This is a genomic window from Mesorhizobium sp. RCAM 05099 (assembly GCF_059683685.1).
Genome location: NZ_CM185035.1, coordinates 5,815,547 through 6,031,936 on the forward strand (window position 1 = coordinate 5,815,547; position 216,390 = coordinate 6,031,936).

254 protein-coding genes, 3 tRNA genes and 9 pseudogenes (2 of these 266 only partly in view) are annotated in these 216,390 nt (G+C 61.4%); 125 read left to right on the forward strand and 141 right to left on the reverse strand.

Translation table 11 applies throughout. The annotated features are described in order from the left end of the window. From AC56QQ_RS28600 to AC56QQ_RS28670, 15 genes are all read right to left on the reverse strand, one after another. Positions 1 to 94 carry the 5' end (the start) of a trypsin-like serine peptidase gene (locus tag AC56QQ_RS28600; protein WP_497100568.1) on the reverse strand. 719 nt of this gene lie to the left of the window's left edge, so only the first 94 of its 813 coding nucleotides appear in the window; the start codon lies at positions 92 to 94; the stop codon falls past the left edge of the window. Then, positions 91 to 447 (reverse strand): hypothetical protein, encoded by a 357-nt coding sequence (locus tag AC56QQ_RS28605; RefSeq protein WP_497124201.1) that lies wholly within the window; start codon positions 445 to 447, stop codon positions 91 to 93. Before AC56QQ_RS28605 ends, AC56QQ_RS28600 begins: the two co-directional genes overlap by 4 nt. Before the next feature lie 16 nt (positions 448 to 463). Then, a complete protein-coding gene (locus AC56QQ_RS28610) occupies positions 464 to 1,150 on the reverse strand; it encodes a hypothetical protein (protein WP_497124202.1) in 687 nt (228 codons plus the stop codon). A 39-nt stretch (positions 1,151 to 1,189) separates the two neighbouring features. After that, positions 1,190 to 2,224: a DUF4438 domain-containing protein gene (locus tag AC56QQ_RS28615; RefSeq protein WP_497124203.1), complete on the reverse strand. Its 1,035-nt coding sequence runs from the start codon at positions 2,222 to 2,224 to the stop codon at positions 1,190 to 1,192. Continuing rightward, complete coding sequence (locus AC56QQ_RS28620; protein WP_497124204.1) at positions 2,221 to 3,057, reverse strand: hypothetical protein; 837 nt, start codon at positions 3,055 to 3,057, stop codon at positions 2,221 to 2,223. The genes AC56QQ_RS28615 and AC56QQ_RS28620 overlap by 4 nt, the downstream gene beginning before the upstream one ends. A gap of 30 nt (positions 3,058 to 3,087) precedes the next feature. Continuing rightward, entirely contained in the window at positions 3,088 to 4,191 is a 1,104-nt protein-coding gene (locus AC56QQ_RS28625) for a hypothetical protein (protein ID WP_489859754.1), read from the reverse strand. A gap of 39 nt (positions 4,192 to 4,230) precedes the next feature. Next, complete coding sequence (locus AC56QQ_RS28630) at positions 4,231 to 4,737, reverse strand: hypothetical protein (protein WP_497124205.1); 507 nt, start codon at positions 4,735 to 4,737, stop codon at positions 4,231 to 4,233. Between the two features lie 13 nt (positions 4,738 to 4,750). Further along, positions 4,751 to 6,523, reverse strand: coding sequence for a hypothetical protein (locus AC56QQ_RS28635; protein ID WP_497124206.1), 1,773 nt, complete (start codon positions 6,521 to 6,523; stop codon positions 4,751 to 4,753). An 11-nt stretch (positions 6,524 to 6,534) separates the two neighbouring features. Beyond that, a complete protein-coding gene (locus tag AC56QQ_RS28640) occupies positions 6,535 to 7,827 on the reverse strand; it encodes a hypothetical protein (RefSeq protein ID WP_489859751.1) in 1,293 nt (430 codons plus the stop codon). Positions 7,828 to 7,870: 43 nt separating this feature from the next. Next, a complete protein-coding gene (locus AC56QQ_RS28645; protein WP_497124207.1) occupies positions 7,871 to 8,926 on the reverse strand; it encodes a hypothetical protein in 1,056 nt (351 codons plus the stop codon). A 192-nt stretch (positions 8,927 to 9,118) separates the two neighbouring features. After that, entirely contained in the window at positions 9,119 to 9,397 is a 279-nt protein-coding gene (locus AC56QQ_RS28650) for a hypothetical protein (protein WP_497124208.1), read from the reverse strand. Positions 9,398 to 10,036: 639 nt separating this feature from the next. Continuing rightward, positions 10,037 to 10,804, reverse strand: coding sequence for an outer membrane protein (locus AC56QQ_RS28655; RefSeq protein WP_489859749.1), 768 nt, complete (start codon positions 10,802 to 10,804; stop codon positions 10,037 to 10,039). 423 nt (positions 10,805 to 11,227) lie between these two features. Then, the gene (locus AC56QQ_RS28660; protein WP_497129155.1) at positions 11,228 to 12,571 is read right to left on the reverse strand and encodes a chloride channel protein; all 1,344 of its coding nucleotides are present in this window, start codon (positions 12,569 to 12,571) and stop codon (positions 11,228 to 11,230) included. 133 nt (positions 12,572 to 12,704) lie between these two features. Continuing rightward, on the reverse strand, positions 12,705 to 12,953 hold the full coding sequence (locus tag AC56QQ_RS28665) for a LysR family transcriptional regulator substrate-binding protein (RefSeq protein WP_497124209.1): 249 nt from the start codon (positions 12,951 to 12,953) through the stop codon (positions 12,705 to 12,707). Next, positions 12,953 to 13,591, reverse strand: coding sequence for a LysR family transcriptional regulator (locus tag AC56QQ_RS28670; protein WP_497124210.1), 639 nt, complete (start codon positions 13,589 to 13,591; stop codon positions 12,953 to 12,955). Before AC56QQ_RS28670 ends, AC56QQ_RS28665 begins: the two co-directional genes overlap by 1 nt. A gap of 177 nt (positions 13,592 to 13,768) precedes the next feature. Between AC56QQ_RS28670 and AC56QQ_RS28675 the strand changes: the two genes are divergently transcribed. From AC56QQ_RS28675 to AC56QQ_RS28705, 7 genes are all read left to right on the forward strand, one after another. Further along, entirely contained in the window at positions 13,769 to 14,839 is a 1,071-nt protein-coding gene (locus AC56QQ_RS28675; RefSeq protein ID WP_497124211.1) for a class I SAM-dependent methyltransferase, read from the forward strand. A 21-nt stretch (positions 14,840 to 14,860) separates the two neighbouring features. Then, a complete protein-coding gene (locus AC56QQ_RS28680) occupies positions 14,861 to 15,157 on the forward strand; it encodes a putative quinol monooxygenase (protein ID WP_489859746.1) in 297 nt (98 codons plus the stop codon). A 283-nt stretch (positions 15,158 to 15,440) separates the two neighbouring features. Next, positions 15,441 to 16,265 (forward strand): RNA polymerase sigma factor, encoded by an 825-nt coding sequence (locus tag AC56QQ_RS28685; protein ID WP_497129157.1) that lies wholly within the window; start codon positions 15,441 to 15,443, stop codon positions 16,263 to 16,265. Positions 16,266 to 16,352: 87 nt separating this feature from the next. Further along, complete coding sequence (locus AC56QQ_RS28690; protein WP_497124212.1) at positions 16,353 to 16,889, forward strand: carboxymuconolactone decarboxylase family protein; 537 nt, start codon at positions 16,353 to 16,355, stop codon at positions 16,887 to 16,889. A 110-nt stretch (positions 16,890 to 16,999) separates the two neighbouring features. After that, positions 17,000 to 17,524 carry an OsmC family protein gene (locus AC56QQ_RS28695; RefSeq protein WP_497124213.1) on the forward strand — a complete coding sequence of 175 codons (525 nt, stop codon included), beginning with the start codon at positions 17,000 to 17,002 and terminating at the stop codon, positions 17,522 to 17,524. A 137-nt stretch (positions 17,525 to 17,661) separates the two neighbouring features. Continuing rightward, on the forward strand, positions 17,662 to 17,961 hold the full coding sequence (locus AC56QQ_RS28700) for a hypothetical protein (protein WP_489859743.1): 300 nt from the start codon (positions 17,662 to 17,664) through the stop codon (positions 17,959 to 17,961). 175 nt (positions 17,962 to 18,136) lie between these two features. Beyond that, positions 18,137 to 19,042 carry a LysR family transcriptional regulator gene (locus tag AC56QQ_RS28705; RefSeq protein ID WP_489859742.1) on the forward strand — a complete coding sequence of 302 codons (906 nt, stop codon included), beginning with the start codon at positions 18,137 to 18,139 and terminating at the stop codon, positions 19,040 to 19,042. Here the strand turns inward: AC56QQ_RS28705 and AC56QQ_RS28710 are convergent. The 5 genes from AC56QQ_RS28710 to AC56QQ_RS28730 all read right to left on the reverse strand — a co-directional run bounded on the left by AC56QQ_RS28710 (position 19,026) and on the right by AC56QQ_RS28730 (position 24,638). Then, entirely contained in the window at positions 19,026 to 19,730 is a 705-nt protein-coding gene (locus AC56QQ_RS28710; protein ID WP_497124214.1) for a peroxiredoxin-like family protein, read from the reverse strand. The two genes, AC56QQ_RS28705 and AC56QQ_RS28710, sit on opposite strands and share 17 nt — an antisense overlap. 140 nt (positions 19,731 to 19,870) lie before the next feature. Continuing rightward, positions 19,871 to 21,217, reverse strand: coding sequence for a dihydrolipoyl dehydrogenase family protein (locus AC56QQ_RS28715; protein WP_497124215.1), 1,347 nt, complete (start codon positions 21,215 to 21,217; stop codon positions 19,871 to 19,873). 17 nt (positions 21,218 to 21,234) lie between these two features. After that, a complete protein-coding gene (locus tag AC56QQ_RS28720; RefSeq protein ID WP_497124216.1) occupies positions 21,235 to 22,629 on the reverse strand; it encodes an NAD(P)/FAD-dependent oxidoreductase in 1,395 nt (464 codons plus the stop codon). A 45-nt stretch (positions 22,630 to 22,674) separates the two neighbouring features. Then, complete coding sequence (locus tag AC56QQ_RS28725; RefSeq protein ID WP_497124217.1) at positions 22,675 to 23,832, reverse strand: patatin-like phospholipase family protein; 1,158 nt, start codon at positions 23,830 to 23,832, stop codon at positions 22,675 to 22,677. Between the two features lie 23 nt (positions 23,833 to 23,855). Then, entirely contained in the window at positions 23,856 to 24,638 is a 783-nt protein-coding gene (locus tag AC56QQ_RS28730; protein WP_489859737.1) for a 3-hydroxybutyrate dehydrogenase, read from the reverse strand. A 285-nt stretch (positions 24,639 to 24,923) separates the two neighbouring features. Here AC56QQ_RS28730 and AC56QQ_RS28735 point away from each other — a divergent pair, with 285 nt between their 5' ends. Then, positions 24,924 to 25,835 (forward strand): LysR family transcriptional regulator, encoded by a 912-nt coding sequence (locus tag AC56QQ_RS28735; protein ID WP_497100563.1) that lies wholly within the window; start codon positions 24,924 to 24,926, stop codon positions 25,833 to 25,835. Positions 25,836 to 25,900: 65 nt separating this feature from the next. Here AC56QQ_RS28735 and AC56QQ_RS28740 read toward each other — a convergent pair whose 3' ends face one another. The 6 genes from AC56QQ_RS28740 to AC56QQ_RS28765 all read right to left on the reverse strand — a co-directional run bounded on the left by AC56QQ_RS28740 (position 25,901) and on the right by AC56QQ_RS28765 (position 30,270). After that, the gene (locus tag AC56QQ_RS28740; RefSeq protein ID WP_497124218.1) at positions 25,901 to 26,365 is read right to left on the reverse strand and encodes a DUF302 domain-containing protein; all 465 of its coding nucleotides are present in this window, start codon (positions 26,363 to 26,365) and stop codon (positions 25,901 to 25,903) included. 44 nt (positions 26,366 to 26,409) lie between these two features. After that, positions 26,410 to 27,612, reverse strand: a complete 1,203-nt coding sequence (locus AC56QQ_RS28745) for an MFS transporter (RefSeq protein WP_497124219.1) — start codon at positions 27,610 to 27,612, stop codon at positions 26,410 to 26,412. Between the two features lie 89 nt (positions 27,613 to 27,701). Then, complete coding sequence (locus AC56QQ_RS28750) at positions 27,702 to 28,184, reverse strand: cupin domain-containing protein (RefSeq protein ID WP_497124220.1); 483 nt, start codon at positions 28,182 to 28,184, stop codon at positions 27,702 to 27,704. Between the two features lie 193 nt (positions 28,185 to 28,377). Then, positions 28,378 to 29,292, reverse strand: a complete 915-nt coding sequence (locus AC56QQ_RS28755) for a LysR family transcriptional regulator (RefSeq protein ID WP_256754528.1) — start codon at positions 29,290 to 29,292, stop codon at positions 28,378 to 28,380. A gap of 233 nt (positions 29,293 to 29,525) precedes the next feature. Beyond that, positions 29,526 to 29,801, reverse strand: coding sequence for a hypothetical protein (locus tag AC56QQ_RS28760; RefSeq protein WP_091579974.1), 276 nt, complete (start codon positions 29,799 to 29,801; stop codon positions 29,526 to 29,528). Between the two features lie 193 nt (positions 29,802 to 29,994). After that, positions 29,995 to 30,270, reverse strand: coding sequence for a hypothetical protein (locus AC56QQ_RS28765; protein WP_497124221.1), 276 nt, complete (start codon positions 30,268 to 30,270; stop codon positions 29,995 to 29,997). 121 nt (positions 30,271 to 30,391) lie between these two features. Here AC56QQ_RS28765 and AC56QQ_RS28770 point away from each other — a divergent pair, with 121 nt between their 5' ends. The 6 genes from AC56QQ_RS28770 to AC56QQ_RS28795 all read left to right on the forward strand — a co-directional run bounded on the left by AC56QQ_RS28770 (position 30,392) and on the right by AC56QQ_RS28795 (position 34,930). Next, positions 30,392 to 31,363: a patatin-like phospholipase family protein gene (locus tag AC56QQ_RS28770; protein ID WP_497124222.1), complete on the forward strand. Its 972-nt coding sequence runs from the start codon at positions 30,392 to 30,394 to the stop codon at positions 31,361 to 31,363. 231 nt (positions 31,364 to 31,594) lie between these two features. Continuing rightward, positions 31,595 to 31,864 (forward strand): BufA1 family periplasmic bufferin-type metallophore, encoded by a 270-nt coding sequence (locus AC56QQ_RS28775; protein ID WP_091579966.1) that lies wholly within the window; start codon positions 31,595 to 31,597, stop codon positions 31,862 to 31,864. Between the two features lie 41 nt (positions 31,865 to 31,905). Continuing rightward, positions 31,906 to 32,937, forward strand: coding sequence for an MNIO family bufferin maturase (gene bufB, locus AC56QQ_RS28780; RefSeq protein WP_497129159.1), 1,032 nt, complete (start codon positions 31,906 to 31,908; stop codon positions 32,935 to 32,937). Further along, on the forward strand, positions 32,924 to 33,709 hold the full coding sequence (locus tag AC56QQ_RS28785) for an HvfC/BufC family peptide modification chaperone (protein WP_497124223.1): 786 nt from the start codon (positions 32,924 to 32,926) through the stop codon (positions 33,707 to 33,709). Before bufB ends, AC56QQ_RS28785 begins: the two co-directional genes overlap by 14 nt. Before the next feature lie 11 nt (positions 33,710 to 33,720). Beyond that, positions 33,721 to 34,197, forward strand: a complete 477-nt coding sequence (locus tag AC56QQ_RS28790) for a DoxX family protein (RefSeq protein ID WP_497124224.1) — start codon at positions 33,721 to 33,723, stop codon at positions 34,195 to 34,197. A gap of 25 nt (positions 34,198 to 34,222) precedes the next feature. Beyond that, positions 34,223 to 34,930 carry an NAD(P)H-dependent oxidoreductase gene (locus tag AC56QQ_RS28795; protein WP_497124225.1) on the forward strand — a complete coding sequence of 236 codons (708 nt, stop codon included), beginning with the start codon at positions 34,223 to 34,225 and terminating at the stop codon, positions 34,928 to 34,930. Positions 34,931 to 35,097: 167 nt separating this feature from the next. Here AC56QQ_RS28795 and AC56QQ_RS28800 read toward each other — a convergent pair whose 3' ends face one another. The 3 genes from AC56QQ_RS28800 to AC56QQ_RS28810 all read right to left on the reverse strand — a co-directional run bounded on the left by AC56QQ_RS28800 (position 35,098) and on the right by AC56QQ_RS28810 (position 37,947). Next, a complete protein-coding gene (locus AC56QQ_RS28800) occupies positions 35,098 to 36,093 on the reverse strand; it encodes an alpha/beta fold hydrolase (RefSeq protein ID WP_497124226.1) in 996 nt (331 codons plus the stop codon). A 199-nt stretch (positions 36,094 to 36,292) separates the two neighbouring features. Next, positions 36,293 to 36,868, reverse strand: coding sequence for a CGNR zinc finger domain-containing protein (locus AC56QQ_RS28805; RefSeq protein WP_497124227.1), 576 nt, complete (start codon positions 36,866 to 36,868; stop codon positions 36,293 to 36,295). A gap of 89 nt (positions 36,869 to 36,957) precedes the next feature. Further along, entirely contained in the window at positions 36,958 to 37,947 is a 990-nt protein-coding gene (locus AC56QQ_RS28810) for a LysR family transcriptional regulator (protein WP_497124228.1), read from the reverse strand. Between the two features lie 118 nt (positions 37,948 to 38,065). Between AC56QQ_RS28810 and AC56QQ_RS28815 the strand changes: the two genes are divergently transcribed. From AC56QQ_RS28815 to AC56QQ_RS28830, 4 genes are all read left to right on the forward strand, one after another. Next, positions 38,066 to 38,611, forward strand: coding sequence for a carboxymuconolactone decarboxylase family protein (locus AC56QQ_RS28815; protein ID WP_489859724.1), 546 nt, complete (start codon positions 38,066 to 38,068; stop codon positions 38,609 to 38,611). A 226-nt stretch (positions 38,612 to 38,837) separates the two neighbouring features. Continuing rightward, positions 38,838 to 39,332, forward strand: a complete 495-nt coding sequence (locus AC56QQ_RS28820; protein ID WP_497124229.1) for a DoxX family protein — start codon at positions 38,838 to 38,840, stop codon at positions 39,330 to 39,332. Positions 39,333 to 39,334: 2 nt separating this feature from the next. Beyond that, positions 39,335 to 39,775, forward strand: coding sequence for a GNAT family N-acetyltransferase (locus AC56QQ_RS28825; protein WP_497124230.1), 441 nt, complete (start codon positions 39,335 to 39,337; stop codon positions 39,773 to 39,775). Then, entirely contained in the window at positions 39,772 to 40,299 is a 528-nt protein-coding gene (locus AC56QQ_RS28830; protein WP_497124231.1) for a GNAT family N-acetyltransferase, read from the forward strand. The genes AC56QQ_RS28825 and AC56QQ_RS28830 overlap by 4 nt, the downstream gene beginning before the upstream one ends. A gap of 182 nt (positions 40,300 to 40,481) precedes the next feature. Here AC56QQ_RS28830 and AC56QQ_RS28835 read toward each other — a convergent pair. Together AC56QQ_RS28835 and AC56QQ_RS28840 are read right to left on the reverse strand one after the other, a co-directional pair. After that, a tRNA-Thr gene (locus AC56QQ_RS28835) sits at positions 40,482 to 40,556 on the reverse strand. Positions 40,557 to 40,968: 412 nt separating this feature from the next. Further along, entirely contained in the window at positions 40,969 to 42,192 is a 1,224-nt protein-coding gene (locus AC56QQ_RS28840) for a hypothetical protein (protein ID WP_497124232.1), read from the reverse strand. A 604-nt stretch (positions 42,193 to 42,796) separates the two neighbouring features. Here AC56QQ_RS28840 and AC56QQ_RS28845 point away from each other — a divergent pair. Beyond that, positions 42,797 to 44,503, forward strand: a complete 1,707-nt coding sequence (locus AC56QQ_RS28845; protein WP_497124233.1) for a hypothetical protein — start codon at positions 42,797 to 42,799, stop codon at positions 44,501 to 44,503. A 225-nt stretch (positions 44,504 to 44,728) separates the two neighbouring features. Here AC56QQ_RS28845 and AC56QQ_RS28850 read toward each other — a convergent pair whose 3' ends face one another. The 11 genes from AC56QQ_RS28850 to AC56QQ_RS28900 all read right to left on the reverse strand — a co-directional run bounded on the left by AC56QQ_RS28850 (position 44,729) and on the right by AC56QQ_RS28900 (position 52,538). Continuing rightward, the gene (locus tag AC56QQ_RS28850) at positions 44,729 to 45,220 is read right to left on the reverse strand and encodes a DUF4145 domain-containing protein (protein WP_497124234.1); all 492 of its coding nucleotides are present in this window, start codon (positions 45,218 to 45,220) and stop codon (positions 44,729 to 44,731) included. Positions 45,221 to 45,572: 352 nt separating this feature from the next. After that, on the reverse strand, positions 45,573 to 46,130 hold the full coding sequence (locus AC56QQ_RS28855) for a hypothetical protein (protein WP_497124235.1): 558 nt from the start codon (positions 46,128 to 46,130) through the stop codon (positions 45,573 to 45,575). A gap of 20 nt (positions 46,131 to 46,150) precedes the next feature. Beyond that, the gene (locus tag AC56QQ_RS28860) at positions 46,151 to 46,885 is read right to left on the reverse strand and encodes a cytochrome c biogenesis CcdA family protein (protein ID WP_497124236.1); all 735 of its coding nucleotides are present in this window, start codon (positions 46,883 to 46,885) and stop codon (positions 46,151 to 46,153) included. Positions 46,886 to 46,911: 26 nt separating this feature from the next. Further along, positions 46,912 to 47,709, reverse strand: coding sequence for a DsbA family protein (locus AC56QQ_RS28865; protein ID WP_497124237.1), 798 nt, complete (start codon positions 47,707 to 47,709; stop codon positions 46,912 to 46,914). 62 nt (positions 47,710 to 47,771) lie between these two features. Further along, positions 47,772 to 48,506: an SCO family protein gene (locus tag AC56QQ_RS28870; RefSeq protein ID WP_497124238.1), complete on the reverse strand. Its 735-nt coding sequence runs from the start codon at positions 48,504 to 48,506 to the stop codon at positions 47,772 to 47,774. Then, entirely contained in the window at positions 48,506 to 48,832 is a 327-nt protein-coding gene (locus tag AC56QQ_RS28875; protein WP_497124239.1) for a hypothetical protein, read from the reverse strand. Before AC56QQ_RS28875 ends, AC56QQ_RS28870 begins: the two co-directional genes overlap by 1 nt. Positions 48,833 to 48,846: 14 nt before the next feature. After that, positions 48,847 to 49,368 carry a TlpA family protein disulfide reductase gene (locus tag AC56QQ_RS28880; RefSeq protein WP_497124240.1) on the reverse strand — a complete coding sequence of 174 codons (522 nt, stop codon included), beginning with the start codon at positions 49,366 to 49,368 and terminating at the stop codon, positions 48,847 to 48,849. Further along, positions 49,365 to 49,967 carry a DsbE family thiol:disulfide interchange protein gene (locus AC56QQ_RS28885; RefSeq protein ID WP_497124241.1) on the reverse strand — a complete coding sequence of 201 codons (603 nt, stop codon included), beginning with the start codon at positions 49,965 to 49,967 and terminating at the stop codon, positions 49,365 to 49,367. Before AC56QQ_RS28885 ends, AC56QQ_RS28880 begins: the two co-directional genes overlap by 4 nt. Before the next feature lie 170 nt (positions 49,968 to 50,137). Beyond that, positions 50,138 to 50,578, reverse strand: coding sequence for a DUF411 domain-containing protein (locus AC56QQ_RS28890; protein WP_497124242.1), 441 nt, complete (start codon positions 50,576 to 50,578; stop codon positions 50,138 to 50,140). Between the two features lie 29 nt (positions 50,579 to 50,607). Then, positions 50,608 to 52,026, reverse strand: coding sequence for a multicopper oxidase family protein (locus AC56QQ_RS28895; RefSeq protein ID WP_497129161.1), 1,419 nt, complete (start codon positions 52,024 to 52,026; stop codon positions 50,608 to 50,610). A gap of 149 nt (positions 52,027 to 52,175) precedes the next feature. Continuing rightward, positions 52,176 to 52,538, reverse strand: a complete 363-nt coding sequence (locus tag AC56QQ_RS28900; protein ID WP_497124243.1) for a hypothetical protein — start codon at positions 52,536 to 52,538, stop codon at positions 52,176 to 52,178. Positions 52,539 to 52,888: 350 nt separating this feature from the next. Here AC56QQ_RS28900 and mepK point away from each other — a divergent pair, with 350 nt between their 5' ends. Together mepK and AC56QQ_RS28910 are read left to right on the forward strand one after the other, a co-directional pair. Beyond that, the gene (mepK, locus tag AC56QQ_RS28905; protein WP_497124244.1) at positions 52,889 to 54,592 is read left to right on the forward strand and encodes a peptidoglycan L,D-endopeptidase MepK; all 1,704 of its coding nucleotides are present in this window, start codon (positions 52,889 to 52,891) and stop codon (positions 54,590 to 54,592) included. Between the two features lie 157 nt (positions 54,593 to 54,749). Beyond that, positions 54,750 to 55,757 carry a L,D-transpeptidase family protein gene (locus tag AC56QQ_RS28910; protein ID WP_497124245.1) on the forward strand — a complete coding sequence of 336 codons (1,008 nt, stop codon included), beginning with the start codon at positions 54,750 to 54,752 and terminating at the stop codon, positions 55,755 to 55,757. Positions 55,758 to 55,850: 93 nt separating this feature from the next. Here AC56QQ_RS28910 and AC56QQ_RS28915 read toward each other — a convergent pair whose 3' ends face one another. Further along, a complete protein-coding gene (locus tag AC56QQ_RS28915) occupies positions 55,851 to 56,471 on the reverse strand; it encodes a transglutaminase-like cysteine peptidase (protein WP_497124246.1) in 621 nt (206 codons plus the stop codon). Positions 56,472 to 57,055: 584 nt separating this feature from the next. Between AC56QQ_RS28915 and AC56QQ_RS28920 the strand changes: the two genes are divergently transcribed. Both AC56QQ_RS28920 and AC56QQ_RS28925 read left to right on the forward strand, forming a co-directional pair. Beyond that, a complete protein-coding gene (locus tag AC56QQ_RS28920; protein ID WP_497124247.1) occupies positions 57,056 to 59,029 on the forward strand; it encodes a M23 family metallopeptidase in 1,974 nt (657 codons plus the stop codon). Between the two features lie 126 nt (positions 59,030 to 59,155). Continuing rightward, the gene (locus AC56QQ_RS28925; protein ID WP_497124248.1) at positions 59,156 to 59,824 is read left to right on the forward strand and encodes a DUF1007 family protein; all 669 of its coding nucleotides are present in this window, start codon (positions 59,156 to 59,158) and stop codon (positions 59,822 to 59,824) included. Positions 59,825 to 59,874: 50 nt separating this feature from the next. On the opposite strand, the gene AC56QQ_RS28930 is transcribed toward AC56QQ_RS28925, so the two are convergent. Further along, positions 59,875 to 60,615: a pyridoxine 5'-phosphate synthase gene (locus AC56QQ_RS28930; protein WP_497124249.1), complete on the reverse strand. Its 741-nt coding sequence runs from the start codon at positions 60,613 to 60,615 to the stop codon at positions 59,875 to 59,877. Between the two features lie 764 nt (positions 60,616 to 61,379). Between AC56QQ_RS28930 and copM the strand changes: the two genes are divergently transcribed. Next, positions 61,380 to 61,811: a CopM family metallochaperone gene (copM, locus tag AC56QQ_RS28935; protein ID WP_497124250.1), complete on the forward strand. Its 432-nt coding sequence runs from the start codon at positions 61,380 to 61,382 to the stop codon at positions 61,809 to 61,811. A 45-nt stretch (positions 61,812 to 61,856) separates the two neighbouring features. Beyond that, positions 61,857 to 62,189 carry a four-helix bundle copper-binding protein gene (locus AC56QQ_RS28940; RefSeq protein ID WP_497124251.1) on the forward strand — a complete coding sequence of 111 codons (333 nt, stop codon included), beginning with the start codon at positions 61,857 to 61,859 and terminating at the stop codon, positions 62,187 to 62,189. Positions 62,190 to 62,620: 431 nt separating this feature from the next. Here the strand turns inward: AC56QQ_RS28940 and AC56QQ_RS28945 are convergent. Then, positions 62,621 to 62,777: pseudogene (locus AC56QQ_RS28945) on the reverse strand (YkvA family protein); the annotation flags it as partial. A 223-nt stretch (positions 62,778 to 63,000) separates the two neighbouring features. Here AC56QQ_RS28945 and AC56QQ_RS28950 point away from each other — a divergent pair. Next, the gene (locus AC56QQ_RS28950) at positions 63,001 to 63,336 is read left to right on the forward strand and encodes a hypothetical protein (protein WP_497124252.1); all 336 of its coding nucleotides are present in this window, start codon (positions 63,001 to 63,003) and stop codon (positions 63,334 to 63,336) included. A gap of 184 nt (positions 63,337 to 63,520) precedes the next feature. Next, positions 63,521 to 63,709, forward strand: coding sequence for a DUF1059 domain-containing protein (locus tag AC56QQ_RS28955; protein WP_497124253.1), 189 nt, complete (start codon positions 63,521 to 63,523; stop codon positions 63,707 to 63,709). A gap of 73 nt (positions 63,710 to 63,782) precedes the next feature. On the opposite strand, the gene AC56QQ_RS28960 is transcribed toward AC56QQ_RS28955, so the two are convergent. Then, the gene (locus tag AC56QQ_RS28960; protein WP_497124254.1) at positions 63,783 to 65,039 is read right to left on the reverse strand and encodes an MFS transporter; all 1,257 of its coding nucleotides are present in this window, start codon (positions 65,037 to 65,039) and stop codon (positions 63,783 to 63,785) included. Positions 65,040 to 65,042: 3 nt separating this feature from the next. After that, positions 65,043 to 65,783: an MBL fold metallo-hydrolase gene (locus AC56QQ_RS28965; RefSeq protein WP_497124255.1), complete on the reverse strand. Its 741-nt coding sequence runs from the start codon at positions 65,781 to 65,783 to the stop codon at positions 65,043 to 65,045. A 70-nt stretch (positions 65,784 to 65,853) separates the two neighbouring features. On the opposite strand from AC56QQ_RS28965, the gene AC56QQ_RS28970 reads away from it, so the two are divergent. The 3 genes from AC56QQ_RS28970 to AC56QQ_RS28980 all read left to right on the forward strand — a co-directional run bounded on the left by AC56QQ_RS28970 (position 65,854) and on the right by AC56QQ_RS28980 (position 67,400). After that, on the forward strand, positions 65,854 to 66,522 hold the full coding sequence (locus AC56QQ_RS28970) for an ArsR/SmtB family transcription factor (protein ID WP_497124256.1): 669 nt from the start codon (positions 65,854 to 65,856) through the stop codon (positions 66,520 to 66,522). Between the two features lie 252 nt (positions 66,523 to 66,774). Next, complete coding sequence (locus AC56QQ_RS28975) at positions 66,775 to 67,008, forward strand: GDCCVxC domain-containing (seleno)protein (protein WP_497124257.1); 234 nt, start codon at positions 66,775 to 66,777, stop codon at positions 67,006 to 67,008. A 104-nt stretch (positions 67,009 to 67,112) separates the two neighbouring features. Continuing rightward, positions 67,113 to 67,400, forward strand: coding sequence for a hypothetical protein (locus AC56QQ_RS28980; RefSeq protein ID WP_497124258.1), 288 nt, complete (start codon positions 67,113 to 67,115; stop codon positions 67,398 to 67,400). 590 nt (positions 67,401 to 67,990) lie between these two features. Here the strand turns inward: AC56QQ_RS28980 and AC56QQ_RS28985 are convergent. The 4 genes and pseudogenes from AC56QQ_RS28985 to AC56QQ_RS29000 all read right to left on the reverse strand — a co-directional run bounded on the left by AC56QQ_RS28985 (position 67,991) and on the right by AC56QQ_RS29000 (position 70,720). Next, the gene (locus AC56QQ_RS28985) at positions 67,991 to 68,704 is read right to left on the reverse strand and encodes a HoxN/HupN/NixA family nickel/cobalt transporter (protein WP_497124259.1); all 714 of its coding nucleotides are present in this window, start codon (positions 68,702 to 68,704) and stop codon (positions 67,991 to 67,993) included. A 78-nt stretch (positions 68,705 to 68,782) separates the two neighbouring features. Continuing rightward, positions 68,783 to 69,787, reverse strand: a pseudogene (locus AC56QQ_RS28990) (cation diffusion facilitator family transporter); the annotation flags it as partial. Further along, complete coding sequence (locus tag AC56QQ_RS28995; RefSeq protein WP_497124260.1) at positions 69,784 to 70,047, reverse strand: metal-sensing transcriptional repressor; 264 nt, start codon at positions 70,045 to 70,047, stop codon at positions 69,784 to 69,786. The gene AC56QQ_RS28995 and the pseudogene AC56QQ_RS28990, both read right to left, overlap by 4 nt. 85 nt (positions 70,048 to 70,132) lie before the next feature. After that, the gene (locus AC56QQ_RS29000) at positions 70,133 to 70,720 is read right to left on the reverse strand and encodes a periplasmic heavy metal sensor (protein ID WP_497124261.1); all 588 of its coding nucleotides are present in this window, start codon (positions 70,718 to 70,720) and stop codon (positions 70,133 to 70,135) included. A 57-nt stretch (positions 70,721 to 70,777) separates the two neighbouring features. On the opposite strand from AC56QQ_RS29000, the gene AC56QQ_RS29005 reads away from it, so the two are divergent. Next, positions 70,778 to 71,344, forward strand: coding sequence for a Crp/Fnr family transcriptional regulator (locus AC56QQ_RS29005; protein ID WP_497124262.1), 567 nt, complete (start codon positions 70,778 to 70,780; stop codon positions 71,342 to 71,344). 70 nt (positions 71,345 to 71,414) lie between these two features. Here AC56QQ_RS29005 and AC56QQ_RS29010 read toward each other — a convergent pair whose 3' ends face one another. Further along, positions 71,415 to 72,026, reverse strand: coding sequence for a YdcF family protein (locus AC56QQ_RS29010; protein WP_497124263.1), 612 nt, complete (start codon positions 72,024 to 72,026; stop codon positions 71,415 to 71,417). Between AC56QQ_RS29010 and AC56QQ_RS29015 the strand changes: the two genes are divergently transcribed. Then, the gene (locus AC56QQ_RS29015) at positions 72,000 to 72,869 is read left to right on the forward strand and encodes a cytochrome b (RefSeq protein WP_497124264.1); all 870 of its coding nucleotides are present in this window, start codon (positions 72,000 to 72,002) and stop codon (positions 72,867 to 72,869) included. The two genes, AC56QQ_RS29010 and AC56QQ_RS29015, sit on opposite strands and share 27 nt — an antisense overlap. Here the strand turns inward: AC56QQ_RS29015 and AC56QQ_RS29020 are convergent. From AC56QQ_RS29020 to AC56QQ_RS29035, 4 genes are all read right to left on the reverse strand, one after another. Beyond that, positions 72,852 to 73,286, reverse strand: a complete 435-nt coding sequence (locus AC56QQ_RS29020; protein WP_497124265.1) for a YqaA family protein — start codon at positions 73,284 to 73,286, stop codon at positions 72,852 to 72,854. The two genes, AC56QQ_RS29015 and AC56QQ_RS29020, sit on opposite strands and share 18 nt — an antisense overlap. Positions 73,287 to 73,291: 5 nt before the next feature. Beyond that, positions 73,292 to 74,797 (reverse strand): multicopper oxidase family protein, encoded by a 1,506-nt coding sequence (locus AC56QQ_RS29025; RefSeq protein ID WP_497124266.1) that lies wholly within the window; start codon positions 74,795 to 74,797, stop codon positions 73,292 to 73,294. Between the two features lie 49 nt (positions 74,798 to 74,846). Beyond that, positions 74,847 to 75,311, reverse strand: coding sequence for a Cu(I)-responsive transcriptional regulator (gene cueR / locus AC56QQ_RS29030; RefSeq protein WP_497124267.1), 465 nt, complete (start codon positions 75,309 to 75,311; stop codon positions 74,847 to 74,849). Positions 75,312 to 75,390: 79 nt separating this feature from the next. Continuing rightward, entirely contained in the window at positions 75,391 to 77,847 is a 2,457-nt protein-coding gene (locus AC56QQ_RS29035) for a heavy metal translocating P-type ATPase (protein WP_497129163.1), read from the reverse strand. 268 nt (positions 77,848 to 78,115) lie between these two features. Here AC56QQ_RS29035 and AC56QQ_RS29040 point away from each other — a divergent pair, with 268 nt between their 5' ends. The 3 genes from AC56QQ_RS29040 (at position 78,116) to AC56QQ_RS29050 (ending at position 81,987) form a co-directional block, all read left to right on the forward strand. Further along, entirely contained in the window at positions 78,116 to 78,319 is a 204-nt protein-coding gene (locus AC56QQ_RS29040; protein WP_497124268.1) for a heavy-metal-associated domain-containing protein, read from the forward strand. A gap of 115 nt (positions 78,320 to 78,434) precedes the next feature. Beyond that, the gene (locus tag AC56QQ_RS29045) at positions 78,435 to 81,020 is read left to right on the forward strand and encodes a multicopper oxidase domain-containing protein (protein ID WP_497124269.1); all 2,586 of its coding nucleotides are present in this window, start codon (positions 78,435 to 78,437) and stop codon (positions 81,018 to 81,020) included. A gap of 100 nt (positions 81,021 to 81,120) precedes the next feature. Then, positions 81,121 to 81,987: an NAD(P)/FAD-dependent oxidoreductase gene (locus AC56QQ_RS29050; RefSeq protein ID WP_497124270.1), complete on the forward strand. Its 867-nt coding sequence runs from the start codon at positions 81,121 to 81,123 to the stop codon at positions 81,985 to 81,987. A gap of 57 nt (positions 81,988 to 82,044) precedes the next feature. Here AC56QQ_RS29050 and AC56QQ_RS29055 read toward each other — a convergent pair whose 3' ends face one another. Then, positions 82,045 to 83,118 carry an FAD-dependent oxidoreductase gene (locus AC56QQ_RS29055; RefSeq protein ID WP_497124271.1) on the reverse strand — a complete coding sequence of 358 codons (1,074 nt, stop codon included), beginning with the start codon at positions 83,116 to 83,118 and terminating at the stop codon, positions 82,045 to 82,047. A gap of 266 nt (positions 83,119 to 83,384) precedes the next feature. Between AC56QQ_RS29055 and AC56QQ_RS29060 the strand changes: the two genes are divergently transcribed. Further along, the gene (locus AC56QQ_RS29060) at positions 83,385 to 83,993 is read left to right on the forward strand and encodes a TetR/AcrR family transcriptional regulator (RefSeq protein WP_497124272.1); all 609 of its coding nucleotides are present in this window, start codon (positions 83,385 to 83,387) and stop codon (positions 83,991 to 83,993) included. 116 nt (positions 83,994 to 84,109) lie between these two features. Here the strand turns inward: AC56QQ_RS29060 and AC56QQ_RS29065 are convergent, their stop codons facing one another. The 5 genes from AC56QQ_RS29065 to AC56QQ_RS29085 all read right to left on the reverse strand — a co-directional run bounded on the left by AC56QQ_RS29065 (position 84,110) and on the right by AC56QQ_RS29085 (position 90,059). Further along, positions 84,110 to 84,349, reverse strand: a complete 240-nt coding sequence (locus AC56QQ_RS29065) for a PA2433 domain-containing protein (protein WP_497124273.1) — start codon at positions 84,347 to 84,349, stop codon at positions 84,110 to 84,112. A 173-nt stretch (positions 84,350 to 84,522) separates the two neighbouring features. Continuing rightward, a complete protein-coding gene (locus AC56QQ_RS29070; RefSeq protein WP_497124274.1) occupies positions 84,523 to 84,792 on the reverse strand; it encodes a hypothetical protein in 270 nt (89 codons plus the stop codon). A 238-nt stretch (positions 84,793 to 85,030) separates the two neighbouring features. Continuing rightward, positions 85,031 to 88,213, reverse strand: a complete 3,183-nt coding sequence (locus AC56QQ_RS29075) for an efflux RND transporter permease subunit (protein WP_497124275.1) — start codon at positions 88,211 to 88,213, stop codon at positions 85,031 to 85,033. Further along, a complete protein-coding gene (locus AC56QQ_RS29080) occupies positions 88,210 to 89,655 on the reverse strand; it encodes an efflux RND transporter periplasmic adaptor subunit (RefSeq protein WP_497124276.1) in 1,446 nt (481 codons plus the stop codon). The genes AC56QQ_RS29075 and AC56QQ_RS29080 overlap by 4 nt, the downstream gene beginning before the upstream one ends. Continuing rightward, positions 89,652 to 90,059: a FixH family protein gene (locus tag AC56QQ_RS29085; protein WP_497124277.1), complete on the reverse strand. Its 408-nt coding sequence runs from the start codon at positions 90,057 to 90,059 to the stop codon at positions 89,652 to 89,654. The genes AC56QQ_RS29080 and AC56QQ_RS29085 overlap by 4 nt, the downstream gene beginning before the upstream one ends. Positions 90,060 to 90,744: 685 nt before the next feature. On the opposite strand from AC56QQ_RS29085, the gene AC56QQ_RS29090 reads away from it, so the two are divergent. Next, entirely contained in the window at positions 90,745 to 91,116 is a 372-nt protein-coding gene (locus tag AC56QQ_RS29090; RefSeq protein WP_497124278.1) for a hypothetical protein, read from the forward strand. Between the two features lie 69 nt (positions 91,117 to 91,185). Here the strand turns inward: AC56QQ_RS29090 and AC56QQ_RS29095 are convergent, their stop codons facing one another. From AC56QQ_RS29095 to AC56QQ_RS29120, 6 genes are all read right to left on the reverse strand, one after another. Then, complete coding sequence (locus AC56QQ_RS29095) at positions 91,186 to 91,470, reverse strand: copper-binding protein (RefSeq protein ID WP_497124279.1); 285 nt, start codon at positions 91,468 to 91,470, stop codon at positions 91,186 to 91,188. A gap of 26 nt (positions 91,471 to 91,496) precedes the next feature. Beyond that, positions 91,497 to 91,985 carry a cupredoxin domain-containing protein gene (locus AC56QQ_RS29100; RefSeq protein ID WP_497124280.1) on the reverse strand — a complete coding sequence of 163 codons (489 nt, stop codon included), beginning with the start codon at positions 91,983 to 91,985 and terminating at the stop codon, positions 91,497 to 91,499. A gap of 43 nt (positions 91,986 to 92,028) precedes the next feature. Then, positions 92,029 to 93,387, reverse strand: coding sequence for a multicopper oxidase family protein (locus tag AC56QQ_RS29105; protein ID WP_497129165.1), 1,359 nt, complete (start codon positions 93,385 to 93,387; stop codon positions 92,029 to 92,031). A 16-nt stretch (positions 93,388 to 93,403) separates the two neighbouring features. Continuing rightward, positions 93,404 to 94,858, reverse strand: a complete 1,455-nt coding sequence (locus tag AC56QQ_RS29110) for a TolC family protein (RefSeq protein ID WP_497124281.1) — start codon at positions 94,856 to 94,858, stop codon at positions 93,404 to 93,406. A gap of 314 nt (positions 94,859 to 95,172) precedes the next feature. Then, positions 95,173 to 95,598 carry a hypothetical protein gene (locus AC56QQ_RS29115; RefSeq protein WP_497124282.1) on the reverse strand — a complete coding sequence of 142 codons (426 nt, stop codon included), beginning with the start codon at positions 95,596 to 95,598 and terminating at the stop codon, positions 95,173 to 95,175. Positions 95,599 to 95,932: 334 nt separating this feature from the next. Further along, the gene (locus AC56QQ_RS29120; RefSeq protein WP_497124283.1) at positions 95,933 to 96,490 is read right to left on the reverse strand and encodes a DUF922 domain-containing protein; all 558 of its coding nucleotides are present in this window, start codon (positions 96,488 to 96,490) and stop codon (positions 95,933 to 95,935) included. 431 nt (positions 96,491 to 96,921) lie between these two features. On the opposite strand from AC56QQ_RS29120, the gene AC56QQ_RS29125 reads away from it, so the two are divergent. The 5 genes and pseudogenes from AC56QQ_RS29125 to AC56QQ_RS29145 form a co-directional block, all read left to right on the forward strand. Continuing rightward, on the forward strand, positions 96,922 to 97,359 hold the full coding sequence (locus tag AC56QQ_RS29125) for a curlin (protein WP_497124284.1): 438 nt from the start codon (positions 96,922 to 96,924) through the stop codon (positions 97,357 to 97,359). Positions 97,360 to 97,429: 70 nt separating this feature from the next. Then, positions 97,430 to 97,828, forward strand: coding sequence for a curli-like amyloid fiber formation chaperone CsgH (gene csgH / locus AC56QQ_RS29130; RefSeq protein WP_497124285.1), 399 nt, complete (start codon positions 97,430 to 97,432; stop codon positions 97,826 to 97,828). A gap of 174 nt (positions 97,829 to 98,002) precedes the next feature. After that, positions 98,003 to 98,407, forward strand: coding sequence for a curlin (locus AC56QQ_RS29135; protein ID WP_497129167.1), 405 nt, complete (start codon positions 98,003 to 98,005; stop codon positions 98,405 to 98,407). A gap of 573 nt (positions 98,408 to 98,980) precedes the next feature. Further along, a complete protein-coding gene (locus tag AC56QQ_RS29140; protein ID WP_497124286.1) occupies positions 98,981 to 99,277 on the forward strand; it encodes a hypothetical protein in 297 nt (98 codons plus the stop codon). Between the two features lie 57 nt (positions 99,278 to 99,334). Beyond that, positions 99,335 to 99,427 (forward strand): annotated as a pseudogene (locus tag AC56QQ_RS29145) (DNA-binding response regulator); the annotation flags it as partial. Between the two features lie 396 nt (positions 99,428 to 99,823). Here the strand turns inward: AC56QQ_RS29145 and AC56QQ_RS29150 are convergent. Further along, positions 99,824 to 101,173, reverse strand: a complete 1,350-nt coding sequence (locus tag AC56QQ_RS29150) for an OmpA family protein (RefSeq protein WP_497124287.1) — start codon at positions 101,171 to 101,173, stop codon at positions 99,824 to 99,826. A gap of 797 nt (positions 101,174 to 101,970) precedes the next feature. Between AC56QQ_RS29150 and AC56QQ_RS29155 the strand changes: the two genes are divergently transcribed. Next, positions 101,971 to 102,960, forward strand: coding sequence for a methyltransferase (locus AC56QQ_RS29155; protein WP_497124288.1), 990 nt, complete (start codon positions 101,971 to 101,973; stop codon positions 102,958 to 102,960). A gap of 280 nt (positions 102,961 to 103,240) precedes the next feature. On the opposite strand, the gene AC56QQ_RS29160 is transcribed toward AC56QQ_RS29155, so the two are convergent. Together AC56QQ_RS29160 and AC56QQ_RS29165 are read right to left on the reverse strand one after the other, a co-directional pair. Beyond that, positions 103,241 to 103,390, reverse strand: a complete 150-nt coding sequence (locus tag AC56QQ_RS29160) for a hypothetical protein (RefSeq protein ID WP_497124289.1) — start codon at positions 103,388 to 103,390, stop codon at positions 103,241 to 103,243. After that, complete coding sequence (locus AC56QQ_RS29165) at positions 103,383 to 104,465, reverse strand: type III polyketide synthase (protein WP_497124290.1); 1,083 nt, start codon at positions 104,463 to 104,465, stop codon at positions 103,383 to 103,385. Before AC56QQ_RS29165 ends, AC56QQ_RS29160 begins: the two co-directional genes overlap by 8 nt. Before the next feature lie 66 nt (positions 104,466 to 104,531). Here AC56QQ_RS29165 and AC56QQ_RS29170 point away from each other — a divergent pair, with 66 nt between their 5' ends. From AC56QQ_RS29170 to AC56QQ_RS29205, 8 genes are all read left to right on the forward strand, one after another. After that, positions 104,532 to 104,744 carry a hypothetical protein gene (locus tag AC56QQ_RS29170; protein WP_497124291.1) on the forward strand — a complete coding sequence of 71 codons (213 nt, stop codon included), beginning with the start codon at positions 104,532 to 104,534 and terminating at the stop codon, positions 104,742 to 104,744. Between the two features lie 31 nt (positions 104,745 to 104,775). After that, a complete protein-coding gene (locus AC56QQ_RS29175; RefSeq protein WP_497124292.1) occupies positions 104,776 to 105,318 on the forward strand; it encodes a Chromate resistance protein ChrB in 543 nt (180 codons plus the stop codon). Positions 105,319 to 105,428: 110 nt separating this feature from the next. Continuing rightward, positions 105,429 to 106,562: an MFS transporter gene (locus tag AC56QQ_RS29180; protein ID WP_497129169.1), complete on the forward strand. Its 1,134-nt coding sequence runs from the start codon at positions 105,429 to 105,431 to the stop codon at positions 106,560 to 106,562. A 133-nt stretch (positions 106,563 to 106,695) separates the two neighbouring features. Further along, positions 106,696 to 107,247: a phosphatase PAP2 family protein gene (locus tag AC56QQ_RS29185; protein ID WP_497124293.1), complete on the forward strand. Its 552-nt coding sequence runs from the start codon at positions 106,696 to 106,698 to the stop codon at positions 107,245 to 107,247. A 66-nt stretch (positions 107,248 to 107,313) separates the two neighbouring features. Further along, positions 107,314 to 108,054: a hypothetical protein gene (locus AC56QQ_RS29190; protein WP_497124294.1), complete on the forward strand. Its 741-nt coding sequence runs from the start codon at positions 107,314 to 107,316 to the stop codon at positions 108,052 to 108,054. Positions 108,055 to 108,101: 47 nt separating this feature from the next. Next, the gene (locus AC56QQ_RS29195) at positions 108,102 to 110,177 is read left to right on the forward strand and encodes a bifunctional DedA family/phosphatase PAP2 family protein (RefSeq protein WP_497124295.1); all 2,076 of its coding nucleotides are present in this window, start codon (positions 108,102 to 108,104) and stop codon (positions 110,175 to 110,177) included. A gap of 319 nt (positions 110,178 to 110,496) precedes the next feature. Continuing rightward, positions 110,497 to 111,192 carry a diacylglycerol/lipid kinase family protein gene (locus AC56QQ_RS29200; RefSeq protein WP_497124296.1) on the forward strand — a complete coding sequence of 232 codons (696 nt, stop codon included), beginning with the start codon at positions 110,497 to 110,499 and terminating at the stop codon, positions 111,190 to 111,192. A gap of 21 nt (positions 111,193 to 111,213) precedes the next feature. After that, positions 111,214 to 112,098: a metallophosphoesterase family protein gene (locus tag AC56QQ_RS29205; RefSeq protein ID WP_497124297.1), complete on the forward strand. Its 885-nt coding sequence runs from the start codon at positions 111,214 to 111,216 to the stop codon at positions 112,096 to 112,098. 452 nt (positions 112,099 to 112,550) lie between these two features. Here the strand turns inward: AC56QQ_RS29205 and AC56QQ_RS29210 are convergent, their stop codons facing one another. Then, positions 112,551 to 113,456, reverse strand: a complete 906-nt coding sequence (locus AC56QQ_RS29210) for a transcriptional regulator GcvA (protein ID WP_497124298.1) — start codon at positions 113,454 to 113,456, stop codon at positions 112,551 to 112,553. 206 nt (positions 113,457 to 113,662) lie between these two features. Between AC56QQ_RS29210 and AC56QQ_RS29215 the strand changes: the two genes are divergently transcribed. Continuing rightward, positions 113,663 to 113,803 carry a DUF1127 domain-containing protein gene (locus AC56QQ_RS29215; protein WP_497129171.1) on the forward strand — a complete coding sequence of 47 codons (141 nt, stop codon included), beginning with the start codon at positions 113,663 to 113,665 and terminating at the stop codon, positions 113,801 to 113,803. Between the two features lie 45 nt (positions 113,804 to 113,848). Here the strand turns inward: AC56QQ_RS29215 and AC56QQ_RS29220 are convergent. From AC56QQ_RS29220 to AC56QQ_RS29230, 3 genes and pseudogenes are all read right to left on the reverse strand, one after another. Then, positions 113,849 to 114,310 (reverse strand): annotated as a pseudogene (locus AC56QQ_RS29220) (urease accessory protein UreH domain-containing protein); the annotation flags it as partial. 1 nt (position 114,311) lies between these two features. After that, a pseudogene (locus AC56QQ_RS29225) lies at positions 114,312 to 114,589 on the reverse strand (MFS transporter); the annotation flags it as partial. Positions 114,590 to 114,768: 179 nt separating this feature from the next. Then, positions 114,769 to 115,008 (reverse strand): hypothetical protein, encoded by a 240-nt coding sequence (locus tag AC56QQ_RS29230; RefSeq protein ID WP_497124299.1) that lies wholly within the window; start codon positions 115,006 to 115,008, stop codon positions 114,769 to 114,771. Between the two features lie 162 nt (positions 115,009 to 115,170). On the opposite strand from AC56QQ_RS29230, the gene AC56QQ_RS29235 reads away from it, so the two are divergent. Continuing rightward, a complete protein-coding gene (locus tag AC56QQ_RS29235; protein ID WP_497124300.1) occupies positions 115,171 to 115,371 on the forward strand; it encodes a hypothetical protein in 201 nt (66 codons plus the stop codon). Further along, a complete protein-coding gene (locus tag AC56QQ_RS29240; RefSeq protein WP_497124301.1) occupies positions 115,368 to 115,577 on the forward strand; it encodes a hypothetical protein in 210 nt (69 codons plus the stop codon). The genes AC56QQ_RS29235 and AC56QQ_RS29240 overlap by 4 nt, the downstream gene beginning before the upstream one ends. 49 nt (positions 115,578 to 115,626) lie before the next feature. Here AC56QQ_RS29240 and AC56QQ_RS29245 read toward each other — a convergent pair whose 3' ends face one another. Continuing rightward, on the reverse strand, positions 115,627 to 116,244 hold the full coding sequence (locus tag AC56QQ_RS29245) for a methyltransferase family protein (protein WP_497124302.1): 618 nt from the start codon (positions 116,242 to 116,244) through the stop codon (positions 115,627 to 115,629). Between the two features lie 247 nt (positions 116,245 to 116,491). Here AC56QQ_RS29245 and AC56QQ_RS29250 point away from each other — a divergent pair, with 247 nt between their 5' ends. The 11 genes from AC56QQ_RS29250 (at position 116,492) to AC56QQ_RS29300 (ending at position 126,419) form a co-directional block, all read left to right on the forward strand. Next, a complete protein-coding gene (locus tag AC56QQ_RS29250) occupies positions 116,492 to 116,749 on the forward strand; it encodes a hypothetical protein (protein ID WP_497124303.1) in 258 nt (85 codons plus the stop codon). 37 nt (positions 116,750 to 116,786) lie between these two features. Beyond that, complete coding sequence (locus tag AC56QQ_RS29255) at positions 116,787 to 117,587, forward strand: COG4705 family protein (protein WP_497124304.1); 801 nt, start codon at positions 116,787 to 116,789, stop codon at positions 117,585 to 117,587. A gap of 127 nt (positions 117,588 to 117,714) precedes the next feature. Further along, complete coding sequence (locus AC56QQ_RS29260) at positions 117,715 to 118,224, forward strand: cytochrome b (RefSeq protein WP_497124305.1); 510 nt, start codon at positions 117,715 to 117,717, stop codon at positions 118,222 to 118,224. Between the two features lie 116 nt (positions 118,225 to 118,340). After that, positions 118,341 to 119,018, forward strand: coding sequence for a winged helix-turn-helix domain-containing protein (locus tag AC56QQ_RS29265; protein ID WP_497124306.1), 678 nt, complete (start codon positions 118,341 to 118,343; stop codon positions 119,016 to 119,018). Next, positions 119,005 to 120,390 (forward strand): sensor histidine kinase, encoded by a 1,386-nt coding sequence (locus tag AC56QQ_RS29270; protein WP_497124307.1) that lies wholly within the window; start codon positions 119,005 to 119,007, stop codon positions 120,388 to 120,390. The genes AC56QQ_RS29265 and AC56QQ_RS29270 overlap by 14 nt, the downstream gene beginning before the upstream one ends. A 109-nt stretch (positions 120,391 to 120,499) precedes the next feature. Then, a complete protein-coding gene (locus AC56QQ_RS29275; protein ID WP_497124308.1) occupies positions 120,500 to 121,102 on the forward strand; it encodes a hypothetical protein in 603 nt (200 codons plus the stop codon). A gap of 1 nt (position 121,103) precedes the next feature. Beyond that, complete coding sequence (locus tag AC56QQ_RS29280) at positions 121,104 to 121,766, forward strand: ABC transporter ATP-binding protein (RefSeq protein WP_497124309.1); 663 nt, start codon at positions 121,104 to 121,106, stop codon at positions 121,764 to 121,766. Next, positions 121,759 to 122,439 carry an ABC transporter ATP-binding protein gene (locus AC56QQ_RS29285; protein ID WP_497124310.1) on the forward strand — a complete coding sequence of 227 codons (681 nt, stop codon included), beginning with the start codon at positions 121,759 to 121,761 and terminating at the stop codon, positions 122,437 to 122,439. Before AC56QQ_RS29280 ends, AC56QQ_RS29285 begins: the two co-directional genes overlap by 8 nt. Beyond that, a complete protein-coding gene (locus tag AC56QQ_RS29290) occupies positions 122,436 to 125,090 on the forward strand; it encodes an ABC transporter permease (protein WP_497124311.1) in 2,655 nt (884 codons plus the stop codon). The genes AC56QQ_RS29285 and AC56QQ_RS29290 overlap by 4 nt, the downstream gene beginning before the upstream one ends. A gap of 253 nt (positions 125,091 to 125,343) precedes the next feature. Further along, positions 125,344 to 125,598 (forward strand): DUF1344 domain-containing protein, encoded by a 255-nt coding sequence (locus AC56QQ_RS29295; protein ID WP_497124312.1) that lies wholly within the window; start codon positions 125,344 to 125,346, stop codon positions 125,596 to 125,598. A 575-nt stretch (positions 125,599 to 126,173) separates the two neighbouring features. Beyond that, positions 126,174 to 126,419, forward strand: a complete 246-nt coding sequence (locus AC56QQ_RS29300; RefSeq protein WP_497129277.1) for a hypothetical protein — start codon at positions 126,174 to 126,176, stop codon at positions 126,417 to 126,419. Here AC56QQ_RS29300 and AC56QQ_RS29305 read toward each other — a convergent pair. From AC56QQ_RS29305 to AC56QQ_RS29375, 15 genes and pseudogenes are all read right to left on the reverse strand, one after another. Then, positions 126,385 to 126,712 (reverse strand): annotated as a pseudogene (locus AC56QQ_RS29305) (DUF5131 family protein); the annotation flags it as partial. The gene AC56QQ_RS29300 and the pseudogene AC56QQ_RS29305 sit on opposite strands and share 35 nt — an antisense overlap. Before the next feature lie 155 nt (positions 126,713 to 126,867). Beyond that, positions 126,868 to 127,119, reverse strand: coding sequence for a hypothetical protein (locus tag AC56QQ_RS29310; RefSeq protein WP_497124313.1), 252 nt, complete (start codon positions 127,117 to 127,119; stop codon positions 126,868 to 126,870). Positions 127,120 to 127,271: 152 nt separating this feature from the next. Continuing rightward, entirely contained in the window at positions 127,272 to 127,628 is a 357-nt protein-coding gene (locus AC56QQ_RS29315) for a DUF1515 family protein (RefSeq protein WP_497124314.1), read from the reverse strand. Further along, a complete protein-coding gene (locus AC56QQ_RS29320) occupies positions 127,625 to 127,834 on the reverse strand; it encodes a hypothetical protein (RefSeq protein WP_497124315.1) in 210 nt (69 codons plus the stop codon). The genes AC56QQ_RS29315 and AC56QQ_RS29320 overlap by 4 nt, the downstream gene beginning before the upstream one ends. Beyond that, on the reverse strand, positions 127,818 to 128,294 hold the full coding sequence (locus AC56QQ_RS29325) for a hypothetical protein (protein WP_497124316.1): 477 nt from the start codon (positions 128,292 to 128,294) through the stop codon (positions 127,818 to 127,820). The genes AC56QQ_RS29320 and AC56QQ_RS29325 overlap by 17 nt, the downstream gene beginning before the upstream one ends. Continuing rightward, entirely contained in the window at positions 128,291 to 128,635 is a 345-nt protein-coding gene (locus AC56QQ_RS29330; protein ID WP_497124317.1) for a hypothetical protein, read from the reverse strand. The genes AC56QQ_RS29325 and AC56QQ_RS29330 overlap by 4 nt, the downstream gene beginning before the upstream one ends. Continuing rightward, entirely contained in the window at positions 128,635 to 129,402 is a 768-nt protein-coding gene (locus AC56QQ_RS29335; RefSeq protein ID WP_497124318.1) for a lysozyme, read from the reverse strand. The genes AC56QQ_RS29330 and AC56QQ_RS29335 overlap by 1 nt, the downstream gene beginning before the upstream one ends. Positions 129,403 to 129,460: 58 nt before the next feature. Beyond that, a complete protein-coding gene (locus AC56QQ_RS29340; RefSeq protein ID WP_497124319.1) occupies positions 129,461 to 129,856 on the reverse strand; it encodes a hypothetical protein in 396 nt (131 codons plus the stop codon). A gap of 12 nt (positions 129,857 to 129,868) precedes the next feature. Continuing rightward, positions 129,869 to 132,031 (reverse strand): hypothetical protein, encoded by a 2,163-nt coding sequence (locus tag AC56QQ_RS29345; protein ID WP_497124320.1) that lies wholly within the window; start codon positions 132,029 to 132,031, stop codon positions 129,869 to 129,871. Positions 132,032 to 132,100: 69 nt separating this feature from the next. Beyond that, a complete protein-coding gene (locus AC56QQ_RS29350) occupies positions 132,101 to 133,561 on the reverse strand; it encodes a hypothetical protein (RefSeq protein ID WP_497124321.1) in 1,461 nt (486 codons plus the stop codon). 25 nt (positions 133,562 to 133,586) lie between these two features. Further along, entirely contained in the window at positions 133,587 to 134,336 is a 750-nt protein-coding gene (locus AC56QQ_RS29355; RefSeq protein ID WP_497124322.1) for a DUF2612 domain-containing protein, read from the reverse strand. Positions 134,337 to 134,338: 2 nt separating this feature from the next. Next, a complete protein-coding gene (locus AC56QQ_RS29360) occupies positions 134,339 to 135,766 on the reverse strand; it encodes a baseplate J/gp47 family protein (RefSeq protein ID WP_497124323.1) in 1,428 nt (475 codons plus the stop codon). A gap of 4 nt (positions 135,767 to 135,770) precedes the next feature. Then, entirely contained in the window at positions 135,771 to 136,121 is a 351-nt protein-coding gene (locus tag AC56QQ_RS29365; RefSeq protein WP_497124324.1) for a contractile injection system sheath initiator, read from the reverse strand. Further along, positions 136,121 to 136,384: a hypothetical protein gene (locus AC56QQ_RS29370; protein WP_497124325.1), complete on the reverse strand. Its 264-nt coding sequence runs from the start codon at positions 136,382 to 136,384 to the stop codon at positions 136,121 to 136,123. The genes AC56QQ_RS29365 and AC56QQ_RS29370 overlap by 1 nt, the downstream gene beginning before the upstream one ends. Beyond that, positions 136,381 to 136,950 (reverse strand): hypothetical protein, encoded by a 570-nt coding sequence (locus tag AC56QQ_RS29375; RefSeq protein WP_497124326.1) that lies wholly within the window; start codon positions 136,948 to 136,950, stop codon positions 136,381 to 136,383. Before AC56QQ_RS29375 ends, AC56QQ_RS29370 begins: the two co-directional genes overlap by 4 nt. A 36-nt stretch (positions 136,951 to 136,986) precedes the next feature. Here AC56QQ_RS29375 and AC56QQ_RS29380 point away from each other — a divergent pair, with 36 nt between their 5' ends. Further along, entirely contained in the window at positions 136,987 to 137,229 is a 243-nt protein-coding gene (locus AC56QQ_RS29380; RefSeq protein ID WP_497124327.1) for a hypothetical protein, read from the forward strand. Here the strand turns inward: AC56QQ_RS29380 and AC56QQ_RS29385 are convergent, their stop codons facing one another. The 17 genes from AC56QQ_RS29385 to AC56QQ_RS29465 all read right to left on the reverse strand — a co-directional run bounded on the left by AC56QQ_RS29385 (position 137,230) and on the right by AC56QQ_RS29465 (position 151,414). Then, positions 137,230 to 137,544, reverse strand: coding sequence for a phage baseplate plug family protein (locus tag AC56QQ_RS29385; protein WP_497124328.1), 315 nt, complete (start codon positions 137,542 to 137,544; stop codon positions 137,230 to 137,232). Then, a complete protein-coding gene (locus AC56QQ_RS29390; protein ID WP_497124329.1) occupies positions 137,544 to 138,119 on the reverse strand; it encodes a hypothetical protein in 576 nt (191 codons plus the stop codon). The genes AC56QQ_RS29385 and AC56QQ_RS29390 overlap by 1 nt, the downstream gene beginning before the upstream one ends. After that, positions 138,119 to 140,245, reverse strand: coding sequence for a phage tail tip lysozyme (locus AC56QQ_RS29395; RefSeq protein WP_497124330.1), 2,127 nt, complete (start codon positions 140,243 to 140,245; stop codon positions 138,119 to 138,121). Before AC56QQ_RS29395 ends, AC56QQ_RS29390 begins: the two co-directional genes overlap by 1 nt. Before the next feature lie 93 nt (positions 140,246 to 140,338). Beyond that, positions 140,339 to 140,851 (reverse strand): hypothetical protein, encoded by a 513-nt coding sequence (locus AC56QQ_RS29400; protein WP_497124331.1) that lies wholly within the window; start codon positions 140,849 to 140,851, stop codon positions 140,339 to 140,341. A 9-nt stretch (positions 140,852 to 140,860) separates the two neighbouring features. Further along, complete coding sequence (locus AC56QQ_RS29405; RefSeq protein WP_497124332.1) at positions 140,861 to 141,292, reverse strand: phage tail fiber protein; 432 nt, start codon at positions 141,290 to 141,292, stop codon at positions 140,861 to 140,863. A 32-nt stretch (positions 141,293 to 141,324) separates the two neighbouring features. Next, complete coding sequence (locus AC56QQ_RS29410; protein ID WP_497124333.1) at positions 141,325 to 143,283, reverse strand: DUF3383 family protein; 1,959 nt, start codon at positions 143,281 to 143,283, stop codon at positions 141,325 to 141,327. 31 nt (positions 143,284 to 143,314) lie between these two features. Beyond that, on the reverse strand, positions 143,315 to 144,049 hold the full coding sequence (locus AC56QQ_RS29415; protein ID WP_497124334.1) for a phage neck terminator protein: 735 nt from the start codon (positions 144,047 to 144,049) through the stop codon (positions 143,315 to 143,317). A gap of 6 nt (positions 144,050 to 144,055) precedes the next feature. Next, positions 144,056 to 144,448: a hypothetical protein gene (locus AC56QQ_RS29420; RefSeq protein ID WP_497124335.1), complete on the reverse strand. Its 393-nt coding sequence runs from the start codon at positions 144,446 to 144,448 to the stop codon at positions 144,056 to 144,058. A gap of 5 nt (positions 144,449 to 144,453) precedes the next feature. After that, a complete protein-coding gene (locus tag AC56QQ_RS29425) occupies positions 144,454 to 145,035 on the reverse strand; it encodes a hypothetical protein (protein WP_497124336.1) in 582 nt (193 codons plus the stop codon). 16 nt (positions 145,036 to 145,051) lie between these two features. Beyond that, complete coding sequence (locus AC56QQ_RS29430; RefSeq protein ID WP_497124337.1) at positions 145,052 to 145,492, reverse strand: hypothetical protein; 441 nt, start codon at positions 145,490 to 145,492, stop codon at positions 145,052 to 145,054. A 2-nt stretch (positions 145,493 to 145,494) separates the two neighbouring features. Beyond that, entirely contained in the window at positions 145,495 to 145,809 is a 315-nt protein-coding gene (locus tag AC56QQ_RS29435) for a hypothetical protein (RefSeq protein WP_497124338.1), read from the reverse strand. 15 nt (positions 145,810 to 145,824) lie between these two features. After that, entirely contained in the window at positions 145,825 to 146,250 is a 426-nt protein-coding gene (locus AC56QQ_RS29440) for a DUF4054 domain-containing protein (protein ID WP_497124339.1), read from the reverse strand. Between the two features lie 33 nt (positions 146,251 to 146,283). Then, positions 146,284 to 146,715 (reverse strand): hypothetical protein, encoded by a 432-nt coding sequence (locus AC56QQ_RS29445; protein WP_497124340.1) that lies wholly within the window; start codon positions 146,713 to 146,715, stop codon positions 146,284 to 146,286. 747 nt (positions 146,716 to 147,462) lie between these two features. Continuing rightward, entirely contained in the window at positions 147,463 to 147,711 is a 249-nt protein-coding gene (locus AC56QQ_RS29450) for a DUF982 domain-containing protein (protein WP_497124341.1), read from the reverse strand. Between the two features lie 143 nt (positions 147,712 to 147,854). Continuing rightward, complete coding sequence (locus AC56QQ_RS29455; RefSeq protein ID WP_497124342.1) at positions 147,855 to 148,949, reverse strand: major capsid family protein; 1,095 nt, start codon at positions 148,947 to 148,949, stop codon at positions 147,855 to 147,857. Positions 148,950 to 149,013: 64 nt separating this feature from the next. Then, positions 149,014 to 149,979, reverse strand: coding sequence for a structural cement protein Gp24 (locus AC56QQ_RS29460; RefSeq protein WP_497124343.1), 966 nt, complete (start codon positions 149,977 to 149,979; stop codon positions 149,014 to 149,016). Between the two features lie 73 nt (positions 149,980 to 150,052). Next, positions 150,053 to 151,414 carry a DUF2213 domain-containing protein gene (locus tag AC56QQ_RS29465; protein ID WP_497124344.1) on the reverse strand — a complete coding sequence of 454 codons (1,362 nt, stop codon included), beginning with the start codon at positions 151,412 to 151,414 and terminating at the stop codon, positions 150,053 to 150,055. An 817-nt stretch (positions 151,415 to 152,231) separates the two neighbouring features. Here AC56QQ_RS29465 and AC56QQ_RS29470 point away from each other — a divergent pair. From AC56QQ_RS29470 to AC56QQ_RS29480, 3 genes are read left to right on the forward strand one after another with little or no spacing between them, the layout of a single operon-like run. Continuing rightward, positions 152,232 to 152,633, forward strand: a complete 402-nt coding sequence (locus AC56QQ_RS29470; protein WP_497124345.1) for a hypothetical protein — start codon at positions 152,232 to 152,234, stop codon at positions 152,631 to 152,633. Positions 152,634 to 152,688: 55 nt separating this feature from the next. Further along, positions 152,689 to 152,967, forward strand: a complete 279-nt coding sequence (locus tag AC56QQ_RS29475) for a type II toxin-antitoxin system RelE/ParE family toxin (protein ID WP_497124346.1) — start codon at positions 152,689 to 152,691, stop codon at positions 152,965 to 152,967. Further along, the gene (locus AC56QQ_RS29480) at positions 152,967 to 153,278 is read left to right on the forward strand and encodes a HigA family addiction module antitoxin (RefSeq protein ID WP_497124347.1); all 312 of its coding nucleotides are present in this window, start codon (positions 152,967 to 152,969) and stop codon (positions 153,276 to 153,278) included. Before AC56QQ_RS29475 ends, AC56QQ_RS29480 begins: the two co-directional genes overlap by 1 nt. Here AC56QQ_RS29480 and AC56QQ_RS29485 read toward each other — a convergent pair whose 3' ends face one another. From AC56QQ_RS29485 to AC56QQ_RS29535, 11 genes and pseudogenes are all read right to left on the reverse strand, one after another. After that, positions 153,279 to 153,980, reverse strand: coding sequence for a putative phage head morphogenesis protein (locus tag AC56QQ_RS29485; RefSeq protein WP_497124348.1), 702 nt, complete (start codon positions 153,978 to 153,980; stop codon positions 153,279 to 153,281). A 40-nt stretch (positions 153,981 to 154,020) separates the two neighbouring features. Continuing rightward, entirely contained in the window at positions 154,021 to 154,182 is a 162-nt protein-coding gene (locus AC56QQ_RS29490) for a hypothetical protein (RefSeq protein ID WP_497124349.1), read from the reverse strand. A 91-nt stretch (positions 154,183 to 154,273) separates the two neighbouring features. Next, the gene (locus AC56QQ_RS29495; RefSeq protein ID WP_497124350.1) at positions 154,274 to 155,044 is read right to left on the reverse strand and encodes a sulfite exporter TauE/SafE family protein; all 771 of its coding nucleotides are present in this window, start codon (positions 155,042 to 155,044) and stop codon (positions 154,274 to 154,276) included. Positions 155,045 to 155,094: 50 nt separating this feature from the next. Then, positions 155,095 to 155,283: a hypothetical protein gene (locus AC56QQ_RS29500; RefSeq protein WP_497124351.1), complete on the reverse strand. Its 189-nt coding sequence runs from the start codon at positions 155,281 to 155,283 to the stop codon at positions 155,095 to 155,097. Positions 155,284 to 155,371: 88 nt separating this feature from the next. Continuing rightward, positions 155,372 to 155,725: pseudogene (locus tag AC56QQ_RS29505) on the reverse strand (YkvA family protein); the annotation flags it as partial. Between the two features lie 228 nt (positions 155,726 to 155,953). Then, positions 155,954 to 157,516 (reverse strand): DUF1073 domain-containing protein, encoded by a 1,563-nt coding sequence (locus AC56QQ_RS29510; RefSeq protein ID WP_497124352.1) that lies wholly within the window; start codon positions 157,514 to 157,516, stop codon positions 155,954 to 155,956. Continuing rightward, positions 157,513 to 159,144, reverse strand: a complete 1,632-nt coding sequence (gene terL, locus AC56QQ_RS29515) for a phage terminase large subunit (RefSeq protein ID WP_497124353.1) — start codon at positions 159,142 to 159,144, stop codon at positions 157,513 to 157,515. The genes AC56QQ_RS29510 and terL overlap by 4 nt, the downstream gene beginning before the upstream one ends. A gap of 4 nt (positions 159,145 to 159,148) precedes the next feature. Then, a complete protein-coding gene (locus AC56QQ_RS29520) occupies positions 159,149 to 159,778 on the reverse strand; it encodes a helix-turn-helix domain-containing protein (protein ID WP_497124354.1) in 630 nt (209 codons plus the stop codon). 238 nt (positions 159,779 to 160,016) lie between these two features. Next, positions 160,017 to 160,166, reverse strand: a complete 150-nt coding sequence (locus AC56QQ_RS29525) for a hypothetical protein (RefSeq protein WP_497124355.1) — start codon at positions 160,164 to 160,166, stop codon at positions 160,017 to 160,019. Continuing rightward, positions 160,156 to 160,896, reverse strand: coding sequence for a ParB/RepB/Spo0J family partition protein (locus AC56QQ_RS29530; RefSeq protein ID WP_497124356.1), 741 nt, complete (start codon positions 160,894 to 160,896; stop codon positions 160,156 to 160,158). Before AC56QQ_RS29530 ends, AC56QQ_RS29525 begins: the two co-directional genes overlap by 11 nt. After that, a complete protein-coding gene (locus AC56QQ_RS29535; protein ID WP_497124357.1) occupies positions 160,874 to 162,187 on the reverse strand; it encodes a putative antirestriction adenine methyltransferase in 1,314 nt (437 codons plus the stop codon). The genes AC56QQ_RS29530 and AC56QQ_RS29535 overlap by 23 nt, the downstream gene beginning before the upstream one ends. A gap of 100 nt (positions 162,188 to 162,287) precedes the next feature. Between AC56QQ_RS29535 and AC56QQ_RS29540 the strand changes: the two genes are divergently transcribed. The 19 genes from AC56QQ_RS29540 (at position 162,288) to AC56QQ_RS29630 (ending at position 175,466) form a co-directional block, all read left to right on the forward strand. Further along, positions 162,288 to 163,010, forward strand: coding sequence for a DUF2786 domain-containing protein (locus AC56QQ_RS29540; RefSeq protein ID WP_497124358.1), 723 nt, complete (start codon positions 162,288 to 162,290; stop codon positions 163,008 to 163,010). Positions 163,011 to 163,137: 127 nt separating this feature from the next. Next, the gene (locus AC56QQ_RS29545; protein WP_497124359.1) at positions 163,138 to 163,485 is read left to right on the forward strand and encodes a hypothetical protein; all 348 of its coding nucleotides are present in this window, start codon (positions 163,138 to 163,140) and stop codon (positions 163,483 to 163,485) included. Continuing rightward, positions 163,485 to 163,703 (forward strand): hypothetical protein, encoded by a 219-nt coding sequence (locus tag AC56QQ_RS29550; protein WP_497124360.1) that lies wholly within the window; start codon positions 163,485 to 163,487, stop codon positions 163,701 to 163,703. Before AC56QQ_RS29545 ends, AC56QQ_RS29550 begins: the two co-directional genes overlap by 1 nt. Next, positions 163,703 to 163,957 (forward strand): hypothetical protein, encoded by a 255-nt coding sequence (locus tag AC56QQ_RS29555; RefSeq protein WP_497124361.1) that lies wholly within the window; start codon positions 163,703 to 163,705, stop codon positions 163,955 to 163,957. The genes AC56QQ_RS29550 and AC56QQ_RS29555 overlap by 1 nt, the downstream gene beginning before the upstream one ends. Beyond that, complete coding sequence (locus AC56QQ_RS29560) at positions 163,944 to 164,678, forward strand: DNA N-6-adenine-methyltransferase (protein ID WP_497124362.1); 735 nt, start codon at positions 163,944 to 163,946, stop codon at positions 164,676 to 164,678. The genes AC56QQ_RS29555 and AC56QQ_RS29560 overlap by 14 nt, the downstream gene beginning before the upstream one ends. Then, positions 164,678 to 165,532 carry a hypothetical protein gene (locus AC56QQ_RS29565; RefSeq protein ID WP_497124363.1) on the forward strand — a complete coding sequence of 285 codons (855 nt, stop codon included), beginning with the start codon at positions 164,678 to 164,680 and terminating at the stop codon, positions 165,530 to 165,532. The genes AC56QQ_RS29560 and AC56QQ_RS29565 overlap by 1 nt, the downstream gene beginning before the upstream one ends. 9 nt (positions 165,533 to 165,541) lie before the next feature. After that, on the forward strand, positions 165,542 to 166,234 hold the full coding sequence (locus AC56QQ_RS29570; protein ID WP_497124364.1) for a hypothetical protein: 693 nt from the start codon (positions 165,542 to 165,544) through the stop codon (positions 166,232 to 166,234). A 74-nt stretch (positions 166,235 to 166,308) separates the two neighbouring features. Further along, positions 166,309 to 166,827 carry a hypothetical protein gene (locus AC56QQ_RS29575; protein WP_497124365.1) on the forward strand — a complete coding sequence of 173 codons (519 nt, stop codon included), beginning with the start codon at positions 166,309 to 166,311 and terminating at the stop codon, positions 166,825 to 166,827. 250 nt (positions 166,828 to 167,077) lie between these two features. Beyond that, positions 167,078 to 167,218, forward strand: coding sequence for a hypothetical protein (locus AC56QQ_RS29580; protein ID WP_497124366.1), 141 nt, complete (start codon positions 167,078 to 167,080; stop codon positions 167,216 to 167,218). Next, positions 167,215 to 168,786, forward strand: a complete 1,572-nt coding sequence (locus AC56QQ_RS29585; protein WP_497124367.1) for a DUF4942 domain-containing protein — start codon at positions 167,215 to 167,217, stop codon at positions 168,784 to 168,786. The genes AC56QQ_RS29580 and AC56QQ_RS29585 overlap by 4 nt, the downstream gene beginning before the upstream one ends. Positions 168,787 to 168,851: 65 nt before the next feature. Then, positions 168,852 to 169,214: a hypothetical protein gene (locus AC56QQ_RS29590; RefSeq protein ID WP_497124368.1), complete on the forward strand. Its 363-nt coding sequence runs from the start codon at positions 168,852 to 168,854 to the stop codon at positions 169,212 to 169,214. Further along, positions 169,199 to 169,645, forward strand: a complete 447-nt coding sequence (locus AC56QQ_RS29595) for a hypothetical protein (RefSeq protein WP_497124369.1) — start codon at positions 169,199 to 169,201, stop codon at positions 169,643 to 169,645. The genes AC56QQ_RS29590 and AC56QQ_RS29595 overlap by 16 nt, the downstream gene beginning before the upstream one ends. A 105-nt stretch (positions 169,646 to 169,750) precedes the next feature. Continuing rightward, positions 169,751 to 170,350 carry a DUF488 family protein, N3 subclade gene (locus AC56QQ_RS29600; protein ID WP_497124370.1) on the forward strand — a complete coding sequence of 200 codons (600 nt, stop codon included), beginning with the start codon at positions 169,751 to 169,753 and terminating at the stop codon, positions 170,348 to 170,350. A gap of 287 nt (positions 170,351 to 170,637) precedes the next feature. Continuing rightward, entirely contained in the window at positions 170,638 to 170,850 is a 213-nt protein-coding gene (locus AC56QQ_RS29605; protein WP_497124371.1) for a hypothetical protein, read from the forward strand. A gap of 24 nt (positions 170,851 to 170,874) precedes the next feature. Beyond that, on the forward strand, positions 170,875 to 171,063 hold the full coding sequence (locus AC56QQ_RS29610) for a hypothetical protein (RefSeq protein WP_497124372.1): 189 nt from the start codon (positions 170,875 to 170,877) through the stop codon (positions 171,061 to 171,063). After that, positions 171,060 to 171,383 (forward strand): hypothetical protein, encoded by a 324-nt coding sequence (locus AC56QQ_RS29615; protein ID WP_497124373.1) that lies wholly within the window; start codon positions 171,060 to 171,062, stop codon positions 171,381 to 171,383. Before AC56QQ_RS29610 ends, AC56QQ_RS29615 begins: the two co-directional genes overlap by 4 nt. Before the next feature lie 10 nt (positions 171,384 to 171,393). Next, positions 171,394 to 172,248 carry a ParB/RepB/Spo0J family partition protein gene (locus AC56QQ_RS29620; RefSeq protein ID WP_497124374.1) on the forward strand — a complete coding sequence of 285 codons (855 nt, stop codon included), beginning with the start codon at positions 171,394 to 171,396 and terminating at the stop codon, positions 172,246 to 172,248. A 485-nt stretch (positions 172,249 to 172,733) separates the two neighbouring features. After that, positions 172,734 to 173,795, forward strand: a complete 1,062-nt coding sequence (locus AC56QQ_RS29625; RefSeq protein ID WP_497124375.1) for a type I restriction endonuclease subunit R — start codon at positions 172,734 to 172,736, stop codon at positions 173,793 to 173,795. 126 nt (positions 173,796 to 173,921) lie between these two features. Beyond that, entirely contained in the window at positions 173,922 to 175,466 is a 1,545-nt protein-coding gene (locus AC56QQ_RS29630) for a P-loop ATPase, Sll1717 family (RefSeq protein WP_497124376.1), read from the forward strand. A 563-nt stretch (positions 175,467 to 176,029) separates the two neighbouring features. Here AC56QQ_RS29630 and AC56QQ_RS29635 read toward each other — a convergent pair. From AC56QQ_RS29635 to AC56QQ_RS29680, 10 genes are all read right to left on the reverse strand, one after another. After that, positions 176,030 to 176,305 carry a hypothetical protein gene (locus AC56QQ_RS29635; RefSeq protein ID WP_497124377.1) on the reverse strand — a complete coding sequence of 92 codons (276 nt, stop codon included), beginning with the start codon at positions 176,303 to 176,305 and terminating at the stop codon, positions 176,030 to 176,032. 420 nt (positions 176,306 to 176,725) lie between these two features. Beyond that, positions 176,726 to 177,010, reverse strand: a complete 285-nt coding sequence (locus AC56QQ_RS29640) for a hypothetical protein (RefSeq protein ID WP_497124378.1) — start codon at positions 177,008 to 177,010, stop codon at positions 176,726 to 176,728. Next, positions 177,007 to 178,101: a TRM11 family methyltransferase gene (locus AC56QQ_RS29645; RefSeq protein ID WP_497124379.1), complete on the reverse strand. Its 1,095-nt coding sequence runs from the start codon at positions 178,099 to 178,101 to the stop codon at positions 177,007 to 177,009. Before AC56QQ_RS29645 ends, AC56QQ_RS29640 begins: the two co-directional genes overlap by 4 nt. 4 nt (positions 178,102 to 178,105) lie before the next feature. Further along, positions 178,106 to 178,465 (reverse strand): hypothetical protein, encoded by a 360-nt coding sequence (locus AC56QQ_RS29650; RefSeq protein WP_497124380.1) that lies wholly within the window; start codon positions 178,463 to 178,465, stop codon positions 178,106 to 178,108. Positions 178,466 to 178,555: 90 nt separating this feature from the next. Then, entirely contained in the window at positions 178,556 to 178,876 is a 321-nt protein-coding gene (locus tag AC56QQ_RS29655) for a hypothetical protein (protein WP_497124381.1), read from the reverse strand. Further along, on the reverse strand, positions 178,876 to 179,301 hold the full coding sequence (locus tag AC56QQ_RS29660) for a hypothetical protein (protein WP_497124382.1): 426 nt from the start codon (positions 179,299 to 179,301) through the stop codon (positions 178,876 to 178,878). The genes AC56QQ_RS29655 and AC56QQ_RS29660 overlap by 1 nt, the downstream gene beginning before the upstream one ends. Then, positions 179,291 to 179,983 carry a hypothetical protein gene (locus tag AC56QQ_RS29665; RefSeq protein ID WP_497124383.1) on the reverse strand — a complete coding sequence of 231 codons (693 nt, stop codon included), beginning with the start codon at positions 179,981 to 179,983 and terminating at the stop codon, positions 179,291 to 179,293. The genes AC56QQ_RS29660 and AC56QQ_RS29665 overlap by 11 nt, the downstream gene beginning before the upstream one ends. A gap of 4 nt (positions 179,984 to 179,987) precedes the next feature. Then, entirely contained in the window at positions 179,988 to 180,890 is a 903-nt protein-coding gene (locus AC56QQ_RS29670) for a helix-turn-helix domain-containing protein (protein ID WP_497124384.1), read from the reverse strand. A gap of 483 nt (positions 180,891 to 181,373) precedes the next feature. Further along, entirely contained in the window at positions 181,374 to 181,925 is a 552-nt protein-coding gene (locus AC56QQ_RS29675) for a hypothetical protein (RefSeq protein ID WP_497124385.1), read from the reverse strand. After that, positions 181,894 to 182,133 carry a helix-turn-helix domain-containing protein gene (locus AC56QQ_RS29680; RefSeq protein ID WP_497124386.1) on the reverse strand — a complete coding sequence of 80 codons (240 nt, stop codon included), beginning with the start codon at positions 182,131 to 182,133 and terminating at the stop codon, positions 181,894 to 181,896. The genes AC56QQ_RS29675 and AC56QQ_RS29680 overlap by 32 nt, the downstream gene beginning before the upstream one ends. A 93-nt stretch (positions 182,134 to 182,226) precedes the next feature. Between AC56QQ_RS29680 and AC56QQ_RS29685 the strand changes: the two genes are divergently transcribed. The 30 genes from AC56QQ_RS29685 to yacG all read left to right on the forward strand — a co-directional run bounded on the left by AC56QQ_RS29685 (position 182,227) and on the right by yacG (position 200,275). After that, positions 182,227 to 182,823 (forward strand): helix-turn-helix domain-containing protein, encoded by a 597-nt coding sequence (locus AC56QQ_RS29685; RefSeq protein ID WP_497124387.1) that lies wholly within the window; start codon positions 182,227 to 182,229, stop codon positions 182,821 to 182,823. A 609-nt stretch (positions 182,824 to 183,432) separates the two neighbouring features. Continuing rightward, on the forward strand, positions 183,433 to 184,263 hold the full coding sequence (locus tag AC56QQ_RS29690; protein ID WP_497124388.1) for a hypothetical protein: 831 nt from the start codon (positions 183,433 to 183,435) through the stop codon (positions 184,261 to 184,263). Further along, complete coding sequence (locus tag AC56QQ_RS29695; protein ID WP_497124389.1) at positions 184,253 to 184,567, forward strand: primosomal protein N' family DNA-binding protein; 315 nt, start codon at positions 184,253 to 184,255, stop codon at positions 184,565 to 184,567. The genes AC56QQ_RS29690 and AC56QQ_RS29695 overlap by 11 nt, the downstream gene beginning before the upstream one ends. A 2-nt stretch (positions 184,568 to 184,569) precedes the next feature. Continuing rightward, complete coding sequence (locus AC56QQ_RS29700) at positions 184,570 to 184,755, forward strand: hypothetical protein (RefSeq protein ID WP_497124390.1); 186 nt, start codon at positions 184,570 to 184,572, stop codon at positions 184,753 to 184,755. Beyond that, positions 184,752 to 185,801, forward strand: a complete 1,050-nt coding sequence (locus AC56QQ_RS29705; protein ID WP_497124391.1) for a hypothetical protein — start codon at positions 184,752 to 184,754, stop codon at positions 185,799 to 185,801. Before AC56QQ_RS29700 ends, AC56QQ_RS29705 begins: the two co-directional genes overlap by 4 nt. Before the next feature lies 1 nt (position 185,802). Next, positions 185,803 to 186,231, forward strand: coding sequence for a hypothetical protein (locus AC56QQ_RS29710; protein ID WP_497124392.1), 429 nt, complete (start codon positions 185,803 to 185,805; stop codon positions 186,229 to 186,231). A 239-nt stretch (positions 186,232 to 186,470) separates the two neighbouring features. Continuing rightward, positions 186,471 to 187,799: a tetratricopeptide repeat protein gene (locus AC56QQ_RS29715; protein WP_497124394.1), complete on the forward strand. Its 1,329-nt coding sequence runs from the start codon at positions 186,471 to 186,473 to the stop codon at positions 187,797 to 187,799. A 101-nt stretch (positions 187,800 to 187,900) separates the two neighbouring features. Then, entirely contained in the window at positions 187,901 to 188,107 is a 207-nt protein-coding gene (locus AC56QQ_RS29720; RefSeq protein WP_497124395.1) for a hypothetical protein, read from the forward strand. After that, positions 188,104 to 188,352, forward strand: coding sequence for a helix-turn-helix domain-containing protein (locus tag AC56QQ_RS29725; protein WP_497124396.1), 249 nt, complete (start codon positions 188,104 to 188,106; stop codon positions 188,350 to 188,352). The genes AC56QQ_RS29720 and AC56QQ_RS29725 overlap by 4 nt, the downstream gene beginning before the upstream one ends. A 58-nt stretch (positions 188,353 to 188,410) precedes the next feature. After that, on the forward strand, positions 188,411 to 188,575 hold the full coding sequence (locus AC56QQ_RS29730) for a hypothetical protein (protein WP_497124397.1): 165 nt from the start codon (positions 188,411 to 188,413) through the stop codon (positions 188,573 to 188,575). Positions 188,576 to 188,695: 120 nt separating this feature from the next. Further along, a complete protein-coding gene (locus tag AC56QQ_RS29735; protein ID WP_497124399.1) occupies positions 188,696 to 188,914 on the forward strand; it encodes a hypothetical protein in 219 nt (72 codons plus the stop codon). Next, a complete protein-coding gene (locus AC56QQ_RS29740) occupies positions 188,911 to 189,282 on the forward strand; it encodes a hypothetical protein (RefSeq protein WP_497124400.1) in 372 nt (123 codons plus the stop codon). The genes AC56QQ_RS29735 and AC56QQ_RS29740 overlap by 4 nt, the downstream gene beginning before the upstream one ends. Next, positions 189,279 to 190,097 (forward strand): glycosyltransferase family 25 protein, encoded by an 819-nt coding sequence (locus tag AC56QQ_RS29745; protein WP_497124401.1) that lies wholly within the window; start codon positions 189,279 to 189,281, stop codon positions 190,095 to 190,097. Before AC56QQ_RS29740 ends, AC56QQ_RS29745 begins: the two co-directional genes overlap by 4 nt. Positions 190,098 to 190,192: 95 nt before the next feature. Further along, positions 190,193 to 190,831: a sulfotransferase family protein gene (locus AC56QQ_RS29750; protein ID WP_497124402.1), complete on the forward strand. Its 639-nt coding sequence runs from the start codon at positions 190,193 to 190,195 to the stop codon at positions 190,829 to 190,831. Between the two features lie 36 nt (positions 190,832 to 190,867). After that, positions 190,868 to 191,311 carry a Ros/MucR family transcriptional regulator gene (locus AC56QQ_RS29755; protein WP_497124404.1) on the forward strand — a complete coding sequence of 148 codons (444 nt, stop codon included), beginning with the start codon at positions 190,868 to 190,870 and terminating at the stop codon, positions 191,309 to 191,311. Between the two features lie 8 nt (positions 191,312 to 191,319). Then, a complete protein-coding gene (locus AC56QQ_RS29760) occupies positions 191,320 to 191,556 on the forward strand; it encodes a hypothetical protein (protein WP_497124406.1) in 237 nt (78 codons plus the stop codon). Then, a complete protein-coding gene (locus AC56QQ_RS29765; protein WP_497124407.1) occupies positions 191,546 to 191,797 on the forward strand; it encodes a hypothetical protein in 252 nt (83 codons plus the stop codon). The genes AC56QQ_RS29760 and AC56QQ_RS29765 overlap by 11 nt, the downstream gene beginning before the upstream one ends. Before the next feature lie 346 nt (positions 191,798 to 192,143). Further along, a complete protein-coding gene (locus tag AC56QQ_RS29770; protein WP_497124408.1) occupies positions 192,144 to 192,479 on the forward strand; it encodes a hypothetical protein in 336 nt (111 codons plus the stop codon). After that, positions 192,476 to 192,661 carry a hypothetical protein gene (locus AC56QQ_RS29775; protein ID WP_497124409.1) on the forward strand — a complete coding sequence of 62 codons (186 nt, stop codon included), beginning with the start codon at positions 192,476 to 192,478 and terminating at the stop codon, positions 192,659 to 192,661. The genes AC56QQ_RS29770 and AC56QQ_RS29775 overlap by 4 nt, the downstream gene beginning before the upstream one ends. A 13-nt stretch (positions 192,662 to 192,674) precedes the next feature. After that, positions 192,675 to 192,926, forward strand: coding sequence for a hypothetical protein (locus AC56QQ_RS29780; protein ID WP_497124411.1), 252 nt, complete (start codon positions 192,675 to 192,677; stop codon positions 192,924 to 192,926). Positions 192,927 to 193,132: 206 nt separating this feature from the next. Continuing rightward, entirely contained in the window at positions 193,133 to 194,233 is a 1,101-nt protein-coding gene (locus AC56QQ_RS29785) for a tyrosine-type recombinase/integrase (RefSeq protein ID WP_497124413.1), read from the forward strand. 184 nt (positions 194,234 to 194,417) lie between these two features. Continuing rightward, positions 194,418 to 194,654 (forward strand): hypothetical protein, encoded by a 237-nt coding sequence (locus AC56QQ_RS29790; protein WP_489859720.1) that lies wholly within the window; start codon positions 194,418 to 194,420, stop codon positions 194,652 to 194,654. A 129-nt stretch (positions 194,655 to 194,783) separates the two neighbouring features. Further along, positions 194,784 to 196,076, forward strand: a complete 1,293-nt coding sequence (gene murA / locus AC56QQ_RS29795; RefSeq protein WP_497124414.1) for a UDP-N-acetylglucosamine 1-carboxyvinyltransferase — start codon at positions 194,784 to 194,786, stop codon at positions 196,074 to 196,076. 363 nt (positions 196,077 to 196,439) lie between these two features. Then, positions 196,440 to 196,874, forward strand: a complete 435-nt coding sequence (locus AC56QQ_RS29800; RefSeq protein WP_497124415.1) for a DUF2948 family protein — start codon at positions 196,440 to 196,442, stop codon at positions 196,872 to 196,874. A gap of 7 nt (positions 196,875 to 196,881) precedes the next feature. After that, positions 196,882 to 198,174, forward strand: coding sequence for a histidinol dehydrogenase (hisD, locus tag AC56QQ_RS29805; protein WP_497124416.1), 1,293 nt, complete (start codon positions 196,882 to 196,884; stop codon positions 198,172 to 198,174). A 6-nt stretch (positions 198,175 to 198,180) separates the two neighbouring features. Next, on the forward strand, positions 198,181 to 198,666 hold the full coding sequence (locus tag AC56QQ_RS29810; RefSeq protein ID WP_091579908.1) for a UPF0262 family protein: 486 nt from the start codon (positions 198,181 to 198,183) through the stop codon (positions 198,664 to 198,666). Positions 198,667 to 198,713: 47 nt separating this feature from the next. Beyond that, positions 198,714 to 199,124: an arsenate-mycothiol transferase ArsC gene (locus AC56QQ_RS29815; protein WP_497124417.1), complete on the forward strand. Its 411-nt coding sequence runs from the start codon at positions 198,714 to 198,716 to the stop codon at positions 199,122 to 199,124. A gap of 87 nt (positions 199,125 to 199,211) precedes the next feature. Further along, positions 199,212 to 199,430 carry a translation initiation factor IF-1 gene (gene infA, locus AC56QQ_RS29820; RefSeq protein WP_006200926.1) on the forward strand — a complete coding sequence of 73 codons (219 nt, stop codon included), beginning with the start codon at positions 199,212 to 199,214 and terminating at the stop codon, positions 199,428 to 199,430. A gap of 21 nt (positions 199,431 to 199,451) precedes the next feature. Next, positions 199,452 to 200,081 carry a Maf-like protein gene (locus AC56QQ_RS29825; protein ID WP_489859717.1) on the forward strand — a complete coding sequence of 210 codons (630 nt, stop codon included), beginning with the start codon at positions 199,452 to 199,454 and terminating at the stop codon, positions 200,079 to 200,081. Continuing rightward, on the forward strand, positions 200,078 to 200,275 hold the full coding sequence (gene yacG, locus AC56QQ_RS29830) for a DNA gyrase inhibitor YacG (RefSeq protein ID WP_091579900.1): 198 nt from the start codon (positions 200,078 to 200,080) through the stop codon (positions 200,273 to 200,275). The genes AC56QQ_RS29825 and yacG overlap by 4 nt, the downstream gene beginning before the upstream one ends. Positions 200,276 to 200,282: 7 nt before the next feature. Here yacG and AC56QQ_RS29835 read toward each other — a convergent pair whose 3' ends face one another. The 6 genes and pseudogenes from AC56QQ_RS29835 to AC56QQ_RS29860 form a co-directional block, all read right to left on the reverse strand. Continuing rightward, complete coding sequence (locus AC56QQ_RS29835) at positions 200,283 to 201,653, reverse strand: alpha-glucosidase/alpha-galactosidase (RefSeq protein WP_497124418.1); 1,371 nt, start codon at positions 201,651 to 201,653, stop codon at positions 200,283 to 200,285. 55 nt (positions 201,654 to 201,708) lie between these two features. Further along, positions 201,709 to 203,739: an aldo/keto reductase gene (locus tag AC56QQ_RS29840; RefSeq protein ID WP_489859715.1), complete on the reverse strand. Its 2,031-nt coding sequence runs from the start codon at positions 203,737 to 203,739 to the stop codon at positions 201,709 to 201,711. 164 nt (positions 203,740 to 203,903) lie between these two features. Then, on the reverse strand, positions 203,904 to 204,989 hold the full coding sequence (locus AC56QQ_RS29845; protein WP_497124419.1) for an ABC transporter ATP-binding protein: 1,086 nt from the start codon (positions 204,987 to 204,989) through the stop codon (positions 203,904 to 203,906). A gap of 11 nt (positions 204,990 to 205,000) precedes the next feature. Then, positions 205,001 to 205,837, reverse strand: a complete 837-nt coding sequence (locus AC56QQ_RS29850; protein ID WP_489859713.1) for a carbohydrate ABC transporter permease — start codon at positions 205,835 to 205,837, stop codon at positions 205,001 to 205,003. Beyond that, on the reverse strand, positions 205,834 to 206,694 hold the full coding sequence (locus tag AC56QQ_RS29855; protein WP_489859712.1) for a carbohydrate ABC transporter permease: 861 nt from the start codon (positions 206,692 to 206,694) through the stop codon (positions 205,834 to 205,836). Before AC56QQ_RS29855 ends, AC56QQ_RS29850 begins: the two co-directional genes overlap by 4 nt. Positions 206,695 to 206,957: 263 nt before the next feature. Beyond that, positions 206,958 to 208,228: pseudogene (locus tag AC56QQ_RS29860) on the reverse strand (extracellular solute-binding protein). Positions 208,229 to 208,313: 85 nt separating this feature from the next. On the opposite strand from AC56QQ_RS29860, the gene AC56QQ_RS29865 reads away from it, so the two are divergent. The 6 genes from AC56QQ_RS29865 (at position 208,314) to AC56QQ_RS29890 (ending at position 212,403) form a co-directional block, all read left to right on the forward strand. Next, positions 208,314 to 209,207, forward strand: a complete 894-nt coding sequence (locus tag AC56QQ_RS29865; RefSeq protein ID WP_497124421.1) for a helix-turn-helix domain-containing protein — start codon at positions 208,314 to 208,316, stop codon at positions 209,205 to 209,207. Between the two features lie 316 nt (positions 209,208 to 209,523). After that, positions 209,524 to 209,599 (forward strand) — tRNA-Phe (locus AC56QQ_RS29870). Between the two features lie 122 nt (positions 209,600 to 209,721). Then, entirely contained in the window at positions 209,722 to 210,072 is a 351-nt protein-coding gene (locus AC56QQ_RS29875; RefSeq protein WP_497124422.1) for a hypothetical protein, read from the forward strand. A 10-nt stretch (positions 210,073 to 210,082) separates the two neighbouring features. After that, on the forward strand, positions 210,083 to 210,868 hold the full coding sequence (locus tag AC56QQ_RS29880) for a hypothetical protein (RefSeq protein WP_497124423.1): 786 nt from the start codon (positions 210,083 to 210,085) through the stop codon (positions 210,866 to 210,868). Next, positions 210,844 to 210,925: transfer RNA gene (locus AC56QQ_RS29885), tRNA-Phe, on the forward strand. The genes AC56QQ_RS29880 and AC56QQ_RS29885 overlap by 25 nt, the downstream gene beginning before the upstream one ends. 212 nt (positions 210,926 to 211,137) lie before the next feature. Then, positions 211,138 to 212,403, forward strand: coding sequence for a tyrosine-type recombinase/integrase (locus AC56QQ_RS29890; RefSeq protein ID WP_489859711.1), 1,266 nt, complete (start codon positions 211,138 to 211,140; stop codon positions 212,401 to 212,403). A 297-nt stretch (positions 212,404 to 212,700) separates the two neighbouring features. Here AC56QQ_RS29890 and AC56QQ_RS29895 read toward each other — a convergent pair whose 3' ends face one another. The 4 genes from AC56QQ_RS29895 to AC56QQ_RS29910 are packed head-to-tail and all read right to left on the reverse strand — an operon-like array spanning position 212,701 to position 214,580. After that, complete coding sequence (locus AC56QQ_RS29895; RefSeq protein WP_497124424.1) at positions 212,701 to 213,402, reverse strand: TraB/TrbI/VirB10 family type IV secretion system protein; 702 nt, start codon at positions 213,400 to 213,402, stop codon at positions 212,701 to 212,703. Next, positions 213,399 to 213,953, reverse strand: coding sequence for an EAL domain-containing protein (locus tag AC56QQ_RS29900; RefSeq protein WP_489859709.1), 555 nt, complete (start codon positions 213,951 to 213,953; stop codon positions 213,399 to 213,401). The genes AC56QQ_RS29895 and AC56QQ_RS29900 overlap by 4 nt, the downstream gene beginning before the upstream one ends. Beyond that, on the reverse strand, positions 213,926 to 214,303 hold the full coding sequence (locus AC56QQ_RS29905) for an EAL domain-containing protein (protein WP_489859708.1): 378 nt from the start codon (positions 214,301 to 214,303) through the stop codon (positions 213,926 to 213,928). Before AC56QQ_RS29905 ends, AC56QQ_RS29900 begins: the two co-directional genes overlap by 28 nt. A 40-nt stretch (positions 214,304 to 214,343) precedes the next feature. After that, on the reverse strand, positions 214,344 to 214,580 hold the full coding sequence (locus AC56QQ_RS29910; protein ID WP_489859707.1) for a diguanylate cyclase domain-containing protein: 237 nt from the start codon (positions 214,578 to 214,580) through the stop codon (positions 214,344 to 214,346). 633 nt (positions 214,581 to 215,213) lie between these two features. Between AC56QQ_RS29910 and AC56QQ_RS29915 the strand changes: the two are divergent. Continuing rightward, positions 215,214 to 215,418, forward strand: a pseudogene (locus tag AC56QQ_RS29915) (transposase); the annotation flags it as partial. A 31-nt stretch (positions 215,419 to 215,449) separates the two neighbouring features. Here the strand turns inward: AC56QQ_RS29915 and ccoS are convergent. Both ccoS and AC56QQ_RS29925 read right to left on the reverse strand, forming a co-directional pair. Further along, on the reverse strand, positions 215,450 to 215,605 hold the full coding sequence (ccoS, locus tag AC56QQ_RS29920; RefSeq protein ID WP_489859706.1) for a cbb3-type cytochrome oxidase assembly protein CcoS: 156 nt from the start codon (positions 215,603 to 215,605) through the stop codon (positions 215,450 to 215,452). Then, a protein-coding gene (locus AC56QQ_RS29925; protein ID WP_497124425.1) for a cation-translocating P-type ATPase crosses the window boundary here: on the reverse strand, positions 215,602 to 216,390 show its end. The gene runs 1,497 nt beyond the window's last position; the window shows 789 of its 2,286 coding nt (coding positions 1,498–2,286); the start codon falls outside the window, past its right edge; it ends in the stop codon at positions 215,602 to 215,604. The genes ccoS and AC56QQ_RS29925 overlap by 4 nt, the downstream gene beginning before the upstream one ends.

Sequence of the window (216,390 nt, forward strand, 5' to 3'; positions counted from 1 at the left end):
CCCTGGCGCGGCCATCGGTCGGCCCGACCACCGCATAGTCCGCCTCGTCGGCCAGCCGGTCGAGCGCGAAGGGGAGGTCGTCGAACAGCGTCATTTTTCTTGTCCCGGCTCGGCCCCAGGGGGCTCGGCCACGGTGAGATCAGCCTCGCCGGCCGGGCCGTTTTCGGCGCTCTCCTGGCGGCCAACGGCTGCGTCTCCGGCCCGGTCAAGGCCAAGCATGTCGCGCAGGCGCTCCATCAGACGATAGGCCTCGTCACCCCGGCCGCCGAGATAAGCCGTCGCCCGGTGCATGAACTCCTCGTCGGAGCGAAACGGCATCTCCTCCTCGGGCGTCGGTGCCTCGGCGGTGTGTGGTGCTGCCGGGCGCAGCGCCTTGACCTCCTCGAGAACGATGGCGTCGAGATTGGCCCATACAGACCTTGAGCGGTTAGTGATTTGCCCGTGCATCGGGACCTCCTCTGGTTCAACGGATCAGGCCGACTTCATCGAATGTCGTGCTGTTGGGGTCGTAGAGCAGCGGCCGCTCCCGGTCCTGCAGCCAGCCCTCGTAGTTCCTCGCCCGCCGCGGATGCATACCCTGACGGGTCAGGCGGGCGGCCTGGACCAAGACCTGGCCCGGCTGCAGGTTGCGGATCGCGGCATTGACCCTGGGGTCGGCGCGACTCGGCTGCCGGTAGTGCTCGATGATCCGCTGCGCGATCGAACTGTTGGCCTTGGTCATGCCGATGCTCAGCGGCCGGTTGCGGTCGATGCCGGCCCGGGTGATGCGGTAGACCTGCGGCCCCGTCGCCAGGAAGAGCCTTAACAGCGAATCGACGGGTTCACCCCGACTTGCTGCGGCGCGCGCCGCGTCGATGGCCGCCAGCGAGACCGGCCGTGTCCAGCCGCGCCAACCGGGCAATTGTGGTCCCGCCGCCCGCGCCGACGTCTGGCGGCGTGCCGGCCGAGCCCGCCGCACCGCTGCCTCGTCGAAGGCTGCGCCGCCACTGCAGCCTCCACAGCCGCAGCTGGGGAAATGCCGGCGCCGGACCTCGACCGCGCGCAACGACTGCCGCTGCCGGCAGCGCGCGCAACCGCAAGGCCTGGGGTGACCGACCGTCTGGGCAGCCTCCTCCACCAGCGCGTCGAGCTGTTCGCTGAGATATGACATGCCGGCTCCCTTTCCCTGTGTTTCACCGGTTTGGCCGGATCAGCCAAAACCGGTTTCGGCCCTGGCGCTTGATGTCGTTGCCCGGTCGCGCAGCCGTGCCACCGTCCGTTCCCGCTGCTCGACCGTCGGCAGCGGGAATGACGGCCGCGCCGGCCTTGGCGGACGAATGTCCAGATAGCGTGCGATGTTGGCGTCCGGCGACAGTTCGAGCTGCAGGCGCGAGGCCGGCGCCGAAAGCAGCGAAACGACGCCCGGGCCGTGACCGGCGACTGTGCTGTCGCTGTGCACGATGACGCCCACCGAAACATGCCCCTCCAGCCGCGAACGGCCAAAACGGTTGTCCGCGTCCATGATCCCGACAATGTCGCCGAAGCGCAGCGAGCCGAGCTTATAGCGCCGCACCATGCCCGGATCGGACATCTGGATGTCGTAGTCACCGCGCAGCACGTTGTTGCGGCCGAGGCCGGAACCCATGACGCGGGCCGGAATGCGGTGTGTCACCTTGACGTGGATGCGGCCGTTACGCTCGGCCGGCCGCCAGCGCGCCAAAAGCCGCGGCGAGCAGTTCCAGATGGCAACGTCGGGATAGTCAGTCAAGCGCAGGCCAAGCCCATAGGCCCAGACCTGGACGCGGTCACCGATCGCCATCTGCCGCATGGCAGGAACCGGAAAGTCGATCAGCACCGTGTCGACGCCGCCGTGCTTGCCGGTTACCACGCCGCGCGCGCCGGCGGCGCGGCCGCTGGTGACGATGGCGTGGTTGCCGACGCAGGAATAACTCTGCAGCGCCTGGTTGGCGGCGTCGGGATTGCCGCCGGCTGAGCGGGATTCGTTGCGGATCGACACCGCTGGCTCGACATGGTCGCCGGCCAGGCCGACGCAAGGGTCGCCGACGCGGTGGTTGAGCACGATACCGCCCGTGCACGGCAGGGAGCGTGGCCTGCCGTCATAGCCGATGCGCCAAGGCGTGCCCCTCTCGGTGGGCGAGGCGACTTGCCCGGCGACGCTGATCATAACCAGGTCACGCGCATTGGTGCGCAGGCCGTGGGTCGGATGGAGGCGGGGCGGGCTCATGCCGCGGCCTCCGCCGGCGCTAGCTCATGCCAGAGCGCGCAGGCGTTGCGCCAGGGATCGTCAGGCGTCTCGTCATCGTGGCTGGCCGGGTCTTCCAGCGCCCAATCGGTTTCGGTCCAGCCGTCGGGCAACGCGAGGATGACCGGGGCCACGATCTGGACGATCGCGGCGCTGCGGCCGCCGGCGGCCAGCGGAGCGAGCGCCGGCCAGAATGCCGGGCTAGTCCAGCCGGGAATGACACCAGCATGGCGTATGGCCGGGAACTCCAGCCGGTCGAGATAGTCGCAGAGCGGCGGCCTGCCGCTCGCCATGCCGGCCATGGTCAGGATATAGGCGCTGTCCGGTTGCAGGGCGGCCGAGAGAGCGATCACGTCGCGGGCGCACTCATCCAGCGGCGCGGCGGTGCCGAGCTGGTCGCGGAGCCTGGATTCGAGTGCCGCGCAGCAACCCTCGAAGCGCGGCAGTAGCGCCGTTTCCTCCCGTTCGGGCAGCGCGCTTTCATATTGCGCGTCGCCGATCCAGTGCACTCGGGACGACAGCCTCCCGTTCTGCCAGGCGCGCCGCCAAGATTCGAGCTCCAGCACCAGCTCCTTGAGGTGCGCCTCCCTCGTTTCCGGGCTGAACCAGGAGCCGCCCAACTGGTCTGGTCGGTGGCGATAGTATTCGTCATTATCGAGCAAGGTGTAGAAGCCGCGCGGCAACCACACCCGCGCGGATTGGGAAAGCGCCACCGTCACCAGCAGCCCCATCGGGGACAGCGCCATCGGCGCGTCTATGACGATGTTCGGCGGCTTGGGCGCGAAGCGCCCGAGAAGAGAAAGATGGTGGTCCATCGCTGGCACTCTTCATCCCCGTCAAACCGTTCAGGCGGCGATGCGTGAGGCGGTGTTTCGGTTGAGCCCATACGACCAGTGCACCCGATCGCCGTCGAGACCAGGGAAACGCCGCCCTTCGCGCGTTAGCCGATAGGCTGCTAGCCACGCATCGGCCTGTGAGCCCATCTTTTTGGCATCGGCATCGAACTCGGCCGGCGTGATCGTGGTGCGGAAATCGTTCTCGGCGATGTATTGGAGGATCCGGCGCCCGGCGTCCGCCATCTTGGCACGCTGCGACATTTCGGCGGCGCCACCAAGGTGCCGGTTGGCTACGGCCTCGATGACGTCCCATTTGGTGTTGGCGTCGAAGGATTTCTTGATATCCGGCGCGTCGAACAGCTCGAAGATCTGCTGCACATACTGTCCGGTTTCCCGGGTCAGGGCGAGGATGTTGCCGTAGCTCGAACGGTCGAGATGATAGCGCAGGTCGGTGCCGACGCGCTGCACCGTGGCGAGGGCCGCGAACGGCCGGTCGTTGATTGAGGCGCTGCCGCGAATGACCTGGCCGATAGTCAGATCCTGGAAATACTGCGACATCGCGTTCATGAAGGCGACCAGCATGAAGTGGAAGCTGCGGTTGACGATGGCGCCGGCCGGCACGGGCGCGCGGCCGTAGTTGAAGACGCGGCGATAGGCGATCAGCCGGTCGCGGCGCTTGTAGCGGATCGGCCGCCACTTCTCGAGGATATAGAGCCCGCGTGCGCCTGGGCCGCGCTGGATGCGAATCTGGCCGTTCTGGAACAGCCGCCGCAACACGTCGACCACCTGGAACAGCTTCATGCGGTCCATCTGGTAGATGTAGTAGAGTTCGGCCGATGCCTGTAGCTGCGGAGGGATGATCGATTCGTCGAAATCGTTGCGCAGCAACGGCATCTGCAGCGAATCGAACGGCTTGATTGGCCCGTCGCCGAAGCCGACCAGATCGGCGAAGCTGGTTGTCGTGGTACTCGACGAGCGCGCGAGCAGATCTCCATAGCGACCCTCGAATTCGCTCTCGAAAGCGGCGCGGTCCGCCGGCGACAATCCCGACAGCTCGTCCCTGAAGAAGCGCTGGAACAGCCGCTGGATGACCTGGTTGGATTCACTAGCCATAATCAGACCTCATCTTGCTCGAATTGGCGGCTCATGCTCTCAAGGTTTTTTCGTTGATGACTGCTGCTGGTTGCTGAGCGGCAGTTGGCCGCTGGGCGTTGGTTGGCTGTCGTCGATCGCTTTCTGGACAGCTGGCGCCAGCTCGAAGAAGCGCGCCAAGTCATCGTCGGTGACGACTGCGGGAAGGCCTGTTGAGATCGGGGGGGCAGCCCTCATTTTGTCGACGAAATCCTGGCGCCGGATTGCCTGCGGTTCGTCTTTCCGGAATTTCACAAGATCGCGCAGCTTTTTGAATTTTGCGGAATTGAGCCATTGCCCCGCATTCGTGCGGTCGACGATGTCGCCGGTGGTGTCTACAGCAGCGGCATAGAGCGCTGTGACATTGTCCTTGTCGCGCATGCCAAGCGATTGCACCGCGTCGGCGACCTTGCGGACCGCGCCAGTCAGCAGTTTGATCGATTGCGATGTTTCGTCCACCGCCTCGAAGCGGGCCTTTATCCCTTCGTGGAATTTGTTGGCTGGGCGATAGGGAAATTTCGCAGTCATTGTTCTGCTCCTCTCAATCAGGCAACCTGAAGTCGGGACGGTTCTGCGCGATGCTCGCTATCGAACTCGCAATCGGCGACGGTATCTGGACAGGCTTCGGCAGATCGGCGCTGGAACCCAACCTATTGTTGAGGATCGAACGGATTATCCAGCGGATCAGCGAGTAGTCGCTGTCGCGGAAGTTAAAGACGTCGAGACTGCAGTGCGGCGAAAGCGAGCGCACGAGGCGCTCCGTCTGCTCTTCCGCCTGGTAGGCGACGCGCAGTTCGCGGACCATGAGCGCCTTCAGAGGTGCTTTCCAGGCCTTAGGATGCGGACCGCCGAACGGGCCCAACAATCCTTCGACGATATTTTCGAGCACTTCCCTCAGCTTTCCATTGATTTCGAATGAGAGCACGGGGGGCATATTGGCCTTATCGGTCAAGACCAGAACCTCATAGATGGCAAGGCCGACGGCCGTAGCCCGCTTTTCCTGTTCGCCGCGACCGCGCGAATCGGTTCCGACCGCGTAGAGATCGATCGCCCTGTCCACCAGAAACAGCACGTAATCCAAAAGGACCTGACCCTTGATGTTGTCGTCGTCGCAGCCGCAACCCGCGAAGCAGTCGACCTGTTCGAGCAGGAGGCCGCGCGCCATGGTAAGGCCGATCAGGTGGGCGGCGCCGGTATCGGGGCCTCCGACGCCATAGAGGCCGTAGACGATAATCGGCGGGCGGGCGACGTAGAGGAGTCGCGAGCTGCCTTGCGAAACGAATGCATCGACAAACAGCTGCAGGCTGGACACGAACGTCGCGAGCGGCGGCGATTCCGGCGACCCCGCGGTGATCGGGACCTTGATCGGAACCTGAATGCTCTGGCCAAACTGAATGAGGCGCTGGAACCGATGAACGAGCATAGCGGATGCGGTGGACAGTTCACGCAATCCCTCGATGCTTGCCCCGGTCGAGAGATCGACCAGATCGTCCATCGCCTGCGACAGGGCGCCTTCCTCGAGCAAGGCGCGCAGGTCCGCTTGGCCACCGGCCTCCAGTTGCCGCACCAAGTTGCGGTAGGCCTCGATACCGCGCGGCCAATCTTCCTGGCCAAGAGAGCTCTCTACGGATCCGGCGAGGCTGCGCAGTGCCATTATGACGGCGTTGCGGCGCGCCTGCAGTTCACCTGCTGCCGAACGCACGATCGAGGTGCTACGGGTTATGCCGCTCGATGCCAGGCCTTCACCGATGGCGACAAGTATGAGGGCGGCCAGAACATCGCAGCTTTGTGCGAATCGCCTGAACAGGACAGCACTGCCGTCGGTGAGTGTGCCGACATAGCGCGCAAGGCGCGAATATTCGCCGAGTTGGCGGCGAGCCGCCATGGCGCGGTCGTGGTTGACCGAATCGAGAGCCAGCCGGGCGGCGGCCAGCCCGTCATTGGCGATCTGCCTGATGGAGCGGCCCCAACCGATCATCTCGACACGAATGTCCTTCAGCGGCGAGGAGGTCGAAAGCGTCTGCAGGTCCCGCTCGAGGTCGTCCTGCGCCTGCGCCAACTCGACCGAGGACGGGCCAGTGTTCTGCGCCACCGGAACATAGTCGGGCACGCTCGAATAGGGCAGGCCGGCGCGCTCGCGACGGTCCCGGTCCGCCTCCTCCGGGTAGAAGTTCAACAGGGCGTTGGCGATCTGGTCGGGATCGCGGGGATCGCTGACGCGCAGCGTCTTGCGCAGCAGGTTGTCCACGGCGACCGTGGCCGGAGAGCGGAATTTCGAGACCGGGCTGGCGGCGGTTGGGATTGCGTCGACCATGATTCAGTTCCTCATGCAACGAGTGCGGCTGGGGACGGTTGCGCAGTGGGCCGTCGGTTTGCCTGACGCTGGGCCAGGTTTCTAAAGACGAGCGCGGCAATGGCGTCCGGCTCTGCGCCGGCCTCCAACGCGAAACGGCTGGCCGACACGAAAAAACGCGGCGGCAGGTCCGGCGTTCGCCCGGCCGCGATCAGCATGCCGCCATGGCGGATGCGCGCTTCGTCGGCGCGGGAGAACGGAATGGCATCGGCCAGCGCATGCTGGCCCAGGCCGCGCCGCGGCTGGTAGGCGATCTCGTCGACCACGGCCGGAATGACGCGCGGCACCGATGCCAGCAGCACCGGCGGCAACCGGTGACCGCGGGCCGGATTGTAGAGGCCGCCCCAGACCCGTTCGGCGCGCCTCGCCTCTTCGGCAAAACCCATGCGGCGCAGCATCTCAGTCAGGATCAGAACGCGGATCCAACCGGTCGGATGCGCGCCGCCGGGGCGGTAGGTCAGCGCGCGGGCACCGGGATGGGCGAGAAACTCCATCATCCCCCAGACCGATGCCGTTCCGCCGAGCAGCAGCGCCGCGAGGTCGGCGAATATCTCCTTGTGCCAGCGGCGCAGGATGGTAACCACCAGCGGATCGAAGCGCATGCTGGCCAGCCGGTTGGCGACCGCCTGCGCGTTCTCCTGCCATAGGCCCATGTCGGCCTGCAGATTGTGGGCGACTTCGTGCAGGAACACCGACTGCCAAGGATTGTCGCGGTCCCAGGGCACGCGGATTACCGGGAACGGGTTGCTGTCGCCGAGCAGCCGTGCAAGGGCAACGCCGCGCCGCTGGGTGGCGGGAGAATAGCCGTGTTCCATATAGGTCAGCGGTTTCAGCAGCGGGCCGCTGAAAACGCCCGGCAGGGCCGCACGGACGACCGCATAGCAATCGAGCGCGATCTCGTCATGTGCGGCGAGAGCTGGCGCGAATCCGGATCCGCGCTGCGACATGACTTCAAAGAACATGCCGAAGGTCCTGCGCAGCCGGTCGACGCTGCGATCAAGCAGCGCCATCTGGGTCAGCGCTGTCTGGGCGGCGGCCGGTGGCCAGCCGCGCTCGATCTCGACGATCCGCCGGTTGATGGCGTTGGCGATGGCCGCCAGACGCTTGTTGGCGGCGTGGAAGTGGGCCCTTGACGGCGCATAAGGCAGGTCTTCGGGACGAAGGCCGATGCGTCGCGGTGTCAGACGGTTGAGGCGCCGGGCGCGGGCCTTCAGGGCCCGCAGCTTGGTGTCCAGGAAACGCCTGGTCGAAGAACCCGTGCGCATCGCAGCGATCCTTCTTCTTGCGCCGACAAGGGAGCCACTTGGGTCAGTTCGGCCGGATGGTGATGCTGACCGGGCCACGGATCACGATGCGCCGTCTGCGCCCATGTCCCAGGCCAAGTCCCAGGCCAAGTCCGCCGCCCAATCCCCCCAGCGCCCGTCCGGCGCCCAGAGCACGGCCGGCGGCGCGCGCCAGGTTGCGGGCAGGCGCCATGCCGGCGCGAACGGCCGCGGCTGTCCGGCGCACAATACGGCGTCCTGTAGGCAATGGGCGCGTCAACTGGCGACGCAGGCCTTGCCCACGCGCCGCGACACGGCGTGCGGTGCGCGCCAGCACCAGCGGCCTGACAGAGGCCGGGGTGCGGCGGGTGACCGCCGTGCGGCGGACGCTGCTGGCAATGCGCGGCAAAGCACGGATCGCGGTCGGGCCGGCCCGATTGACGAGCTGGGTCGCGGCGCGGCGCACGGTGCGCACCGCCTGGATGCGCTGGGCCGCCGGCATGCGCGCGGCCGCCGGGCCGAGAACGCGTCTCGCCGCCAATCCGGCCACCAGAGGAATGGCGGCGCGGTTGCGCACCGCAAGCTCTGCGAAGGCGTCTAGCGCCTCGTCCTCGGAAGCCTCGTCAGCCATCAGCTGGCCGACCACATTGGCGACGCCGCCGACGGCGGTGCCGACGCCGGGGATCAGGCTAGCAACAGGAGCTACGGCACGGGCGATGCGACCGATGGTGGGAGCGGCACGCCGGACGGTGCGAACGACGCCGCGAATACCACGGGCGATGCGGCGGAAGAACTCATCGCTGTCCTCTGCCGCTAGTGCATAGCTCATAGCCTCGTCCCAAGCATCGTCATCAGATTCATCGCCTTCGTCAAAACCGTCGCCTTCGTCGAACTCGTCGCCAGCATCGAACTCGTCACCGGCGTCCATCTCATCGAACCCCGAAGCCTCGAATTCATCGCCTTCGTCGAACTCGTCGGCTTCGTCGGAGGCTTCGAAACCATCGCCTTCGTCCATTTCGTCGAATTCGTCGTAGCTGTCGGCGGGGCCTTCCGCTTCATCAAAGGCAAGGTCGTCGAACATCGATTCGTCATACCCTTCCATCTCGGGATCTCCTCTTGAACGATCGGCCCCTCAGCGAAAGGACCAAAGCGATAAACGCCACTTCGGATACTCCTCTTCGGTATGAAGGTTCACAAGTCGGCAGGAGCGGGTAGTTCAAATTTGGTCGTCAATACTAACGACTGCCCAAAAGCAAATATCTGTGATCTTTGACATAAATAGTTCTCATTTTAGCTATTTTTTTAGGTAATATTCGTAATTACGATATTTAAAATTTACCTCTTTCTGTAAGCGCCTGACAACCTCTTGGTCGTTCTCAAAGCCCGCACATTGATAATGGTGCGCCCGGATCTCTGCATCGTCGGCCAGGCGCACCTGATAGTCTCGGCTGGCTATTTGTGGCGGAAGAAGTGGATAGCGGCCGACAGTGATGGACTGTTCGCCAGCCGCGACGGCGCGGCGCTCGCCAAGTGCAATCTCACGCTGAAGGGTGGCGACTGCACCAGGCAGCATCTTCAGGGCCGTCCTGTTGTCGGGCCAAGCCCTGTTCGCAATTCCGTTTTCCCGATATACGGCCGAAGTTCTTTCGGGACTACAAGGCGCGCAATAGCGGCCGTCCCGATTCAGGAGAGTTCGAACACGGCCGGTCATCAGTTCCATCCGATTTTGTTACGGCATTTGTAACGTCAGAGCGGACAGAAACCGTTGCGTGTCAATGATTTCAAGGGGATAGACTGGTGCTGCGAGAGAGGACTGGGACTCTGAGTTACATTAATAAAATCAATCACTTAAATGATATTTTGTAACATTGTGACGACCACCGGAATGACCCCTGCCTCAATCATGTCGGAAGGGCCTCTGCCCTGCGCCGCCTGATGGCTTCTGCGATAAACACCCGCGACAATACGTGATAGAGCGGCTTTTGCGAGATCATTCGCGCAGTGCCGTAGCCCAGCATAAGTCGAGAGCCTTCAAAACCGCTGTAAGTCGGTGAGTCAAGACGTTCGTCCTCCGCAGCGCGGACGGTAAATTTCTTACCGTGCTAATCGGGGATACGTAGCAAGAGAAGAGTGCGAAAAAGGAAGGGGAGCTCTTTGCGGAGCTCCCCTTGACGCCTAGATCTGATCTGCTGGAGCCCGTAATGGCCTCTAACTACTGACTCATGCCGAACTTGTAGGTCAGCCGGGCCATCACCGCATCGACCTTTGCCTTGGTGCGATAGGTCTCGGGATTAGAACCGAGGCTGCCGTCATCGAACACGTTGTTGCCTGTGCTCGTCTTATGACCGAGGTCAACGTGAGTGTAGTCCACACCCAGCGAGAGGTTGTTCGTAAGGGCATAGTCGATGCCGGCGCCGAGCGCATAGCCGTTCTGCCACTCATTCTTCTCGTAGGTCACGAGGGCGTCGTTGTCTCGGGCGCGGAAATCCACCTTGCCGCCGGCGTAACCCGCCTTGGCGTAGATCAGCACGCGATCGAAGGCGTAGCCGACGCGACCGACGACCGTGGCGTAGTTCGAGATTTTGGCGGACTCGGTGTCGCTGTCCGGGAAGTAAGGGCTGGTGATGGTCTTCTTTATGCCCGTCGCCGTCCAGGTAGCCTCGCCGCCCAGAACCCATTGGCCCCACTGCCACTGCGCGCCGGCATGAATACCGCCAGCCACGGCGCCCTTGTTGAAATCGAAGCCCTCGGTGCCGGCCGGCACGGCGTCGGTGAAGAACCCACCGTTCGGCTCGGTTACGTCCGTTGCCGTGATGTCGCCATTGGCAAAGCCGACATGACCGCCGACATAGAAACCGCTCCAGTCATAGGTGGATCCGGCGATAGGTGCCACCATGTCGGCTGCTGATGCGGTGCTTGCCGACAGGGCGGCAACAGCCAGAACTGCAAAGAATTTATTCACGTATTTCTCCCAACCCAAGTAAACCCCTCGCACAGGACAATATCCGAGACGGTGTTAAAAGTGTGTGATGTATTTGCAACTGTCTTTATTTTGCCCTGGACCAACAGCCTATCGATCACTGTGCCTACACTTGCCTGACACTTTCGAATGTAAGACAAGGCTAATATAAGGATTGTAGAGCACCTGCGTCGAGATCTGCAGGAAGCAATCCTGCCGGCCAGACATTGAAACTGGCCATGGACTCCTGTTTGGCCGTCATAGCCACTGACGGGAAGATGGCGCAACATTCGCCAACCGTCAGCCTCTGCGAGGGTCCGAGACCAGACAGCCTTCCGATGACGACTTTCTAGAGGATTGAACTGTGAGTTACATTAATAAAATCAATCACTTACATGATATTTTGTAACATTGCGACGACCGCCGGAATGACCCCTGCCTCAATCATGCCGGAAGGGCCTCTGCCCTGCGCCTCCTGATCGCTTCTGCGATGAACACCCGCGACAATGCGTGATAGAGCGGCTCGTGCGAGATCATTCGCGCAGTGCCGTAGCCCAACATCGAGGCCAGCATCAGCGCGATGACGTTGTCGTGGTTGCCGGTCATCTCCAGGATGATGACGAAGGCCGTCATCGGTGCCTGAACCACGCCGGCGAAATAGCCGGCCATGCCAAGCAGGGCAGCGGCCCCTGTGCTGGCGCCGAGGATCAGGCCAAGCGAACTGCCGATGCCGGCGCCAACCGCCAGCGAAGGCGCGAAGATGCCACCGGGAATGCCCGAGACCATCGACAACAGGCCGGCCAGGAACTTTTCGGCAAAGAAGAACCACGGCAGTGGCGTGCCTTCGACCGCGCCGCGTGCCTGCACGTAACCCGTGCCGAAGGTCAGTCCGCCCGACGCGATGCCGATCGCCGCCACGGCAAGCCCGCACAAGGCGGCCACCAGCAAAGCGCGTCGCAACGGCTGGTGCGTGTGCCAGCGCCGGATCCGCCGCGTCGCCTTCAAAGCCAGCAGCGAAAATAAAGCACCGAAACCACCGCCAATGACACCGCAGGCAATCACCAGCGGCCACTCGGCAGCAAACGAGATCGTTTCCTTCGAGACCCCGAAATAGGTGTAGTTGCCAAGCAGGCCGAGCGAGGCGAGACCGGCCAGGATCACAGCCGTCAGCACCAGCCCGTTGGTGCGCGCCTCGTAGGTGCGGCCCATCTCCTCGATGGCAAAGACGATGCCTGCCAGCGGTGTGTTGAAGGCGGCAGCGATGCCCGCGGCCGAGCCTGCCAGGATCAATCCGCGCGCCTGCGCCATGCCGCCCCAGCGTGCCGCCTGCAGCATCAGCGATGCGCCAACCTGCACGGTCGGCCCCTCGCGGCCGATGGAAGCGCCACAGAACAGGCCGATGACGGTAAGCGCGATCTTGCCCATCACGAGCCGCAGCGACAGGATATGGCTCCGGTCGTCATCGTCGCGCAGGTGGCGGGCGGCGATAGCCTGCGGAATGCCGCTGCCTTGCGAGCCGGGAAAGAAGGCGTGGGCCAGCCAGGCGCATAGCACGAAACCGAGCGGCGTAACGATGAGCGGCAGGTAGAAGCGCCGGCCGCCAACATCGCCGATCATGACGTGAAAGAGTGCCTGCGCCTTGTCGGCCAGCACCGCGAACAGAACGCTGATGACGCCGATCGAGACCGCACCGGCCCAGAACACCAGCCGCGGCTGCCAGACGCGCCGCGAGCCCCACATGGCGCGCGAACGCCGCAGCATGGGATATTTTCGCGATGTGCCGGCCATGTCTGTCCTCATGCTGGGGATCCGTCGACCTAACACAGTCCTTAGATCGATCAAGGCTACCTCCGAGCATCACGACAACGTGTGCATGGATCAGGCGTCAGCGACCGAGCGATCTCTCCAAGGGCACCTGCTGCTAGGTCAGTGAGGTTTTCCAATCATAGTCCCGGACTGCGTTGGCAAACGCATCAATCGCCGGCGAGTGTGATCGCCCCGCGACGGAAACCAAGGACACTTCGCGGACGATTTCAGGGTCAACCACCGGCCGGTGACAGACGCCCGGCTGGCTGGCCGAGAATTCAGCCATGAAGCAGACCCCCATTCCCGCCGCGACCATCGCCAGAATCCAATCCTCGCGCTCACTGCGATATGCGCTTTCGATCACTACGCCGAGGCTTCTGCAAAGCTCGTCAATGTGATCGCTATATTCGCAGTTGATGCGGTCGAGGTAGGCTTGCCCTGGACGTCGGAAAGGTGAAGCGTGTTGCGCATTTCAAATGGGTGACCTGTCGAAAACGCGAGACCGAAACGCTCCGTATACACGGGTTGCACTTTCAGCTTGCGGTCGAACGGTTCAGGACGAGCGACCAACGCAACGTCCAGCTTACCATCCAGCAGAAGCTGTCCCAGTTCGTTTGCCGCCCCCTCGATCACCGTTACTGCGATCCCTGGGTGAAGGTCTCGGAACGCATTCAAAAAGCCTATGAAGCGCATGGGGCCGATTGTGCACATGACGCCGAGGGTCAGAGGCGCCTCTTCAAGCGTTAGAAAGCTCTTTGCAGTGCGCTTTGCACTTTCGGATCGCTTAAACACATCCTCAAGATGGGTCCGCATCAGGCAGCCGAAATCCGTGAGTTGGACGTGCCCTTTCTCGCGATGGAAAAGGTAACCGCCGAGGTCCCCTTCCAACTTCTGAATGGCGCGCGTCAAGGCTGGTTGGCCGACATGCACCAGCTCGGCCGCACGATGGAAATTGAGCGTCTGGCAAGCGGCCAGAAAGTATCGGATTTCATGCATCTCCATGAGTGCCCCCGTCGATGCCTGGTTTTGATCGCTGCGATGAAAACTAGGCATTATCGGCTGATCCTATCCTTAGGTAAACTTGCCCAACTGTCCATGGTGGCCATGGCGTAACCGAACCTGCAGGTCGGGAGATTGCCATCGGTTCAGCGACAGGGATCTGGGCGGAGGAGGATGCCGATGTCGGAGCCAAATCAGGAGAAGCTGGACGCGTTGCTCGGAAAGATGGTCGGCGATCTCGGCGCCATCACGACCGGGGCGGCCGTGCTGCTAGGCGACAGGCTGGGCCTGTTTTCAGCGATGAGCGAGGGCGGGAGAATGACCGCCGCGCAACTCGCCGCCAAGACTGGCACGCAGGAACGCCTCGTGAGGGAATGGCTCTCGGCGCAAGCCGCTGCCGGTTACATCGAATATGACGAAGCTACCGACAGTTTCTATCTCAGTCCCGAGCAGGAACAGGTCTTCGCCAATGAAGACAGCCCCGCTTTCATGGCTGGCGCATTCGAGGTCGTATCTACTTTATGGCTGGACGAAGAGAAGGTCAGGCAAGCCTTCCGTTCGGGCAAGGGACTGGGCTGGCACGACCATAGCACCTGCCTGTTCCGCGGCACCGAGCGATTTTTCCGACCTGGTTACAACGCCAATCTGATCGGGTCCTGGCTCCCCGCTCTCGACGGTATCGTCGAGAAGCTGGAGCAAGGGGCCGACGTCGCCGATGTCGGATGTGGCCATGGCGCATCCACGGTGCTGATGGCCAAAGCATTCCCAAATTCACGCTTTGTCGGCTTCGACTACCATGCTCCTTCAATCGAGCGGGCGCGGACGGCGGCCAAAGAGGCTGGCGTTGCCGGCAATGCCCGGTTCGAGGTGGCGACGGCAAAGGACTTTCCCGGCACCTACGATCTCATCGCGTTCTTCGACTGCCTGCATGATATGGGCGATCCAGCGGGCGCGGCCAAACATGTGCGTCACGCCCTAAAGCCGGATGGCACGTGGATGATCGTCGAACCCTTCGCCAACGATCAGCTATCGGCAAATCTCAATCCGGTCGGCCGCATCTACTACGCCGCTTCAACCTTCATCTGCACGCCTGCATCCCTTTCGCAGGAGGTCGGACTCGGCCTCGGTGCGCAGGCCGGCGAGGCAAAGCTGCGCAAGGTTGTGGCCAATGGAGGGTTCACCCGTTTCCGCCGCGCCACAGAGACGCCTTTCAATATGGTCCTGGAGGCTCGGCCGCCGGCCCATCACTGATTGAACCGCTCGGAGGAAATCATGACCGCCTACAACGTCGTTCGCTTTCGAACCAAACCCGGCAAAGAAAAGGCTTTTGTCGAGGCGCATGAGAAGGCTTCCCTCAAGGCCAAGGGATTTATCAAGGGCGCCTTGATCAAGACTGGCGAGCGCACTTTCTGCGTGATCGGTGAGTGGAAGGACATGGACAGTCTCGCGGCGGCTCGTCCGCAGATGATCGGCCTTCTGGATACAATGCGCGATCTGCTTGAAGATCTTGGCGGCGAGCTTGGCCTCACGGACCCCGTTTCAGGGCCGGTCGTTGCGGAGGTGAAGTGACGACGCACTGCACGCCATAGATCGGGGGAGCGACGGTTGACCTCAATCGAAGCCCGCTCAAAGCTTATTGGTGAACTGGTGCCGGCCGAACGCGATCTTGACGATGCCTGAACCAGCATTCGAACTTTTTCGCCGGTTGATGCATCTTCAATCCATGGGCTACGAAACTCATATCCCGCCGAATGATGCCGAACTGGCCCTTGCTGCTCAAGGTGGCGATTGTCGTTGCCTCGGCCTGCTGCTGGAACGCCATCGCGCGCGGCTCTACGTGACAGCGCTGAACATGCTCGGCTATGGGTCGGACGCCGAGGATGCCGTGCATGAGACTTTCCTGATCGCGCTGAGGCGCATCGGTGAACTCAAGGATCCGCAAGCGGTCGGTGGCTGGCTTCGAACCGTGCTGCAACGCTGTTGCCTGCAACAATTGCGTCGAAGACGACGCGAGATCTTGACCGCTGACATTCCCGACCGCCCGGACGAACGCGCGAGCATCGAGGAAAAGCTGGAGAAGACCGCGCTTCGCGAATGGGTGTGGGGCGCCTTGCGCAAACTTCCGGAGCCGCTGCAGGCTACCGCCATGTTGCGCTATTTCGGCAGCTATCAGTCTTACGAGGAACTGGCCGCCGTTCTGGCCGTCCCGATCGGGACGGTTCGCAGCCGCTTGTCAGAAGCCAAACGCAAGCTGGCCGAGATGCTGCTCGAAACCGCAGGCCTGGTCGACGCAGACGCTCGCTCGCAGTCTCGCTCGCGCCAGCAATTTTATTTCGAAATCTTCAACGGACTCAACCGGCACGGCGAGCGCGACCGCTTCCTGGGGCACTTTGCGGAAGACCTTCACCTGGTGCGTGGATCAAGCGAACCTGTGTTGGGTCGCTCATTCCTTGCTGGGGAAGTCGACTCCGACACGGAAGCCGGCGTCCGCCTCGAACCACAGCGCATTCTCAGCGCCAGCCACGTCACCGTCATCGAGGGACGGTTCATCAATCCGCCCGAAGACCCATTCCACTGCCCGCCGGGCATCGTCCTGGTGATCTTTCAGCGAGACGGCAAGGCCCGACGCTTGCATCTTCATCTTTCGCCGCGTCCGCCCAGAAGCGAGGATGATTGATCGAACTTTTTCTCCCGTCCGTGACTCCTTAGAGCACGCGGCCTTCACAGGGCGCCAACTCGAATGGTTCCACAGAGGAGAGAGATCATGTCCGCCTTCGTAGTTCCCCATGTTGCTTCCAACGCGCACCACGGCAAGCTCGGACGGCGCCGGTCGCGACGCTTCCTTCAAACGGCGTTCGCATCGACGGTCGTCTGCGCCACATTGTTGTCATCGGGCTCAGGCTGGGCCGGCCAGACTGAGGTCGACGCCACCTACAAGGACGTCGAGCGGACGCTCGGCTCGGTGCCCAGCTTTCTCCATCAGGTTTCGAAAGCAGCGCTGCCAGGCGCCTGGGCCGAGGTGAAGGCTCTGCAGTTCTCCAGCGAAACCGCCCTGCCGCCGAAGGTCAAGGCTTTGATCTCGCTCGCCGTCTCCACCCAAATTCCCTGCCAATATTGCATCTGGGAAGACACCGAGAGCGCAAAACAGGCGGGCGCATCGCAGGACGAGATCGAGGAGGCCGTCGCTATCGCCGCTCTGTCACGCCACTGGAGCACCATCTTCAACGGCATGCAGGTCGATTTCGAAACGTTCAAGAAAGATCTCGGCGGCGAAGCCCAGGCGGCCGCGCCCGCCAAATAGGGCGAACCCGATCGGCACATTATCGGGATTGCCGTCAGATGGCCGCAACGTCGTCGGCACCTGCGGGACCGACACAGTGAGTGGAATTCTCATTTTATAGGGAGATAAAGATGCCAATAGTCTTCGGAGAACCGGTCAGCACGGTCAAAGACATCGTATCCGTTCTAAAGAAACACGGTGACGCGGTGCGTGGCACCTATCGTGCCCGCTACCGCTTCGATCCGCAATCGAGCGATCCTTACACAACGCCGCTCCTGGAGCGACCGGCAAGCCTCAAGGACAATTCGCCGACCGCCGTCTTCCCCTGGGAGCAGATCTTTGCCGCGGCGGCCGTGTGTGCCGGCTCGGACTATCCGATGCTGGCAGCGCATGCGGGGGTCGATCTGCGTTCAGTCGATTTCGTCGCGGAAGGCGTGTTCGACCCGCGCGGCGAGTTCGACGGGCTCGACGGGCTCAAGGCGCCTACCGACGCGCGCCATTGCTATGTGTCCCTGCACCTCAGCGCGACCGTGTGTTCTTCGGCGCCGCGCGCCGATCTGGAGAAGATTCATGAGCGCGCGATCTCCCACAACATGGTGCTTGGCGCCCTCAGGGGAATCCCCATGACAAGCGAACTGGTGGTTCAGCAGGAGTGAAAGGGCGGTGAACCACCGCCAGCCAGATCGAGTCCTGCCTGGCACGTTGGCGGTCACGTGTTCGTGATGGCGTAACGATACGGCAGGAATTCGCGAACTCAAAAAAGGGCGATTGTGCCCAAAATGGGAGTAAGTGAATGAACTCGATCAAGCTCGTTGCCATTGTGGGCCTCCTCGGTCTTTCCGCCTCGCAAGCCCTTGCCGAAGACGCGATGGGCAAAATGTCGATGATGAAGGGCGGTGAAGTGACGGCAATCATGCCCGATGGGCACATGGGAACGATGATGCCGGATGCCAAGATGGGCGCTGAAATGATGAAGATGGCCAAGCCAATAAAGCACTGCATGATGATGATGACTGACGCCAAAGGCAAAGCCTACATGATCGATACGTCCACCAAGAAGGCTCAGGCTGAATGTGAAAAAATGGCGATGTGACAGTTGCCGCACTGACGAGCCCGCCGGTTGGAGCCGGCGGGCATCGCGAGGGCCTCGTGCCCCGGTTTTGTGCCGCCACCACCCCTCCGCCTTTGCCTCGGCCTCTTGTTGCGTTAGCATAGTCGCAAATTAGCTATGCCTGACGAATCGGATTTCGCTGAGGGGGCGAAAATTCATGGAAATGCAGCAGGTCCGCTATTTTCTGGCCCTGTCCAGCACGCTGAACTTCACGAGGGCGGCCGAAGAGTGCAACGTCACTCAACCTGCCCTGACGCGTGCGATCAAGACGCTTGAGGAAGAGTTGGGTGGAGAGCTCCTTCGGCGCGAACGCCAGCACTCACACCTGACCGAACTCGGGCGGCGCATGCTGCCCCTGCTGCAGCAATGCTACGATGCCGCCACTTCCGCCAAGTCGCTCGCCAAGGCTGTGCAGAGCAGCGACGTGGCGCCTCTCAACGTCACCATTTCCAACAGCGTCAACATTGCACTGCTGGTATCACCGTTCACGGAGCTTTTCCGGGCCTATCCCGGGGTGCATCTCAAGATCAACCGAGGGTCGCCGACCGCAGTCGTTGAAGCCCTCAAGAATGGCGAGGTTGAGCTGGCCGTTGCAGGTCCACTGGGGCAGGCTTGGGATAGGCTCGACACATGGCCGCTCTTCCAGGAGGGCATTGAGCTTGTCGTGAATTCGGATCATCCGCTCGCCCGTCGCAACGAGGCCGATGTCGCATTGAGCCAATTGGCCGGGGAGCCTGTGCTCAGCCGGATCGATTGGGAGACGAGCGAGGACCTGTCGCGCTGCCTCGCCGCGAAGGGCCTGACGCCTCGCACCGCGCATGAAGTCGAGACCGACCACGACCTACTGGCGCTGCTGGAGGCCAACGCCGGTGTGGGCTTCGTCTCCGTGACGGCACCGCGGACGCCAAACATCCGCAGGCTCAAGCTTCGTGACGTCGATATCTCCCGAGTCGTCTCCGTCTATGCGGTCGCCGGCCGACACCGTTCGCCCGTGGCCACTACGCTACTCAACTTGTTGCGGTCGACGGATTGGTCGCCTTTTGGCGTCAGCGAGCCCGTCTGAGCGCATTGATCAGGTCGTCGATCTCCATGCGCCGGCGGTAGTCGGGATCGACGAAGCGATCGGTGATTATCCCGTTCGTTCCAACGATGAAGGTTGCCGGGATCGGCAGGAACCAGCTGCTGTTGCCCTGATAGTTGGGGAGATCGAGGCCAAGGCCCATCAGCCGCTCCATCTCCGCTCCGACCCAGATCGCGAGGTTGAGGGACAGGGCATAGCCATTGTCCATATCGGTCAGGAAGGGGAACGTCGCCCCGACCGCGGCCTTCATCGCCATCGCGAACCTGCGCCGCTCGGGCATGATCACAACGACTTGGCCGCCCAGGGCGGCAATCTCGTGCTGTGCTTCGACGATGCCAACCGCATTCAAACGGCAATAGGGGCACCAATGGCCGCGCTGGAAGGTGATCACCCCTGGCCCGCGGTCCAGCACGTTGGCCAAACTCACCAGCTTGCCCTCGTCGTCAGGCAGCAGGAACCCCGGCATGACATCGCCTGGCGCCGGCGCCATGGCGCCTGCCCCTTGTTTCTCCAGACGCACCACTAGGCGGTCCACGGCATCGGCGAAATCCGCATTCAGGCGACGCACCGCCGCGGCAATCACCGCCAATCGCTCGTTCAGCGACGCATCAAGTTCAATGGCAGCCTGGACGGACTGTTCAAATGTCATTGCCTCGTCGTCGGCGGCCATTTCTGCACTTTCATGGATTGCGTGCACCCTACCATTGGAGCCCCTCGGGTGGGGCCATGCTTTCCTTGCATCGTTTCGATGCCCAACATGCATCGAGGCTTGCGGGGTTCGTATTCTGTTCGCAGCCTCCCCTCAATTCGTTACATCATGTTCCTGATATCCGACGAGAAGGTCGGGAAGCCGTAGACCATGTCGGACAATTGCGATGCCGTGATGCCGTGTTTCATGGCAAGCGCGAACAGATGGATCAGCTCTTCGCCGGCGTGGCCCACCATGTGGGCGCCAACGATCCTGTCCGTGGTTTCTTCGACGAGGATCTTCGACCACGCCACTGTCTCGGCATAAGTCCTGGCGGACAGCCAGCCCAGCATATCGTTGACATGGACCTTTACGCCAAGGCCTTGCTCTTTCGCCTTGGCCTCGGTCAGCCCGACGCTGGCCAAGGCGGGGACCGTGTAGAGAGCCGATGGTATCTGGCCATAGTCCGGCCTGTGTCTCGGTCCATCGACGATATTGCGGCCAACGATGCCGCCTTCGTAAGTCGCGACAGGTGAAAGCTGCGGAGAATTCCACACCGCGTCACCGCAGACATAGACGTCCGGGTTCGACCGCGACCGCAGATGATCATCGATCTCGATACGGCCTTCGCGGTGCACGACAACGCCGGCACCAAGATCAAGCCCCTCGACATTGGCCACTCGCCCGGCGCAATTCACAACCCTGTCCGCATCCACGGCATACTCGACGCCATCCGCCAAATAAGTGATGCGCAATCGTCCGTCGGCCTTTTCGATCCTTTTGACCCACGCCAGGGTTCGGACTCGAATGCCTATGCGTTCGCTCTCGCTGCGTATCTGGGCCACGGCATCGGCGTCGAATGCTCCCAGCAAATGCGGCAATGCTTCGAGAATCGTCACGTCCACGCCGGCGCGCGCATAAACGTGGCCCAGTTCGAAGGCGATGACGCCGCCGCCGACGAAAACGACCGCGCGAGGGAGCACCGGGTCATTCAGGACATCGTCGGAAACCGTCAGGTGCTCGGCACCAGGAATTGATAGTGATCGAGGCTTCGAACCGGTTGCGATGACAATGTTCCTGGCTTCAAGCTCGCGGCCGTCGACACTGATGGCATTGCTGCCGATGAAAGCGGCCTCGCCGGCGATGACATCGACACCGCGCTTGGCCATCAATCCAGACAGCCGGGACGGAATGTCATTGATAATGTCTTTTTCGCGCTCGATCAGGGCTCGCCAGTCGAGCCTCGGCTTGCCGATCGTGATCCCGTGCCGATCAGCCCGTTCGATCTCGTGGAGCGCATGGGCCGCCGCGACGAGCACCTTCTTCGGCGTGCATCCACGATTGGGGCAAGTGCCCCCGAGGTCGCGTGCCTCGATCATGGCCACCGACAGCCCCGCGGCACGAGTAGCCACCGTCACGCCCATCCCGGCATTGCCGCCGCCGAGGATCACGACATCATACTTTTTCATCGCGCCGCCTGTATATGTCAATGAAGCTTGATCCGAGGCCTGGTGCGCCTCGCGACCATCTCGCCAATCGAGTCCAGGGCGGTTTTCACCAGGCCGTGCACCGCCTTGAGATGCAACTTGTAGAGAGAGCGATACATCAGCCGCGCGAGCAGACCTTCGATCTTCAGACCGCCGATCAGGCTGCCAAACGAGCCGTAGTCGGCGAGTGAAACAAGGGATCCGTAGTCGCGGTAGCGGAAAGCCGGTGCGGCCCGTCCCACGAGACGCGCCGCAATCACCTTGACGAGGTGATCAGCCTGCTGGTGGGCCGTCTGGGCGCGCGGTGGCAATGGGTTGTCATCGCCGGGCAGAACACAGCTTGCGCAGTCGCCGATCGCAAACACGTTTTCGTCCCCTCTGGCTTGCAGTGTCTCATCCACGACCAGGCGGTTGACGCGGTCTGTTTCGAGGCCATCAAGCTTTTTCAGGAAATCCGGGGCCTTGATCCCAGCGGACCAGACAACGAGTTCGGCAGGCACAAACAATTTCTCACCAAGCCTGATGCCTTCCTCGGTCACTTCGGTGACCCTGATCCCGCACCGTATCTGGACCCCCAGATCAACAAGCAGACGTGCTGAAGCGCGTGCCAGGTGTTCCGGCAAAGCCGGCAAGATGCGCGCCCCTGCCTCAACGAGGGTGATGCGGATCAGCCTTTCAAAATCGATGTTGTCGAGGTTGTGCGATGCGATCTCCCGCATCGACTTGTGCAATTCCGCAGCCAGTTCGACGCCGGTGGCCCCCGCGCCAACGATGACGCAATGGAGTTGGCCCGGCGACAGTTGCTGGTATTGCGCATTGGCGCGCAGGCACGCGTCTATCATGCGCTTGTTGAACCGGGCGGCCTGTTCGGCCGTATCGAGCGCGATTGCATGGCGAGCCGCCCCTGGCGTGCCGAAGTCGTTGCTGACACTGCCTACGGCCAGCACCAGCGTGTCATAGCCCAGCACACGCGGCGGGATGATCTGCCTGCCATCGTCGTCGAAGCTTGGCGCGACAAAGACCTGGCGCCTGGAGCGATCAATACCGACAACTTCACCGATGCGATATCGATAGTGGTGGCGGCTGGCATGGGCGATGTATTCCACCGAATCGCTCGACGCGCTCAGGGCGCCGGATGCCACCTCGTGGAGAAGCGGCTTCCAGATGTGGGTGCGATTGCGGTCGACGAGCGTGACGGAAAGTCGCCGTTTGCCGAACTTGCGGCCGAGGCGCGTTGCCAATTCCAGTCCGCCCGCGCCGCCGCCGACGATGACCACGCGATGCAACGAACTGTCCGCATGCGATGGAGTTTCCGGTATCGCGCGGAAAAGCGCGGCGTTGTTGGCGAGCACGGCTTCTGGAACCAGCCGCATTCCCGGTGTGATGATCTGCATCTGTATTTTCCGCCTGTTTGCTCGGCCGCGCCGCGCGCGAACAATTCACTCTTGCGATTCGTGGATGACGATGCCCTGCAGCATGTCGACGTCGCATTCCCAGGGCTTCTCCGCGAGGACGCGCTGCCCATGCTCGTATCCCGCCTGCCAGCGTGTGCGGATGCCTGAGCGGGTGAAGTCGATGTCCTTGGTGTGGTCCTCGCCGTCGAGGCGTGGTGAAAGCAGCCGAACAAGGTGCATGACCGAGGGACAGCCATAGGACGCGAGTTCCTTGAACATCGGATCCTCGCGCCGCTCCTCGGGAACCAGCCTTCCCATTTCGCGCACGACGTGGCGCAGACGATGCAGTTGCTCCTGCCGCGCCACGTGGCTCCGGCCCCGGCTGGCGTATTGAAGGTCCTTCTGCCGCCCCATGACCTGCCAGATCGATTTCGGCTCGGTGGCGCGGGGCTGCCACATGTTCACGGCAAAGATCAGCGCGTCGCGCCGCGGACGCGCGTCCAGCACGACCTCGATCGGCGTATTCGAATAGATGCCGCCATCCCAATAGGGCTCGCCGTCGATACAGACCGCCGGAAACGCCGGCGGCAAGGCGCCTGATGCCATGATATGCGCCGCTGACAGCGTCATCTCACGGGTGTCGAAGTATTTCAGTTCGCTGGTGTTGACGTTGACCGCCCCGACTGTCAGCCGCGTAAGGCGCCGGTTGAGATAGTCGAAGTCGATCAGTTCATTCAGCGTCCTCTTGAGAGGATCGGTGGTGTAGTAGGAGGCGTTCTCGACACCCACTTCGCGGTTCACCCCAAACATGGCACTTGGGTTCGGCTCAAAGAAGCCGGGTATGCCGCGCATCACCGTGCCCATATTGGCAAAGATGTTGCTTGGAACCATCATCCGGAAGAACTCGTCGAGGGGACTGCTCCGGCTGACGCTGTCCCAGAATTCCTGAAGCCTCGGCAACCGATCCTTCGGCTCGTTTCCCGCGATCAGCGCCGCGTTGATGGCGCCGATCGACGTGCCGATGACCCAATCTGGTTCAATCCCACCTTCGACGAGCGCCTCGTAGACACCGGCCTGGTAGGCTCCGAGGGCACCACCACCCTGCAGCACCAATACGGTCTGGCGCTGGACCGAACCATCAGCCTGATGGCCGATATCTGGCACAGGGTCCGAAGCTGCGGGATTTCTAGTGATCTTGTTCATGGCCTTGCTCCTCGTTGCCGGATTCAATGGGCTGTCCAGCCGCCTTCGATTGGCATGATGGCGCCGGTGATCGATGCCGCATCGTCTGAAGCCAGGAACAGGCAGAGCGCCGCAACCTGGGCAACGGTCACAAACTGCTTGGTCGGTTGGGCGGCCAGTAGCACATCCTTGATCACCTGCTGTTCGGTGATCCCACGGGCCTTGGCCGTGTCCGGTATCTGCTTCTCGACAAGCGGGGTCAGCACATATCCGGGACAAACCGCATTGACGGTGATGCCCTGCTCGGCAACCTCCAGCGCGACTGTCTTGGTCAAGCCGGCAACCCCGTGCTTGGCGGCGACGTAGGCGGATTTGTAGGGCGAGGCGACAAGGGCGTGGGCCGAGGCGACATTGATGATGCGACCCCATTTGCGTGCTTTCATCGCCTGCAAGGCGCGCCGGATCGTGTAGAACGACGACATCAGATCGATCGCCACGACCGCTTCCCATTTCTCGATCGGAAAGTCGTCGATCGGCGCGACATGCTGAATGCCGGCATTGTTGACGAGGATGTCGACCGCGCCGAACTCGGCAATAGCCTTGTCCATCATCGCGGTGATCGCATCGCCCCTGCTCATGTCCGCATTGTCGTAGCGAACCATCACCTTATGGTCGGCGGCAAGTCTCGCGCGCAGGAGCTCGATCTCATCGGCATCGCCGAAGCCGTTCAGAACGATGTTGCAGCCCTTGGCCGCGAAGGCTTCGGCGATGCCTTGGCCGATGCCGCTGGTCGAGCCGGTAATCAGTGCTGTCTTCCCTCTGAGCATCGTCGTTTCCTTCGGTTGGGGCCGCGGGCCGAATTGGCCGACAAGCGGCTGCTAGCAACGGGCTTCCGCGCCTAGGTCTCGAGTTCTGGACCAAGTATGGCGAGGGGCTCGAAGCGGCGGAAATGCCGTTGAGACATGGATTCGATAGCCGACGGTCAGATTCATCAGCTCGATGCCGGCGAAGCCTTCCAACGGGCGCCTTGGCTTGTTTGACGTCGGGGCAACTAGTAAGATCACGCCGCAACGCGCGTTGTGCCGTATGCATGCCCGCTGGGGGAGCGTGCAGTGGAAATCAGCCAGGTCAGATATTTCTTGGCCGTCGCGAAGGAATTGAACTTCACCCGGGCGGCGGAGGAGTGCAACGTCACGCAGCCGGCGCTTTCACGCGCCATCAAGCTGCTCGAGGACGAATTTGGCGGCGCGCTTTTTCATCGGGAGCGACGCTTCACCCACCTCACGGAGCTCGGCCGCATGGTCGAGACCTATCTAGAGGGTGTTTTCGAGAACTCTCGCCAGGCAAAGCAGATAGCCGAGCAGTATGTGCATATGAAGAAGACCCCGCTCAGGGTCGGCATCATGAGCACCATAGCTCCGGACGAGATTATCGAACTCATCTCGTCCGTCCGCGCCCATCATCCGGGCGTGGAGCTTCATCTTTGTGACGCCGACGCGCCGAGTTTGCGGCGGCGACTGCTCGAGGGTGATCTCGAGGCCGCCATCTACGCATTGCCGTCGAACGTGCCCGACGAAGAAGTCCACTCCCTGCCGCTCTTTCGCGAGCAGATGGTGATGGCCGTCCATCTGACACATCGCCTCGCCAACCAGCGCAGTGTGCGAGTGAAGGACATGAGCAATGAAAGCTACATCCACCGCAACAACTGTGAATTTGCCGGCTATGCCGATGCCATTCTTTCCGAGCAGGGCGTCACCGTCAGCCCTGTTTACTGGAGCGATCGGGACGATTGGACGCTCGCGATGATCGCTGCCGGACTTGGTTTCGGTTTCATGCCCGAGCATACCGCCAAGCATCCGGGAGTGGTGGCCTTGCCGATCACCGACCCGGAGTTCTGGCGCGAGGTCAATCTCGTCACCGTGCGCGGCCGCAGGCATTCGCCAGCGGTTGGCGCGCTGGTGCGCGAGGCCACGCAGAAGAGGTGGTTCGGCGAGCGAGCGAAGGCCTTGTCCGCCGCCGAGTAGGCTTGCCGCGACAAGTGACCGGCGTCGCATAGCTGGGCGGCGGATCTCCGACACATCATTCGTGCTCAGTTCTTTTTGATCGTCGAGGTGACGGATTGGATGACTTCGGTCGCCATCTTGAACTGCGCCTCGCGGTCGGTGATGCCATGTCGCTTGGCGATCCAGCCGAAATCGCTATAGGCGGCAAAAACCGCACCATCCGCGGTCTGGTAAACCAGGACACGCACCGGCCAATCAAGCCCGGCTTCCGGATTTGACGTGATGAAGGTCGTGCCCAGTGCCGGATTGCCAAACATCACCAGCCGCGACGGCCTGACATCGTTGCCTGCATCCTTACCAAGCTTTGCCTGGTCGATGACGCCGAAGAACTTGATGCCTTTCTTCAGAACATCCTTCTTGATGCGGGCGACGGTTTCGGCGACGGAATAGTCGCTCTTCACAGTGACGACACCGTCCGAAGCGACGGCGGGGAGAACGATCGCCATCAATATGGCACCGCTGGCGATCAATGTTTTGAGGGTGTTGGTCATCTCAGTCTCCTTTGTTGGATAGTTAGATTCTCGGTCGTCAGGTCTCATGCCTTTGGCGTTTGCAGCACACGGGCGATCACGATCGCGCCGGTGAGAACAAGCGCGAGCACTGCCACACATGCGGTCCAACCGATCCGGTCGTAGACCTGTCCGATGACGAAGCTGCCGGCGAGCCCGCCCGCATAGTAGGACGCAAGGTAGATGCCGCTTGCGGCGGCGCGGTCTCGCGAGGCAGTTCGGCTGACATGTCCTGTCGCTATCGCCTGCGCCAGGAAGGTGCCAATGGCGACCAGGGCCATCCCGCCGAGAACAATGGGAAGACGGGTGGTGAGCAGCAAAAGCAAACCCAGGATCGCGAGCGCAAGCGTTGCGCCGATGCCCGTCCTGGGGCCGAGGCCCGTAGCGACGCGCCCAGCGAGCGGCGTGGTCAGCATGGAAGGCAGAAAGACGAAATACACCAGCCCCAGCGCCATCGGCGACAGTGATAGCGGAGTGGCGACGAGCTGGAAGTTCACATAGGTGAAAGTGCCGATGAAGACGAAAAGGATCAGGAAGCCTATCGCGAAACAGGCGCGCAGCTCGGCGTTGCCCAGCGGGCCCTTCCAGGCCGCACGGGCAGATTCGCCTACCGCATTGGCACGCATCATTGCGGATGTCTTCTGCAGCGTGAACCAGACAAGAGCAGCACCAATCAGATTGAGGGCGGCGAAGGTCAGGAAGTTGGTGGAGATGCCGAACGTATCGGCGACGGCTGCCGACATGAGCCGCCCGAAAAAATTGCTGGCGACATTGCCTGTCACATAGGCCGCAAGCGCACTCGTCGTCTGCCGCGTGGAAAAATGCTCGGCGAGATAGGCCATCGTCAGCGTGAATGCGGTCGACATGCACAAGCCCTGGACGACACGCAGCAAAGCGAAGACCACGATACTGTCGGTCTGCGATAAAAGCGTCGTCGGGATCGCCAGCACCGCAAGGCTGATCCAGATGCCATTGCGGCGATCGAGGTTTCTGCCAAAGAGCGCTACCGCGATCCCGGCCACCGCCATGCCGAAGGTGCTGGCGTTGACGGCAAAGCCCATTGTCGCGCGGCTGACGCCGAATTTGATCACCAGCGAAGGCAGGATGGCCTGGGTGGCGAACAGATCGACAAGCGTGAGAAACGCGATCAGGGCAATCAGGCCGAAGCGCCAGCTGTCTGCGGCAACCATGCGGAGCCGCGTCGGTTCAGTCTGCTCACTGGTCGTCATGACAGGGCTCCGTGTCACACGTCCCCAGGCGGTCGCCCGAGGACGCACTTTCAGTTGCTGATGCTGGACTGCTCACCGCGAAGCGCGGGTTACATCATGTGGTCGTCGTCCATTGCCGGCGGCAGGACGTCGGCCGAATAGAGCACCGCGGGCACCTTGCCGTTGTTCTTCCACCAATGGGCGAGCTGGCCGAACTCGGCGGTGACGTCGCCTGCCGGATGCTCGATGCCGACCTTGCAGGTGCTGCGATATTCGGTGATCGATCCTTCGACGATCAGGATGTTGGCCGGGCGAACGTTGTGTTCATGCCACGGTACGACACCGCCGGGCTGAACGACGAGCTTGCGAAGACGCAGCATGTTGCCTTTCCACGCTTCGCCCTTGCTGCTCAGATCGATCGCGGAGAGAACCGTGTCGACAACGCCAACCGGCTTGCTGGGATGTTCCTGGATGTCGGTCGTTGCCGCCTGACCGGCAGGGCAGTCGCCTGCGAAGGCCGGAGCAGCCGAAAATGCGGCAGTTGCGGCCAGCAGCCCGACCGCAAACGCGAGGTTGATTTTCTTGGTAGCCATCTTGTATTTCTCCTTTGTCGGTGCCCAAACGCGGGAGGCGGGGCATGAGAAGGAGAGTGATCGGAGCAGCAGGAAAAGAGAAATGCTGACTGGCTCTCAAATCGATACCTGAAAACTATCGTGGATCACTGCAGCTGTGCGAGGGTGCGTGACACTATATGTCTCGCGACACCGGATTTTCTTCGATTTTGCTTCAGGCCGCGGTCCTGCGGATCGCTTGAGGGATGGCGCTTTCCGGCCAGCCATGCGCCTTGACGCTGTTGACGAAGGCCGAGGCCGCTGGCGAGAACCTGCGCCCCGCGACAACGACCAGGGACACCTCCCGCCAGACTTCGGGATCGATGACGGGCCGGACCTGCAAGCCCGGGATCACGGCGCTGAATTCCGGGATGAAGCAGATTCCCAATCCGCCTGAAACCATGTTCTGGATCCAGTCTTCCCGCTCGCTGGCGTAGGAGATCCTGAGCTTCACGCCGCGGTCGGTGCACAGTCCGGCGAGGTGATCGCGATACTCACAGTTGAGACGCCTGAGATAGTTTTCACCGTCGAGCTCGGAGATGGCGACGTTGTCGTTGCGAGCCAGCCGATGGCCGTTCGGAAAGGCCAGGACAAAACGTTCGCGATAAAGCGGGGTCACATCGAACCGGTCTGGAAAGCTGTTGCTCGACGCCATGATGGCGACGTCGATTTCCCCTGATTCAAGCAGTTGGGACAGCGACGCCGGCACACCCTCGACCAGTTGAAGCTGGATGCCTTGCTGACGTCGGTTGAAGTCGGCCAGCAGGCCCGTAAAGCGGCGCGGACCAATGGTGCACATGACGCCAACCTTGAGGTTGGCATTTTCCAGGCACAAGAACCTCGACGCTTCCTGTCGCACACCGGTCAGCTCGTCGAGTATCTGCTGGAAACGCGGTCGCAGCAGCACGCCCAAGTCGGTCAGATGCGTCAGGTTTCGTTCACGGCGAAACAGCAGGCCGCCAACCTCATCCTCGAGTTGCTGGATGGCGCGCGACAGTGCCGGTTGGGTGACATTGCACTTTTCGCCAGCGCGCGTGAAGTTGCGCGTCTCGCACACGGCAAGGAAGTAGCGGATGTGATGAATGTCCATGCCGATTTGTCCCAAAGTCCGAGGCTTTTCGTTGCTTCGGAGCCTGCCGCAACGCTTGTCTCGGCGCCAATGCACAGCGGCTATAAAGTCGATAGCGGTCCGTCATGGTCACGAGAATCGCGCATTGCGGACATCGTGTGCGGCGTGGCACTGGGACGTCGCCAAGAACATGATGGCGAGCAAGCTGCTCGCCATCATGTTTGTGCCGGTGTTGTCCGGGGCGGCGGGGCGGTTTAGTTGGCGCCGCCGAGCGCCTGCAGATTGGCGCAGAATTCGGCGTGCGGCTTGCTCATCGCGGCATCCTGGCATTCCTTCATCATTGCGCCCTGCTTGTCCTTCGCCATCGCGTCCCAGGCGGCCTTGAATTCAGCCTTGGGCTTCATCGTCTTCATGCTGGCGTCCGTGAAGAAGGGCTGCATGTTGGACGGCTCGTCCAGCGCGCCGGCGAACGCAACGCCGCCGAGAACGGAAAGTGCAAAGGCGCCGAGGCAGATAGCTTTGATATTCATGGTATGATCCTTCTCTGGAGTTGAGCAATCGTCCCATCGACGACTGCAGTAATTATCGGCAGCAATTTAAAACTGTGCGGTTCCTCCTTGCCGAGATGGACTTTGCTGCAATCTGTGTGGGAGTTGCCAATGCCATCTACGTATGGAGTTTATGCCGGTTCTGCATCCAGCCACTGGTGGCCTGGACTTGCGGCTAGTTGGCGCCGCTGAGCGCCAGCACGTTTGCGCAGAACGGCGCATGTGCCTTGCTCATCGCCGGGTCGTTGCATGCCTTCCTCATTGCAGCCCGATCTTTCTTTGGCGTGGCGCGCCAGGCCTTCTTGAACTCGGCCATCGGCTTCATCGTTTTCATCCCGGCATCTGTGTAGAACGACGGGAAAGATGCCAGATTGCTGAGGGGGTCGGCGGATGCGCCTCCTGCAAGAAAGCCGAGAGCAATCGCCCCCAGATACAAGGTTCGTATTCTCATGGTGCGTTCCTTTGGCTGTTGAACGATTGCCCAGACGACCGTCGTGGTGCTGGCCAGAGCGACCAACCACGATGGTTCACCTGGCTGGCAAAACCTTGCGGCGCACATGCGATGGCGGCCAATGCAATCTGCCTATGGAGTTCATGCCACCTTGGCATTTCGCCAACAGCGGATGATGCGGCAGTCTCTTCATCAAACGCCTGGCTGGCGTTTTGGGATGGAGACCAAGAAGATGCATACCCAGACCGCAATCGAAACCGACAGACCCGTCATTGCCGATGCAAGACCTGCGATGGACGACCGGCAAGTCGTCGATATTGTCCTGGCAAGCGACGCACATGGCGCCTTCGTTTGGGGCGTGCTCGACCGTATGCTGGATGAGCCTGGCCTCTGCTTCGGCAACATCACAGCGTCCGGGTTCGGCGCGATGGAGGCTGCGGTCCTGGCTTATGGCATGGCCCTGGGTGGTCGGCATGGCGCGCGCACGGCGCTCGCCAACTTCTGGCGACGTGTCAGTCACGCATCGATGTTCGCAGCCGATCCAGCCAATCTCCTGAGATCGATGCTGGAACAGTCAATAGACATTGCGGAGATCCGCAAGAAGAGCTGCCCTGTGAAAATTAGCATCCTCGCTTCGAATGCTCGCACCGATGCTGTCAAGATCTTCACTGGCGATCAATTGTCGATCGACGCGATCCTGGCGGCGGCCACAATCCCGTTCCTCTTCCCGGCCGTGGAGATCGACGGCGACACCTATTGGGGCGACGGCGACCTGTCGGCTTTGCCTCCGACCCAGCCGGCTGAAGCTGCCCATCGACTGGCCGTCACCGGCAAGCCCACATTGTTCATGACGCCCTGCGCGGATCGCCGCCTCCCCGCCAGTCATCGTGCGATCAAGTGCACGCCGATCCACACCATCTTCGACAGTCTGCACCGGGCCGGCGCATCGCTGTTCACAAGGCCCTGGACCGACTGGGGTGAGCTGACCGACATGCGCGACAGGGGGCGGCAACGGGCAGAAGACTGGCTTCTGGCCGCTCATCTCTGCCTGGACGAACGCTTCTCCTCCGACTGCAAAGACAGATACTTCTAGGCGCCTCCCTCTCGCCTAGCCGCGCCTGCTTCGCCCCGCTCACGACTGCAGGCGCCAAGCCCTCCGGTTCCCCGCCGGAGGGCTTTTGCTTGGGAGGGGCTTCAACATAGTGACCGCGTATCAAATCCATGCCGAGACAGCATTTCAGCTCGGGCGTCTGATCGGGGACACTGCTTGCAGACAGGCCGCATGGTCAGTCGTTCCCTCGAAAACCAACCAGGAGACACGCCCGTGATCAACACCAGAACCCTCATCGGATCGGCCCTCGCGGCCGCCACATCACTGGCCGCGACAGCGGCCTATAGCGGCCCGGCCGCGCAGCCGAACTTCGCCTTCGAGAAGTGCTACGGCGTCGTCAAGGCTGGCCAGAACGACTGCCAGACCGCGACGCATTCATGCGCCGGCACCTCCACCGCCGACAACCAGCCGGATTCGTGGCTCTACGTGCCCGCAGGCAGCTGCGCGAAGATCGCCGGTGGCAGCGACAAGCCGAAAGCCTGAGCAATCCTGACTTCGAGCCAACCTCTAGATGGAGCAGACCGATGACCCGTGCGTTTCAGTCCCTCGCGATTCCCGCTACCGCGGGCATCGGTCTTCGCTCGCCGCATATCAAAGAAATGCTCTCGCGGCGGCCTTCCGCAGGTTGGCTCGAAGTTCATGCCGAGAACTACATGGGGGACGGCGCCGGCGTCGATGCGTTGGAAAAGCTGCGCGAAACCTACCCACTGTCGGTTCACGGCGTTGGCCTGTCCCTTGGCAGTGCAAGGGGCGTGGATCACGACCATCTCCAAAGGCTGCGCAAGGTCTGCGAGCGTTTCCAGCCGGATCTGGTTTCGGAGCATCTTGCCTGGAGCGTCGCGGACGGCGCCTACCTGAACGATCTGCTGCCGCTGCGCTATGACGAAGAGGCGCTGGCGATCGTCGCGCGCAATGTCGAGACCGTCCAGGACGCGCTGAAGCGCCGTGTGCTGATCGAAAATCTCTCCGCCTATATCGCCTTTGCGGACTCCTCGATGAACGAGGCAGAATTCCTGGCCGAACTCGTCGAACGGACCGGCTGTGGCTTGCTGCTGGATGTCAACAATGTCCAGGTCTCGGCACACAACCTCCAATATGATGCAGAAGCCTTTATCGACACGTTGCCGGCTGATTCCATTGGCGAAATCCACCTTGCCGGACATGCCACCAATCAGGTCGAGGCCGACACCGTGCTCATCGACGATCATGGCTCACGCGTGCCACCAGTCGTCTGGGCGCTCTACCAGCATGCCATAAGCCGGCTCGGACTGCGCCCTACCCTGATCGAATGGGACACCGATGTTCCCGTTCTCGATGTGCTGCTCGGCGAAGCGATGTGGGCCGACATGCTCTCCGCTTCGATCATGTTCAACCGCAAGCAGGCCGCGAGACAAACGGTGGCTGCCGAACCCCGGCCAAGGTCCACACTGGTTTCCTTCGAAAACGAGGCAGGCACAGGCATGCCGGTGCTTGCGGCATTTGCCGCCGCCAAGGCGGGTCCGGCCATGCCGTTAGCGTTGCCCCCAATACAAGGAGGATATCATGCTGCCGCTTGAACACCTGCAGACCTCCATGGCGCGCTCGGTGCTGGCCATCGAGCCATTGATCGCCGCAAAAATGTTGACCGCCGGCAAGGCCGATCCTTTGGCCCGCCTGCGTATCTATCAGAACAACACCCGCGGTTCGCTCACCGCGGTGCTGATGGCGGTGTTCCCCGTCACGGTTCGCCTTGTCGACGAGCGGTTCTTCCGTTTCGTGGCCAGCGAGTTCATTCGACGGCATCCGCCCGTGGAGTCGCGGCTGGCACGCTATGGCGCCGGCTTCCCGCGCTTCCTGAAGACGATCGACACGCTTTCCGACATGCCGATCGTGGCCGAAACGGCACGTCTCGAATGGACCATTGCCGAAGCGCTCGACGCGGCTTGCCTGCCGCCGCGGACCCTCGCCAAATATGACAGTACCAATCTCGGACCTTCGCCCGATATCCTGCTGCAGCCATCGCTGCGGCTGATCGTTTCGCACTGGTCGATCCTGTCCGTTTGGACGGCGCACCAGCAAGAGGCGGCGATCGACCAGCATAGTGCCTGGACAAGGCGCCCTCAACGCGTGGCGTTATGGCGGGCCGGGGACAGCGTTCGTCTGGTTCTTCTCGACCGTGCGAATTTCGCGTTCCGGCATTCACTCAAGCACGGCCTCGGCCTGGAACACGCCACAAGCCGTGCACTCGCTCTCGATCCGGCGTTCGATCTCGTGTCCGCGCTCGTGCGTCTGTTCGGCGACGGGCTCGTTACGGATGTGCGAATCCCGAGGCATCCCCTCTCAAACTGATGGAGACAATCATGACCGCGATACCAGAATATTCCTCGTCCGCCCCGGCAGGTCTTTTCGGCCTCTACAGGCGGGTCATCAGGCTACCCGAGCGCATTCCATTTTCGCTGATCCAACTCGCCGCCCGCATCGCGATATCGCATGTCTTCTGGCAGTCCGCTCAGACGAAGCTGGCATCCTGGCCGGTCACGCTGCAGCTGTTTGCCAACGAATACAATCTGCCCTTCATCGATCCGTCGATCGCGGCGCCGCTGGCGACGACCGCCGAAATCACGGGCTCGGTCCTGCTTTTCCTGGGCCTTTTCTCTCGCCTCGGCGCGCTGATGCTGCTCGGTGTCGTATCGGTAATCCAGATCTTCGTTTTCCCGGAGAACTGGGCCGAGCATCTGCTGTGGGCCTCGCTGCTGCTGCTCGTGCTGACCCGGGGCGCCGGCGTCTTCTCGCTCGACTATGTCGCTGAGCGGACCTTTTCAGCGTCTGGAAAATGAACATCACGACCAGCAGGGAAGCACGGTGCGCGTTTTCATCGTTCATGCCCACCCGGAGCCCAACAGCTTCAACGGCGCCCTAACCCGCGCGGCGCAGGATGCACTGTCCGCGGCGGGGCACGAGGTCGTTATCTCCGATCTCTATGCCATGAGCTTCAATCCGGTATCAGATCGGCGCAACTTCACGACCATTCGAGACGCGAACTACTACCGCCAGCAGTCTGAGGAGGCGAATGCGGCTGCCCACGACGGATTCGCTCCAGACATCCAGGCCGAGATGGACAAGCTTTTCTGGTGCGACGCCTTGATCCTGCAGTTTCCGCTCTGGTGGTTCGGGCTGCCGGCGATCCTCAAGGGCTGGGTTGACCGAGTGTTCGCGTCGGGTGGCCGCATCTATGGCGGCGGCAAATGGTATGATCGCGGCGTCTTGGCAGGAAAGCGCGCGATGTGTTCCGTCACAATCGGCGGGCCTCCGCTGATATATTCCAACCGCGGACTAAACGGTCCAATCGCAGAGATCCTGTTCCCAATCAACCACGGGATGCTCTACTTTGTCGGCTTCACCGTGATCGAGCCATTCCTCGTGCATGCACCGGCGCGCATCAGCGACAGCGAGCGGCTGCAGTGCCTCGTTCGTTACCGCGAACGCGTCCTCGGGCTCCTGTGTGCCCCGACGATCGCGTATCCGAAGCTTGCCGACTTCGACGAAACCTATGTCTTGAAATCGATGTGAATGAAGCCTCGTGCAGTTGATCGGGACAAAGCGCCGCACTGCGGCTTTGGCGGCCTAGTCAAACCATCCTGGGGCCGGCTGGCCGGGACGCCCGCGGCTCCGCTTTTGGTCAAGAAACATCGGGCGCGGCGCTCCGACAAATGCATCGGAGCGCCGCCTCAAGTCGATCAATTGATCTTCGGCAATCGCGATAGGAACTCGAGCGAGGTTGCGGCGATCTCGTCACCATAGGTTTCGAGCGCGAAATGACCGGCGTCGTAGAGATGCACCTCTGCACCCGGAACCAGCCCCTTGAGATAGTCCACGCCCTTCAGCGTGAAATATGGGTCGTTCCTGCCCCAGACGATGAGGAGTGGCGGCTGTGCCGATTTCAGAAACTTACCCCACTCAGGATAGAGAGCGACGTTGGTCTGGTAGTCGTGGAAATACTGGAGTTGGATGTCGACATTGCCCGGCCGGTCGAGGCCCGCCTGATCGACGGTCCAAGCATCGGGCGACAGTTTGTCCGGCCGCGTGGTGCCGTGCGTGTATTCGAATTTCGTGGCTTCGGGCGTGAGAATGTCGCGGATTGGCTTTTCCGTCTCTGCGTTGCGTTTCACCCAGAAAGGCGAGAGCTGCTTCACCACGTCAGGGTTCCAGCCTTCGACGTTTGCGACTGCGTTCTGTATGATCAGGCCACGCAAACGCTCCGGATGCTTGACCGCCAGCCGGAAGCCGATGGGACCACCATAGTCCTGCATGAAGAGCACATAGTTCTTCGCGCCGACCGCCTGGGTAAAGTGGTCGACGATGTCGGCCACCGCACCAAACGTATAGGCAAAATGATCAAGTGTTGGTGCTGAACTATAGCCAAAACCTGGATAGTCCGGCGCGATGACCCGGTAGTGTGTCGCGAGCTTGGGGATCAGGTTGCGATACATGTGCGAGGAAGAGGGAAAGCCGTGCAGCAGCAAGACGACTGGCGCGTCCTTTGGCCCGGCCTCGCGATAGAAGATGTCGAGCCCATCCACCTTCACCGTCTTTGAAAGCGTCTCGACGTTGGCCGCTTGCCCCGCAAAGACGGACGGAATCGAAGCCACTGCAGCGAGTAGCGCGCCGATCAAGCCGCCGCGCCAGGAGCGGGAAAGGGCGGAACTGCCCGGGAGAGTTGACGTCTGGAACATGTTGCGAACCTTTGTAACCGTTAATTTTACGTTTTAATGGTGTCGAACTTGTCGAAACCTGTCAACGGCATTTTTAATGGTTACAGACGGGAGCGCCTCACGATACCGTGACGCGGCACCCGGTGCGCGCGATTGCCCGTTTGTTTCTCGGATGGCTCTGACGGAGCCAGCTCACAGATTAATGGGAGTCGATTGGACCCTAGTCGCAGACGAGCTTCCTCGCGCGGTGCGTCTTGACCTTGTGGCGGTTGCCACACAGGGCCATGGAACACCAGCGCCGGGTCGCGTTGCGGGCCGTGTCGTAGAAAGCCAGGGTGCAGTCCGGCCCGCTGCAGTGACGCAGACGATGTGGTTCGAAATCAGCGGCAAAGTCGGCAAAATCCTGCGCGATAGCCGCCAGGACATCATTGCCACCCGTGGTCGCGGGAGCAATGGCCAGCACGCCGTCGCGAATCTGGAGTTGCTTGCGGACCGCAACCTCTCCCAGATGCCGGTTGACGGCGTCGATGGCTTGCTGGGGCGGTCTGGTTTGCCGGATCAGATGCGCCAACAGGGTCGCCAGGGCCGTGCGCAGGTCACGCGCTGGTCCGACGTCCGCCAGTTCCCCTGTTGCCGCTGGCGGCAAGTCCGCGGCCGCAATCCAACGGCGCCACCCGTCAGGCGTTTCGAGGAAATCGCCCATTGTTGCGGTCGCCGAATTGACAAAGTCGATCCAGAGCCTGCCTCCAACGAAGGGCATTCCGTCCCGCAGCTCGCCGATCACTTGCTCACCCAACCTCGGCTCTTTCCAATCATTTCAGCAATGGCAATTGTAACCCTTTAATAAGCGTTAGAATGGTGTCGAACAAGGCCACACTGGACTTATCAGCACCATCCGCGGCTCGACCGCGGAGCCTTCACCCCGGCGAGATCACCTTGTGCATCAATGACGGATTGGGCATCAGCCATGCTTGGCGGCAGAAGGGCTTTGCGCAAACGCGGGGCCACAAAATCAAGAAAGGATCGCATCTTGAGGGGCAAAAGCCCCTGACCTGCATGGAGAAGGCTGACCGGCATGGGTGCCGGCTCGAACCCTTCAAGAACGGCCACCAGCTTTCCTTGCTCGATCGCCTTTGCCGCTTGATAGGAGAGCACCCTAGTGACACCTACACCTGCCACGGCCGCGTCGATCGCGGCTTCCGCGGTGTTCACTGAAAGACGTGAGCGGATGGCTACGGTCTGCTCGGCATTCGAGCCTGGCGTGGCAAAACTCCAGGATGTGGCGGACGCCAGGACATCGAAGGTGACGCAAGAGACCGCGGAAAGATCGGCCGGCGCCTTTGGCAAGCCTTGGTCAGCAAAATAGGCCGGACTGCCGCAGACAACACGACGCACGGATCCTACCCGCGTCGCCACCATGCTGCTGTCCGGCAAAAGGCCAATTCGAACGGCCATATCGACATGGTCGTCGATGAGATTCACATTGCGGTCCGACAGCACCAACCGCACGTTGATGTCCGGAAAGTGCGACAGGAAATCATTTATCGCCGGTAGCACATGCAGTCGTCCGAATACGACGGGAGCCGTAATGATCAGATCGCCCTTTGGCGCGTTGTATTCGCCGGATGCGGTTCGCTCCGCCTCGCCCACCTGCTCCAGGATTCGCTTGCAGGCGGCGACATAGGCGGCTCCGCTATCGGTCAGGATAAGTCGGCGTGTCGATCGGACGAGCAAGCGGGTGTGGAGATAGGCCTCCAATTCCGCAACCTTGCGACTGATGGTTGGAAGAGGTGTTCCGAGTTTGCGCCCTGCCGCCGACAGACTGCCGGTTTCGACGGCGGCGATCAAAATTGACATGGCTTCGAGACGGTCCATGGGGCATCACCTTCCAAATATTGAGAGGTCGTATCTTGTGGGCATCCAATACTCTCGCATAGCGGAAGATAATAGACAGCTCCTGTCGCACCGACATCATCGAACAGGAGAGATCTGAATGTCCCGCATTGCCATCCCAACCCGCGAAGCAGCCCCAGTCGCCTCGCAACCCATTCTCGACGCCGTGAACAAGCAGCTTGGCGTCGTTCCCGGCCTCTTCCGCCTCGTTTCGATAAGTCCTGCAGCCCTGGCGGGCATGACCAGCTTGTCCGGAGCTCTCACCAGAGCATTGGACGTAAAGACCCGTGAGCGCATTGCATTGGCCGTTGCCCAGGTGAACGGTTGCGATTACTGCCTGTCTGCTCATACCTATCTCGGTCTCAACCTGGCAAAGATCAGTGCCGAGGAGATCGCGCTCAACCGCAAGGGCGCGTCGGGCGATCCGAAGGCTGACGCGGCGGTGCGTTTCGCGGCCAGGGTGGCGGAGACCCGCGGCAAGGTAAAGGACGCCGACATTGCCGCCGTGAAACTGGCTGGCTTCACCGAGGCTCAAGTCATCGAGATTGTCGCCGTCGTAGCCGAGAACTTCCTTACCAATCTCATCAACAATGTTGCCGAGACCGATATCGACTTTCCCGTCGTTCGCGCCGCCGAAGCCGCCTGATCGACCGCGCTTCCATCACTACGCCCGATCTACCGTGTGAGGTTGGCCGGGCGATTTTGGTTCTGCTCTCGCCGAGCCATTCCCAAGCGGCGGTAACGTTGCCGTGAGGCCGTAACGGGCAGTCACCATGGGCGAATAGCAGACTGTCACTCGGTCCGTCATGTCGGGCTTTTTCAGGTGGTGCCCAACTTCAGGCACACCGCACACAGAAGAGGGTATGCCGGCAATGCATTTCCGTAAACTTGTCTCAAGAACCACACTCTCCTCATCCAGCGCTGCCGCCGGATGGGCGCCATTGCCGATAAGGTTGATCGTGGGCTTTGGCTTTCTGGCCCATGGTTACGCCAAACTCAGCAGGGGACCGGAAAGCTTTGGCGTCGTGCTTCAGACGCTGGGAGTTCCCGTGCCGCAATTGCTGGCATGGCTGACGACGCTGGTTGAACTTGTCGGCGGCGGTGCCGTGCTGGCGGGCGCATTCATTCCGCTCGTCAGCGTGCCGATGGCGATCGTGCTTTTGACCGCATTGTTCACAGTCCATTCCCAATATGGATTCTTCTCGGTGAAGTTTGCCGAAGTGACGTCAGCAGGAATCCGATTCGGGCCCGTCGGCTACGAAATCATCCTGCTTTACCTGGCCGGCCTTGCAACGCTTGCGGTCGGCGGGCCTGGTCGTTTATCGCTTGAGACGGTCTTGCCTCGACCCAAGGGTATCGAGCCATAGAGATGACCACCCCTGCCCAGCCTAAGCACGATCTTTCGGCGATTGAAATCGACGCCATCGAAGACAGGATCTACGCCTACAACCGGGATGCGGTAGGGCGCGATGACGCCCAGGGCCTTGGCTTTGTGATCCGCGATGAGGCGGGACGCATCGTCGGCGTTGCGACAGGATATTCCTGGGCAGGCACATCAGAACTCAAACAGATGTGGATCGATGAGGCGTATCGGGGACGCGGCTATGCGCGAGAGTTGTTGAACGCCTTCGCCGCCGAGGCTGCCATGCGAGGCGTTCGGCGGATTTGGGTACAGAGCCATGACTTCCAGGCGCCAGGAATGTATGAAAAAGCGGGTTTCGTGCGTGTAGCCGAATTTGCGGATTGGCCCGAGGGACACTCCAACGTCATTCTCTGCAGAACCTTGGAAGCCACGACGGCAACCCCATGACCACCGTTCGAATTGCGCAAGAAGCTGACGCGGAAGCACTGCCCGATATCGAGCAGTCGGCGGGTGAGGCCTACCGTGAAATTGCAGAGCTTGCCTGGATCGCCGATGACGACAACCAGACCGTCGAGCGCCATTGTGAACTCATCGCCAAGCGCACTTGCTGGGTCGCAGTGGAGCACGACGACCAGCCGGTCGCTTTCCTGAGCGCGGAGATCCACGACGGCACATTGCACATCTGGGAACTTGCCGTGCGCCTTGATCGACAGCGCTCTGGGATTGGACGCGCCTTGCTCGAAAAAGCAATCGAGCATGCGAGGGAGCGCCGCCTTGCCGCGCTCACCCTGACGACGTTCCGGGATGTGATCTGGAACGCTCCGTTCTACCAGAAGCTGGGCTTTCAAGTGCTGGACGATGCGCAAGCGGGAGAGCAGCTTCGCCAAGTGCTGCGCCGAGAGGTCGAACACGGCATGCCAGCAAGCCGACGTTGCGCCATGCGCCTCGTTCTAAACGAGGTTTCCGCCTGATCGGAGAGCTTTTGTCGATGCTCGCCCAAGGGTCACTTGCCCTCACAAACCAAGCCAAGCACTCGCAGTGACAGGCCCTTTACACATCTTAAGATGTCTCGCCTCGTCACCCTTTTATCAGCGCGGCGCAGAACTCACATTCTATGCCGAGGCCCACGCTTAGCGATTTCAAAGGGATAGACTGGTGCTGCGAGAGAGGATTGAACTCTCGACCTCTCCCTTACCAAGGGAGTGCTCTACCACTGAGCTACCGCAGCAACGGGCGTCTGAATAGCCGCTGACGCCTTGAATTGCAAGGCGTTGCGGTCCCAATCTGCACATTCCTGATCCGTGCGCGATTGTAACCATAGTGGCACCACGCACCCACGGGACCACCGCCGGACCACACCATTCGACCGAGAGCTACACCAGTTTTGTAACCAAATTGGTGCCATATCGGTTGCGAATTGAAATAGAGCTCCGTACAGAGGTTTCTCGCACCCCCGCCCTTCACTCACTACCAGCGAAGACCTCCCCGCGCGTCCTTGCCCCCGCCACGGCTCGAACTGGTGCGGTTCGGGGTTTGCCCTACCCTGGATTTCGTGGAATTGTCGAACCAGGTGCACACGACGGTCGATGGCGCCGGTCCCCCTCGCACGCCCGGCAAAGCCGACCGCCCCCCGATCTGGTCTATCCGCCCGTCTTCGTCGCCTCGTCCAACGCTTCGCTGATGATGCGACGCAAGACTCGCGACTGTTCCGACATGGACAGGATGCTCGACCATCCGGGCGGTTGCTTCCAACCTTTACCCCAATGGCTGTCGAGCAAATCGTCGAGTGCATCGCAGGCGCCCAACTCCACCTCGGTCATCACGTAATTGCCTTCGTTGGCCAGCAGCAGCTTGATAGCCAGCGGGTAGACGAAGGCAGCGACGACGAGATGCTGCTCCGCAGTCCAGTTGCGCGAGAACTCGGGCTTGACCTTGCCATGCACCTCGGCGCTACGAACCTCATACAGTTCTTTCATCCACTTGCGATGCACCGGCCAGCCGGGCTGTCGTGGACCATATTTTACATGCGGGTCGACCTTGACGCGCTTCGCATTGGCCACAGTTCGACGGGCATGTGCAGCCCAAACCTCAGCGAAGCTCTCTGCCACAGCGTTGGCGTTGGCGGTCACGGGTGACGCGGTCGAGAGATCAAGCAAGCGCTCGAATGCGAGGGCCGACAGCATGATGCAGGCGGTTTCGGGTAGCTCTGATGTCTCGGCATGGCCGAGCAGGAAGTACGGCAGCGACTCAGTGACGGCATTCCACACCTTCGATCTGCTGAGCCGGGCTCGGTCGAGCGCCTTGACGAGCGGCAAAGACGGCTGCGGGCACGCCGTACCGATTGCTTCGTGGGGCATTTGAAACAGCACGTCGCTGACCTTGAGCCCGCCGATGCGCAGCAGACCGCCTCGGCGGCGAACCATCAGCGACAGAGTTCGGTCATCGCCAAGCACCACGCCCTGACCGACAGGCCGAAAAACCGTGGCGTTGATGTGCGGACTGAGCGGCGATTCGAAGAACCGCTGTTCCGACATCACGGCAAGCGCGAGGCATTGCGCGGCTAAGGTCATTCTCGGGTGCAGTGATTCAGGAATATCCCACGCACGACCATGACCGAAGCGCAGCACGAAGGTGCAACTCTTGATCGGCTTGCCGAGATAGTCGACATATCGCGCGAGGTTCAGCGCGGCATGCTTGGCGATTTCCGTGCCGAGTTCGGCCTGCAAATTGTCGAGGCGCGCCGGAACGAACCGAAAGCCGCCGACCCGGACCGATGTCGGCAGGGTCAACCACGGGAGAAACCAGAACACGCCGCGCACAGGCGGCTTTAGTTCCGCGATCTCGGCGACCAGATCGCTGATCACTTTTTCTGCCCTCGGCTTGAGGATTTCGACGCGGGCGATTGTCGCCGATTCGCAGCGCGCGGCAAATGTCCGCGATCATCATCACAGCTTTCGCCCTTCGACCGCCCGCATCTGCGCTCGCCGCCAGTCTGCACGGCGCGACTCCTCAAGCAGTTCGAGCAGGCGGGTCGCCACGGGGCGCTTGTGGTCGGCGGTCATGTAGCTAACGTCGCGCAAGAGTATCGCGATAATTCCACTGGGCGCTTTACCCATAGAAAGACCCGAACGCCGCCGCCCAGCCAATCGGAGACCGTCGACGCCCTTGTGCCAGCGCTGGAGTGGTGACGAAAGACGCCACCCTCAGTCCTGGCATCAAAGATGTGTCGACGCCGCACATGCGCTTACGCGCAAAGAGGTCGCGAATCGCAAGGATGACGCGCGGTAGACAGCCCGAGCACGGCCGACCGTTCGACGCATCAGGCATGACCCTTATTCACTGAGAAATGTTGAGCTAGCCCCTAAGTCTGTCGACAATAAAGCTGCGGACGGCAGTGCTGACTCCTTTTACTGCGCTGAAACCTGACTATCTTTCAGGCGGGATTTATTCCCAGTGGGGGGATTTGCAATGGATGACGAAGACAAGCTGCTGAAGCGCTTGCAGGAAAGTGCCGAAGACCTAGGCCGGCAGTTATCGGGTAAAAGCAATTTCCCCATCGAAGATTTCCTTGATGTTGTCGAGCTGGAAGGTCTGAGAGACACCTTCGGCATCGACCCAGAATCTTTCACTGCGGATGACATGACCCGCATCTTGATGGTGCAAGGGCCGCTCTACGCCCTTGTGGAACAGGTCAATGAACTCGATGCCGAGGGCAAGCATTCGATCGAACAGATTCTGAATGCTTTGAACCGAATGTACGTCAACGCTCAAGCCCATCTCAATGCCAAGACGGCAATACAGCAGGTGGCGAAGCAAGCGTTGGAGGCTCAGGAGCATACCCGGCCGATCCCAATCAACCCCGAGGGACCCATTGGCCAGACCATCGTCAACGCCTCGACCGAGGTCATCAACAACGTTCACGTCACGAACAACCAAATCAATATCTCGCTCCTAAATGGCTGGGACGTTGATGTTCTAAAAAACCTGCGGGTCCAAATCCGGCGCCTCAGCGCCAGCGCATTTGCGGTGAACGTGAAGGTCAACACTAAGGTGATGTTCGAGGGAACCATCCAGTTCCTTTCGACTACGGCCGATCGGGTTCTGTCGGATCTCCGCGACATGGCAGCCTTGCTGAAGGAGTCCTTTGGATCGGCCGAGGCTATCGTAAAATCGCTGGATAAGGTCATCCAGTCCGGTACCAAGTTTGTCCGGCTTGTGGGGAGCCTCATCCAAGATGCTCTCGGCGATGCAGGCGACCATAAAGAGGTCAAGCTGAGCCTGCGCAACGCGAACAATGCAAAAACCATTACGGCCGGTTACACCCTCGCAGATGGCAAAGGTGTGCTGTGCGGGCGGAGCGGGGTGATTTATACGATTACCCCGAATGGGCAGGTTACGACTGGCACGGCCGATGGCGTCGGTATAGTGAACGGCGTTGCCGAACTACAAGACGGCAGACTCGTACTTGCTACCAGCGATGGGATGTCTGCCTGGACGCCTCGGTTCCAAGGCGGCGGTACGGAACATTCTCGGCTTAGAACGAAGCTTGCAGCTGTCGCAGCTCAACACTTTCAGGGTAGCGAGACGGTTGTTGCAGCCAATTCATACGGTGACCTTGACCGCTGGTGGTTTCCGGGCGGCCGCCCTGACATCTTCGGTGACCAAGGCCCCACATTGCCAGGTCAGAAAAACAGGCACGGGCGCGTGATTAACCTGCTCGCCATGGGCGAGCGCACGGTGGTTGCCCGAGAGCACGCCATTGTAGTGGTGGATGGTGATCTGGAGCGCGAGCGCGAAGTTCCGTTCAACCAGTCTATCAATGCGATGTGCAGGCTCAACGAGACCGAAGTCGTCATCGTTGGGGACGGCCTCATTGCCGTCGTGGATACTCACGGATTGCCGGTTCGGCTTCTGCCGACGCCAGTGCACTCGTCTTACATCTCCGTTGTCGTGCTGGCCGAACACCTCATTGCTGTGTGTGATGGCAAGGGGCGCGTGGTAGCCGTCGATCTGAGGTCGGGCGCCGAACTGGGCGAGATCGACATACAGATGGAGTCACGCGGCCTGATCACCGTCGGAAAATTCCTAGTCGCCTATGGGGGCACCTGGGACGCTCAGTCGCGCGCAATGGCCTTCATTTTGTGGGAAGAGAGGACTGCGGCGCAGCTGACTTGACCTTCTTCCGCCATGTTACAACCCCTTCGCCTGAGCATAAGGCGACGGCTTTGGGGGCGTGTCGGCCAGGTAGGCGGTGAACTCCCGCTCCAATGCTGCCACCGCCTCGTCTTTGGTCGGCTCCCTCCCTCGCTGCCCGCCGTGAACACGCCAGCGCTGGTCGTTGGTCACCCCCAAAGCCGTCGCCTTATGCTCAGGCGAAGGGGTTGTAACAGGTCGATCCGGTCACTTCGCGTTGAGCCTTTCTCTCCACAGCTTGATAAGTTTGTCGGCGATATCGAGGATTGTGCTGGCGAAGGCATCCTCAGCGTCCTTGCCCGTCCCTTGGGCCGCATCAAGCTTCGACGTCAATTGGGCAATCTCTTCATTTTCAAACGTTAGGTGCGCGTCGGCATGTGCAAACCTGTTCCGAATTACGCGAATCTTATGGATCTCGGCGGCGAGGTCAGGCGAAATGAAGCCGAAGGCCCGGGCGATTTTGATCTTATGGGAGAAGGTCGACAAAGGGCCGTTCTCATAAAGCGACTCCCGAAGATTGTTGGATTTTTCGGGCATGTTGGCCTCGAGCACCTTTGTAAGAATCCCTTCGATCCATGTTGCCTCGGTCAGAACCCTCCCAATGATCGTGCGCTCGCCCAACTCGCGGAGCCGCTTTTCTACAGCCTCCATCGGGCTTGACGCGGTCGACCGAGACCCTGCCATCTCATCTTTGTCCATTCTGCAAGCGTAGCCCTGAAATTGAGGGGGTGGCAAACCCGCAAACCGTGCCAATTGGAGCCGTGGCGGGGCCAAGGACGCGCGCGGAGGGGTGCCTTCAGTGTGAACGCGCACGCTATTCTCATCTGAATATAGCGTAGTGTTAGCTCCTTTCGTTGCAAGCGCAACGGACGTTGCATGCCGACCTGTTGAGCCAGGTCCTTGCAGCCATCGCACCCGACACCACGACGGACAGATCCCTCGCCGCGAGCTAATCCAGTTTCGTGGTAGACGCCCTGATGTCGGTCCTGGCCTGATGGATGGATCGCTACGGCGGCAGTCCGCTTCACTCAGTCATGCCGCCACGCCAATTTTACATACCACCGCCACAACCGTCGGACAGGTTCCACACATCCACGATCTGCTTGCCGGTAAAACCGTGTTCATGGATCAAGTATTTCGCCAATCCGCCATACATCTTCCAGCGCCAGCATTGGCAACAGCACGGGCCTTTCTCGTTCGAATTGGCCATCGCGTAGTCATAGGATTTCTGCTCGTCGACGGTGAGTTGCATGTCGTAGTACGCTGTCGCCTGCTGCGCGGTCGCCGCCGGGATGTCGTAGGGATCCTGCGGGACCATCGCAATGTCGCGGTATTTGGTCAGGCCTTCCGTCTGTTCGGAGTAGCGCTTCAATTCCATCGGGCTGCAACACGAGCCCCTGATCCGCGATATGGCCGGCATGGTGGCGATCGAGTCCGTAAACTTGCCCGAGCAGGAGCTGTTGCCGTTGTGGCTGAGATCCTCGAAACGCTTGATCAACCACGGATCGCTGGCCGCGTCCGCAATGTTCGCGCTGATGAAGACGATCAACCCGGCGACGGCAACCGCCACAGCGAGCGCTTTTCTCGGGAGGTTCGAAATAGGGGACATTGAAAACTCCTCTCCGGCCTTCAGCCGATGCGCGTGAAAATTGGGAACTGCTCGAGCAGCCAGAACGAGAATGTCGACATTTGTCCGGTGATCATGGCGAGCCCCATGACGACCATGATTGCGCCGGCCGCCGGTTGCAGCAGCCGGCCCGCCTGGCGCATCGCCTTCAGCCGCCGCGCCAGGCTGTCTGTGAAGAGCGCAGCAAGCAGGAACGGAACGCCCAGGCCAAGCGAATAGATCGCCAGCAAGGCGACGCCGTCGGCGACCGTGGCGGAGGCGGCACCCACGGTCAGGATCGAGCCGAGGATCGGGCCGATGCAAGGCGTCCAGCCAAAGGCGAAAGCAAGACCGAGCGTGTATGCGGAAATCGCGCGTCCGCCCGGAGCGGCCGCGTGAAACCGCGCCTCACGCACCATCCAGCCCGGGCGGACGAGTCCGATAAGGAAAAGGCCGAACAGGATGACGACGGCGCCGCCGACAAGGTTGAGCTCGACGCGGTAGCCGAGCAGCAATCGGCCGAGCGCCGTGGCGCTGGCACCGAGCACGATGAAGACGGTCGAAAATCCGAGCACGAAGCACAGGCTGAGGCCCGCCGCCGACAGACGGGTCGCCCGATCGTCCGGCGCGTCCATTGGCGTCCTGCCGGCGACATAGGACACGTAGCCCGGCACCAGCGGCAGCACGCAGGGCGAAAGAAACGAGACGATGCCCGCCGCGAACGCAGTCAGCACGCCGATGTTGGAGAGTTCGGGCATCGATCAAATTTCCGCGCTTGCCGGTGTCATTTCTGCAGAGTCCGCGCCCGCTCGATCAGTTTCTTCATCGTCGCAAGGTCGGTGGCACCGGGAAAGATCTGGTCGCCGACGACGAACCCCGGTGTTCCAGTGATTTTCAGCGCCTGGGCCAGCTCCGTGTTCCGGTCTATCGACGCCTGGATGTCGGGTTGCTGCATGTCGTTCTTTAAGCGCGGAACGTCCAGGCCGGCCTCGGCTGCAACCTTGAGAACGATCGCCTCGGTCACCCTTGTCTTGGCATTGAACAGAGCCTTGTGGAATTCCAGGTATTTGCCCTGCCGGTGGGCAGCGAGCGCTGCCTTGGCCGCGAACACCGAAGCCGGGCCGAGAATGGGAAATTCCTTATAGACGATCCTAAGTTGCGGATCGTCGGCCGCGGCTTGCGTCATGATCGGCGCCACCTGGCGGCAATAGGGGCAGTTGTAGTCGAAGAACTCGACCATGGTGACGTCGCCTTGCGCGTTGCCGCCGACGGGGCTTTGCTTGTCGCGCAAGATGTCGTCGGCTCGCGATGTGAGCACCGCCTTTGCCTCTGCCGCCTCGGCCTCGCGCTGGCGCGCGTCCAGACTTTGCAGCGCCTGCATGACGACCTCCGGATGCGAGAGAATATAGTCGTGCACCCGCTGGTCGAACTGGTCCTGAGACATTTCACCGGCCGCGATCGCCGATCGCTGTGCGCCCTGAAAGCCCGGGTTGAGCAGGAGCCATCCTGTCACTCCGGCAAGCAGAAGCGTGCGGACAAGCCAGCCCCCGTATAGATTTGCCTGTTTTAGCCTGCTGATCATGTACGTCTCTCCTTGTTATCCGTTAAGGCGGCCGGGTCGGCATGCCGCCGATGAAAACTGCGTCAAAAGAGGTCTTTCAGTTTTGCCAGCCACCCTTCGTCCTGCTCATGGTGCGGACGCTCGACGTCGTTGGTGAGCGCGTTGACGAAGGTGACGAGATTGATCGGCGCAAAATTCAGGCCATGGAAATTCGCCCGCCAGCGGCCCTGCTTGTCGATCACATGGGTGACGGTGCCGTGCATCTGATAGCCGTCATCCGTCAGGGCAAACTTGTGGCCGAAGGCTTCCGCCAATTTGCGGGTCGTGTCCTCCGGCTGTTCCTGGGTCGTGGTCAGGGGCAACCAGTTCACCGGGTCGAGCCCATGGGCCGGCCCGTAATTGCGCAGCACGTCCGGCGTGTCTCTCGTGGGATCCGTCGTGATGGTCACGAAGGTGACCTGATCCTTCATCGGGGTGCCGTTCACCATCGTCTGGATCTCGGCAATCTTCTCGGCATGGAGAGGGCATACATCCGGACACGAGGTGTAGATGAAGTGAAGGACGACGACCTTGCCACGCAGATCGGCCATCCGCACCACGCGCCCATCGGCGGTGCGCAGCGTAAAATCGGGCGCCGGCTTGTCGATCTGCTGGAAATATTTTTCGTCGCCTTGAAGCATTGCGTCGACCTCATCCAGCGAGTGCGCTTCCGCGCTATGGACAAAGCTCAAAACCAGCGCTGCCAGCGCGATGAGGCTGCACAGCTGGTGCATCCCCGGCGACAGAGCCTTCGGCTCGTTTTGGACCAGGACGAACATCACCTATTGTCTTTCAGATTGATGGGCACCGCGGCGGCCCCATCGCTGTCACCGTCGGCTTTTGGGGTAACTTTTTCGGTCGAGCAGGCGCGGCCGGTCATCCTGTTCATGCAGAGGCCAAGCGCACACATGGCGACGCAGGGCAGGACGCTGAGCAACAGCGGCGCGACGCCGACCGCGACCAGCCAGGTCCAGTTGAAGGCGAGGCCGGCAATGGCAATGACCGCGCCTGCAGCGATCAGGCCCCGCCGATCGCCGAGATAGTTGCGGATGGCGAAGTCGCCAACGGGCGAGTCCTTGGCTCGGGTCAGTTCCGTGGTGGTCATCTCATTTTCCTTTCTCAGTCTGCGGCGACATAGCCTCGGATGAACGCGACCATGTCGGGCGCGTCCCATTCGGCCGGACCGATCAGCCGACCGACTTCCTTGCCCTTGCTGTCGATCAGCAAGGTTGTCGGCAGACCGAAGACGCCGAGCGCGAACATTGCCTTGCTCGATGTGTCGATGTTGAGGGCGAGATGAGCGATGCCGATCTCCGTGAAGAACTGTTTCACCATGTCCGGGCTGCGATCTATCGACAGCGCGACGACCTCGAAATCTGGCCCGCCGAGATTGGCCTGCAGCCGGTCGAGCGTCGGCATCTCTTTCCGGCAGGGCGCGCACCATGTCGCCCAGATGTTGAGCAGCACGACCTTGCCGCGGAAATCCGTGAGCGTTCTGGGTTGCCCGCCGGCATCCTCGAAGCTGATTTCCGGCACCGGCAGGGGAGCCTCGTGGACGGCAAAATTCTGCGGCGGCTCGATAGCGGTTGCGGGCTTCACCGCGAGTATTGCGCCGAAGAGGACGAGAGCGAGCATCTTCATGGTTGCCGCTCCTTCGCTTCCGTCCTCAGGCGCTCGACCAGCGGCAGGATCGTCTTGTCGAGCGCCTCTTGCGTGACCGCGCCAATGTGCTTGTAGGCAATGCGGCCGTCGGCGCTGACCACGAAGGTTTCAGGTACGCCGTAGACGCCCCAGTCGATGGCGACGCGGCCGTTCAAGTCCGCGCCGGTACGGGTGTATGGATCGCCCATCGTGTCGAGCCATCTCGCCACGTCGTCGGGCCTGTCCTTGTAGTTGAGCCCATGCAGCGGCACGGTCTTGCTTGCCGCCAGCAGCACGAAAACTGGATGCTCCTCGCGGCACGCCAGGCACCAGGAAGCGAAGACGTTGACCAGCGAAACGTCGCCCCGGAGGTCGCCGCTCGACAAGCCAAGGGTGCGGCCCTGGACCGGCGGCAGGCTGAACTCGGGCACCGGCTTGCCGATCAGCGCCGATGGAATATCCGACGCGTTGCGTGTGAGCCCCCAGGCAAGCACGATGGCAAGTCCGACGAAAACCATCACAGGCAGGACGACCAGCAGCCGCCGCCAAACGGGCCGGCTGGCGGGCCGATCTGATCCAAGGATGTCACCGCGGGCCATCATGCCCCCTGCCAAACGTGATTCCCTGCCCCGTTCGCACATATCTTGCGAGTGCCGCCACGGTGAGCAACAAAACTACCAGGACAAGAAAGCCCGCAACGGACAGAAACGTCATGGCCAGCCAGGTTTTGGCAGGGCAATCGGACATATTGGCCATCATCGCAATGCCCTCACTCCGTTGCGTAGACGGTAGGTGCTCTGCCGTCCTTCGTGAAAGCGTAGATCTTCCAGGTCCCGTCTTTCTCGCCACCCATGCCGGGAGCGCCGGTCGGCATTCCGGCAAGCGTGATGCCGGTGATGGCAGGCCGTTCGGTCAACAGTTTCTTGACGATGTCGACCGGCACCAGCCCGTCGACGACATAGCCGTCGACCATCAGAGTGTGGCAGCCTTCGAGATCGGCGGGCACGCCGGCATCGCTGCTGATCTGGGACAGGTTGTTGACGGGTTTGATTTCGACCTTGAAGCCGTTGTGGTCCAGATACCTGGCATAGGATTCGCAGCAGCTGCATTGCGGGTTCTTGTACATCACGGCATTGATCGTCGCCGCAACAGCGGGCAGCGGCGTTGCTATGGCGACCGCGAAGGCGGCGAGAGAGTAGGTCAGTTTCATTGTAGTTCTCCTTGGTTGAATGGAAGGGTTCAGGTCACTCGGAAGATGGTCATCAAACCGGCCATCTGGTGGTCGGCGACATGGCAGTGCAGCATCCAGTCGCCTGGATTGTCGGCGACGAAGGCGCATTCGATCCTGTCCTTGGGAGCGAGCAGCACCGTGTCCTGCCATTGCCGGTGCGGCACCGGCGAACCATTGCGCGAAAGCACCAGCATGCTGAAGCCGTGGATGTGCATGGGATGCCACCAGGCGGTTTCGTTGCGGATGGTGAGATGACAGGTCTTCCCGCGTTCCAGCGTGAATTGCGGCGCCATGCCGGCGTGGCCGTCGCCGGTCATCGACATGCCGTTGATCGCCCAGGCAGCGGCGCCGTTCATGCCGGGCATCGCCATGCCCATCATGCCGCCGACGCCTGCGAGTTTGCCGCCGCCCATCATGCCGCCCTGCAGCACGATCTGCTGGCGTTCGGCATTGGCCAGGTCGGGTTCCGGCAGCGGATTGGCCGGCAAGCCGACAGTTCCGTCGAGAGGGTTGGCCCGCAGCGGCGGCATGGCATCATAGGCAAGCGTGGTCAGCGTGTAGGCGAGGCCGTCATAGAAATCGTCAGTCACGGCATGGCGGCTGCCGGGGTCGCCTTGCATATCGAGCACCACATCCATGCGCATGGCCGGCGCCAGCACCAGGCGGCCGTCTTCCGGTTCATGCGGGTCACAGGGCTGGCCGTCGATCGCGACGACGACCGGGCGGTGGCCTTCGAAGCGCAGCGCCATGATGCGGGCCAGCGAGGCGTTGATCAGCCGCAGCCTGACGCGCTCGCCCGCTTTCACGCCTTGATCTGCCGGCACCGTGCCGTTGATGGTGACGACATTGCCGACGCGACCGGACATAGCCGCATCCATCGCGCTGCCAAAGCCGGCGGCGATCTGCCTATCGCCGGTCAGCCGCCAGTCCTGGAGCATCCACACAAGGTCGCGATCCACAACAATCGGCTCGGCCTCCTCGACGATGAGGGCGCCGGCGAGTCCACGGCCAAGCTGCACGAGGCTGTCGGCGTGCGGGTGGTACCAGAAGGTACCGGCGTCGGGCGGCGTGAACTCATAGACAAAGCTTGTTCCCGGCTTGATCGGTGCTTGTGTCAGGCCGGGCACGCCGTCCATGGCGTTTTGCAGCCGGATTCCATGCCAGTGAACCGTAGTATCCTCGGAGAGCCCGTTCTGGACCGTGATGCGAACCGGCCTGCCCTGCTGCACGCGCAATGTCGGGCCGGGCACCGCCTCGTCATAAGCCCAGACCGTAGTCCAAGGACTATCCGGACCAGCAAGGCTGGCGCGGCCGTGCGCTGCCCTCAACTCACGCTCATCGACCTCAGATGCCCGGAGTGACCTCGCGGTCAACAGGGTTGTCGAGGCAACGCCCGCCGCCGCAACGAGAAATCCGCGGCGCGACATGAAATGACTGAAATCGGAATTCACCCTTGTGCCCTCGGCGATCTCAATCGATGGCGGCCATCGATTGATTGCTGTCCGCACCCGCCGAGCAAACGCGCGCAGCGGGTGATCAAACGCCAGAAATCAGCCGCAGGACGACTGAACCAGCGTCAGACGAGATCGATGGGTCTTGGAGGGAATGGGTCGGGCACGGAACTTCGCCCGCGCAGGAACGGGGCTGGTAGCGCCGATGGCTTCTGGACCCGCAGAACCATCCTCATGGCGAGATCTTGAGGCAGCACAGCCAGGACAGGTGCGACGCATACCGGCGGACAGTGCATCGGGTTGCCCTTGTCGCCCGCGCCCTTGAGGCAAGCCTTGCAATCGCCGTTCATGGCGGAACCGGTGGCCATGCCGACATCGGCGGGCATGGTCATGCCGCTGCCGGTCATCATAGTCATCTTGGCCGACATGACGTTGGCCTGAGCGGCAGAAAAGCTAAACCCGACAGTCAGGAAGACCGCGAGCAGCATGGCAAGGACGTGTTTTGGCGACGATCGTGCCTTCATGTTCTCAGGCTGATCTCGAAATACGAATTTGGCAAGCCAAAACGAAAATCTGCGATGTTAGAGCAAAACCCTTCGTCGGATCGCGAGCGCCGCCACCGCCGATTGCTCAGACAGACGCGCCCTGTTCGTTCTTTTGACCGGATATCGCCACGGTGTTACCGCATTTCGGCTCCAGTAAGCGATGATTAACCATTTAGGATCGATATCGGATGTGACAACAACGCATCCGTTTGGGCAAATCCGGGGACAAACGGCAGCCTGCAAGGCCTTTTGATTTGAGAGTCGAACGACATACAAACGGGCGGCATTGTCATTTGAATGGCTGGTCGAGATGGCTGGCAGCGGCAATTCTTGCCGTCTGTTTCCTTTCAACGGCCACGACCGGCGCCAGCGCAGAGACACGCTCTCTGAAACTCTATCACCTCCACACGCAGGAAAAGGCGGAGATCGTCTACAAGCGCAACGGCCGCTACGACCCGGATGGGCTCAGGAAGATCAACCTCATCCTGCGCGACTGGCGCCGCAATGAGCCGACCAAGATGGATCCGCGCCTGCTGGACCTGATCTGGCAGGCTTATCGGGCCAGCGGCGCCACCGACTACATCCAGGTCGTCTGTGGCTATCGTTCGCCGGCGACGAACTCGATGCTACGCAGCCGCAGCAGGGGTGTGGCCGAGAAAAGCCAGCATATGCTGGGCAAGGCCATAGACTTCTACATTCCAGGCGTGCCGCTAAAGAAGCTGCGCAACATCGGTCTCAAGATGCAAGGTGGCGGCGTCGGCTACTATCCGTCGTCCGGCTCGCCCTTCGTCCACATGGATGTCGGCAATGTGCGCCACTGGCCCGGCATCAGCCGCCAGGAACTCGTCAGTGTGTTCCCGGATGGCAAAACACTGCATGTGCCGAGCGATGGCAAGCCGCTGCCCGGCTATGCACAGGCGCTCGCCTCCTACAAGTCGCGCAAGGGCGCTGGCGCTCCGGCCATCGAACTGGCCAGCGCAGGTGGCAGCACCAAGAAATCCGGTGGGTTCCTCTCTGCCTTCTTCGGTGGCGGTGACGACGAAGCCGACGACAGCGCCGATGCCAGTGTTGCGACTGCGCCCAAGCCGAGGGCCGCGAAGCCGGCAGCGAACGCCAAGAGCAGCAACCTGCCGGGCATTGCCATCGTCGCGCCGAAGGATGCGCAGCGTGCCGAGATTCCGCAGGTCGCCGATGACACCACTTCGGAGCCGCAGCAGGAGACGCCGGAGACGATCATCGCGGCGCTGCCGGCGCGCAGCATCCCGCTGCCTGATTTCGCACCGCGTCCGAAGACCGATGTTAGCTCCCAGACGCCTGAAAATATTCCGTCCGGCATGGCTGACGCGACCGAGCAGACTCTGGCGACAGCGCCCGGTGTCGCCGATCCGGCGCTGGTCGCGGTCAACAGCATCCCTATGCCGACTTGGCGTCCGGACCATACTTTCCTTGGGCCGCCGCAAGACAACGACGTGCTGGCGCTGGAGGACGCGGCGTCGCACAACCCGACTGCCACTGACGCCCTCCCGGTGCAGCGGCCGGATAAGGCCGTTGTCGATCAAGCAAGCACGACCGACGCATATCAGGTCGCCTCTCTATCGGCCTTCACCGACCCCTCCGGCATCGATGCCGCATCGCCGCGCAGTGCCACCGCCGTCCTTCCAGCGGGTTCCGATCCGGCTTTGGCGATCAGCTTAGGCGCGAAGACCACTGGCAAGGAATCCAGAGCCATCGCCGGTGACCCACAACATGGTCACAGGGCAGCAGTGACACTTGCCGCCGCGCCGCAGGCCGCCCGCTGGGCACTGAACAGCGGCGAAAACGTTGCCACCGTTTCCAGCGCAACGACAGCGCCGCGCTACGCCTACAATATCGTCCATACCCCGCCGAGCGAGGTATATACTGCAGGCTTCCAGTCGGACAACCAAATTGCCGACGTCAACCGGTTCACCGGCAACGCCGTCAAATTCCTGTCGGTGGCGCGCTTCCAGACCAAGTAATGGATGGCCAGCCCGAAGAAGCACGCTCCAGCGCGGTCAAATTTCGTTAACTCTGCTGACGGACAATGTTGCTACTGCTATCTGCAACACCTGCGACATCGGACTCACCATGGCGGGGTGCGCGCCGGAAGCTGATCCTAAAGAGGACGAGATCACAGTGCGTCAGAAACTTTCCAAATTCTTGACTTTGTCGGCGCTTGCAATTTTTGTGTCAGGATGCGTGTCGACCGTTCTCGAAGTCGCTGACAAAGCAAACCAGCCAATCAATGCAAGCCTCGTCAGCGATATGAGCAGGCGGAAAATGACGCCGGCCGATCCGATTCTGATCCGGATATTCAAGGATGAGAGTGAGCTAGAGATCTGGAAACGTGATCGCTCTGGGCGCTATGCACTCTTGAAGACCTTTCCAATGTGCCGCTGGTCCGGCAAACTTGGACCCAAAACCAGGAATGGTGACCGTCAGGCTCCAGAAGGGTTCTATCAGGTGTCCGCGGGCATGCTGAATCCGAATTCTCAATATTATCTGTCCTTCAACCTCGGTTACCCCAACAAGCTTGAAAGCGCCCTTGGCTATAGCGGCGAAGCGTTGATGGTTCATGGTGCATGTTCATCGTCGGGATGTTTCGCGCTGACGGATGCCGGTGTTGCGGAAATCTACACGGTCGTCCGCGAAGCCATAAGGGGCGGTCAGTCATCATTTCAGGTGCAGGCTTTTCCATTCCGGATGACCCCCGAAAACATGGCAAGGAACCGCAATGACCCCAATTTTGGTTTCTGGACAAACCTTAAGCAGGGCTACGACAATTTCGAAGTCACTCGCCGCCCGCCGAAGGTCTCGTACTGCGGGAGACGGTATGTTTTCGACGCGGAGTTTGAAGGCGGCGATCCACGCGATCCGCTGGCTTCATGTCCACCTTTGCTAAATTCGGAAAATGGGGCTGTGGCCGCTCGAGACGATGCCGATGCACGCAAGACGCAGGCGCTTCTCGCCTCCGGCGCAACTATCGAAGCTCATGCCTATTCAGACGGAGGCATGCACCCAAGCTTCCGGAAACTTCTCCAAAGCCGCGGCGCAGCGGCCCTTGCCAAGAGAACGTCGTTGGACGACGTGCCGATTAGCCGGCCGGAGGCCGCCTTGGCGGACCCGCACAGTCCGAGCGAATGATGAACGGGAGGCTTAAATGGCGTATGGGTGACAATGCCCAAGCCGCATGGAATTTCTTGGACCTGGCGGAGCCGAATGTAAGGCAGGACGGTCTTACTGCACCGCCCCGACCAACAACGGCTGGCCGTCGCGGATCGAGACCCAGCGTCCGGTGTTGTCGATCGCCTGACGCTTCAAGAAGCTATAGTCTGTTTCGTCCCATTGCCGGACCGTGTCGGTCAGATTGTCGAGGAGAAAATCGCCCTTGTCAGTGCGCACGGTCAGGACCGCATGGCCCTCCCCGTCCGGCTTGCGCACGACAGTGATCAGAAGGTCGGCAAACGACAGTCCCATGCGGTAAAGCTCACGTCGCTTTTCCAGAACATAGTCCTCGCAGTCGCCAACACCCTTGTCAGGATAAGCCCAGACTTCGTCCTGGCCGTAAATGTCGTAGTCGCTCACCGGCTTGACGGCGGCATTGACCCTTACGGTGACGCTTGTCAGCTTCCGAAGGAGCGCGTCCGTCATTCTCGCCGGAGCGAGGTTGCTCGGGCGAATCGAGCATTCGGCCGGGTTGGCCTTGCAGAAATCATGGTGTCCGATCGGCTGCGAAGTGAGACCGCCCGTTGCCATCGGATGGGCAGCAAGCGCCGCTGCCGACCATGCCGAAACAGCCAGTCCGGCAACAATCCCGGCACAAGCGCGCACGACCCGCGCCGTCGAAAAGGAAATCATTTATCCCGCTCGCCCCTGTTAGTTAACGAAATGTTAAAGGCGATTTACAGTCCGTGTCAATTAGATAGACAAGCAGATGGGCAGCATGGTTACCCGGACGGCTCGAGGAGCGGCCGTTATGCAACAACTCAAGACCACTGGGCGATGCCGCCGTTCGGTATTGGAGTGAAGACCTACCAACGAGCGACTATGTTCGCGCTTCGGAGTCCAAGCCCCGTCCCCTCGGGATGGTCCATCGCGCGCGCGTCTGAAAACTGCGGAGTGAGCCACACCCACCGACCATCCGCCGCGTTGAGGTTCCAAAGATCCGTCTCATCCGTTCGCCCAGCCACTGTTGGTGATGTGGGCAAATACAAACGACGAAAGCCCCTCACCAGACGACTTCCATTGCCAAGTTGGGATCGCCACATTTGGACCCAACTGCCGCCTCATTGCCATCGGAAACCGGTCTGGACGATGGGGCCGAACCAACAGAGTCCGGCTTTAGGCAGCCTTGTCGTTGACTTTGCCAGTCGTGACGGGCAACTGTTTCGGCTCAATGCGGCGGAAAGCCGCTCCGCCTCGGGGAAGAAGCGCCTTTCTGGATGCCAGACACGGAAGATGTCATCGCTGCGCTCGGCAATGAGCCGCCGCTGGTCGCAGATGGCCGAAGCCGCCCGCCTGACCGGCGCGAGATTTCGGCGCGCTGGCTGTCGGGCACCTTCCTCACCGGCGTGACCTCGAGTGTGCTGATGGGCGTGGCACTGTTCGCAGCTGTTGATGGACGCCAGCAACTGGCGACGCCACCCGAGATCGCCGAGTTGGCTCACCTCGAAAACGGCGGCGATTCCGGCGAAGTCGCCAAGATGACCAGGCTTGTGGCTCTAAGGCAGATCGCCAAGGCCAAGGACCGGAGGCGCATGGAAGTGTCGATGGTGACCAAGGTCGGTGACCGAGACGTCATCCACACCATGCCCTTCGTGCAGATCAAGATGGCGCTTGCCGCCGGACACACGACCAACCGCCCCTACCCGCCCTTCGACCCGCTGCAGGTGTTTGCCGACGACGGCGCCGAGCAGCCGGCGCCCACCGATGCGGGCGTCGGCCAGATCTATGGCGCCAAGGTCGAAAGTGAAATGAGTTTGAAGACCGTCGATTTCCCGATCGAGACGGCATCTTTCGATGAAAAGAGCGATCTTTCCGCCGACGAGGTCGAAAAGGTGGTGCGCGGGGCCGCCACAGGTCTGAGCGACGGCGCCGTGCAGGTCGCATCGCTGCATTATGTTGATCCGCAGCGCTTCGGCGATGCCTTTGCCGAAAGCATGGCCGGCTCCTACGACGTCAAGATCGTGCCGGAAAACGTCTCGGTGTCGCCGCGCGCCGTTGCCGACGATCAGACGCCGGCTTTCGCCGAGGAAATCATCCCTTTCACCAAGGACCTCGACATATCAGAGGCTTTCGCCGATTCGGGCTATACGGGCGACGACGCTACCGGCATGGTGGAGGCGATCGCCAAATTGCTGAATGCGCCGGCGCTCAAGGCGGGAACCGTGCTGCGCGTCGGGCTTGAGGTCCATGGCGACGCCGCCAAGGTCGTCCGCACCAGCGTCTACGACAGGACCCAGCACATCGTCACCATCGCGCTCGACGATCACGGCCAGTATGTGCCGGCGCAGGAGCCGGAGGCCAATCCCGAGCTGCTGACCGCATTCGACGATTCGCCGCCGGTGGCGGTGCGCGGCAATCTGCCGAACATCTATGACGGCATCTACCGCGCCGCCTATTCCTACGGCATTTCGAAAAAGATGACGCAGCAGCTGGTCAAGCTGCTGGCATCTGACGTCGACTTCCAGTCGCGGCTCAATCCGTCGGACCGCCTTGATGTGCTGTTCTCGCAACCAGACAGCGACGACCATGCGTCCGACGAGTCCGAACTGCTTTATGTCTCGTCGACCTTTGGCGGCACGGTACACACTTTCTACCGATTCCAGATGCAGGACGGCGGCACCGATTATTTCGACGAGAATGGCAGCAGCGCCGAGCAGTTTCTGCTGCGCAACCCGGTTCCCAATGGCAGGTTTACCTCTGGCTTCGGACTTCGGCGTCACCCGATCCTCGGTTACGTCAAAATGCATACCGGAACTGATTGGGCCGCCCCGATCGGAACGCCGATTATTGCCGCCGGCAACGGCGTCGTCGAGAAGGCTGGATGGGCCAGTGGCTATGGCAAGCAGACTGTACTACGCCACGCCAACGGCTATGAGACGTCCTACAATCACCAGAATGCCTTTGCCAGCGGCATCGTGCCGGGCGCGAGAGTGAGGCAAGGACAGGTCATCGGCTATCTTGGCTCGACCGGTCTTTCCACGGGTCCCCATCTCCACTACGAGTTGATCGTCAACGGCACCAAGGTCGATGCGATGCGCGTTCGCCTGCCGGTCGGCAAGGTTCTGAAGGGCGACGACCTTGTTGCCTTCAAGCGCGAGCGCCAGCGCATCGACGACCTGCTCAAGCAGGAAGACAGCGACCACTTGAGAGTAGCGAGCGCCAAGGGCGATGACTGTGCAACAATTTGCTGAGATTCTGCGACAGGTGCAGCACGCCGGCCAACGCTCAGTCTATCGGTTTGAATCGAGCCGTTGTTTAGAACCATGCTTTTGTCGCAACCGGCCCAAGCTTTGCTCTCCTGCCTTGGAGGCGTACCGATGAGTCGCAAGTCGGCATTCAAGCTCACTTCAATCGCGCCGATGATCGCCTTTTGCTTGACGGTTCCTGCAAACGCACACCCTCATGTTTTTGCCGAAGCGAGCCTCCGCATCACGCTTTCCCTTGACCAATCGTCCGTAAACTCGCTGCAGCATTTGTGGCGCTTCGACGAAATATTTTCCAGCACGGTGATGATGGAGTTCGACAAGAATTTCGATCTCAAGCTCGACAAAACAGAGATGAATCTTGTTTCCGAAACGGTCTATGCATCGCTTGCTGACTACAACTATTTTCAGCTCGTAACCGTCGATGGAAAAGACATTTTGATCGATCCTCCACCTTCGCTCACGACAAAATTTGACAATGACCAGTTGATCGTCTCGTTCGAATCAAAGCCCAAGACGCCCCTGATGCTTGCCGGAAAGATCGATTTTGGGGTTTACGATCCAAGCTTCTACACCGCCATTGATTTTCTGACGGATGACAATTTGGTGGTCGACCGGTTGCCCGCGGCGTGCACGCGCACAGTCATAAGGCCGAATGCCAACGAAGCCATTTCGCAAAATCAGAAAACCCTCACGGACGCGTTTTTCAACGATCCCGCCGGGACTGACATGAGCAAGATATTTGCGACGAAGCTTGAATTGTCCTGTGGCGCAAAGGGCTAGCAGTTATCGATTGCTTGGGCGTTTCCCAGTCCTTTGCCCAACGCAAGCGTCTACCACCCGCAGGCTTTCAGAAACCGTCCGACTGTGCCGGCCATGCCATACTCCAACGCATCGGCTGTCAACCCATGTCCGATTGACACTTCGGCCAAGGCCGGGATGCGCTTTGCCAGTGCCGGCAAATTGTTCACCACCAGATCGTGCCCGGCATTGACCTGAAGCCCGGCGGCAAGGGCTGCGTCGGCGGTTTTTCCCAATCTTTCCAGCTCCTTGGCCGCCTTGGCGGAATCGGAATGGCAGCTTCCATAGGGACCCGTGTAGAGCTCGATCCGGTCGGCGCCGGTGTCGCGCGCGGCCGTAACACCTTCAGGATGGGAGTCGGAAAACAGCGACACGCGAACACCCGCCTTTTTCAGGCGCTTGACAATGGGAGTGAGGAACGCAGCCTCGGCGACAAAGTTCCAGCCATGGTCGGAGGTCGCCTGCGCCGGATCGTCCGGTACCAGCGTCACCTGTTCGGGCTGGTGCTTTTCCACCAGCGCCAGAAAATCCTCGTTCGGATAACCCTCGATGTTGAATTCGGCTTTGGGAAACTCGTCGTCGATCAGCGCCCTGATCTCCGGCAGGTCGGAGTGCCGCGTGTGCCGTTCGTCGGGGCGCGGATGCACCGTCAGCCCATGCGCGCCGGCGGCAAGGGCTAAGCGCCCGAGCCCGATCACGCTCGGCCATGGCAGGTCGCGCCGGTTGCGCAGCATGGCGATGGCGTTGAGATTGACGGAAAGCTTCGCGGGCATGGTTTCGGGTCCGGCTCTGTCTAGAGAGCATCTATACCGCCTTTGGCGGGAACAGACATCGCCATTCCAGTGTTCCAGCCCGGCAAACGGAACCCAGAGCGCGAGCGTTCCATAGCAACAACGACCATAGTTTATTCATCGACGTACCCGTGACGCCGACATGCCATTTTTCGCGGCTAAGCACGTATGGTGCCGCAAAGCATGCAATCGCCTGATCGTTCCTCTGGCAGGGCGGAAGCCTCTCGCTTCAGTCGCCCGGCTTGTTCACAATCATGGCGATCGGAATTTGCTCTTTCTAAGCTTCTCTAGGAACAAAGACCGACAGGTGTCCGTTAGCCAAAATTGGAGGCTATCAGTCTCGTGGACAATCGACGGCTACACATCCTGATCCTGGCGGTTTGCATCGCGGCAGCGATGGCATTTGTCGCGGCTACGCCGGCCCGAGTGCCAGAAAGACTTGCTGTAGCCGAAGCCATCGCGTCGGCCGGAACTCACGTTGTCGTCAATTGCGATAAAGTTATCGGGGACCGCCGCTGTTGCATGCCACTGCATTGCACGGCGGGGATCACTCCTGGTTCTTTTGCGCTGGCATTCCGGCCGCCGAGTTCAGACGCGGCTACAGGAAAGACGGACCCGTTCCAGTCCCACGCGTCAGGCCAGCTGGAACGACCGCCAAAACAATCCCTTTAGAAACTTGGTACCCCATCCGTTCATCGGACAGCCGCGTCGCTGTCTACCAATCCAAATTACATCGGAGAAATATCATGCGTAACGTCATAATCGCCCTTGCAACAGCTACTCTGTTGGCGGGCGCAAGTTCAGCCGCTCTTAGCCAGGAAGGTTCCGCACAGGCTTCACCACTGCCGAAGCAATGCCGTCAAGCCGGCACCGAACAAATGTCTGGCATGGATACGCCAAAGATGGACGCATCCGGAATGGACGAAGCCCACCAAGCATACATGGCGTCAATGACGAAAATGGAGCCAGCCATGATGGAAGGCATCAAAGCCAAGGATGCTGACGTGGCCTTCATCTGCGGGATGATCGCCCATCACCAGGGCGCTATCGATATGGCGGAGGTCGAGCTCAAATACGGCGACAACGCCGACGCTAAGAAAAAGGCGCAGATGGTCATCGATGCTCAGAAGAAGGAAATCAAGGACTACACGAAGTGGCTCAAGACCAATGCAAAATAGTCAAGCGCACCCGCATTCGATACGAGCATTTAAAGGAGAATTTCCATGCACCAACTGAGTCCGAAAATGAGGGCCTGCATCGAGGAATGCTTGCGCTGCTATTCAACATGCCTTTCGACTGCGATGGGTCACTGCCTGGAAATGGGCGGAGAGCACACCGAGAGGAAGCATTTCACCTTGATGATGGCCTGCGCCGAAATCTGCCGAACATCGGCACATTTCATGTTGCTCGGCTCCGAGCATCACAAGCATGTTTGCCGTGAGTGCGCGGAGATCTGTGCCCAATGCGCGGATGATTGCGAGCGCCTCGGCGACATGCAGGAGTGTGTCGACACTTGCCGGCAATGCGCCGAAGCCTGCCGCACGATGGCTGGTTAGCCAACTTAAAGACGGGGCGCTGAATTACAGCGCCCCGACTTGCCACTGCCGCGAAGTTCACCAGATACATACATCCTTGCGAACTACGTGAACACATCTGTGTGGTCACCGTACCTAGACAGCTGCGGGGGGTGGCTGCGGAAGGAAGGCAGTGGGGGAGATGAAATAAACCGAAAGTTGCGCCACCGGACGTAAACAGCGACCATCGTCACGAGCGCTCCGCCCGCCGCCAGGTAGATCCGGACCGGTTCCAGATATGTCAGCAGCGCGCTAGCGCCGAACATGAACTGCAAGAGCTTGTTGCAAATCGGGCAAGCGATGCCGATGTAATTGGCGATCCCACCAATGCTCGCGAGCTTGAGCCCACATGCCGGAACTGGGATCGTCACATAGATCCCGAGTAGAAGCGCCTGTAGCGCAAGTAGCCCGACCTCGGGTATGAGATCAATTGGGCTTAAGGCATAAGCGGCGGCGACGCCCGCTGCTTCGCATACCAAGGACGCGCGGATCGCGCGCGGCTATCCAGAGCGCCACCACGTCACGCTTTATGCTTTTTGCCCAGGTTTTGAGAGACGCTAAAGTCGTCACACTTTTATCCGTTGCGTCCCGCAGATTTCAAACTGACCCACTACCGCGGCCTTGTCCCGATGGAAGGTTGCGCCATTAAATGCTATACTGGCTTGTTGACTTCCAAAAATAAACGGGAGGAATGCATGGAACATACTGAAGCAAAGTCTGAATTTGATCGGCGGTCGGTGTTGATCTTCGGTGCGGCGGCGCAGCTGTGCTGTTCGGAGGAAGCTCGCCCGCAGTGGCGGACGAAGCGAAAGTCGAGGAACTTGCTCCAGGAGTTACATTGAAAACGTTCAAAGAGGTAGCGCCTATAGGGCCGGTTCCCGGCTTCTCGAAGGCGCTGCTCATGGAAATCACCTTCCAGCCCGGATCAACGTTCACGGACCCGGGGTCTAAAACCGTGGACATATGCGAAATTCAAGGTGCACCGCTCTATGCGGAAATCAAAGGGAAGGAACCGATGACGTTACAGCCCGGCGACATCTATTTCTGCCCTGTCGGGAACCTAGAAACCGACACGAACAAGAGCGACAAACCCAGCATCATGCGTATTATCGAACTGGTACCAGCCTGATACCAGCGGGGCTCATAGGGCTGGGGCTCTGGTGCCAACCGCCCCGGCCCTTGGTTGAATAGGGGCCACGCTTAGCCGGCTTCTCAGTAGTGGGTCAGTTTCAAATCGGCTCGGCCCATAACTGTGAATTGACAAACGCGCCGTGTCCTCGCTTGCTATGTAAGCAAACTAGGGAGGTGAAGATATGGCCTATTCATATCGGTGCAAGGACTACCCTGGAATGGAAGCCTGTCCAGGGTCGTTTATGGCTGAGACTGAAACTGAACTGTGGAAACACATCGAGCTTCACGCCGCCATCGCTCATCAGGAGAACCCTGAGCAGTGGTCACCGGAAGACCGGCAACAGATGAAAAAGCTCATTCAAGCTAGCTAAATTCTGCTTTTTGTAGGGGGCCGAGTTCATTGATCCAATCATGCCGTTCACGACAACCGACCGTCGGACGGGATCAGCCCTTGGCAGCCTCCCGCATCACGATGGCAACAATCGCGCCTGAGAGAAACGTCAATGCGGCGATAGATGTGATCGCCCATGAGAGCCCGAAGCGATCGGCGATGAGCCCTGCGGAGAGCGCTCCGATCGCGTAGCCGAGATCGCGCCAGAACCGATAGACGCTGAGCGAGCGGGCGCGCCAGCTTGGATGCGAGGCGTCGGAAACGGCCGCGATCAAGCTCGGATAGACCATCGCCGTTCCAAGGCCGAGAAGAAGACTGCCGACGAGCCACCATTCGAACCGGCTTGTGGCCGCGGTGAGAAACAGGCCGCCGGCCTGGATCCACATTCCGGCGACGATCAGGCCCTTGCGACCCCAGCGATCGCTCAAGGGGCCGGTAACGATCTGCAGTATTCCCCAGGTCGCGGGATAGATCGCCTTCAGAATGCCGATGCGCTCGATGCCAAGTCCGAAGGACACGAAGAACAATGGGAAAATACCCCAGCTCATGCCGTCATTGAGGTTGTTGACGAGGCCGGCTTGCGATGCGGCGAACAGATTGCGATTCCGAAACGAGGTCAGCGCAAAAACCTCCCGGAAGCTGATCGGCGCGGATTGCTGTGCGTGAGCGGATACCTCAAGCCGGAGGTGGTCGCGCGTGTCGCGAATGAGTAGCACCGACAACACTGTGCCGATGACGGCATAGCCGATCCCGAGGTACATGGGTACGGGACGCAGACCATATCGCGAGGCAAGATAGCCTGTGAGGAACGCCGTCACGCCGACAGCGAGATAGCCGGCAAATTCATTGAGGCCGACGGCAAGGCCTCGCGATTTCGGGCCGACGAGATCGACCTTCATCACCACCGTCATCGACCAGGCGAGTCCCTGGTTGATGCCGAGCAGTGCATTAGCCGCAATCACCCATCCCCAGCTTGGGGCCCAGATGATCATGAACGGAACCGGCAAGCCCACAAGCCAGCCGAGGACGAGAACGCGCTTGCGGCCCCAGGTATCGGCGAGTTGGCCGGAGACGAGATTGGCAAGCGCCTTGACCACGCCGAAGCTCACGATGAAGGAGACGATGAGCGTCGTTGAGGTAATGCCGAACTCTTCCGACCCCATCAGCGGCACGACCGTTCGTTCGATCCCGACCATGCCGCCGACAAAGGCGTTTACCAGCATCAGCAGAGCAAACTGCCGCCAGTTTTCCTTGAGCCCAAGCCTGACGGTCGAGCCTGCTGGCTGCGAAACCGATGCCGAGTCGATCATCGCTCAGGCCGCGGCGGCGGCCAGGCCGGCATTGGCGGCGCGGTTGCGTGCCGCGTCCGGCGGTGGGGGCGGTATGTCCGCGATCATCGTGGCGACGAAAGCGTCCTCCTCGTCGATGCGGAACGCCTTGTTGAAGCGTTTCTCGAAGCCAATCGTCGATGTCGGCTTGCCGCTGAGCGAGCGCCCGCAGACCGAGCCGGAAAAGGCGCCGGGCAGCACTTCGACGTGATCCGGCAGCTGCTTGAGGCGCCGCGCGCTGGAAAACAGCGTGCGCGCGCCGGCCTCGGCGCTGGTTGCAAGTTCGGTTCGTCCGAGATCGCCAACCATGAGAGTGTGGCCTGTCAGCACGAACCATGGCTCGGCCGCGCGTGTCCTGTCGGTGACCAGGAGCGAGATGTGCTCCGGCGTGTGCCCGGGCGTGTGCATGACGGTCATGGACACGTTGCCGAGTTCGAGCACGTCGCCGTCCTTGGCGCGCACAAACGGGAAACCGGCTTCCGCGCCTTCGAACAGCACATATTGCGCGCCGGAAGCTGCGGCGAGCGCCCGCCCGGCAGAAATGTGGTCGGCATGAATGTGCGTGTCGACCACATAGAGGATGCGCATGCCGGTTGCCTCGGCAACCTCGAGATAAGGCGCGATGTCGCCGACCGGATCGACGACGGCGGCGGCCGACTTGCCGCCGCAGCCGAACAGATAAGAGGCGGCGACGGGATCGGAATGGAGGAATTGTCTGAGGATCATGACTTGCGCTCCCTACCTCGCCTGATATAACATTCAATTATTCTGCTGAATGTTTCATCGAGAAGAGCGCATGTCAAGCATCGGGCCAAAACAGGCGATTTTCGCCAGCCTTGCCGAAGTGGCCCGAGCTCTCGGGCACGCGCACCGGCTGGAATTGCTGGAACATCTTGCCCAGGGTGAACGGAGCGTCGAGGGACTTGCGGCACGGGTGAGCCTCAACTTTGCCAACGCCTCGCGCCACCTTCAAATCCTTCGACGCGCGCGACTTGTCGAGGCGCAGCGGCGCGGCAAGCATGTGCTATATCGTCTTGCCGGAGATACCCAGGTGGTTGAATTGATGAAGGCCCTGGGGCGCGTGGGCGAGCGGAACGTCGCGGAGGTCAATCGCGTCATGATCGACTACTTCCACGCTCGCGACGCGTTGGAGGCTGTTTCGCGCGAAGACCTTGTCTCAAGACTGCATGACGGCCTTGTCACGGTTCTCGACGTCCGGTCGGAGGACGAATTTTCGCTCGGACATCTTCCGGGGGCGCTCAACATCCCGCTCGCTGAACTTGAACGCCGGCTGGCGGAGCTTCCTGCGAACCGGGAGGTCATCGCCTATTGCCGTGGCCCTTATTGCGTTCTCTCGTTCGAGGCTGTCGCGGCGTTGCGAACGCTCGGCTACGCAGTTCACCGACTTGAGGATGGCTACCCGGAATGGAAGGCTGCCGGGCTGCCGATTGAAACGGCAACCTGAATTGACACAGCACCCAGAAGTGTCGGGCGGATGACATGATGCTGGCGCCGAAACGGATGAGCACGGCTTAGAAATTCCCTTGCAAATGCTGCTTTTCGAAATCAGCCTGAGCCGATGATGATGGTGGCACGCTTGTCGCCAAAACAAATCCTGATCATGCTGCTCGCGGTCGTCGGCGCGTGATCGAGATGCTGGCGGATCACGGCCAGTGCGAGCATTCTCTCCACTGATTGTCGAGCAGGTGCGATCCGCATGACTCAACTCACAACCACACTTACCTGTCCCCATTGCGGACATCGGGCTGCCGAAACGATGCCGGTCGATGCCTGCCAGTTCTTCTATGAGTGCAAGGGCTGCGGGACGTTGCTTCGGCCAAAGACGGGGGACTGCTGCGTCTTCTGTTCCTACGCAGACGTGCCGTGTCCGCCAGTCCAGGAGGCGCGTGGACGGCCGGCGCCCTGCGGTAATGGGGATTGTCATTGTTGACGAAATCGCGTCAGGCCAAGCCGAGCGGTTCTGATGTCGCAGCGCCGGGCAATCACGGGCTTGGGACTTGCAAAAGCAGCACTTTGCGATCGGCCTAGCGGATCATGGCCCGACTTTCGCCAAAACATCTGCTCGTCATGCTGCTCGCGGTCTTGCTGACCGCCGGGCTCAGCCTTTCCGGCGCTCGGGCGAGCATCATGTCGGCGAAGATGACGATGACCGCCGGCATGGCCGGAATGTCCGGTATGGGAACCGCCAGCGATTGCAGCTCGTGCCTGAAAGGCGCGGGCGACAACGGCAACCCGATGCACTGTCCGCCGACCTGTATCGCGCCGGCGTTCGCTGTGCTGCCGCAAGACCTCGTCGTAATGATGGTGCCGCCGGCGCAATAACCATCGCCGCTGCCGACCCCGTTCCTGCTCGGGAGAAGTACCCTGCCCGAACCATCCCTCCAAGACCCTCTCGTCTGACGCCGTTTCAGCCGTCCCGCAGCTGAGTTCCGGCGCCTGATCGCCCGCCAAGCGCGTTGTTGCGCCGTGAGCGCAGACAGCAATTCAATCGATGGCTCGCCGTCGATCGAGATCGCAAAGGGCATAAGGGTGAATTCCGATTTCAGTCATTTCATATCGCGCCGCAGGCTTTCTCGTCGCGGCGACGGGCCTTGCCGTTTCGGCATCGATGCGCCCGGCATCGTCACTGGCTGCCGCTATCGATGAGCGCCGGATCAGAACCGCGCCGAGCCAGGCCCGGTTCAGCGGCCCAGATGGGCCGTATATCCCGGTGCGGGCCTATCACGGCACCATCCCCGGCTCGACGCTGCGCCTGCGCCAGGGCCAACCGGTTGCTAATGCTGGCGTTGGAAAGTGTATGGCGGACTGGCAAAACACCTGATCCATGAACACGGTTTTAGCGGCAGGCAGATCGTCGACAGATGGAACCTATCCGACGGCTGCGGCGGGGGTATATAAATTTGCCACGAGCCTCAATTCGACGTGATCTGCCAGAAAGCAACGCCGGCGAGCGCAAGCCCGGCGGCACCTTCGATGGTTCGGGAAATGACATCGAACAGGCGTGGCCGGCTGTCGAAAAAATGCACGAGACGCTCGCGAAACAGGATCGACAGAACCGCGACACAAGATAGCGTCAGCGCCACCCCGACCATCATGGTGATTGCAAACAGGATGCCGGCGACCGGAACGCCTCTGGATATCGCGAAGGTCATCACGAAAAGCGTCAGGGGACAGGGGATAAGACCAGCCATGACACCCACGGCCTCGCCTTCATGCTTGTGGTGATGGCCATGGCTCAAAGCGCGCCAGAGCATCCAGGCGCCAATCAGCCCAAGCAGGCCGCGACTGACATCTTCCAAAAGCGGAGCGCGGCCAACGCTGCCTAAAGCGATGGACACCAGCGGCAGCGAGAGAACTGCGATCAGGACGGCAATCGTCACATGCGTGAAGGAGAGCGTCAGCGACACTACAAGCCCACGCTGGACGCTGGCATCCGATCCTGCCAGATAGGTGGCTAGCACGGCTTTGCTATGGCCGGGCGTCAGGGCATGCGCCGCACCGAACAGAATACCCACCGGCAGGAAGGCCATGAAGGCCAGCCAGCCGCCGCCGGCCGAAAGCAGTCTGATCTGGTCGGCGAGCGCCAGATAGATCGTGCGCTGGAACTCGACAAGCGTTTGGAACATCAGGTGAGACTAGCAGAAGCGAGCCGGTCGCTGCGACCGTCAGTGCTTGTGACCGTCATGTTCGCCATGAGCATGTTCATGGAAGTGTGGATGGTCGTGCTCTTCATGTTCGGTCGAAAACCGCACGTTTGCCGCTGCGAGAGCCGGCATATGCTCGAATAGCTCATCTTCCAGCGCGGCTGTGATCTTGTTGGCCTCCGAGACGGGCAACGCTTCATCGACGGCAATGGCAATGTCAGCGTGCAGCTTATGGCCAATCCATCGCGCCCTGGCATCGACAATACGCGCTCCCGGCACATGCGCGGCGGCGTGTTGAATTTCATCCATCACGCCGGGCTCTATGCCGTCCAACATGCGGGTGAGCACCGAGCGCGCCGACTGCCAGACGATGCCGAAAATCGCAATCGTAATGAGCAGTCCGACAATCGGGTCGGCTAGTGGAAAGCCGAGCCAGACGCCGAGGGCTCCGGCGACGACGGCAAGGCTGGTGAGCCCATCGGTGCGGGCATGGTAGCCGTCGGCGATGAGCGCAGCGCTGTTGATTTCGCGACCGACGCGGATACGAAACACCGCAACCGCCTCATTGCCGAGAAAGCCGACAATGCCTGCCGCCGTCAGCCAGCCAAGATGGGTCACTGCTTGCGGATTTATCAGCCGCTCAATAGCCTGGTATCCCGCGACGATGGCACTGAACAGGATGATCAGCACAATGATGATCCCGGCCAAATCCTCGACCCGGCCAAGACCGTAGGTGAACGTCTTGGTAGGCCTACGCCGCGCCAGCATGAACGCGATCCAAAGCGGAACTGCGGTGGTGGCGTCGCCGATGTTGTGGATCGTGTCGGCCAGCAGCGCCACGCTGCCCGACAACACAACCACGACCATCTGCAACGCCGCCGTGATGGCCAGGATGACGAACGACCATTTGATCGCCCAAATACCTCGGTCGGTCGTTGCGATCGTCGCGTCGATCACGCCATGCGTATGGCCATGCGGCCCGCTGCCATGGTCGTGACCGTGCGCCCCGTGATCATGCGACCCGAAGCCAAACCAGTCGAGAATGCGCGCTCCGAGGCCGCTCATAGGTATTTCGCCAGCTGCTTGAGTTCTGCCAGCGAGTTGCCGCCGGACTCTGCGGCGTCTGTCAGGCAATGCTCGATGTGATCGTGGATCAGTTCACGCTTGGCGCTGCTGATCGCGCTTTCCACCGCGTGGAGCTGCTGCGCCAAGTCAACGCAGGGACGATGGGCCTCGAACATGGACAGCACCGCCGCGAGGTGGCCCTGCGCGCGCTTCAGACGCTTGACGATGGCGGGATGGGAGGCGTGGACGTGATCTGACATGGCCGATGCGTATCCTCCCGGGGAGGATAGCGTCAAGCGCTTTTGGAAGCGCCACCCGTCCGGTTGGGAAGGCTTGCCATCAGCTTCAATCAGAATGACCCTCGTGGGTCGTGCTTTTCGCGTACCCTCGCAACTGAGCATAGCGGGCGATCTGGTGGGGATTCAGAACCTCGATCATTGCCAAGTGGTAGCGCAGATGTGCCGCACGCAGAGCGCCTTGCACAACGCCGATCCGCGAGGCCGCCGCATCTAGCGATGCCGGCGTCACGGTCCTGTCAGCGAACAGCCTATCCAACGCCATCTCTTCGGCGATAAGCCGCTCACCGAGCGGAATAGTCTCAATTTTCATGGCACTAAGCAGTGCTTTCACTTTCGCTCTCTGTTCGTTGTTCAGCTGAAGCGCATCTGCGAGTTCGAGCACGTGCGACGGGCCGGGATAGCCGTTGAGCTCGGCCACCAGCGCGAGCCCCATGCCGCGGCCAGTCTTGAGATCCGCAATCTCCTGATCCGCTAGCGCCTTCACAGCGCGTCGCTCCATCCCTGCATAGGGCGAACCGGTTATCGTCGCAGACTGGGCAGAATGGCCGGGCATCATCCCCTGATGCTGCGCCCACGCCGCTCCATTGCCAGTAAGCTGCAGGGCAAGACACAGCACAACCTGACCTCGAGACATCTCGTCAATCCTCAGTTTGTTTGGCCGCCACTCTTGCAGTGAATGGGTGATCCGAACATGATCACGATCATGTCAAACTCTCTGCTTTTCGAATTGTCGAAATTGGCTGAGCGCGAGCAAGAACTCGTTGAGGACGACGTGCTGTTTCGTGTTGGCGACCCCATCCTGTCGCTGTTTTTGGTCGCCTCGGGAGAACTTCGGCTCACCCGTTCGCTACCGCACGGGTTCGAACTCACGTTGCAGCGTGCCGGCGCAGGTGCCGTCCTCGCCGAGGCGTCACTGTTCGCCGAAAATTATCACTGCGAGGCCGTCGCCACGGAAGCTTCGGTGCTGCGGGTCGTGCCGCGCCAACAGTTGCAGGCGGCTCTGACGTCCGACCCCGATCTGGCGCGAGCTTGGACACGCCATTTGGCGCAGGAAGTGCAGCGGACGCGGACAGTCGCCGAGATATTGTCGTTGAAAACGGTTGCGCAGCGGATCGAAGCCTGGATTGTCCTCAATGACGGGATCTTACCGTCCAAGGGTCATTGGCGCGGGTTGGCTTCGGAGATCGGGATCACGCCAGAGGCGCTTTACCGCGAACTCGCCAAGCGGAGATCATCTCCCCTCGCCGGCTCCAATTAGTCGGGGATGGCAGCGAGTGGCAGGCTGTTCGATGGCATGAAAAAGCATGCCTTCGCCCGGCGCACTATGCCTAATGCAACGAAGGAAACAGCTCAGCCGTCAGGCCGGCAACCCTGTAGGTCAGCAATCCGAACCATTCATGCGCAGCAAGATCGGTCGCAGCCAAGCCGACGGCGATCGAACCGGCCGGACGCTTGAGATCCGCTGCGCCGCGTGTTCGATAGTCGACCGGGTAAGGGGTAATATCAAATCCAGAGGAGCGAAAACATCCAACCGCCCTCGGCATGTGACTGGCTGACGTGACCAGAAGCCAGAGGTCGCCTGGCTTCGGTTTGACCGAGGCGGCGCTTTCGGTGCCGTTCTCGCAGGTATTTCGCGATCGTTCTTCCATGTCGATCCGCTGCGGCGCAACGCCCAACGACACGAGAATGTCACGAGCAACCTGGGATTCGGTCAGTTTGCCGGCGCCGTCGATATGGCTTGACCCTCCTGACAGAAAAATCCTTGCATCGGGATAGCGCCTGCTGAGATCAACGGTCGCGGTCAGTCGTTCTCCCGCCTCATTCATCGCCAAGGTGTCGCGTTCGCTGCTGATATGCGTATCGACCGCTCCACCAAGCAGGATGATGCCAGTAACGGGCCCATCGATAATCGGGTGGGGGAAGCGGTTCTCGAGCACCATCAACGCAGCCGGTCCCAGAGGGCTCCAACCGCAGATGGCCAGCAACAGAACCGACGCTATGATGCATGCCCGTCCCAGGAGGGATCTGCCGAGGAGCACGGCAAGAATGCCTATCAGACCGAGGAGCGCGACAAGATTGGAAGGGAGCAGGAAAAACTCGATGAGCTTGGAGATGGCGAAAAACATCACGCCCTCGCGCGCGCATTTGACAACCGGCGGGCCTCAGAGGTGAGAGAGAATCCTCGCCTGCGCTGGCATTTTGGCATTCGTCTGCTGCATTGGCTGACCGTGATCGCGCTCGCGGCGCAAATCGCCATTGCCTTCGGACCGATGAACGGGCCGGGCATGGCGACGATGAACTGGCTTCCGGTCCACATGTCACTCGGCGTGACGATCCTTGCCATCATTGTCCTCAGGCTTTGCTGGCGCATCTTCACCCAACCCCCTGTCAGGCAAACCTCACGCTCCGTGCGGTTTGCGACTGCTTTCTTCCACGTATTTCTCTACGTCATGATTCTTGCCGTCCTGATAACGGGATGGCTGGGCTATCGGCCAATGCCTTTCATGCCTCCCGCACGGCTTTTCGGGAACTTGCCCGTGCCGTTGGCGCCATCTGTCGGCGCGTTGTCGGCAAGGGCTTTCGCGTTCGTTCATGCAAAGCTGGTCTGGATATTGCTTGGATCTGTCGGCGTTCACGTCCTGGCTGCGCTTGTGCATTTCGTGGTGCTTCGCGATGGTGTCATGCGCACCATGTTCTTCGGGAAGCCGGACATCGCTTCGCGGGAAGAGGACGCGCAACTTGCGGTCGGCGATGAAGCCGGCTGCTCACCGGATCGCCCATAATCCTCCCGCAATGATCACCGCATATCGCGTAACCTTGCCCAATGCGACGAGAGCAACGAACACGCCGAGATTCACGCGTGCAGCGCCTGCCGCAATGGTGAAAGCATCACCAACGACCGGCAGCCAGGCGAACAGAAGCGTCCATTCGCCAAAGCGTCGGAACGTCCGGCTTGCCTGCTCATAGTGCTCAGGAGTTACAGGAAACCAGCGCCTGGTCCGGAGCGAGTCGATGCCACGCCCCAGAATCCAGTTCACCACGGAGCCCAGCGTGTTGCCGATCGTGGCGACCGCGAGAAGCAGAGCCGGATCACCGCGGCCCGAGACGACCAGGCCGGCGAGCACCACCTCCGATGAGACCGGCAGGATGGTTGCGGCGAGGAACGCGCTGATGAACAGCGCGCCATAGAGCGCCGCCACTCGGCCTATGCCTGCACGTCGACAATGCCCATCATGCCGAGCTGCTCATGCTCCAGGATGTGGCAGTGATACATGCGCGGCCCAGGCCGGTCCTGGCGCAGCAACAGCCGTACCGTCTCGCCGCGAGCCACGTTGACGGTATCCTTCCAGGCCCGGTACGCCGGCTTCGAGACCTTGCCGTCGCGTTCGTGCTCGACCACTTGAAACTGCGTCCCATGCACGTGGAACGGATGGTCCATGTCCGCCTTGTTGACGATTTCCCAGAGCTCGACCTCGCCTGCCTTGGCGACGATATCGACGCGGTTCATATCGAAGGCAGCGCCGTTGATCAGGAACCCCATCTCCATGCCGCTGGCGTTCATAGCCATGGTTTCGGTGAAGACGAAGCGCCGACTGACGGCGGGGGCACCGAGTTGCGCAATCGGTCGCAAGCTGTCCGGCAGTGGCGGGAGCGCCTCTGCAGGCGTCTGCGAAACATTGATCGTGAGCAGTGTCAGCCCTGCATCGGCAGGACGGCCTGCACCCATCCAGCCGCGATCGTAATCGAGCGTGTACAGCGTCGCGGGTCCGGGCTTGTCGAATGACACGATGAGTTCAAGGCGTTCCGCGGGACTGAGAAGGATCTCATCGACTGCGATCGGTGCCTCCAACAGGCCACCGTCCGTTCCGATAACTGTCATTGACGCTTCAAACGACAGTCGAAGGAACCGCGCGTTTGTCGCGTTATAGAGCCGGAAGCGCCGCTTCGTGCCAAAGGGAACCGCCAGCCGAGGATTCTTCTGTCCGTTGACCAGCACATGATCGCCGACGCGACCGTTCATCAGGTCGACCATCGTGTTGTCCGGCATGGTGCCGTCGGCGGCAAGGCGAAGGTCGGTGAACACCAGCACGGTATCGCCGTATTCAGCCGGAATCGGATCGGCCTTCGGCTTGACCACGAACGCGCCGGCAAGGCCGCGATAGACCTGCTCGGCCGTCTTGCCATGCGGATGTGGATGATACCAGTAGGAGCCGGCGCTGCCTTCCGGCAGGTCGAAGCTGTAGGTGCGCTCAGTGCCCGTTGCAACCGGGTCCATCGGATTGCCATCCTGGTCAGCCGGCACCGGCATGCCATGCCAATGGATGGTGCTCGTCTCTTCAGGAATTCGGTTGGCGAAGGTGATCTCTACCCGGTCACCCTCGACCGCCTCGATCAACGGCCCGGGACTCATGCCGTTGTAGCCGAGGATCGGCGTATCGAGCCCTTCCGCAAAACGTACCGTGGCGGACTCTGCCGTCAGCTTCCCCCTGAAAAGGCCGGGGGTGCCGGCTTCGTTGGCGAGGCGGGGCAAGTCGCGAAGTGCTTCTCCTTCAGGTACGACGGCCGCGCCTTGCGGCGCTGCGGCCATATCGTGGCCTGCGTGACCGCCCATATCCATGCCGGGCATGTCATCCATCTTCATTTGAGCGATGGCGCGCGGGCTCCCAAAAACCGTCACAAGACCTGCCGCCAGAAAAGCGCGTCGATGCATCTGTTGTCTCCTAGGTCAAAGACTGGCCCGCGTCGGCGCGCGGTATGATTCAGAAAGCCTGCCGTTGCCTGGCGATCTCGCCGCCGAGCTTCGGGCGCTTGGACGACTTGGCTGGTCCGGCCTCGTGGCCGCTAGAAAACTCTTCGATGATCGGGCAATGCGGCCGATCATCGCCCTGGCAATGCTCTGCCAGATGACGCAACGTTTTTGACATGTCTTGGAGTTCTCGCATTTTCCGTTCGAGTTCGGCAACATGTTCCATGGCGATCCGCTTGACATCGGCGCTCGCCCGCGAACGGTCGCTCCAGAGAGCCAGCAGATCGGTCATCTGGTCGACCGAAAAGCCAAGATCACGCGCCCGGCGAATAAAGCTCAGCGCATGAATGTCGTCGTCCGAATAGACCCGATAGCCGGCGTCGGTCCGGGAGGCGTTCGCGATCAGCCCGATGGACTCATAGTAGCGGATCATCTTGGCCGAAACGCCCGATTCCGCGGCAGCGTCACCTATGTTCATGATTTGCATTCCTGCAGGTTGGGAATCTCGGCAAAGATCAGAACCGGATCCTGGGTGAAACGTAAAGGCATCAAATCTGTCATACGACCTGCACGGAGAATTGACCGGCTTGTGTCCTGTCGTCGATCGGCGCCCGGAAGCGCCTGAGGCGCAAAGCATTGGTCAGGACGAAGACGCTGGACAGTGCCATCGCACCAGCCGCCAGCATCGGCGACAGGAGCGTGCCGCTCAGCGGATAGAGCACGCCAGCGGCCACGGGAATGAGCGCGATGTTGTAGGCAAAGGCCCAGAACAGGTTCTGGCCAATGTTGCGGATCGTCGCCTTGGAGAGCGCGATGGCATTCGCCACACCGCGGAGATCACCCGACATCAGGACGACGTCGGCGCTTTCGATGGCGATATCCGTGCCGGTGCCAATCGCGATGCCGACATCCGCCGCTGCCAGCGCGGGCGCGTCGTTGATGCCGTCGCCGACGAAGGCAACGCGAGCGCCGTGCCGGCCAAGCCGCTTGACTTCCTCGACCTTGCCGTCGGGCAGCACCTCGGCGACGATTTCGTCGATGCCGATCCGCCGCCCGATCGCCTCAGCCGTGCGCCGGTTGTCGCCGGTCACCATGGCCACTTTGAGACCGAGCGCATGCAGGGCAGCAATAGCAGCTGGCGTCGATGCCTTGATCGGATCGGCGACCGCGATGATTGCAGCAAGCCTGCCATCGATGGCCGCATAAAGCGGGGTCTTGCCCTCGTCGGCGAGGCGCGCTGACGCCAAAGCAAAGGTTGAAATGTCCAGGCCAAGCTGGATCATCAAGCGATCGGCGCCGATCTCGATCTTGCGTCCTTCGACGACAGCACTCACCCCAAAGCCGGGAATGGCCTCGAAGTTCTCGATATCGGTTGGCACGAGGCCGCGCCGTTCGGCCGCCCGCACAATCGCCTCGGCGACGGGATGCTCGGAGCGAACCTCCACCGAGCCGACGAGCCAGAGTACGTCGGCTTCGACAAATCCGGATGTCACGATGAAATCGGTCAATTCGGGCCGGCCCTCGGTGAGCGTTCCGGTCTTGTCGAGAGCAATGACCGTAGCATCCCGCAATGTCTGCAGAGCCTCGCCCTTGCGGAAGAGCACGCCCAGTTCGGCCGCCCGCCCCGTACCGACCATGATCGAGGTCGGCGTGGCGAGGCCCATGGCGCACGGGCAGGCGATGATGAGCACGGCAACGGCGTTGACCAGCGCGAAGGACAGGGCCGGCTCTGGACCTAGCACAAACCAGGCACCGAAGGTGAGCATGGCGGCCGCGATGACAGCCGGCACGAACCACGCCGTCACCTTATCGACCAGCGCCTGGATCGGCAGCTTCGAGCCTTGCGCAGATTCAACCATGCGGATGATCTGGGCGAGCAGCGTCGCCGAGCCGACCTTTGTGGCGCAGAACGAGAAACTGCCGGTCTTGTTAATGGTGCCGCCGACGACCTCCGCGCCGACGCCCTTGGCGACAGGCAGCGGTTCGCCAGTCATCATGGACTCGTCGACGAAGGATGATCCTTCGACGATCTCGCCGTCGACAGCGATCTTTTCGCCTGGGCGCACCACCACAACGTCACCGGCCCGCACCTCGGCGAGCGGCACCTCGACCGTGACGCCGTTCTTGACGAGGCGCGCAGTCTTGGGCTGCAGCCCGACGAGTTTCTTGATCGCCTCGCTGGTCCGGCCTTTGGCCCGCGCTTCGAGATAGCGGCCGAGCAGTATCAACGTCACGATCACGGCCGCTGCTTCGTAATAGACGTTGGCAGTGCCTGCCGGCAGCGCATCGGGGAGGAAGGTCGCGACGAGCGAGTATGCCCAGGCAGCACCCGAGCCAAGCGCCACCAACGCATTCATGTCCGGCGCGCCCTTGAGCAGCGCCGGCATTCCTTTCCTGAAGAACCGCAGACCGGGGCCAAACAGAACGATCGTAGTCAGCACGGATTGCAGCCGCCAGTTCCACTCGCCGAGCGTCATCATCACCCAGTGATGGAAGGCGGGCACGAGATGAGAGCCCATTTCGAGTATGAACACCGGCAGCGTCAGAAGTGCGGCCAGCGCAAGCAAACGACGGAGCGTCCGAATCTCAGCCTCGCGTCCATCGCGCTCACGGTCCTTGTCTGCGTCCGGCAAGATCTGCCGCGCTTCGTAGCCGGCTGCCGCCACCGCCCCCTCAAGCGCGGCGGCCTCGACACTGCCCGCGACGATGCGGATGGTGGCGCGCTCGGTTGCCAGATTGACACTGGCTTCGGTCACGCCCGGCACAGCCTTCAGCGCCTTTTCGATGCGCGCGACGCAGGAAGCGCAGGTCATTCCTTCGAGGGCGAGCTCAATCGTGTCCGCTCGCGTCTCATAGCCAGCGGCCGAGACTGCCGCGATAACGGGAGCAATGTCCGGCTTGCCGGCAAACGTCACCTCGGCACGTTCGGTCGCCAGATTGACCGATGTCCCAACGACACCCGGCGCGGAGGCAATGGCCTTTTCGACGCGCCGCACGCACGAGGCGCACGTCATGCCCGCGATGCCGACCTGAATTGTGGAACCAGGAACCGAAACAGGTCCGGCTGGCGTGTGCGGGGTAACGGCGTTCATGGGATTGCAACTCCATTCTGGGTGGCTGCCACATGATATAAAGGTTCCCATGATAGGAAGGTCAAGGGGCAAACTTCAATCAGTGCACCAATGCGACCGCGATGATTACATCGACGAGAAAATAGGCTCTTGACCTTCCAACGATGGGAAGCCCCATAACGGGTCCATCAGCAGGAAAAGGAGAGCTGCCATGTTGAAATTGAAAGTTCCGGATATGAGCTGCGGCCATTGTGCCAGCACGATCGAAAAAGCCGTAAAAAGTGTCGATCCTGCAGCTAGGGTCATAGTCGACCTCGGCGCATCGACGGTCGCCGTGGAAACCAAGGCGAACGACGCCGCTATCCGCGACGTCATCAAGTCTGCCGGCTACGATAACGAGAAATTGGCGGCCTGAAGGATATCAGGCGCGGCCGGCGGATCATAAACGCGCCGGCCGCGTTCATTTGCATTGAGGCTTGGTACGCTGGGCCGTCTGATAGAATGCGGCGAGAAACCAAGGGCGGACCCTGATGCTTATCCAACCAATCGACTATTTTCTCGTCGCCTGGTTCGCAATTGCCGCCGCCTCGACGCTCTATGTCGGCTTCGATCAATACCGGAACAACCCCGAACCAGTGGTGATGAAATGGGGGTTTATCCTGGTGACCCTCTATATGGGTCCGATCGGACTGCTGCTCTACGTGCTTGCCGACAAGGAGCCGCGCCCAGGCGGGCATGAGGCCTTCACCAAGCCGCTCTGGAAGCAGGGCGTCGGCTCAACGATTCATTGCGTCGCCGGCGATGCGACCGGCATCATTCTTGCCGCCGTGATCACCGCGTCGCTCGGCCTGCCGATGTGGCTTGATCTCATCGTCGAATATCTGGCCGGCTTCGCCTTCGGGCTTTTCATCTTCCAGTCACTTTTCATGAAATCGATGATGGGCGGCACCTATTGGGAGAACGTGCGCAAGAGCTTCCTGCCCGAGTTCATCTCAATGAATTTCATGATGGCCGGCATGGCCCCGGTCATGAGCTTTCTGATGATGGGCCGCGACATGCGCGCGATGGAGCCGACGGAGCTTCTGTTCTGGGGCGTGATGTCGATCGGCGTCATCGCCGGCTTTGCTCTCGCCTACCCTGCCAATGTCTGGCTGGTCGCACGCAAGCTGAAGCATGGGCTGATGACGCTGCGCCCGCAAACCGCCGAACCCGATCAGGACAAGAAGCGCGCGCATGGCGGGGCGGCGGAAGAAACCCATGCCGGACATACCGGGAAGACCCCGCCTGCGAAAGCACTGGCGAAAGCGAAGGTACCGGCACAGGCGAAGGCATCAGCAGTGGCGAAGGCACCGGCAGAGGTGACGGAAGATCATTCTCATGATCACGGCGGCAACACTGGAGAGCAGTTGCAGGGCCACCCTGAATTTCCCGTCGTGGCTACGATCGGCCGCCATCCCATTCATCCGATGCTGGTTCCCCTGCCGATCGGGTTGTTCGTCGGAGGACTTCTCTCCGATCTGGCATTCTGGATCAATGGCAATCCTTTCTGGGCGACCGCCTCCATTTGGCTCATCGCGGCGGGATTGGTGGGCGGCCTCGCCGCCGCCGCCGCCGGCCTGACGGATTTCCTCGGCAGTCCGCCAATTCGCAAGCTCTATCACGCCCGCTATCATCTCGTCGGTAACCTCATCCTGCTGGCCATCGCGGCAATCAGCGTGGCCGTGCGCCTTTCCCTTGGTCCGGCAGATGCCGTATTGCCGTGGGGGCTGATGATGTCGGCAGCCGTCGTTGTGCTGCTTGGCTACACGGGCTGGCACGGCGGCGAGATGGTTTTCGGGCATGGTGTCGGAATGCGGCAGCACGACCATGGTGCTTCTCATCTAGCACAGGCTCAACCCGCCAAGGGCCAACACGCGCAGATGCAAATGCATCATGCAGACGCTGGCGATCATGCTCCGCAAGGCCATGACATGGCCTCCCACACGGGCAAAAAGAGCGGCCACCAGATGGAGACGGACGCCACGACGCCACAGATCACTGCCCTTGGGGTGGTGTCCCTGCTGGCGCTTGCGATCGGCATGATCGCACCCGCGAACTGGATTAATATGAGCCTGTCTGCGCGCGATGTCGGCGGAGCCATTATGCCCCCCGGCATGATCATGGATCGCGATACGCCGGCCGCTGCCATGCGCGATATGGCGGCAGTCGATCCGAGGCTGGTGAGTTTCAAGGCTGATCCCGCAGCTCAGGGAGGCGTGGTCCTCGAACCGCGAATCGAGAACAGCGTTAAGGTATTCGATCTCGAGGCTTCGGTTATCCAATGGTCGATTCTGCCCGGAGTGACGGTCGAGGCCTTTGCCTACAACAAGCAGGTTCCCGGTCCGACGCTGCGCGTTACCCAGGGCGACCGCGTTCGCATCAACGTCACCAACCGGTTGCCCGAAAGCACGACCGTGCACTGGCATGGCCTCGATGTGCCCAATGCGATGGATGGCCCGGCCTATGTCACACAAAAGCCGATCGAGCCCGGCGAAACCTTTTCCTACGAATACACGGTCGAGCAGTCCGGCACTTATTTCTATCACACCCATGATCATGTCGACCGTCAGCAGGCGCTCGGCCTCTATGGCGCGCTGATCATCGACCCGAAGAATCCGGCCGACGCAATCACCGCCGACCTCGAATACACCGTTCAACTCCAGGAATGGCTGAAACGGGAAGGGCTGACATTTCCGTCCATGCCGATGGACGGCGGCTTCCCTAATTTCTTCACCATCAACGGCAAGTCTTACCCGGCGACGGAGACGATCAAGATGAAGGTGGGTCAGTTGCTCAAGATCCGTTTCGTGGGGTCCAACACCACCGCCGTCCATCCGATGCATATTCACGGCGGGCCGTTCCAGGTCGCCGCCATCGACGGCGCGACGCTGCCCCAAAACGCCCGGTATACGGCCGACACCGTCAATGTCGGGCCTGGACAGAGGTTCGACGTCCTGTGGCGGGCGCTTCGGCCAGGCAAGTGGCTGCTGCATTGCCACATCCCGCATCACACGACGAACAACAATGTTGAGGAGAAGGGCGGCGGCGGGCTCACGATGGTCATCGATGTCAATTAGCGGCGGCCGAGGTTTTTGATCGATGCCCCCAATCCCCGGCGTGCCAGCCAACGCGGCCGAGCTGCTTGATTGTCTGATTGTTGGAGGAGGACCGGCAGGATTGACCGCGGCCATATACCTTGCTCGCTTCCATCTCTCGGTCCTGGTGGCCGACAGTGGTGAGAGCCGGGCTGATCTGATTCCGCTCACCCGCAACCTTGCAGGTTTTCCCGATGGAATCGCGGGATCCGAGCTTCTCACGCGCATGCGGGAACAAGGAAAGCGTTATGGGGCACGCCATTGGGCTGGAAAGGTGCTCACCTTGCAGGGAGGGCCCGGCATGTTTACGGCCCACGCAATGGAAGGGGTGTTTCAAGCGCGCACCGTGCTGATGGCAACAGGCGTCTTCAACCGGAGACCGAGCATGCCTGCCGATGTCCACGATGAGGCTCTGGCGCGTGGGTTATTGCGTTATTGTCCGATTTGCGATGGTTATGAGGTGACCGATAGTGCGGTCGCGGTCATCGGAACCGGCGAACACGGAACGAACGAAGCGGAGTTCTTGCGCAGTTACACCGCCGATGTGACTTTGATTGCACCGACGGGCAATCATGAGCTCGACGCAGCGCAAAGATCGCGTCTCAAGAACGGCGCCATTCAAACAGTTGACGGTCCATGTCTCGATTTTGAACTGATGCAGGATGGCATCGCGATAGCGACACCGACTGGCCGCCGCTCGTTCGCAACGGTCTATCCAGCGTTAGGATCCCATATCCGTTCGGAACTTGCGGCTGGGATGGACGCCGAAGTATCGCGCGACGGATGTCTTATCGTCGATAACCACCAGAGAACCTCGGTAGCGGGTCTATATGCGGCGGGCGACGTGGTGCGCGGGCTCGATCAGCTCTCCTATGCCATGGGACAAGGCGGTGTCGCTGCCGTTGCAATCCGAAACGACCTAGCTCGCTTGACTCCGTTGCGGCGGTAGCCTGGCGGCATTCGTGAGATGCATTCCAATATTGGCCACGTGCAGTGTCGCAACAGTCTACAAGGGTCCCGTAGGGCCATCCTGCCGATGTTTTGTATGATCGCCCTGCCCCAGGAAAGCGTTGCCAGCATTGCCCCTGCCAGAAAGATGGCGACCGGCAAAATACCTGATCTTGAACAGCGCAAGGGCAACAAAGATCCCGATCGCTGCATACCATCCGAACGTCACGTAGGTCGGACTCGGACCCGACAATCCATCGAAACCGTAGCGAAATATCGAGGCAGCAGCGCCAGCATGGAGGATGACCAGCGCGGCCACAACCAGCACCGTTGCGACCATCGGAGCGAACCGCCTCCACCCGCGGCCGGCGACACCGCCGATTATGTTGAGATCGAATCCGGTGAACGTCTCGGCCTGTATGCTAGCCTCGTTCACTCCTGAACCGCCGAGCATCGTCTTCATGGCGCTGACCATCTCCGGCAGCCCCGAAATGTAGTAGACGGGAAGCAGCGGGTCATCGACATGCTTTGCAAGCATCGAGTGGGTTATGCGTTCGGTTTCGCCGGTCCATGAACGGACCGACCGCGCCGCTTCAGTCATCGTGGCAACCAGTTTGAAAGTCGGGTTTTGCTCCGCGAGCCTCTGCAACTCCTCCAGATACGCCGCGTCCTCCGGCCGCCGGATCGAGTAGAACAGAAACAATCTGTGCGACAGCTTTCGCTCGATCGCGTCCTTTATCATCGAGAAGGCCGGAACGATGCCGATGCCCCCGACGAGAAAAACAGCGGGCCGCGAAGCATCCTGGTGCAGCACAAACGCTCCGTGCGGAACATCCAGCAGCATCTGGACGAGAACCCTGTCTCCGGTCTGTAGCCGGCTGAGAACCCGCTTGAAAGCTGTGTCACGCATCCTCATGGCGATAACCAGATCGGCTTCCTGAGGTGTGCTGGCGAGCGAGAAAAACCGGCTATCGCCCGCGCGGTCCGTTTCGGGAGGATCAATGAGCGTCATCCGCACATGCTGGCCGGCCTTGAAGCGAAAGCCGTCCGGTCTCTCAAAAGCGAAGGCCCAGGTGTCTTCCGCTATTTGTCTTTTGCCCTTCAGCGGCACTTCAAATGATGTCGTCTTCATTGAAGCTCCGGAGCGCCCATGCATGCGACGATAGCGTTCGTGGTCCAGGTCGGTCTTCCTCACCGGTTCAGCACCAGGTCTTCGGGCCCCTTATCGGGAGTACAGAGCAGGTGCGTGCGTCAGGCCCGCCTCCAGCTCCGTCGGCCGGTAAGCTGGACACGGTGTCCAAAAACAGACAGATTATCCGGAATTTTGTCAACGAACACACGGGCCGAAATGTCCGGTACTGAACGTCTTGCTCGATATGACCGTGAATGGTGACGGAGATGGCAGATAGAGCGATAGACCGCCGCGTCGCCCGCACCAGGGGGATGCTGCAACATGCCTTGATCTCCTTGATCCTGAAAAAGGGCTACGAGGCGATCACGATCGAGGACATCTGCGAGGCGGCCAATGTCGGCCGATCGACCTTCTACGCCCATTACACGAGCAAGGATGATCTGAAGAAGAGCGGCCTCGACGAGAACCTGCGCAGGCTGCTTGTCGATCGGCAGAAAGACGCTCTGGCGATGTCGGGAAACAGCAAGGACCGACATCTGGCCTTTAGCCTGCCCATGTTCGAACATGCCCGAGACCATCTGGACCTCTATCGGGCGCTGGCCGGCGGTCATGGCGGCGGCATTAGCTTCGGCAGCATCCGCCAGATACTTTCCGATGTGGTGCGCGGCGAACTTTCCACAACCGTCGACAAGACTTCAGCAGACGCCGTCCCACGCGAATTCGTCGTCCAGTATGTCGTTGGCGCCTACATGGCTGTATTGACCTGGTGGCTCGACCGGGGTGCGAAGCCGCCGCCTGCGCAGGTTGATGCGATGTTCAGGCGACTGGCGACCGATGGAATCCTGCCTCATCTTGCCGAAGGCAGCTCACATTAGGTCACCAGATTTGCGGTTTGTCCGGACAACATGAACGGCAGGCAAGCTAAACCTGCTGCGGCGGCAGCCGAACAACAGGCCCCCGCACTCGGCCGCGAAAGCCGCATTCGTCGCGACTAAATGCCCAGCATCTTCTTGGCTTGGTTGAGCGCAGCCTCTGACCCCGCATGATCGCCGGCGGCATGTAATTTCTCGCCTTGGGCGCGCAGTTCTTTGACCTTGGTCATATCGGCCTCCGCGAGGGTCGCGGTTGGTAACGCCGCATCGATCGCGGCCATGATGGTCGGGCATGAATTCGCAAAAGCGGTTGCTGGGATGACCGACAAGAAAAGCGCAAGTGAAATCGAACGTAACATGGCCTTTTCTCCCTGCCGGCTCCGGAATACCTAGCATCGATGACCGGCACTCCATAGTACATGGCAGCGCCGTCGACGACAATCACCGCGCGGTATTTCAATATCCTGCCCGCCGGGTCTATCTTCTATCTGCGCCACCTTGATCGGCGAAGCCCCTGCGGGCATCGCAGATATTATCGGCGAATGAGTTCATGATAGGCTTCGCTCAAAGCCTGCTTGCCGAAGGGTGACCGCGAAACGGAGGGGCTCTGGTCCAGCGCCTCTAGCGCCCGGAGCAAATGCTCTGCGACATCCAATCTGCCTTGCCGATATGCCAGCCTGAAGAGGGTCAGAACCCGTTTTTCAAGATCGATGGTTGCTTGTGTCATCGGATGACCTCCGGAGATACCCATCAGGCTAAGGGTTCCAGCCACCGGAAGGTCAAGGCCGTTTTCAAATGCCAAGACAGGCTCCCGAAGCCTTCGCTTTTCACGCATGGAAGTCAGGTCAGCAGCCGCGGGAGGTATCTGACCGCACTGATCCAGCGAATGAGGTTCTGGTCCATCAGCCTCAACGAAAGAAGACGTATTTGATCAGGGCCGCAATGATCAGCAGCACGATGACGACCACGAGCAACCCTGCGGCGCCCATGCCCCATGTCATCCCGCTCCCCATCATATCGCTCATCATTGCGGTCTCCCATCATTCGGCAGCGAGGTCAAACCTTGCAGGTTCCGTGAGCGCAACCTCGTCGGTCGTCGTCGATGCAATGCCTTTCGGCAACCGCCATCCCTTGACCAACCCGTAGATCGCCGGGATCACCACCAGAGTCAGGATCGTAGATGAGATCATACCACCGATCATCGGTACGGCGATCCGCTGCATCACTTCCGATCCGGCGCCAGTGCTCCAGAGGATTGGGATCAGACCGGCCATGATGGCCACGACAGTCATCATCTTCGGCCGGACACGCTCCACTGCACCAAGCATGATCGCCTGATAGAGATCTGCCCGATTGAATGGCTGATTGCGTGCGGCCCGCTCTGCCTTCACTTCGGCCATAGCCTGCTCCAGATAGATCAGCATGACGACACCAGTCTCGGCGGCGACGCCGGCGAGCGCTATGAAGCCGACCGCCACCGCCACCGACATGTTGAAGCCGAGCCACCACATCAGCCAGATCCCGCCGACAAGGGCGAAGGGCAAGGACAGCATGACAATCAATGTCTCGGTGAGCGCCCGGAAGTTGAGATAGAGCAGCAGGAAGATGATGAGCAACGTGACCGGCACGACGATCTTCATCCGCGCCGCGGCCCGCTCCAGATATTCGAACTGCCCGCTCCAGGCGATCGAATAGCCGGGCGGCAGCTTCACCGTCGCCGCGACGGCCTTCTGGGCGTCGGCGACATAGCCGCCGAGATCCCGGCCGTTGATGTCGACGAAGATGTAGGTCGCGAGCTGGCCATTCTCAGTTCGGATCGAGGTCGCGCCGCGCGTCAGTTGGACTTTAGCCACCTCGCCGAGCGGGATGGCGCCGCCGCCGGGCAACGGCACTTCGACGTCGGTGGCGATCGACTGAGGGCTAGAGCGCAGATCACGGGGGTAGCGGATGTTGACCCCATATCGCTCACGCCCCTCGACCGTCGTCGTCACAGTCTCGCCACCAAGCGCGGTCGCGATGACGTCCTGGACGTCGCCGACGGCAAGGCCGTAACGGCCGAGCGCCTCGCGATCCGGGAAGATATCGAGATAGTAGCCGCCGATAACCCGCTCGGCATAGGCACTCGACGTGCCCGGAACCGTTTTGAGGGCCGCTTCGATCTGGCGTGCGATCTGTTCCATCTGCGCCAGGTCGGTGCCGAACACCTTGACGCCGACAGGCGTCCGGATGCCGGTCGAAAGCATGTCGATGCGGGCGCGAATCGGCATGGTCCAGGCGTTGGAGACACCGGGGAACTGCAGAGCCTTGTCCATCTCGGCCTTCAGGCTGTCGATGGTGACACCAGTTCGCCACTGATCCTTTGGTTTCAGATTGATGATGGTCTCGAACATCTCGGTAGGAGCCGGGTCGGTCGCGGTCATCGCTCTCCCCGCTTTGCCGTAGACGGAATCCACCTCCGGAAAGGACTTGATGATCCGGTCCTGCATTTGCAGGAGTTCCGCCGCCTTGGTGACGGAAATCCCCGGCAGGGTCGTCGGCATATACATCAAAGTGCCTTCGTTCAGGGTCGGCATGAATTCCGAGCCGATCTGGCTCACCGGCCAGACGGAGACGCCAAGCACGACAAGCGCGAGCGCGATGGTCAGCGTCTTCGCCTTCAGGACGCCGCGAATGACGGGACGATAGATCCAGATCAGGAACCGATTGATCGGGTTCTTGTGTTCCGGGATGATCCGGCCGCGCACGAAGACCACCATCAAGGCCGGCACCAGCGTGATCGACAGGATCGCCGCGGCCGCCATGGCGAAGGTCTTGGTGAAGGCGAGAGGACCGAACATTCGGCCTTCTTGCGACTCCAGCGTAAAGATCGGCAGAAACGATACCGTTATGACGAGGAGGCTGAAGAACAGCGCCGGGCCGACCTCGCTCGCTGCATCGATCAGGATCTGTACTCGCGGCTTGCCGGGTGGCGCCCGCTCCAGATGCTTGTGGGCATTCTCAATCATGACGATAGCGGCATCGATCATGGCGCCAACGGCGATGGCGATGCCACCGAGGCTCATGATGTTGGAGCCGAGCCCGATCACCTTCATGGCGCCGAATGCCATCAGGATGCCGACCGGCAGCATCAAGATGGCGACGAGCGCGCTGCGCAGGTGAAGGAGGAAGACGACGCAGACCAGGGCGACGATGATGCTCTCCTCGGCGAGTGTACGCTTCAACGTTTCGATCGCCGCTTCGATAAGCTGCGAGCGGTCGTAGACCGGCACGATCTCGGCACCCTTGGGAAGGCTCCCTGCGATGTCGCTCAAGCGTTGCTTGACGTTCTCGATCACAGTCAGGGCATTGGCCCCGAACCTCTGCAGGACGATGCCGCTCGCGACCTCGCCTTCGCCATTGAGTTCGGTAATGCCGCGCCGTTCGTCGGGACCGATCTCGACCCCGGCGACGTCCTTGAGGCGTAGAGGCACGCCCTGATCGGTCTTCAGGACGATGTCTTCGATATCGGCCGTCGACTTGATGTAGCCGCGGCCACGCACCATGAACTCGAACTCGGAAAGCTCCAGCGTGCGTCCGCCGACATCCCGATTGCTGGCGCGAACCGCGTCGCGAACCATCGACAGCGATATGCCCTGGGCGCGCAGTCGCAGCGGATCGACGACGATGTTGTACTGCTTGACGAAGCCACCGACGCTGGCGACCTCGGCGACCCCCTCCGCCTTGGAGGCGGCATAGCGCACCACCCAGTCCTGCAGTGACCGCAACTCGGCCAGCGTCATGTCCTTGGCGACGACGGCGTACTGGTAGACCCAACCGACGCCTGTCGCATCGGGGCCGAGGCCCGGGGTGACGCCGGCCGGTAGGCGCTGCGCGGCGGCGTTGAGATATTCGAGCACGCGGCTGCGCGCCCAATAGGGATCCGTCCCGTCCTCGAAGATGACATAGACGAAGGAAACGCCGAAGAAGGAGAACCCACGCACCACCTTGGACTTCGGCACAGTCAGCATTGCCGTCGTCAGAGGATAGGTGACCTGGTCCTCGACCACCTGCGGCGCCTGGCCGGGATATTCGGTGTAGACGATGACCTGGACGTCCGAGAGGTCTGGAATCGCGTCGAGCGGAAGGGTCTTCAGCGCATAGGCTCCGGCGGCCACCGCGAAGGCTGTACCGACGAAGATCAGGACGAGATTGCGTGCAGACCACGCGATGAGCCGGGCAATCATGGCGGAGTCTCCAGGTTCGTCATGCCGCTCAGCGCAGCCTTCAGATTGCTCTCGGCATCGATCAGGAAATTCGCTGAGACCACGACCCGGTCGCCGGTGGCAACACCGTTGCGGATTTCGGTAAAGCCGCCGCCCTGAAGGCCGATCTTGACCTCTCGCGGCTCGAACCGGCCCTCGCCCTTGTCGAGGATCACGACCTGCCGAGTGCCGGTGTCGATTACGGCGCTGTCGGGGACGGCGACGACCGGGGCATTGCTGCCGCTGCCGATCTCAACATCGGCATACATGTCCGGCAGCAAGAGACCATCCGGATTTGGGATCTCGATCCGCACCTTGGTCGTGCGCGTTTCCTTGGTTACCTGCGGATAGATCAGGGCGATACGGCCGCTGAAGGTCTGGCCGGGCAGACTTCGAACGCGCACCGTGGTGACGGCGCCGACCTTCACTGCTCCCAGCTGATATTCGGGTACGTCGGCGACGATCCAGACGGTCGAGACGTCGGCGAGGCGGAAGAGCACGTCACCGGGCGACGCCTTCATGCCCTCGACTGCATTGCGCTCGAGGATCACCCCATCCCGTGGGGCGGTCCAGGTGATGGAGGTCAGGACCTGGCGAGTGCGGTCGATTGCCGCGATCACATCGGGTGGGACCGCAAGGTTCTCGAGGCGCTGGCGAGCCCCGGCCGAGGCGCGCCCGCTTCCGTTCAGATCGGTCAGGTATTGGGCGCTCGCCGTGGCGATCTCGGCCGAATACAGCCGCATCAGTGGTTCGCCCTTTTTGACCCGATCGCCGGTGGTAACGTCCGCTACCTTGTCGATGAAGGCATCGGTGCGCGTCGCGACCACCGTGATGCGCCGCTCATCGAGCTGCACGGTGCCGGGCACGCGCACCGGGCGAACGATCACCTGCTCGGTGGCGACCTCCGAGCGGACGCCGGTCCGCTGCAGTTTGCCTGTGGCGACTTTGACGGTCGAAGCGTCGCCATCCTCGCCCGCGTAGACGGGGATGTAATCCATCCCCATCGAATCCTTCTTCGGCGCAGGCGAGGTGTCCGGAAGGCCCATCGGATTGCGGTAGTACAAGACCCGCTTGGGTTCGCCGTCCGTTGGAGGAGCGGCGACGGTCGCGGCGGCGGCCGGCGGCTTGTCCTCGAAGCTCAGGTCTTCCCCCGCCAGAACGGGCAGGAAGTCCCGCCCAGCGGCGGTCTTCTTCGGAGTTGCCGCATAGGCTGGAAGGCCGTCCGGATCCCGGTAGTAGATCACGGGTCCGGTGGGCGCAGGGTTGGCACTCGCCGGGGCCGTCGCAGTGCCTTCCAGCCGGGCAGCAGCCTGCAGCCACGAAGTGGCGGGCAGCGCGAGATTGCGATGCCCCGCCCAGTAGCCTCCAGCCCCCGCCGCCAAAATGGCGGCGAGGGTGAGGCCGGTGCGGCCTGCACGATTCATGGCGTGGCCTTGAATTCGAGCTTGTTTTCGAGGGAGCCGGTTTCGCCCTGCACCTTGGCGCCGATCGACAGGCGGTAGCCACCTGGCATCATCAGATTGGTCTTGAACCGATAGATGCCGGGCTCCGTTGAGGGCAACGACTCGATTGGCGACGTCATCATCTCCATACCGTCCGGCGCCATGTCGACGCGCTTGGCAAAAATCACCGCGTCGGGCACCACCTTGCCGGAGCGCTTGTCGATGAGGCGGACAGCCACAATCGCGCCATCGCCGTTCTTGATCGCGCTTTGAACGAGTTGAAACTCATAGTCGTCGATCCCAGCCCAGGCCTTCGAATTGGCACCGCCGACAGCAAGACCGATCAGCGCCGCGGCTGCGACGTGCTTTGCATTGCAAAATTTCATTGTCAGATTTTCCCAAATTTCATCATTCGACCGCGCGGAATGCACGGCAGGCTGGTGGCCAGGCTGATGCCAAAGCCACGGACTCTCGCCGCAAGGCCGTCAGCCCTGCAGCGACAAACGGCCCCGATGGAGCCGTCGATGAATTCAGGTTCGTGGAGGTCTGGGAGGTGGCGGACTAGGCAGGAGATCCCGTCCGATGTCATTGCCAGGCGCGATCACGTCAGCAGCAGTTAACCGGGTCAGCGTGATTGCTACGGTCGTCGACACGCTCGGAAAGCACTTGGCGACACATAAGGTCGCGAGGGGACAAGACTTCTGGCAATCAGGCAGTTGCTGCCTCTGGTCCGAAGGACACGGCATGCCGTCCGGCATGGATGCCATATCGGCCATTGTCGCCGCCATAGGATCGACAACCATCATAGCCGCAGCAGACGGTGTCACCATCGGCGCGGTCAGAAGGCTCACGACAGCCAGAATCGTAAGCAGACGGGGCAATAAGGTCCGGAACTTCACATAGGCTGTATGGCATATGGTGCAGTGCAAGAAAAGAGCCATGAGCGCTCACGTTTCCGTCAGGTGATGCGGCCAATCGCCGAACCTTGACGGCTCCCTACCTGAATAGCGATTCGATTCGAACATAGATGCGATAGGTGATAGTATCGTCTCCAATCCTCGGGAGGAGGAAATGCGCGCCATTGCACTATTTGCCGGCGTGTTGGTGGCTACGCCCTCGATGGCGGCGGAGCGACTGATCTTTTACGCTGCCAACTTTCCAGATGCCACGTCGGTCCAGCTAAGCGTCCTGAACAATAGTGTGTCGCGAGATGGGGACTATGACTTTGACGTCGCTATTGGCTTAATCGAGACCGACGCGAGTGGTGCCATCAGGTATGAAGATACCGGCAGGCATCGCGCGCGCGTTCGCTGTAATTATCCGGCATATGTGAGCATCGGCACGCGAAGATATTCTATCGAGATGCCTCTGCTGAACCACCTCGCGCATGACGACTGGAAAGAAAATCTTTGGGTCACATTCTGCGCGGCTCCGTCATCCTGACTTCTATGCTCATGGGCCGATCAGACCGCGGCCGCGGATTGAACATCAACCCGCGGCGCTAGTCCCGGATCACTTGATACCGGTGACCGTGATGCGTCCGTTGACGCGGTCGGCTGTAAACTCGATCGCCTGACCCGATTTGACCTTCTCGAGCAAACTCGGCTCCGCGACGACGAACACCATCGTCATCGCAGGCATGTCGAGATTCGTCAGCGGCTCATGTTTGATCGTCAGCTTTTTCTGTTTGGCGTCGACCTTGATGACCTCGCCTTTCACGTATTCCTGCGCAAGCGCGCTGCCGCCAATGGCGAGTACGACCGCGAGTGTCGAGAGTGCTTTTACCAATAGTGTCATGGTTGCTTCCTTTGCGTTTTTCGAACTCAGTTGGCGACGGTGATGTCGCCCTTCATGCCGGAATCGTAGTGACCCGGGACCAGGCAGGCGAACCCGAATTCGCCGGCATTGGCGAAGGTCCAGATGATCTCGCCTCTGGCGCCGGGCGCCAGCCGGATCGCGTTGGGATCGGCGTGCTCCATCTCAGGGAACTTCTCCATCAGCGCCTTGTGGTCCATGATCCCTTCATGGACGTCCATGACGAATTCGTGGTCGACTTGGCCTTTGTTGACGAACTTCAGGCGAACAGTCTCGCCCTTCTTCACCTTGAGCACGGCCGGTTGGAACAACATCGTCCCGTCGTCCTTCTCCGACATGGAGATGTTGATAGTCCGCTTTGCCTTGCCAGCTTCACCAGGGTTGCCGATCGCCATCGTGGCGGCTTTGTCGCCATGTCCTCCGGCGTGGGTTCCACTGGCAAGAGCTGCTCCGGAACTGACCGCCATCAAGACGGCCGCTGCTAATATACGTTTCATGCTGCACATTCTCTCATTGTTGAGGTTGAGGGGTTTCGGTTTCTCATCCCTGTTTTCCGTGGCCGCCGTGCTCTGCCGGGGCCATCGTTTTTGCGTCGCCTGACTTTGTGGGGGCTGGAACATCGCCGGTCCACTCGTAGGCAACGGTTCCTTCCGGATGTTTGTACCATCCGGGATCGGCGTAATCGTTCGCGGACAGGCCCTCGCGCACCTTCACGACCGAGAACATGCTTCCCATTTCGATAGCGCCGAACTGACCCCAACCGGTCATCATTGGAATCGTGTTGTCGGGAAGCGGCATTTCCATCTCGCCCATGTCAGCCATGCCCTTGTCTCCCATCGCCATGTAATCCGGCAGCACGCGTCGGATCTTGTCGGTGACCTTCGAGTTGTCGACACCAATAAACGTAGGCACGTCATGACCCATGGCGTTCATTGTGTGATGCGACTTGTGGCAGTGGATCGCCCAGTCGCCCAAGTACTTGGCATCGAACTCGTAGGCCCGCATCGCGCCGACGGGAATGTCGATCGATACTTCCGGCCAGCGAGCCTCAGGGCGGGTCCAGCCGCCGTCGGTGCAGGTCACCTCGAAATCGTAGCCATGCATGTGGATCGGATGATTGGTCATGGTCAGGTTGCCGACCCGGACCCGCACCTTGTCGTTCTTGGACACGACAAGGTGGCTGATGCCGGGGAACAGGCGACTGTTCCAACACCACAGGTTGAAATCAGTCATGGTCATGATTTTCGGAACGTACGATCCGGGCTCGATGTCGTAGGCGTTCAGCAGGAACACGAAGTCGCGGTCCACCCGCATGAATTTGGGGTCTTTCGGATGAATGACGAAGAAGCCCATCATGCCCATCGCCATCTGGACCATTTCGTCAGCGTGCGGGTGGTACATGAAGGTGCCGCTCTTCACGAGATCGAACTCGTAGACGAAGGTCTTGCCGGGCGGGATCCCGGGTTGGGTAAGGCCAGTCACACCGTCCATGCCGCTAGGCAGGATCATGCCGTGCCAGTGCACGGTGGTGTGCTCCGGCAGCTTGTTGGTCACGAAGATACGGACCCGATCGCCCTCGACTGCCTCGATGGTCGGACCGGGAGACTGGCCGTTATAACCCCAGAGATAAGCGGTCATGCCGGGCGCCAGCTCCCGCTCAACCGCCTCGGCGACTAGGTGGAATTCCTTCACGCCATTGTTCATCCGGTGCGGGAGCGTCCAGCCGTTGAGCGTCACCACCGGCTGGTAGTCAGGACCGGTCGTTGGAAATATCGGCGGCTGCATGTCCGGGGACTCCATGACAGCGGCGTCCGGTAAGCCCATCGCAGATGTCTTGGTCCACGCCGTGGCGCCGGCGAGCAAGGCTCCGGCGCCCAGTAACTGACGTCTTGAAAGCATTTTCTTCTCCTTGAGTTCAGTGGCCTTCGGCGCTTGCTTCGGCTGCGGCCGGTGCGTCGCCGCCCCCGGATGAGGTTCCGCCGCCATGGATGGCGGTCCCGAGATTGACGTCGGCCAGCCAGAAATTGCGCTTGGCGTTGAGGGAAAGCATGATCGAGCTGATCTTCGCGCGGGTGTCCGCCAGAAGCTCGAACGTGTTGGTGATCATGCCGTTGTAGGTGAGGACCGACTCCGCCTCGATCTTTGTTCGCAGCGGCACAACACTGTTCCGATAGTGCCGGGCAATATCGTAGGTCGAACGGTAGGCGTCATAGGCAGACCTGGCTTCGGACCTGATGTTGACCGCTTTTTCCGCCATCCGATTGGCGGCTTGCATGTAGGCAAGCTCGGCCTTGCGCATGCGGGCCTTGCCGGTATCGAAGATCGGGATGACGAACTCCAGCTCCAGGGTGGGTGCGACACTCGTCTCCGTCCCGCCCTCCTCGGACTCTTCGCGTTCCACCTCCACGCCGGACAGGAGTTCCAGGTCGCTGACGTAGCGGGTCGCCTCGGTCAGGCCGTAGGATTTCGCCAACGCTTCCAGCTCAAGTTTCGCAATCTCGAGGTCGACGCGATTTTTGAGCGCCTCCGCCTCGATGGCGCGTTTGCCCTTGGCGCCCTTCGGCAGGGCTGGAAGCGTGTTGGGGACTGAGTAATCGACGTCCGGCCCCCAAAGGCCCATGAGGCGGGTGAGCTCTTCCTTCGCGGTCCGGGCGGCGAGACGCGCCTCCGCCGCCTGGCCGACGATCTCGGCATAGAAGACGTGCTCGCGGGCCTGACCGGTCTTCGTGAACGCGCCCGTCTCCCCGAGTTTTTGAGCGAGTTCGGAGGCTGCATCGGCGGCGGCTTGCGCCTTATTCAAATAGGAAACGCTTTCCCAAGCCGATACAGCGTTGATCCAGGCCCGCCGCGTGTCCGCGGCCAGCCGTAGCGTTTCTTCGGCGGCGCGGAGCTGGGCCTGGCGGAAGCGCGCATCCGCGACCGCGACGCGTCGCTGACGGGTCATCAGCGCAAGGATGTTGCTGGCAACAGCCCCCTCGATCGTGCGTACGGGATCGATGCCGATCATACCAACCGAGATTGTCGGATTGACGAGCATCTCTTCCTGCCAGACATCGGCCGCCGACAGACCGATCTCGGCATAGGCGGCCTGCAGGCCCTTGTTGTTTAGCAGGGCGACCTGCACCGCGACGTCCGGACCAATGGTCTTGTTCTGAACCAGGCTCTTTACTTGCGCGGAGAGAGCCTGCGCGTTCTCGCGAGACTGCACCCAAGCCGTTCTCTTGCCGGTCACAGCTCCGGCGCGTGCCGCGACTGTCGTGAAGCCAGCGACGGGGTCGGAGACGCCGTCAGGGCCAGCGGTGGCCGTACATCCGGCGGCAATCAGCGGAATGGCCATGGCCGCAGCTATGTTCAGGAACCGGCGCTTCATGATCCGGCTCCGGTTGTTGCAGGGGAGCGTTCTTCATTGAGACGCCGCCAGTTCTGCGGATCGACGGGCTCCCGCTGGTGATAATTGGTGACGACCGGGTGATAGTGCGCATCACGTATGCCCATAACGGGATCAGATGGATTGAAAGCTGGAAGGACGGTCGGTGGGGTGGTTACCGCGCATCCGGCAACCAACAGCGATGCGAGCATCGCGAGACTTGCGAATTTCATTGTAGACCTGAAGCTGAACGTGTGCGTTAGGCCGCGCCGGAACGGATTCCGCACGCTGCGCGCGAACGCCCTCGATGGGCGGCGTCAGTTCAGGTGTCTGGGAGGCCTTATAAGCGCTGTATACTCGCCGCCTACCAACGCTTCAGCAACGTCGGCGACAAAGCAGCGGGAGGCAGCGCGGTCCAGGTCAGGACAGTCGACCGGCACAGCATGCGCCGGCGCGCAGTGGACCTCGCAGCTGTCGTCTGCAGATTTCTCACCACCAAGATTTTTCTCGCCCACATCCGTTTCGGCCGCCCCGACCGCATCTTCGTGGTGGCCAACGTGGCCACCGGTGTCGTGCGGAGATTTCTCCACCTGGAGCGTCACCCCGGAGTCGCTGTGAAAACCCGTGGCGTTCGCGGTAGCGAAAAGGCCAGGCTGAAGAGAAGACATGACTAGAAACACGACCGCAAGCACTGCGCGGAGCGGCGCAATTCCTGCAATCGAGATTCGGCCGAGGTTTCTCATCAGCCCCTTGGGACAAGTGTTCGCTTGATTTGTCAAGACCAACTGGCGTTGTCTTGTTGCACTGCAACCAAATGTGAACGCGAATAACACGGCCTGAAACCGATCTTATCCAAGCGAGTCGCATCGTCGGGACGGGCCGATCATTAAGCTCCCGCCGAACTTCCGTTCACGCTGACTGAGCACTGATGTCGGGATTTTTTCGAGAACCACGTCGAAAACATCGAATCTGCGGCCAAGCGCATGTGCGCGCCGATTTCGATCTGTACGGCGCTCGCAGAATTATTATCTTCGAGCGCACGGGTCCCCCGAGGACGTCGGACCCAGGAACGTTGATCTAGTCGAGTGCGAATGGCTTTGGATTGGCATCATGCCGATCCTGGGCTTCTTCCGAATTCTCGACAATCTGTTTGGCTGTGCGATTCAGTGATTGCTCCAGAGCCGAGCATGAGCCGGGGGCCATCGCACCGTGCGTCAGCTTGCTAATCCGTTCGGCTGCATCCACGGCAATCGTTTTGTGACCATCCTCATGGGCCTTCAGCTCCTGAAAGTAGGTATTCCAGCCAGTGCGCACCGCTTGATCGGCGCGCGCCTCGTCCACCCAGGTCGGCAGTAGAATTTTGAGTTTGAGAATGATTTCGTCCGAACTGACCCGGCAAGAATTTTCCGCCTGCGCAAACCTAAATTTCCAATCCCAATGATCTGCCACCTCGCCTTCAATAATACCGTCTCTGTCCCTCTTGGCCACCCGGTGCAAATCTTCATGTATCGCTTCCAGGCTAAGGCCCCGCAATTGATAGGTCGAATGCGTGACGTCTAATTTCACGTCCGCGCGTGCCTCCCCGGCACCAAGCATGAAGGCGAGACCACTGAAAACCGCAGCGTACTTGCTCATGATGGGATCCTTGTTCCAAGAGCTACCGCACTCATGCAGCCCGTGCGCGAAAGACTACCTTAGGATCATCAGCAACGGGCTGAGCCTTATGAGGTTCCGCAGAAGGCATGCCCGAGTCGGCCCGTTGGGAGGTGAGTTCGCAAACGAGAGTTCACGAGGCCGGATTCGTACGCCTCCAATCCATGCATTCGGTTTCTTCGCGGGCAAATTCTTGGGAAGATTCTCAAACGTCTGCAGCATTACCTTGCCGCCTTCGGCAACGCGAACAGTCCACTTGCCGTCCCATGGCTGGCGCGTCACAGGCGGCGGCGATTGTTTACGAAAGCCACTCCTGAACCCCGGCTGAACGGTGCCTTCAGCTTCGGTTCGAACGGCATCTCCTAAAAAGGAGCCGTTCAACTCGCGGCCCGTCCGCCAAAGGAGACGCTCTCATGATCCGCAATTCTTTCGTCGCAACCGCGCTCGCCGCTCTTGTCGGTATCACCGCCGTCGCACCGGCCATGGCAAACGACGTACGCATCGAGCAATATGGCTGGTCGAACTCAGCCGGTGGCGCTCAGAACGGTTTCAAAAACCGTATCCGTGTCTACCAGAACGGCCGCTTCAACAAGGCGATCGGCCAGCAACGCGGCCGCCACAACCTTTCGGCCATCGGCCAGGAAGGGGTCGGCAACTACGGGGCCACCTATCAGAACGGCAACCGCAACGTGGCCGGGGTCGGCCAGTTCGGCTCCAACCACACCACCATTCTGACGCAGGACGGCAACGGCAACATCGCTGCCGGCGTGCAGGTGGGCCATGGCTGCGATGCCAATGTCAGCCAGGGTGGCAGCGGCAATGTCGCCGCTTTCGTCCAAGCCTGCCCGTAAATCCGGCAACGGCCGGAGGGCCGCGGAAAGTGCCCGCGGCCGCGGCCAACGAACGCCAAGGAGACGAACGATGCCCCGCATAAGCAAACATCCCCGCCGCGTCGCGGCACTCGCCTTGGTCCTGGTCTCGGCCAGCGCGCTGGCAACCATGGCCACCGCCGACCAGTCCCTTGGGCCGGTGCGCTGCGAGATCCGTGTCACGCCGGAAGGCGGCATGGTTTCGCTGGAGGCGCTTGCCCATGCCGATCGAAACGTGAGCGGCACGTATTCTTTCCATGTCGAAAGTGCCGGTCACACCGGCGGTACCGATATCGAGCAGGGCGGCGCTTTCAGCGCCGCGCCGGGCCGCCCTGCCACGCTCGGCACCGTCACGCTCGACGCGAAGGGCGGCATCTACAACGCCAAGCTCGAGGTGACCATCGGCGGCAAGAGTATCGGCTGTGCCGAACGGGTCGGCGGCGCGACCTGATCGCATCGCCAAGTTTCCGAAAGGGGCGCCGGGGTCGGGGCGCTCTTTTTATGAGCGTCAGGTCTGGGCACAATGACTGAACGACTGCTGAACGACGGGTTCCGCCAGGGTTCAGCCCCGAAATGAGAAAGTTAGTTAGTCAAAGGCTGAGACGGCCGGAAAATGGAGATCAAGATGGCCCGCAATATGTTCAACACTCTTACTGCAGCTCTCGTCGCCGGCAGCATCGGGCTGTCCGCACCAGCCTACGCAGGAGGCTGGGTTTCTGCGACCTATGCCCCTGCCAACGCCCGCGACGCCGGCGCCCTGGCGACCGGCATGCGGGTCTACTCGCTCTATCACGACCTGCGCGGCGCCAGTATCCGCCAATCGGGACACGGCAATATTGCGGGCATCGCCCAGAACGGCCGCGGCAATCTGGGCATCATCCGACAGGAGGGCAATGGCCATTCAGCTAGCCTGCGGCAGAACGGCAATGATAACGCCTACGGCATTTTTCAATTCGGCAGAAACACAGGCGCCGATGTCGTCCAGAACGGCGATGGCGGTAGCGGCGCCACCTTCAGCTACGGTTGGTAAGTCGGACCCGGAGGTGTTCAGTCTTCGTGTGCGGGATCATGTCGAGCTAGAATAGCGCTGCGGGACCTAAATGGCTGACTATCTGCGCGCGTTCGCGCCGAGATCTGATTCACACTGGCCTCTCCTCGGCCGATTACTGCAGGTCAGGAAATTCCTATATTTGGATTCGCAAATCGGCGATCTACCGCCGGAGTATCAAATGCGGAGTTCACCGACTCGAGCCGGGCCGCATGCTTTCAGGCGCCCGACGACTTCACTTAGTTTTAAAAGTCGGCTTCGCTCTGGACTGTGACCTTAACAGCCTGCTTGCCACGTTCATCGGCTTATTGAGAGGCGCAGGCGCCTCGGACAGACTGCCATTGGTTCAGATGGGTGCAGTGGTCATAACTGTAGTCGCGCACGCCGCAGTGAGAACAAACCCTGCGTATTTGATACGACAGCATCAATCTAAAATGCCAGACGGTGAGATCTCAGGTTGATTGTCTGGCGTTGCAGGGGTGTGACGAGCATGTTTTCAGAGGCGTTCACTGTTCATTTCAGGTTCAGCCCCGAGGCGTTACAACTTCTTCGATCATGAAAACGCTTCGCTCCCATTTCCGAACCGCGACCCTAGCTCTCTGCGCTGCGGGGCTGTTAGCGGCGCAGGCAAGCGCGACGCCGGTCGCCGCGTCCGGCCCGGATGAGCCCATTGTCGTGGCTGCCGAATGCTACGCGATTGGCCAGCAGGTCGCCGAACAGAACGGCGGAACGCTGGCCAAGGCGTCGCAGTCGGCGCGCGGGGGCCAGCCGGTGTGCGTCATTGTTGTGCTTGTCCCGGGCAAGGACGGGCAGCGTCCGCGCCGTTCCGAAATCGTCGTTCCGCGGAACTGACCCCTGCCGTTTCCCGGGCCGCCGGAATCGGCCTCTTCAACAGGTATCGATCTCTGCATGCGCGTAGTCATCGTCGACGATGACAAGGATCTCAACCGGCAGATATCGGACGCCCTCGTCGACGCCGGCTATGTCGTCGATCGCGCCTTCGCTCGGGGCGTTGCCGGTCGCCGGGATCCTTCTCTTGCTTATGTAGTTGACTTCTATGGACGCCGGACGACCGAGCTCCGCGCGCGCACCACGCAGCCAGGCGGGGAGCCCAGATAGCGGGCAGCTAGCCAGGTCCCGGCCTTTTTTAATAAGCGGCGGGGCGGGCTTTGTTGCCTGAGGCAGGTACCCGTCGCTCTTAGGTGGACTGAGAGCGACGGGAGGTGTTGCCTGAAAATGCGGAACTGTAACTTGCCGCGGGTGGGATGCTAAAACCGCACGGTAAATGAAGTGTTAAAAGCCCCGTCCGGGTTTCATCAGAGGGGGCCGGGCCATTAGGTCCGTTGGCTGGCAAGGTCTCGCGATTCGGGAGCTTTACCGAATCGCGAGATGTTTTGGTCAGTTGGAGCTGGCGACGGGCGCCACCAGCGGCGTGATGCGGCGAATTGCGACACGGCGGTTCTGTCGCTCCGGCCCTGTCGTGTTCACCTTAAGATAGCGCTCGCCGTAGCCTTGGGTCGTCAGGTTCTCTGGCGCGATGCCAAAGGCGTTGGTGAGGGCCTCGGCAACTGCCTCGGCTCGCTGGTCGGACAAGGCCAGGTTTGCATTGTCGCTACCGACGGCATCGGTGTGGCCTTCGATCAAGAAGGTTTCCGCTGGGTTCTTCTTCAGCAGCCGCTCCATTGCGTCCGCAACGCCTTGCAGTTTTTTGACTTCACTGTCCGAGATCGCCGCCGAACCGGTCTCGAAATTCAACGTGTCGAGATCAACCCGCCGGGCGATGTCGCGCACACGCGCCGAGCGCTTGACCTCATCGACCGAGTAGAGGCGCTGGACCTTTTCCACCGGCGGTTGCTCAAGGAAGGTGTAGTAGTCGCCAGCATCCTCTACCAACTCGGACTCCAGGATGTATTGCTTGCGCGGGATGGTGAGCCGCATCGGTGGCAAGTCATCTCCAGGATCGCGCCAATCCTGCACGTCCTGATAGTACCGCTCGTCGACGTAGCTCAACACATACTCGCGGCCGTCGGGCGTGATGCGGGAGCGCTGGATGACGTCGCCATAGCGGTTGCGGATGGTGACGATTTGGTTGCCGTTGTCGCGAATGATCGTCTCGCGTGTGCGGCCGCCCGGCAGATCTTCGTAATACACATCCTTGGCGCCACGGCTCATTCGCGGCGCTTCGTTGCTTTCGACTATCGTCCGGTTGTTGAACTGGATGATGACCCGGCCGCCAATTTCCGAGAGGACATTGGCGCCCTTGGGGCGTTCTGGCACCTGGCCATCCGGCGCCTTTTCACGGCGGGTACCCTTTTCCTCGGTCACCGGAACGATCTTCTCAGGCTTGATTTCCTGCTGCGCTGCCTTGTCGTCCGCCGGCGGTGGTCCGGCGTCTACAGGGGCAGCCGCAGGCGCGAGGGCCTGACCGCCATCGCTCTGCTGAGCAGGCGGGTTGCCGTCCTTGCCCGGACGTTTTGCATCTTTTTCGCTGTCGAGGACTGGTGCGGCGTTCGGATCTGCTGGCGCCTCGCCCTGGACTGGCTTTTCGCTTTGGACGGGCGCCGCCGGCTCACCATTCGCTGGTTTTTCGGAGGCTGGAGGCTGCTGGTCGGTTGCAGGTTGCTCGCCAGTCACGGGCTGCTTTGGTGCAGGCGCCTCGGCGGCAGGCTGCTCGGCGGCAGGTTTCTTTTCTGGCTTGCTCGTAGGTTCCGCCGGCTGTTCACCCTGGGCAGGCGCAGGCTGATCCATCGTAGCAGGCGCCTGGGGAGCCGGGGTGGGCAAAGGTGCCTGATCTGCGGGCGGCTGGACCTGCTTGACTGGCGCCGATTTGTCGGGAGCCTGAGCGGGCGCAGGCTCGGCTGGCGGCGCCGGCGCAGGCTCGGCCGTTGGAGCAGGCTGTTCCGTCGCGGAGGGTTCCGCCTGAGGGGTAGCTTCAGGAACAGGAGCTGCCTCAGGTGCCGGCGTTGCCTCGGTCGGCTGTGGTTTCGGAGCGGGCTGTGGCTCGGTCGCGGGAAGTGGGGCCGCATTTTCGGACGGAGCCTGCTGCCTTAGCGCGCAGGCCTCGGCGGACTCACCCTCCTTACACTTCAGCTTGATAAGGATCAGAGGTTTATATGCGACGAACCGTGCGGCACCGAATGCTGTGCTGCTGAGCGGTGGGAACGCCCCGAACGGCGCTGACGCGATCAGCAAACCGAGTGCGGTGCTGGCCAAAATCTTTGGTCGGCGTGTCATTTCAATTCTCCGTGTGGTGTCCCGTCGCTATCCAAACTGAGCACTGCCACATTCGTTCCCATTGGATCTCAAATGGCGCGCTCACAGGCGGATTAACGGCTGGTTCCAGTAATGCGCACTCTTGAGCGGCTCTGCAGCCTTCGGAGGTGACGCCCGCCAATTGCCGGGCTTGGCCGGCATACTCTTCGCGGGAGGAGCGGCTGCGGGAATGCAAGATAAGGGCCCGCCCAGAGCGACCCAGCATCCAAGCAGGGCATGCAGGACTCATCATTCAGAGCCTGCTAAACTTCCGCGCATATCGGAGGGATGTCATGCTCAACCCATCGCAGCAGATCATGAGGCTAGGCTTTGGATTCGCCGTGTCACAGGCACTGCGCGTCATTATCGAACTCGGCATCCCCGATCTCCTGGCTGCCAGCGAGCGGTCGGTGGATGAACTAGCGGCTGCCACTCAGTCAGATGCAGACGCGCTTTATCGTGTAATGCGACTTCTCGCGCCTGAAGGGGTCTTTAGGGAGGTACTGCCCCGTCATTTCGAGTTGACGGAGGTTGGTGCCGTGCTGCGCTCCGATCGGCCGGGTCCCCGTGACTTCGTCCGCATGATCAACAGCGAGGCCTATCTTGCCTTCGAGCAACTCCTGCATTCTGTCCGCACCGGAAAGCCGGCCTTCGACAAGGTGTTCGGGAGCCCAAGGTTTGACTGGCTGTCGGAACACCCGGAGCAGGCTGCCTTGTTTCAGCGTGCCATGGTCGCCTTGAGCCAAGGCAGCAACGAGGCCGTTGCCGAAGCTTATGACTTCAAGCCATTCACGCGCGTCGTCGACGTTGGCGGCGGGCATGGCCAGCTTCTCTCGGCGATCCTGGCCCGCAACCCTCTTTTGAGCGGCGTGCTTTTCGATCTGCCTTCGGGCGTCGCGGCAGCACGCCACGGTGCCGGAGGCGACCTGCCGCGCACCGAATTTGTCGCCGGTGATTTTTTTGAAAGCGTTCCCACCGGTGATGCCTACGTCATCAAGAAGGTCGTTCACGATTGGGACGATGGGCGTGCCGCGGAGATCCTGCGAAATTGCCGCAAGGCGATGCTGCCGAACGGGAAGGTGCTTGTGGCCGAGACCCTCGTGCCGCCAGGTGACGAACCGAACCAGATCAAGGGTATCGACGTGGTCATGCTCGCCGTCACCGGCGGCCTGGAGAGAACTCAGGCCCAATATGCAAGCTTGTTCGACGCCGCTGGACTACGCCTTGAACGAGTGATTCAGACCCGAGGACCCATTTCCATCCTCGAGGCGTGCCCAGCCTAATCAAATGCCAGCTGCTCTCACACGACGTCCGGTTCCGCCCAATAGGCCGGCCGGGTCTTGGCCAAAAGGAGACCCCGACCAACACCATCGAAGGCGGACTGGCGATTGCGAGAACATGTGTTGCGAGCTTGCCCACCGCCGCTGCCGGTTTTTTGGGTCACAGGAGACCAAGCTATCAGCTGCGGTTTTCAACATCGTGTGCAACCCGCCCTTGTGGCCGTCGCCGGACCCGATTTCCAGAATCCTGATCGAACTCTTGCGCACGTTTGCCTTCAAGAGGCTAGAGATGGATCGTGCTTTGAAACATCAGCGTGTTTACCCAAACAAGATCACGCCGGGAGCCGATTGCCCTGGGATCGTCGGGAGGTAAACCATCGAGCAACTCCGGCTCGATCCGGCGGCGGTCGAGGTTGTTGGTCACTTCAGGCATTGCCGGCCGTATGGAACATCATCGTCTCAGTCGTCAGGCCGGGCCCGAATGCCATGGCACAACCCACGCGGTCTTCCGTGAACGCGCGCAGCATTCGCTCAAGCACGAACATGACCGTTGCTGAAGACATGTTTCCGTTTTCGCGAAGGACCTCGCGCGAAAGCAACAACGCATCGGGATGGAGATTCAGCGCGCGCTCCACAGCGTCGAGAATGGAGCGCCCGCCTGGGTGAACAGCCCAGAGATCAATGTCTGCTACGCTCTTGCTTCCCAGGATGCTGCCGATGCCTGTGCCGAGCGCACCCTGAATTGCGCCAGGAACCTGTCCCGACAAAAACATGTCGAAACCGTCATCGTGTATGCTCCAGGTCATCAGGTCGCGACCGTCGGCAGCGACGATCGCGTGAAAACTATCCAGGCCGATGCCGAACGGGCGGGCGGTCACCGAAGCGGCCGCGCAGCCATCGCCCCATAGGCAGAAAGACAGCAGTTTTTCAAGATCGCTGGTCTCCTTGAGATGGAGCGTACAGAGTTCGATACAGACGATCACAACGTGGGCCTTGGGTTCGGATCGAATGATGTGCCGTGCCAGCTTGAGCGCGTTGATAGCTGCATAGCATCCCATGAAGCCAATGATCGTGCGCTCGATGGTGGTCGGCAAATCGCATCGGGCGATTATTTCCAGATCCATGCCCGGGGCGGAAAAGCCTGTGCAGGTGGTGACGATCAAATGCGTGACATGCTTCCTGTCTTCGCCTTGGAGAAGCCGCTCCACGGCTTGCTGCGCTAGAACTGGCGCAGCGGCTGCAAACATCTCCATGCGCGTAGCCGTTCCTGGAAATGCACCCCGCTTGAAAACGCCCGCCATGTCCACACTCGGACCCTCGGGATCATCGGCGGGCGCAAAGCACGAATAGCGATGTTCGATCCCGCCCTTGTCTGCCATTCGATTGAAAATCGCCCGGCGACGGGGGTCTGCCGTCAGCTGGGAGCCGGCAAACCGAAGGAAGAAGCTGTGAACGCCGTGGTCCGGAACAGCCGTTGCAATTCGATTTATGAAAGCTTGAGCGGGCATTTTTCCTTAACTTGCAGCCGCAAGTCTGTGGTCACAGAGGGGCTCACCACGTTTTGGAGGCTTGCAGTGGATCTGCGCCTGAACGGCGATGGCAAACTCTATTGTGGTAAACGCACAGAACCCGCGAATGCTTCCCTTGCGTCAAATTTCATAGCTGACCATCGCAACCGAACCAAACTGCATGCGGCCAAGCGGCCGAAACGGCGGCTGAGCCGGCGATCGCTTGTCGTTCATCTGAAGTTTCCAAAAGATGGCGCGAATGCCATCGGTTTCCGTTGATTTGTTACGGTCGTTGCGTTAAGTTGAAGCAATGGTTGTTCCTACCTGGCTTCTTCTCACTTACAAAGTGCCGCCGGAGCCGGCCACAAAGCGCGTTGCCCTGTGGCGGCGGCTAAAGAGCATGGGCGCGATCTATCTACAGAACGGCGTGTGCCTGCTGCCGAAGACCGACGATCACGTCCGCCGGTTGAAGATGCTTGAGAACGACGTTTCCGAGATGGGTGGCGAATCCGTCATCTTGGAGACCATCGCCCTCGACCGGGCCCAAGAAGACAAAGTGGTGTCCCGCTTCAAAGCCGATCGTGACGACCAGTACCGTGAGTTCCTCGGTCGGTGTGCCGATTTCGAAACCGAGATCGCCAAGGAGATCTCGATCAACAAATTCACCTACGCCGAGCTCGAAGAGGAGGACACCGATCTGAAGAAGCTCCAGGGCTGGCTGGCGAAGATCAAAAAGCTCGATTTCTACGACGCAACCTTGGCCAGCGAAGCCACCGAGCGGCTAAGAGGCTGCGAGGTGCTGCTCGACAGCTATGCTCAGCGTGTTTTCGACGCCCATGACGAGAACCGATGAGGACATCGGCTGTGACGACGGGATTCGAAACGCACAGAACTTCAAGGCGCAAGGCGATCTGGCGAGAAATCCCGGTAGGAATATGGGCGCTCGGTTTCGTCTCACTTCTGATGGACGTCTCCTCGGAGATGATCCATGGGCTGCTCCCCGTCTACATGGTCACAGTACTCGGCACCTCTGCCCTCACCGTCGGCATGATCGAGGGCGTCGCCGAAGCGACGGCCTCGATCACCAAGGTGTTCTCGGGAGCGCTGAGCGATTGGCTCGGCAAGCGCAAGCTTCTAGCGGCACTCGGGTATGGTCTGGCGGCCTTCACGAAGCCGATCTTTCCGCTCGCTCCTTCGGTCGGATGGCTGATCGCGGCGCGCTTCATCGATCGTATTGGCAAGGGCATCCGGGGTGCACCGCGCGATGCCCTCGTCGCCGATATCAGCCCGGCTCATTTGCGCGGCGCGAGCTTCGGCCTGCGCCAATCCCTCGACACAATCGGTGCGTTCTTCGGTCCGCTGCTCGCCATCGCCCTGATGTGGCTGACCGCCAATCAGTTCTCAGCGGTGTTCTGGATTGCGGTCATTCCGGGCTTCCTCTCCTTCGTCCTGATCCTTGTTGCGGTCCGGGAACCAAAACGACCCGAAGGCTTACGTCGGATTCGCATGCCCTTCAGCCGCAGCGAACTCGGCCGCCTCGGCGCGGCATATTGGTGGGTAGTGGCCGTCGCGGCCGTCTTCACCCTGGCGCGCTTCAGCGAGGCCTTTCTGGTGCTGCGCGCGCAGTCGATCGGCCTGCCGCTGATGCTGGTTCCGGCTGTGCTGGTGATAATGAACATTGCGTACGCGATTTCCGCCTATCCCGTTGGTGTTCTGTCTGATCGCATAGACCGCGTGACGGTTCTGACTATTGGGCTGTTTCTGCTCCTCGCAGCCGATCTGGTTCTCGCATTCGCGCCGGGGGCGATCGGGCTTGGCCTCGGAGTGATCCTCTGGGGACTGCACATGGGTTTCACTCAAGGGCTGCTGGCTGCGCTCATCGCAGATACGGCGCCGCCGGAACTGCGCGGAACGGCCTTCGGAATGTACAATCTCATCAGCGGGTTCGCGCTCCTCGTTGCCAGCGTGATCGCGGGGGCTTTCTGGGATGCGGTAGGGCCGCAAGCTACGTTCCTCGCAGGCGCTGTCTTCACTGTGCTTACCTTGATCGGCCTGCTTCCTGTTCGAGCACGATTGGGCAGACGGGGGCGCTCATGAGAATGGGCTGTATCCCGATTTCTAAGGTGCGGATCACGGCATCCTTAGGCTTTGAAGGACCGCAAAGTCACCCGCAAATGAGCCTCAAGACGAGGGGCATAGGGTCGAGGATCACTTTCGAGATGGAGTATTGATGGAAAATCTGGATGCGCACCTCACGGGCTGGATCAATGCCCTTTCAGGGCACAACCATCTGATCGATCTGTTCATGGTCGCCGTCACACAGGCGGGCGTTCCCTTGTTGGTCCTCGCCGTTGTCGCGTCTTGGTGGTGGGGTGGCAAGGTTCGATCAGAGAGGCACGTTGCGGTCGCCTGTGCCCTGTCGTTCCTGCTCGGATTGGCTCTCAACCAGATCATTCTGCTCCTCGCCCATCGCATGCGCCCCTATGACGCCGGTGTTTCACACCTCCTGATAGCGCGCAGCGCCGATCCGTCGTTTCCATCGGATCACGCCACCGCCAGCTTTGCCATCGTCTTCAGCTATGTGTTCAACGCTCGTATTCGCAAGGCGCTGTGGTTCTTCGCTGCCGCCCTGCTCCTTGTGATTTCCCGTGTCTATGTAGGGACCCATTATGTCGGCGACATCCTGGGCGGTATCGCGACCGCGCTTGTCGCTGCCGGACTGGTCCGGATCGCTTACCGGGAGGGCACCCGCATCGATCGATGGGTGACCGGAATTCTCTAAATGAGTGTCAGCGAAATTAGCAATGTCATGGCAAAGGCCGCGGCTCAAAGTTGAGAAGGCCCAAAAATGTCGCACGAATCCTTTTCACGGAACCTGTTTAATCGCTCCAGCGTGCTTGGCCGTATCTTTGCGCTACTGATCCCGTCGCTCGTGACGCCGGTTGCCACCAGTGCCGCTCTCGAAACGACGTCGTCGGGACTCGCAGATGCGACGGTGCTGATCATACGCCATGCCGAAAAGCCTGATAGCGGGACGGGACTATCACCTGCCGGGGAGGCACGCGCACAGGCCTATGTCGCTTATTTTCAGCATCTCATGCTCAATGGTGTCGCGTTTCGCCCCGACACGCTGATAGCGACCGCCGATTCCCCAAACAGTGCGCGCGAGCGTCTAACGCTGACGCCCTTGAGCCAGGCGCTTGGAATTCCCATCGATCTGAGATTCAGCAACAAGGACCTCGCAGGCCTTGTTCATGCGTTGACGAGCGAAGCCCACGGAAAGTCCGTGCTCATTGCCTGGCATCACGGCACATTGCCACAGATAATAGAAGCGTTGGGTGGTGACCCTCACGCGCTGTTGCCCGACGGTTACTGGCCTGACAACGTTTTCGACGCTGTCGTTGTGCTTCGCTACGACCATAGCGGGAAATTCATTGCCGGCTCCGAGCAGCTCATTCACGAAGATTTCGCAAATCCGCCGGGGCTGATCAGTGGTGCAAACTCCCAAGGAACACCTCCGCCGTCAAAAGCATCCGCCGCAGTGGTGCCCGACTCCGTAGATCGTCCCGGCAGCAATCGGACAGGGTGAAAAGAACAATGTGGCTCCGGATTTTCGGTCAGAATGAGGGACCATGAATGTCCTTTTTCTCGGCGCTCACAGACTACATCGCTTCGCACCCACATCTCGCGTATGCGGCGATCTTTCTGCTGGCTCTGTCGGAATCCGTTCCGGTCATCGGCGCAGTCGTTCCTGGAACGGCGGTCATCGTCGGACTTGCGGCACTTGTCCCGAGCGGCGTGCTGACGCTCTGGCCGATGTTGATCTCAGCCTTTTTGGGCGCGATTGTCGGCGACGGCCTGTCTTTCTGGCTTGGCCATCGCTACCACCGTGAAATCCTGCTGCGGTGGCCGTTGAACCGGTATCCCGAACTCATCGCGCGCAGCGAAGCGTTCTTCGAACGGCACGGCGGCAAAAGCGTCTTTCTGGCGCGGTTCACGCCGGGTGTCCGTGCTTTCATCCCGCTCGTGGCAGGCATGTTGCGAATGCCGGCCCGCCGGTTTTACTACGCCAACGTCTTTTCGGCGCTTGTTTGGGCGCCGTCGCACATCCTGCCTGGCGTGTTCGTCGGGGCATATTTCAGCGTTGCAGGCGCTGCCGCAGGCCGGCTGGCAGTGCTCCTTGTCGCGCTGATTATTATCCTGTGGGTCATCGTTTGGGTTGTGCGTCACACGGTACGCCGGGGTATTCCCATCCTTCTGGCCAATCTGGAGCGGCTGCGAGGCTGGGCGGGTGCCCGCGATACCTGGACGAGCCGTCAAATCCGCTCCTTGCTCGATCCGGCCCAGACGGAAACGAAGATCCTCGCGGCGCTGGCACTGCTGCTCGCCGCCGCCGCCTGGACCTTCTTCGGCATCCTCGAGGATGTCGTCAGCGGCGATCCGTTGGTACGCACCGATGCCGCCGTCTTTCGCATCCTTCAAGACCTGCGAACGCCGTGGGGCGATTCCTTGATGGTGGGATTCACGGAACTCGGCGACACCTTAGTGGTGACCGCGATTGCCGTCCTCGTCTTCCTGTGGCTGGCCTGGAAGCGCGCCTGGCGCACCGCCGCTTACTGGGCGGCGGCCATTGGCGGAGCCGCGGCCATCAACACGGGCGTCAAGGTGGCGCTTCATCGTGCGCGTCCCACCGAGAACCTCTATTCCGGTTGGAGCGATTTTTCCTTTCCCAGCGGCCACAGCACCGAGAACGCCGTCATGTATGGCTTCCTGGCCTTCCTGATCGCTCGGCGCGTCCGACCGGCTTGGGGTCTCCCAGTAGCCCTCGCGGCGGCCATTTTCGTGGCTCTGATCGCCTTCTCCCGGCTCTACCTTGGTGCCCATTGGTTTTCCGACGTAGCGGGCGGACTGGCGTTCGCGACGGCATGGCTGGCCCTACTTTGCATAGCCTATTTGCATCATCAACCGTCCGAAAAGGGCGCCGGAGGCCTCTTGGCCGTGGCTTGCGCAGGCCTGGTCCTCGCAGGCGGTGCCAATGTTTATCGCCGTCACGCTGCGGACATGGAGCGTTACGCAGTCCAATACGAGGCGCCGTCGATCCTCGCGGCCGAATGGTGGACGCAGGATTGGCAGCAATTGCCCGTGCAGCGAATCGATCTCGCAGGCGAGGCCGAGGAACCGTTGACCTTCCAATGGGCAGGCAGCCTCGAACGCCTCGAAGCAGATCTGGCGCAAAAGGGCTGGCGCTCGCCAGCTCCATGGACTTTGGCCGGCGCTCTCGCGTGGTTCACGCCGCGCCCCAGTCCGATGGACCTTCCAACGTCGCCCTATATGGAACGCGGGCGCTTGCCGAGCCTCACGCTGGTCCATCCGCGCGGCGAGTTGGGCGGGACCGGTTCGCGCTTCGTGCTCCGCATGTGGGCGACCGACATTGACGTACGCAACGGCCACCTGACGGAACTCTGGATCGGGTCCGTTGTCGAGGAACAGCTGGGTAGTCGCTTCCCCCTGTTCACGGTGGCGCAGGCGCAGCCCGACGCGAACGGACCCCGCGACCTTCTTGCTGCGTCTCTCCACGCCGGCCGCCTGGTGACCCGGCCCGATCATAGTTCGACCCCAGTTTGGGATGGTCAGGTTTTGCTGGTCCGTGACGGAAGTATTCCGGCCAATCCAGGAACTGGAGCTTTGCAGGAAGGGTTTGCCAGCCGCTAACCCAGAGGACCCCTGGAGGTGACGCCACGCAATTATCAGATGCATGAGTAGCAGATACCAGTTTCACCCCTTCGCAAGTGGCACATATGACAGTTTTGGTTCTCCTCAATGCAGGGGCTGGCTCGATCAAGGGCGCAGACAGCGGTGACCTGGAAAACCGCCTTCGTAATGGATTCTAGCGCGAGGGATCGAGACCGAGGTGCGCCTTGCGGAGGGCCGCGAAATCGCGGAGATGGCGCGTTAGTTCGCAGCCTCGAAGTCTCCTGGCAAGAAGTCGCGGACGCTCGTCGTCGGTGGCGGTGATGGCACTCTCGGTTCCGTGGCTTCGGCAATTACAGGGACGAATGTTGTGCTTGGCGTCCTGCCGCTAGGCACCCTCAATCATTTCGCCAGGGATATCGGTTTGCCAAACGATCTGGAGGCGGCCATGGACGTCATCGCGGCGGGCCACGTGCAGAAAATCGATGTTGCGGAGGTGAACGGCCGGGTCTTCCTCAATAACTCGTCCATCGGCATCTATCCGTTTCTTGTCGCCGAACGATCCGCAGAGCAAAAGCGGATAGGGGTGGGAAAGCTTGCTGCTCTCGGCCCGGCGCTTCTCCTGACGCTCAAGGCATCATCCTGGCAAAGGGTCAGAATCTCAATCGACGACAAAGGGCGAGAACAGCGGACCCTCTGCGTGTTCGTTGGCAACAATTTCTACGATTTGAGCAAGCTCGGCCACCGCAGCAGCCTTGTGTCCGGGGAACTGTGCGTCTACGTCGTGAAGCAGCAGTCCTGGCTTGGACTTGCGCTGCTACCCTTCAAGGTCGCCTTCGGTTTGATCGACCCAGTCCACGATGTGGAACTATTCCGGGTGCAAAGTCTTGAGATCAGGGCGCGCCGACGACACATGCGAATTGCGATGGACGGTGAAACCGTCGAGGCGACAACTCCGGTGCATTATCGGATACGGCCTGGTGCACTGCGGGTTCTCGCACCCGTCTTGACGAAGGCCACCTCTCGAAACGCCTGATGCTGGTGAGGTCTCGGCTTGATGAAGACGATTGCCCATCTTTCCGACCTGCATTTTGGTAGGATTGACCAGGCAGTATCCGATGCACTCGCTGCCGAGGTTCGCGCAGCCGACCCTGATATTGTTGTCGTCTCGGGAGACATGACGCAGCGCGCTCGCAAGAAAGAATTCGTGCAGGCACGGGCATTTCTCGACACATTGCCATACCCGCAGCTCGTCGTGCCAGGTAACCATGATGTCCCGCTCTACAACCTGTTCGCGCGCGCCTTCACGCCGCTGTCGCGTTACAAGCGCTATATCACGGCGGATACCGACCCGTTCTATGCCGATCCGGAGTTGGCCGTCGCTGGGATAAACACCGCTCGGTCGTTAACGATCAAGGGAGGCCGTATCAACGGCGAGCAGCTCGCGTGGGTGAGACGAAGTTTTGCCGATCAGCCGGATGAGACGACACGGATCGTGGTGACACACCATCCCTTCGAAGGGGCCAGTGCGAATGACGACGACGGTATCGTAGGGCGGGCGAGGATGGCGATGGGAGTATTTTCACAAAGCCGCGTCGATGTGATCCTGTCGGGGCATCTGCATCTGAACCGCATGGGTTCGAGTGCGGTCCGATACGATATCGAGGGCTATTCCGCCTTGCTGATCCAAGCAGGCACGGCGATTTCCTCGCGCCGCCGGCAAGAAGCAAATTCTTTCAATCTCATTCGCATCGAGCGGCCAGAAATCCATCTGGAATGTCGGGCATGGGACCCCGACGAGGTGAGATTCGTCAGATCGACGAGCAAAAGCTTCCGGCTCGGACGGTTAGGCTGGGCGCCAACAGGCGGGACAACTATCCCTACGCTCGTACAAAACGCTGACGACGCGATTGTACGGGCCGACGATCGGAAACACGGATAGTTACAGCGGTCGGCGGCTAATGATGGCTATGACGGCGAACATCATCGCGGGTCTGGCAGGCACCGCCGGGCAAAAGGCGCCCCAAGAGACCAATCAGCGGCGCAATCGCAGGAACGAAAATGGAAGAGAAGGAGAACTTTCGTGTGCAGTTTTTGCACCCGATTCTGCCGCCCAAACGGAATGACCCTTGGCTATATCGAAGTTCTCAATGCACACATAGTGCACACGAAAGCGGTTGGTTTAGTGCCACTTCCAGAGCAGCCAGCGACGCCACACAATGCTTGAAGCTAGATTGTCGACTGGGCCCTAGATAGGAGACAAGAGACCAGAGAGAGGATCGCCCTCCCCGCCTTGAAAAGTAGCCCTACCGGAAGGAATCACCCTGGGGATCCAGCGGGAGCTCAATTGCGAGGGGCGACCGCTTGACAATCGTGATCTGGGAGGCGCTGGACCTATGGACCGAGCGTGTTGAGGCGGCGCACATCATCGGCGGTCTCAGCCAACAGCCAGTCGCGGAATGTCGTGATTTTGGGGAGCATCGACGTCGCCTTGGGGCAGACGATCCAGTAGGTCTTGGACAATCGCAGCGACGTGGCGAACGGTCTTACGAGGCGCCCGTTGATGAGGTCCCAAGCCGCGAGCGTGGTGCGGGCGAGTGCGACGCCCTGGCCGTCGACCGCGGCGTCTATGACCATGCTGGCGCGGTTCAAGACCGGTCCGTGGGAGGGTTCGGCATCGACCACGCCAGCGGCCTCGAGCCATTCCGACCAGTCCTTTCGGTCATCAAGATGCAGCAACGGAAATTTCAGCACATCGGACGGCTCGCGCAACCGCTGGTGAAGTTTGGGACTGCAAACCGCAAACAGTTGCTCGGAGCACAGGCGGACAACATCATGCCCCGCCCAGTTGCCATCACCATGCCGCACGGCAAGATCGACGTCCTCTCTAGCGAAGTCGACGTGATGCATGGTTGCGGAAATCCTGAGATCGATGTCCGGATGCGTCTCGGCAAACCTGCCAAGGCGGTTTACCAACCACTTGGCGGCAAAGTCGGGCGACGTGCTGACCGTCAGCGCTCCGGCCCGAGATAGATGCTGGATGCGTTGCGTGCCGAGAGCTATACGGTCGAACGCATCGCGCACCACCTCCAGATAGGAGAGGCCGGCCCGCGTGATGCTCAGCTTTTGACGTTCGCGATCGAACAGCCTGATGCCCAATTCGAGCTCGAGCGCCTTCACCTGATGGCTCACCGCGCCCTGCGTCACGGAAAGTTCGTCCGCCGCCCTGGTGAAGCTCTCGTGGCGCGCCGCCGCCTCGAAGGCTTTGAGGGCGTTGAGCGATGGCAGTCGGCGGGCCAATTTCGCACCATGTCATGAGAAAAATTGGGCCAAGCACGAGAAACCATGCTTTGCGCCCGTTTGCAGATTGGAGCACTTCCGCACCACACGTCAACCAGCGCACTGCGGAAGGATGAGAAGTGTTGAACCCCTTGCTGACTGAGACGCCGAGGCGTTCATCGCCACAGGCAACTTCCCATCGCGTCATGGAAAATTTAGTGCACTCGATGGCATCGGTGGCGCGCTGGATCGAATTCCATCGCCAACGGGAACAACTGGCCGAACTCGAAGACCATGAGTTGGCAGACTTGGGTCTGAGCCCTGCACAGGTTCGGAAGGAATGTGCAAAGTGGCCGTGGCAGGCCTAGTTCACGACTGAGGACGACATCCTCACGAGTAGCGCGCTACACACCGCGTTCGCGCAGTAGGATCGACAAAATTGCGACGGCCGATAGCGTGATCGCCACGCCAATCATCATCGCGCCGGCGAACAGGATGCCGGCCGCTGGCACGCCGCGCGCGATCGCAAACGTCATGACAAACAGTGTGAGTGGACAAGGAATCAGTCCGGCCATAACTCCCACCGCTTCGCCTTCGTGCTTGTGATGATGCCCATGGCTGAATGCCCGCCACAGCATCCATAGGCCGATCAACCCAAGCAGTCCGCGGCTGATGTCTTCCAGCAGAGGAGCGCGGCCAACGCTCCCCAGGGCGATTGAGACAAGCGGCAAGGAAAGGACCGCAATCAGAACCGCTGTTGTCATATGGGTGATCGACAGGGTTGTCGATACGAGGAGGCCGCGAGAAACCTTTGCGTCCGAACCCGCCAGATACGTGGCCAGGACCGCCTTGCTGTGTCCTGGTGTCAGCGCATGCGCTCGCAGCTGCGGCGCGCTCACTCGGCGTCACCACCGCCATCACGTAAGAGGTGCGGGTCGGTACGTCCATCTGCGACAAAGCACTCCTGATCAATAGAAGGACGATGACCGGACCGAGCTCAACATGAAAGGGATGAGAAGCAGGCAAAGGCTCGACGGCAGATGCGTGAACACCATGGTGTTCACCAGCCCGATCCGTTTGGCCATTTGCACGGCGACCAGATAGGAAATTGCCGAGAGGACGCCCGTGCAGAAGAAGATCGCGCCCGTTGCTGCCGAATCGACCGTACCGGGCCGGGGGAGGGCCCATTCCATCACGAGGCATACAGCGCCTTCGCGATCGGCCATGGTTCTTAAAACAGCACCGGAGCGCGTTAACGGCGAGATCTGTCTCGACCCGCGTCACGCAACCCGATTTGAGCGAACGCTTCAAGTCGCGTAAAGTCTTCGCCGGCCTAGTGGTGGCGGTGGCCTTCCGGCTCAACCATCTTGAACGGCAGCATCAGTTCCCTGCCCTTCGCGGTCAGGAGCAGCCTTGCCTCGAATTCGTGCGGCTCGGCCGGTGCCATGGAACTTTCAAGGCGATGGTGATCGCCGGCAACCGATGCGAGCGCAAGCGTCTCCGGTCCTTCGGGCCGGTCAATGATCACGGTCGCGCCGAGATCGTCGGCATGGCGCTCAATGGTGAGGCGCATGCGCGCTCCTGCGGCGGTGTCCACGATCTCGAGCGTCCCCGTGGCCAGGTCGCAAACGACCTTGAACGGATCGGGGGCATGGTGGGCATGGCCACCGCCCGCTGGCGCCGGTCCGCTGTCACCTCCAGGCGGACGTTTGCATCCGAAAGCGCCGGCAAGTGATTGAACAGTTCGCCCCTCAAGGCTTCGGTGATTGCGACCGAGTCCTTCGCGCTCGCGCTGTCCGCCACGACGATGGCCATGTCGGCATGCAGGCGGTGGCCGATCCAGCGCGCCTGTATCTTCGCTGTCGTTGCGCTGGCGTCCTTTGCCATCGTCCGCTGGCTGCGCAGCACCTATCCCGCCGGAGGGCTCGCCCGATGAACATTGTCCGTCTTGTCGTCAAGGAACTCGTCGGCATGTTCATCGATGACGGCAATCTGGCCTTGCTCGCGCTGATCCTTGTTGCAGCGTTAACAGCGTCGGTAAAATTTCTCGCAATGCCGCCATTGCTTGGCGGCATCCTGCTGCTGGTGGGCTGCCTCGCCATCCTGATCCACAGCGTTCGCCGCGCGGCGCGCGGACGCTAGACCATGATCCCGCGATCCGCGTACGCGAAAAGGCGGAATCCGGCTCTACTCAATAGAGGGTGAACAACGTCGGTAGAATGCCGCTAGCCCTGAAATACTCGATCGCTTCGATCGCCGGGAAGGCGGCGAGGAAATAGAGCCCATCAAAGAATGTTCGCTTCAACGCGTGCGTCGAGAACCGCCATTCGGCCTGGTCGCGAAACAGAAACGGGTTCGGCCAGAATCGCGGCGTCCGCTCTGCATAGCCACGATAGGCGGGGCCGAATTTTCCCAGGAGATATTCGGCTTCCTTGCGCGCCGTCACCCGGAAGACGATGATGCTGGCCAGACCCAGTGCCATGGCAGCCAGCAAGGATCCGTACATCAATCCGATGCCCGCCGCGCCGAGCGTGGAGAAGAAATAGAGCGGGTTCTGGGTCATCGAGTATGGCCCCATGGAAATCAGCTCGTCGTTCTTTTTGCCGCCGACGTAGAGAATGCTCCAGAGCCGGCTGCCGACGCAGATCAGGATGAGGATGAAGCCGAGCAGTTCGATGTGCTCGTGTCCCTCCGATCCCTCGGTCAGGCCCGGCTTTCCAAACAGCAGCAGGGCTATGGCCACGACCGCCGCGATCCGTACGACAATCAGGCGTTTGCGTTGGTCGCGCCTTTGGGTTGAGAGAGACATAAACCATTGCGTTCGTGACTCCGGCAAGCCTGTGGAATTTGGCAAGAGCCCGCCCACTACTCTTTCTGCCTGTTCATGGCGAGGTCATGGCGAGGCATTTGTGGCTTTCGCGCCCTTTCTTACGAAAATGTAAGCCACCGGACAGATGCCGGCGAATTTGCGTCCCTATCGTCCCTGCTGCCGGTCGACTTGGCCGGAAATCGATCGACGCTGCCGGTAGACCGGCGCCAAAGAAGGAAAATGCCCCATGAACAAACTCGTTCTCGCCCTCGCGCTCGCAGCACTTGCCATCGCCAACCCGATTGCATCCGCCTCTGCCGCACCAGCGCCTTGCGAAGAGACGCTCAAGACCCTGCGCGCCGCCGAAGCTGAAGCGAAACTCGGCGATACGGACAAGACCAAGGTTTCCGAGCTGGAGACCAAGGGCATCGAGCGCTGCAACGCCGACGACGACAAGCGCGCCGACGACTTCTTCGCTCAGGCCATGAAAATCCTGGGCAAGTAAGTCCACCCTACCTCCCCATCAACGACAGGATACAGCCATGCTCTCGCCAGCCGCTCAACGTTTCGCGCCTGCTCTTAACCGGGTTCCCGATGTCACCGTCGATTTCTGGCTGATCAAGCTCTTGGCGGTGACCATGGGCGAGACGGCGGCTGACTATCTTGCTGTCAATCTCGGCCTTGGTTTGACGGTGACGTCACTGATCATGACCGGCATTCTGGTTGTCGCACTCATCCTGCAGTTTGCCCAGAAACGCTACGTGCCATGGGCCTACTGGCTTGCGGTGGTGCTGATCAGCATCGTCGGCACCCTGGTCACCGATAACCTTGTCGACAATTTCGGCGTGCGGCTTGAAACGACGACGATTGCGTTCAGCGTTGTGCTCGCCGCGACCTTCGCGGTCTGGTATGCCAGCGAAAGAACGCTGTCGATCCACACCATCTTCACAACAAGGCGTGAGATCTTCTACTGGCTGGCGATCCTTTTCACCTTCTCGCTGGGCACCGCGGCGGGCGACCTGATCGCGGAAAGCTTCGACGTGGGCTACCTCACCGCCGGCCTGTTGTTCGGCGGCGTCATCGCACTCATCGCCTTTGCCTATTATGTTCTCAAGCTGGACGGCATTCTTGCCTTTTGGCTCGCCTACATTCTGACGCGGCCGCTCGGCGCCTCATTCGGCGACTTGCTCTCGCAACCGGTTGAATATGGAGGCTTGGGCTTTGGCACGACCTTGACCAGCATCCTCTTCCTTGGCTGCATCGCCGCGCTTGTTCTTTACATGACGCTGAAGAGAGACGTCGACCAGACCGACGAAATCCTGCTTCAATCGGAACAAGAATGAAGCGGCTGCATGATGCGACAAGGAACACCGCGGACAGGATCGCATAGCGAAGCTGCCGACACCCCGATCAATCCCTTGGCCTAGCATCGCGATCAGCAGCTATCGCCAGCCACCCCATGGACAGAAAATGAACTCCGAGAAATTCGGCTATAGCCGTCTCCAGATTGGTCTGCATTGGACGGTAGCAGTGCTTGTCCTGTTTCAGCTCTTGTTTGGAGAAAGCATGACGACGTTTGTTGATGCGGCGGCGGACGGACGCCAGCTGTCGCCATACGAGCAAACCATGGGGTCTGCTCATTACTGGGTTGGCTGGTCGATCCTGGTGCTGGTGTTCGTCCGCTTGGCCGTCCGCCTCTTCGTCGGCGCGCCCGATAGGCAATCGACAATGCCGAAATGGATGGCTTTCACTTCCAGGGCAACGCATGTGCTGTTCTATTGCCTTCTCGTTGCCGTCCCTGTTTCCGGGCTTCTGGCCTTTTATGTCTGGGACTGGATGGGCGATATCCATGCCTGGGCAAAGCCGGTGTTCATCGTCCTGATCGGCCTTCATGCCGGCGCGGCACTTTTCCATCATTTTGTTTTGAAAGACACCGTGCTTCGCAGGATGCTTGTTCCTGCGCGCGATCCGGCCGGATGACACTGTGGGCATGTTCAACGACAACGAGCGACCAGGCGCTGGCCGATATTCTAGGAACGGGTCGCTGCCGGTGCTAGCATGCCACCTTGAAATGTCGGCAACAGACCGGAACGACGATGCGACTTCTCCTTGTTGAGGATGACCCCAGGACCGCCGATTATGTCGTCAAGGGATTGACCGAAGCCGGGCATGTTTGCGACCTGCTGCGCAATGGGCACGACGCGCTCTTTGCGGCGACACGCGACGCCTATGACGTGATCATCGCGGATCGGATGATCCCCGGCCTGGACGGCCTGTCGATGATCAAGGCGGTCCGTGCCGCAGGGGTGAGGACACCGGCGATCTTCTTGACCTCGGTTGGTGGCGTCGACGACCGGGTCGAAGGCCTTGAAGCAGGCGGCGACGATTATCTCGTCAAGCCATTCGCCTTTTCCGAGTTGCTCGCCCGCATCAACGCCCTTGGCCGCCGGCCGGCGGCGCAGGAGCAGAAGACCGCATTGCGGGTCGCCGATCTCGAAATGGACCTGATCATGCGCCGCGTCACCAGGCAGGGTCATACGATCGACCTGCAGCCAAGGGAATTCAGCCTGCTCGAAGTCCTGATGCGCGGCGAAGGGCGGGTCATCACCCGGACCATGTTGCTGGAACGCGTCTGGGACTTCCATTTCGATCCCAAGACCAGCGTGGTCGAGACCCATATCAGCCGGTTAAGGGCCAAGATCGACAAACCGTTTGAAACCCAGCTTATCCATACTGTCCGCAACACCGGCTACAGTCTGCATGCGCCGCTTTAGACCGCGTTTCAGCCTGCTTCGCAGCACGCCTTTCCGGCTCGCATTGACCTTCGCCTTCCTGTTCGTGCTTGCCTTTATCCTGTCGGGTGCCATCGTCTATCAGCTGATGAGCGCCGACCTTGCCGAGCGGCTCGATGAATCCATCAAGGAGACCTATTCCGTGGTGGCGGCAACTTATGCCGAAAGCGACCTGGAGGATCTGCTTGCCACGGTCGACAGCCATGCCGCGCTCTCAACCAAGAAGGAGCAGCTGTTCTCGCTGACCGGTCCGGCCGGCAATCATCTTGCCGGCAACTTTACCGCAGCGGACCTTCCCGACGGCTTCTCGATGTTTGACGCTACCATGCCCGGCGTGCCGGCCGGCACCGTCTACCGGGCCTGGTCCGGTTCGGTTGGCGCAAACAATCTGACGGTCGCGTTCAGCCTTTCCGAGACCGAGGAGCTGGAAACCATCGTGCTGATGAGCTTCGGCTGGGCAACCCTGATCATCACCGGTCTGGCGGTGGCCGGCGGCGCCTTGCTGGCGTCGCGTGTCCAGCGCCGCCTCGATGGAATTGCCGCCACCATGGTGGACGTCTCCCATGGGCGGCTTGATGCCCGCATTCCCCTGGTTGGCAACGGCGACGATATCGACGGTGTCTCCGCCCAGGTCAACGCAGCGCTCGACCGGCTGTCGGCGCTGGTCGAAGGCATGAAGCAGGTCAGCGCCAACATCGCGCATGATTTGAAGACGCCGCTTAACCGCCTGCAGATGATTTTGGAAGCCGCCGCCGACAAGACCGCTTTGGGCGAGGGGGTTTCAGATGATTTGGCGGAAGCGCGCGCGGAGGGTCTTCAGATCAATGAGACTTTCGACGCGCTTCTGCGCATCGCACAGATCGAGGCTGGAGCGCGCAAGGCGCGCTTCATCGATCTGGACGTCAATGGCGTCGTCGAGACCATTGCCGAAATCTATGCGGACGTTGCCGAGGATGACGGAAAGTCGCTGACGGCAAAGATATTTCAAGGCACACAATGCCAGATCCACGGCGATTGGGAATTGTTGACGCAGATGTTCGCCAATCTGGTGGAGAATGCCTTGCGGCATTGCCCGGCAGGCACGGCCATCGAATTGTCGGTGATCCCCAGGGATGACCGCATTTTTGCGAAAGTCGGCGATGACGGCCCTGGCATTCCACTCGAGGAACGCGAAAAAGTATTCCAGCGGCTCTACCGGCTGGACAACAGCCGCTCGACGCCCGGCAGCGGCCTTGGGCTTAGCCTGGTGCGCGCCATAGCCGATCTGCACGGCGCATCCATTGCCCTGGAAGACCGCCATCCCGGCCTCGCGGTGGTCGTCAGTTTTCCGGCTGCCAAGACAGCGACTGGCTAAGCGGCCGCCCTCCAAGCTTACCAATCCGTATGAACCAGGCGACGTGCCCGTAAGCTTGACGCGCGATAGTGAGTGCATTCGCCCTTCAACTCGAAAGGCCGCTCAAATGATGTCCGCTCATCGAAAAATCAGCCGGATTCTGCCGATCCTTACTGTCGCGGCATGTCTCGGCGCTGCCGGCGCGCTTGTTCCAGGTTTCGGAAATCTGCCGGCGTTGGCGGCCGAGAAGGTCGTCCCCGCGGAAAAGAACCCTCCTGGCGACATTCCCGATACGCAGGTCTTCATCGATTATGCCTCGCCGCTAGGCTTCACCATGAAGGTGCCGGAGGGCTGGGCGCGGTCGGATCATGCCGACGGCGCCAGCTTCGTCGACAAGCTCGACGGCGTCGTTGTCTCCGCGGCGAAGGCGGACGCCGCGCCGACCGTCGACAGCGTCAAGGCGGACTATGTTCCGAAGCTGCAATCCACCGGTCGAGCCATTCGGGTGACGGCGGTCAAACAGGTCAAGCTGCCGGCGGGGCCGGCAATCCGCATCGTCTACACGTCCAACTCCGAACCGAATGCGGTGACCAACAAGCAGGTCCGCCTGGAGAACGAGCGCTACCTCTATTTCAAGGACGGCAAGCTCGTCACGCTCGAACTCTATGCGCCAAAGGGCGCCGACAATGTCGACCAGTGGCAGTTGATGTCCAACTCGTTGCGGTGGAAGTGAGATGCACGCGCTGGACGCGCACGAACTCTATCGGTTCTATCACATCGGCGACGACGAGACGGCGGCACTGCGCGGTGTTAGTTTTCGGCTGTCGGCCGGCGAGATCGTCGCCCTGACGGGGCCGTCCGGCAGCGGCAAATCCACCTTGCTGGCCTGCGTAACCGGGCTGGACGAGCCGGATGGTGGTCATGTCGAGGTGGCCGGCCTGCGCCTGACCCGGCGATCGGAGGCCGAGCGCACGCGCATTCGCGCCGCCAATTTCGGCATCCTCCTGCAGTCCGGCAATTTGTTTGGCCACCTGAGCGTCGAACAGAACGTCCGTTTGCAGATGCTGCTGGCGGGAAAGCAGGACGAGAAACGAATTGGCGCGCTGCTGGAAAGCGTCGGCCTGTCGCATCGCGCGCAGGCATTTCCAACCGAGCTTTCGGGCGGCGAGACGGCGCGCGCCGGCCTTGCCGTGGCGCTGGCCGCGGACCCGCCCATTCTGGTTGCCGATGAGCCGACCGCGGAGGTCGACCGCGACACCGAATCAGGGCTGATCGAGCAGTTCGAGGCCAGACGCGAAGCCGGATTGGCGACGCTGCTCGCAACCCACAGCAAAGCGCTGGCGCAAAAAGCCGACCGGATCATCCGTCTGAGAGACGGGAGGATCGACAGTGAGTAGGACCCTCGTTGTCGGCAAAGGTCTTGGCCGCGACTTTCATGATGGGAACGCCGGCCGGATCACCGTCTTGCGCGATGTCGACTGCGAGATCGCGGCGGGCGCGCGCATTGCCCTGGTCGGGCCTTCCGGCAGCGGCAAGACGACGCTGCTGCATATTATTGGCGGGCTGGACAGGCCGACGACCGGCACCGTCGAATGGCCGGGGCTCGGCCCGTTCGAGGAACTGCGGCCGCGCCAGGTCGGATTTGTGTTCCAGTCGCCCAGCCTGTTTCCCGCACTCACCGCGGCTCAGAATGTCGGCCTGCCCATGGTGCTGGCCGGTGAAAGCGCGGCCGCGGACGAAACTGCGGCAGCACTGCTGGAATCGTTCGGTCTCGGCGAGCTTGGCGACAAACTGCCGGAGGAATTGTCCGGCGGACAGTCGCAGCGCATTGTGATGGCCCGGGCGCTGGCCACAGGACCGAAGCTGGTTCTTGCCGACGAGCCGACTGGGCAACTCGACAGCATCACGGCGCAATTGTTCTTCGACGCCGTGCTGGATCGCCTGGAGGGCACGGACATAGCCCTGGTCGTGGCGACGCATGATGAAGCCGTGGCCGCCCGGATGGCGACGCGGTGGACGATGGACCACGGCCGGCTGATCGCAGGGCGACCGAGAAGCGAGGCGGCATGATGCTCATGTTGTGGATACGCGGCATTCTCGCCCGCCGTCTGTTGCGCGTTGCCGGTGCCACGGCAGGTGTCGCGCTGACCGTGGCGCTGCTGGCGGCGATGGCGCTTTTTCTTGCCAACGCCGGCACCTCGATGACGGCGCGCGCCATATCGGCCGTGCCGATCGACTGGCAGGTCCAGGTGATTTCCGGTGCCGACCCGGACCTGATCGGCAAGGCGCTGACTGAGGCCGCGCCGGTCAAGGCCGTTCACCAGGTCCGCTACGCGGATGTCGCCGCTTTCGAAGCCCAGACCGGCGGCACGACGCAGACCACCGGACCAGGCCAGGTCGTCGCCTTCGACAGCTTCTATGCGAAAGACTTTCCGGCGGAGGTCCGGCCGCTTTCCGGCAAGACCGACGGCGTTCTCATTGCCCAGCAGACGGCGGCCAACCTTCATGTCGGCCCCGGCGACATGGTGTCGATCAAGCGGATCGGGCTGCCGCCGGCAGAGGTCAAGGTCGCCGGCGTGATCGACCTTCCCGACGCGGATTCGCTGTTCCAGGCGGTGGGCCTACCGCCTCAGGCTGCTCCGCAGGCGCCGCCTGACAATGTGCTCGTGCTGCCGCAGCAGGACTGGCGGCAATTGTTCGACCCGCAGCAGAAAATACGCCCCGACACAACCAGGCTGCAATGGCATGTGCGGCTCGCCCATGAGGCGCTGCCGCCCGACCCGGTCACAGCCTATACATTCGTCACCGGTGCACAGCGCAATCTCGAGGCGCGGATCGTGGGGCAGGCTCTGGTCGCCGACAATCTCGGCTCCCGCCTCGGAGCAGTCCGCGAGGACGCACTTTACGCCTCCGTGCTGTTCCTGTTTCTCGGGCTGCCCGGCATTGCGCTGGCCGTTGCGCTCACCTTTGCGGTCACATCGTCCGGTGCGGCGCGCCGGCGGATGGAGCAGGCACTGCTGCGCGTCCGCGGCGCCACGACAAGGACAATCCTGTCCCTGTCGGCGGCGGAGGCCGCGATCGCCGCTGTCGGCGGAACCGCGCTCGGCATAGCAACAGCGCTGCTCTTCGGCCGCATCGCTCCGGGCCAGCACGCAACGGCGAGCGCGAGCGGTCCGACACTGCTTCTTGTCGCCTCGTTCGGGCTGCTCGTCGGTTTCGCCGCCTTTCTGTTTCCCGCCTGGCGCGACGCGCGCTGGGCGACTGTCAGTGCCGCGCGGCGTACCGTCAGCCGGGCGGGGACGCCGCTCTGGCAGCGCCTGTGGCTCGACATGCTTTTGCTCGCGGCAGCCGGGCTCTTCTTCTGGCAGTCGGCGAGCACCGGATACCAGATCGTGCTGGCGCCCGAAGGCGTCGCCGCAACCTCGGTGGACTACAAGGCGTTCATAGCGCCGGCGCTGTTCTGGCTGGGCATGGCGCTGCTGACGGTGCGGCTGTCGGGCACCATCATCGCGCGCAACGGCAGGGGTCTTCGGGCGATCATCGCGCCAGTCGCCGGACCCCTCGCGGCTGTCGTATCGGCGGCGCTGTCGCGGCAATCGGGGCGCCTGACCGTCGGCATCGCCATGACCGCGCTGGCAATCTCCTTCGCCACGTCGACCGCGATCTTCAACACCACCTACAACGCACAGGCGCGCATCGATGCGGAATTGACCAACGGTTCCGACGTCACCGTCTTCGGCACATCGGACAGGCCGGCCGGGACACATCTGGCAGCGCTGGCCACACTGCCCGAGGCGGCCGCGGCGGAGCCCATGCAGCATCGCTTCGCCTATGTCGGCGCCGACCTGCAGGATCTCTATGGCATCGACCCCAGGCGTATCGAACGCGCAACGAGCCTTTCCGATGCCTATTTCAGCGGCGCCGGCGCGGCCAGCATGCTCGACCAGCTCACCCTGACGCCCGACGGTGTTCTGGTGTCGGAAGAGACCGTGCAGGACTTCCAGCTCCAGCAAGGCGATACGATCAATCTTCGGCTCATGGACGCAAGAGATCACCAGTACCATCCCATCGCCTTCAAGTTCATCGGCGTTGCGCGTGAGTTTCCGACCGCGCCGAAGGACTCCTTTCTCGTCGCCAACGCTACCTACGTGGCCCGCATGACCGGGTCGGATGCATCCGAGTACGTCCTGATGCGGGCAAAGGCCGATCCGTCAACGCTCGCGCGACAAGTCGCTTCGGTGCTCTCCTTCGATCCGTCGCTGAAGGTTGCCGACATCGGCCAGGCCGCCCATCTCATCGGCTCGAGCCTGACGGCGGTCGACCTCGGTGGGCTGACGACGATCGAACTGGGGTTTTCCGTCGTCATGGCGGCTGCCGCCGCCGGCCTGATGCTGGCATTGGGGTTCATCGAGCGCCGCCGGAACTTCGCCATACTGAGCGCCATCGGCGCCAAGCCCCGGCAATTGGCGGCCTTTCTGTGGAGCGAAGGCCTCCTCATCCTCGTCGGTGGTTTCGCATTCGGTCTGCTGTCGGGCTTGCTGACGGCGTGGATGCTGGTGAAGCTGTTGACCGGCGTGTTCGACCCGCCGCCCGAGGCGCTGTCGATCCCCTGGGCCTATCTGGGGGTCGTGCTCGGCCTTGTCGCCGCTTCGGTCGTCGCCGCGGTCCTGTCGGCCAGGCCTTCGTCCGGACAGGACGCAGAGCACTTGCGGGATCTCTAAGGGATGTCGCCCAAAAGTGCGCAGCGGTTTTGGGATAACGACATGCATAAAACCAAGATCAATCCGCACCGGACTTACCTATTTGTAAAGTAGCGGCCATCATGTCGCAAACTCTGCCGCCTAGGCTCGATCCCATCTTCTCTCGAATGAGAGAAATGATCCGGCAAGCCTACCGCTCCGGATCGTCACCGTTGCCGCTCCGGGCCCAACGGCCCCTTTCGGCATCGCAACAAAACCAAACGGGAAAACGAACATGAAAAAATCAGTCATCGCAACCGCAATGATACTGGCCCTCGCATCCTCGACCGGTGCCTTCGCGAAGGCAGCCACCGGCACGATCGCAAGCGTGGACAAGGGTGGCGATTCGATCACGCTGTCCGACGGCAAGACGTTCATCTTGCCGGAAGGGATCGAGGCCGAGACGCTCAAGGTCGGTGAAAAGGTCGTCGTCACCTACTCGACCAAGGCCGGCAAGCTGGCGGCTTCGAGCATCCAGCCGGCCAAGTAGGGCTGGACGTAGAGGGCTCGTCGGCAGGCAATGTATCTCATACCTGCCGGCGAGCGCTGCTCACCATACCGGTGGCGCCCTGCCTACAGGCTTGTACAGGATTCCGGTGATCAAACGGTCGATCCGGGTGTTTTCCCGATAGACCACGCGCACGGCAGCTTTCGCCTAAGTGCTTAAAATAGTGGCGCGCTCGAAGAGATTCGAACTCCCGACGCCCAGGTTCGTAGTTAGAGAGGCTCGCTTCGCTCAGCCGTAGCAGCGAAGTCGGAACTGGCAGTTCAGTGAGTGGGGGAAAGGCGGTAGCGACTCGAACCCCCGGCAGGCGATCGATCGCGACGTCTGGGTAGATCTCGCTACGACGAACTGCCGAGGGCATTCAGGTCCAGCGCGAGTGCGATAATCAAGCGTGCCCAAAAGTATGTCCTGGTGCCCCAATCTCCTTCATAAGCACACGCGATTCGGCCGGAGGCGCAAGGCAGAAAGTCCGAAAAGCTTCCAAGAACCCCAGGGAACTGGATGCTCGCAGCGGAGACGCAACAGCGCTTTATTGGCTCAACCCCGTCGGAGACGCGCAATTGATCGCAGAACACCAACCTGGCAACAGACGGCTGGGGGTGGATACGGCGGCGATCCTCGTGGTCGAACTGGCGACTGGTAGCGGCACACGGCCAGGCAAAAGACTGATCGGCGGGTCTATCGCAGGAACGAAAATGGAAGAGAAGCAGAACTTTCGTGTGCATTTTTTGCACACGTCCTCCAATAACTATTTGATTTTACTCATATATCTGTCCCATCCATCACCGTCCAGACTTGGCGGATGATATCCGGCGGCACATCAACATGGAACAGGTCTGACATTGAGTTCACGAACACCCGGCGGGGCTTTGACCAGGTTGCGGGTATTGCGAGCAACTTCGGGTCGGTTACCACCTTGCCAGTCCACTTCGCACGCCCCCACTCTTGCGAGTTAGACCATGGTATTTCTCCATCCCCATAGCTTCCAGCCGCGCGGCCATTCTCATGGCATAGCAATTTGTGCAGCCTGCGGTAGGATTGTGCACCCGGCGACCGGGTTCCAAGTGACGTCCGTCCATTCAATCGTGGTTTCGGCCATGAAGTAGACTCCTGCGCGGCATAATTGCGCACAATAGCCGATAAAAGCATTCAGGAGAATCCCGTCATCTGAGGCCTATGGCCGCGAAGAAACAAAAAAGATCCCCACCGGCCGAAGCCGATGGGGAGACTGGAAATGATGGGTAGATGAGACTGCTAGGCGGCGGGCGGTGTCGCAGCGGCGGCCGGTGTGGCAGCGGCAAGCTGGGCGGTGGCCGCCTGGATCGCCGTGGTGTTGCTGGTCAGCGCGGCGGTGGCTGCATCGACCGCTTCCTGGACGACGGTATCGTAAGTGCCGCCGGTGCCGATGCCGGCCGCAATGGCAGCGTCGATTGCAGCGGTGCTTTCGGCGACAGCCGCAGTGTTGGCCGTCAGTGTGTCCTGTAGGCCGGTGAGTGTGACGGTCATGATTTCGGTCCTTTCAACGAGCGAAAGCAAGAGCGCGTGAGAGCGCTCAAGCAACTGTTTCAGTTCTTGTCTGGAGCACATTTGGGGATCGCTCCGGTGATCGGGGGTTTACTCAGGGGGAACGCTTGCTGGCACAAAAACCGGGGTGAAGATCAGGCGGTGCGCAGCACCTTCATGATCGCTTCCCACCAGTAGACGATGAAGCCGACTGCCGCCCCGCCAAGCGCGGTGCCGGCTATGCCTGCCACAAACAGCGCGCCGACGCCGCGCTGCTTCCACTCCTTCACCTCGTCGGTGATCAGCTTGCTGTCGCCGACATCAGCCTTCATCGTCTCGACGGTCGTTTTCACGTCGCCGAAGTCCTGCACCAGGTCGTCAACCCGCTTGTGGATCACGGCTCGATGGTCATCAGCTCGCTTGGCGCTGTCGGTGAAGTCACGGCGCAACGCTGCTACTTCAGAGCGAAGGCTACCTATTGCCTCCGATATCTCGTCGAGCTTTGAAGTCATTTCACCAGCGCCTCGATGATGAGGGCTTTGGCGTGGTCGAGGCGCTTGCAGTCGCCCAGCCTTAGGCGGTCCTCGGCATGCAACCGCGCCTCTTCGTCGCTCGGCACGAACCGGTGTGGAATATCGACGACACTATCGCACTCCTGCAGAACGCTGGGATCGACATGCGGTTTCGGCGCCGGCGCAAGACTAGCGGCCGATTGCATCGAGCCGCACTGACACCCCTGCAGAGATGCCATCAGGCTTGCAACCAGAAGGGTTTGTCGGATCAGGCGGCGCATTGTCTTCGTCCTTCTGTGCACGCACCAGCTCGGCAATGCGGCCGGCGTCGCTATGCTGTTTGTCGATGTAGGCTTGGGCCGCGGCATCGATGTCCTGCTGCCGGGTTTTCATGTCGGCCGCCTGGGCGATGGCGGCGAGCTTGATCTTTTCCTGCCACAGCGCGGCATCGGCCTTCTGGCCGGCGGCGTACTCTCGATCGACGCGGCCGTCGGCGACACTGGCCAGCACCGGGCCGACATAGGGAATGTCGCGGAGCGGCCCGAGCGGAACACCCTCGTAGAAGAAGATGATCACGCCGGCGACGACGATCGGCAGGCCGAACCGCGAGGTCGCGAAGGCAAGGAACGGGCCGATATAGGGGATGGCGTAGAGCGCGGCGATCATTGGCCACCAAGCCCTTCGAGCAGCTTTACCCACTCGTCGGCAGTCAGCCGCACCGCAGCCGTCTTGCCCTCGAACGTTTGAGAGCATGGTGCCGGACTGTCGACCATCGGCCCCTTTTGGGTTGCCAGATTGCAGTAGTTGTTGCAGGCATGGTCGCCGAGGGTGCAGCGGCCCGGTTTGCCCTTGTCGGCGACGAAGCCGCAGATATAGGCCCCGTCAGCGTGGATCTCGGGACTGCCCCTGACGTAGATGACGACAGAGCCGTCGTCGTTCCGGCTGACGTTCACGAAACCAGGATAAATCGGCTCCAGGGTCGTGTAGGCTGCTATGAGCTTAGGCATCAGTGCGCCCCCTCGAGGCAAAGCGCCTTCTCTCGCTGGCGCCGCTCGAACAAACCGCGCAGCACCCTATGGCCAGCATGGTCGAACCAGGTGATCGCCTGACAGCCGCCGGCGATATCACCGGCGTTGAGACGGCGCGTTGCCGCGCTCTTGCCTGCCCCGGCCGGGCCGACGTTGAAGGCGAGCGACGTGTAAGCCGCATCACGCGTCGCCGGCAGGCGAACGGCGATCGTCACCGGCGTGAAATAGCGGTGGAGCCCGGTGCGATGCTCGGCCACCTCTACCCTGAGAAGATCGATGCACTGCTGGTCGGTCAGCACCATGTTGGCATGGACGCCGCGCGTCGAGCCGTAGCAGATCGTCCAGATCCCGACCGCGTCACGATAGGCGACGTTGCGCTTGCCCTCTTCCTTGGCGATGAAGGGCACAGCGATCTCAAGCGTCTGCGCCTCGTTCGCCGGGGTTCCGGCCAAGGGCGATGCGCTGGATGGCCAAGCGAGCAGAAGCGCCAGCGCAAAGACGAGGGCCGCCACGGCTGCAATGCGCAGCCATTCCTTCCAAGGCGAAAGCCCCTGCTGGAAAACGCGGCCGATGATGCCGGCGAGCAGAAGGCCAACGCCGAGCCACCACGCGACATTTGGGTCATAGTCCTGGTCGGTCAGGTGATACCAGACCTCGGGCAGGATGAGCACGGCGAGGCCGAACACCTGCATCCAGAAGCTGAGAGACAACAGCACCACGCGGCGCACGTCAGGGACGAGACGCATAACAGTTCCTTTCCGCCCGCGAGGGCAGGTTTTCAGGGATTGGTAGGCAGGCTCACGGTCAAAGGAGCGCGGCGGCCGTGAAGAATGCGTCGACCTGAGCGGACGTGCAGCCAAGGGCTGCAAAACCGGTTTCCATCATCGGCTCGCTGCGCAGGAAGCTTCCGCTGTATTCGAAGGCGTCTTGCACCTCGACAGGCTGCTGCCCGATCCAGGCCGTGACCTGGTCGCGCAGACCGGCAACACTCAGCTGCAGGTGGAATTGCCGGGCCGACACGCTATCGGGGACGACAGGTGCCGGCGGCGGGGGAGCCGAGAACACGCCGTTGACATACTGGCCGCCGATGTAAGCCGGGGCCTGATAAGGCACCAGCGTAAAGCCTTCCAACTCAAAGCCTGCATCGGCCTCGATGATGTTGACGATGTTGTTGTTTGCGTCGATGACGACCATCTGCATGGGTACGATCCTTTATTTGAACTCGAATATGACAACGACGCCGGGAGCACCGGAACCGCCGACGCCAGCGCTATATGCGCCACCGCCGCCGCCGGCGCCGTACGCCTGTGCAGAAGCGCCGGCAGTGTGGCTACCAGCAGTCTGTCCGCCCGCGCCGCCACCACCCCAGAAACTTTCGCCGCCATCGCCGGCCCTGGAATTGGAAGTCGCGTTGCTGCCAGAGCCGCCATCACCACCAGCCACCCCTAAGGTGCCGGTGCCGGTGGCTGCGCCGCCGCGACCGCCGAGATTCTGACTGGCTGCGGCAGTGCCGCCGTTAGCCGTGACAGTGCCGAGCGCGGACGATCCGCCTGCGGCGCCGGCACCCCCGCCCGAGCCAATGGTGACAGTTGTGGGAGACGGGGAAGCCACGAAGGCGATTGTCGTGCCGCCAGCGCCGCCGCCGCTTTCACTGCCGCTGCCGGTGCCGGTTGTTCCGCCGGCGCCGCCACCCGTCACGAAGGCGAAGGCCCGCGTAGCACCGGCCGTGGGGGTGTATGTGCCCGAACTTGTCAGCGCCTGGACGTTGACCAGAACGCCGCTTGCCGCCGCCGCCGCAGCCCATGCGATATTCGCCGCTGGGCCGCCAGAGGTCAGGACCGTTCCCAGTGCTCCAGGAGGGAGCGCGAGCCAGCCGGCAGCCCCACGATACAAGATCGTTCCCTGCGTCGAGCCGAAGCCATCCAGGAATGCCGATGGCGTCGTTGGGACCATCGCAGCCGCGCCCGCGCCGACGAGAATATCGCCCGCCGGGACCGAGACAACACCAGTGCCGCCATTGCCAACGCCCAAGGTTCCCGTGACGCTGGCCGACAGCGAAATATTCGAGATGGTGTTGTTTAGCCCGCTGATGACCTTGTTCTGCAGGGTCTGGGCCGTGGTCTTGTCGACCGTGATCGTAGTATCGATCGAGAACTGCGTGCCCGAGAGCAGCAGACCATTGCCGGCGGTATAGGTGCCAGGACCGGCCACCTGAGCGAAGGTTATCGGGTTGGTCCCGATAACCGGGGCTTCCGTGCCGTTCTGTTCCCAGCTCGTGCCCGCCAGCGTCGAGCCGGCGCTCACAAAGGTGGTGTCGCCCAAATCGATGTCGGCCGCGAGATTGTAATAGATCACGCGCGTCAGGACGAAAGGCGCGCCCGCGCTGCCGGTCGCCGTGACCGAGTAGATACCATTCTGGAAGGTCGAAGCCTGGTTCTTGACCAGGATCACATCGTTGACGTTGGGGGCAACGCCGTCGACCGTCAAAGCGCCGTTGGCAGTGGCCGTGAGCGTGGCCCCGACGCCAGACGCTCCATTCGCATAGGTGACGGTGGGAAGCGCAGCGGTCGTGGCGTATTTCGACGCCGGCAGTGTCGTGGTGGCGTAGATCGCCGCCTGCACATAGGCGGTCGTTGCCAGATGGGTTGAGTTGTCTCCCGGCGTCTGCGTGACGCCAGTCGATGCGGCAGCGAGGGAAATGGTCGGATTGATCGCAAAGACCAGCGACCCCGAGCCAGTCTCGTCGGTAACGGTCGCGGCAAGAGAGGCACTCGTCCCCGTCGCCAGGAACGCCGCCATGTTGGCGACCATGCCGGAGATGTCGCCGATCGCCGGCTGCGCGAACGTCGGGTAGCCGCTCGAGTTGATGCCCGTGCCGAAATTGTGGGCAGGCGCGGCGGCCGAAAACACGCCGCCCAAGGCCACGGTCTGAGGCGTGGGAAGATCAGCTCCGACCAACGCCCGAAACGCGGGCGCGCCGGCTCCCGCACCTGGCGTGGCGAGCACGATGTTGGCCGCTTGCGATTGCAGCGAGATCCCGCTGTCCTCGACGCCCGTGCCGTTCGTGTTGGAGAACACGGCGATGTTGCCCACCACGGCGCTTGACGGCCCAACGACATTGCCGTTGGTGATTGGCCCGATGGTTTGCCCGCCGATCTGGAAAAACAGACCGTAGATCGTCGACCAGAACATACCATCGACGGGCGATGCCGGAGGCTGTCCAGGAGGGATGCTAAAGCCGGCACCATTGGACGTCGAGGCAACGGTGTTAAGCGGGCCTTGCATCGTGTCGCCGCCCCGGTTGACGGGAGTGTAGCCGAGCGCGTTCTGCTTCTGGTTGAAAAGCAGGTTCCACTGGCCAGGCGTCAGCACCACGCCATAGCTAAACGTCACCATGAGACCTATCCGATTATGTGAGGTGCAGTTGCAGGCGGCTCAGGTGCGTCAATCAAACTCGAAGATGACGACGACACCGGTACCGCCGGCACCGCCGGCACCGCCCCCGTCGCCACCGCCGCCGCCGCCGCCAAGAGAGCCGGGACCGCCGTTTACTTGGACGCCGGTCGAAGGCGTTGCGCCGCCGAAGCCGCCGCCGCTCCAGAACGAGCCACCTCCGCAACCACCGTCGTGGCCCGAACCAGGCGAGCCGCCATTCCCCGGGATCAAAAGGGTGCCAGCGGTTCCGGTCCCCACGGACTGGCCGCCTGCTCCGTATGAGTTGGTGCCGGCGGAAGAACCGCCAGCGCCGCCGGTGGCAACGGCAAGAGAGCCGAAAGAAGTTGTACCTCCGGAACCGCCGATGAGATCGCTGCCACTTGATGGATTGGGGACGCCACCAGCGGCGATAGTGACGACCTGCGAGGACACCGGCCCGAAATAGACCGCCGTTCCGCCCGCGCTTCCGCCGCCGCCAGTGAAGCCGCCCGTGGTGGCGTTGCCGCCACCTGCGCCGCCGCCGCCCGTGGCAAAGACGAGCATGCTCTTGGCACCGGCCGTCGGCACGTAGGTTCCACTGGCCGCGATGACGCGCATGGCCTTCATCGCACCAGGGAGCACTGCGGCGAGCGCCGCGAGCGTGACCTCGCGATCCGCAGCGTCCGACAACACGTGCAGCGGAAAGCTGTCCCCCAGGGAAAGCGCGCCAGTGGGTGACGGCAAAGTCGTGATGGCGAGCGAAAGAACCTGCTGGTCGGTCGCCGAAAGACCGGCATTGGCGGCCACGGTCACGGCCGGGTTGAGCAGCCGGAACGACGTCGTCGCGCCGCTAAATTCGAGGATGCCCGTGGCACTCGCCGGCCATTGCTTGGCCGTCAGCGCCGTGCCGTCCATGTTGACGATGGGATGCGAGCCGAGCGACTCGATGTTTCCCGTCATCGCGCCGTTGTTGTCGAAGGCGGCCTTCTGGATGAGGAAGACCTGACCGTCGACATAGGCGCTCGGCGCCGGCGCGACAGCGGCGGTGACGACGTTCGCCGAACCGGTATCAACACCCACCATGATCGGTGAAGACGCTTCTCCGATATTGACCCAGTTGGCGCCGCTGGCATTCGGATTGGACGTGTTATTGTCGGCGGTGCTAAGCCAAACGACGCCCGGCGTCGTGCCGACCAAGACCGCACCGAAGGGGTAGCCGCCGATCGCTGACGAGAAACTCGCATCGTAGGGGACGAGACCGCCCGCGTTCTGCCACTGCAACCACTGCGTGATCTGCTTCAGAATGCCGTTCATGTCCTGGCCGAACGGCGGCACGCCGCCCGATCCTACCGGCAGGAAGTTGAGCGGCGGAAAGCCATCGGTCAGGGACGCCGCACCATTCACGATCCCGATCTGCGACCCGAGCGGAATGTTGCGAATGTAGCTCGGGCTCGCCGAGGCTCCCCAAACTGCGGGGAACTTCGACGGCAAGTTTGAAATCTGCATGGCGAGATCCTTAGATGATGACGACCGACGCGCTGACGCCTGTCGGCTTCGGCAAGACGCCGGAATTCTGAACGATCGCGAGTTCGACGGGGGTGAGCTGGAAGGCGAAGGTGTACGTCATCGTCATCGTTACGATGCTCGAGCCCGCGTAGAACGATGCCTGGTTGAAACCGACGCAGTTCAGCGATTCCTGAAAGCCGAACCATGTCCCGTCGTTGCCGCCTTCGGTGACGTAGGCGTTGCCCCTATTCGGAAAGAGGCTGAGCAGGATCTGGTTGATCGCCGGGATCGAACCGTTAGTGATGTTGGCCGCCGCCTTGGCGAATATCAGCCGGCGAAACGCTTCATCCGAAAGCGCGAAATTCGCCGTCAGTGGAGCGCCGGAATAGAATGCGCCCTGGCCGAGTGGATCGGCTCCCGGGATCGCCTCATCGAAGCCGAACCAGTCTCCGGCCGTGATCTGCAGGACACGATTGACGCCGACGATGCGCCCCCACACGTCGAGCCCATAGCCCTGCGCCGTATCGACGTTCCAGATGTAGTCGAAGAACGCGTCGAAGTTGGCGGTCTGGTCGAGATACGAGAAAATGTTCCCGATCAGCTGCGTCAGCGTAGGCGCGTTCGCATACTGGCTGATGACGGTGCGCCAGACATCGAAAGACGGGTAGTCGCCGATCGGGCTGATGCCGATGGCGAACTGCCCAAAGCCGTTCGGTATCCCGGCCGGTGGCCTGGGATAGGGAGGTCCTGTGTCGGCCATGATCAGCTCAGGGTGACGATGATGTCGTTGGGCGAGATCGTCGGCACCTGGTCGATATCGACGCTGATGTCGAAGCGATTGGGGATAGCCGCCGTCATGCTCTCGATCGACACGCTCATGTTGTTGGAGACGGTATATGTGCCGGTACCGCTGCCCAGCGCCGTGATCGTGGCGCCGACGGTCAATGCGCCGGTTGCGTCGGAAATGACCTGGCCAACGGCCAGCGCTCCCGATGCAACGGCGGATACCGTCAGTGTCGTTCCAACGATTGTCCCGGTGAAGACGGCCGACGGAGTGTTGTTCGAGCCCACCTCGATCGAGATGATCTGCGCCCACGACCCAAGGGCGGCCACAGGCGCGTAGAACCGGCTGGCGAACAGTGTGGTGCCGATCTTGGCGCGCGGGCCTCCATCACCTCCAGCAAAGGCGCTGACGATGGCATTCTGGATTTGCGTCGCGGCGTCGGCCGGCACCAGGTGCGTGTTCACGATGTTGACCGCGAACAGGATCGCCAGCGGATTGGGGATTTCGAAGGAGACCCGATAGGCAGGGTACGGCGGAACATAGCCGGGGCTCTGGTCGTAGACCGTGACCGTCGTGTTGCCGTTATAGGTGCAGCCTGGGGCTTTTCGCGACCAGATCGCTTGCGCGATATCGTCGGCATCGCCGCCGACCACGGCGACATAAAGCGAGTTCGGATAGAGCGAGACGCCGCCAATGGTCTGGACGTCATTGCTGGCGTTCTCGGTCACGAACGCATCGATCACGTTCGACACCGCCAGGACCGCGCCAAGCACCGAAGGAAGCGAGCCCTGCGAGTTCAGCGCGACCGAGGCAGCGCGGCGCGCTTCAAAGGGCGCCCGGCTCTCGACGTTGTTGCCCAGCACGCCGTCATCCGGGTTGGTGATCGAGTCCCATCCGGGGATGGCCCGGTAAATCTGGTCGAGGCTTCCGGCCGGGCACGGGATCGGGCCGACCACCAGGCATTCAAACGGCAAGGTGACAGTGCCGTCAAAGCCGATGACGCCGTCTTCCGTGCACAGATACTGGTTGCCATCCTCGGCCAGCGCCAGCGATCCGGACGGAATGGCGACGCCTGGCAAGCCATTGCAAAGGGCCTGCACGACGGTCGGCTGAGCCGGATTGCGCTCGATGAAGTAGATGCGCGCGATCGCATCCTGCATGCGGCCGGTCGCGTAAGCCGGATCGACCTGGTTGGTGAAGAACAGGAAGGTCGAATTGACCTCGTCGATCACCGCCGCTTCGCTGCTGGCCAGCTGCCCTTGCGGCGTGTTCAAGGCCGGGTTGAGGACGCCCCCGAACGCTTCGTTGATATCTTCCGTGACGCCGGCGAGCACTTCCGCGGCCGAGGGGATCAGGAAGCCCGTGTCGGTCCACTGCGGCGCAGGGACATTGGTGGTATCGACCATTTTGCTAGAAGCCCGCTGCGGTGATGTTGCCCGCCGCGTCCGTCACCTGCACTTGGCCGGTGATGGTGCGATCGGTCCATGACTGGATGAAAGTTTGCGCCGAGACGACGCCGGGCACCGTCAATGCGGCGCGGTTGAAATACGCCTTCATCAGCGAGACCGGTGGCGCCCTGCCCAGGATCTGATCGAAGTACGGAATCCCCTGCGTCGTGTCGTAGTAGAGTTCCCCCAGGAACAGCCGGATCGCGCTCGCGGCGTCTTGCGCGAGGGAATACGACTGGTCCGCCACGGCGATGTTGCCCGATGCGTCGGCCGTCAGGTCCCACGTGTCCGTGGTCAGAAGCAGCGTCTGCATCAGGTTCCGGGCTCCGGTGGGCCTGACGTCCCGCCGCCAGGCTGGACGTTCGTATGGAGGTGGTTGAGGAGGCTGATGTTGGCGCCCCCCGATCCTGCGATGACGTCCCCCGTCACCAGCAGCTGCGCCGTGGTGATCGTGATCGAGCCGGCCGCGAACTCTATGATCTGGCCGTTCTTGTCGAAAAGCTTGATGCCGCCCTCGGTGAACTGCACCGCCTGGTGTTGCGCGCCTTGCCGGGCGGCGTGATGACCATCGTTCACCGATCGAAGCCGACGTCGAAACCGCCGTCGCGCGCGATCGCCAGCGCCTGCGTCCACGCAGTGCCGGGATAGTAGGGGTTGGCGAACTTGACCTTTACGCCGGCGTCCTCGAACGCCATGCCCATCTGCCCCGCGAGGCTTTTCATCATCTGCGAGGCGTCGCCCGAGCCCTTGATGCTCAGCGGCGGGATCGGCTTTGCGGCATGGAACACGCCAGGTAGCGAGCTGACGCGGAAGCACACGTCAGGCATCGCCTGCGCGTCGACATAGGCATAGACGACGGCGCCCGTCCAGACGACGTTCTGCCCGGTCTCGTCGTCTCCGGCGAGCACCGAAATGTTGTTCTTGTACATCTGGAGATACTGTGAACCGACGGTGGATAGCTGGTTCATCAGAGCGAGCGGCAGGCCCCAGATCGAAATTTCCGCTTGCCCCGAGCCCTGGCCCGCGTTGACGATGGTGCATGAGACGCGTAGGCCGAACACCTCTGCGGTGTTGCCGCCGCCCTCAAACTGGCCGTTTGCCAGCTCGAACTCGACAGAAATCCGCTTCTGGCTGAATGCCATCCCGACCACCGCCTGCCATCAAAAAGGTTACGACCAATGTCGAAAGTCCTCGCCGCCGCGACGGCCTCACTCCTCCTGCTGACCGCCACGCCACTGGCGGCAAAGCCAAACAAGGCCGCCCTTGAAAAGAGCTATCTCGATTTGAACGAGCAGTGCCGCGGCGGATCGGGCGACGATCCGGACACGATCAAGGCGTGCGATCAGCGCGAAGAGGTGTCGGCGCAGCTGCGCCAGCTCCACGTCTGCTTTGCCGGCGATCGGTTCAAGCGCTGCAATTAATCAGCCGAGGCCGGCCGGAAGCTCGCTCGCCGACAGGTAGGCGAGGCTGTAGCGCGTCCCCAGCCCGGTATAATACGGGTCGGTGTCGCCCTGGTTGTCGATGAAGATCAGGTCGCCCGAAAACCCCAGATAGAGCGACCGCACGATCCGGTTGATGTTCTGGCAGATCACCCCGCCGATCACGAGCACGTTGTCGACATAGAGGTCGATGAACAGGCCCGTGTTCTTCTGGTAGAGGCTGATCTGCGAGACCTGGCCGTCGAGCGTCACCCCGACCGCCTGGTTGGCAACCGCCTGCAGGGGAATGATGACCATCAGAAGCCTCCAGCCGGAAGCCCGGAGGCTGTCTGGAATTGCGCCAGTTGCGAGCTGGTCGCGGGGACGGTCTGCACGGTGCCGCCGTTGACCTGGGACGCGCCGCTCGGATCTTGCGTGTTCGACATGGCGGCGCTGACGGCCTCGCGCACTTCGATCAGCCAGATATCGACCGACAGAAGCCCCATCCCCTCGTTCGCGCGTCGGCTGTAGTCGTAGTGGGTGAAGTTGCAGGAGAGGTAGACCGCCTCCGGCGTCACCACGTCGTAGAGGTTGGTGTCGCCGGCGACGGCCGCGATCGACGCCAGCATGGCGGCACGGTTTGCCGCCGATCCGCCGGCGGTGAAGCGCAGCCGCGCATCGTAGGGGATTTGGACCTTGTCGTAGCTCTCGAAGGCCCCGCGCTCGACCGGGAAGTCAGAGATCGACCATTGCTGGCGATACTGCACCTCGACGACGTTGTCGGCGACGATTACCGGAACCCCGCCGAAATAGATGCCCCATGGCTGCTGCTGGAAGACGCCCGACAGCAGTCCGATGGCGTCTTGTGTGAGAAGCTCCAGAATGCCGGCCATCACGCCAATCCACTGTTTGCCTGAGCGGTGAAGAGGCGCCGGTTGAGCGCGTCGTTGATATCGGACGCGATGCCGTTGGCGTCGGTCGCCTGGGAATGGACCTCGACCTTGCCGATATGGTTCTCGACAGAGCTGCTCGACGTCGTGGCGGTGTGCGTGCTCGAGATGTTCGAGAGTGCCGCACCCTTGGCCCCGGTGTTGATGCCCTTCATGCCCCGGTAGGTCCGCTGCGTGAAGTTGTCCATTCCGCTCCAGGCGTTGTAGCCTTCGGCGCGCTCGTACATCGATGCGCCGGCAGCGCCCTGGGCATCGGTCTTGGCATTGCGCAGCGCGCGGCCAGCCCTGCTCTCGGGACCGTTAAGCTCAGACAGGACGAATTGATACTGCGTGGCAGCATCATTCCAGTTCTTGCCGTGCGCCTTGGCATAGGCCATCAGCGCACGCTTGCGCGGCCCAAGAAATTGCGCGACGCCGGTCGCGCCGATGCCATTGACCGTGGAAGGGCCGCCGCTCGCCTCGACATTCATCCAGCGTGACACGAGCCCGCGCGCGCCGGCATCGGAGAGGCCGCCGGCGACGAGCGCCTGATATGCCTCCGATTGCCGCTCAGGTGTCCACCAGCCCTTGGTGCCGCTCGACCTACTCTGAGGCCCGCCGACGGTGTCGCCACCGGCACCGCCGCCGGCGGCCGGGGCGCCAAATGCGTTGCGTGCGCCGGCGCTCAGCATGCCGCCAATGCCGGAGACCAGGTTGCTCCAGAAGCCGCCGCCGTCGCTTTTCTGGTCGGTGATGGTGACGGGGAGCGGATTGCCCTTCGAAACGGGCTTGCCGTCAACGGTGGTCTCGCCGTGCTTGCTAGCATGGTTGCGCGCCTGCGGACCGCTGCGATCCCAATGCTTGAGCTGCGTGATCTGGTCGAGCTCGAAATCGGGTGGGTTGTAGCCGCCTTTCCCTTGTAGGGTGTCGCCCGACAGGGTTAGCATGGCGAGCCAAGGCGACAGCTTGCCGAAAAGACCCATCAGGCCAGCGCCGGCAGCGCCCTCGCCGGCAGCCGCCGCGCCACCACCGCCGCCAAGCAGCATCCCGCCAAGCATGCGCATGTTGGCGAGAACGCTTAGGAACCTGGCGCCGGCCCACAAGCCGAAGAGGATCTCGGTCGCCTTGATGACGCCGCCCAGCCCGTCGACGACGTCCTTCGCCCCGTGGGCGAAAGTCTGCATGCCGGCGCCGACGGCGTTCCAGTCGATCTTGTCGAGAAAGTCGATGAATTTCTTCACCGCTTCGACGATGCCGGTCTGGATCCAGTCCCGGTTCTTGTCGATCCATGCCGACATCTTGTTCGCAGCATCGACCAGGACCGGGCCGAGCTTGTCATAGATGGCATTGGCGAGCGCGATGATGTTCTGGAGGAGTTCGTTCCAGCTCGCTTGCAGCTTCTGCGCGGACTCGATCGCGGCGTCGCTCGGCGACAGGCTTTTCTGGAGCTTGTCGAGATAGACGTCGATGCCCGCGCCCATCTTGTACATGAGCTGTTCGGTGGCCGGGTCGATGCCGAGCGCCTGCGCGACGTTGTGGGCCGCGCCTGCATCGATCTGGTGCAGCCGCTGCAATGCGGCGGCGACATCGGAGAGATATCGATCGAGCCCATGGTTGGGATCGATCCTCATGCCTGTCCAGCCTTGCAGCTGCGAGAATTCTCGCGGCAGCGCCTCGCCGTTCTTGTTGAGGTTGTAGAGCTGCTTGTTGACGCGCTCCAGGGTCGACGCGGTCGCATCGGCCGAGCCGCCGAAACGTTCGGCCGCATTCTCCCAGGCCGCGATCCGCTGCGGCGATTCACCCAGGCTCGACGCGAAGCGGCCAAGCGTTGCGTCGGCATTGGTGATCTTGCGGACGAAGTCGCTCAGCGCCTGCGAGCCGGTGATGACGGCGAAGAGTTCGAGCACGCGCCTGGTGATCAGGTTGACGGTCTCGGCAGCCTTTTTCGAGCTGTCCTCGATTTCCTTGCCGCCCTTGCGGAACTCGTCGCGCGTCTTGAGCCAGGCTTCGCCCTGCTTCTTCTGACCCTTTTCGAAATCCTTGGGGTCGAGACCGAGCCTAACGATCAGGCTGTCAATGACCGTTGGCATTCTCGTCTCGCTTCCTCAGCAACATCATGTTGTGGGCGTCCACCATGGACACCTCGAGAAGGTCGTGGACGTCCTCGATCGACAGCCATTCGTCTAGCTCGCGGAGCGAGGTTTTCCCCTTTGAGAGAACCTGACCGATGGCTCGGGAGACGTTTCCGTATTCGGCGAGCCTGACTCCGGCGACGGCGAGTTCGAGGTCGATTTCGACTTGCCGCCTTTGGTAAAAAAACCGACGTGAAGGTTGATCACCTCCTGCCGCAGCTGGATCAGCGTCGCGATCTCCTCAATGTCGCCCTCGATCAGCTGGCGCTGGATCGCAGGATTGCGAGGGTCAGGCTTGATGGTGACGCATTCCATCATCTCGTCGAGCAGCGGCTCGGCATCCTCGAAGGCGATCTTGGTGATCGCCTTGATGCCGACGATGGCGATGCCCTGCATCCCCATGCCCGCGAAGTCGTCCGGAAGTTCAACGCCGGAGCGCGCCACGGCGAGGAGAGCGCGCATCGCCCATTTCTCCGCGCGCGTCGCCGCCATCTCGCGGATATGGAACACCTTGCTTTCGTCACGACCTTCGTCGGTGATCGTGATGTCGATCTCTTTACGCATGCCTTACCCTCAGTTCGGAACGCTTTGAACGCTCTCCCAGCGGATTGCGAAACGACGCGGCTGCAGGATCTTGGCCGCCGCCGGCATCGGGGGCAGGCTGATCAGGAAGCCCTTGGTCGACACGTAGGACCGCCCCACGGACGGGAGCGTGGTGCTGCCGTTGGCGGTGTAGACGTCCTTGGCCTGCTTCTGCGTCGCGGCCCAGGTTTCGAAGAAGGCGATCGACGGGGAATCGGCTTGCAACACGAAGGTCTGGTTGACCGGGTTGAAGACGAAGCCGCCCGACAGGATGCCATCGACGCCCATGGCGGTCTCGACCTGGTCGACGTTGTCCATGTCGTAGATGTTGTCGGCAGCAAAGCCCTGCAGTTGGACCGGTGTCGGGAAGAGGTTCGCCACCGCAAGCGTAATGACCGCGTTCGCGGCCGTCAGAGACGACATGATCTAGCTCCTTGAAGGAATGGGGTTGCCGCTTACTGGACGAGGGTCGAGGTCAGCTCGATCTGCTGCACGGACTCGCCGTCCATGTACCAGAAGTTGATGGGCGGGCTCTGGCGGGCCTGCCGCACCTGCGGCGTGGCATCCTTGACCTGGAGGTACCAGCCTTGCAGCTGGAGGGTGTCACTCGCCTTGAGGCCAGCCGCCGAGTTGATCTGCGCGATCTGGAGCGCCGACAACGTCACGCCGGCGCGGATGGCGCCGAAGTTCACGGCCTGGTTGATCGGGTCGAGGCATGCCGCCTTGATCAGCTCGTAGCCCGCCGAATTGTAGGGCACCGAGTTGACGTTCTGGAGCAGTTCCATGAGGGCGAGTTGCAGCTGGTTGTTCAGCCAAATCTGGTTGACGTAGCTGTCCAGCCATTCGAACTCGCCCGACACCGAGCCGTTCTGGAACTCCAGGAACTGCTGGGCCGCCGTCGCGTAGGCGCCGTAGAAGTTATAGCCGTTGGCGAAGAGATTGTTCGCCACCGTCGCCGAGGTCACGCCAGCCACCAGGCCATCCTGCCCTCGGAACGCGAAAGTGATGCGGCCATTGGTTTGCTGGAAGTCGATCGAGGCGGCCGATCCGCAAATGAAGGCCGCGATCTGCGCCGGCATCGTCGCACCGCCAGCGGGGTGATAGATCGCGCAGGTGCCGTCGAGATTGGCGCTCTTGATGATGTTGCCGAAGCTCGACGTGGCCTGCCCGTTCTCGGTCGGGGTGATGTCGGTATCCCAAGCGATATAGGCAAAGCGCTTGTTGGTGTTGTTGACCCATTGGGCGAAAGCCTGCTTCTGCGCCGAGCCCGAGCCGCAGTCCGGATCGAAGATCGACATGAAGGTCGCCCAATTCTGGGTAAGCTCGGTGATGGCGGCCATGAAAGCCGCCGGCGTCGTACCATCCGCGCCCTGCGAGAGCGTCGCGCCGGTGGCCTGCGTCAGGAAGAGGTCATCCGAGACCGTGCCGGTCGCGAAGGCGGCGCTCGACGCCTCGCCGGCCACGCCAGAGGTGATGACGAATGCGCCAGCGACGGAGTCGTAGGAGACCCCCACCGGTGTCGCCGACGCCGTGACCGTGCCGCTCGCCGCCGTCTGCGTCAGATTGACGAAATAGGTGCCGGTAAGGCCCTGACCGCCGCCGAGCTGCGTGATGCGCGTGCCTGCGCTCACGCCGGTACCGGCAAGCGTCTGGCCAACCGACAGAGTGCCGGAAGCGATCGCAGTGACCGTGAGGGTGCCATAGGCCGCCGAGATCGCCTCGCTGGCAACCTGCTGCGGGATCGAGACCGCATATTCGCCAATGCCGCCCGGCGTGCCAGACAGCTGGTTGGTGATCTTCGTCCCGGCCGAAACGCCGGTCCCAGACAGAACGGCGCCTTCGACCAGCACGCCAGAGGTGACGCCGGTCACATACATGACGCTGCCGGCGATCGAGGCGGTCACGGATGCCGTCATGGGGGCGATGGCGCCCGTCACGGATGCCGCTTGCGGCGGGGTTGCGTTCAGGTCGGTTTGGAGCAGCGCGGCAGCCGCCGAGAAGCTGGTCGCCGTCGACAGATCGACCGCGTTCGCGCTGCGCACATAGCCATCGACGTTGACGATGAGCGTGCCGCTCAAAGCCTGGAGCTGGGCCAGCGAGAGCTGCGCAACCCGGCCGCCGCGCAGGTAGGCCGCGACCGATGCCGACGGATACTGCGTGAACAGGATGGTGGCGGGCTTCTGCGTCGAGTTGTTGAAGCCGTTGAAATAGGCCGCGGCGATCTCGGCTTCCTCCGACGAGGCGCCGAAGAAATTCGCCACCGACACGCCGTCGTTGGGGAACGACAACACCTGGCCGGTAGGGACGCGGGTGTTGTGGGTCAGCACGAGGCCGTTCATCACGAGCGCGTTGCCGCCGGCGTTGAGAACGTTCGGAATGACGTTCACAAGCTGCGAGGCCGGGATGGTCGTCATGGACCAGGTCCTTTCTGTTTCGATTGAGGGTTCAGGCCGGATAGGTCGCTTCGACGTTCACGGCGTCGATCACGGCCTGGTCGGCGAATTGCTGCGGCAGGCCAGAAATCGCCTGGTTGGCCTGGATATGAACGTCGACGACGTAGCGGGTTTCGTATTGCTGCTCGCCGTTGAAGAACGGCACCTGCCTTGGATCGTCGGCATAGAAGGGTGCGCCATTCATGCCGGCATCAGTGAAGTATCGCGTCGCCCGCTCGTCGCGGATCAAGGTAGCGATCGTCTGCGCCATGTCGGAGGCCGAACCATCCGAGGCGCTGTGCACGTCGAGCTGGATCACCACTTCCGTCGGCTGCGTGGTGGTCTCAGCGCCGCTCGCCAGCGCTTGCGCGGTCACGGTCTGCGCCGGCGCCACGGTATAGGTTCCGATTCCGCCCGGTGTGCCGCCGGTCTGCTCGCTGATCAGCGTGCCGTCGGTCACGGGCGTTCCGAAGACGGTCGCCCCGACCAGGAGCGTGCCGAAGTCGACCTGGGTCACGGTCATCACCGTGTCGGCGATCGAGGCCTCGAACGCGCAATCCTGATAGGTGTCGACGTTGGTGGAGAGCCGGCCGCGGCGGATGGTGTTCATGGTGACGAAATCGCCGGCCGGCTCCGCCACGCGGTTGTCCTGCGAGGCCACCACCTCGACGCCAGCCGGCAGATATTTCAGGAGAAAGCCGCGCAGAACCGTTTGGATGGTCGACTGGCTCGGTACCGGGCCGCTCATCAGACGTCAGGCTCCATCCATTTGTAGGGTCAAGGCGCACTTGCACCAGTCGGGCCACGACTCGAGCACATAGGCGACGAGCCAGGTGTTCCCCTCCGGGAACGTGCCGGCAGGGAAGACGAAGAGATCGCCGCCGGTTTGCAGCTCGCGCACCACACCGAGAGCCGAACCGTTCAGGTAGACGGCGCGGCGCACTCCCTGAATGTTGAGGCCGTCGAGGTGCTCCAGGTCGCTGTAGCTCAGCGCCTGCGCCTGCACGGCAACGCCAGGCACATCGTCATAGGTCGGCGCGCGTGTCCCATCGGCTGCCGTGGCATAGCCGGTGGACCGTTTCAGCGTGGCGGTCACGAACGGGTTGACCGTCGCGATCGCCGGCGAAACGATCCCGTGCAGGTTCATGGCGATCAGCCGACGCGATAGACCGAGAAGACGTCTGGCGCGGTATTGCGGAAGCGCAGGATGCCGCTCGACGGGATGGTCGGGCCGCTATGCGCCGGGAAGTCCATCGACCCGACTAGCGTCATACCGGTGTTGGTGGTGATGGTCGCATCCTCGGCATCGACGACGGAGGTGTTGATCACCGAGACGTCGAACGAGTCATTGACCCCGAAGTCGGCCGGCAGCGCAGCCCGGAGCGCGGTACCGGTCGGCAGCTGCTGCACCGACGGCGCGCCGGCCCCCTGGGCGATGATGACTATGCCGGCCAGCAGATCGGCCGCCGAGAGCGTGCCAGAGACAGTGTGCGCCGCCGGCGCGCCCTGCGTGTTGCCCACCGCGCCCGACGTCAGCCACACCGCCGCGCCCACGGTCGCATCGGCGCAAGTCCACACCGTGTCGGTGTCCGTGTTCACCCAGGACGAGCCGACCTGATAGCCCTCGTCGGCATCATCAGTGGCGCCAGGATCAGTCACCGCCTCATAGTTGTTCTTGAATGCCAGATTGGCGTTGATGTCGCCGAGGTTGCTCGAAAAAAGGACGGCTCGCATCGTAGGGGTCTCCGGTTCAGGATTTTACCGCATAGTCGACCGAAGCCAGCATGTGGCCCGTGTCCACAAGCTGCTTGTCGTTGTCCTTTCGGGCGATGGTGGCGGGTTTCAGGGTTGGGCCGACATAGGCGACGATCGCCGCCTGCAATTGCCCCTTGATGGCCGCTCCGGTCTGCCCCAGCGTCTTGTCCGCATCGTAGTTGTTGGCGACGAGAAGGTTGCCCACGGCGTCAGGCCATTCGGGGCTCTTGTCGGCGATCATGCCACGGAAGAACGGGCGCGGTGGTGTGTCGGCCGAGCCGAACTCATTGACCGCGGCGACGAGTGCAACGGGCGTGCCGTCCGGATAGGTGGCATCCTCCAGGAAGCCGACGTCAACGGATGCGGCCTTCTGGAGGCTCTTCGATATCTCGGCAAGCTTGGCGGCGAGCTTGTCGCCGCCCGTGGGATGCACCACGGCTAGGCGCTCTTTGCCGTCTTTGCCTTGGCATCGGCGGCCGGATCGGCGGCGCCAGTGGCACCGCTGGTGCCCGTGTCGCTGGCTGCTCCAGTCGCACCGCCGGTTGTACCGGAGGCGCCTGCGGAGCCCGCATCGCCCGTTGCGCCGGCGGTGCCAGTCGCACCAGCGACTGGCGCTGGCGTCTCAGGCTCGGCCGGCGGCACGACGGGCGCTGACGTCTCAATGCGGGCATGGCGCTCGAGGCTGGCGATGCGATCCAGGATCTCCTGCTTGAAAGCGCGAAATTCCCGCGTGAGCAGTTGGAGAAGTTCCATGACGAAGTCCTTTTTCTACTGGTTGAGCCACGGGTTGAAGGCGCGGCGCGGTCCGGGGACGTAGCGCATCGTCCGGTAGGAGGCTGTGCCCTGCCAGAACGCCGCGCCGAAGGGGGTCTGCATGAACCACGCGTTGTTCGGCGTCGTGGGGAAGTTTGCCGATACCGAAACGCTGCCCTCGGACGCATCAGAGACGCGCCCGACGATCCCGGCCGGGGCTTGACCATTGGCGCCGTACATGAGCTGGCAGATGTGGGCGACCATCAGGTTGAGCAGCGTCGTTTGCGTCTCTGCTTTGGTGACGGGGCCGCCGCCATCGTTGCGGCAATAGAGCACCGCGATCGGCAGCGCGCCCTGCTCAACCTGCAGCTGGCTGAGCGTGGCGAACTGCGGATAGATCGCCACGAAGTTCGCGTAGCTGAAATCGACGATGACGCCCATGGCGGCCCCCGGTGTTCGCCCGCGTCAACTCGCTCAGGCTTCTTCCTTCTTGAAGGCTTGGATGCCGCGCGGAAGGTTGTTGGGATCGATCGGCTCAAAGCCCGACTTCTGCGCCTCGTGCTCCATGATGAACCCTTCGACCATGTCGCGTTCAGCATGCGCCCAGACCAGGTTGTTTTTGACCGCGTCGAGGTCCTGGTTCTGGGCGAGCCATTTCTTGAAGAAGTCGGCGTCGACGCCATAGGTCAGGGCGTAGCTGCTCGTCTGCGCCGATGGAGCTTGCTCGGTGCGGCGATCGAATCGACGGCCATAGCCTTTCAGCACGACGGGCTCGCCGATGACCTGGGAGCGCTTCACCTTGCGAAAGCTGCCGCCGGCGGTCGGCTCATTCTGCTCGATCATCTCATGGAGGCGCAGGACGAGGCCATGCGGAAGCTTGCAAGCGACAGTGACGGTGGCGGACATCGATATACTCCGGTTGATCAAAAAGTGGGTTCAGGGAAGCGCGTCCTCGACCACGCGATAGGGGCAGCGCAGCGGAGCCGCGATCTCGGCGCTTGCTGCCACGGCCGGACAGACGCCGGATTTCAGCCGTCCTGTCGACTTGCGCGGAGTTGGCAGGTGCAGCGATGGTCCTCAGCCAGGACGTCGGCCGGTGTTGCTGCCGGCTCGCGGTCGCTGGCGACGCAAGGCGTGCGGCGCTTGGGATTGTTGCGAGCGGCCAGATGGCTTTAACTCAGGGAGCATCCAAAGTCCCTCGCAAGCTGGGCCGTCGGCCCGCCGGCGACATACTGCCGGCACAACTCCTCGCGCTCCTATTCGCTGATGCGGGGCTTAGGGGCTCCTGGAGGCGTCCAGGCGCGCCAGAGATGGTCAGTGGTGCCCCCACCATCGATCACCTGCGACGCGGCCCGAGGGCTGGAGCGGATGTCAGGTGTCAACCCTGGCTCAGCGCCTGTGGAACAGGCACCTCTCACGGAGCATCCGCAAACTGAATTTCTGGGGGGGAATACCCCCTCGGCGACATCGCTTTTGGCATTGCGCGCCGAGCGGGGTGGCGCCCCGGCTGCCTAAGACGACTTTCCTTGGCAGCCAATGATCGTTGACGAATTGCTTCCCAGGCTCCCTTGCGGGATCCGATACGAGGCTGCGGTTGCGCGCCTAGCTGTCCCGGGAGGACACCTGTGCGCCCCCTCAAAACGATGTAGTGCTTCAATTCAGCATAAAACTTTCTGGAAGCACGTCCGCTTCAATGGCGGCTGAGATGAACGCAATTCTCACATTCGCATCGCTACATCGCCCTATCCGAGCCTCAACGAGAGCAGCCAGAGCCGCAAGGAACTTGGGGCCGTCCGATGGCCAATTGCCATCAGTGAGAACGTCGCTCATATCGGCATTCGAATTCACCACGCGAATTCCATGTCGGGTTTTGATGGGGATGCCAGATTGAGCTCGGTTCATTAGTTACAGCGTCTAAGTCTTAGACAAGTTCCACTTCCTACACAAAGCAGTCCCCGAGTATTCGGATTCTGGACGGGCTGCCCCCCCGCAAAATACTTGGTGCCAGAATGGTTCCAGTCCGGCACCAGCGGTGTCAAACGGCGTCAAACGCCGATCATCTGCGAAATGCCCATCGGCTGGCGGATGATTGCGCCCCAGGTGCCGCTGGTCATCTTCTTCTTCCACGAAGACATTGCTCGGATGATCGGGTGAGTCCGGAGCTTTTCGTTGAAGGAGCAATAGCCCGTCTTCTGGCCGTCGATGGCGTCGGCGATCAGCTGCACCTGGTTGCCAGCTGCGATGCCTACCGGGTTGATCGATGTCTGCGCGCCATACTGCACTGCCGTCTCCACCCGAATGTTCGGGAAATTCTTCCGGAGCAGATCCTCGACGTTGACGTTGAAGGAGTTCGTTGCAGTCATGGCGAGTTGCGATTCTGGCGACAGCGCCAGCGTCATCTTGGTCTTCTGGTCGATCAGGCCGGCGGTTTGGGTGACGAGTTGCAGCCACAGCGACTGGATGTCGGCGTAGATTTCGTTCGCCGTGGCGACGATCTGGCCGTTGTTGATCCACTTCACGCCGCCGTATGCCTTCGGCGCCGGGGTGATCGGTGCCGCAAGGTTCGGGTCATTAAGAAGGCCATAATTCTGCAGCCCCTGCACACCCTTGAAATAGGTGGTGTTCAGGAATCGGGCGAGCACGGTGACGCCTGCGCCGTCGACCTCGCTGACCCAACTGACGCGACCGAGGCCGGCGCGCTCGATCTCCAGCTCGCCATATTCGGCGATCGTCTGGAACAGGTAGGATTGGCGCTGCGGCCAGTTCATGTTCGCGCCGGAGCGACCGTTGTCGTTGTAGTCGCCGTAGCTCGACACTTCGCCGGTCTGCTCGATGGTCGGGAACATTGCGGTCTGGTCGATCCAGGTGCCTTTGCGGGTTTCGCCGAAGATCTCGGCGGCCTGCGTCGGGGCAAATAGGATGCGATAGACCTCCGGGTCGACCAGCGTGGTCAGGAACGCTGGGATGCCGGTGTTTCCCGTCGTGGCGAGTTGAGGCTGCGCATCCATCGCGAGATGGTTGGTGCGGAAAGCCTCGACGATGTAGGCGCGTGCATCGGGCAGATAGATACCCGCCTGCTCGAACATCGGGCGATGCTGAGCCCAAGTTGCGGCGGCCTGATTGTAGTCGTGGAATTGCATGGTGGTTCTCCTCACTACCGCCGGCTTTCACGCCGGCGCATGGTTTCGAGGTTGACGGGAGGGGTTAGCCCCGGGACCAGGAGCTGATCTTCATCAGCTCGCCTGGCTGGGCGAAGGAACGCACGGTCCACTTGGTCTCGACGTTGGTGGCCGCGGTGAGCGCCGCCGCATTGACGACGGTGTTAGCGTCGACGGCATAGGTGCCGGCGCCGCCGGCAGCGCCGGTAAGCTGCTGGGCGATGGTGGTGACGGCACTGATGCTGGCACCGGTGAGCGTGTCGCCGACGCCGAATACACCAGTGATGGAGCCGCCGGCCGTGAGCACGCCATAAGTGCCGGCGATTACGGTGCCCGCGTCGACGTCCTGGTCGGGGATCGACACGGCATAGGTTCCGGTCTTGCCGAACGCGCCGTCGGTTTCGACGCTGGTGAGCTGGCGTACGATCTTGGTGCCGCTCGCCACATCAGTACCCGAGATGGTCGTGCCGGGATAGATCGTACCGGAGTTGAGAGCGCTCACCCCCAGCACGTTGCCCTCGATGGAGCCGACGAAGCCGGTGGTGGCGGCGGCGATCGAACCGGCCGACGTGGTCGCGCCGTTCGGGGTGCCGGTAGCCGCTGCGGTTGCCGTGCCATCCGCATAATTGGCATAGACCTTCTGGCCAACCATGGCCGGGGTGGCGCCGGCGTTCTTCACCCAGAAATCACCACCGTCGAAGACGGTGATCGGGAAGCCGGCCGGGACCAGCATGGTCGATTCCTGCAGGTATTGCTCGATCAGGCCCTGCTGCTCGCGATGTATGAAGCCCGCGACAGGACCGGTGCCGTGAGTGTTCACTACGGCCGGCGCATTGTTGGAGTCAGCCTGTTCATAGCTCAGCCAGGCAAAGCGGCCGACGATGGCACCGAACGCACCGCAGACCAGCGCGCCGGCTGCGGCCATCAGAGTGGTACGAGGATTGGTGGAAGCGAAGTCGCCCTCGACAGCCGGGGCAGGATTGTAGGCGGCTTGCGTCTGAAAACCAGACATGGGCGGTTCTCCTCATGAAAAGAGCCGGCTCTCAGGCCGGCTCGAAGGGGTTGGAATAGAAAAGTCGCTCAGCTTAAAGCGACTTGACGATGTGGGTCTTGGCGGCCGGGAACATCTCGTGGAACGAATTGACGCCGGCCGCGTCCATGGCGACGCGTGGCTGCTGCACGGGGCTGGAGCCCGGCAACGGTTGCGCCTTGAGGATGGCAGGCAGCGCCGACGGGTGAACGCCATCGATGTTGACGCCGAGCGAGGTGAGCGCGGTGCGATAGACGGCATCGGCGCTGTCATGGGCCATAGCGAGCTTGCCGATGTAAGGGCGAACCGCCTCTTCCGCAGTGCGAATTTCCTGGGCCGCCTTCAGCATCTCGGCGCGGACCTCGGTCTTGGCTTGCGCCACAGCGGCCGAGATTGCCGAGTCCATGGCCTTTTTGTCGACCTTGTCTTCGTCCTCGTCCTCGTCCTTGTCCTTCTCCGCATCCTCCGGAACTTTTTTGCGTTCCTCTTCCTCGGCGGCGTCGTCTTCGGCCCTTTTCTTCTCGGCCTCCTCGTCGTCTTCGTCCATGGCTTCCCGGACGTCGACTTCTTCGAGCGCTCCGAGAAGCGCCTCGAGGCCGTCGAGCTTGGCGTCGGCCGCCAGCTTGCCCTTGGTCGCCTTGCCCACCGCCTCGATGATGGCGGGTCGCTTGGCCTTAAAGTTTTCGCTGGTGACGCCGACGAGGGCCGCGCTGATATCGATCTTGTGATCGCTGGCGAGCTTCGGCATGACGTGGGCAAGGATCGCGCCGTGGGCGACGGACGCCATGCGCGACAGCAGTGCTGTTTTCTTCATCTCGATGATCTCCATTTTGCTGTCGCCGACGACTACATCAGGCCCGGCGCGGCCTTCCTCAACCAAGGCGACGTGATTTGCGGAAATGTCCCGCATCACGCCGTCGTAGGGTTCTCCAGCCAGAGTGCCGGGCGTCATGTCGGCCCGGTAGCGGTAGCTGCTCGATAGTTCTTTCTGCCGATCGGATTCGATCAGCGCGATTGCCGCCCCGTCCCAGATGCTGAGCGGCGCAATGAGATAGGGCGCATGGAACTCGACGGCGTCGCCGAGCGCTCCGACCACGGCTTCGCGCGGGTGGTCCTTGGCGCTGACGGGAATGTGCTTCAAGAGCAGCGGCTTGCCGACGAAGCTCAGCGCGGCTTTCGCCAGCTCGTCCGCGTCGCGATACAGGCGGTACACCCCTTCGGGATCGAGGCCGAGCGCTTCGAAATCCGGAATTTCGCGGCCGTAGTACGGGCATACGTTGGCCTTGGAGATCGGAGTCATCTCGACGCGCAGATGACCGTCCTGATCGAACGTCCGCACGCTGTTGCGATCCATGGCCAGTCCATCGTGGGTCGCGACGGGCTCCGGCTCGATGTCTTCCTTCGAGATGGCAGGCATACGTTCAATACCCATGTTCTAATGAAGCTGTGCATGCGCTTTCCGCTTGCATTGTTCAGGTGATTGCGTTGCTGCCGAATAGGCCGGCCGGATTCCCAACGAATTGGCGAGAAACCCGGCAGCCGGAAGTTAACCGCAATATCCGAGGTCAGCATTGACGCAGATGTGACTTGGCCAGCACAGCATAAGCCGCTTATGTCGTTCCGGCAGCTTCTCCTAATACTCGTCCCTGTCGCTCGGTGCCGAGGCTGGTCTCATGTTTCGAAACCCACTCCTGAAAGATATGCTGGCGCTTATCGGTGGGTCGCTTGGCCTGTTTATGGTGGCCGTTCTGGTCGGCAATCTCACGGGGTATATGCTTGGACGTATCCCGCATGATCATATGATTCCCGCTGGAATCGGCAGCGGTCTGGCTGGAGTTATTTTCGGCGGTTTTCGCGTCTGTTGCAGAGCATACGATCGACGTGTTGCGGCTGCCTTGCAGGCGGATAGGAAGCCTTAATGCCGCTCGGGTCGCAACCGACCATGGCCTTTGTCGCGGCGGTTATGATCTGTCTTGCGCCTGCCAATGCCGATGCGGTCGATTGGCGGGATATACAACCGCTACAGCAAGAAATCTTTTCAAGCTGACCGTCGTGGCGACTTCAAAAGTGCCGCCCACGCCGCCGAACAATGTGTGACGATGTCATCGGCGGAGTCCGCTGAATTGCCCTGCTACTGCGCATACTACCTCAGCTCTGCACTCAGATTGGGAAAGGGCCTCCCACGCGACCAAGATCGCGCCTTCTCTCTCCTAAAGAGCGTCACGGCGAAGGATATGGATGACGAGGCCGCACTGGCCTTGGTCGAGAGCTACCTGGACGGAGCAGGCACGCCTCATGACGCAATTGAGGCGGGGATTGTGTTCTGGCGGGCTGAGCACGGCGCTTGGTCGATTTACAGCCCCTATTGGGGCATGTGTAACGAATGCGGAGAGTTCCATAGATACGAGCGGCTTGTCGCCTACCGGATCGCACGAGAACTTACGGCAGAGGAGAAGCAAGCGGCCGAAAGTCTCGCCATTGCACGTTTCCCGGCAATAGCAGAGCGAGTCAAACGTCGAGACGCCCAGATCGAGTGGATGAAGGCCCTGCTACCGGGCGTCGGCTGTCTGATTTGGTGGCGGCGTCGATCGCGTAACGCTTTAGCCAAGGTGCTCAGAATCCCCCATAAAATGTAAGGTGATACCTCACATTTTGGTTGACTTTTGTAAGGTGACGCCTTACAGTCCCTGCATGATCCGGTCATTCCGAAACAAAGTCCTGCAACGCTTCTTTGAGACCGGCAATCCCCGCGGCCTCAGCGTTCAAGACGACAAACGGGTTGCCCGTATCCTTCGGGCTTTGGAAGCAGCCTCAAAGCCGGAAGATATGGACCTTCCCGGCTATCGATTCCATGGTCTATCGGGCGATCAGAAGGGGCGCTATTCCGTTCGAGTGAACGGAAACTGGCGCATCACCTTCGGTTGGGACGGAGAAGACATTATCGAGGTCGAACTAGAGGATTACCACTGATGAACACGACATCCATCAAGCGCGGCCTGCCCGCTATGCACCCCGGCGAGCTTCTGCGCGAAGACATTATCCCGGCGCTCGACAAGTCGAAGACCGAGATCGCCAAGCTGCTCGGTATCTCGAGGCGCACGCTCTACGACATCCTGGACGAGAAGCAGCCTGTCACCGTCCCTATGGCGCTGCGCCTCGGCAAGCTGATCGGCAACGGTCCGGTGCTTTGGCTCAATCTCCAGCGCACCTATGACCTCGAACGGGCAGAGAAGGCGCTGAGCGCCGAGATCGAAGCCATCCCGACGCTGCATACGGCGTGATCAGCTGAACCCCTTGAGGACCGGCTTGCCGACGCACCGGCAGCCGGGCTCCTCGCCGTGCCTGATGAAGCGCTTTACCGCCGGGTCGTACCAGCCAGTCGAAATCTTGTAGCGGACCTTCTCACGGCCAGCCTGGACGTGCGTGGGGCGAGGTTCTTTCCCGCCGCCGCTGTGATGCCATTCGGCTTCGTCGATGCCGAGTTCCAGTTCGCGCGCCGTGTTGAAGGCCGACGTCGCCTTGTTGTTCTGGTCGAGCGCGATGAAGGCCGCGCGCCGCCTCGAGATGCCGGAGAAGCGCTCCAGCTCGTCCACGAGGCCGGCAAGGTCGCGGCCGGTTTGCACCGAGCGCATGACCGCGCCTTCGACTTGGTCGAAATACTGCGACGGGATCGACCTGATCAGCGAGACGTTGGCGTTGACCGTCGCGTCGACAACGTCGCGCATCGCCGCCGTCATCTTGAATTCGACCGAGATGCCGCCGTCGCGCAGGATCTTGCGGAGCGCCGCACTCGATCGTTTCTCGACCGAGAGCGCGAAATAGTCGCCCAGCCGATCCGATGCGATGTCGAAGCGCTTGGTCCACTGCGCGGCAAGCTTGCGGATCGATCGGCGCAGCGCATCCGCCGGCGTCTCGTCCTGCGCCATACGGGGCGTATTGGCCCGGTAGGAGGCTTTGAGCCAGTAGACCACGCTATCGCTCATGACATCGATCAGGCGCGTCAGGCGGCTCCGGTAGGCCGCCTCAATCCCGGCGTTTGGCCGGACCGGGCGCAGAACCTTTTCGTTCCGCTTTGCCGTCCGTCGACTTTGCAGGCTGGACATCACGATCCCTCAGCGTCTCGGCGATCTCGCGATCGTCGGGCGTCTGTGCTTTGAGGAGTTCCCAGAGGTTGAGCGTGATCAAGCGGCCTTAGCCTTGGTCGAGGACTTCCGAGCTTTATCGCTCGAATCCTGCTCCACGCCAAGGTCCTGGTCATCACGTCGAAATCTGCGACCTATTCGTGCCGCCAAACCTTATACGCCGAAACGGCTAGGACTGCCGCCAAGGTTGGCAATAGGACTTGCTCCGGCACAATGCCTAGTAACCGCCCGCCGATGAACGTTCCGACGATTGAGCCAGCTGCCATGACAAGCAGGAACGTCTTGTTCCTGCCGATGACCGAAAAGCTCTGGTCGCGGCTGTACCGCGTGAAGCCGACAAGCATGGTTGGAAGGCTCACAGCAAGCGACAGCGACCCCGCCAGCTTGATGTCAGCGCCAAAGAACAGAACCAGGGTCGGGATCAGCAGTTCACCGCCTGCAACACCCAAAAGGGACGCCACGACGCCAATTACAAAACCAGCGAGGATTCCCGCGATGAGCAGCAAGACGCCGCTGAAAAACGGCACTCCGGTAGCGCTCGGATCATGGCCGAAGCTCAGAACGGCTGCGATCACCACCAGCAAGCCGGCAATCACCTTGTAAAGTGTCTCCGACTTCAATTGGGTTGCCCAACCTGCGCCGAACCAAGCGCCTATAAGACTGCCGGCCAACAGATTGAGTATGATAGGCCATTGCGCCGCCACCGCGCCTAGCGGCACGGTCGCAGCCCGAAACGGCAATGCCGTGGCAACGACAACCAGGCTAGTTGCCTTATTCAAGATCACGGCTTCAAGGGCTGCGAACCGAAACAGGCCAATAAGGAACGGCAGGCGAAACTCCGCCCCGCCAAGGCCGATCAAACCACCAAGCGAACCGACGCCAGTTCCAACGACAAAGGGCAGCATTCCGCGTCGACCGTCATGTGCAGGCGCCATGTGCCGTGATTGTATCTTCCTCAAGCGGTACCGGTAGGGTCCATGGCGGGAGCGGCACTATCCGCCTCCGCCTTGGGATTGGCAACACCAGCGTTCCAGATAAACCGTTCCAGGTTGAGAACGGTTTCGACAATGGTCTCGGGGTGGATACCATCGTCGCGGCCGAACATCTCAAGCAAGCCGAGGCGGATTTCGCAAGCCTCGTTCATGCTGCGTCGTCCTACCTTCCCCGGACCTGCCAAGGTCCTTGATCATCGGTCGTGGGTCAGTTTGAGATTTGCGCCGGCAAAAAAACCAAGCCAGCGCGACAGCCGCAACAACCCAGACCGCGAAGATGAACGCCAGCCCTGCCTTGCTCGTCGGCTTTTCGCGTCGTGTCGCTTCGGCTCGGAACTCTGCCATGAGATCGGGCGGCACCAACTTGACGGCAAGCATGATGCCGAGCGGAACAATGATGAGATCGTCCAGATAGCCGATGATCGGAATGAAGTCCGGTATCAGGTCGATAGGGCTTAGAGCGTAGGCCGCCACCGCGCCGGCAGTGGCCTTTGCATACCAGGGTACGCGCGGATCGCGCGCGGCAAGGTAGAGCGCCACGACATCACGCTTGATATTTCGCGCCCATTGTTTGGCAGAGTTGATAATGTTCAGGTTATCGCTCGCTTCTTGTACGGGCCGCGCACCACTAGCTTGTCGGCTTCCATCGCTTCGATCAGCGCCACAATGTCGGCGATTTCCCAACGCTCGTCAGCCACGCCATTGGTCATTGCTGGACTCGCAACGTCGCATGGATGCGCACAAAATTGGAGTCCATGAAATGAGCGCTACGGCGTTGGTGTGAGCCTCCACCGGGTGAAGCGCGCATGTGCACCTGCACGGTCAAGTACTGGCGTTCGTGCCACCTTTCGGCGCAAGGCCGTCCTCTTCCTCTTCCAGCAGATCGGGCAGGTCCTCGACGTCGATCGACGAGAAGTCCGAGTCCGGGTCGGCGGCAACGCGCTTGCGCGATTCCTCGGGCGAGATCACGCCCGCGTCGATCAGCACCACGTCGCGCTCGGCCTTGGTCTTTTCGACCTCGGCCGCTTCCTTCTCATTCGTCTCCTCGAGTTTCTCGAACTCGAAGTCGATGCCCGGATCGGGCTCGCCCCAAAGCGAGATCATCACCAGGCCGAGCAGGCGGTGCAGAGGGTGCCGGAACAGGTGTTCCTGGAACGAGTGCACGTAGTCGTTGAAAACCCTGATCTCGCCCTCGGAGGAGGCGTTCAGGCCCGCCGGCTGGGTGCCGAGCAGCTTGACCAGCGGGATATGGCTGACAGAGGCCATGTGCTCCTGCGACTGCGCCCGGAGCATGTCGAGGCCGGAGAGCGACGCGGAGACGTTCTTGAAGTCTTCCGTGTCCTTGTCGATCATCATCAGGCCGCGATTGGACCTGACCAAATTGAAAAGTTCGGCGCGCTTGAAGAGCTGGTCGCCATCCGCCTGCAGGGTTTCCTGCAAGTTGCTCGCCAGGACAAACACCGTGAAGGCGCTGATGATGTCGTTCACCGACTGGCGCGTCTCCAGCCAGTTGTCGACATAGGGCTTCACCATCTGCGACAGCGACAGGCCGCCGAAGGAATAGGTCGGCTTCAACAGGTCGGGCACTTCGCGCCCGATGAGGGTGATCAGCCGCGTGGTGTGAACGACCTTGGCCTGCACATACCAGCTGTCGGGCCGATACCAGTTGTCCTTGAGCGGATCGTTCGAGTTGTAGGCCGTCGGATAGCACCACACCGCCTCGACGGTGCGCAGCGCCTCGATTGGATTCTTCGCGAGCTTGGCGATGCTAAGCTTGTTCCAGCCGGTCCCGATCGGCTTCTGCAACTCCTCGGGGCTATCCGTATCGCCGGTATCGATGTAAATGTGCCCGCGGCCGAAGAAGCTATCTTGCTCAGCTGCTCGGCAGAACAGGTCGCGCACATTGAGGCGCTTGAACTCGGCCTCGAGCTGTTTGATCTTTTCCGACTTGTCGTCGCCTTCGATCGAGGTGAAGCGGATCCATTTCCGCGTCATCTCGCTGGCGATGGTCTCCGAGATCACTCGATATTCCGGCCGTTGCGCTAGTTCCGACAGATAGGCATAGCCGAGGAACGTGATGCCCTCCGTGAAATAGCCGCTCAGCGCGAAGCTGTTGGCCCAGGTCTGGACGCCGCCAATGGCGCTGTCCATCGCGAGGCCTTTGCTCTCAGGCCCAACGCCAGTCGGGTGCTGGGGCGAGGTGAAGACCTTCACCGGCCCCGATAGTGCGGCCTTCTGAGCGCGCATCGCCGACAGCATCGCATCCGAGATGCGCATGGGCGAGCGCGCACCAGGTGGCGTCGCGGCCGGCGGCACCGGGCGGGCAGGCGCGACAGGCTTGCGCTTGAACAGGCCGCGCGCTGCGCGGAAAAGCCTCCTGATCATCGGTTGCCCGGCTGGGCAGCGCGCCGAAGGACGTCGTCGCTGATCACCATGGCCCCCTTGATGTTGAGTAGCCTCGTAAAGGCGCCGGAAGATGCGTCGACCTGGTCCATCAGCTTGGAGGCTGGGAACAGGCAGAGTTCGTCGAGGTAGAGCGTGTTCCACTCGCCTTCGACGATGTAGACGTTGCCGTGCTCGCACTGAGCCGCGAACGGCTCGGCGCGCGTGATCTTGTCGCCGGTCTCGCCCTCGGCATGCACCTTGTAGCCGGCGAGCTGGGCGACGAAGTCCTGCACCTGCGCCTTGCCCGCCTGACCAGGATCCTGCGGCAGGCTGATGTGGACAGTCTTGCCGTCGAGCGTCGCTTGCGTCTCGATGGTCTTGCGGACCGACTTGCCTTCCTCGCGAAGCGTCACGACATGGCCGACATAGTACCGGCCCTCGGGACCGCGGCCGAGCTTGACGCCGGCGGTGCGCGCACCAGTGCCGCCTCGAGTACCGGCCAAGTCCCAATGCCGAACCCAGACCGTGCCCTTGGGGGCTTGCCTGACGATGCGCCCCTCGAACCATGCGCGCTGGAACATGCCGCCGGCGCGCGGCGCTGGCCGCTGCTGATACTGACCGGCGACGGCATACGACGTCATGTCGTTGTAGAGCTGCTTCAACTCCTCTGGAGGGAAGCGGATCGGATCGAGGATTTCGCCGTCTACGGTGCGAGGATCCTGGCGCCAGACGAGCTGGAGCTTGATGGCCTCGATTTCGGTGCGGCGCTCGGCCGGGAGATTGTCGTTCTCGCCGTACCAGTGCTGCTTGCTGGCGTCGTAGCGCGCCAGGATCGGCTCGCCGACGGAGCTGGCCACCTTGATCGGGGTGTAGCAGCAGCGGTCGGGCTCGAACTGCATCGGCAGGCAGAGATGAACATAATCCATCTTGCCGTCGAGGATGACGCCGGTCACGTCCGCCTCATGCAAGCGCTGCATGATGACGATGATGACGCTGCGTTTCTGGTCGTTCAGGCGGTTCTGCGCGCCCTCACGAAATTTGCGGGTCGTTGCCGTGCGCTCGTTGGCCGATTCCGCCGTCTCCGTCGAATGCGGATCGTCGATGATCAGGCGATCGCCGCGCTGCGAGGTCAGCGAGCCGAAGGAAACGCCTTCGCGCGTGCCGGTGTTGTCGTTGGCAAACGACGTCTCGGCTCTGCGGCTGAGATGAACCTCCGGCCAGCGCTCCTGGTACCAGGTCGACAGGATCAGATCGCGGCATTTGCGGGTGTCGCGGTTGACCGGCCCGTCATTGTAGGCCGTCGACAGATACCGCATGCCAGGACGGCCTGCCGGTCCCCATTCCCATGCCTGCAACAGCACCGAGACGAGCAGCGATTTCGACGTACCGGGCGGCACGTTGATGACGAGACGGTTGCGCAGACCGAGTTCGAGGAAGCGTCCCTCGACCAGCGCCTGGAGATGGTCGCAGACCACCTGCATGTGCCAGTTCCAGATCAGCGGCGTCTCGGGCTCTAGCTCGACCCACGCGATCTTGACGAACTCGGCGAACGATCCCTTGGCTCGTCGACGATCGTTCTCGATGCGCAGTTCCGAGGCGGTGGCGCGCGCGGCAGTGGCATGCGCCATTCAGTTACCTCGGCGCTTTCGCCTTTTCCCGCTCCTCGCGCGCCTCTTCGATCGCCAGCATCTGCGCGATCTCTGCGTCGCTATAGCCGGAGAGGTCGGGCTTTTCACGGGTCTCGACCGGGCCGCCGTTCTTGCCGGTGGTTTCGACACGGCGCACATAGCCGCGCTCTTTGCCCATCAATTCGAGATACCACCGAACCGTCTGCATCTCGCCCGAGCGGATGGCTATGACCACTCGACCCTCGGCGACGTCGAGGAGTTCTTCCTTGATGTCGGCCGCTGCTTCCTGGATTTCAGGATGGTCCTTGAGGAACAGGTAGAGCGTCGACCGGCTGACGTTCAGCTTCTCGGCCGCCACCGTCTTGATGCCACCGCACTGGCGCAGCATCTCGATGACGCGATTGACGTCTTTGTCGGTCAAGACAGGTGGATTGCCACCCTTTTTCGGTTCCGCTGCCTTGGGCTCCGGTGCCGGTTCGGGAGCGGCCTTTGCAGCAGGCTTCGGCTTGCGAGACGTTGCCTTGCCGCCCGCCGGCTTCTTTGCCGCCTCGGCCTCCGGCTTCGACTTTGCAGCAGCAGGCCTGGCTTTGCCCTTCGGCTTCGATGCCGTCACGGACGCCTTGGTCTTGATCACTGGTCGACTCGCGCGCGTGAGTGTCCGAGTTGTCCGAGATGACTGTTTTTTTTGCCAGCCAGATCCCAACCCATGAACACCAAGCCACGAGGGGTGTTGTAGACAGCCAAACCATCCCGCAAAGCCTTGACAGGCTTGCGATTGGCCAACATGCGCAGAAATGCACGACCCATAATGCTTGATGCTGCGACCACGCTAACCACCGCCACTGCGTTACACACACACGAATGCATGCCGATCACACAAACAGGACGTGTGCGAGACAGACGAGGAAGCCGAACGCGAACAGTGCGCCGACGATGATTGCCGGCATGGCGAAAGCGGGCGCGGCCGGCGTTGCGGCGGGCTCGGAGAAAGCGCCGCGCAGATTGGGAAGCTCACGCCGCATCAGGTTTGTCCTCCGCTTCGGCTTCGAGTTGATCGAGCCGCTCGCCGGCAAGGCGCGCCATGGCTGCGAGAGCAATGCCCGAGTTGACGATGTTGAGCCCCTGCTTGGTGCGAACGATGGTGTCGAAGAAGTCGTCGAACCTCGACTGCGGGGCGGCATGGATGCGGAAGCGCTTCGCCCTCTTGGCGATGGCATCCATCTCGATCTCGAACTGCACGCGGTCCTCGGGGAGGAAGGCGAACAGCAGCTCGTCGTATTTGATGTTGGCGCCGCCGAGCGCCGCCGCACCTGGTCCCTTGTCGCCAGAGAGCACGCTGTCATCGAGACCGGAAAACTTCTTCGCATCGATATCGAGCGAGGCGTACAGCTGGGCCAGCAGCGACTGGTCGTCTTCGCCGTTGATCGAGTTGTGGCTGAGCTGGATCGCCACCTTGCGCTTTTCGCTCAAATGCGAGGTGATGACGAGCGCGTCGACCAGCGGCAAGCCGGCCTCAATCGCGGCGGCGGTGCGGTGATGTCCGGACAGGATCTCGAGAGAGCCGTCCTTGTCCTGGCACACCAGGACCGTGGTGGTCAGACGGCCGTCGATTTTGACGTTCTCGATAAGGCGCTTGAACATGGCAGGCGCCATGTAGTGCGCGTTCTTCTCGCGACGCCTGAGCGCCTTCGGGTCAACCTGCCGCGCCTCGACGTCGAGAGACTTCCAGTCAACGGTTGAAGTGCTTGCCATACCACCACTCGAACGCTTGTTGCGGCGTCTCATCGATGCGGGCGCCGACGTAGTGCAGTCTGAATTTGCCTTCCGGCCCGTCGATCTCTTCGCGCTTGGTCTGCTCGAAGATGCCGCGATATTTCATCGAGACCGGATGGTCCGAGAACGCTGACGTCTGCACCTTGTTGAAGCGGTCGATGAAGCGCTTCCCCAGGTCGCGCAGGATCTCGCCATTGCAGGCGAGCCTGGTGACAAGCTTCGACAGCCTGCCCTCACGCGAGATCGAGAAATCCGACAGCAGGTAGATCGACTGGCGTGCGAATTTGTCGAGGTTGTAGATCAGCCCGCCGACCAGCATGTCATCGACGCGCACCAGGTAGTTCACCATGCCGGGCGTGTGGGTGATGCCCTTTTTCAGGTAGACGTCCTTGAGGAACGTCATCTGAGCCGCGTCGGCCCGGGCGATCGTCACCACCGAATCCGGCTTGATCTTGTCGAGGTCGATCGGCTTGTAGCGGAAGGGAGCCGACCGCGGCACCAGTTGCAGGTACGACGACTTGCCCGTCGACACGTAGCAGTAGTGCGGGTGGCCCCGGCCGGAGACGAATTCCAGCTCCGGTTTCAGATCGTCGTAAATCTGGTCCGAGAGGATGCAGTAAGGGACGCCCGCCTGCCGCACGCGCTCGATGAGACCGCGCAGCGCCTTGGGGTCGAACAGCTCATATCGGGGAGCGTCCCATTTGATGTTCTCGGCCAGGAACTCGAACATCTTTTCGTAGCCGCCCTTGTAGAACGGCGGATAGGAGAAGATCGCGGCCTTGCGCTCGATCGCCTCGTCCAGATGCTCGATCCAGTCGCGCGGCGAATAGCTCTTGATCGATATCATCCCCGGCAGCTTGCGGACCTTTTCCAAGGTGCGCTCGACATAGCCGGCGAAGTTCGCGACCAGGTGGTTGCGGTGGCTGGTCTTATAGACGTTGGCCTTGCCGCTGGCGAAGCGGCCGAGATTGAAGGCGACGGCCAGCGCTGCGAGGCGCTGATCAGGTTCCCTGAAATCGAACTCGTTCACGAAGTCGAGCGCGCCGTGGAATTCGTAGTCGATCGGCTTGCCCAGCACATAGCCGGCAATCGCTGAGGAGTAGAGGCTGACGTCGTTCGAGTGCATCTCGACGCCGGGGAATGTGGCGATCGTGATCTGCTCGAACCGGAACGTTCCCGAGCAGCAATTGTAGACCCGACCCCACTTGTCGACCTCGGAGACGCGAAGGATTTGCGCGATGCATTCCCTCGGAACAACGCCCTGAAACATAACGCCAAAAGCCTTGTTTTTTCTCTTGCATTAGGGGTGTAACCAAATAAGTTACTTGTAACCAAATTGGTTACATCAACCCCTACCACGGAGACCCAAGATGACCGAACAGCAGAAGAAAATGGCAGCCAAGATCAAGGCTTTGCTCGCCAAGACGACCGACGCAGGCGCCACCGAAGCCGAGGCTTTCGAGGCAATGGCGAAGGCTCGCGAATTGATGGACAAGTATGGCCTGACGAAGGCGCAGATCGAACTCGACGCCGAGACGATCGCGGCTCAGAAAACCAAGCGCGACAACTTCAAAACCTACGTGATCAAGGACCATCTGGCCCTGGAAGTCGGCCGCTACTGCGACTGCAAAGTCTGGCTCGCAAAGAAGGAAGACACGATGACCTTCTTCGGCACCGAGCAGGACCGCCAGTTTGCAATCTGGCTGGTCGAAAGCCTCGACCTTTTCGTCCGCAACCAGACCGTCCGCTTTATGACCGAGCGCTACAATCGCGGCGGCGCCGGGCCTTGGGACGTTCAGAAGGGCTTCATGGTCGGCTGCATCAGCCGCATCAATGAGCGCCTGCACCGGCTCTCGAATGAGCGCGAGCAGGCCGCTCGGCCGAATGGTCGGGGCAACTCGCTGGTCATCGTGAAAATGGCCTTGGTCAACAAGGCATTCGGCCAGATCGGCTTGAAGCTCCGCAAGGGCTCCCACAGCGGCGGAATGAAGGGCGACGGCAGCGCTTTCAGCGCCGGTCGGGCTGCTGGCGACCGCGCCACGTTCAACCGCCCGATCAACGGCGGCGCAGGAACGCGCGCCATCTCTGGCTGATCAGAATCGGGGGTGTTTGGGTAGCGGCCACAGAAGAATCAGGCTGCCTGTTTTTTGCTCCTCCCCCCGTTTCTGTCAAGAGACTATTTGCAACCATTATGACACCACGCCTACCACGGAGAGACCAGTGGCCACCTACCTATCCCCGACCGGGCATGAAATCCTGGGCACCCTCGAACGCCTTACAGGGCGAGCCGAGATCATGGGAATCGATCCTACGGGCGAGCCCCAATATCAGGGCAGCACCGAGATTTTCTACGACGATCAGGAGACCGTCATGCGCGACGGCAAGATCGTGTTCCTCGACGCGCAGGGCGGCGAGTGGACATTCGACCAGCTGGTTGTCGAAGACGAGGAAGACGACGGTTGCCCGAAAGGCGATCCCGATTGCCTCGGCAACAATGGCGACTGCCACGATGCCTGCGTGTCTCCCGCATCTTTGGACATGTCCAAACACAGTGAGGAGGTGGCGTGATGCGAAAGCAGGTGCTGCTCCTCAACTACAGTCACAGCGCCATCAAGGGCATGACGCATGAGGTCCGAGAGGACCGGCTGATGGGCTTCGGGCTGTTCTTCGGCACCAAGCAAACGTGCCTTCAATGGATTTCCGACACCGACGCCGAGTGCACGAACCTCGCCGCATGGGGCGCCAAGCTGCCGGCGCCGCAACTGTTCGCTGGAGGGCGCGCGTGATGACCCGATATCTCGTCACATGGGAGATCGACTACGAGGGCGAAGGCGATCCAGAAGCCGCTGCCCGCTGGGCGTGGGAAATCCTGCGCAAGCCGCACTCCACGGCAAGCGTTTTCACGATGGTCGACGAAGCCGGGAACGAGACCAAGATCGACTTGGCCGAACTCGACGAGGAGCGGCTGGAGGCGTCCATCGGCAGCGTCGGCGACGTGCTCCGCAGACTGACCGAGGAGGCTGACCATGCCCATCGGTAGTCAACAGTCCGCTGCGGCCGGCACCGACGTCTGGCTGACCCCTCCTGCAATCCTGGCCGCGCTCGGCGGCGCTGAAAGCTTCGACCTCGACCCCTGCGCGCCGCTCGATCGGCCGTGGGACATGGCGCGCCAGCACTACACCATCGCAGACAACGGTCTGGCCCGGTCCTGGCACGGTCGCGTGTGGCTCAACCCACCATACTCGAACAACGTGATCGGCCGCTGGATGGGCCGTATGGCCGAGCACGGCCGCGGAATCGCGCTGATCTTTGCTCGCACCGAAACCCAGGTGTTTCACGAGAGCGTCTGGCGCGCGGCCGATGCGCTGCTGTTCATGGAAGGGCGGCTGCATTTCCACGATGCCGGCGGGACTCGAGCCAAGGCCAACGCCGGCGCGCCGTCGGTGTTCTGCGCCTATGGCGCCGATGACGCTGACCGCCTTGCCGCCAGCGGCATTCCCGGCGCGTTCGTGCCCCTGCGGCTGCGCTCGCTGATCTTCGGCTTTGCCGCCGTCGGCTCGTGGGTCGACGAGGTGTTGAAGGTGATGCAGCGCGCCGGCGACGCCGTGCGGCTGGACGATCTCTACCGCGAGATGGCGAGCAACCCGAAGGCGGGACGTAATCCGAACTGGCGAGCGAAGGTCCGCCAGACACTCCAGCGCGGGCCGTTCGAGCCTCTGGGTGACGGCGTTTGGCAGCTGGCCGAGGGGAGGCTGCTCTGATGGCGAAGGCAAAGAAGGAACCGAAGAAATTCGCGTGGCAGATCGAGGCCGAGGCGATGCGCCGCGAGCAGGACGAGATCGTTGCCATGCTGCGCAACGGCCCCGACGACTACATCGTCTCGATCGCCCGTGAAGCGCTCGGCCAGTATCACGCCGCGATGATGGCATGCGACAAGCCGGCGCGCGCGCCCTACGCGCTCGTGATCGACGCCTGCGTCGAGACCCTATACCGCATCACCGAATATGGTGGGCAGGAGAACCGGCCCGACGGCAGCGGTCACCCTCGGCCTGCGCGGGGCCGATCCCGCTTCGACTGCTGGAACTCGGCATCGGCATGGCTCGGCAGGCAGCTCCCCGCGCCCGATGGCGAAATCCCCATGCACGGTCAGCCGGGGCGATTCATGCTCATGATCCACGGCTGCAGGACAGACGTCCAGTATCCCGGCCTGTTCGGCGGGCCGGGGCTCGACGGGCGAGTGATCGACCTCGACAAGCCATTTTTCAGCGAGACCGGTTTCAGGTCTTTTACCGGCGGCGGGCTTTCCAAGGAGCGCTGGTTTGTCGAGGAGGCGCTGGACGTCGCCGAGATGCTGACCATCGTCATGGAGGAATCGCTGCTCAGCGACGGCAACGGCAAGCAACAGGCAAAGCCGAAGCTCCGGAACCCGCCATTCGGCCACGGCTACTGGCGCGGCAACGTTCGGCATGAACCGTCCGACGAGCGCTTGCGGGAGGAGCGCCGCGCCGATCCTGCCTACCAGCCGGGCGGGTTCATTGCCGCCCTGCCAGGTCTCGCCTCGCTCGGCTTTGCCACGCGACAGGAGAAGACCGGCCAGCTCGCGTTCGTGTTTTAGGGGGCGGCGATGAACCAGCCGCTTCGCGTGTTGATTGGCTGCGAGACTTCCGGCGTCGTTCGGCGGGCCTTCTCAGCCCGAGGCCATGACGCTTGGTCGTGCGATCTTCTGCCGTCGGAGGATGGCAGCAACCGTCACCTCGTCGGGGACGTGCGCGAATTCCTGAATGGCGGGTGGGATCTTCTCATGGTCGCCCATCCGCCCTGCACAAGGCTCTGCAATTCCGGTGTCAGATGGCTTTCGGTTCCACCGCCGGGGCGCTCGCGCGAGGAGATGTGGACCGAGCTGGAGGAGGGGGTTCAGCTGTTTACCGACTGCTGGAATGCACCAATTGAGCGGGTCGCGATCGAGAACCCGATCATGCACAGACACGCCCGGGAGCGCATGCCGGTCAACCTGCCTCGTCCGAAAATCGTCCAGCCATGGTGGTTCGGTGATCCGTTCTTCAAAGGCACCGGAATTTACCTTCGGGACCTGCCCCCTCTGGTCGCCACAAATCGGCTGACGCCGCCGGCGCCGGGGACGGATGAGCACAAGGAGTGGTCGCGCGTCCATCGCTCCAGCGGATGGGGCAAGCGTGGCCGGGATCGCTGGCGCGAGCGCTCCAGGTTCTTCCCGGGGATTGCTGACGCGATGGCAGCGCAATGGGGCGGCGATGTCATCGGATATGTGACCGAACGCCAGGTTGATCCTTTTGCGTAACCTACTTGTAACCAGTTTGGTTACAAGCTAAGTTATTGTTATTACTAGATAATTCCCTACCACGGAGCCCCACGATGACCACCAGACACACCTTTGAGCTTAAGGCGATCAGCTACAATGAACGCCTAAGCGAGGAAACCAGCTGCTACACGGCCAAGCTTTACATGGACGGCAAGCACATCGCCGACGTTGGCAATCGCGGCCACGGCGGCTGCGACGAGCAGCACCCGATCAACCGGTTCGACCTCGACGCGCTCAACCTCGAGATCAAGTCCACCTATCCGAAAACCGCATCCCACGGCATGGAGATGGAGCAGGACATCGAGAGCATTTGCGGCGACCTGCTTTCCCGCTACCTCACCTTGCGCGACATGCGCCGCCCGATGGGCAAGGGGATCGTTTTCCTCGCCAAGGGTGACGCCATCGCCGAAGGCGTTCGGACCATCAAATACAAGGTCACGATGACCCCGGGAATGAAGGCGCAGGCCATCGCCCACGTCAACGCGAAATACCCCGGCGCTGCGATCCTCAACGACATGACCGACGACGAAATCATGGCGCTGGTCGGTGGCGCCCAGACGGTCGCGGCCTAAGCCGATGTTCTGCTGCAACGAATGCCTCGACCCCTGCCGCTGGCACGATTCCGAGCTTTGCGCCGGATGCCGCGAGCGCCGCGCCGACGCCATAGCGGCCGAAGAAGCCGACCTCGCCTTCGATCTGATGGACACCAGCGAGGGAGGAGCGATGCCAGCCAGGGCCTAGCCCGAGAAGACAACCCCTTTCGATACGGCGGCGGGAGTCGTCCCGCCGTCTGTCCCTCCCCCTACCACAGAGACCAGGACCATGACCAAGCCAACCGAATACGAGTTCACCCTGCCCGATGGCAGCAAGCGCTACGAGATCGTGATCGAGCGCAGCGACGTCTTCACCTTCAAAAAGATGCACGGCGCCATCAGCGCCAAGCCGGTTGAGGCGAAGGCATGAACGCGCTGATCCCCCGCAACACCGTCGAGCAGATCGTGGCCTATCGCGATGCAGCGGTGGCCGCCTATCACGGCGCATTCGCGTCAATGGAGCAGGCCGATCGGGAATTGAAGAAGGCGGCGGCGCTCTGGAAAGCAGCCGCCGGCGAGCATGCCTCCTCTCGCCATGGCGACCGCGACAACCGCGAAGTCAGGGCATTTTTCGAGGCCGTCGATTTGCCCGACGCCGAGCAGTGGAAGCGTACCGCCATCCGCCTGATCGACATCTCGTGCTGGAACTACCTGGTCAAGATGACGGACCTGGAAGTCCTGATGGACAAGCAGGCCAAAGACCAACTGCGCGACACGTTGAAGTGGGTGCCGGAGCGCTACGACCACCGGCACGGCGACGGCAAGGAACTGGTCAATCTCGACGAGATCATGGGGATCCCGCCAGTCACTGTCGACAACGTATATGCCACCATCGAGAAGTGGGCCGGCGAGTCTGAAATGATCTTCCGGCGCGGAATAGCAACCGCCTTTTCCAAGCTCGACCGCCGTTTCCGCTCTCACGACGGGTTCAAGGTCGGGAGCCGTATGATCCTGACCTATGCCTTCGACCGCGACCATGGCCACGTGTCGTATGGTGGCACATGGGAGACCGTTCGCGACATCGAGCGCACGTTCTCCGTGCTCGACGGCAAGAAGCCGTCTTACAACAGCATCGAGAACGTGGTGCGCGCCGAGCGCAAGGGCTTCAATCCGCAGCAGTCCGAGCATCATGGCGAGTATTTCAGGATCGTCGGCTACAAGAACGGCAACGCCCATCTCTGGTTCACCCGCGACGATCTCGTCGAGAAGGTCAACAAGATGCTCGCCGAATACTACGGCGAGGTGCTCGGCGACGCGCAGACCAAAGAGCCCGATGACCTGTTTCGCAACCGCAAGACCACGCCGGCGAGGAACTTCGGTTTCTTCCCGACACCGGACGGCGCGGCCGAGGAGCTGATCAAGGGCGTCCCGCTGTTGCAGCCGATCGATAAGCCGCGGCTGACCGTCCTCGAGCCCAGCGCCGGCACCGGCAATCTGGCGCGGCGCTGCGTCTCCAGCATCAAGGACTTTTCCGACTATTCCGGCTACGGCCGAGCCGACCAGATGGACCGGTGGCGCAAGGAATATCGCTTCGACAACCAGGTCGATTGCGTCGAGCTGCAGGCGCCGCTGGCCGCTGCGCTCCAGGCCCAGGGCATCTATCGGAAGGTGTACGCCACCGACTTCCTGTCGCTGCGCCCATCAGTCACCGGGCTTTACGATCGGATCGTGATGAACCCGCCGTTCGACATGGAGCGCGATATCGATCACGTCGTCCATGCGCTCGACTTCCTGAAAGAGGACGGTTGCCTTGCTGCCATCATGTCAGCCGGTACCGAGTTCCGCGAGACCCGCAAGGCCATCGCCTTCCGGGCGCTGATCGAGAAGCTCAAGGGCAGCTTTCGCGATCTCCCCCACGGCTCGTTCGCCGAGGTCGGAACCTACGTGAACACCATCACCGTGAAGGTCTGGAAGGACGGCCGCAGAAATCACTTTTAGGTTGACCTAATTGTACCCATTTTAGTTACACTATAGATCATAATTGACACCACTGAGACATCCCCATGATTCCCCTGCCAACCACACCCGAAAGCGAGGAGGACCGGCGGCGCCGGCTTCCTTCCATCACCCAGGCCCTCGACATGTGGTCATCGTGGCATTGCGATTGGTCGCCGCTCGGCGCCATCGGCGATTACACCCTCGACATGCAGCTCGGCGACGCGTTCCGCCATCTGCTCTACCGGCCGGTCCTGCGCGATCGGCTGACCTGGATTGAACGCCAGCTGCGCCGGCCGCGCCGGCGCGGTCTGGACGAACGCTACATAGCCGAGCTGATGAAATGGTGGCTCGACCTTTACGAAGCCGAGAAGCTGCCCGTCATCGATCAGCGTTCCAGGACCAGGAGCCTGCAATGCGCTTTATCCTGATAGACGCCGGGATTCGCAAGGTCTTCGACATGATGACCCCCCACCGCATCGACGAGAGTTTCATTGCCGACACACTGCGCCGCGACACCGTGGAGCGCGTCGAACTGGCCGATGATCTCGATCTGTGGGTATCGTCCGAGCCGGGGAAACAACGGTTCCAGTTCTTCTCCGACGGGCCGGAATATGTCGGGAGCGGCATGCTCACCGGGCGCACATGGCTCGGCGACTTCAAGAGCCTGCCGCGCTGGTTGACCTATGAGGCGATCAACGTCTGGGTGGCCTGGCCGCGCTGCTACGACGCCCCCCAGGCACGCCGGAAAATACAAAGGCCGACCGGGTTGCCCCTGATCGGCCTGCCTCTCGACCCCTACCACAGAGTCTTGCCCGAAAGCGCGAGAGAGAACCTCTACGTAATGCAGATGTACGGCTAGAGCAACGCACCAAATCGGCACCACACGGGTCTATTTTGGTTGCCGCAGAAGTACCACAAGTTTACATTTGGACCGGTCCAAACCCCTACCACGGAAGGCGACAAGATGCGCATTTTCACCTCTAGCTGGTTTCACCCCCTGCCAAGCACAATCCAGAAGATTGGCGTTTCCAGGGGCACGCCTCGAGGCTATCCCGCCGGCTATCGCAAGATGCCGGAACTCGCTCCAGGCGACTGGTTCAAGACCGCGAGCGACCGCGACTACAGGCAGCTCTATTTCGAGACCCTGGCCAAGCTGCGCCCCGGGCAGATCGTCGCCAAGATGGAAGACCTCTCAGGTGGCAAGGACTGCGCACTGCTGTGCTACGAGGCGCCGACGGACAACCAGTATTGCCATCGCGCCTATATCTCGGTGTGGCTGAAGGAACAGCTCGGACTCGAGGTGTTTGAATATGGCCTGGAAGCCCAGGGATGCGCGTGGAGCCATCCCAAGCTGCCGGCGCAATTCCGACACCCAGCCACACCGATCGAGCCCCTCCAGGTCTCTCCCTACCTCGGCGCCGAGGCGCCGGACGCCCAGGGCCGCGTCTGGAAGGTGATCGGCGTCGATCCGCAGCACGTCGACCAGGCTCTTGTGCAATCGGGCGACGACAAGCGATCGATCTCCAGCGACGTCCTCCGTTCCAGGTTTCAGCCGGTCAACTGACTTCGACCGAAGTGCTTGAAATTATTGGCTTTTTCGGTGTTATTCCACTTGTAACCGTTTTGGTTACACGCTAAGGTATTGAAGTTACTTAGAAATTTGGAACCGATGTCGCAAAGCCGCTTCCTTTCACCATTGCAGTCTTTGCCAGAACAACCCGACGAATGCGGGCTGGCAATTGGTGACTTCTCGCTCATTCATCCGGCGGCCGAAAGCCGCTCGGGAGCGCGGCCGGGCACAGCATAGCCGCATGCGCGACATCGGTCCGACCCCTACCACGGAGACCGAAAATGATGACTTCCACGACGACCAGGATCGCCTACATCGGCGAGCTTTCAGAAGCCCTGGCCAACAACCCGAACAACGTCGCGATCAAGATGCACCTCCGCTCGGTGAGCGCCATGGATGACACGGCTTTCTCGGCGCATCGCGCTGCCATCGTCGGCAGGCGCACGCAGAGCAGAGAGACCGTCCGCCGGATGGCCCTCCAGCTTGTTCGCTAAACCCCCCTACCACGGAGAAGACCAATGTTCATTGTCACCGTCAACCACAACGGCGAGAAGTGGCCGTTGCGCGGCACAGTGTGGGCCTACAGCATGGACCGAGCCGAGCAGTTCCCAACCCACCAGGCGGCACAGACCGCGCTCAACAAGGCCAAGCAATTCATGAAGCCGGCCATTTTCAAGAAGGTCCGCATCGAGCCGGTGTCGGCATGACCGCGGCCCGGCTCCACAACGCGCTGCGCATCCTGCTCAGCCTGGACGGCTACGACCTGATCAACGCCGGCGTCGCCGACCAGAATTGGGGCACGCCCGATGCCTCCGAGCGCGACCAGATGGGCGCGTTCCTTGCGGATCCTGCCCGCGAGGCGATCCGCATGCCGGATGCCAATTTCAGCCGGCTCCTAGCGCTCCTCGAGAGCCGCCAACCGCCGGCGCCGGCGGCCTGCAATCGCCCCGGCGATCAGGCCGCAGTCTACGCCGACGAAATGGGCGTCGACTACGCGACCGCGCTCGTTCACTGCAACATGGATTGAGGAGAGAGCCATGAAGAAGCGTATCCCCCTCAGCCAGGTCATCCCGAACCCCGATCAACCGCGCAAGCATTTCGACCCGGTGAAGCTCCGGGAGCTGGCGGAATCGATCCGGGAGCGCGGCCTTATCCAAGCCATCACCGTTCGCCCGGTCGACGGCAAGTTCATGATCGTCGGTGGTGAGCGCCGCTGGCGCGCTCACCAGCTGATCGAGGCGGCCCACATTCTCTGCGAGGTCGTGAAGATCGACGACAACGAGATGGCGCTGCAGGCGATCGTCGAAAACCTCGCCCGCGCCGACATCAAGGCGATGGAGGAGGCTCGGGCGTTCCAAGCCATGCTCGACCGCGGCTGGACGGTCGAGAAGCTAGCGAAGGATATCGGCGTTCAACAGGCGCGCATCACAGCCCGCACGGCGCTGCTCAATCTGGACGATGTCATCCAGTCTCTGGTCGACAGCAACCAGTTCCCGCTCGGACACGCAAACTATCTGGTCGATCTCCCCAAGCGCGATCAGCTGCAAATCGTGAAGCTGTTCACAACCGGGAAGCTGAAAGACTGGTCGGGCGTCCGAGCTGCTGCGCAGTCGGCGCGCGACCGCCTCGAGCAGGGCGGTATGTTCGATAGCGAGGAGCGTCCCGAGCCATCGAAGGACGATATCGCTGCCATGAGCAGGATGGAGAAGACGGTCGAGCGCATCATCACCGCGATCGCAGGCGGCTTCAAGGATGGCGAGTGTGTCGCCTTGAAATTGGTCGATCCGACAAAGGCCGATAAATGGGCCGACACGTTGGCAGCGGCGTCGCGCACCATCCGCACCATGGAGGCTCAGCTGCGCCAGGCGCACGCCCGCTCCATGCTGGTGTGATTAGGAACAAGACCGTTAGCAACTGCACATCGTGCGAGCACGCGCCGGCTCCTCGCCGGGCGCTGGTAACCCGCTTCCGGGAAATTCGCGGCCACCATACCGAGGTGGAGTGCGAGCGCCGCGCCTGGGCCTATTCCACATTCCGCCGTCGGCGCGACATTGCCGCAAAAGCTATCGCTTCAAGGCTGAACCAGGAAGGCGCCAAGCGTGGTGACCAGCGCCGAAACAAAGCTGCGCAAATACCTGCGCATAAAGCGAAGCCACCCGGAACTCAGGCAAATTCGATCATTTCGCGCGTCTCTACTGGCGATACCATTCCACTCCAAGGTCTACGGCCCGCCCATGCAAATTTGGAGCATTGAATAAGTAGGGGAAACAAAAGACCGCCCACTTCCTAAAACTACCCGATGAGCTAATCATCCCCCCGGGGATCTTGGCGGGTGGTAATTATGAGTCCTGATTTTGACAATATGAATGAAACGGACGTGCGTGAAATCATCGTCCGTCCACTACTTAGTCGGCTCGGCTACGCACACGGCACCGCAGCAACGATCCGGACGGAGGTTACCCTTCGCTACGACAAGGCTTTTTTGGGCCGCAAAGCGCCTACGAAAGACCCAGCTCTAGTCGGGCGTGCAGATTATGTTTGTGACGTCACCTCATTCGGCCGATGGTGCGTCGAGGTAAAGAGGCCAGATCAGCCGCTGAGTTTGGACGACGTTCAGCAGGCTCACACCTATAGTGCTCATCCAGAAATAGCGGCTTCGTACTTTCTGGTAACGAATGGGCGAGAGTTCAAACTCTACGCGACGGGCAGGCTTGATGCCCCGTTGCTCGCATGGCAGTTTGCCGACACGGACTCCATCATCCTTAATCTCTTCAATATTGTGTCCCCCGCTGCGATCAAGAAACTTCGGACCTTGCTCACTCCTGATCCCAGGAAGCCTCTTGGGATTGGACTGCCATCACGGTTGCAACTTATCGGCGGGGAGGTTGTATACGGAGAGCACAAATCCACTCACCCTGTTATCGACGGAAGAGCCCTCAAAGGGGCAGTTGGCCAGATTACCGGCAACTATGTCGAGCGGGCGCCTGACGGCAGGCTGCACGGCAGCGTGGCGATGCGAAGCCCTTTGCAAGGTTTGGCAGAACTGAACAAGCTCGCTGGGTTCGAAGATTTTGAGTTCTTCTCTGCCGACGAATTTGTCTCGTCGGACATCGAACGGCCGACAATTTTTCAGAACTTCCTCCAAGGACGGCTAGAGCCGGGTGCAGAAGCCCGGATACTACCTGGCACGCCAGCAATCGTAATACCCTTCGGTTTCGACTTCATCGTCTATACCGAGGCGACCGGCTTTGCGAACGACGACCTTTTCGAGGGGATTCTCAGCTTCGACTACGATTACCACTTCATCAGAGGTCGCCCTGATCCGGGAAACCCGCTCCATGCCCAACTGTTGCATTTTATGACAATGGCGCCGAAAGCCCGTGTCCAGGGAGAAGGGACATTTTCGATTAGAACAAAGCCCTTCAAAGCTGTTGGGTAGGGAGCGCGGCACCTAGCCGCCTCCTGCCTAAGAGCGCGCAACTGGACATCACATGGGGCGAATAGCTGACCAATTGAACGAGATTCCGCCACGGTATGATACGATGGCTTTTTGGGGGGATGAAATATGCCGAGAATTGTTGACGTGCTTAAGTTGAAGGGCAATCCCTTTGAGCATTATGTCGCAGAACAAGAGCCTAATATTGCGGAATATGCAGTTAAGCCCCCATACTTTTCCGCTATTGACGCAAGAGCGGCAAACACGTCGTCCTTCATCCTCTTTGGCGACAGAGGCGCAGGTAAAAGCGCCACCCGACTAACGATTTTCAAAGAGCTTTGGAAACAAAAGAGCCAAGGCAAATCCGTGCCTCTAGCTGTGAATATGGTGGATTTCTCATCGGTGGTGAATGGCAAATTGCTCAAGGATTTGTCCGAAGCCACGCTGATTCGGGATGTAGCGTTTTTTGTTATCGAGAGCCTTTTGACATGGCTTAGCTCGTTAGAGGAAGACGAACGCAAAATCTATCTTGAAGGTCAGAACGATGAAGAGAGAGCTCTCTGCTACACCCTGATCCGCGACTTCTACATGGCTCGACCGGCGGCTATGAGAGAGCGCTCAGTACATGAAGCTATGGCGCTCCTAAACCAGGCATTCCTGTCAAAAAGTGCACTTTGGGGCACAAAGCAGTGGGGGAAGATTGCTGGATTGATCGGCGTAATTACAGATGTCCTTACCAAGACCCTGGGCGGCAAAGGTGAGGTGGCTGGACCGTTGAAGGAGATTCTCACCGAAAGTGAGGACAAAGGTTTCGACTCAGTTCTGGTTCTCAGGAACTTGGTGCGATTCGCCGGTATCTTTGATTTTTCGGGTATAGCGCTGCTAATTGACAAAGTTGATGAGACCTCAGCCACTAACAACTCCGCCGACCAAACCGCTGCCATGATGCATCCGCTTTTGGCGCGGGTTCAACTGATGGAGGTGTCAGGATTTGGCTGGATTTTCTTTCTCTGGACTGCCGTCAAAGGCATTTTCGAGGGCAGTGAGAGGCCGGTTCGGCTCGACAAATTAGGGTACGCGACCGTTACTTGGGACGACAAATTTTTCAGTTTGATGCTGGATAGGCGAACCGAATACTTCAGCGACAAGCGGTTTCCGTGGGCGGGGTTTTTCCATAGTGACGTGGATATAGCTGCTACACTTGCCCTGGTTGTGAGGGTCTCTATGAGATCACCCCGGGAGGTCATTCGCATAATGGACGTCATAGTCCGTGAGCACGACATCGTTCACGCCGACAGTGAGAAGCCCGAGATGCTAACGGCGGACTCTATCGAAATGGGCTTGGATGTGTACGTGACGGATCGGATCGGCACGATCTATGGCGATCGATTACTTGCCCAGATCTTCAGGCTGAACAGAACTTCGTTCACCAACAAAGACGTCCAGCGCGTTTTCAGAGTGGGCGCCCAATCGGCTAGAACGAGAATTCAATCTTGGGAAAGTGCGGGGATCATCAAGCTTATTGGTACCAAATCTGCGGAGGGGGGATTGGGGCGTCCGGTGAACGAATATTCGGTCGCAGACGCTCGCATCGAGCGGGTTATGCAGCGGCAGCTCATCACGTATGATACGCCGATTGTTCCCGAAGCTGACTTTGTTGACTCGGACGACTAAAGGAGGCCCGCCATTTTCAGCCCGGCTGCCGCTACCTCCCCCAAGCGGCTATCTCAACTAGGCTTCGGCTGACTGAGTTCCTTGGGTCCGCGCCGACGTCGATTGTCGAAACGTGCTTCAGATAGAGGTTCGGCTCTGGCGCCATCTCCTCGCTGTCGGGGCCAAGATCTATCCGCCTCCCCTCCATCATGCGGCGGTTGAACGCCCGACCGGCGACTTGTATGGCAGTGGATTGGTCACCTACCCCACTCGTTGTTCGTAGAAGCCCCGCAAACGCGCGCGTCAGTCGCCGGCTTTCCCATCACGCGCCCGATGGTCGCCTAGTTCGTTCTTGCGGGTCTCCGGCGGCATGGCGGCCGATTTCGTGAGTTCCTTATCCCTCAACCTTGCGCACCGCTCGCAGCATCGGGAGTTAACGGCCATTGAGAGCCAGCCGGCGGGCGCGTCCTGCGCACCACAGAGACACCGAGCGAGGCCGAGACCGTCGCGCCGAAAATAGTGAGGCGTCCCGTCGGCACGCCTCGTCGCCCAGCCCTCGCTGAAACCCTTCTTTGTCGTCATCGCTATCGGTGCTCCACCGGGATCATCCGGCCCTTGCGAAAGACGCGCTCGGCCGCGTCGCCAGCGCTGGTGATGGTCTCGCCATCTCGCCTCAAATGCCCATTGAAGTAGCGCAACAGGTTCTCCGTGACTGCCTTCCATGCCTCCAGCTCGGTGGGGAAAACCCTCGGCGCGCCACAGGGGCCAAGCACCGGCTCGGCGCGGCCATCCTCGGCAAAGCGCAGCATGGCGTGATGCCCGCCGACGACCGGCGTGGTGAAGCCCGCGAAATGGTTCAAAGCATGCTCTCCTGGCGGACAGAACTCGGGTGGGGGGAACGATCTTGCGATCGACGAAGATGGGCTCGTCAGCCTCCGCGAAGGTGCGTGCCCGAAGTTGCTTGCAGACGGCGCGCTCGATCTCGCGGCCGTTCATTAGTTTGGAGAGGTCCTTCGCCAGCTTTGACCCAGACGTTTTCGACGTGCAGGCGATGCGATGCTCGCCGGCAACGGCTCTGATCTCGTCGCTCCAGAGCAGGTGGATCATGCGGTGATACCAGGGCACCTGCACCGAGAACGGCGCGCGCCAATCTCGGCCGCTGTTCAGCTTCGGCTCCGGATAGGTCCAGACGTCGTAGACGCGGCGGCTGACGCCGGAAAGAGTCGCGTCGAGCTTGCTTGGAAACGAGGAGCGATAGCCGTGCTTTGGGTGCGGCTCCGTCATACCGGGGCTTGTCGTCCTTTCGAGTGCGCGGCGATGATCAGGCCGTGACAGGACGGCCCGAAGAATTTCACCTGGTCGGGCAACCGCGAGAGCGTGTCGCGCTCGGATTTGATCTCGCAGATCCAGAGCCGGTCGGGCTGGACGGCGACAACGTCGGCGCGCGCTGCGCCGCCCTCGACGTTCATCTCGTGAATGATCCGGGCGTCGGGCCACAGCTCGCGGAATCGCGCGACGACCTTCTGGCGAATTTCGATTTCGGCGAGGGAGCGAGTGTGCGTCATGCGCCCGCCCCCGGCAGATAGTCCTTCCAGTCGACGCGATTGATGACTGTCGGCCCGGAATATTCTCCGACTAGGTTTTGCTCCCAAACGAACCAGGCCGTGTTCATCCGGCTGTTGGCCTCGTTTCCGTCCCATCCATCGCGATGCATCATGGGTAGGCGGCGGGAGAAGACGAGGACGCGCGCCGGCTTGCACTCGTCCATGGCGAAGTTGCGGTCGGGATCGTCGAAGCCGCAGAGGAAATTCAGGTTGAGCAGCAGGGCCATCTTCGGTGGCCGGTGCACGCGCAGCGCATGGGCGACGAAGGCGTTGAGTATCGAGCCGTAGGGCGGGTTGGTCGCGATATCGTCGCAGTCTTCCCCTGCCTCGCTGGTGACGAAGTCCTGTACGTTCTGCAAGACGCCATGGCGATCGTGCGTGCCATAGTCGATGAGATCGGAGAGCACGACGTCGTAGCCGGCCGCCTCCAGCATGCGCGAGATCGCGCCTCGGCCGCACGCCGGTTCCTTGACGCGCGCGCCGAACGTTTCCAGCGCCAGGAGCGTATGCATCGCTTCCGGGCAGGTCTCATAGAGGTTGTTGCCGCGCTCGGCCGCGCTGGCGCTGTCGGTGCCGATCGCCACGCGCAGGTTCGCCCTGGTGGGCTCGAGTCCTTGCTCCAGCCGAACCGCGATCACTCGTTCGACTATTCCAGGGCTCTTTCGCTCGGCATCAGCTAGACGTCGCGCCTCATGGACCTGCTTTGCAGACAGCCCGGCCTCGGCCTGCGTGAAAGTCTTCCCGTCGGGAATAGTTTTCGGCCTGCCTTTCGAGGCCTCCCCGCTTTTCTGCGCGGCGTCATATTCGTCGGCGAGGCGGATTTTCGTCTTCGCTTCGATCAGCAGCGCTTCACCCTGCATCCGGCGCGCTTTGTTGATCAGCTCGTCGCCGGCTCGGAAACGAGATGCATACGAGCCGACTTTCTTGGCCTGGTCATAGGCGCTAGCCGACAGCATATGCGCCGTCGCGACGTCGCCGTCGTCGAACAGCATCCGAGCCCGCTCGATGATCTGAGCGAGTCCGGAGGCATCGAAGGGGACAACCGCGTCCATGGCCTTATGCCATTTCCGCCAGCTTAGCCCGGGCCGGGTCGAGCACCTCGAGTGTCGTCCTGATCTGGTGAAGATCGGCGTCGGTCTCTTGGTGGCAATTGTCGCGCACCAGTTTCGCCTGAGCGATGACGCGCTCGAACTCAACCGTCGCGGCGGCCTTGACCGCCTCCAGCTCGGCTTCCTTGGTGCGCATCTGATCGACAAGGCGTTTCAGCGATATGCCGGTGTTGGCGATCATGTTGCGAACAGTAGGCTTCACCTCGGCGGTCTCGCGGGCCAATTCCTCGTCGATCGCCTGCGAGAAGTCTTGCTCGATCTCCAGCAGCTCGCTACCGGAAGTTTGTACGGTGGGCATGTTGTCCATTTCAGTTGATCCTCAGGTGAATGCCGCGACACGACACGCGCCGGATTGCGCGGCCGCGAAGACGGCGGATGAAACGGGAAAGGCGGGCCATCATTGCGCTTGCACGCCGTATTGCTCGGCCACGACGGTGCCGACGATTTCGTCGATCCACTCGTCGCGCCACCAAGCTGTCTTGCGGTAGGTCGGAAGGTTGCTGGCGGCAGACCCCATCCCGGAGCCGTAGCCGCAGCATCTGGCGACCCCTATCCTGCGAGCCTCGGGGAACGCTTCGATCAGAGCTGCGAAGGCCAGGTGCCGTCCACGCGACTCCCGCTGCGCGGCTTGGCCGAGGGCCGTCAGGACCGGGGACGTACCAGCCAGCCGGTAGGCCGTGACGATGGCAAGCGCGATTTGATCAGCGGTCGGGAACATCAGATGACCCCCGCCGCAAACCGGTCAGCTTCCCGATCAGCTTGCCCTTTGAGACGCGCGATCAGCTCGGCATGGGACCAGACGGTCGAGCGCAGCGCGGCGGCTTCGGCCAGGAGCACGGTGTTCAGTGTTTCGAGATTGGCGCGGTACCAGTGCTGCCCGAGATGAAAGTTCGCCAGGAACCGCTCGGCCGCCAGCACAAGGGTGCGCGCCACGGCCAGCCCCGGCGTCCAGACGACATTGGCGAAGTGAAGCCTCTCCCATCGGCCGGGTTGCAGCTGCGGGAGAAGCGCTTCGATGTTCTCGGCCGGGGCAAGACGGAACACGCCGGGATCGGCGTCGAAGCCGACGGCACAGACCGCGGCATAACCGGCGTTCTTGCGGCGCTCCACCAGGTTGCGTGGCATGGCGATGTCACACGGCATTTTCTTGGCCCTCGCGCCTGCGACGGTTTTCCTCGCGCTTGCGTTCCTTCCGGCGCCGCTCGATTTCCCGGATCGTCAGACGACGGAAACCACGGCTTGTGCGGACCAGCCCGAATTCCTGCTCGATGCCGGCGAGAATCTGGCCCAGCACCCGGCTTTTGATGTCGTGCAGCGACTGCCTCGACATCACGTCGACGCGGTGCTTGTCCCAGACGCGGGTGCAGAACTCCGCGCCATGACCGCCGGCGTGGGCGAGGAAGGTGCGCTTGTAGCGCAGCGCGTCCTGGCCTTGCCGCCCTGCCCGCACGAAGCGCAGCAGGTCCATGATGTCGACCATCCGGTCGGCGGCCGACTGGTGAACCACGATGCGAACCTCGGCCGTATCGTATTGGGGCATGCCGTCTTCGAGGCGCGACCGCTCGCGAGAAAAGGCTTCGCCCTCGGTCTCTCGTGACGAAGGCATGGCCGAGCCGACCCGCGACACCATGCGACGCTCGACGTTCTGCATCTGGCGTTGCGTGTCGACGGCATCGGCGAACAGCAGCCAGAGCAGATCGCGAGGCGATGGCAGGCCTCGCTTGTTGCTGGCGAAGAAGACGCCCTCGGCGTGCCGCATGTGCTCGATAAAGCGGTCGATCCGCTTCTCCATTTCCGCCGGCGTATCGAGAAAAAGACGTCCCATTCAATCAACCCCGAGCCGCCGAAGCAGGTGCCATTTCAGTTACCAATGTTGCCATTTTGGTTACACTATGTGCAAGCGAAAGATCGCTTGGCCACCGTGTTTTTCGCAAGATGCGACGACACTTAATCGTGCTTTCCACGCCCCTGTCGCCATATTGGCGACGGATCGAGCCCAGCCATTCTCCCCACTCGGGCCGGTCAGGCGTGATGACGAAATCGCCGTCCTTGTCGATCGGCGGCCCGCCGTGGAACTCGGCGAAGAGCTGCTTTTTCAGGAAGGGGATCATCAGGGGCTTTTCCTTCCGAAGGATCATGGTCGTTCGATAGGTCTGGGCCGTCGCAATCGCAATCGCCTTGGCGTCAGCTCCAAGGTTTGCGAACGTCTTGGCAGCCGCTTCCCGGCTATCCGGTCGCATCTTCTCCGGCCATGAATCCCACAAAATATCGAAATCCCCACCGCCACGCGCGTCAGCGCGCCCTGGAGGTTCTCTTACTGGTTCTCTTACAAGGTTAGTGTCCGGATTCCGGACACGGCTATTGGCATTTTCCGGACACGGCAAGGCCTCTTTTCCGGACACGGCCCCGTGTCCGGATTCCGGACTCGGCACCGCCACATCTTGTGTCGCGACGAAGTCGGCCTCGAAAGAGAACCGGTAGCGCGTGTTCTCCTGCTGCTTGGTCCGGGGGTTGATGTGCTGCTCGCGGCGGATCAGGCCGATCCGCTCCAGGATCTTGAGATGCTCGTTGAGCGCCGAGCGCGACATCTCGCAGTCATAGGCGAGCTTGTCCTGAGACGGGAAGCAGCCAAGGTCGGGATTGTGGCGGTCGCAGAGATGCCACAGGACGACCCTGGTCGCTGGCTTCAATCCGCGCTGAATGATGGCCCAATTGGTGGCAGCGTGGCTCATGCCCCTGCACCATGGGCAGACGCATACGTGCAGGTGTATCCGCAGCGCCGCCACGGATAACCCGATCCCGTTTCTTTTTCGACGTACATGTCGCTCTCTCAACGTGAGGAGCGGCAATCCTACAAGCTACAAATGGTATTGCCGTTCAAGTTCTAGGTGGTCGCCGCCCCGATTGCGGTAAGCGTAGCGAAAAGGATTTCCTTTGTTCTGGCCGAGCCCACGGTCTCCTCTAGATATGCTGCCGCCGCGACCAAATGGATTGTCGCCGCACGCTCAGCGGCAGACGATCCAATGGTCCTGGCTATCACACAGAACCCTGCCATCACGGTCTTTGCTTCACCACTTATGGGCGGCCCGTCGTCCGTCTGCTTCATTAATTCCATCTCCCTCGTTCGATGCTTCGTCTCAGAAACATTCGCGCGGCACCAATGGTGCTAAGCCGATGAAGAATGAAATCAAGTCTTCGAGCGCAGGAGCGCATGGTTAACGCCGCTCTCTGGCATCAGAGACCTTTGCCAGTGGATCGTTGGCCGGCGCAAATGACGATCCGGCCTTCTGGCAGAGGCGGTTGTAACGGCCAAGAAGATCGAAGATGGCTTTGCCGTTCCAGTTGGACGCATTGCCATACCAGGCCTCACGGACGCGCCAGTGGCCGCGCGGATAGCCCAGGTTGTCACAGGCCGCGTTGATCTGCGCCTTGATGCCCATGCCCGGTTTTATAGGACCCGCGGCCTTGAAGACCACGGCTTGTAACTCTGCTGCAATGTCTTGCATCGATTCCTCGCGAACAACAGGAGAAGGAACGACGACCAGTCGGGTTTCTCGGAAGCCCTGTCGGACACCTCCGATGATTTCCACGTCATTGTCGCCATCGGTGCAAGGAGGCTGCGAATGACGGACGACGATGATATCTGGATACCGATTGGCCTTGCTGCTTGGGGTGTTGTCGAACATGTCGACCGGCTTCGGACCGATCGAGGAAACTTGTTGATCGTACCTCTGGTCAAGCCGAAGCTTGTCGCTTCTCAACGACATCTGCAGCCTCCTTGCCCAACCAGTCATTTGCTGTCACCTCGCCGTCAGCCATGACGACGATGCGGTCGAGGAACGGTTGGGCTGGCATCCGGCCGTTCTCATATCGGAATGCGGCTTGTCGGCTGCATTCGATGCGTTTTGCGACATCGCCGATCTTCAGACCGTGCGCTTGGCGCCACTTCTTCAGGGAACTGTCTTGCGCTTCCATATCGGGGACATGGCACCATATTGGTTACAAGTCAACGTTTGTAACCAGATTGGCACAGTTTCGCTGTAGATTAATTCGCGGTAACGATTCGATATGAGCAATGGCATCAGGCATTTCCGCGAGAAAAAGGGCATCAGCAAGGCTGAGCTGGCGCGACGCGTTGGCATCACCCGCCAGCATCTCGGCCGCATGGAGGAGGATGAGCGGAAACTGTCGGCAAAGTGGGCTGAGAAGATAGCTCCGTTTCTCGACTGCCAGCCGCAAGAGCTGCTTTTTCCGGAGCTTACGCGGATTGATCTAACCCGCTTCAACAGCGTCTTCGAGATCCTCAAAGGCAATGAGCCAAGGCCGGAATCGCCGGCTATTGCGATCGAGACGGACTTCCTGGAGCGGATGGTGCCAGACGTGTCTGCGCACAACCTCCGGTTCATGATGGTCGACGCCTACCAGGCCAACGGACTTGTAACCAAAGGTGATGCACTTGTCATCGATATGGATGACAACCAGCCGAATCGGCCGGGCCTTTATGCCCTCGATATTGCCGGCGTGGTACAGTGGCGGTACCTGTCCCCGCTGACTTCTGGCGCCGTCCAGGTCCACAGCGACAACAGCGCTGCGAACAATGAGACCGTCAACCCGACGGATTTGAAGGTCGTCGGCCGCGCCCGACTCCGGATTTCCACATTGTGATCTGATCTTTTTTGCCTTGGTTGTAACCATTTTGGCTACACCTCTTGCAATGTGAACCAAATTGGTTACGATCACTTTACGCAGAAGGATCGCTAGCCCGATGGCCCAGTTCCCCCTGGTTGTATTTCTCCATCATGGCTCGCGGTCTGGGTCGAGTATCTGCGTGTTCCCGGCCGGGTTGGTGCCTGCACCCCCGCACCCCACGCCCAGCACCAGCTCGGTCGGGTCCTCCCAATCTGAAAGCAGACCGCACCCACGACCGTTTTGTCGTGCCCTTTGTGGTGCCAAAATGGTTTCACGTGTAACGCAAAAGGATACAGACGGATGACGGCGGACCAATACGCATGGTGGCGTCAGGCTTTGAAACTGGCTGGCGGATATCGCGAGCTGACCCACGATCAACTGCTCCTGCTCGGCCCCTCGGCCGATTGCCCGGAGTCAGGATTTTTCAGGAACCGTCCGTACAAGGATGCGCCTCTGGTTCCTGTCGCCATCTGGCGCGACGCGTTGGGCAAAATCTTCTGCCTGCAGGCCGACAAGGAAGCGGAGGCCGACAAGGTATGGAACTACGCTTGCCGCAACCCGATCACGGAAGCGCTCTATCATTCGGTGCTGGCGGGCAAGGCGTGGCCGGATGAGCCGCCGTCGGTTTCGAAGGAACACAACCTCCCGGCCAAGAGCGGCGATCTCCACAAGGATTTGACCGTCGAGCTGTCGGCCGAAAAGGAGACGGCGGAAGCCTTCCTGAAAAGGCCCATCGCGACCCAGGAGCAGGCCGATCAGACCGGCATTTGGGCGAAGAAGCTGGCGGTGATTGCCAATAAGGCAACCGAACAGTTCAACGTCGAAAAGCGTCCGTGGATCGATGGCGGAAACGCTGTTGACGAGAAATGGCGCGACCTTCGCACCGAGTCCGCCGCTCTCGTCAAGAAGCTAAAAAAGCATGCAGAGGCGTGGCTGCTAGAACAGCAGCGGCTGGAGAAGGAACGCCAGCGCCTGGCCCTTGAGGAAGCCAATCGCATCCGGCGCGAGGCCGACGCGGCAGCGCTGCGCGCGGCAGACGCGGCGCGCGCCGCCGAGGAGGAAAAGGCCCGGCGTGAAGCCATCCCCTCACCCGGCATCGTCAGCATGTTCGCGCAGGAGAGCCAGCAGGAGGCCGAGAGGCTTGAAGCGGAGGCGCAGGCCGATCGGCTGGCACAGCAGGCAGCAGACGCCGAACGCGACGCCAAGGCCAGACCGGTCTTTGCTGGCAGGACCGGCGCCAAGGTGTCGCTGCGTGCGACCGAAACGGCGCGCATCGTCGACTACGAGAAGGCGCTTCTGGCGCTGAAAGATCACCCCGAAATGAAAGCGCTGGTCGAGCAGCTTGCCAACCGTGCCGTCAAGGCCGGGCTGGAGCTGGCCGGCGTCGAGAAAGTGGAGCAACGCAGTGCAGCCTGATCAGAAGATCGTCGCCGTGAAATTCGGCGAGAGCGACAAGACATACGACTATTTCGCCGGCGCGTTCGACATCGCAGTGGGCCAGCGGGTGATGATCCCGATGCGCGGCCGCGAGGTCTCAGTCCTGGTTGCAGAGGTGAAGGACCACTCTGACGCGGCCACGGCCACAATCTCGCGCATCGACGTGCGGACGGACGAACAGCGCCAGGAGAAGCACCCGAACGGCGTCCACAAGTGGGCTCCTGATGGCACGCTGCTGGATCACAACGGCAATCGGTCGATTTTCGACGACGTGGACCAGTAGCCATGAGCTGGGTCCGCCTCGCCATCATCGTCCTGTGGGTGCCGGTCAGCCTTGTGGCCTTCTTCGGAACGCTACAGCGCCAAATCCGGTCTGCCTTCTGGTTCGCCTGGAACGACGTGCGGATCGAACACGATGCAATGCGCCACACCTGGCGCGTCAACCGCTTCAACCCCGAGGATTGGAAATGAACGAACGGGCACAGATACCGGCCCTCATGGTCGGCGGCGCGATCAGCGCCATCATCCCTCAGTCGATCGAAGAGACGTGGCGTCTCTCGACCATGATCGTCGAGGCCGGGCTTGCGCCACAGGCCCTTGTCGGCAGAGAGCCGGCCGAGAATGCCGCTGACGACATATGGAACCGCTGGGGCAAGAAAGGCACCAGCGCCGTCGCGATCGTCATCATGTCGGGCGCCGAACTAGGCCTGCCGCCCATGGTGGCGCTTCGGTCCTTCACCGTCATCGGCGGCAAGCCAGCGCTCTATGGCGACGGTCTGATCAACGTCGTGCGCAAGTCGGGCAGAGCGAAATCGCTGGAGCTGGGCTATCTGCGCGATGCGTCGAAGGAAGCGCTGCTCAATCTCGGCCTGCACAAGGACGTGGTTGCGCAGATGAACACGGTCGACGAGCGCACGATTGGCTGGTGTAAGGCTGGGCGCGCCGACACTGGAGAGGTGAAAGTCGAGGCCTATTCGGTCGCTGACGCCAAGCAAGCCGGCCTTTGGGACGAACGCCCGACCCGCCGCGGCAAGGTCTGGAGAAACAATCAACAGGTGTGGGACGATGTCCCCAACGACTCCTCCTGGTTCCGCCATCCCAAGCGGATGAAGCAATGGCGCGCGGCTGGCTTCTGCCTGCGCGAGCTTTTCGGCGACGTCCTGGGCGGCATCCGCGACGAGTTCGAGGCGCGCGAGATCGCCGGCGATTTGATCGAGCACGACGACGAACCTGTGCCCGTTGCGAAGATCAGCCCGCCATCGCCGCCCAAGCCGCCGAGCCCTGGCGCGCCGTCCGGCATTGACCCGATCCCCGATAAGGAAGGCGAGCCGTTCGACTATGGCAAGTTCTTTGAGGATTTGCAGATCGCTCTCGCCAGCACCCAGAGCGAAGCCGAGGTCGAGGATATCTGGAGCGAGTTCGACGTGGAGGCGCGCTTCCAGGAGGACGACGACAGCCGCCAGCTGGCGGACGGGATCAAGAACAGGCGGTTGTCCGCCATCGCCCTGCGGGTCTGACATGGCCGGCCGCATCGCGATCCTTCCCGACCACGGCGCGCAGGTTCTCGGCCCACCCGCGAACTGGCGGCCGCGCCCGCTCAGCGTCCGTGAAAAGCTCGAGATCGTCGTGCGCCAGATGGGCAAGGAACCCGGCGGCGCGCGGCTCAATCCTCTCGACGGCGTTCAGTTCGACCATGATCCCGCCCTCCAGCGGCGGCGCTGGTGCACGGTGACCAAAGACACGAGCCCCCCATCATGCGCCCTGGATTTCATCATCGCGCTCAACAAGCCGACCCACGGCGTCAAGACCGCGAAAGTGGACGTGCCCGAGATCGCCAAGCTGAAACGCCTCGAGGGGCGGACCGGCCAGAAAAAGATCAAGCGCAAGATCCCCGGGCAGAAATTGCAGTCGAGGCCTTTTAAGAAGCTCAACCGGGGGTTCCGGTGATGCGCTCGAGCTATTGCGAATGAGCCGTGATCAGGGCTGGGTCTTCACACGGACAACTGCCGCCTGAGCTCCCTGAGCGACCAATCAAGTACTTGTGTCTTGCGTTCACCCACCGAGCATCGTTTTTGAACTGACTGAACCGGTGACCTTGCCGCTGCGCTATCCATCAGCTGTCACGACTGCACATGATATCTGTATAGCGAGCGTCGTGGACATTTCATTCAACAGTTGGAACACTGTTGCCTAATACTGCATGGTTTGTAGAAATGATTGATACAGAAAATTACAAATTAATAATCCTGACTTTAGTCTCCGCCGGAATATATATTTTCATCCCATCGTCATGCTCTCTTGCAGGCGACTTAATTATAACAGAACAAATGACATGTGGGACGGTCGGCGATTCCACAACTCGACAGGGGTGGGAAAAGGACGCTGCCTCAGGCAAGACAGCGGCGCTGAACAATCTCGGGTTTATGTACGGATTGGGTTGCGGTGTGAAGTCGGATCCCCAGCGCGCAAGGGATTACTTTGAGCAGGCCGCCGACAAGGGCGACGCGCAAGCAGAGCACAATCTGGGATACCTCTACGATAAGGGCATCGGCGTAGCTCAGAACAGTGCTCTCGCTTTTGCCTGGTATACCAAAGCGGCGGCCCAGGGATTTGCTCAATCGGAATTGAGCCTAGCCTCAATGTATCAGATTGGACAAGCAGTACCAAAGGACCCAGTCAGGGCCGCCGAACTCCTCCGCCAAGCGGCGGACCAAGGGTTTGCCCCTGCCCAATTTCAGCTCGGCGCAGCCTATGAAAGCGGCGAAGGCGTTGGGCGAGATTATGCGCAAGCGATGATGTTGTATCAGAAAGCGGCAGCCCAGAACGATCCCACGGCGCTGGCGGCAATTGGCTATTTGTATGAATATGCCCGGGGTGTCCCACAGGACTTCGCCGCTGCCATGCGCTGGTATCGGGCTGCTGCCGCAGTAGGCAGCCCTATCGGGGAAAACAATCTAGGCGGACTTTATGACAGCGGTAAAGGCGTCGCACCCGATGCCGCAAAGGCCGCCATTTGGTTCGCAAAGGCCGCGGCGCAGGGACTGTCCGCGGCCAATTCCAATCTTGGCGCCCTCTACGCCACTGGCCGCGGCGTTGTGCAGGATTATCAGCGTGCCGTAAGATTGTTTGAAGTCGCGGCGGAAAAGGGAGACGCCCGAGGGGAACAAGGCCTCGGGGTAAGCTACCTCACCGGAAAAGGTGTCCAGCAAAGCGACACCCAGGCTTTGTATTGGTTTAGAAAGGCGGCCGAACAAAATTATGCCGGAGCCCAGCACAATTTGGGCCTCATGTATGCAATGGGGCGCGGAACTCCTGTGAATTACGCGGAGGCTTTTGCCTGGCTGAAGAAAAGCGCCGACTTGGGGGATGCCATCGCGCTTAATGATTTGGGAAATCTCTACGAGAAAGGCCTGGGTGTAGATGCGGACCGTTCAAAAGCAATCGATTTGTATGAAAGATCGGCAGCACTAGGTGTCGCAAAAGCCAAAGAAAACCTTCAGAGAATACTAAAATAGGCGTTCGCTTGTTTCACTTCTCCCGCTCTAAGCTAATTTGCCCGTAGTCGGCCGTGCAACATCGGTGCCATAGCCCGTGGTTCTTCGGCCCGAAGGGTCTGATGATCGCCAACGCGCGACCGGTCGAGTTCATCCCGGTCGCCGGCCAGCTCGGGTTTTTCGACTGGAAGCGCCTCGTCCCATTCGCCAAGAACGGCAAGCCCGTCCTGCCGGCGAAATGGATGCTGCCGCCGGCGCAGAAGGCCGCCACAGCCAAGCCGGCCAAAGCCCCACCTCCAACCACCGACACGCAAGGATCGCTCCTATGAGTGGCATTCAAGAACTGAAACGCGACCAGCTCCTATCCGAGATCGGCGAGGAGATCGTCACGGCCGATATGCTGGCGGCGAAACTCGGCATCTGCACCCGCACCGTCTACCGCTATGTGAGCCAGCTCCGCGAGCGTGGCCACAAGATCCTGTCGGGACCAGGCTTCGGATACCTGCGGCTCCAGCGTGACGCCAAGTCTCATCGATGGGACGCAGACAACAAAACGTTACCCGTAGCTGATTGACGACCGCCTTGGGGCCGCCGCTAAGTGCCCCTGGAGAACCTTGGGTGGAAGAGAAGCGATGGATAACGTCTACCTTGTAGCCGAATTGGTGCTTCTAGTAATCGGTCTGCCTTGGATTCTTTCTGTGCTCCACCGGATGATTTGGCGGCAAATCCGACAGGATGTGCTGGCGAGGCGGATGAAAGAGCAGGAGCTTGCCAACAAACGGCAGGCACCACCTTGAACGGTTGATGAAGACAGACGACAGGCTGCGTCAACATCTCCACAACCACCTTCCCTTCAAGCAGATGTGATGCCGGCCAGGCTGAACGTGTTGTACACACCCCCATCGCGGAGGGACACAATGAATGCGATTTCTACACTTGTTGGGCTGATTCTTCTGATTGCTGCATTGGTGGGGTTCATTCCACTTCTAGGATGGCTCAATTGGCTCGTGATACCTCTCGCGACTGTCGGGCTTGTTTTTGGACTATTCTCCCAAAGTACAACCGGACGTAACATAAACCTCCTCGTTCTGCTGATCGCCATGTTTCGGCTTTTTGTCGGCGGTGGACTTCTATGAGCACCGACCCCACCCGAATTGAAAAGTTCTGGGATAAGAACCCGCTGGTGCTGCCATGGATGGAGAACTTCCTCCCGGAAAACCCTATGTGGCAAGATGCCATGGCAAATGTATTCTGGATATTTATTGTAACTTGTGTCGGTATTACGCTCTTGAAGTTCGTCCTTCCGAATAACGTTGTAACCGGGATAATTTGCGTATTGCCCTGCGGTTATCTTTTGGGAAGTTTTAACAAGAGAATGTCTCGTGCGCAGGCGAAATTCTTCCACGCCAAGAGAGATGAGGGAAGAATCGGCACTGCCAACGATGCAAGTGGCCCGAACGAGGTCAGATCCGACAGCAAAGCTGCCGATCAACAAATTCCATGAAATCCTACATCATCAACCTGGACCGCAGCCCCGACAGATGGCAGCGAATGTCAGATCGCCTCAACTCGATCGGGGCAGCCTTTGAACGAGTCCCTGCAGTGGACGGGCGCCTGCTTAGCAACGCTGAGATTGCGGACGTCTACAAGCCCATAGCTGGCGTGGCCGCGATGACGCCGGAAGAGGTGGGCTGCTTCATGAGCCACCGAAAGTGCTGGGAGCGGATCGCATGGGGCTCGGACGCCTACGGCAGCGTTTTCGAAGACGATATGTTGATAGCAAAACAAGCGGCCCTGTTCCTGGGTAATGACACTTCGTGGATTCCCAGGGACGCCGACATCATCAGGATCGAAGCAGTCCCCGTAAGAGTTTGGCTCGGCCGCTCCGTATCTCTGCTGCCCGGCGCCTTCCAACTCGCGCTTTTGCGGAGCTTTTCTTTTGGGTCCGGGGGATACATCCTCTCGAAACCTACCGCCGAGCGCCTTTTAGCGTTGACGAGAGTATTCTCGGATGCGGTCGACCATGTGAAGTTCAACCCCGCCTGTGGAATAGCCGGCAGTCTGAAATCCTATCAGATGCTCCCGGCCCTTTGCGTGCAAACACAGTGCTTCTATCCCAAAGGATCCAGTTTGATCGAGCTGCCGGCGCTCGCCGAGCACAGCGATCCTCGTTTTCCGGGAAACCTGACGGAGAGACCGTGGCTGGAGCGGAAGGCCCTACAGGCGTTTCGTCGGGTGGCGCACAAGCTGCGCCGACATTGGCAAACCGAGATCGTGTTTGCCGACCAGCCATCTGCTTTCGGCCACGAGCAAGCTTAGGCCAGGCGGACAACAAATAGGCCTTTTTCTGCTTGACTTCATTGTAACCAAAATGGTTACATCATGCATCGATTTGGCTACATCAGGAACCAGAAATGAACGAGTTGCCCGCAATCGTCGTCGCTGGCTTAGGTCGATGCGGTACATCGTTGATGATGCAGATGCTGCATGCCGGCGGCGTGCCCTGCGTTGGAGACTGGCCAGACTTCGAGACGAACGACAGCATGTTTGGTCGGTTCGATCCCAAGGCATTCTCGGCCCTTCGCGGCAAGGCGATCAAGCTCATCACGCCGGCAGACCTCCCCATTGGCCCGATGCCGCGCCATGTCGTCATCTGGCTCGATCGAGACCCGCAAGAGCAGGCAAGATCGCAGTTGAAGATGTTGGACGGGTTCGGCGCGCCGGTGGCGAACAACCGGAAATCCATGCGCGTCTTCGTCGCTGGCCTGCGCCGCGATCGACCCTTGAACATGGCGGCGGTAGGCGTCGGGCGGCTTCCTAATCTGAGGCTGAGTTTCGAGCGCCTCATCACGCTGCCCGCCAATTCCGTCGATGCGCTCGAGGCGTTCCTGCTTTCGCACGGCTACGACACCGTCGATCGCCGAGCGATGCAGCAGCAAATCCGTCCGCGCTCGGCCGCCTGCTATCCCGGCATGTTGGAGTTCGAACTTCTCAATTCCCCAAGCTTCGAGCGGCAACGCTCGCAACCAGGTCGCCCAGGGGCCGCCTTTTAGGCCCCACGACGTCAACCCCTACCACGGAGAGAGTAAATGGAAGACAAGAGCCTACGCCTCATCGAACTGACCGCCGGGATCGTCTCGGCCTATGTCGCCAACAACCCGGTGCCGGTCGCCCAGCTGCCCGACCTGATCGCCAGCGTGAGCGGCGCGGTGAACAAGCTCGACGGCGCGGTGATCGTCGTTGCGGCCACGCCACAAGAGCCGGCGGTTAATCCGAAGAAGTCGATTTTTCCCGACTACATCATCTGCCTGGAGGACGGGAAGCGCTTCAAATCCTTGAAGCGGCATCTCCGGACCGATTTTGGCATGAGCCCAGACGAGTATCGCGTCAAATGGGGCCTCGCCTCCGACTATCCGATGGTGGCGCCGAAGTATTCGGAAAAGCGCTCGTCCCTCGCCAAGCAGAGCGGCCTCGGACGGCATGCGAAGGCCATGCCAGCCCGCACCACCGGCGCGCGTCGCGCTTTCCAGTAGGCACGGCAATGAACGTCCGCACCGTCGTAGATCGGCTCGCGAAGGGCGATCACCTGCACCTCGGCTTCTCCAGTGGTCAGAGGCGTTGGTGGTTTGAAGGGCCTTACCAGGTCATCCCTGAGCATGTCGTTCACGCGGCGGTGCGAGATGGGGCTGTCGCCGTGATCGAGGCCGGCGACAGCCTTTTCGGTTTCAAGGGAAATTCGCAGACATGGTTGGTCGAGGAAGGCCCCGATGCTCGGTGATCCATGGGCCGGCTACGATGCCCGGAAGACGACGCCGCCCGATTGGCGCATGCCCTATTGGCTGGAACCGGACGCGGACGAGCTGGCCCGCATGCACCGCAACTACGATCTCACTCCGTTCTTCGACGGCGACGAGAGCCGATACGAATGGCTCTGTGAGGAGCGCGACGAGCTGGCGCGCATCGATGCCCACGAACGCGCACCCGAGGACGATGACTTCGAAATAATGGAGGCCGCATGAGCGCGCTTAGAGCCTTTGCCGTCCAGGAGAAGGACGAGCGCACCGGCGGGATATTCTTCGCCGAGCACGATATCGTTGCCAAGAAGCGAGGCGCCAACGAGTTCGCCGACGGCGACATCAGTGGCGTCACCTGCGAGCGCGTCCCATGGGCTGACGACTATGCCGGCCGCCCGGTACCGGCCAAGTTGATGATCGACTATGGCTGGTGGTTCGAGTGCTCCGGCTGCGGCATGCGGATCAACGAGGACGAGCTGCTCGATCGACGCATGTCCGTCGACGGCGTGATCGGAACGCAGTGGAGCATCGTCTACTGCAGTGCCGGTGCTGCCGCCGGGATCTCAGCATCATGCGCCGGCAGGAAGCCGAGCAGCTGCGCGCGATCGACGCCTTCAAGGCCATCGTCCGCAAGCGCTTTCCCGACGTCGAGTTCACCGACGAACACGAGAATTCCAATTGGCGGCATCACGCCTACGCCACCTATGAGCACGGTCAACGCGGGTGGCGTTGGGACCAGGTGCGGGTGTCGTTCACCTTTCCGGGCATGGAGATCGGCCCGGCGACGCTCGGTCTCGAAAGGAGATGGAGCAACGATATCGGACCATCGAAGCCCGAATACCGGTGCTGTGCCGGCGATCGCGAAGCGTTCGAGGCTTATGTGGCCGCGACGAGGAAACCAGCATGATCGAGCGCCTCGACGAAAAGATCGAGCTTTGTTGCAATGAGTGCGGCACCAGCGCCGGCCGGGTCTTCGATCGCGACGATTTCGACGTGATGATCCAGCACGCCAAGGATGGCGGCTGGCGCGTTTTCAAGCGCGGTCGGGAATGGATGCACAACTGCGCCGAATGCCGCGACGACCATTGAGAGGACACCCAGCATGATCAAGATGATCCGGCCTGACACGATCTCCTTCCGCGCCACCGTGACCGAGGATGAAATCCGGGAGCGCATGTCGATGGAGGTCCTGGAGCAAATCGGCGGCCTCGACGCCAATGGGAAGAAGCTCCCCGGCGTCTCGGTGAAGGTGAACCGCGGCAACGGTCGCGCCGGCGGATACACGATCGACGTGACAGGGCCGGCGCCGGTGCAGATGCTTCTGCCAGGAGCGATGCCCCGCGCGCTTGAGTGACGCGTCATGGACGATAATCCTCCCGAGGTGCTGACCGTCGCCCAGACGCCAGACTACTGGTCGTCGCTTTTTCACGACAAGGGGTTGCGTATGTCCGCGAGGTCGTTGCGCGAGAAAGCGATCAAAGCCGGGCTCTGCTACCATGTCGACAAGCAGATACTGATCTCGCCAAGGCAGATCGACGCGTTGTTTTTGTGGAGCAAGTCATGCCACTCACCGTCTACAAGCGGGGCCGCTTCTATTGGCTCACCGGCAGCCTCAAAACCAAGGACGGCGAGAAGCGAGTTCATGAGAGCACAGGCGAGACTGACGAAGCCGAAGCGAACGAAATCCGGCTCAGCCGGGAACTAGAAGAGCGCGAGGTTCGGCTCCTCGACCCGAAGCAGCTCTTCACGTTCGCCGCCGCCGTCAACGCCTATCTGGACGCCGGCAAGGGCGATCAGTATCTCGCGCCGCTGCTGGCGAAGTTCGGCGAGACCAGGATCTCGGCAATGACCGGGGCCATGGTCCGTGGAGCTGCGAAGGAAATCTATCCCACGGCGGCTTACACGACTTGGAACCGCCAGGTCATCACGCCGACGAAGGCCGTCATCAACCTAAGCGCAGATGCCGGCTCTTGCCCGCCCATCAAGATCAAAGGGTTCTCGAAGCGCGACAAGAACGTGCGCCTGCCCTCGACCCCGCCTCGGCGAGCCGTCGACCGGTCCTACATCAACACGTTTCGGGCCTACTGCGAGGAGGACCGTCTGCGCACCCTCATGCTGTTCATCTTCCAGACCGGCGCGCGCATCGGCGATGCGATCAAGCTGGAACCGAAGGACCTCGACCTACCGGCACGCAAGGCGACGTTCCGCGACATGAAGAACGGCGACGATGGCCAAGCCGATCTGACGATAGAGCTGGTCTACGAACTCCAGCAGCTCGAGGCGCGCAACGGCCGCGTCTTCGGCTACCTGCACCGCTGGTCGGTCTACAAGCTGATCAAGGAAACATGCGCCCGCGCCGGCATTCCCTACCTTGGCACCCACCAGCCAGGGCGGCACAGCTTCGCGACCGAGATGATCGTGAAAAACCGCGTCGACATCAAGACGACGGCCGACAAGGGGAACTGGAAATCACCGCAGGTTTTGATGAACAACTACCCGCACGCCGACACCGGTCCGGCGGTCATCGACGAGGTGTTTGGGACCGAGCCCGGGAAGAAGTCGGGGCTCGCTGGTTCCAATCTGGCCACTTTGGTTACAAGAGCTACACCAGCCCGAAATCCAGGGCTGACTAAGTGGTTGGAAAATAAGAAGAAATTGTAGGTGCCAGTCTGGTTACACACTCTTACCAAGGGAGTGCTCTACCACTGAGCTACCGCAGCCGCCGATGGCGGGGCTTCTGCCATATCGAACCGGCAAGCGCAAGGCCAAGAACCACGCATCTGTGAAAGCCTTTGCCGGATACCTTTTAATGACATGGCTGTGCCACAATGTTGGCTATGCCTGAATGGCGGGCTGGCCGAGCGCCGGCCGGGGCGGGATGATGAGCGAGAAGACAATACCACCGAAAAAGGGCGGCACGGACCGCAAGGACCGGCTCGCCGAGCAATTGCGCGCCAATCTGCAGAAGCGCAAGGCGCAATCGCGCTCGCGCCGCAGTGGCGACGCCGACAAGCGGCGCGCCGGGGAAGCAGACCAGCGGGCGGATGGGTTGGGCGCATCGAAGGAAATGCAAGAAGATTAACTCAAATCGGCCACGCTTGGCCGGGGGTGGTCGAAATCCTAATTCTTGAACCAGACCGGCCAATGGTCTAGACGGGCCGATACTCAAACGATTGAACCGGCCTTTCTTGGCCGAGAGGGACGTTCTTCCATGGATCGCATCAGAATTGTCGGCGGCAACAAGCTCGCCGGAAGCATTCCGATCTCGGGCGCGAAAAATGCGGCCCTGCCCCTGATGATCGCCTCGCTTCTGACCGACGACACGCTAACGCTGGAAAACGTGCCGCATCTGGCCGATGTCGAGCAATTGATCCGCATTCTCGGCAATCACGGCGTCGACTATTCGGTCAATGGCCGCCGCGAGAAACAGAATGAGGGCTATTCGCGCACCATCAATTTCTCCGCCCGCAACATCGTCGACACGACAGCGCCCTACGAGCTAGTGTCGAAAATGCGCGCGTCGTTCTGGGTGATCGGCCCGCTGCTTGCCCGCATGGGCGAAGCCAAGGTTTCGCTGCCCGGCGGTTGCGCCATCGGCACGCGCCCGGTCGATCTGTTCCTCGAAGGCCTGCAGGCGCTGGGCGCCGACATCGACGTCGACACCGGCTATGTCATCGCCAAGACCAGGAATGGCCGGCTTGTCGGCAACCGCTATGTGTTCCCGAAAGTCTCGGTCGGTGCCACCCATGTGCTGATGATGGCAGCGTCGCTGGCCAAGGGCGAGACGGTGCTGGAAAACGCCGCCTGCGAGCCCGAGATCGTCAATCTTGCCGAGTGCCTCAACGCCATGGGCGCGAAGATTTATGGTGCTGGCACGCCGACCATCACCATCGACGGTGTCGAATCACTGTCGGGCGCCCGCGTCCGGGTGATCCCCGACCGCATCGAGACCGGCACTTATGCCATGGCGGTGGCGATGACCGGGGGCGATGTCGTGCTCGAAGGCGCGCGGCCAGAGCTGTTGCAGACCGCGCTGGACGTGATTTCGCAGACTGGCGCCGAGATCACGCAGACCAATTCCGGCATTCGTGTGAGGCGCAACGGCGCCGGCATTTCGCCGGTGGACGTGACGACGGCGCCGTTCCCGGGCTTTCCGACCGATTTGCAGGCGCAGTTCATGGGCCTGATGACGATGGCCAAGGGCAAGTCGCGCATCACCGAAACGATCTTCGAGAACCGCTTCATGCATGTGCAGGAGCTGGCCCGACTCGGCGCTCACATCACGCTGTCCGGCCAGACGGCGATCGTCGACGGCGTGCCGAAGCTCAAGGGCGCGCCGGTCATGGCGACCGATCTTCGCGCCTCGGTGTCGCTGGTCATCGCCGGCCTCGCCGCGGAAGGCGAGACCACGGTCAACCGGGTCTACCATCTCGACCGCGGTTTCGAACGGCTGGAGGAAAAGCTGTCCAATTGCGGTGCGGTGATCGAGCGGATTTCGGCTTAACAATCGCTTCCGACAAGGACCAATCGCCGAAGTCAGCGCTGCCGCTCATCTGCCTGCCGGCATCTTCTCCCCGTATAGTGACGGGGAGAAGGGGTGACCGCAATGTCGGCTCGCTTTCTGCAACGCCCGGATATTGGCGAAATCCTCAGTAAAGGCGTCCTTCTCCCCGTCACTATACGGGGAGAAGTGCCCGGCAGGGCGATGAGGGGCAGCGCCAACCTAAGTTATTTGTGCGGTTGCAGGGGGCGACAAGGCCGGCAAATTTCCTGCCTGAGCATGATCTTTTCCGAAAACCGGTTTCCACTTTTCGGGATCATGCTCTAACAGAAGGCTGAACAGTCAACTTTCAGGTGCGAAATCCGCATGAATGCCCTCAAGCTTATCGCACTCGACGATCAGGACCTGAGCATCGTCTCGGCCCATGTCCAGGACGCCGTGATGAAGGTCAGTGACCTCGAATACCTGCCTTCGGCCAAGCGTTTCGTGCTGACCATGAACCGCTTCGTCTGGGAGGCCAAGACCGGCCTGTTTCGCCAGCACAATGAGCGGCGGCAGGCGGTGCTGCATTTCGACCGGGTGCTCGGCGCCAAGACCAACGGGATTCCTCGGGACAAGCCCGCCGAAATCCTGTCGCTGCTGGCGATCAGCTTCATCGAGATCAGCAAGCCGGCCGGCATCGTCGAACTGATCTTCTCGGGTGGCGGCACCATCATGCTCGATGTCGAGTGCATCGAGGCCCGCCTCGCCGATATCGGCGGCGCCCGGGAAGCCACGTCGCGTCCCGTCCACAAGGCTTGAGCGTCCGATGGCTATCACGCTTCGTCAGTCCGACGCCGATTTCGAGCAGCGTTTCGCCGTCTTCCTCCTGACCAAGCGGGAAGTGTCGGCCGATGTCGACGCCGCGGTGCGCGACATCATCGCGCGCGTGCGCGCCGAGGGCGACGCGGCCCTGATCGACTACTCCAGGAGATTCGACCGCGTCGACCTGGAAAACGTCGGCATTGCCGTATCGAAGGACGAGATCGCCAACGCCTATGATGGCGCCGATGCCCGGACGATCGAAGCGCTCAAATTCGCGCGCGACCGTATCCGCGCCTATCATGAGCGACAGCTGCCGAAGGACGATCGCTACACCGATGCCGCCGGGGTCGAGCTTGGCTGGCGCTGGACGGCGATCGAGGCCGTCGGGCTCTACGTGCCGGGCGGCACGGCAAGCTATCCGAGTTCGGTGCTGATGAACGCCATACCGGCCAAGGTTGCCGGCGTCGAACGCATCGCGATGTGCGTACCGGCCTCGGGCGGCGCCATACCACCGCTGGTGCTGGTCGCGGCCGACATCGCGGGCGTTTCCGAGATCTATCGTGTCGGCGGCGCGCAGGCGATTGCCGCCCTTGCCCATGGCACCGGAACGATCAAGCCGGTGGCCAAGATCGTTGGCCCCGGCAATGCCTATGTCGCGGCGGCCAAGCGCCAGGTGTTCGGCACTGTCGGCATCGACATGATCGCCGGGCCGTCGGAAGTGCTTGTCGTGGCAGACGGCAACAACGATCCGGACTGGATCGCCGCCGACCTGCTGGCCCAGGCCGAGCACGATGCGTCGGCGCAGTCGATCCTGATCACCGACGATCCGGCTTTCGGCTCCGCGGTCGAACAAGCCGTCGAGCGTCAATTGCAAAGCCTGTCGCGCGGCGAGACGGCGGCCCGGAGCTGGCGCGATTTCGGCGCGGTCATCCTAGTGCCAACGATCGAGGCGTCGCTGCCGCTGGTGGACCGCATCGCCGCCGAGCATGTCGAACTCGCCATCGACGATGCCGAGGGCTTCCTGTCGCGGATGCGCAATGCCGGTGCCGTCTTTCTCGGCCGCCATACGCCGGAAGCCATCGGCGACTATGTCGGCGGCTCCAACCACGTGTTGCCGACGGCACGCTCGGCGCGCTTCTCGTCGGGCTTGTCCGTCCTCGACTTCGTCAAGCGCACTTCCATCCTCAAGCTTGGACCGGAGCAGCTGCGAATCTTGGCGCCGGCGGCCATCGCGCTGGCCAAGGCGGAAGGCCTTGACGCGCACGGACGCTCCGTCGCCATACGGTTGAACATGTAGGCCATTATGTCGGACTACGATCGAACCCGCGCCAGGCTGATCGATGTCGAACTCGACGAATCGATCGGCCGCTCGACGCCCGATGTCGAGCACGAACGCGCGGTGGCGATCTTCGACCTGATCGAGGAGAACAGCTTCCAGCCCGTCAATGACAGTGGCGCCGGCCCCTACCGGCTGAAACTGTCGCTGGCCGAGCAGCGCCTTGTCTTTGCCGTGTCGCGCGAGGACGGCACTCCGGTCGTCACCCACATCCTGTCGCTGACGCCGCTGCGGCGCATCGTCAAGGACTACTACATGATCTGCGAAAGCTACTATGACGCCATCCGCTCCTCGACGCCGAGCCATATCGAGGCGATCGACATGGGGCGCCGCGGTTTGCACAATGAGGGCTCGCAGACACTGATGGACCGTCTGGCCGGCAAGATCGACATCGACTTCGACACGGCGCGCCGGCTGTTCACGCTGGTCTGCGTGCTGCATTGGCGGGGCTAGTCCCGGCACCCGGCGCCCTGCCTCGCTCTATCCTGTTCGTGTGCGGCATGAATGCCGTGCGCTCCCCGATGGCGGAGCAGCTGGCGCGCCGGATGCTGCCCGCCACCGTCTTCGTCGCCTCGGCCGGCGTTCGCGCCGGCGAGCGCGACCCGTTCGTCGATGCGGTGCTCGCCGAGGAGGGCCTGTCGCTGGGCGAGCGTCACCCAAGGACGATGGACGATCTCGAGGACGACTATTTCGACCTCATCGTCACGCTGGCGCCGGAAGCGCACCACGCCGCGCTCGAGCTCACCCGCTCGCTCGCCGTCGAAGTCGAATACTGGCCAACGCCGGACCCGACCAATGCCGGCGGCACGCGCGAACAGATCATGACAAGTTATCGCGACGTACGCGAGCGGCTGAAGTTGCGCATAGGTCGACGTTTTTTGCTTCCAGAGGCTAAAAACGCGACGGATTAAGCGTGTTCACAAGCGCACGATTATCATATAGGTTCCGCCGAAATTCCGGCCGGCGCGCTGGAACTGCCATCCAAGCAAAGGTATCGAATGCCGAAGGAAGAAGTCCTCGAGTTTCCGGGTGTCGTGACGGAATTGCTGCCCAACGCGATGTTCCGGGTCAAGCTCGAAAACGAACACGAAATCATCGCCCATACGGCCGGCCGCATGCGCAAGAACCGCATCCGCGTGCTGACCGGCGACAAGGTCCTGGTCGAGATGACGCCATACGACCTGACCAAGGGCCGCATCACCTATCGTTTCAAGTAAGCGAAGCCCGGCCGGACCGCGATGAGCATTTTGCAGAAGCTCGTGCTTGCCTCGGGTTCGCCGCGCCGGATCGAACTGCTGCAGCAGGCCGGCATCGAGCCCGATCGCGTGCTGCCGGCCGATGTCGACGAGACGCCGCTGCGCGCCGAGCATCCTCGCTCGTTGGCCAAGCGGCTGTCGAAGGAAAAGGCCGAGAAGGCGTTCGCATCGTTGAAGGCCGAAGCCGACTATGCGCCAAGCTTCGTGCTGGCCGCCGATACGGTGGTCGCGGTCGGGCGGCGCATCCTGCCCAAGGCCGAAACCCTCGACGACGCCGCCAACTGCCTCGGGCTGTTGTCCGGCCGCTCGCATCGGGTCTATTCCGGCATCTGCCTGATCACGCCCGGTGGCAAATTGCGCCAGCGGCTGGTCGAGACGCGGGTGCGCTTCAAGCGGCTGCCGCGCGAGGAGATCGACGCCTATGTCGCCTCTGGTGAATGGCGCGGCAAGGCCGGCGGCTACGCCGTCCAGGGTCTCGCCGGCTCGTTCGTCGTCAAGATGGTCGGCTCCTACACCAACATCGTCGGCCTGCCGCTCTATGAGACAGTGGCGCTGTTGAGCGGCGAGGGTTTCAAGGTGCATGGCGGCTGGCTGGCGGGAATCCGGCCATGAGTTCCGACCCCAAGGTCACGCCCCTGCGCCCAAAGCGCCCCTGCCCCGAATGCGGCAAGCCGTCGGCGCGCGACACCTTTCCGTTCTGCTCGACACGCTGCAAGGACATCGACCTCAACCGCTGGCTGAAGGGCGCCTATGTCATCAGCGCCCGCGACGACGAGGAAGAGCCGGACAACGACGGCCCGAAGTAGGCCACGGTCAAGCGGCCTCGGTCTTGCGCTGAACACGCGCCCAGGCCGGCACCCAGTCGCCATGAGCGGCGAGGAGATCGTCGACCAGTGACCAGATCTGGTCGAGATCGAGCTCGGCGGCGGTGTGCGGGTCCATCATCGCCGCATGGTAAATGTGCTCGCGGTTCTCCGTCATCAGCGCCCGCACAGTTAGTTCCTGCACGTTGATGTTGGTGCGAATCAGCGCGGTCAATTGCGGCGGCAGCTCGCCGATATAGGTCGGCTGGATGCCGGAGGCATCGACCAGGCATGGCACTTCGGCGGCGCAGTCGCGGGGCAGCGAGGTGATGCAGCCATTGTTGCGGACATTGCCGTAGATCACCGAGGATTCGCCGGTCCAGACCGAGTTCATGATCGAGGAGGCATATTCCTTCGATTGCTCGACCTCGATGCGGTCGGCCGAGCGATAGGCCTGCGCCTGCCCCTTCCAGCGCTCGATCTGTTCGATGCAGCGCTTGGGATATTCATCGAGCGGGATGCCGTATTTCTCGATCAGGTCCGGGCGCCCCTCCTTGATGAAATAGGGCGTGTATTCAGCGAAATGTTCGGAGCTTTCGGTGACGAAATAGCCCAGCCGCGTCAACATCTCGTAGCGCACCTTGTTGGGGCAGCGCGGGTTCCAGCCGGGTTTGGGCGCACGGCCCTCGCGATAGGCGCGCACGAGATCGGGATAGAGGTCGCGATAGGAGCCATCCGGCTGGCGATGCTCGAATTTCAGGTAGAAGGCCATGTGGTTGATGCCGGCGGAGCGGTAGCGGATATCCTCGTAGGGAACGTCGAGGTCGTGCGCCAGTTCCATCGCCGTGCCCTGCACCGAATGGCAGAGGCCGACCTGCCTGATGTCAGGATATTTCTCGGATATCGCCCAGGTGTTGATCGCCATCGGGTTGACATATTGCAGCATGATCGCCTGTGGGCAGACGGCGAGCATGTCCTCGCAGATTGTCCACAGATGCGGCACGGTCCTGAGACCCCGCATGATGCCGCCCACGCCGAGCGTGTCGGCGATGGTCTGGCGCAGGCCGTATTTCTTCGGCACTTCGAAGTCGGTGACCGTGCAGGGCTCATAGCCGCCGATCTGGAAGGCGACGACGACGAAGTCGGCGTCCGTCAGCGCCTTGCGCTGGTCGGAGTAGGTCTCGGCCTTCGCCTTGACGCCGAGCGTCGCGATCAGCTTGTTGACGACGATGGCGCTCTCTTCCAGCCGCTGCGGATTGATGTCCATCAGCGCGATCGTCGCGCCCGAAAGCGATGGCCGCTGCAGCACGTCGCCGACAATGTTCTTCATGAACACCGTCGAGCCGGCGCCGATGAAAGTGATCCTTGGATTTCTTGCCATGCAAACCTCCGGCATATGGTCAGGCCACGTCGAAAGCGGCCCGCCGCCGCCTCGACTACGCCGCGTGCCGGCTGCCGCCGTCCAGCCACTCGAGATCGGCCGGCGAAAGCGTGATGTCGAGTGCGCGCAGGCTGTCGTCCAGTTCGCCCAGCGTACGGGGCCCGATCAATGGAACCGACGGGAAAGGCTGATTGAGCACATAGGCCAGCGCGATATGGATCGGGCTCTTGCCCAGTCGCGCGGCAAGCTCAATGGCCCTGTCGCGGCGACCGAAATTCCGCTCCGAATACCAGACCCGCACCAGTTCCTCGCTGTCGCGCCTGTCGCGTCCGGCGCGATCGGTGAAGAAGCCACGGCCCTGGCTCGACCAGGCGAAATTCGGCATCTGCCTGGATGTCAGCCAGGCCTTCCACGCATCGGTGGAGGAGGTGACGCAGCCGGCCCAAATCGGCTCCAGCATTTCGGCCAGCGAGAAATTGTTGGAAAGCGCGCCGGGCTTCTGCTTGCCGGTGCGTTCGGCATAGGCAATCGCCTCGTCCATGCGTTCCATCGTCCAGTTCGAGCCGCCGAACGGACCACGGATGCGGCCTGCCTTGACCTCGCGGTCCATCGCATCGACGAATTCGCCGACCGGCACGTCCGGATTGTCGCGATGCATGAAATAGATGTCGACATGGTCTGTCTGCAGGCGGTCGAGCGACTGGGCAAGCTGCTTGCCGATCACGTCGGGATAGCAGAGCGGCGAATGCGCGCCCTTGGCGATGATCACCGATTGCTCGCGCACGCCACGGCTTTTCAACCACTGGCCAAGCAACGTCTCGGTGTAGCCTCCGCCATAGACATAGCCGGTGTCGAAAAGATTGCCGCCGGCTTCGAAAAAGGCATCGAGCAGGATCGACCCCGAGGAGAAAGTGCGGAAATCCTCGAAGCCGAGGGCTACGACCGACGCCGGCTTCGACAGGCCCGGGATCGTGCGCTTGCCGATCGCCGTGCCGCCGGACCGCAAAGGCCGGCCGGAGATGGTGTTGGTGCGCAGCGGGGCCTTCTCGATCTCATACTCCAGCCCCACCGCCGCGCGCCATCTGTCGAGGACACGCAAGGTGCCGAGACTGTCGGCCCACGCCATGCCCGGCCAGGCGAACTCCTGCCGCCCGGCGAGGATGGCGTCACCGGCGGCGTCGACTTCGAAAGAATAGACATGGCGCTTCTCGTTGACGCTGATGGTCTCGCGCGAGCCGTCCGATCCGATCACGTCGATCCGGCCGAGGCCGACATCGCGGTCGCCGCCGGCGAACCAGAAGTCCGGCACCTCGATACGGCCTTTGGTGCCTAGGATCCTCAGCACATTATCCTGGTTGAGCGAGATGCTGCAGGACACTTCGGCAATGATGCCGCCGGGAAATTGCAGCAGCGCCGAGGTCCATTCGTCGACGCCGGACTGGCCAAGATGGGCCGCGCCAACCACCTTGTCCGGCTCGGCAAAGGGGAGGCCTGTCGTCGCCCCGGCAATCAGCCGCGCCATCGACACCGGATAGCCGCCAACGTCCAGGATGCCGCCGCCGGCGAGATCGTTGGCATAGAGCCGGTGCTCCGGCATGAAGCCCGGCATGGCAAAGCCGAAGCTCGACTTGATCATCCTGATGTCGCCGATGATGCCGGACCTGATCAATTCCACCAGCTTCAGCGTCTGCGGATGCAGCCGGTACATGAAGGCTTCGCCGAGAAAGGTGCCGGCCTTGCGCGCGGCATGGATCATGGCGTCGGCCTCGAAGGCGGTCAGCGCCAGCGGCTTTTCGCACAGCACATGCTTTCCCGCTTCCGCCGCCCTGATCGCCCATTGCGCATGGCCGGGGTGCGGTATCGCAATGTAGACGGCATCGATGTCGGGATCGGCGAGCAGCGCATCATAACCGTCGAGGATGCGTGCACCGGGGAAGGCCTCGGCGAGGCCTGATTTACCGGGGTTGCGCGCGCCTATGGCGGCGAGCACGCCGTTGCGCGAGCCGGCGACGCCGCCGGCGAAGGCCTTGGCGATGCTGCCCGGTCCGAGGATGCCCCAGCGGATTTTTCCTGGTTCGGAATTCATTTGGATCTCCCTGAATCGCCACGACGCATTGCGACCGGGCAAAGAAAAGTTTGGGTTTCATACATGTCGTTGCGCCAAAACCGCTTCGCACTTTTGGGCGACATGCATCCTGGTTCATGCATGTCGTTGCCTCAAAACCGCTGTGCACTTTTGAGCGACATGCATCAGCGTATCCGCGCGCCTGATGTGTCGAAGAGAAGCGACCGGCCGGCCTTGATCGACACCACCAGATGGTCGCCGCTCGCCCGCTGCCGCGAGGCCTCGCGCTCGATGATCAGTTCCTCCGGGCCGGCATTGGCATAGACATAGCTTACCGAGCCGAGATGCTCGGCAACGTCGGCCCGGACCGGTATGTCGCAGTCGCCCTCGCCGGCCTCGCAGAAATGTTCTGGCCGCACGCCGAGAACGACATCCGCGCCGACAGCAGGCGGCGCGCCCGAAAGCGATTTGCGCAGCCGGGCTCCGCCGTGGTTGAGAAGCTCGACCACCGCCACGTCCTTCTCCGTTGCGATAACCTTAGCCGCCATGAAATTCATCTTCGGCGAGCCGACAAAGCCGGCGACGAAGCGATTGGCCGGATCGTCGTAGAGATCGAGCGGCGCGCCGATCTGCTCGATGTTGCCGGCATTGAGCACGACGATCCTGTCGGCCAGCGTCATCGCCTCGGTCTGGTCATGCGTGACATAGATCATCGTGACGCCGAGCTCCTTATGCAGCCGCGCGATCTCGATCCGCATCTGCACCCTCAGCTCGGCGTCGAGATTGGAGAGCGGCTCATCGAAGAGGAACACCTGCGGTTCGCGCACGATGGCGCGGCCGATGGCGACACGCTGACGCTGGCCGCCGGAGAGTTTTCGCGGACGCCGGTCCATCAGTTCGCTGATGCGCAGGATCCCGGCCGCCCGCTTCACCCGCCGTTCGGTGTCGGCCTTGGGATTGCCGGTCATGCGCAGCCCGAAAGAGAGGTTCTGCTCGACGGTCATGTGCGGATAGAGCGCGTAGGACTGGAAGACCATGGCGATGCCGCGATCGGCCGGCTCGACATCGTTCACCACCTTGCCGCCGATGGCGATCTGGCCGCCGCTGATATCCTCGAGCCCGGCGATCATCCTGAGCAGAGTGGACTTGCCGCAGCCGGAGGGGCCGACGAAGACGACGAATTCGCCGTCCTTGACGTCGATGCTGGCGCCATGGACGACCTCGAAGGCGCCGAAGCGCTTGACGACATTGTTGAGCGTGACGGTCGCCATGCTGGTCCTGTCTATTTGATGGCGCCGGCGGCGATGCCGGCGATGAAATGACGCTGCAGGAGCACGAACACGACGAGCATCGGCACTGTCAGCATCACCGCGCCCGCCATGATGCCGCCCCACGACACCTTGGTGAGGCCAATCAGGGTGCCAAGCGCCACTGGCGCCGTCATCGAACCGGGCTGGCTGTTGATCAAAAGCGGCCACAGATAATTGTTCCAGGAGGCGAGGAACAGGATGATGGCGAGTGCCGCCAACATTGGCCGCGCCAGCGGCAGCGCGACGAAGAGGAAGATGCGCCACTCCTTCACCCCCTCGACCCGCGCCGCGTCGAACAGATCGTCCGGCATCATCGAGAAGCTCTGCCGCATGAACAGCACGCCGAGCGAATTGAACAGCGGCGGCACGATCAGCGCCACCCAGGTGTTGGCGAGCTTGAAGTCGCGCGCCACCATGATGAATTGCGGGATCAGCACCACCGCGTAGGGAAGCGTGATGGTGCCGAGGATGATGGCGACAACCACACCCTTGCCGAAGAACTGGTAACGGGCCAGCGCCCAGCCGGCCATTGACGTCAGCAGCACCGACAGGACGGTATAGGTCACCGCCACCGAGACCGAAATGCCGATGGCGCCGACGAAGTCGGTGTCACGCTGCAGATTGTTGAAATTGTCGATGAAATTGCCGTGCGGCAAAAGCTCGATGCCCGGGCTGAAGATGCCATTGTCCGGCATGGTGGAGAACACCACCATCATCCACAGCGGAAACAGCCAGATCAGCGCCAGCGGCGTGAGGAAGAGATGCAGGGCGATGCTGCGTCTTAGCCTGGCGGCGGACAGCGAACTCATTGCTTTTCCCTCGTCAGCCACAGTTGCACCAGGGTTATCGCGATCGCCAGGCCCGCCATGGTGTAGGCAACGGCCGAGGCGTAGCCGAAATTGAGCGACCGAAAACCCTGGCGGTAGAGCAGCAGCCCGAGCGTTTCGGTGCCGCCACCCGGTCCGCCGCGCTCGGTGATCAGGAACGGCTCGGTGAACAGCTGCATGGTGCCGATGATCGACAGCACGAGGCAGAAGACGATGACCGGCTTCAAGAGCGGCAGGGTGATGAAGAAGAATTGTTTGAGCTTGCTGACGCGGTCGAGTGTTGCCGCCTCGTAGACATCCTCGGGAATGGACTGCATGCCGGCGAGCAGGATGATGGCGTTGTAGCCGGCCCAGCGCCAGGTCACCGCGATCATGATCAGTGCCATCGCCGGCGTGACGTTGGAAAACCAGTCGACGCTGGGCAGGCCGACACTGTTCAGCAATTTGTTGATGATACCGAAATTGAGGTTGAACATCAGCCGGAACACCGCCGAATAGGCGACCTCGCCGACCACGACCGGGGCGAAAAAGGCGAAGCGGAACAGGCCCCTCGCCTTCAGGAGCGGCGAGTTCAGAAGCACCGCCATCACCATGGCCAGGGCGATCATCACCGGGACCTGGATGACGAGGATGAGCAGCGTGTTCTTCAGCGCGTTGAAGAAGGCCGGATCGCCGATCAGCCGCCCCCAGTTGAAGGCGGGCGCGAACCGCCAAGGCACGGTACGCGTCGCCTGGAAGGAGATCAGGAACGAGCTGATGATCGGCCACACCCAGAAAACGGCGAAGATCAGCAGATAGGGCGTGAGGAAGCGATAGGCCGTGGCGTTGCGGTTGGGCATCCTCCTCCTCCTCCTCCTTCTTCTGCTTCTAGATTTGTGTTTGTTGAGAGTGCCGTGTCGATGCCCCAGCCAATGCGGCGCTGGGGATTCTGTTGATCTCGGCGCTGCCCCTCATCCGCCTGCCGGCACCTTCTCCCCGTGGAGTGACGGGGAGAAGGGAGATGGCCGCAACGCCTGCGCCTTTCCTGCGGCGTTCGCGATTGGCGAAGCCATTGATGAGAGGGCCCCTCCCCCGTCCCTACACGGGGGAGAGAAATCTCAGCTCACGACTTGACCGGCAGCCCGGTCGCCGCGGCGATCTGGTTCGCGGCATCGTCGAGCGCGGCCTTGGCATCGGCATAGCCACCGGCGAGATATTTGGTCTGCACCGCGCGAACGATGATCTCGGCATCGCTCTGGAACTGCGTGCCACGGCTGGGGACGACCTTGGGCAAGGTGCCGAGAATGTCCTTCCAAACCGCCTGGCCACCCCAGTAGGGCAGGCCCTGCGAGACGTAGGGGTCATTGAGTGCTGACACCAGCGAAGGCACCAGGCCGAATTCCTTCAGCATGGTGATCTGGCCTTCATTGGTTCCGAGCGTGTATTTCAGATAGGCGTAGGCGGCTTCCTTGTTCTTCGACGCCGACGTGATGGCCAGCGAGGACCCGCCGAGATTGGCCGCGCGCGGCCCTTCGGCGGTGAGGCTCGGCATCAGATAGACGCCCCATTTGCCGTTCTCACCGGCCGATTCGGTGCGAATGGTGCCTTCGTACCAGCCGCCATAGATCTGGGTGGCGACGGTGCCGGCGGTGTTGTTGGTGATCTTGGTGCCCCAGTCGGCGGAGGAAACGATGCCCGCATCCTTCATCTCCTTGACCTTGGTCATGGCATCGACGCATTTGGGCTGGTTGACCGTGATCGTTTGTCCATCGGCGGCGAAATAGGCGCAGCCCTGTTCATTGGAGATCATGCGGAAGAATTCCGAGTCGCCGTTGAAATCGGCGTTGGTCATCGAGACGCCCGGATTGGCGGCCTGGATCTTCTTGCCGGCGGCGATGAAATCGTCCAGGTCTTGATCGATGCCGGGTCGACGCCGGCCTTTTCGTAGAAGTCGCGGCGATAGAACGCCGCAACCGGCCCCGAATCCCAAGGCATCGCATAGGCCTTGTCGCCGACTTCGAGTTCGGTGCGCTTGAAATCGGGGAATTTCGCCTGATCCTCAGCGCTGTAGCCCAGCGTATGCAGGTCGACGAAGCAGTCCGGGAACTGGCTCCAGTAATTCTCGGCCTCGCCGTTCTCGATGCTGACGATGTCGGGCAGGCCAACGCCGCCGGCGGCGCAGCCGGCGATTGATTTGTCGTAGGTCGGCTGGTTGCCGAGGTCCTGGACCGTCACCTTGACGTTGGGGAACTGCTTGTTGAAGCCGGCAACGGTCGCCTTCAACGATGACGCGGCGATGTTCCAGCTCCAGATGGTGATTTCGCCGGATTGCGCAAAGGCCGGGGCTGAGCCCAGGGCAAGCGCGAGCGCGGCGCAGGTCATTGTGATGCGCATTGAAATCCTCCCATTTCATTTGCTCTCTCACTGTGAGCGTGGCTAGACTATGCAGTGGGCAGGGCCTGTCGCCGTCAAAGGGAATATGAAATTGGCGGAAAGTAAGATGCCGGAACGGCCGTTTTACCAGCCAGGCGCCAGCAGCGTGGAAGGCCTGCCGCTGCTGCTGCAGATGTTTCACACCAATCCTCTGGTGATGCTCAAACCGCATTGGCACGCCCAGGTCGAGGTGAACTTCATTGTGCGCGGCAGCGTGCATTACCGCATGAATGACCACGAAATTTCGCTTTCAGCCGGCGAGATGTGCCTGTTCTGGGGCGGTCTACCCCACCAGATGGACGACCTGTCCGACGACGCCATCTATGCCGGAGCGCATCTGCCGCTGGTGCATTTCTTCCGGCTGCACCTGCCCACGGATATAAGACATCGGTTGATGACGGGCGCAACGCTGGTGAGCGGCGCCACCGACCAATCCGACCACCATAATTTCGAGCGCTGGAACCGCTACGCCCGGTCTGGTGACCAGGCCAAGGCGGAACACGCCGTCAACGAATTGCTGCTGCGGCTGGAGCGGGTGCGGTTCGAGCCTTATCGGCTGGTGCCTGAAACCGCGGCCGGGCAGGAAACGGGCAGTCCTTTCGATCAGCAGTCATCGCGCAATGTCGGGCGGATGTGCGATTTCATCGCCGAGAACTTCCTCTACGACATCGATTGCGTGAACATAGCGGCCGCCGCCGACATCCATCCCAAATACGCCATGAGTCTGTTCAAGAAATCGACCGGCATGACGCTGAACGAATATGTCAACCTGTTGCGGCTGAGCTACGCGCAGGCGCTGTTGATGCATCAGGACGCCAATGTGCTGCGCGTCGCCATGGACTCGGGCTTCGGCTCGCTCAGCGCTTTCAACAAATCATTCCGCAAGCTGGCCGGCATGTCGCCGTCCGATTTTCGCAGAGGCGTGTCCGGCGCCAGATAGGCTCGACGGCCAGGCGCTTGTCCGGCACCGCGATTGGGCGCCTCAATCGTCGACCAAGAGGCCGGCCACATCATTGCGGACCGTGATGGCGACGCGGAAAAGGACGGCGATGGCCGAAATACCACCATGCCGCGCGCCATTCCGGCTGAAGAACCAGCATGGAACCGGCCCACTACAGGGCATCTCTTTTCCTGTCTGAAATCGCCACCTAAGCGCTGGACAGGCCGAATTCCCGTGCTATAACCCACGCGCTTTCAAGGGGCGCCGACGGCGCTTCCGTGAAATCCGGTGCACGAGATTTCGTTTGCCGGAACAGGCCCAGATAGCTCAGTTGGTAGAGCAGCGGATTGAAAATCCGCGTGTCGGTGGTTCGAATCCGCCTCTGGGCACCAACGTTTTCAGGCACTTATACCTTCCTTATCAGTTTCATGTTGCGTCCATGTTGCAATCGAGTTCCCTTGATTTCCAAGGGTTACCTGCGACGCTCGGCAAATCCACGCGACAAGAACGCGACATGAAAGGGAAGGCCGGGCGCCTGCTCGAAAGCTTAGCGAACATCATCAACCGCGGATTGATGCCCGCCCAGATGGCGGCCGGCGTGGTCATCGACACCGGACTGAAGGACCGAGAAGGAAATGCAATCATGAAGGCCCGCTACACCGGCATGCACTGCCTACGACATTTTTTCGCCAGCTGGTGCAAAAACCGGGTCGCCGACGGTGGCCTCGGCCTCCCGCCAAAGGTCGTCCAGGAGCGGCTCGGCCACTCTTCAATCGTGACGACCATGGACGTTTATGGGCATCTCTTCCCGCGCGGCGACGACGCCGAGGAATTGGCTGCAGCAGAGCGAGCACTTCTGGCTTAAGGCGTTTTCGATGGATGGGCAGGAGGAAGCCAAGCGCAAAGCGGCTACAGATCGCTTCCTGGATCAGTTTGCAAAAAAGTGCCGAATAGGTGGTTTCATCGACGGCAAGCGGTCGCCTGTCTGGACCATAGCCTCTCGAAAGCGGGACCTCTATATCGGGCAAGAATCGACTGGGCGTTTTCAAAAGATCAGCCTGCACGAAAGTGGACGATTTCGCCTCGCCTTCCAAAACGACTATCACCAAGGCCTCATTGACGCAGGCATTGTAGATCCAGGAACCAACAGGGCCATCACCCTATGGGATAGACCTGCCGGGGACGGTCGAGCGGCGCAGCTGGTAGTGTCGATCCTGTTGCCAGCCCTCTATTATGAGACCGACTTTGACCCCACAGACTTCGACAAGGCGACCAACCTTTTCACAGTCGCAAGTGGGAACGCGCTTGAGATCGGAATATTCCTATCCGAACGCTATTCGGATGATCTTGAAGGGAAGCTCGAAACGGTTGGTCTCCCGGTTTGGTATGCGGACCTCAAAGGCGCCGGAACGTTCTCCGTTGTCATTCGCCAGCGAGCTTTCGAACCGAAGGCCTCCCTGCCGAAACCCATGACGGTGCCGAGCAGCGTCTTTCACGACCTCGCGCAGATGCCAACTGACGAGGCGCCGGTGAGAACTGGTTTGCGTGCCCTGCTTTACAACGATCCTGTCGCAGAGGGATTGCTTCGGGTAATCGACGTTGGGGGAATAACACTCACCAAGAACGTTGAGCCCGCGCCACGCGACACAGTCGCAACATGAAGTGAGGGCGGATTGAAAATCCGCGTGTCGGTGGTTCGAATCCGCCTCTGGGCACCATCTCCCCTTCTCCCTACCCTCTCTTCCGCCAAGCCTTCTACGCTGCTGTTCGCGTAAACCTTTGAAAACGATTGCTTTTTTGACGGCCTGATCGCGCTTTGGCGTATTCCGAAGCAGGTGATCGCATTTGGTCCAACGGCGCGTGCTGTTGGTTTCTTCGTTGGTATCCGTCTACCCTGTTGGTATCACCCACCAGCAAAAAGCATCGGACAATGACACTCTCTGACGTGAAATGTCGAAATGCCCGCCCAGGGCCTAAACTCCGGAAACTCTCCGATGGAGGCGGTCTCCAGCTATGGGTACAGCCTACCGGCTCGCGCCTGTGGCGCCTTGCCTATCGCTTCGATGGCAAACAGAAGCTCCTGGCTCTCGGAAGCTATCCGCTTCTCTCCCTGGCGGAGGCTCGACAGGCACGAGATGAGGCGAAGCGGCTGCTAATGAAGGGTATAGACCCCGTACGTGAGAAGCAGGAGAAGAATGCTGACACGCGCGATAGCTTCCGCGTCATCGCAGACGAATTCATCGCTAAGCTCAAGAAAGAGGGGCGCGCGGAAAGGACCATCACTAAGAACAAGTGGCTGCTCTCTTTCGCCTATCCGACGTTGGGCGACCGGTCGATCAAGGAAATTGATGCGCCATCCGTTCTCGATGTGTTGCGGGAAGTGGAAGTTCGTGGCCGACACGAATCGGCCCGTCGGCTTCGATCAACAATCGGGAGTGTATTTCGCTACGCGATTGCCACCGCTCGCGCCAATGCTGATCCAACCTTGGCGCTCAGGGACGCTCTTGTTAGGCCAACGGTAACACCGCGAGCTGCAGTTACCGACCCGAAAGAGTTCGGTGCTCTTTTGCGCGCGATTGATTCGTACGATGGGCAGCCAGGCACCCAAATTGCGTTGAATTTGATGGCGCTCTTGTTTCCCCGCCCCGGAGAGTTGCGCGCCGCTGACTGGTCGGAATTCGACTTCGACAAAGCAGTCTGGACGATCCCAGCCGCTCGAGCAAAAATGCGGCGACCGCATAGTGTTCCTTTGTCGATCCAGGCGCTCAACCTCCTCAAGCGGCTCCGCGAGGTTTCTGGACACGGTTTGCTTCTGTTTCCCAGTGTCCGCGCGATCACACGCCCGATTTCCGACAACACCCTCAATGCCGCCCTGCGCCGTCTTGGCTATCGCAAAAACGAGGCCACTGCGCATGGTTTTCGGGCGACAGCGTCGAGCTTGCTCAATGAGAGCGGCAAGTGGCATCCCGATGCTATCGAACGTCAACTTGCGCACGTCGAGGGCAACAATATCAGGCGGGCTTATGCCCGCGGCGAACATTGGGACGAACGCGTGAAGATGATGCAATGGTGGGCCGACCATTTGGATACCCTGAAGCTGTCCCGTGTTGACTTACATGAGACTGATAGGATTTTTATCGCGGCTAACAACCAACGCCGTACCGCCGCGTTCCCGCGACGATTACAGCATCGCTGAATGCGTCGTCGCCTCACCAGCTTGTATGAACGGATTGCAGTTGAGGGTGTAGTTGCGTGAAGTACTATGTCTACGAGAACCCGAGGCTCGGTCGCGGGCGTGTCCACAGGGCAGACTGTGGTTTTTGCCAAAACAAGGAAGCCACCTTGCCGGCGAGTCCCAGCAGAAATGGCACATGGCACGGTCCGTTCAATCGCTGCGATGCTTTCGCGAAAATCAAAGTGCTTGGCGTTACCGACATCAAGGCTTGCTCGGCATGCGACCCTTGATCTGACCTAGCTTTGTTTCGAGCGCCAGCTACGGTTTCTTCGGTTCTTGAGCAGGGAATTTTGCGTCAGAAGCAGCCCTGATATTCGGCGGCGTAAAGGGTCGAATGGAGCCCTCCCAGACGTTCGTCGATCCACAAACCTTGAACGGACGACCGAGCACTGCCTTGAAACACTTCTTCCGCCTGCGTTCTGGGTTCTCATGTGACTCGTGCGACGGCTTTTGATAGGTGCCGCCCGTCGAAACATTCTCTGTCATTTGGGCAACGACAAGACCTGGCAGATCGGAATTGATGCCAATGATCAGGCTGGCGGCGATGATGGAGCCCGCTATCACCTGATAGGGCGAAGCCGCCGCCTGGAGTTCAGGCGGATTGTAGATGCCGCTGGTGTCGCGCTGATTGACCAAGTCGAGCTTGCGCTGCTGGTTGTTCCGGTCTAGCTCCGGGTCGAGAACCAAACATTTGGCGTCCGCAGCGGGCTGTCCGGTTGCCGGAGCGGACGGGCTCGCAGCGGTCGTGGTCGTGCTGCTGTTGGCTAGCTGGAGAAAGACGTCAGCTTCACGCGCTTCAATCGCCTGCTGGGCACGGCGCTGCTGTTCGGCTTCCTCTGCCTGATCCTCATTGTTCGGACCCGGCGCCAAAACCCCAATTGCCGCTGGCGTTCCAGGATCGGCCGGCCGAGATCGCCAGACGCTTCCTCGATGCAGTGAGCGATGGCGGGTGGCGGTCACAACTCCTTCGCGTGCTCTTTTGGCGCCAAATCAAGCGCTTGGCTCAGAGGCACCGCCTTGGAGAATAGGAAGCCCTGAGCGGTTCTGCAGCCAAGCTTGTGCAGAGTTTGCCGATCTGCCTCTGTTTCGACGCCCTCGGCCATGACCTCGATCCGGAGCGTCCTACCAAGATCGATGACCGTTTTGACAAGCAGCCGGTCCTCTCGGGACTTGGCTAAGCCGCGAATGAAGCCCTGGTCTATTTTCACCTTGCGTATCCGACTGTCCTTGAGCGATGCCAAGGTGGAAAAGCCGGTGCCGAAGTCATCGAGCGCGATGGAAATGCCGGCATGTGAAAGCCGTCCGAGCTTTTCATCCACTCTGTCCGGGTCCACCGGGGATTCCTCGGTAATCTCGATTTCGAACATCGTTGCAGGGAGGCCTTTTGCCGCCAGACCCTCCAGAATCATGTCATCGATGTCACCGGCTTCCAGTTCGCGCGGTGAAACATTCATCGCCACACGAACATCACGACGGTCAGCTTTCACCAAGCCGTCGATAAGCGCGCGCAACAGTCGGCGAATACCGTTTGGGTCAGCAGCTGAAGCATTCCGGTTTGGCGTGCGGCTGTCATGATTTCGGGTGGAGAGATGGCACCATGAATCGGATGGAACCACCTTAGCAAGGCTTCAAAACCGACCACGGCCTCAGTGTCGAGTTTCACGATGGGCTGGAACCAAGGTGCCAAGCTTCTCGTCTTTATCGCTGAATGAAGGTCGCGTTCGATGGACTGGCGGCGTTGCAGTTCCCTGTCGAGTTCGGCATCGAACAGGCAAAATTCGTTCCTGCCACGACGCTTGGCTGTATAAAGGGCGATATCTGCCCGCAACAACATTTCCGTCAGCCCCGGCCTCTCAGCCAAGTATATTCCTATCGATGCCCCGACCCGGACGGACGCGACCTCAGGATAGGGGCGGGCAACTTTGGCTATGAATATTGGAGGCGAGATCACAGGCAGAAACCGAATCCCCCAGTGAGGGAAAAAATAGCACGAATTCATCGCCGCCGATGCGGGCGAGCGTTGAGCCTTCCGGTGCTTCCTCCTCTATCCGGCGGGAGATCCTGACAAGCGGCTCATCGCCGGTCCTGTGACCGTAGGTATCGTTGACGGATTTGAACCCGTCTAGATCAATCAGCATTGCAACGAAGGGGCCGTCTGCAGTCTCGAACCGACCGATAGCCGTGTTCGAGGCCACGCCTGTTGAGAAGGCCCGTCAGGTGGTCCTCCCTGGAATTGGCTCCACTTCGGCCGCGAAGAGCAGAACGGCGAAAGCAAGAACGTACCCTTCAAAGTTACCTTTCGCCAGCAAGCACCCCGCTGTGATGAGGAGCGGGGGTGTGATGAAGTTGGTCGCTGCCGCGGCATATGAACTGCCGTATGTAACAGCACCAGCTGAGATGCCTGCCAGAATAATCAGATGCAGCGGTGCGTGAGGTGTCGTGTATCCAAGCGTAAGGACGGCAAGAAAGGACCAGGCTAACCCTGCGAGAAGAGCAAGGATGCCAAACCAGCGAAGCCGCGGCGAAATCCCTGTCAGATCGTCCTGGCGTCCCGTTTCCTTTAGCTGATAACGGGCGAGGGCAAGGCGGGCGACATTTATCGCATTGATGACCAAGAACCAGATTGCGGCGGCAAAGCCGACGCCAGAAAGGGCCTGCACAGTCAAAATTAGGCCTGATAGGACAGTGCTTATCGGCATTGACACGAAGAGACCGGCCCTCACGTCAGTAAGCTGATCCTGAAGGATCCTGGCCTCCAGCGTGTCATCTTTCTTCCATCTGATGGCGGCATCGTGCTTCTGGCCGCCGCCGAGCAGCGTTTGCGACTGGCGAGCGGCTTGCGGCTGCGATCCACGTTTCGCCTCACCGCGGCGGGTGAGGCACGCCATGGCCGACATCCTGCGCGTCCGCATGTTTGCGACCGTCTGCGGCTACGAGGATGCCAACGATCTAGACGGGCTTCGCACCGACCCGGCCATCGGCGCCGTCGTCTGCACAGCGGCTTGAATCAGCTTTCCGGCTTGTCGTCCCGGTCGATGAGGATCCGCTCAGCGGCCCCGTCAAGATCCTCATATTGACCACTCCTCAACGCCCACAGAAAGCCGGACAGCCCAAGCGCGCCCAGGAGCACTGCCACCGGTATGAGGTAGACGAGCGTCGTCATGACGGCTGCACTGATGCGCGAATGCCGGAGCGCGTTGCCGAAGGAGCCCTCGTCACCTCGGTGGGTGCAAAGCCTTGCAGGCGCAGCGCATTTCCAATGACAAGCAGTGACGAAGCGGACATGGCGATCGCCGCGATCAGTGGAGTGACGTGCCCCAGAATGGCGATCGGCACGGCGACGGCGTTGTAGACGATCGCGATGGCGATGTTCTGCCGGATAAGACTTCCCGCCTTGCGCGAGACATCCAGCGCGAGAGGCACTGCCAGAAGGCTTTCGCGCAGGAAGACGAAGTCGGCCGCGTTGCGGCCAATGTCGGCGGCGGTGGCCGGAGCGATCGAGACATGCGCTGCGCTCAGCGCAGGCGTGTCGTTGAGCCCATCGCCAACCATCAGAACCTTGTGTCCGGCTTTCGCCAGCGCTTCGATGCATTCAACTTTGCCGGACGGCAGCAGGGCCGGAACAAAGCGGTCGATGTTTAGCATTTCCGCGACTTCGCCACAGGCGCCTGCTGTATCGCCCGACAGCATTTCCACCGACACCCCGGCTGCTTTCAATTCCAGCATGGCTGCCTTGGCGTCGGCACGCAGCGCATCCTCGAAATCGAAGGTCGCGACAATGATCCCGTCTCTGGTCAGAACCGTCCCGCCATAGCCATGTTTGCCTTCGCCACCGGTCCGGGCCTTCCATCCAGCCCATCCGCGTCGGCCCATCCGCCAGATACTTCCGGCGACAGTGGCTTCGATTCCAAACCCCGGATGCTCGGTGACGGCATCGAATTTGTGCTG

Excerpts from the sequence above, each read along its gene's own strand:
- AC56QQ_RS29570 (WP_497124364.1), top strand. The coding sequence starts at position 165,542 with ATGAACCAGCCGCTTCGCGTGTTGATTGGCTGCGAGACTTCCGGCGTC.
- AC56QQ_RS29655 (WP_497124381.1), bottom strand. The coding sequence starts at position 178,876 with ATGTTCCCGACCGCTGATCAAATCGCGCTTGCCATCGTCACGGCCTAC.
- AC56QQ_RS29080 (WP_497124276.1), bottom strand. The coding sequence starts at position 89,655 with ATGAATCGTGCAGGCCGCACCGGCCTCACCCTCGCCGCCATTTTGGCG.
- AC56QQ_RS29510 (WP_497124352.1), bottom strand. The coding sequence starts at position 157,516 with ATGATCAGGAGGCTTTTCCGCGCAGCGCGCGGCCTGTTCAAGCGCAAG.
- AC56QQ_RS29260 (WP_497124305.1), top strand. The coding sequence starts at position 117,715 with ATGAACTCCGAGAAATTCGGCTATAGCCGTCTCCAGATTGGTCTGCAT.
- AC56QQ_RS28730 (WP_489859737.1), bottom strand. The coding sequence starts at position 24,638 with ATGCTCAGAGGGAAGACAGCACTGATTACCGGCTCGACCAGCGGCATC.
- AC56QQ_RS29390 (WP_497124329.1), bottom strand. The coding sequence starts at position 138,119 with ATGGCCGGCATTCTGGAGCTTCTCACACAAGACGCCATCGGACTGCTG.
- AC56QQ_RS28645 (WP_497124207.1), bottom strand. The coding sequence starts at position 8,926 with ATGGAAGGGTATGACGAATCGATGTTCGACGACCTTGCCTTTGATGAA.
- AC56QQ_RS29630 (WP_497124376.1), top strand. The coding sequence starts at position 173,922 with ATGCCGAGAATTGTTGACGTGCTTAAGTTGAAGGGCAATCCCTTTGAG.
- AC56QQ_RS29585 (WP_497124367.1), top strand. The coding sequence starts at position 167,215 with ATGAACGCGCTGATCCCCCGCAACACCGTCGAGCAGATCGTGGCCTAT.
- AC56QQ_RS29185 (WP_497124293.1), top strand. The coding sequence starts at position 106,696 with ATGGAAAATCTGGATGCGCACCTCACGGGCTGGATCAATGCCCTTTCA.
- AC56QQ_RS28610 (WP_497124202.1), bottom strand. The coding sequence starts at position 1,150 with ATGTCATATCTCAGCGAACAGCTCGACGCGCTGGTGGAGGAGGCTGCC.
- bufB (WP_497129159.1), top strand. The coding sequence starts at position 31,906 with ATGACCCGTGCGTTTCAGTCCCTCGCGATTCCCGCTACCGCGGGCATC.
- AC56QQ_RS29440 (WP_497124339.1), bottom strand. The coding sequence starts at position 146,250 with ATGGGCGTCATCGTCGATTTCAGCTACGCGAACTTCGTGGCGATCTAT.
- AC56QQ_RS29245 (WP_497124302.1), bottom strand. The coding sequence starts at position 116,244 with ATGTCTCTCTCAACCCAAAGGCGCGACCAACGCAAACGCCTGATTGTC.
- AC56QQ_RS29735 (WP_497124399.1), top strand. The coding sequence starts at position 188,696 with ATGAATGCGATTTCTACACTTGTTGGGCTGATTCTTCTGATTGCTGCA.
- AC56QQ_RS29270 (WP_497124307.1), top strand. The coding sequence starts at position 119,005 with ATGCGCCGCTTTAGACCGCGTTTCAGCCTGCTTCGCAGCACGCCTTTC.
- AC56QQ_RS29640 (WP_497124378.1), bottom strand. The coding sequence starts at position 177,010 with ATGACGCACACTCGCTCCCTCGCCGAAATCGAAATTCGCCAGAAGGTC.
- AC56QQ_RS29745 (WP_497124401.1), top strand. The coding sequence starts at position 189,279 with ATGAAATCCTACATCATCAACCTGGACCGCAGCCCCGACAGATGGCAG.
- AC56QQ_RS28725 (WP_497124217.1), bottom strand. The coding sequence starts at position 23,832 with ATGAACAAGATCACTAGAAATCCCGCAGCTTCGGACCCTGTGCCAGAT.
- AC56QQ_RS29045 (WP_497124269.1), top strand. The coding sequence starts at position 78,435 with ATGCTTATCCAACCAATCGACTATTTTCTCGTCGCCTGGTTCGCAATT.
- AC56QQ_RS29660 (WP_497124382.1), bottom strand. The coding sequence starts at position 179,301 with ATGCCGTGTGACATCGCCATGCCACGCAACCTGGTGGAGCGCCGCAAG.
- AC56QQ_RS29835 (WP_497124418.1), bottom strand. The coding sequence starts at position 201,653 with ATGGCAAGAAATCCAAGGATCACTTTCATCGGCGCCGGCTCGACGGTG.
- AC56QQ_RS28635 (WP_497124206.1), bottom strand. The coding sequence starts at position 6,523 with ATGGTCGACGCAATCCCAACCGCCGCCAGCCCGGTCTCGAAATTCCGC.
- AC56QQ_RS28770 (WP_497124222.1), top strand. The coding sequence starts at position 30,392 with ATGCAATCTGCCTATGGAGTTCATGCCACCTTGGCATTTCGCCAACAG.
- AC56QQ_RS29265 (WP_497124306.1), top strand. The coding sequence starts at position 118,341 with ATGCGACTTCTCCTTGTTGAGGATGACCCCAGGACCGCCGATTATGTC.
- AC56QQ_RS29025 (WP_497124266.1), bottom strand. The coding sequence starts at position 74,797 with ATGCATCGACGCGCTTTTCTGGCGGCAGGTCTTGTGACGGTTTTTGGG.
- AC56QQ_RS29600 (WP_497124370.1), top strand. The coding sequence starts at position 169,751 with ATGCGCATTTTCACCTCTAGCTGGTTTCACCCCCTGCCAAGCACAATC.
- AC56QQ_RS29605 (WP_497124371.1), top strand. The coding sequence starts at position 170,638 with ATGATGACTTCCACGACGACCAGGATCGCCTACATCGGCGAGCTTTCA.
- AC56QQ_RS28895 (WP_497129161.1), bottom strand. The coding sequence starts at position 52,026 with ATGTCGCGCCGCGGATTTCTCGTTGCGGCGGCGGGCGTTGCCTCGACA.
- AC56QQ_RS28890 (WP_497124242.1), bottom strand. The coding sequence starts at position 50,578 with ATGAAACTGACCTACTCTCTCGCCGCCTTCGCGGTCGCCATAGCAACG.
- AC56QQ_RS29250 (WP_497124303.1), top strand. The coding sequence starts at position 116,492 with ATGAACAAACTCGTTCTCGCCCTCGCGCTCGCAGCACTTGCCATCGCC.
- AC56QQ_RS29810 (WP_091579908.1), top strand. The coding sequence starts at position 198,181 with ATGTCGGACTACGATCGAACCCGCGCCAGGCTGATCGATGTCGAACTC.
- AC56QQ_RS29790 (WP_489859720.1), top strand. The coding sequence starts at position 194,418 with ATGGCGGGCTGGCCGAGCGCCGGCCGGGGCGGGATGATGAGCGAGAAG.
- AC56QQ_RS29615 (WP_497124373.1), top strand. The coding sequence starts at position 171,060 with ATGACCGCGGCCCGGCTCCACAACGCGCTGCGCATCCTGCTCAGCCTG.
- AC56QQ_RS28685 (WP_497129157.1), top strand. The coding sequence starts at position 15,441 with ATGCTCGGCTATGGGTCGGACGCCGAGGATGCCGTGCATGAGACTTTC.
- AC56QQ_RS28965 (WP_497124255.1), bottom strand. The coding sequence starts at position 65,783 with ATGATCCTCAGACAATTCCTCCATTCCGATCCCGTCGCCGCCTCTTAT.
- AC56QQ_RS28900 (WP_497124243.1), bottom strand. The coding sequence starts at position 52,538 with ATGCTGCTCGCGGTCTTCCTGACTGTCGGGTTTAGCTTTTCTGCCGCT.
- AC56QQ_RS29775 (WP_497124409.1), top strand. The coding sequence starts at position 192,476 with ATGATCGAGCGCCTCGACGAAAAGATCGAGCTTTGTTGCAATGAGTGC.
- AC56QQ_RS29825 (WP_489859717.1), top strand. The coding sequence starts at position 199,452 with ATGAGCATTTTGCAGAAGCTCGTGCTTGCCTCGGGTTCGCCGCGCCGG.
- AC56QQ_RS28710 (WP_497124214.1), bottom strand. The coding sequence starts at position 19,730 with ATGGCCGCCGACGACGAGGCAATGACATTTGAACAGTCCGTCCAGGCT.
- AC56QQ_RS29580 (WP_497124366.1), top strand. The coding sequence starts at position 167,078 with ATGACCAAGCCAACCGAATACGAGTTCACCCTGCCCGATGGCAGCAAG.
- AC56QQ_RS29090 (WP_497124278.1), top strand. The coding sequence starts at position 90,745 with ATGCGCGCCATTGCACTATTTGCCGGCGTGTTGGTGGCTACGCCCTCG.
- AC56QQ_RS29400 (WP_497124331.1), bottom strand. The coding sequence starts at position 140,851 with ATGCGTAAAGAGATCGACATCACGATCACCGACGAAGGTCGTGACGAA.
- AC56QQ_RS29800 (WP_497124415.1), top strand. The coding sequence starts at position 196,440 with ATGAATGCCCTCAAGCTTATCGCACTCGACGATCAGGACCTGAGCATC.
- AC56QQ_RS29295 (WP_497124312.1), top strand. The coding sequence starts at position 125,344 with ATGAAAAAATCAGTCATCGCAACCGCAATGATACTGGCCCTCGCATCC.
- AC56QQ_RS29480 (WP_497124347.1), top strand. The coding sequence starts at position 152,967 with ATGAACACGACATCCATCAAGCGCGGCCTGCCCGCTATGCACCCCGGC.
- AC56QQ_RS28830 (WP_497124231.1), top strand. The coding sequence starts at position 39,772 with ATGACCACCGTTCGAATTGCGCAAGAAGCTGACGCGGAAGCACTGCCC.
- AC56QQ_RS29405 (WP_497124332.1), bottom strand. The coding sequence starts at position 141,292 with ATGTCGTCTCTGACGGCCGCGAACGCGGTCATTACGCTTGCGGTGGCG.
- AC56QQ_RS29135 (WP_497129167.1), top strand. The coding sequence starts at position 98,003 with ATGGCCCGCAATATGTTCAACACTCTTACTGCAGCTCTCGTCGCCGGC.
- AC56QQ_RS29125 (WP_497124284.1), top strand. The coding sequence starts at position 96,922 with ATGATCCGCAATTCTTTCGTCGCAACCGCGCTCGCCGCTCTTGTCGGT.
- AC56QQ_RS29535 (WP_497124357.1), bottom strand. The coding sequence starts at position 162,187 with ATGTTTCAGGGCGTTGTTCCGAGGGAATGCATCGCGCAAATCCTTCGC.
- AC56QQ_RS29675 (WP_497124385.1), bottom strand. The coding sequence starts at position 181,925 with ATGTCGTTGAGAAGCGACAAGCTTCGGCTTGACCAGAGGTACGATCAA.
- AC56QQ_RS29425 (WP_497124336.1), bottom strand. The coding sequence starts at position 145,035 with ATGCGAGCCGTCCTTTTTTCGAGCAACCTCGGCGACATCAACGCCAAT.
- AC56QQ_RS28695 (WP_497124213.1), top strand. The coding sequence starts at position 17,000 with ATGCCAATAGTCTTCGGAGAACCGGTCAGCACGGTCAAAGACATCGTA.
- AC56QQ_RS29890 (WP_489859711.1), top strand. The coding sequence starts at position 211,138 with ATGACACTCTCTGACGTGAAATGTCGAAATGCCCGCCCAGGGCCTAAA.
- AC56QQ_RS29105 (WP_497129165.1), bottom strand. The coding sequence starts at position 93,387 with ATGCTTTCAAGACGTCAGTTACTGGGCGCCGGAGCCTTGCTCGCCGGC.
- AC56QQ_RS28690 (WP_497124212.1), top strand. The coding sequence starts at position 16,353 with ATGTCCGCCTTCGTAGTTCCCCATGTTGCTTCCAACGCGCACCACGGC.
- AC56QQ_RS28675 (WP_497124211.1), top strand. The coding sequence starts at position 13,769 with ATGTCGGAGCCAAATCAGGAGAAGCTGGACGCGTTGCTCGGAAAGATG.
- AC56QQ_RS29065 (WP_497124273.1), bottom strand. The coding sequence starts at position 84,349 with ATGTTACGTTCGATTTCACTTGCGCTTTTCTTGTCGGTCATCCCAGCA.
- cueR (WP_497124267.1), bottom strand. The coding sequence starts at position 75,311 with ATGAACATAGGTGACGCTGCCGCGGAATCGGGCGTTTCGGCCAAGATG.
- AC56QQ_RS28875 (WP_497124239.1), bottom strand. The coding sequence starts at position 48,832 with ATGACCACCACGGAACTGACCCGAGCCAAGGACTCGCCCGTTGGCGAC.
- AC56QQ_RS29005 (WP_497124262.1), top strand. The coding sequence starts at position 70,778 with ATGATCACGATCATGTCAAACTCTCTGCTTTTCGAATTGTCGAAATTG.
- AC56QQ_RS29280 (WP_497124309.1), top strand. The coding sequence starts at position 121,104 with ATGCACGCGCTGGACGCGCACGAACTCTATCGGTTCTATCACATCGGC.
- AC56QQ_RS29455 (WP_497124342.1), bottom strand. The coding sequence starts at position 148,949 with ATGCAATTCCACGACTACAATCAGGCCGCCGCAACTTGGGCTCAGCAT.
- AC56QQ_RS28810 (WP_497124228.1), bottom strand. The coding sequence starts at position 37,947 with ATGGACCGTCTCGAAGCCATGTCAATTTTGATCGCCGCCGTCGAAACC.
- AC56QQ_RS29460 (WP_497124343.1), bottom strand. The coding sequence starts at position 149,979 with ATGTCTGGTTTTCAGACGCAAGCCGCCTACAATCCTGCCCCGGCTGTC.
- AC56QQ_RS28970 (WP_497124256.1), top strand. The coding sequence starts at position 65,854 with ATGTCAAGCATCGGGCCAAAACAGGCGATTTTCGCCAGCCTTGCCGAA.
- AC56QQ_RS28975 (WP_497124257.1), top strand. The coding sequence starts at position 66,775 with ATGACTCAACTCACAACCACACTTACCTGTCCCCATTGCGGACATCGG.
- AC56QQ_RS29340 (WP_497124319.1), bottom strand. The coding sequence starts at position 129,856 with ATGCAGATGGTCGTCATCGACGCAAACAACAACATCGTCAACATCATC.
- AC56QQ_RS28985 (WP_497124259.1), bottom strand. The coding sequence starts at position 68,704 with ATGTTCCAAACGCTTGTCGAGTTCCAGCGCACGATCTATCTGGCGCTC.
- AC56QQ_RS29575 (WP_497124365.1), top strand. The coding sequence starts at position 166,309 with ATGACCACCAGACACACCTTTGAGCTTAAGGCGATCAGCTACAATGAA.
- AC56QQ_RS28700 (WP_489859743.1), top strand. The coding sequence starts at position 17,662 with ATGAACTCGATCAAGCTCGTTGCCATTGTGGGCCTCCTCGGTCTTTCC.
- AC56QQ_RS29475 (WP_497124346.1), top strand. The coding sequence starts at position 152,689 with ATGATCCGGTCATTCCGAAACAAAGTCCTGCAACGCTTCTTTGAGACC.
- AC56QQ_RS29120 (WP_497124283.1), bottom strand. The coding sequence starts at position 96,490 with ATGAGCAAGTACGCTGCGGTTTTCAGTGGTCTCGCCTTCATGCTTGGT.
- AC56QQ_RS28715 (WP_497124215.1), bottom strand. The coding sequence starts at position 21,217 with ATGAAAAAGTATGATGTCGTGATCCTCGGCGGCGGCAATGCCGGGATG.
- infA (WP_006200926.1), top strand. The coding sequence starts at position 199,212 with ATGCCGAAGGAAGAAGTCCTCGAGTTTCCGGGTGTCGTGACGGAATTG.
- AC56QQ_RS29565 (WP_497124363.1), top strand. The coding sequence starts at position 164,678 with ATGGCGAAGGCAAAGAAGGAACCGAAGAAATTCGCGTGGCAGATCGAG.
- AC56QQ_RS29385 (WP_497124328.1), bottom strand. The coding sequence starts at position 137,544 with ATGGTCATCATTCCCCTGCAGGCGGTTGCCAACCAGGCGGTCGGGGTG.
- AC56QQ_RS29240 (WP_497124301.1), top strand. The coding sequence starts at position 115,368 with ATGAACATTGTCCGTCTTGTCGTCAAGGAACTCGTCGGCATGTTCATC.
- AC56QQ_RS29850 (WP_489859713.1), bottom strand. The coding sequence starts at position 205,837 with ATGAGTTCGCTGTCCGCCGCCAGGCTAAGACGCAGCATCGCCCTGCAT.
- AC56QQ_RS28790 (WP_497124224.1), top strand. The coding sequence starts at position 33,721 with ATGACCGCGATACCAGAATATTCCTCGTCCGCCCCGGCAGGTCTTTTC.
- AC56QQ_RS29445 (WP_497124340.1), bottom strand. The coding sequence starts at position 146,715 with ATGTCCGCCACCGTCACTGTCGCTTGCAAGCTTCCGCATGGCCTCGTC.
- csgH (WP_497124285.1), top strand. The coding sequence starts at position 97,430 with ATGCCCCGCATAAGCAAACATCCCCGCCGCGTCGCGGCACTCGCCTTG.
- AC56QQ_RS29750 (WP_497124402.1), top strand. The coding sequence starts at position 190,193 with ATGAACGAGTTGCCCGCAATCGTCGTCGCTGGCTTAGGTCGATGCGGT.
- AC56QQ_RS29435 (WP_497124338.1), bottom strand. The coding sequence starts at position 145,809 with ATGGAACTTCTCCAACTGCTCACGCGGGAATTTCGCGCTTTCAAGCAG.
- AC56QQ_RS28800 (WP_497124226.1), bottom strand. The coding sequence starts at position 36,093 with ATGTTCCAGACGTCAACTCTCCCGGGCAGTTCCGCCCTTTCCCGCTCC.
- AC56QQ_RS28630 (WP_497124205.1), bottom strand. The coding sequence starts at position 4,737 with ATGACTGCGAAATTTCCCTATCGCCCAGCCAACAAATTCCACGAAGGG.
- AC56QQ_RS28845 (WP_497124233.1), top strand. The coding sequence starts at position 42,797 with ATGGATGACGAAGACAAGCTGCTGAAGCGCTTGCAGGAAAGTGCCGAA.
- AC56QQ_RS29335 (WP_497124318.1), bottom strand. The coding sequence starts at position 129,402 with ATGCGTCTCGTCCCTGACGTGCGCCGCGTGGTGCTGTTGTCTCTCAGC.
- AC56QQ_RS29160 (WP_497124289.1), bottom strand. The coding sequence starts at position 103,390 with ATGCCTGAAGTGACCAACAACCTCGACCGCCGCCGGATCGAGCCGGAG.
- AC56QQ_RS29190 (WP_497124294.1), top strand. The coding sequence starts at position 107,314 with ATGTCGCACGAATCCTTTTCACGGAACCTGTTTAATCGCTCCAGCGTG.
- AC56QQ_RS29075 (WP_497124275.1), bottom strand. The coding sequence starts at position 88,213 with ATGATTGCCCGGCTCATCGCGTGGTCTGCACGCAATCTCGTCCTGATC.
- AC56QQ_RS29360 (WP_497124323.1), bottom strand. The coding sequence starts at position 135,766 with ATGGTCGATACCACCAATGTCCCTGCGCCGCAGTGGACCGACACGGGC.
- AC56QQ_RS28615 (WP_497124203.1), bottom strand. The coding sequence starts at position 2,224 with ATGAGCCCGCCCCGCCTCCATCCGACCCACGGCCTGCGCACCAATGCG.
- AC56QQ_RS29375 (WP_497124326.1), bottom strand. The coding sequence starts at position 136,950 with ATGGCATTCAGCCAGAAGCGGATTTCTGTCGAGTTCGAGCTGGCAAAC.
- AC56QQ_RS28995 (WP_497124260.1), bottom strand. The coding sequence starts at position 70,047 with ATGTCAGATCACGTCCACGCCTCCCATCCCGCCATCGTCAAGCGTCTG.
- AC56QQ_RS29540 (WP_497124358.1), top strand. The coding sequence starts at position 162,288 with ATGACCGAACAGCAGAAGAAAATGGCAGCCAAGATCAAGGCTTTGCTC.
- AC56QQ_RS28745 (WP_497124219.1), bottom strand. The coding sequence starts at position 27,612 with ATGACGACCAGTGAGCAGACTGAACCGACGCGGCTCCGCATGGTTGCC.
- AC56QQ_RS29765 (WP_497124407.1), top strand. The coding sequence starts at position 191,546 with ATGCTCGGTGATCCATGGGCCGGCTACGATGCCCGGAAGACGACGCCG.
- AC56QQ_RS28855 (WP_497124235.1), bottom strand. The coding sequence starts at position 46,130 with ATGTCCCCTATTTCGAACCTCCCGAGAAAAGCGCTCGCTGTGGCGGTT.
- AC56QQ_RS28670 (WP_497124210.1), bottom strand. The coding sequence starts at position 13,591 with ATGGAGATGCATGAAATCCGATACTTTCTGGCCGCTTGCCAGACGCTC.
- AC56QQ_RS29665 (WP_497124383.1), bottom strand. The coding sequence starts at position 179,983 with ATGGGACGTCTTTTTCTCGATACGCCGGCGGAAATGGAGAAGCGGATC.
- AC56QQ_RS29500 (WP_497124351.1), bottom strand. The coding sequence starts at position 155,283 with ATGAACGAGGCTTGCGAAATCCGCCTCGGCTTGCTTGAGATGTTCGGC.
- AC56QQ_RS29595 (WP_497124369.1), top strand. The coding sequence starts at position 169,199 with ATGCGCTTTATCCTGATAGACGCCGGGATTCGCAAGGTCTTCGACATG.
- AC56QQ_RS29215 (WP_497129171.1), top strand. The coding sequence starts at position 113,663 with ATGGCATCGGTGGCGCGCTGGATCGAATTCCATCGCCAACGGGAACAA.
- AC56QQ_RS29770 (WP_497124408.1), top strand. The coding sequence starts at position 192,144 with ATGCGCCGGCAGGAAGCCGAGCAGCTGCGCGCGATCGACGCCTTCAAG.
- hisD (WP_497124416.1), top strand. The coding sequence starts at position 196,882 with ATGGCTATCACGCTTCGTCAGTCCGACGCCGATTTCGAGCAGCGTTTC.
- AC56QQ_RS28955 (WP_497124253.1), top strand. The coding sequence starts at position 63,521 with ATGGCCTATTCATATCGGTGCAAGGACTACCCTGGAATGGAAGCCTGT.
- AC56QQ_RS28915 (WP_497124246.1), bottom strand. The coding sequence starts at position 56,471 with ATGATTTCCTTTTCGACGGCGCGGGTCGTGCGCGCTTGTGCCGGGATT.
- AC56QQ_RS29010 (WP_497124263.1), bottom strand. The coding sequence starts at position 72,026 with ATGGTGCTCGAGAACCGCTTCCCCCACCCGATTATCGATGGGCCCGTT.
- AC56QQ_RS28825 (WP_497124230.1), top strand. The coding sequence starts at position 39,335 with ATGACCACCCCTGCCCAGCCTAAGCACGATCTTTCGGCGATTGAAATC.
- AC56QQ_RS28760 (WP_091579974.1), bottom strand. The coding sequence starts at position 29,801 with ATGAATATCAAAGCTATCTGCCTCGGCGCCTTTGCACTTTCCGTTCTC.
- AC56QQ_RS28820 (WP_497124229.1), top strand. The coding sequence starts at position 38,838 with ATGCATTTCCGTAAACTTGTCTCAAGAACCACACTCTCCTCATCCAGC.
- AC56QQ_RS28660 (WP_497129155.1), bottom strand. The coding sequence starts at position 12,571 with ATGGCCGGCACATCGCGAAAATATCCCATGCTGCGGCGTTCGCGCGCC.
- AC56QQ_RS29865 (WP_497124421.1), top strand. The coding sequence starts at position 208,314 with ATGAAATTGGCGGAAAGTAAGATGCCGGAACGGCCGTTTTACCAGCCA.
- AC56QQ_RS29560 (WP_497124362.1), top strand. The coding sequence starts at position 163,944 with ATGCCCATCGGTAGTCAACAGTCCGCTGCGGCCGGCACCGACGTCTGG.
- AC56QQ_RS29110 (WP_497124281.1), bottom strand. The coding sequence starts at position 94,858 with ATGAAGCGCCGGTTCCTGAACATAGCTGCGGCCATGGCCATTCCGCTG.
- AC56QQ_RS29710 (WP_497124392.1), top strand. The coding sequence starts at position 185,803 with ATGGCCGGCCGCATCGCGATCCTTCCCGACCACGGCGCGCAGGTTCTC.
- AC56QQ_RS29845 (WP_497124419.1), bottom strand. The coding sequence starts at position 204,989 with ATGGCGACCGTCACGCTCAACAATGTCGTCAAGCGCTTCGGCGCCTTC.
- AC56QQ_RS29780 (WP_497124411.1), top strand. The coding sequence starts at position 192,675 with ATGATCAAGATGATCCGGCCTGACACGATCTCCTTCCGCGCCACCGTG.
- AC56QQ_RS28860 (WP_497124236.1), bottom strand. The coding sequence starts at position 46,885 with ATGCCCGAACTCTCCAACATCGGCGTGCTGACTGCGTTCGCGGCGGGC.
- AC56QQ_RS29495 (WP_497124350.1), bottom strand. The coding sequence starts at position 155,044 with ATGCTGCCCTTTGTCGTTGGAACTGGCGTCGGTTCGCTTGGTGGTTTG.
- AC56QQ_RS29720 (WP_497124395.1), top strand. The coding sequence starts at position 187,901 with ATGATCGCCAACGCGCGACCGGTCGAGTTCATCCCGGTCGCCGGCCAG.
- AC56QQ_RS28740 (WP_497124218.1), bottom strand. The coding sequence starts at position 26,365 with ATGACCAACACCCTCAAAACATTGATCGCCAGCGGTGCCATATTGATG.
- AC56QQ_RS29115 (WP_497124282.1), bottom strand. The coding sequence starts at position 95,598 with ATGAGAAACCTCGGCCGAATCTCGATTGCAGGAATTGCGCCGCTCCGC.
- AC56QQ_RS29035 (WP_497129163.1), bottom strand. The coding sequence starts at position 77,847 with ATGACGTGCGCCTCGTGCGTGCGGCGCGTCGAAAAGGCCATTGCCTCC.
- murA (WP_497124414.1), top strand. The coding sequence starts at position 194,784 with ATGGATCGCATCAGAATTGTCGGCGGCAACAAGCTCGCCGGAAGCATT.
- AC56QQ_RS29840 (WP_489859715.1), bottom strand. The coding sequence starts at position 203,739 with ATGAATTCCGAACCAGGAAAAATCCGCTGGGGCATCCTCGGACCGGGC.
- AC56QQ_RS28750 (WP_497124220.1), bottom strand. The coding sequence starts at position 28,184 with ATGGCTACCAAGAAAATCAACCTCGCGTTTGCGGTCGGGCTGCTGGCC.
- AC56QQ_RS29610 (WP_497124372.1), top strand. The coding sequence starts at position 170,875 with ATGTTCATTGTCACCGTCAACCACAACGGCGAGAAGTGGCCGTTGCGC.
- copM (WP_497124250.1), top strand. The coding sequence starts at position 61,380 with ATGCGTAACGTCATAATCGCCCTTGCAACAGCTACTCTGTTGGCGGGC.
- AC56QQ_RS29320 (WP_497124315.1), bottom strand. The coding sequence starts at position 127,834 with ATGCAATCGGCCGCTAGTCTTGCGCCGGCGCCGAAACCGCATGTCGAT.
- AC56QQ_RS29365 (WP_497124324.1), bottom strand. The coding sequence starts at position 136,121 with ATGCAGACGCTGCTTCTGACCACGGACACGTGGGACCTGACGGCCGAC.
- AC56QQ_RS29785 (WP_497124413.1), top strand. The coding sequence starts at position 193,133 with ATGCCACTCACCGTCTACAAGCGGGGCCGCTTCTATTGGCTCACCGGC.
- AC56QQ_RS28785 (WP_497124223.1), top strand. The coding sequence starts at position 32,924 with ATGCTGCCGCTTGAACACCTGCAGACCTCCATGGCGCGCTCGGTGCTG.
- AC56QQ_RS29155 (WP_497124288.1), top strand. The coding sequence starts at position 101,971 with ATGCTCAACCCATCGCAGCAGATCATGAGGCTAGGCTTTGGATTCGCC.
- AC56QQ_RS29180 (WP_497129169.1), top strand. The coding sequence starts at position 105,429 with ATGGACGTCTCCTCGGAGATGATCCATGGGCTGCTCCCCGTCTACATG.
- AC56QQ_RS28815 (WP_489859724.1), top strand. The coding sequence starts at position 38,066 with ATGTCCCGCATTGCCATCCCAACCCGCGAAGCAGCCCCAGTCGCCTCG.
- AC56QQ_RS29290 (WP_497124311.1), top strand. The coding sequence starts at position 122,436 with ATGATGCTCATGTTGTGGATACGCGGCATTCTCGCCCGCCGTCTGTTG.
- AC56QQ_RS28870 (WP_497124238.1), bottom strand. The coding sequence starts at position 48,506 with ATGTTCGTCCTGGTCCAAAACGAGCCGAAGGCTCTGTCGCCGGGGATG.
- AC56QQ_RS29530 (WP_497124356.1), bottom strand. The coding sequence starts at position 160,896 with ATGGCAAGCACTTCAACCGTTGACTGGAAGTCTCTCGACGTCGAGGCG.
- AC56QQ_RS29060 (WP_497124272.1), top strand. The coding sequence starts at position 83,385 with ATGGCAGATAGAGCGATAGACCGCCGCGTCGCCCGCACCAGGGGGATG.
- AC56QQ_RS29755 (WP_497124404.1), top strand. The coding sequence starts at position 190,868 with ATGGAAGACAAGAGCCTACGCCTCATCGAACTGACCGCCGGGATCGTC.
- AC56QQ_RS28650 (WP_497124208.1), bottom strand. The coding sequence starts at position 9,397 with ATGCTGCCTGGTGCAGTCGCCACCCTTCAGCGTGAGATTGCACTTGGC.
- AC56QQ_RS29310 (WP_497124313.1), bottom strand. The coding sequence starts at position 127,119 with ATGACCGTCACACTCACCGGCCTACAGGACACACTGACGGCCAACACT.
- AC56QQ_RS29175 (WP_497124292.1), top strand. The coding sequence starts at position 104,776 with ATGGTTGTTCCTACCTGGCTTCTTCTCACTTACAAAGTGCCGCCGGAG.
- AC56QQ_RS29485 (WP_497124348.1), bottom strand. The coding sequence starts at position 153,980 with ATGAGCGATAGCGTGGTCTACTGGCTCAAAGCCTCCTACCGGGCCAAT.
- AC56QQ_RS29725 (WP_497124396.1), top strand. The coding sequence starts at position 188,104 with ATGAGTGGCATTCAAGAACTGAAACGCGACCAGCTCCTATCCGAGATC.
- AC56QQ_RS29700 (WP_497124390.1), top strand. The coding sequence starts at position 184,570 with ATGAGCTGGGTCCGCCTCGCCATCATCGTCCTGTGGGTGCCGGTCAGC.
- AC56QQ_RS28720 (WP_497124216.1), bottom strand. The coding sequence starts at position 22,629 with ATGCAGATCATCACACCGGGAATGCGGCTGGTTCCAGAAGCCGTGCTC.
- AC56QQ_RS28850 (WP_497124234.1), bottom strand. The coding sequence starts at position 45,220 with ATGGACAAAGATGAGATGGCAGGGTCTCGGTCGACCGCGTCAAGCCCG.
- AC56QQ_RS28640 (WP_489859751.1), bottom strand. The coding sequence starts at position 7,827 with ATGCGCACGGGTTCTTCGACCAGGCGTTTCCTGGACACCAAGCTGCGG.
- AC56QQ_RS29465 (WP_497124344.1), bottom strand. The coding sequence starts at position 151,414 with ATGCCTGCCATCTCGAAGGAAGACATCGAGCCGGAGCCCGTCGCGACC.
- AC56QQ_RS28925 (WP_497124248.1), top strand. The coding sequence starts at position 59,156 with ATGAGTCGCAAGTCGGCATTCAAGCTCACTTCAATCGCGCCGATGATC.
- AC56QQ_RS29100 (WP_497124280.1), bottom strand. The coding sequence starts at position 91,985 with ATGAAACGTATATTAGCAGCGGCCGTCTTGATGGCGGTCAGTTCCGGA.
- AC56QQ_RS29000 (WP_497124261.1), bottom strand. The coding sequence starts at position 70,720 with ATGTCTCGAGGTCAGGTTGTGCTGTGTCTTGCCCTGCAGCTTACTGGC.
- AC56QQ_RS28880 (WP_497124240.1), bottom strand. The coding sequence starts at position 49,368 with ATGAAGATGCTCGCTCTCGTCCTCTTCGGCGCAATACTCGCGGTGAAG.
- yacG (WP_091579900.1), top strand. The coding sequence starts at position 200,078 with ATGAGTTCCGACCCCAAGGTCACGCCCCTGCGCCCAAAGCGCCCCTGC.
- AC56QQ_RS29380 (WP_497124327.1), top strand. The coding sequence starts at position 136,987 with ATGTCGAAAGTCCTCGCCGCCGCGACGGCCTCACTCCTCCTGCTGACC.
- AC56QQ_RS29085 (WP_497124277.1), bottom strand. The coding sequence starts at position 90,059 with ATGAAATTTTGCAATGCAAAGCACGTCGCAGCCGCGGCGCTGATCGGT.
- AC56QQ_RS29330 (WP_497124317.1), bottom strand. The coding sequence starts at position 128,635 with ATGCCTAAGCTCATAGCAGCCTACACGACCCTGGAGCCGATTTATCCT.
- AC56QQ_RS29205 (WP_497124297.1), top strand. The coding sequence starts at position 111,214 with ATGAAGACGATTGCCCATCTTTCCGACCTGCATTTTGGTAGGATTGAC.
- AC56QQ_RS29140 (WP_497124286.1), top strand. The coding sequence starts at position 98,981 with ATGAAAACGCTTCGCTCCCATTTCCGAACCGCGACCCTAGCTCTCTGC.
- AC56QQ_RS29255 (WP_497124304.1), top strand. The coding sequence starts at position 116,787 with ATGCTCTCGCCAGCCGCTCAACGTTTCGCGCCTGCTCTTAACCGGGTT.
- AC56QQ_RS29910 (WP_489859707.1), bottom strand. The coding sequence starts at position 214,580 with ATGCTGATTGATCTAGACGGGTTCAAATCCGTCAACGATACCTACGGT.
- AC56QQ_RS29470 (WP_497124345.1), top strand. The coding sequence starts at position 152,232 with ATGGATGACGAGGCCGCACTGGCCTTGGTCGAGAGCTACCTGGACGGA.
- AC56QQ_RS28940 (WP_497124251.1), top strand. The coding sequence starts at position 61,857 with ATGCACCAACTGAGTCCGAAAATGAGGGCCTGCATCGAGGAATGCTTG.
- AC56QQ_RS29855 (WP_489859712.1), bottom strand. The coding sequence starts at position 206,694 with ATGCCCAACCGCAACGCCACGGCCTATCGCTTCCTCACGCCCTATCTG.
- AC56QQ_RS29620 (WP_497124374.1), top strand. The coding sequence starts at position 171,394 with ATGAAGAAGCGTATCCCCCTCAGCCAGGTCATCCCGAACCCCGATCAA.
- AC56QQ_RS28765 (WP_497124221.1), bottom strand. The coding sequence starts at position 30,270 with ATGAGAATACGAACCTTGTATCTGGGGGCGATTGCTCTCGGCTTTCTT.
- terL (WP_497124353.1), bottom strand. The coding sequence starts at position 159,144 with ATGGCGCATGCCACTGCCGCGCGCGCCACCGCCTCGGAACTGCGCATC.
- AC56QQ_RS29590 (WP_497124368.1), top strand. The coding sequence starts at position 168,852 with ATGATTCCCCTGCCAACCACACCCGAAAGCGAGGAGGACCGGCGGCGC.
- AC56QQ_RS29325 (WP_497124316.1), bottom strand. The coding sequence starts at position 128,294 with ATGATCGCCGCGCTCTACGCCATCCCCTATATCGGCCCGTTCCTTGCC.
- AC56QQ_RS29450 (WP_497124341.1), bottom strand. The coding sequence starts at position 147,711 with ATGAACCGAGCTCAATCTGGCATCCCCATCAAAACCCGACATGGAATT.
- AC56QQ_RS29315 (WP_497124314.1), bottom strand. The coding sequence starts at position 127,628 with ATGACTTCAAAGCTCGACGAGATATCGGAGGCAATAGGTAGCCTTCGC.
- AC56QQ_RS28920 (WP_497124247.1), top strand. The coding sequence starts at position 57,056 with ATGCCAGACACGGAAGATGTCATCGCTGCGCTCGGCAATGAGCCGCCG.
- AC56QQ_RS28960 (WP_497124254.1), bottom strand. The coding sequence starts at position 65,039 with ATGATCGACTCGGCATCGGTTTCGCAGCCAGCAGGCTCGACCGTCAGG.
- AC56QQ_RS29150 (WP_497124287.1), bottom strand. The coding sequence starts at position 101,173 with ATGGATCAGCCTGCGCCTGCCCAGGGTGAACAGCCGGCGGAACCTACG.
- AC56QQ_RS29395 (WP_497124330.1), bottom strand. The coding sequence starts at position 140,245 with ATGCCAACGGTCATTGACAGCCTGATCGTTAGGCTCGGTCTCGACCCC.
- AC56QQ_RS29275 (WP_497124308.1), top strand. The coding sequence starts at position 120,500 with ATGTCCGCTCATCGAAAAATCAGCCGGATTCTGCCGATCCTTACTGTC.
- AC56QQ_RS29875 (WP_497124422.1), top strand. The coding sequence starts at position 209,722 with ATGAAAGGGAAGGCCGGGCGCCTGCTCGAAAGCTTAGCGAACATCATC.
- AC56QQ_RS28625 (WP_489859754.1), bottom strand. The coding sequence starts at position 4,191 with ATGGCTAGTGAATCCAACCAGGTCATCCAGCGGCTGTTCCAGCGCTTC.
- AC56QQ_RS29195 (WP_497124295.1), top strand. The coding sequence starts at position 108,102 with ATGTCCTTTTTCTCGGCGCTCACAGACTACATCGCTTCGCACCCACAT.
- AC56QQ_RS29525 (WP_497124355.1), bottom strand. The coding sequence starts at position 160,166 with ATGCGGCGTGAGCTTCCCAATCTGCGCGGCGCTTTCTCCGAGCCCGCC.
- AC56QQ_RS28680 (WP_489859746.1), top strand. The coding sequence starts at position 14,861 with ATGACCGCCTACAACGTCGTTCGCTTTCGAACCAAACCCGGCAAAGAA.
- AC56QQ_RS29760 (WP_497124406.1), top strand. The coding sequence starts at position 191,320 with ATGAACGTCCGCACCGTCGTAGATCGGCTCGCGAAGGGCGATCACCTG.
- AC56QQ_RS28605 (WP_497124201.1), bottom strand. The coding sequence starts at position 447 with ATGCACGGGCAAATCACTAACCGCTCAAGGTCTGTATGGGCCAATCTC.
- AC56QQ_RS29230 (WP_497124299.1), bottom strand. The coding sequence starts at position 115,008 with ATGCGCCTCACCATTGAGCGCCATGCCGACGATCTCGGCGCGACCGTG.
- AC56QQ_RS28980 (WP_497124258.1), top strand. The coding sequence starts at position 67,113 with ATGGCCCGACTTTCGCCAAAACATCTGCTCGTCATGCTGCTCGCGGTC.
- AC56QQ_RS29670 (WP_497124384.1), bottom strand. The coding sequence starts at position 180,890 with ATGAGCCACGCTGCCACCAATTGGGCCATCATTCAGCGCGGATTGAAG.
- AC56QQ_RS28620 (WP_497124204.1), bottom strand. The coding sequence starts at position 3,057 with ATGGACCACCATCTTTCTCTTCTCGGGCGCTTCGCGCCCAAGCCGCCG.
- AC56QQ_RS29680 (WP_497124386.1), bottom strand. The coding sequence starts at position 182,133 with ATGGAAGCGCAAGACAGTTCCCTGAAGAAGTGGCGCCAAGCGCACGGT.
- AC56QQ_RS29705 (WP_497124391.1), top strand. The coding sequence starts at position 184,752 with ATGAACGAACGGGCACAGATACCGGCCCTCATGGTCGGCGGCGCGATC.
- AC56QQ_RS28865 (WP_497124237.1), bottom strand. The coding sequence starts at position 47,709 with ATGATCAGCAGGCTAAAACAGGCAAATCTATACGGGGGCTGGCTTGTC.
- AC56QQ_RS29040 (WP_497124268.1), top strand. The coding sequence starts at position 78,116 with ATGTTGAAATTGAAAGTTCCGGATATGAGCTGCGGCCATTGTGCCAGC.
- AC56QQ_RS29420 (WP_497124335.1), bottom strand. The coding sequence starts at position 144,448 with ATGAACCTGCACGGGATCGTTTCGCCGGCGATCGCGACGGTCAACCCG.
- AC56QQ_RS29555 (WP_497124361.1), top strand. The coding sequence starts at position 163,703 with ATGACCCGATATCTCGTCACATGGGAGATCGACTACGAGGGCGAAGGC.
- AC56QQ_RS29415 (WP_497124334.1), bottom strand. The coding sequence starts at position 144,049 with ATGAGCGGCCCGGTACCGAGCCAGTCGACCATCCAAACGGTTCTGCGC.
- AC56QQ_RS29650 (WP_497124380.1), bottom strand. The coding sequence starts at position 178,465 with ATGGACAACATGCCCACCGTACAAACTTCCGGTAGCGAGCTGCTGGAG.
- AC56QQ_RS29880 (WP_497124423.1), top strand. The coding sequence starts at position 210,083 with ATGGATGGGCAGGAGGAAGCCAAGCGCAAAGCGGCTACAGATCGCTTC.
- ccoS (WP_489859706.1), bottom strand. The coding sequence starts at position 215,605 with ATGACGACGCTCGTCTACCTCATACCGGTGGCAGTGCTCCTGGGCGCG.
- AC56QQ_RS29550 (WP_497124360.1), top strand. The coding sequence starts at position 163,485 with ATGCGAAAGCAGGTGCTGCTCCTCAACTACAGTCACAGCGCCATCAAG.
- AC56QQ_RS29410 (WP_497124333.1), bottom strand. The coding sequence starts at position 143,283 with ATGACGACCATCCCGGCCTCGCAGCTTGTGAACGTCATTCCGAACGTT.
- AC56QQ_RS28930 (WP_497124249.1), bottom strand. The coding sequence starts at position 60,615 with ATGCCCGCGAAGCTTTCCGTCAATCTCAACGCCATCGCCATGCTGCGC.
- AC56QQ_RS29685 (WP_497124387.1), top strand. The coding sequence starts at position 182,227 with ATGAGCAATGGCATCAGGCATTTCCGCGAGAAAAAGGGCATCAGCAAG.
- AC56QQ_RS29055 (WP_497124271.1), bottom strand. The coding sequence starts at position 83,118 with ATGAAGACGACATCATTTGAAGTGCCGCTGAAGGGCAAAAGACAAATA.
- AC56QQ_RS29645 (WP_497124379.1), bottom strand. The coding sequence starts at position 178,101 with ATGGACGCGGTTGTCCCCTTCGATGCCTCCGGACTCGCTCAGATCATC.
- AC56QQ_RS28705 (WP_489859742.1), top strand. The coding sequence starts at position 18,137 with ATGGAAATGCAGCAGGTCCGCTATTTTCTGGCCCTGTCCAGCACGCTG.
- AC56QQ_RS29165 (WP_497124290.1), bottom strand. The coding sequence starts at position 104,465 with ATGCCCGCTCAAGCTTTCATAAATCGAATTGCAACGGCTGTTCCGGAC.
- AC56QQ_RS28885 (WP_497124241.1), bottom strand. The coding sequence starts at position 49,967 with ATGGCCCGCGGTGACATCCTTGGATCAGATCGGCCCGCCAGCCGGCCC.
- AC56QQ_RS29730 (WP_497124397.1), top strand. The coding sequence starts at position 188,411 with ATGGATAACGTCTACCTTGTAGCCGAATTGGTGCTTCTAGTAATCGGT.
- AC56QQ_RS29740 (WP_497124400.1), top strand. The coding sequence starts at position 188,911 with ATGAGCACCGACCCCACCCGAATTGAAAAGTTCTGGGATAAGAACCCG.
- AC56QQ_RS29815 (WP_497124417.1), top strand. The coding sequence starts at position 198,714 with ATGAATGCCGTGCGCTCCCCGATGGCGGAGCAGCTGGCGCGCCGGATG.
- AC56QQ_RS29095 (WP_497124279.1), bottom strand. The coding sequence starts at position 91,470 with ATGACACTATTGGTAAAAGCACTCTCGACACTCGCGGTCGTACTCGCC.
- AC56QQ_RS29355 (WP_497124322.1), bottom strand. The coding sequence starts at position 134,336 with ATGGCCGACACAGGACCTCCCTATCCCAGGCCACCGGCCGGGATACCG.
- AC56QQ_RS28755 (WP_256754528.1), bottom strand. The coding sequence starts at position 29,292 with ATGGACATTCATCACATCCGCTACTTCCTTGCCGTGTGCGAGACGCGC.